Origin of the sequence: Aquabacterium lacunae (assembly GCF_004310865.1) — a bacterium.
GTDB classification, from domain to species: Bacteria; Pseudomonadota; Gammaproteobacteria; order Burkholderiales; family Burkholderiaceae_C; genus Aquabacterium; species Aquabacterium lacunae.
On record NZ_SIXI01000004.1, the window covers coordinates 1 to 229571 of the forward strand.

The following is a 229571-nucleotide window of genomic DNA, read 5'->3' on the forward strand; positions in this document are numbered from 1 at the left end:
AATGTGCTCACGTTGATCACTCCTGCCCCCCGCTGCTGCAAAAAACAGCAGGGTAGGTGGATAACGTGGCTCAAAATTGGACGTGACGGAGACCCTTCAGTGGCTCAGTTTTGCTCGTGATTCAACAATCCGCCCAATTCACCAGCCACGAGTGGCAGGACTTCCTCAAGAGCCACAACCTGGTGGCCAGCATGAGCCGTCGCGGCAACTGCCATGACAACGCTGTGGCCGAGAGCTTCTTCCAGTTGCTCAAGCGCGAGCGAATCAGGCGCCAGATCTATCCCTCCAGGGATATGGCCCGCAGCGATGTCTTTCACTACATCGAGATGTTCTACAACCCGCGACGCCGTCATGGCACTGCCGAAGGACTGTCTCCGGTAGAGTTCGAACGACGTCAATCCCAGCGACTCAAGAGTGTCTAGGGAAGCCGGGGCGATTCATGTGGTGGTTGAGTGCGAGTGCCAAGCCTGACTGCTACCCCACTGTCCCAAAATTGTCCCAAATTTTGAAACGGGCAAGAAAAAAGCACTTAGCATCGCTGCTAAGTGCTTGATTTTCTTGGTGGGCGGTGCAGGGTTCGAACCTGCGACCCCTGCCGTGTGAAGGCAGTGCTCTACCACTGAGCTAACCGCCCGAAACTGGTTCGGGCCTGTGGCCACCTGCTGATTTTCACTGCTTGAACACGTTTTACGTTGTTTTCTGCAGTGATCAGCGAAGAACTAGACTATAGCACAGTTTCCAGCGATGTCCACAAACTTTTTCCGCCAGCGGCCTTGTCGAGATCCTGCAACGCCTTCTGGAAAGCCTCCTGCTCTTCGGCTGTGGGCTCCACCACGGGCAGCTGGAACTGGCTGTAGTCGATGGCCGTGAACTGGCTGCCGCCCTGCCCCTGGCTGTCGCCCTCGCTGTCGGCGTCCATCAGCAGCGCGTCCTGGCCGCGCGTCATGTTGATGTACACCTCGGCCAGCAACTCGGCGTCCATCAGGGCGCCGTGCAGCGTGCGGTGGCTGTTGTCCACTTCCAGGCGTTTGCACAGCGAGTCGAGCGAGTTGCTCTTGCCCGGGAACATCTCGCGGGCCATCACCAGCGTGTCGATCACGCCCGACACGTGGTCGGTGAACAGGCCACGGCCCAGTCGCTTGAGCTCGGCGTTCAGGAAGCCCAGGTCGAAGGCCGCGTTGTGGATCACGATCTCGGCGCCCGCGCAGTACGCCATGATCTCGTCGACCAGGGTGGCGAACACGGGCTTGTCGGCCAGGAACTCGTCGGTCAGGCCGTGGATGCGCACGGCGTCTTCGTGGTTGGGCCGCTCGGGGTTGATGTAGAAGTGCAGGTGCCGGCCCGTGAGGCGCCGGTTGACCATTTCCACGCAACCGATTTCGATGATGCGGTCGCCGGACTCAGGGCTCAGGCCCGTGGTTTCGGTGTCAAGGAAGATCTGGCGGGTCATGTCGGTGATGAGGCAGGCGACGGGCCGCCCCAAGCCTGCCGCTCCCCCTCAGGGGGACGCGAGCAAAGCGAGCTTGGGGGTCAGTGATTCTCGCGCGCGTGGTTGATCGTGTACTTCGGGATCTCGACGGTCAGGTCGGCGCCGGCCACGATGGCCTGACAGCTCAGGCGCGAGTCAGGCTGCAGACCCCAAGCGCGGTCCAGCAGGTCTTCTTCGGTCTCTTCGATCTCGTTGAGGCTGCTGAAGCCCTGGCGCACGATCACGTGGCAGGTGGTGCAGGCGGCGCTCATGTCACAGGCGTGCTCGATTTCGATGTCGTTTTCGAGCAGGGCTTCGCAGATGGTGGTGCCAGGGGCCACCTTCAGTTCGGCACCGTTGGGGCACAGGGTGGCGTGGGGCAGGATCTTGATGATGGGCATCGGGAATCTCGTGTTCAGAGCTGGTCCACCTGGCGGCCTGACAGGGCCTGGCGGATGCTGCGGTTCATGCGTTCGGCGGCAAAGGCTTCTGTGCCCTTGGCCAGGGCCTGGGTGGCGGCCTCCAGGGCGTGCAGGTCACCCCGGTCACAGCGGCTACCGATCTGGGCCATCAGCTCGTCGATCTCGGCGCGCTGTTCGGCGCTCAGCAGGTCGCCGTCGGCGGCCAGTGCGGTGCGGGTGGCTTCCAGCATGCGTTCGGCATCGACACGGGCCTCACGCAGCGCGCGGTCCTTCATGTCTTCCTTGGCGGTGGCAAAGCCTTCTCGCAGCATGTTCGCCACCTGGTCGTCGCTCAGGCCGTAGCTGGGCTTGACCACCACCGAGGCCTCCACGCCCGACAGCTGCTCACGGGCCGACACGCTCAGCAGGCCGTCGGCGTCAACCTGGAAGGTCACGCGGATGCGTGCGGCGCCCGCGGCCATGGGCGGGATGCCTCGCAGCTCGAAACGCGCCAGCGAGCGGCAGTGTTCGACCTGCTCGCGCTCGCCCTGCACCACGTGCACGGCCAAGGCGGTCTGCCCGTCTTTGAAGGTGGTGAAGTCTTGCGCGCGGGCACACGGGATGGGCGTGTTGCGCGGGATGATGCGCTCGACCAGGCCGCCCATGGTTTCCAGGCCCAGCGACAGGGGCAGCACGTCCAGCAGCAGCAGCTCGCCCTGCTGGTTGTTGCCCGCCAGCTGGTTGGCCTGGATGGCCGCGCCCAGGGCCACCACCTCGTCGGGGTTCAGGTCGGTCAGGGGCGTCTGGCCGAAGAAGGCGCCCACGGCGTCGCGCACGGCGGGCATGCGGGTGGAACCACCCACCATGACCACGCCCTTGACCTCGTCGGGCTTGATCTTGGCGTCGCGCAGCACGCGCTTGACCGCGGCCAGCGACTTGTCGATCAGGGGCTTGGCCAGCTGCGCCAGCTGCTCGCGGGTGATGAACTCCGACAGCATGCCGCCCGACAGCTTGACGCTCAGGTGCGCGCTGCCATCGGTCGAGAGCTTTTCCTTCACGGTGCGCGCGGCCACCAGCACAGCGCGCTTGTCCTGCGGCGTCACGGCCTTCAGGCCCGCCAGGGCCAGGGCGGCCTCGGCCAGCGCGTGGTCGATGTCGTCACCGCCCAGGGCCGAATCACCGCCGGTGGCCACCACCTCGAACACCCCGCGGCTGAGCTGCAGCAGCGAGATGTCGAAGGTGCCACCGCCCAGGTCATAAATGGCGTACAGGCCTTCGGCGCCGTTGTCCAGGCCGTAGGCGATGGCCGCGGCCGTGGGTTCGTTGAGCAGGCGCAGCACGTTCAGGCCAGCCATCTGGGCCGCGTCTTTCGTGGCCTGGCGCTGGGCGTCGTCGAAATAGGCCGGCACCGTGATCACGGCACCGAACAGGTCGTCGTTGAAGGTGTCTTCGGCGCGCTGGCGCAGGCTGGCCAGGATCTCGGCCGAGACCTCCACCGGGCTCTTGGCACCGGCCACGGTCTGCACGGCCACCATGCCGGGCTGGTCGTCGAACTGGTAGGGCAACTTGCCGGCATCGGGCAGGTCAGCCAGTCGGCGGCCCATGAAGCGCTTGACCGACACGATGGTGTTGACAGGGTCGTCGGCCGCGGCAGCCATGGCGTCGTGGCCGATCTGGCGCCGGGTGCGGCCCTGGTCATCGAGGAAGTAGCGCACGGCCGAGGGCAGGATCACGCGGCCCTGTTCGTCGGGCAGGCACTCCGGGGTGCCGTGGCGCACCGAGGCCACCAGCGAGTGCGTGGTGCCCAGGTCGATGCCCACCGCGATGCGGCGCTGGTGGGGGTCGGGCGATTGCCCCGGTTCGGAGATTTGCAGGAGGGCCATGGGTCAGAGGTCTTCGTACTGTTCGAGGCGGCTGTCCACCTCTTCCAGCAGGCGGTCGATGAACATCAGCGCGCGCACTTCCTGCGCGGCACTCGCGGCATCGGCCGGCGGGGTGCCATCGAGCAGCTGGGTGACGCGGGCGATGCGGGCCTTGCGGTCGGCCAGCACATCGCCCTGCAGGGCTTCGACGTCGGCGGCCGAACCGGCTTCTTCCAGGGCTTCACGCCATTGCATCTGCTGCATCAGGAAGGCGCCGGGCATGGCCGTGTTGTTCTCGGCGTTCACGGGCACACCGGCCAGCTCGCACAGGTAGGCAGCGCGCTTGAGCGGGTCTTTCAGACGCTGGTGCGCCTCGTTCACGCGCACGGCCCATTGCATGGCCACGCGCTGCGAAGCCGCGCCCTCGGCCGCGAATCGGTCGGGGTGCACGCGGGCCTGCAGGCTCTTCCAGGCCGCATCCAGCTGCGCGCGTTCGAGCGCGAAGGTGCGGGGCAGACCCAGCAGGGTGAAATCATCGGCGTCGATGTTCATGGCGGTTCAAAGTGCGAAGCCCCACCAGGGGTGAGGCTTCAGGTGTCGCAAGGCCTGTGCCGATCGTGTCGGCTCAGACGCGGAACGATTCCCCACAACCGCAACGGTCACGTTCGTTGGGGTTGTTGAATTTGAAGCCTTCGTTCAGGCCTTCACGCACGAAATCGAGCTCGGTGCCATCGATGTAGGGCAGGCTCTTGGGATCGACCAGGATCTTGACGCCCAGCTGCTCGAAGACCACGTCTTCGGGGTTCACTTCGTCGGCGTACTCGATCTTGTAGGCCAGGCCCGAGCAACCCGTGGTCTTGACGCCCAGGCGCACGCCCACGCCTTTGCCACGGCGGCCCAGGTAGCGCGTGATGTGGCGCGCCGCAGCCTCGGTCAGGCCCACCGACATGTTGTCGTTGCCGGCCATCTCGGGCAGCGGGCCCTTTTCAGGGCCACTGGTGCAGGAGTTGAGTTCAGGCTGCATGCTTGGTCTTGTAGTCGCTGACAGCGGCTTTGATCGCATCTTCGGCCAGGATCGAGCAGTGGATCTTGACCGGGGGCAAAGCCAGCTCTTCGGCGATCTGGGTGTTCTTGATGGCCAGGGCTTCGTCGAGGGTCTTGCCACGCACCCACTCGGTGACCAGGCTGCTCGACGCAATGGCCGAGCCGCAGCCATAGGTCTTGAAGCGGGCGTCTTCGATGACGCCGGTGCTGGGGTTGACCTTGATCTGCAGCTTCATCACGTCGCCGCAGGCGGGCGCGCCCACCATGCCGGTGCCCACGGTCTCGTCGCCCTTTTCGAACGAACCGACGTTGCGGGGGTTTTCGTAATGGTCGATGACCTTGTCGCTGTATGCCATTTTCTTACCTCAATGTGCAGACCACTGGATCGTGCTCAGGTCGATCCCGTCCTTGTACATGTCCCACAGCGGAGACAACTCGCGCAGCTTGGCCACGCGGTCCTTCAGGGTGTTGACCACGAAGTCGACTTCTTCCTCGGTGGTGAAGCGGCCGATGGTCATGCGCAGCGAGCTGTGCGCCAGTTCGTCAGAGCGGCCCAGGGCGCGCAGCACGTAGCTGGGCTCCAGGCTGGCCGAGGTGCAGGCCGAGCCCGACGACACGGCGATGCCCTTGATGCCCATGATCAGCGACTCGCCTTCCACGTAGTTGAACGACACGTTCAGGTTGTGGGGAATGCGCTGATTCAGGTCACCGTTCACGAAGATCTGCTCGATGCCTTGCAGGCCGGCCAGCAGGCGATCACGCAGGGCACGCACGCGCTCGTTCTCGGCGTGCATTTCTTCCTTGGCGATGCGGAAGGCCTCGCCCATGCCCACGCACTGGTGGGTGGGCAGCGTGCCCGAACGCATGCCGCGCTCGTGGCCGCCGCCGTGCATCTGGGCTTCCAGGCGCACGCGGGGCTTGCGGCGCACGTACAGCGCGCCGATGCCCTTGGGGCCGTAGGTCTTGTGCGAGGCCAGGCTCATCAGGTCGATGGGCAGCTGGGCCATGTCGATGTCGATCTTGCCGGTGGCCTGGGCCGCGTCCACATGGAACACGATGCCCTTTTCGCGGCACAGCGCGCCAATGGCCGGGATGTCCTGGATGACACCGATCTCGTTGTTCACGTACATGACCGAGATCAGGATGGTGTCCGGGCGGATGGCGGCCTTGAGCACGTCCAGGTCCAGCAAGCCATCGTCCTTGACGTCCAGGTAGGTGGCCTCGAAGCCCTGGCGCTCCAGTTCACGCACGGTGTCCAGCACGGCCTTGTGCTCGGTCTTGACCGTGATGATGTGCTTGCCACGCGACTGGTAGAAGTGCGCCGCGCCCTTGATGGCCAGGTTGTTCGATTCGGTGGCGCCCGAGGTCCAGACGATCTCGCGCGGGTCGGCGCCGATCAGGTCGGCCACCTGGGTGCGGGCCTTCTCGACGGCCTCTTCCGCCTCCCAACCGTAGGCGTGGGTGCGCGAGGCGGGGTTGCCGAAGTGTTCGCGCAGCCAGGGGATCATGGCGTCGACGACACGCGGGTCGCACGGCGTGGTGGCGCCGTAGTCCATGTAGATGGGAAAGTGCGGGGTCATGTCCATGGTCGGACTCTCAATCGTTTCAGCCACACCGGCGGCTCAGGCCATCGGCACAGCGTTTCACAAAACCTTCAATTATCGAGCCTCAGGGCCCTTTGAAGGCCCTTGGCCCTTACTTGCTCAGGGTCGTGCCCAGGGCGAACACCGAGTTCGGTGCCGTGACCTTGATGGGCTTGACCACCGGCTGCGTGGAGATGGCACGCTTGATCGGCTGCGCCTCGATGGACACGCCCTTGGCCAGCTGGTCTTCCACCAGCTTCTTCAGGCTGATCGAATCGAGGTACTCGATCATCTTGGCGTTCAGGCTGGTCCAGAGGTCGTGCGTCATGCAGCGGCCGCCGTCATCGCCCATGCAGTTTTCCTTGCCACCGCAGCCTGTCGCGTCGATGGGTTCGTCAACGGCCACGATGATGTCGGCCACCGTGATGTCTTCGGCCTTGCGGCCCAGCGAGTACCCGCCGCCAGGACCGCGGGTGCTCTCTACCAGCTCATGGCGGCGCAGCTTGCCGAACAGCTGCTCCAGATAGGACAGCGAAATCTGCTGGCGCTGGCTGATGGCAGCCAGGGCGACGGGGCCGGTGTGCTCCCGAAGCGCCAGGTCGATCATGGCCGTGACGGCGAAACGGCCTTTGGTGGTCAAACGCATGCTGATCTCCTTGTCGGGGGCGCCAATGACCCTGTGATTGGCTAGGGTTTACCTGAATGTGCCCGGTCCGGGATCGCCGGATCGGAGGGGGCCATCAATTCCCGACTGAATGACTCGATTTTAGAGTACCCCACCGTTTTGGTCAACCTTATGCAAGGGAGTTCCCTTGGTTTACGTTGATTGACACGATAGCCAAGGCCTATCGAGGCACTCGGTTGCCGCGTCCCACGTCAGTGGTCGGCGCCTTCTCGCCCTCGGTAGGGCATGGCCGCTGTCAACTGCGCCACCAGCCCGGCGCAGGCCGCTTCCACCAGGTCCAGCACGTGCTCGAAACCGGCCTCACCGCCGTAGTACGGGTCGGGCACCGCCTGGGCACCCGCGTGGGGCGAGTCTTTCGGCAGGTAGTCGACCAGGCGACGCAGCTTGCGACGAATGGCCGGGTCGTTCGGCGCCCCGTTTTCCAGCAAATGCAGGTTGTCCCAGTCCATCGCCAGCAACAGGTCGAAACGCTCGTAATCAGACGGGGCCACGCGTCGCGCGCGCAGCACGCTCAAGTCGTAACCGCGACGGGCGGCGTGCTGCTGGCTGCGGGCGTCGGGCGCTTCACCCACATGGAAGGCATGCGTGCCCGCCGAATCGACCTCCACGAAGCCTTCCAGCCCCGCCAGCGCCAGCTGGTGGCGCAGCACCGCCTCTGCCGTGGGGCTGCGGCAGATGTTGCCCATGCAGACAAACAGAACCCGGTAAGGCGCCATGACTTCCACCTTGCAAAAAACACGGAAAACAACAGGTTGAACGGTGAATGCCCCGCGTTCAGAGGGTTTACACTTAATTACTGGTGTAAACCCTAGGCGATCTGGGTACACTGCACTGCATCAATTCACTGACTTCCTGGAGGTCATCATGGCTCAAACGATCGATTCGCTGAAGCACGACACCGCCGTCGAACTGGAAAAGGTGGGCGTGATCCTCGGTTTCCTGACCGGCCTGGTGCTGGCCATTGGCCTGCTGAGCGAGCCACTGGCCTCGACCGACCTGCCCAGCTGGGTGAGCATCGCCGGTGTGGCCGCCATCGTGGCCCTGTGCACCCGCGGTGGCCTGGCCGCCAGCCGCCTGTTCTCGCGCGGCTGAACACGCGCCTTGCGTGTGCCGAAGGGCCCCTGCGGGGGCCCTTTGTCATGGCTGTGTCCAGATCGCCGCAAGCAGCCTCAGGCCCGCTTGCCAGCCGAAATCGGCACGATGTGGTCGCCCCCGGCAGCGCCAAAGGCCTGCTCCTTCAGCAGAGACAGCTGGTCGCGCAGGCGCGCGGCCTTCTCGAACTCCAGGTTGCGGGCGGCTTCCAGCATGTCCTTTTCCAGCTGCTTGATGCGCTTGCCCAGGTCCTTCTCGCTGAGCGCACCGGCATCGGCCACCGAAGCAGCCAGCTGTTCGGCGGCGCGCAGGTCATCTTTGGCGGCGTTCGACATCACACCGTCGATCAGCTCCTTGACCTGCTTGCTCACGGTGCGCGGCGTGATGCCATGCGCCTCGTTGTGCGCGATCTGCTTGGCACGGCGGCGCTCGGTCTCGCCCATGGCCTTGCGCATGGATTCGGTGATGCGGTCGGCATACAAGATGGCGTGACCGTTCTGGTTGCGCGCCGCACGCCCGATGGTCTGGATCAGGCTGCGCTCGGCGCGCAGGAAGCCTTCCTTGTCGGCATCGAGGATGGCCACCAGTGACACCTCGGGGATGTCCAGGCCCTCACGCAGCAGGTTGATGCCCACCAGCACATCGAAAGTGCCCAAGCGCAGGTCGCGCAAAATTTCCACGCGCTCGACCGTGTCGATGTCGGAGTGCAGGTAGCGCACCTTCACGCCGTTTTCGGTCAGGTAGTCGGTCAGCTGCTCGGCCATGCGCTTGGTCAGCGTGGTGATCAGCACGCGCTCGTTCTTCTCGACGCGGATGCGGATCTCCTGCAGCACGTCGTCGACCTGGTGGGTGGCCGGGCGCACTTCCACAACGGGGTCCACCAGGCCGGTGGGGCGCACCACCTGCTCGACCACGGCCCCGGCGTGTGCCTGTTCGTAGGCGGCCGGCGTGGCCGATACGAACACCACCTGGCGCATCTTCTTTTCGAACTCTTCGAACTTCAGCGGCCGGTTGTCGAGGGCCGAGGGCAGGCGAAAGCCGAACTCCACCAGCGTGGTCTTGCGTGAGCGGTCGCCGTTGTACATGGCACCCAGCTGCCCGATCATCACGTGGCTTTCGTCCAGGAACATCAGCGCGTCGGGCGGCATGTAATCGACCAACGTGGGCGGCGCATCACCCGGCCTGGCGCCTGACAGGTGGCGGGTGTAGTTCTCGATGCCCTTGCAGTGGCCGATCTCCTGCAGCATTTCCAGATCGAACCGGGTGCGCTGCTCGATGCGCTGGGCCTCGACCAGCTTGCCTTCGGCCACGAAGAACTTCACGCGTTCGTTCAGCTCGTGCTTGATACCCTCAATGGCATTGAGCACCTGCTCGCGCGGGGTCACATAGTGGCTGGACGGGTAGACCACGAAGCGCGGGATCTTCTGGCGGATCTTGCCGGTGAGCGGGTCGAACAGGGCCAGGGAATCGACCTCGTCGTCGAACAGTTCCAGGCGCAGGGCCAGCTCGCTGTGTTCGGCCGGGAAGATGTCGATGGTGTCGCCCCGCACGCGGAAGGTGCCGCGCCCGAAATCCATGTCGTTGCGCTTGTACTGCATGCGGATCAGCTGCGCGATCACGTCACGCTGGTCCATCTTGTCGCCCACGCGCACGATGAACCGCATCTTGGTGTAGTCCTCCGGCTTGCCGATGCCGTAGATGGCCGACACGGTGGCCACGATCACCACGTCGCGCCGCTCCAGGATGCTCTTGGTGGCGCTCAGCCGCATCTGCTCGATGGCCTCGTTGATGGCGCTGTCCTTTTCGATGAACAGGTCGCGCTGCGGCACGTAGGCTTCGGGCTGGTAGTAGTCGTAGTAGCTGACGAAGTATTCGACCGCGTTCTTGGGGAAAAACTCGCGGAACTCGGCGTACAGCTGGGCCGCCAGGGTCTTGTTGGGCGCGAACACGATGGCCGGGCGCCCCGCGCGGGCGATCACGTTGGCCATGGTGAAGGTCTTGCCCGAGCCGGTCACGCCCAGCAGGGTCTGGTAGCTCAGGCCGTCTTCGATGCCCTCGACCAGCTGCCCGATGGCCGTGGGCTGGTCGCCCGCCGGCGGATAGGGCTGGAACAACTCGAACGGCGAATCAGGGTAAGACACGAAGGTGCCGCTGGCGGGAGCGGCCGGCGTGGCGTCGGACGGCTGGGTCATGCCCTTGAATGTACGCGCTTTGCGGACACCCCCGCAGGGCCGGGGGTTCCTGCGGGCTGTCATGCCAGTTTCACGGAGCGTGCGCAATCTGCACGCTGTCATCACCCGGTTGTCACCCTGTCGTCACGGAATCACCATGAAGTCTCGCGCCCTGCCCTTGCACGCTCGCCTGCCCGCCTGCCTGCCCGCTCGTTTGTCGACCCGCCTGTCGCTGGTGGCTGCCCTGGCCCTGACCGCCCTGGCCCCCACGGCCCAGGCCCAGAGCTTTTCGAACGTGCTGCAAGGCGCCTCGCTGGCCTGGACCCACGTGCACGCCGCCAACAACGGCGGAACCGCCGGTTTCTTGTCGGAAATCGTGGCGCATGACCGCGTGAACGGACAGCTGTGGGTGTCGGGTGTGACCGGCATCGACGTGCTGGACGCCACCACCGGCAGCCGCATCGACCACATCAACACCAGCGCCTTCGGCAGCGTCAACAGCGTGGCCATCCACAACGGCGTGGCCGCCCTGGCCCTGGAAGCCAGCGCGCGCACCAGCCCAGGCACCGTGCAGTTTTATGACACGCGCACCCGGCAGCTCACTGGCAGCGTGACCGTGGGCGCCCTGCCCGACATGCTGACCTTCACCCCCGACGGCAGCCGTGTGCTGGTGGCCAACGAAGGCACGCCCAGCAGCTATGGCGCGCGCCTGGCCGATTCGGGCGGGCACCGCAACTACGGCCTGTCAGCGCAAGACCCGGCCGGCAGCGTCAGCATCATCGACGTGCGCACCCGCACCGTGACGGCCACGGCCACCCTGGGCGGCGTGCCCACCACGGGCAGCCACTTGCGCACCAACACCGGCATGGACGCCGAACCGGAATACATCGCGGTGAACCGCGCGGGCACACAGGCCTATGTGTCGCTGCAAGAGGCCAACGGCATGGGCGTGCTCGACTTGCAGACCGGCACCTTCAGCAAGGTGGTGGGCCTGGGCGCCAAGGACTTCGGCGCCGCGGGCAACAGCATCGACCCGCTGAACAATGGCACCGTCAAGTTCAGCAACGTGAACGCCAAGGGCCTGTACATGCCCGATGGCATGGCCGCCATGGAGCGCAACGGCCAGACCTATGTGCTGATGGCCAACGAAGGAGACTTCCGCGAGGACGACGCCGACCGCTCGGCCGGCAGCAGCTTCGGTGGCACCGGCGAGCTGGCCAACCTGCGCGTGTCGAACACCGATTCGTCCAGCGGCAACCTGCTGGCCGCTGGCGCACGTTCCTTCTCGATCCGCGATGCCGACGGCAACCTGGTCTACGACAGCGGCGACACGCTGGACAAGGCCGCCTTCGAGGCTGGCCTGTACGACGACAACCGCAGCCGCGACAAGGGCGTCGAGCCCGAAGGCATCGAAGTGCTGACCCTGAACGGCCGCACCATCGCCTTCGTCGGCCTGGAGCGCACCACCCAGTCGGCCGTGGCCGCCTTCGACGTGACCGACCCCACGCAGGTGAGCTTCCTGCGCCTGCTGGTGGCCAGCGGGCAGCAAGCCCCCGAAGGCCTCGAAGCCTTCGAGCAGGGAGGGCGCTACTACCTGGCCTGGTCGGCCGAGGGTGGCAGCCTGAACACGGGCAACCGCACCACCGTGTTCGACCTGGGCGCCGTGGCCGCCGTGCCGGAACCCGGCACCTACAGCCTGCTGCTGACCGCCCTGGGCCTGGGTGCTGTGATCCGCCGCTGGCGCACCAAAACGGCCGTCTGACGCAAGGCTTCACGCCACGACCACGCAAGACAGGCGATAATGAAGGGTTTGTCCGGTGTCAAAAATCACCGGGCGCCCCTCCAGAAACCCCCGCTACCCCGAACTTTCGGAGACTGCTTGCATGGCCTCGCTGTTTGCATCCGTTGAAATGGCCCCCCGTGACCCGATCCTGGGCCTGAACGAACAATTCAACGCCGACCCCAACCCCAAAAAGGTGAACCTGGGCGTGGGCGTGTACACCGACGATCAAGGCAAGCTGCCCCTGCTCAAGTGCGTGGCCGCCGCTGAAAAGCAGATGTCGGAAGCCCCCAAGGCCCGCGGTTACCTGCCCATCGACGGCATCGTGGCCTATGACAAGGCCGTGCAAGGCCTGGTGTTCGGTGCCGAGCACCCCGCCGTCAAGGGCGGCCGCATCGCCACTGCCCAGGCCATCGGCGGCACCGGCGGTCTGAAGCTGGGCGCCGACTTCTTGAAGCGCCTGCAGCCCAATGCCCAGGTGCTGATCTCTGACCCCAGCTGGGAAAACCACCGCGCCCTGTTCGAAACCGCCGGCTTCCCGGTCGACGTGTACCCCTACTACGATGCCGCCAACCGTGGCATCAACTTCGAGGGCATGATCGCCAAGCTGAAGGCTGCTGCAGCCGGCACGATCGTGCTGCTGCACGCCTGCTGCCACAACCCGACCGGCTACGACCTGACAGACGCCCAGTGGGACGAAGTCATCGCCGTGATCAAGGCCCAGGGCCTGATCCCCTTCCTGGACATGGCTTACCAGGGCTTTGGCAACGGCATTGCCGAAGACGGCGCCGTGGTCATCAAGTTCCTGGACGCTGGCCTGAGCTACTTCGTGTCCACCAGCTTCTCCAAGAGCTTCTCGCTGTACGGCGAGCGCGTGGGCGCCCTGAGCATCGTCAGCGAAACCGCCGAAGAATGCGGCCGCGTGCTGAGCCAGCTCAAGCGCGTGATCCGCACCAACTACTCGAACCCGCCCACCCACGGTGCCCAGGTGGTGGCCATGGTGCTGACCAGCCCCGAGCTGCGCAAGATGTGGGAAGACGAGCTGGCCGAGATGCGCGACCGCATCAAGGTCATGCGCGGCGCCCTGGTCGAGAACCTGCAGGCCGCTGGCGTGCAAGGCGACCTGAGCTACATCACCCGCCAGAAGGGCATGTTCAGCTACTCCGGCCTGAACGCCCCCCAGATGCAGCGCCTGCGCAGCGAGTTCGGTGTGTACGGTGTCGACTCGGGCCGCATCTGCGTGGCCGCCCTGAACACCGGCAACCTCAAGTACGTGGCCGACGCCATCAAGGCCGTGATGTGATGCCTGCGCGGCCTGCACGGTCGCGCACTTCACCGCCAGGGAGCCCTTCGGGGCTCTTTTTTTTTCATCTCATCGCCTGCCATTCGGACCACAGGCGCTCGAAGGGCTGACCGCAGGCCTGTCATCGCACACCGCGACAGTGAATGAACTCAGGTGTCCCGCCATCGGCTGGACGACGTTTCACTGCACCCCACGGAGTTTGCGATGAAGGGCATGTCCCACCCCACCAACGACCTCACGCTGGCTGAATCGACGGCCCCGGGCATCCGGGAAGTGCTGGATCAGGTCCAGACGCACCGTCGCCAGTTCCTCAAAACCGGCCTCAGCGCCTCGGCGCTGGCCTCGGCTGGCGGCCTCACGCTGGGCGGCCTGGTCAGCTCGGTGCAGGCTGCACCGGTGGCCCCCAGCCTGGGCTTTGCAGGCATGGGCTTCGCCAACGTGCCCGCCAACACCCGTGCCCTCAATGCCTCGCTGGGCGGCTCGGCCACCGCCGTGGTCGACCGCGTGACGGTGCCCGCCGGCTACACCGCCCAGCTGCTGGTGGCCTGGGGTGACCCGATCATGCCCGGGGGCACGGCCTTCACCGGCACGGCCAGCGAAACCGCCGCCCAGCAAGCGCGGCAGTTCGGCATGCACAACGACGGCATGCACTTCTTCCCGTTCACGGGCGCCAGCGGCACCCTGCTGAGCGACCGCGGTGTCATCTGCGTGAACAACGAGTACACCCACGAACAGATCCTGTTCCCGGACGGCCCCAACCTCAGCGGCGGCAACTACACCCTGGAAAAGACCCGCAAGTCGCAGAACGCGCACGGCGTGTCGGTGGTCGAGGTGCGCCGCATCAACGGCCAGTGGTCGGTGGTCAAGAACTCGCCGTATGGCCGCCGCATCACGGCCAACACCTTCTGCCGCGTGTCCGGCCCCGCCGCAGGGCATGCCCTGCTGAAGGCCAAGGCCCACACCATCACCGACACGGCGACCACCCCCACGGGCGGCCTGACCGATGGCACCTATGCCTACGGCACGATCAACAACTGCGCCCATGGCATGACGCCCTGGGGCACCTACCTGACCTGCGAAGAAAACTGGAACGGCAACTTTGGCAGCACCAGCCCGGTGTCCACCTCGGTGAGCACCGAAATCGGCAAGCTCAATCGCCGTTACGGCCTGAGCGCCGGTGGCTTTGGCTACAACTGGCATGTCAATGACCCCCGCTTCGACCTGAACCTGAACCCGATGGAGCCGCATCTGTTCGGCTGGGTGGTCGAGATCGACCCGTTCAACCCGCGCGCCGTGCCGGTCAAGCGCACCGCCCTGGGTCGCTTCAAGCACGAGAGCGCGCAGTACGTGGTGGACGCCAACCAACGCATCGCTTTCTACATGGGCGACGACGAGCGCAACGAATACATCTACAAGTTCGTGTGCGCAGGCGCTTACAACCCAACGAACAAGGCCGCCAACCGCGACCTGCTGGACAGTGGCGTGCTGTATGTGGCGCGCTTTGACGCCAACCTGACCGGCCAGTGGCTGGCCCTGGAGCCAGGCACCGTCGGCGTCGATGGCGTGGCCCTGCGCGACAACCCCAACTTCGCGGGTGCCAACGACGCGGAAGTGAAGGCCAAGATCCTGGTCAAGACCCGCATGGCCGCTGACGCGGTGGGCGCCACCATGATGGACCGCCCGGAATGGACCGGCGCGCGCCCCCGCATCGGTGGCTTCCAGGAGATCGAGGTGTACTGCACGCTGACGAACAACTCGCAGCGTGGCACCAACAACGGCAGTCAGCCTTACACCAACCCGACCGATGGCTCGGGCGCATCGGGTGCCGCACGCCCGGCCATCGATGCCGCCAACCCCCGCGCCAACAACGTGCACGGCCACATCATCCGCTGGCGTGAGGCCGGCCAGTCGGTCACGGCCACCACGTTCAGCTGGGACCTGTTCGTGCAGGCTGGCGATGTGGCCACCAGCAAGACGCCCAACAGCAGCAATGACTTCAAGGGCAACATCATCGACTCGCCCAACGGAAGCGCCGACTACGGTGCGCCCGATGGCCTGTGGTTCGACGACTTCGGCCGCCTGTGGGTGCAGACCGACCAGGTGGGTGATGGCTCGGGTGATTTCGTCAACATCGGCAGCAACGTGATGGTGTGCTGCGACCCGAACACTGGCGAAACCCGCCGCTTCCTGACCTCGCCCAACCGTTGCGAAGTGACGGGCGTGACCATGACACCGGACGGCCGCACGCTGTTCGTGGGCATCCAGCACCCTGGCGAAGACGCCACCGCCGCCAACCCCACCCAGTTCTCGAACTGGCCTCAGAACCAGTGGCGTGTCGAGGCCGACGGTGTGACCCCGCTGCCTGCCGGCCGCCCCCGCTCGGGCGTGGTCGTGATCACCAAGGACGACGGCGGCCTGATCGGCAGCTGACACCCATGCAAACACAAGGAGTTCCCATGAAACGACAATTTGGCATGGCCCTGCTGGCCGCCACCCTGGGTGCCAACGTGCAGGCCGCCCCGATCGACAGCGCCTCGGCACCCTTCGCTGGCACCGTGATCGACTTCAACCAGTTCGACGGCCTGATCACCTCGGGCCCGCTGAGCCTGGGCCATGGCATCACCCTGACCAGCACACCGAACGTGGAAGTGGGTGCCAACGCCCAGGCCCTGGGCACCAACGGCACCTGGACCGTGCTGGGCGACGGCATTCATCGCGACGGCACTTTCCTGGCCACCCGTTTTGTCAGCCCTCGGGGTGAACTGGGTTTCAGCTTCGCGGCCCCCGCGCAGCGGGTCGGCGCATTCTTCAACCAGAACCAGGTGGCTGGCATCACCAACCGCCTGACCCTGCTGGCCTATGACGCCGATGGCAACGTGCTGGAAACCCAGACCGTGAGCATCGACACCGACGAGTTCGGCTACGACGAAGGCCGATTCCTGGGCTTCCAGCGCGCCACCGCCGACATCCACGGCTTTGCGGTGGCCGATGGCACGTTCGTGATGGACAACCTGACCGTCAGCGCCGTGCCGGAACCCCAGGCACTCGCCCTGCTGATGGCCGGTGTCGGTGTGACCTGGGTTGCCGCTCGCCGCCGCACAGGCTGAAGCCACAAGGTATTCAGTGTCCAGCCCATGCCTTGCGGCATGGGCTTTTTTCTTGTCCGGAAACATCGGACATCAGGGGGCACCCTGCCCTTTGTGCTCAATCGCGCACCCCGAGCTTGCGGGAGTCATGCTGCGGTGCGGAATAAGCACGTCCGAAAAGGCCTATTGCGTTGGATCATGCCCTTGGCGCAGTGCGATGATGGGTTTTAAGATTCATGTTGCAATGCAGCAAAAATGATCTGTCACGGCTTTGGCCGTTCCCGACACGTTCCTGAGGTCACCCATGCTCTACCAACTGTACGAAACCAACCGCGCCTGGCTCAGCCCCTTTTCGGAGTTTGCGAGTGCAGCCGCCAAGCTGTACAGCAACCCCCTGTCGCCCATGGCGCACATCCCGCAAGCCCAGCGCGTGGCGGCGGGCTTCGACCTGGCCCACCGGTTGACCAAGGAATACGAAAAGCCCGCCTTCGGCATCAATGCCGTCAATGTGGACGGCACCGAGGTGGTGGTGCAGGAGCAGGTGGTCAAGACCAACCCATTCTGCCGCCTGCTGCGCTTCAAGCGCTTCACCGATGACGCCGCCCTGCTGAGCAAAATGCGTTCGCAGCCGTCCATCCTGGTCGTGGCACCGCTCTCGGGCCACCACGCCACACTGCTGCGCGACACCGTGCGCACCCTGCTGCAGGACCACAAGGTGTACATCACCGACTGGACCGATGCCCGCATGGTGTCGCTGGAAGATGGCGCATTCCACCTGCACGATTACGTGAACTATGTGCAGGAGTTCATCCGTGAGGTCGGCCCGAATGTCCACGTGATCTCGGTGTGTCAGCCCACGGTGCCCGTGCTGGCCGCGATCTCGCTGATGGCCAGCCGCGGTGAGAAGACCCCGCTGACCATGACCATGATGGGCGGCCCCATCGACGCACGCAAATCGCCCACGGCCGTGAACAACCTGGCCATGAACAAGAGCTTCGAGTGGTTCGAGAACAATGTGATCTACCGCGTGCCGCCGAACTACCCCGGCGCCGGTCGCCGCGTGTACCCGGGCTTCCTGCAGCACACCGGTTTCGTGGCCATGAACCCCGACCGCCACGCCAACTCGCACTACGACTACTTCCTCGACCTGCTGCGCGGTGACGACGACAACGCCGAAGCCCACCGCAAGTTCTACGATGAGTACAACGCCGTGCTGGACATGCCCGCCGAGTACTACCTGGAGACCATCCGCACCGTGTTCCAGGAGTTCGCCCTGGTCAACGGCACCTGGATGGTGAAGAACCCCCAGGGCAAGGAAGAGCTGGTGCGCCCGCAGGACATCAAGACCACCTCGCTGCTGACCATCGAAGGCGAGCTGGACGACATCTCCGGCTCGGGCCAGACCGCCGCCGCACACGACCTGTGCACCGGCATCCCCAAGAACCGCGCCAAACACTACATCGTGGAAGGTGCCGGCCACTACGGCATCTTCTCGGGCCGCCGCTGGCGCGAGATGGCCTACCCGGTCATCCGCGAGTTCATCTTGACCCACAACGCCAAACCGGCCAGCAAGGCCAAGGCCGCCTGACACGGCACTGCAAATCCACCGGAGGACAGGCCCGCCATGTGCGGGCCTTTTTTTGTGCGCGCCAACCGGCGTAAACTCGCCACCCCATGCTCGACGCCGACGCCCTGAACGCCCTGCTGCCCCAGACGCAATGCACCAGTTGCGGCTACCCGGACTGCGCCCATTACGCGCAGGCCATGGCCCGTGGTGAGGCCGAGATCAACCTGTGCCCGCCCGGGGGGGCCGAAGGCATCGAACGCCTGGCCCGCGCCACCGGCCGGCCCGTGATCCCGCTGAACCCCGCGCATGGGATTGAGGGCCCGCGCTTTCTGGCTGTGGTCGACGAGGCCTGGTGCATTGGCTGCACCAAGTGCATCGAGGCCTGCCCCGTGGACTGCATCGTGGGGGCGCCCAAGCAGATGCACACCGTGATCGAGGCCGACTGCACGGGCTGCGAGCTGTGCATCCCGGCCTGCCCGGTCGACTGCATCAGCCTGGTGCCAGCACACACACATGAGCCCCACCCCACTGGCTGGGCCGCCTGGAGCCCGATCGAGGCCGAGAAGGCGCGCGCCGCCTACGAAGCCCGCAACACCCGCCGCGCCCGCCTCAAAGCCGAGCAAGAGGCTCGGCTGGAGGCCAAGGCCGCCCACAAGCTGGAGCACCTGGCCGAACTCACCAAGGTCAATGACGAGGCCGAACTGGCCCGCAAACGCGCCGTGGTGGAAGCTGCCATGGCCCGCGCCCGGGCCCGACGCCAGAGCCCGACCGGCTGAAAGCCGAGTCGCGCGCTGCCCCCCCTGACCGTCCGGCATCCCTCATCTGGAGGAATACAAGCGCATTGGGGTCATCACCCTGTCATGTGTGGCCTGAAAAATGCATCATGCACGCACAACAGCACCGCACAGGTGCAACAGGAAATGAGGAGTCGCGCATGAGAGCATTGATGAACCTGGCCATTGAACCTGCACTGCGCCTGTTCGAGGTGTCAGCCCTGGTCATGGTGTCGCCGTCCCAGCAGGCAGTTCAACGCGTTCTGAAAGTGCTGGCCGATACCCCCAAGGGCGCCGTGCAGATCGTGCGCGACCGCTACCCCAAATCACGCAGTCACCAGGTTTTGTCCCAGCAGCCTCTGGAAGGTTACGCCGCCGGCTGAGCCTCAGCCCGGTGCTTGGCCGGCCCCCTTGATGCCCACAGGCTGTGCCATCATCGGCACATGAGCCTACCGATGAAGCCGGCCGACATCGGCCCGATGTTCGCCACCTGGCAAGCCGCCAACCCCGAGCCCCAGACCGAGCTGGCATACAGCACGCCCTTCGAGTTGCTGACCGCCGTGCTGCTGTCGGCTCAGGCCACCGACGTGGGTGTGAACAAGGCCACTCGCAAGCTGTTCCCGGTGGCCAACACCCCCGAAGCCATCCTGGCCCTGGGTGAAGAAGGCCTGTGCGAATACATCAAGACCATCGGCTTGTACCGCAGCAAGGCCAAGCACCTGCTGGAAACCTGCCGCATGCTGATCGAGTTGCACGGCAGCGAAGTGCCGCGTGAACGCGAGGCCCTGGAAGCCCTGCCCGGCGTGGGCCGCAAGACTGCCAACGTGGTGCTGAATGTGGCCTTTGGCGAGCCCACCATGGCCGTGGACACGCACATCTTCCGGGTCGGCAATCGCACCGGCCTGGCCACAGGCAAGACACCACTGGCGGTCGAGCTGAAACTGCTCAAACGCATCCCGGCCGAGTACCGCCTGCACGCCCACCACTGGTTGATCCTGCATGGGCGCTATGTGTGCCAGGCCCGCAAGCCCCGCTGCTGGGAATGCGGTGTGGCCACCTGGTGCCGGTTCAAGGACAAGACGCCGGCGCCCTGAACGACAAAGCGCCCCGCAGGGCGCCTTTCAGCACAGCACAAGGCCCTCTCGGAAGGCTCAGGCCGCCTGACGTTGTTGACGGCGGCGCATGAACCCCACCACAGCCAGCCCTGTGAAGGTCAGGGCCCACTGCTCGGGCTCGGGCACCGGCATGGCGGCTGTGGCCATGGCCGTGCCGATGGCCTGGTGCACGCCAGCCGTGGGGTGCACGTTGTCCCACAGATAGTACTGGCTGGGGTTGCTGCAAAGCGAAGGTGTGGCGCCCGTGACCAGGCAGGGGGTGGTCACGTTGAAACCCCGGGCGGCATAGCCGTTGCGCAACGTGGTCAGGAAGCTGTAAGCGTCGTAGACCTGGACATCGAGACCCACCAACTGGGTCTCCAGACCGTTCATGGCGTTGTTCAGGTAGCTGTTGAACGCCAAGGTGAGTTGCCGGGCACCGGCCTGGTAAGTGGCGTCACGCTGCAGCGACGGGGCGGTGGTGGCCAGATCGGGCAGGTTGGGAATGAAGAAGTTGCGGGCACCAGCGGCATACAGCGCCGACACATCGGCCGCCAGGTTGCCGACCGCCGACGCCACCGTCGCGCCCGTGGGGTTGGTGAAGAAGTCGTTGCCACCAGCCCAGATGTAGTACAGGGCCTGGCTGTCGACCGCACCGCCCTTTTCACTGATGTACGCCGAAATCTGCTGCCGTGTGCCCGTGCTGGCAATCAGGCTCAGGCGGGTGGGGTTGGTCTCTGCCAGGCGATTGCCATTGCCTGTGTAAGCCCCGCCCACGGCGCGATCGTCCAGGCTCAGGCCCAGTTGCTGAGCCATGTATTCCACCGCCACCGGGCCATTGCTGAAGCGTCCTTGGTAATAAGGCGACGCAGGGAAAGTGACGTCCAGGTAGTCAACGGTGTTACCGTTGTCGACCAGGCTATCGCCAAAGGCCACGAGCTGACTGGCGGCTTGTGCGCCCTGAGCCAGCAGAGCGGCCGAAGCCAGCAGGCCAAGTCGGGCCACGAACGAAGTGATGCGCATGCGGATGTCTCCCCAGGTGAAGGTGGTGCCGCGTGGTTCCGCAGCTTTGGCGGCACCTTATCACCGGCTCGGCCTAGGCAGCGCCCTGCCCCTCCTTCAGAGGGCATCCCAAGGGGTGAAATGCGTCAGAACTCCCCCGGAGCGAGGGGGTGGTGCAGGCTCAGACGCAATTCGGTTTTCAGGCGGGTGTTGCGCAGCAGGCGAGATTCGCCCATGAACGACATCTGCATGGGGGAGAGCTGTGCGGCCGCTTCCGCACGGCTCAAACGCGGGCAACGGGGCAGGCCCGCCCGGTCGGCCACGAGGTCGAAGTAATCGCCCATTTTCAGGCGGGTGTCGTCGCACACGTGCAGCGTGCGCTGAGGCTTGCCGCGCCACAGGTACAGCGCACAGGCCCGTGCCAGGTCGTCGGCATGGATGTGGTTGGTGAACACATCGTCTTCGGGGCGCAGCAGGGGGGCACCACGGCGCACTCGCTCTCGCGGGTCACCGCCCTCACGGTCGGGTGCATAGATGCCCGGGATGCGCAGCACACCCGCTCGGGTGCCCTGGCGCAGGGCCATGCTGCGGCCCCATTGGCGCACCCAGCGCTCGGCGGCCACCCGGCGGCGGGCACGGTCGGTGGCCGGGGCCACGGCACGGGTCTCGTCAAACTCGGCACCGTGCGCGTTGCCGTACACGCCCGTGGTGCTGCCGTAGGCCAGGGCCTGCATGCCCCCCCGGCGCGCCAGCGCGGTCAACAGCGCCTGGGTGCGCGGGTCGTGGGCGCCGTGCCCGGGCGGAGGAGCCAGGTGCAGCACATAGGGCGCCAGGCCCGCCAGGCGCGCCAGCGAGGCCGGCTGATCCAGGTTGCCCAGCAGGGGCACCAGGCCCTGCGCGCGCAAGGCGACCACCTTGTCGGGCGACGAGGTCAGGGCGCGCACGCGGCAATGGCCGCGCAGCATGGTGGCCACGCGCAGACCCACGTCGCCGCAGCCCACGATCAGCACGCGGGTCTGGCGGAAGGTTCGGCAGGCAGAGATGGCAGGCGCACGCATGGTGGGGGCTTCGGCTTGAGCGAAAATCAGGGGTTGCCCGATTTTGAGGCCTCCCAGGATTCCCAGGACCGCGTCATGAGCTTTTCCGTCACCATCGTGCCCAGTGGCCGCCAGTTCACCATGCAGCGCGACGACACCGTGCTGAGCGCGGCCCTCCAGGCGGGCATTGGCCTGCCCTACGGCTGCAAGGACGGCGCCTGTGGTTCGTGCAAATGCAAGCTGGTGGAAGGCCGTGTGCTGCACGGCGCCCACCAGGCCAAGGCCCTGACCGAGGCCGAGGAGGCCGCGGGCCTGGTGCTGACCTGCTGCGCCACGCCGCAAAGCGACATCGTGCTGGAGTCGCGCCAGGTGGTGGCCCTGGGCGACAACCCTGTGGTCAAGATGCCCACGCGTGTGACCACACTGCGCCGTGCCGCGCCCGATGTGATGGTGCTGAACCTGCAACTGCCAGCCAACAACAGCTTCGGCTACCGGGCTGGCCAGTACATCGAGTTCATCCTGAAAGACGGCAACCGCCGCAGCTACTCGATGGCCAATGCCCCGCACACGGTGAAAGACCCGGCCGTCAATGGCATCGAACTGCACATCCGCCACATGCCGGGCGGCCTGTTCACCGACCATGTGTTCGGTGACATGAAGGAAAAGGAAATCCTGCGCATGGAAGGCCCGCTGGGCACTTTCTTCGTGCGCGAAGACAGCGAGCGCCCCATGGTGCTGCTGGCCTCGGGCACGGGCTTTGCACCGCTCAAGGCCATCATCGAGCACCTGCGTTTCAAGCAGAACACCCGCCCAGCGGTGCTGTACTGGGGTGCCCGCACCCGGGCCGATCTGTACATGCACGCGTGGGCCGAGCAGCAGGCTGCCGAGCTGCCCTGGCTGCGCTATGTGCCGGTGCTGTCGGAAGCCCTGCCTGCCGATGCCTGGCAAGGCCGCACGGGCTTCGTGCACCAGGCCGTGCTGGCCGACCTGCCCGACCTGTCGGGCCATGAGGTGTACGCCTGTGGCGCCCCCGTGATGGTGGCCGCTGCGCGCCACGATTTCGTGGCCCAGGCCGGCCTGCCCGACGAGTTCTTCTATGCCGACGCCTTCACCAGCGCGGCCGACAAGGCCTGAGCGCCCAATGCCCAGGCCCAGCGCCTTCAACCCTCATCGGAAAGCCTGACCATGTCCTACGACACGAACAACGTCTTCGCCAAGATCCTGCGTGGCGAGATCCCGAGCTTCAAGGTGCACGAAGACGAGCACACGCTGTGCTTCATGGACATCATGCCGCAGGTCGATGGCCATGCCCTGGTGATCCCCAAGCAGCCGGCCGAGACCCTGTTCGAACTCAGCGATGACAGCGCCCAGGCCTGCATGCGCACGGTGCGCCAGGTGGGTGAGGCCATGAAGAAGGCCCTGGGCGTGGAAGGCATCGTGCTGATGCAGCTCAACGGTACCGCCGCGGGGCAAACCGTGCCGCACTTTCACATCCACGTGATCCCGGGCTCGATCGCCGACCTGCGCAAGCCGCATGCCACGGCCATGGGCGACATGGACAAGATCAAGGGCCTGGCCGAACGGATCAAGGCCGCGCTGTGACCTGAAGCGGGTGCCGAGGCCATGGCGTCATGGCCGCACCCCGCAGGTTCAGGCCCCCAGGTAGGCCGCCTGCACCTGGGGGTCACCCAAGAGGTCGCAGGCCGCGCCTTGCAGGGTGATCTCGCCCGACTCCATCACGTAGGCGCGCTGCGCCATCTCCAGCGCACGGTGGGCGTTCTGCTCGACCAGCAGCACGGTCACGCCCTGGGCCGACACGTCGGCCACCACCTCGAAGATCTTGTCGACCATGATGGGCGACAGACCCATGGAGGGCTCGTCCAGCAGCAGCACCTTGGGGCGGGCCAGCAGGGCACGGCCCATGGCCAGCATCTGCTGCTCGCCGCCTGACAGCGTGCCGGCAAGCTGCTTGCGGCGCTCTTTCAGGCGAGGGAAGCGCGCATAGACCGATTCGATGTCGGTCTCGATGTCGCGGTCGCGGCGCAGGTAGGCGCCCATGCGCAGGTTCTCGTCGATCGACATGCGCGCGAAGATGCCGCGGCCCTCGGGCACCATGACCAGGCCCTGTGCCACCAGGTCCCAGGGCCCTTGGGCATGCACCGGCTGCCCGTTCAGGCGCACCTCGCCTCCTTGTGGCGCGAGCAGGCCACAGATGGCCTTGAGTGTGGTGGTCTTGCCGGCGCCATTGGCACCGATCAGGCTGACCAGTTCGCCCGGGTACAGGGCCAGGTTCACGCCCTTGACGGCCCGGATGCCACCGTAAGCCACACTGAGATCGTGCGTGCTCAGCACAGGGGATGTGTTCGTGTTCATGCGTGTGCGGTGCGGTTTCAGCGGGGCGCCGAGGGGGTGTCGGACGCATCCGGCAGGTCGGACAGGCCGTCATCGCGGTCGTCCACGCCTTCCTCCGGGTCTTCGAGGGCACCGCTGTCGGGGCTGTCGTGCGGGGTGTCGTAGGCCCGGTGGGCGCTGCCCAGGTAGGCCTCGATCACGGCGTCGTTGTTCTGCACCTCGGCCGGCAGGCCGTCGGCGATCACGTGGCCCTGGTCCAGCACCGTGATGCGGTCACACAGGCCCATCACCAGCTTCACGTCGTGCTCGATCAGCAGCACGGTGCGCCCCTGGTCACGGATCTTCTCGATCAAGGCGCGCAAGGCCACTTTCTCGGTGGCGTTCATGCCGGCGGCGGGCTCGTCGAGGGCCAGCAGCTTGGGCTCGGTGGCCAGTGCACGTGCGATTTCCAGGCGGCGCTGGTCACCGTAGCTCAAGGTGCGGGCCATGCGGTGGGCCTGGTCGGTCAGCCCCACGAAATCGAGCAAGGCCATGGCTGCATCGGTGATGGCCGCCTCCTCGCGATTGAAGGCCGGCGTGCGCAGCAAGGCCTGCCACCAGCCCACCTGCGTGCGCACATGGCGGCCCACGCGCACGTTGTCAAGCACGCTCATGTCACCGAACAGACGGATGTTCTGGAAGGTGCGTGCAATGCCGGCGCGCGCCACGCGGTGCACTTCGGTTGGCCGGTAGCGGCGGCCCTTGAGCTCGAAGTGGCCCTGGTCGGCCGTGACCAGCCCGGTGATGGTGTTGAAGAAGGTGGTCTTGCCAGCGCCATTGGGGCCGATCAGGCCGTGCACGGTGCCAGGCATGACATCGAGCCCGACGCCATTGAGCGCCTGCACACCGCCAAAGCGCTTGATGACGCCCGAGACTTTCAGCAACGGTGCGCCGCTCATGCCTTGCCCTCCGGTGCGGGCCACAGGCCACGGGGCCGGGCCAGCATGATGCCGATCATGGCCAGCGCCACCAGCAGCTGCCGCAAGATGGCGGCATCCAGCCGCCCGCCCGTGGCCGCCTGCAAGGGCCCCGCCACATGGCGCAGCACCTCGGGCAGGGCCGCCAGCAGGAAGGCGCCCAGCACCACGCCGGGCACATGGCCCAGGCCGCCCAGCACCACCATGGCCACCACCATGATGCTTTCCTGCAGGCTGAACGATTCAGGCGATACGAAGCCCTGGAAGCTGGCAAACAGCACCCCGGCCACACCACCGAAGGTGGCGCCCAGCCCGAAGGCCAGCAGCTTGAGGTTGCGTGTGTTCAGGCCCATGGCCTTGGCCGCGATCTCGTCTTCGCGGATGGCGCGCCAGGCCCGGCCCAGGCGGGAGTCCTGCAGGCGCAGGCAGGCCACCACGGCCAGCACGACCAGGCCCAGGAACAGGTAGTAGTGCAGCGTGACCGGTGGCAGCGTGAAGCCGCCCACGTGCCAGGGCTCACCGAGGCTGACCCCGAACACCGTGAGCGGGTCGATGCGGTCGATGCCCTTGGGGCCGTTGGTGATGTTGACCGGGTTGTCCAGGTTGTTCATGAACACCCGGATGATCTCGCCAAAGCCCAGCGTGACGATGGCCAGGTAGTCGCCCCGCAGCTTGAGTGTGGGCGCGCCCAGCAGCACACCCGCGATCGCGGCCAGGCCCGCGCCCAGCGGGATCACCAGCCAGATGGGCGTGTGCAGGCCATCGGGGAACAGGGCCGCCAGGGCCGGGAAGTTCTCGGTCAGGTGGGGCGAGCCCAGCAGCGCGAACATGTAGGCGCCCACGGCATAAAAGGCCACATAGCCCAGGTCGAGCAGGCCGGCAAAGCCCACCACGATGTTCAGGCCCAGGGCCAGCAGGATGTACAGCAGCGCCGTGTCGAGGATGCGCACCCAGGCCTGGCCCACGCCCTGCAGCAGCAGGGGCAGCACCATCAGGGCCACGGCGCACAGCGCGAAGGTGATCTTGCGGTTCATGTGCATGCCCTCCTCACGCCCGGTCGGCGACGCGTTCGCCCAGCAGGCCCTGCGGGCGGAACACCAGCACCAGGATCAGCACTGAGAACGCGAAGATGTCCTGGTAGTTCGAGCCCAGCAAGCCACCGGTGAGGTCACCGATGTAGCCGGCACCCAGGGCTTCGATCAGGCCCAGCAGGATGCCGCCCACCATGGCGCCCGGCAGGTTGCCGATGCCGCCAAACACGGCCGCCGTGAAGGCCTTCAAGCCCGGCAGGAAGCCCATGGTGTGCTGCACCGAGCCGTAATTGGCCGCCCACATCACGCCGGCCAGGGCCGCCAGGGCCGCCCCGATGACGAAGGTGGCGGAAATGATGCGGTCAGGGCGCACGCCCATGAGCTGCGCCACCCGCGGGTTCTCGGCGGTGGCGCGCATGGCCCGGCCCAGCGGCGTGCCATGGATCAGGGCCATCAGGCCGGCCATGGTGGCAGCGGCCACGCCGATGATCAGGACCTGCACCACGTTGATGGTGGCGCCCATGACCTCGTAGGGCTCGTCGGGCAGCAGGATGGGGAACGGCTTGTAGTCAGGCTTCCAGATGATCATGGCCAGCGTCTGCAACAGCAGCGACACGCCCATGGCCGTGATCAGCGGCGCCAGCCGGGGCGCATTGCGCAAGGGCCGGTAGGCCAGCTTCTCGATCACGAAGTTCAGCGCCATGCAGGCCACCATGGCCACCGCCAGCGCGATCAGCAGCAGCAGCCAGCCCGGCAGGCCTGCACCTTCCAGCTGGGTGACCACCGTCCAGCTGACCAGCGCCCCCACCATCAGCACCTCGCCGTGCGCGAAGTTGATCAGGTTGATGATGCCGTAGACCATGGTGTAGCCCAGCGCCACCAGGGCGTACATGCTGCCCAGCACCAGGCCGTTGATGAGTTGTTGGATGAAGATGTCCACCGGTGTCGACTTTCTGCGCACTGTGCGCGGGTCAGGCTGGGGCCACCCATGCAAAAAGCCCGCCAGTCGGCTTCAACCGTCAGGCGGGCTGCTGGGCCACGCGGCCGGATTATCGGCCATGTGCAGCGTGGGCAGGCTCAGAACAGCTTGGGCAGCTTGAGCAGATCGACGATGGTGCGGATCAGCTTGGGCTTGAAGCCGTCGTAGGGCGGGAAGAACAGCTTGGCCACCATGATCGGGCCCGACTTCAGCACGGCACGCTCGTGCGAGAAGGCCTTGAAGCCGAAGTAGCCGTGGGCATTGCCGATGCCCGAGTTGTTCACGCCGCCAAAGGGCAGGTTGCCGTGCGCATAGTGCAGCACGCAGTGGTTGATGCCCACGCCACCCGAGCTGGTGTGCGCAATGATGCGCTTGGTGCGGGCGTCGTTGCGGGCGAAGATGTACAGCGCCAGCGGCTTGGGGTCGGCGTTGATCCGGGCGATGACCTGGTCGATGTCGCGCCAGCCGATCACCGGCAGCACGGGCCCGAAGATCTCTTCGCTCATGATGGTGGCTTCGGCCGGGATGTTGTCCAGCAGCGTGGGCGCGATGAACGACGAGGCCACATCCACCTCACCGCCCAGCAGCACACGGGCGCCGCGCTTGCGGGCGTCGTCGATCAGGCCGGCAATGCGCTGGGTGTGGCGCTGGTTGATCACGCGGGTGAAGTGCGGCGAGGCCTTCTGGGCCTGGGCGTTGTCGCCGTAGCGCTCGGCGATCACGCGGCGGCATTCGGCCACGAACTTGTCCTTGACGGCTTCGTGCACGTACACGTGGTCGGGCGCCACGCAGATCTGGCCACAGTTGGTCAGCTTGCCCCACAGCAGGGTTTCGGCGGCCAGCTTGATGTCGGCCGATTCGTCCACGATCACGGGCGACTTGCCGCCCAGCTCCAGGGTGACGCTGGTCAGGTGCTTGGCGGCGGCGGTCATGACGATCTTGCCCACGGCCGGCGAGCCGGTGAAGAAGATGTGGTCGAACGGCAGGGCCAGCAGGGCGGTCGAGGTGGGTGTGGAGCCCTCGAAGATGGCCACCTGGTCGATGGGGAACAGCTCGCGCAGGATCTCGACCATCACGGCGCTGACATGCGGCGTCATTTCCGACGGCTTGACGATGGCCGTGTTGCCCGCAGCCAGGGCCGACACCAGCGGGCCGAAGCACAGGTTCAGCGGGAAGTTCCAGGGCGCGATGATCAGGCAGCGGCCACGGGGCTGCGCTTCGATCCAGGCCGAGGTGCCACCCGTGGTCATGGTGGGCCACACACGCTGCGGCTTCATCCACTTCTTGAGGTCACCGATGGCGTGGCGGATCTCGTCGAGCACCGGCATGAACTCGGTGGCTTCGACCTCCGAAGGCGGCTTGTGGTAATCCTTCTCGAAGGCGGCGTAGAAGGCCTCGCGGCGGGCCAGCATGGCATCGCGCAGCTTCTTGAGGCGGGCGATGCGCTCGGCCGCGGTGGAAGCGCGCCAGGCCAGGGCCGTGGGCAGCTGGGCATCGAAGGCGCGCTGGATGTCGGCCGGGTTGGCTTCACCGGGCTGGGTGCTGACCATGTGCATGAGGGGGGCGTTCATCTTGGCGTCTCCTTCGGGTGGGGCCGGCGGCCTGACAATGTCGGGCCGCGCCATCGGCGTCAATGTAGCGTGTTTGCCGGGATTGCACCTGCATTCGGCACGCGTTTGAAAACGCGCGTGCGCACATTCTGCGCGAAGACGGCATTGTGCCAGCACCGCGCCATTTTTTGAAACTATCCCGTCATCCAAATACCCTGCCATGCCCCCCCTTCAACAGATCACCTTCGACTTGCGTGGCGAATTCATCACCCTCGACAAATTGCTGAAAGCCTGCAGCCTGGCCAGCAGTGGCGGCGAGGCCAAATTCATGGTCTCTGAAGGCATGGTGCAGGTCGATGGCCAGGACGAATTGCGCAAGACCGCCAAGATCCGTGCGGGCCAGGTGGTCAGCGTGCGGGGTGCCCGCATCCGGGTGGAGGCCGACCCGAATGCACCCGAGGCCGCAAGCGGCGACCGCGAAATCAACGACTGACACGCTCTTTGATGCCGCGCAGGGCGACTGCGCACGAAAACCGCTGAAATCGGGGATTGACCCGAGTGCCGTCGCGTTTTCCCGCAGTATGGTGCCAGGGTGTTCCAGGAGTCTTCGATGTCGAACATCTACACACAGGACCTGCCCCGCACCGAGGCGAACTTTGCCGCCTTCAGCCCCCTGAGTTTTCTGGAGCGCGCCGCCCAGGTCTACCCTGACCGCCTGGCCATCGTGCATGGCGAGATGGCCCAGACCTGGGGCGAGACCTACCGCCGCTGCCGCCAGCTGGCCAGCGCCCTGCGCCAGCGCGGCGTGGGCCACGGCGACACCGTGGCCGTGATGCTGCCCAACACGCCCCCCATGGTGGAAGCCCACTTCGGCATCCCGATGGCCGGTGCCGTGATCAACACGCTGAACACCCGGCTCGACGCCGAGGCGATTGCCTTCATGCTGGACCACGGCGAGGCCAAGGTGGTGATCGTGGACCGGGAGTTCGCGCCCACCATGGCCCGCGCCATCGAACTGCGCCAGAGCACAGGCAGGCTGCTGGTGATCGACGCCGACGACGCCCTGTACGCCGGCACGCACGAACGCATCGGCCCGCTCACCTACGAAACCCTGCTGGCCAGCGGTGACGCCCAGTTCGAATGGCAACTGCCCGCCGACGAATGGGACGCCATCGCGCTGAACTACACCTCGGGCACCACCGGCAACCCCAAGGGCGTGGTGTACCACCACCGAGGCGCGGCCATGAACGCGGTGTCAAACATCCTGGAATGGGACATGCCCAAGCATGCGGTGTACCTGTGGACGCTGCCCATGTTCCATTGCAATGGCTGGTGCTTCCCCTGGACGGTGGCCGCCCGAGCGGGCGTGAACGTGTGCCTGCGCAAGGTGGAACCCAAGGCCATTTTCGAGGCCATGCGCCAGCACGGCGTCACGCATTACTGCGCGGCGCCCATCGTGCACGCGGGGCTGGTCAACGCCCCTGACGAACTGAAGGTGGGCCTGCCCGCCGGCATCCAGGCCATGGTGGCCGGCGCTGCACCGCCCGCGGCCATGATCGAAGGCATGGAAAAACTGGGCATTGGCCTGACCCATGTGTACGGCCTGACCGAGATCTACGGGCCCGCGGCCGTGTGCGTGAAGCACGAGGCCTGGGACGCCCTGGACATCGGTGAGCGCGCGCGCCTGAATGCACGGCAGGGCGTGAACTACCACCTGCAGCGTGGCATTGCCGTGAAAGACCCGACCACCCTGGCCGACGTGCCCGCCGACGGCGAGACCATGGGCGAGATCATGTTCCGCGGCAACATCACGATGAAGGGGTACCTGAAGAACCCCAAGGCCACGCAGGAAGCGTTTGCCGGCGGCTGGTTCCACACGGGCGACCTGGCCGTGCGCTACCCCGATGGCTACGTCAAGATCAAGGACCGCAGCAAGGACATCATCATTTCGGGGGGCGAAAACATCTCGTCCATCGAAGTGGAAGACGTGCTCTACCGTCACCCGGCCGTGCTGGCCGCCGCCGTGGTGGCCAAGCCCGACGACAAATGGGGCGAAACACCGTGCGCCTTTGTCGAGCTGAAAGCGGGTGTGGACATCACACCGCAAGACATCGTCGCGCATTGCAAGCAGCACCTGGCGGGCTTCAAGGTGCCCCGTGCGGTGGTGTTCGGAGAGCTGCCCAAGACCTCCACCGGCAAGATCCAGAAGTTCGAATTGCGTAAAAAGGCCGGATCTGCCCGCGCGATCGACGTTTAAGCGCACGCAGAGGTCCACAAGCCGGGCATGCTGGTCAAGTGTGAACCCAACCTGACAGTTGTCGAGCTTCAGCCCTTCGGATGCCCATCGCCACCGCCCACGTGTCCAGCGTCACACCCACCGCTCAGGAAGCTGCCCAAGAGGCGCAGCGACTGTCCGCCTTGCGCAGCCTGGAGGTGCTGGACACCCCGCCCGACCCCGATCTGGATCGCCTGACCCGCCTGGTGGCGCACGTGTTCAACGTGCCCACCTGCCTGGTGTCCATGGTCGACAGCGAACAGCTGTGGTTCAAGGCCCGCTGCGGCTTTGCCGACCCGCGTTTCCCGCGCGAAACCAGCATCTGCCACCACGTGGTGATGAAGCAGCAGACCCTGGTGATCAGCGACCTGAGCCGCGACCCGCTGTTCTCCAAGTACGCCTGGGTGCAGCAGCAGACCAATGGCTTTCGCTTCTATGCAGGCGCGCCGCTGCGCACCCGGGAAGGTCATGTGGTGGGCACCCTGTGCCTGCTCGACACCAGACCTCGCACCGAATTCACCGAAGCCGACCGCACCCGCCTGAGCACCTTTGCCGACGTGGTGATGTCCATCCTGCAATCGCACCAGCAACGGCTGGAGATCCGCCGCGAGCGCGAACTGCTGTCGTCGGGCCCGGTGGCCGCCCTGATCTGGGACACCCACACCCCGGCGAGCCTGCTGTACCGTTCAGGCAACCTGCACGACATCCTGGGTGAAGCGGCCATGCGGCACCTGGATGACGGCCAGCCTTTCGAGCAGCTGTTGCCCGCCGATCGACAGGACGCCTTCCGGGCTGCGCTGCAGGCCCACGCCCTGGGCCTGGACACCTGGCAGGAGATCACCTACCCGCTGGCCGACGGTGAACGCTGGGTGCAGCAGATCACCCGCGGCGACCTCGACAACCACGGCCAGCTGGTGCGTGTGCGCGGCTTCCTGCTGGACGTGACCGCCACCAAGCGCATGGAGGCGTCGCTTCGGCAGCAAGAGGCCGAGCGCCGACAGGTTCAGCGGCTTCAGGCCCTGATCAACGAGGCCCAGCAGAACTTCCTGCTCAGCAAGGACATCCAGGCCGCCTGCGAAGCGCTGTTCGAACCTTTGCTGCAGATCACCGGCAGCCGCTTTGGCTTCATCGGCATCACGCACATCGACGAAGTGGGACACAAAAGCCTCTTCGTGCCGACCATTTCGAACATTTCGTGGGACGAGGGCTCGCGCCACTGGTACGAGGAACATCAAAAGCGCCCCAACGCCATGCGCTTCAACAACCTCGACAACCTCTTTGGCCATGTGGTGACGCATGGCGAGGTGGTGTTGACCAACGCACCGGCCACCCACCCGGCCAGTCGCGGCACCCCCAAGGGACACCCCAACCTCGACTCTTTCCTGGGCATCCCGCTGAGCTTCAACGGCGAGGTGTTGGGCATGATCGGTCTGGGCAACCGCGAAGGGGGCTTCGATGAAGCGGTGCAGCAGCTGTTGCAACCCCTGGTGGTGACGCTGGGCACCCTGCTGCATGCGCGTGTGGTGGAAGACCAGCGCCAAGCCATGGAGGAGCAACTGCGGCACCTGGCCAGCGTCGATGCCCTGACCCAGTTGGCCAACCGGCGCGCCTTCATGGACGCGGCCGAACAACAATTCCGCCAGGCCCGGCGCTACCAGCAGCCCTGCACACTGGCCCTGCTGGACCTGGATCATTTCAAGCGCATCAACGACGAACACGGGCATGCCGGCGGGGACGCTGCGCTCAAGGCCTTCAGCCAGGTGATGAAGCAGTCGACCCGCGAAACCGACCTCATCGGACGGGTGGGTGGCGAGGAGTTTGCCGTGCTGCTGACCCAGACCAGCGAGCAGGAGGCATGGGTGGCGCTGGAACGCATCCGCCAGCAACTGAGCCAGACGACCGTGGCCCATGGAAACAGCACCATGCAGCTCACGGTGAGCATTGGCATGGCGCCCTGGCATTCGGCCCTGCATGGCCTGGAAGACTGGCTCACACAGGCGGATCACGCCCTGTACGGCGCCAAGTCGGGTGGCCGCAATTGCATGGTCTGCGCCACCACGCCTTCGATCGGCAGGACTGTCCAGCCAGCCGAACACCCAGATTGATCTATAAAGCAGGGCATGAACGCCCTGCCCCCTTCCGACGACAAGCCCCTGGCGGGCTGGCGGCTGAACCTTTACACCATCATCTTCGAGGCCGACACCCGGGCGGGTCGGTTGTTCGACCAGTGCCTGATCGGCGCCATCTTGCTGAGCGTGCTGGTGGTCACACTCGACAGCGTGTCCAGCATCCAGGCACGTTTCGGTTTCTGGCTGTCGGTGCTGGAGTGGTGCTTCACCATCGGCTTCACGGCCGAATACATCCTGCGGCTGCTGTGCGTGCGGCACCCCTGGCGCTACGCCACCAGCTTTTTCGGCATCATCGACCTGGTCTCGGTGGTGCCCACCTACCTGGCCCTGGTGGTGCCCGAGGCCCACTTCTTCATCGACGTGCGGATCTTGCGGCTGCTGCGCATGTTCCGGGTGTTCAAGCTCACCAGCTATGTCACCGAATACACCGCACTGGGCCGGGCCCTGATGGCCAGCCGGCGCAAGATCGCGGTGTTCCTGTCCTTCGTGCTGATGGTGGTGCTGATCATGGGCACCCTGATGTACGTGGTGGAAGGGCCCGAACACGGCTTCACCAGCATCCCCACGGCCATGTACTGGGCCGTGACCACCATGACCACCGTGGGCTTTGGTGACATCACCCCCAAGACCGACCTGGGGCGGTTCATTGCCTCGCTCATGATGCTGCTGGGCTGGGGCGTGCTGGCCGTGCCCACCGGCATCGTGACCTCCGAGATGACCGCACAGCGTCTGCCCCGGGTCACCACCACCCGCAGCTGCCACGAATGCCTGACCGAAGGTCACCTGCCAGAAGCGAACTTCTGCCGCCATTGCGGCGCACGATTGCCTGAGTACCAGCGCGAAGGTTGACACACCATGAACTTCCAGACCCTGAGCGAACACCGCTGCTTCGGCGGCGTGCAAGGCTTTTACCAGCTCGACAGCGCCGAGATCGGCCTGCCCATGCGCTTTGCGGTGTACCGTCCGCCCCAGGCCCTGGCCGGCGAGAAGCGCCCTGTGCTGATGTACCTGGCCGGCCTGACCTGCACCGAAGAAACCTTCGTGATCAAGGGTGGTGCCCAGCAATTCGCGGCCGAACATGGGCTGATCTTGCTGGCCCCCGACACCAGCCCGCGCGGCACGGGCGTGGAAGGCGCCGATGCCCACTGGGATTTCGGCACCGCCGCCGGCTTTTACCTCGACGCCACCCAAGCCCCGTGGGCCACGCACTGGCGCATGGAAAGCCACCTGATGAACGAACTGCTGCCTGGCGTGATCGACGCCTTCGGCGGTGAGCCCACGCGCACCGGCGTCTTCGGGCATTCGATGGGCGGCCATGGCGCCCTGACCCTGGCCCTGCGTCACCCGGGCCGCTTTGCCAGCGTGTCGGCCTTTGCGCCCATTGCGGCGCCCAGCCAGTGCCCCTGGGGGCACAAGGCCTTCGGCGGCTACCTGGGCGCTGACCGCAGCACCTGGGCCAGGCACGACGCCACCGAACTGGTCCAGGCGGGGCACCGCTGCGCGCCCATCCTGATCGACCAGGGGCTGGGCGACAAGTTCCTCGCCGAGCAGCTGCACCCGCATCTGTTCGAGCAAGCCTGCCTGGCCCATGGCCAGCCCTTGACCCTGCGCAAGCACGAAGGCTACGACCACGGGTACTACTTCATCAGCACCTTCATGCGCGACCACCTCGCACACCATGCCCGCCACCTGGGTTTGGGTGCTGGCCAAGGTGCCTGACACAACCCCCGGGGATTTGCCATGAACCTGTACACCGCCATCCAGGCCGCGCTGCCCGCCACACTCGACGAGCCAGCCATCCTGACCGAGGCCGGAGAGGCCTACACCTGGCGCGACCTGGACCGCGCCACAGCCATGATCGCCAACCTGCTCGACAGCCTGGACCTGCCCCCCGTGGGGCGCGGAGCCCAGCGCCGCCCGCCCGTGGTGGCTGCGCACATCGACAAGTCGGTTGAAGGCCTGATGCTGTACATGGCCACCCTGCGTGCGGGCGCCGTGTTCCTGCCGCTGAATCCGGCCTACAAGGCCGCCGAGCTGGACTACTTCGTGCAGGACGCGCGACCGGCCGTGCTGGTGTGCCGCAGCGACGACCTCGACTGGGTGGCTCCGCTGGCGGCCCACCGCGGCGTGGCCCACCTGTTCACCCTGAACACCGACCGCAGCGGCAGCCTGCTGGTGCATGCGGCCCAGCAGCCCGATGTGCACGCGGTCAAGCCCCGCAAGGCCTCCGACCTGGCCGCCATCCTGTACACCTCGGGCACCACCGGCCGCAGCAAAGGCGCCATGCTGTCGCACGGCAACCTGCTGAGCAATGCGCGCACGCTGCTGCGCCACTGGGACTGGCGCAGCGACGACTGCCTGGTGCATGCGCTGCCCACCTTCCACATCCATGGCCTGTTCGTGGCCTGTCACTGCGCGCTGCTGTCGGCCACGCCCATGCGCTGGCTGAGCCGGTTCGACCCCGCCCAGGTGCTGGCCCACCTGACCGACCTGAGGGCCCCACGCGCCACCGTGTTCATGGGCGTGCCCACCATGTACGGGCGCCTGCTGGCCCACGAAGGCCTGACGGCCCATGCGGTGTCGGGCATGCGGCTGTTCGTCAGTGGCTCGGCCCCCTTGCTGGCCAGCGCCCACGAGGCGTTCGAGCACCGCACCGGGCACACCATCCTGGAGCGCTACGGCATGAGCGAAACCGGCATGCTGTGCTCCAACCCCTGCCGCCCGGCCGATGGCCCCCGCCAGCCCGGCAGCGTGGGCCCGGCCCTGCCCGGCGTGGGCGTGCGCGTCATCGACGATGCGGGCCGGCCCTGCGGCACGGACACCCCCGGGCACGTGCAGGTGCAGGGCCCCAATGTGTTCAGCGGCTACCTGGGCATGCCCGACAAGACGGCCGAGTCCTTCACCGCCGATGGCTGGTTCATCACGGGCGATGTGGGCTTCATCGATGCCGCCGGCTATCTGCACCTGGTGGGACGGGCCAAAGACCTCATCATCACGGGCGGCTTCAACGTGTACCCTGCTGAAGTGGAGGGCCATGTCGACAAGCTGCCGGGTGTGATCGAGTCGGCGGTGGTGGGCGTGCCCCACCCGGATTTCGGCGAAGGCGTGGTGGCCGTCGTGGTGACCACCGATGGCCGGCCCCTGGACGAAGCCCGCCTGATCGACGCCCTCAAAGGCCAGATCGCCAGCTTCAAGGTGCCCAAACGCATCTTCTTCGTGGACGACCTGCCTCGCAACGCCATGGGCAAGGTGCAGAAGAACCTGCTGCGCCAGCACCATCAGCACGCCTTTTCTGAGCACACCCTCCCGGAGCACACGGCATGAGCGCCTTGAACATCCCGTCGCTGAAAGACCAGGTCAGCCCCGAAGAATGGCAGCTGCGCGTGGACCTGGCCGCGGCCTACCGCCTGGTGGCTTTGTACGGCTGGAGCGACCTCATCTTCACGCACATCTCGGCACGCCTGCCCGGCCCCGAGCACCACTTCCTGATCAACCCCTACGGGCTGATGTTCGACGAGATCACGGCGTCCAGCCTGGTCAAGGTCGACCTGAAGTGCCACAAGCTGATGGACTCACCCTTCCCTGTGAACCCGGCAGGCTTCAACATCCACAGCGCCATCCACGAAGGGCGTGAAGACGCGCTGTGCGTGATGCACACCCACAGCCGCGCCGGCGTGGCCGTGTCGGCTCAACGCTGTGGCGTGCTGCCCATCTCGCAGCAAAGCACCTTCGTGCTGCCCTCGCTGGCGTATCACAGCTACGAAGGCGTGGCCTTCCGCGAAGACGAGAAGCCCCGCCTGCAGGCCGACCTGGGCCAGGCCAACCACCTGATGCTGCGCAACCATGGCCTGCTGACCATCGGTCGCAGCGTGGCCGGGGCCTTCCTGAACATGTACGTGTTCGAAAGCACCTGCCAGATCCAGCTGGCCGCCCAGGCCGGTGGCCCACTCATCGAGGTCGATCCGGCCATCCTGGCCACCACCGGGCACGCCATGAAGGTGCAAACCGAGGGTCAGGGCGCCGCCTTCGTGTGGCCCTCGCTGATCCGCAAGCTCGATCGCATCGACCCCTCCTACAAGACCTGAGAGCAGCCTTGAGCATGAACAAGTGGACGATCGTGGGCGCCATGGTGCTGGGCGCCGTGGCCGTGGCGGTGGGCCTGGTGGTGGCCGGTGACCGACTGGGTGCCCTGCCGACGGTGGAAGGCCCCCCCCCCGATGGCATGAACGCACCCGCAGGAGCCGGATTGCCCTGGGATGTGCGGGCCACCCCCGACGGCGACAGCCTGCTGTTCGGGGCACCCCCTCAAGGGCTGCGCCTGAGCGTGCGGCCCGAAGCGGCCTCCACCCTGGCCGATGTGCAGCAACGCTGGCCCATCGAGCACCAGGTGGCGGTGGTGGCGGCTCCGGGTGAACAGGGTTCGCTGGAAGCCTTCATCGACCCGGCCCAGCTGGGCTTCGTGACCGGCAAGCTGGTGATTTCACTGGCCGCCACACCCGAGCAGCTCCAGGACATGCGCGAGCGGGCCGCCAAGGTCGATTTCATGGAGAGCACCACCCGCCGCTTCACACTGGGTGTGCATGACATGGCCACGGCTCTGAAGGCGTCGGTGCGCAGCGTGAGCCTGGTGCCCCAGGCACGGCTCGATGCGCAGACCGTGATCCAGCGCTTTGGCACGCCGGGCCTGCGCCTCACGCGCGGCTCAGGCGAACAGGCAGTGGAGCACCTGCTCTACCCCGACCGCGGCATCGACGTGGCCGTGCCTGTGAAGGGCAAGAGCGTGATCCAGTACGTGGCCCCCGCCGAATTTGAAGCCCGCCTGTTGCTGCCCCTGCAAGGCGCAGCACAGGCATCCAAGGCCTCGGCTGCCCCCGCCAGCGCGCCCGCTCAGGCGCGGCCCTGACGCCACCGCAGCAGCAGCTCGTCCTTGCGCTGCCATTGCTCGTTGACCCAGGCCTGCAGCTGGTTGCGGTAGGCGCCCACGCTGGCGTCGTCCACGTTCGACAGCGCGGCCGGGATCTGCACCTGGCGCACGTCCACCCGCACACGGCTGACACGGCCTGTCAGCAGGTCCCAGAAGGTGGGCACACCGTCGGGGTAATCGATCGTCACATCCACCAGGGCGTCGAACTGGGGCCCGATGGTTTCCAGGGCCATGCCCAGCCCACCCGTCTTGGGCTTGAGCAAGGTCTTGTAGGGTGATTTCTGCTGGTCGTGCTTGGCGCGGGTGTAGCGGGTGCCCTCGGCAAAGCTGATCACCGACGTGGGGATGACGCGGAATTTCTCGCACGACTTGCGGGCCGTCTCGATGTCCTTGGCGGCGGTCTTGCCCCCCTTGCGGCGCATGAAGGGGAAGTCCAGCGCCCACCAGGCCAGGCCCATGATGGGCACGTACAGCAGCTCGCGCTTGAGGAAAAACTTCAGCAGCGGGATGCGGCGGTTGAACACGCGCTGCAGCACCAGGATGTCGACCCAGCTCTGGTGGTTGGCATTGACCAGGTACCAGCCACGGGGCTTGAAGCCCTCCAGGCCCGAGACCTCCCAGGGCGTGCCATTGACGGCTTTCATCCAGGCGGTGTTGACCGCGATCCACCATTCGGCCAGGGCATTGAGCACGCTGTCGATCACCTTGCGCACGGCCGTGAAGGGCAGGACCATCTTGATGAGGGCCAGGGGGAAGAGCAGGCTGAAGACGGTGGCGATGTTGACCAGCAGCACCACGCTGGCCAGCACGCCCTTGACGGTCGAGACGATGGGATTCGACATGTGAAACGGAACCTGTGGTGAACACGGGAGAGCCCCGAGCCGCGATTATCTTCAGATTGCAGGACGAATGTATTGCAATCGAGCAGATTTCGGCTCAGGCGGCATGCGCCCCGCTGGCACCAACACCGCCACCGACCACACCCAGCTCCAGCGAGCGCCCAGACCGCTTGGCGCGGTACATGGCCTCATCAGCGGCATTGAGCAGCTCTTCGGCCTGAAGATCGGCGGGCGGAAAGAACGTGGCCCCCATGCTGGCACCCACCCAGACCTTGGTCACGCCCTGCGTGCGGATGGTGGGCACCACAAAGGCCAGTTCGATCTCGGTGCGGAGCTTGTCGATCAGGGCCTGCAGTTGCTGCACCGTGCCCACGCCCGGCGTGAGCACCACGAACTCGTCACCGCCCAGGCGGCACAGGGTGTCTGATTCGCGCAGGCAGCGCCGCATGCGACGGGCCACCTCGCGCAGCACCTCGTCACCCGCGCTGTGGCCGTGGGTGTCGTTCACGGCCTTGAAGCCATCAAGGTCGATGAACAGCACCGCGCCGGGCTGTCCGGTGCGTCGTGCATGGCTCAGCGACTGCTCCAGGCGGTCGAGCAGCAACAGGCGGTTGGGCAGCCGCGTGAGCGCGTCGTGCAGGGCGTCATGGCGCATCTGCTGGGCGTCCTGCTTGAGGTAACGCTGAATCAGGAACAGCTTGCGCTGGCGGTACTCGGCCAGGTAGGCCGCGGTGCCGGCCAGGATGTTGGCGCACACCAGGTGCAGGTTGTGGCTCATCCACACCTCGCGTGGGCGCTCCTGCAACCACACGAACAACACGTTGTAGGCCGCCAGCAGGATCAGATTGCCCAGCAGGGCCAGGCTGAAGCGAACGCCCACGAAGTCGTAAATGAACACGCACAGCAACAGCAAGGCGGCGTAGTAGTGCTCCAGCACACGGGGCGGCAGGAACCAGAAGATCGTGAGCGTGCTGGCACCGGCCACCAGACCCGAGAGCATCAGCACCGTGTGGCCCCATCGGTCGTACCAGGCGGCCCAGGTGGCCATGAGGGCCGCCACACCACACAGCATGCTGGCCAGCCGCACCTGCCAGACCAGGCCCTGCAGGGCCTCAGGCACGTAATACGGATCGAGGATGCCGAACAGGGCATACACGGCCAGGCCCACGATGGTGGCCAGTCGGGCGTGCCAGCGCAGACGCGGCAAGCTCACGGCCTGGTAGTGGGCCTCCAGGGCGCGGTCTCGGAACGACAGGCTGACGGGGTGCAGCTGTTCATGCAAGCTGCTCATGCGCGGCTCATGGCGGGGCTCAACCCTTGGGTTTGTGATGAGTGAAGCCCGCCATTATGCGGAAAATGGTTGAAATCGGACACCCGCACACGCCCTAGGTGCCTGGGTTACGCTGGCGGGCTGTTTCGATTTCTCCACGCCCCGCTGCAAGGACACCACGTGCTGAGCTGGTTCCAGAACCTCGTCGACCCCTATCCCGACACCCCTCCCCGCACACCGCCCCGGCAACTGCTGCCTTTTGTGTGGGCAGGCACCGAAGGCCTGAGGCCCTACCTGCTGGCCATGACCAGCCTCACGGCCCTGATCGCCGCCTTCGAAGCCCTGCTGTTTGCCTGGCTGGGCGACATCGTCGACTGGCTGGGGCGCGTGCCGCCCGCTCAACTGCTGCAGCAGGAAGGTCACCACCTGCTGATGCTGGCCGGTGTGCTGGTGGTCAGCCCTCTGGCGGTGTTCGTGCAGACCCTGCTCAAGCACCAGGCCCTGGCAGGCCCCTTCCCCATGCGGCTGCGCTGGAATTTCCACCGCCTGATGCTGGGCCAGAGCATGCACTTCTACCAGGACGAGTTCGCCGGGCGCATTGCCACCAAAGTGATGCAGACCGCCCTGGCCGTGCGGGACACCTGCTTCATCGTGGGCGACATCCTGGTCTTCGTGGTCATCTACTTCGTGACCATGACCGCCGTGGTGGGAGGCTTCGACGCCTGGCTGCTGCTGCCCTTCCTGGGCTGGCTGACCCTGTACGTGGCATCGGTCATCTTCTTTGTGCCGCGCCTGAGCCGATCGGCCCGCGAGCAGGCCGATGCCCGTTCGCTGATGACCGGTCGCATCACCGACGCGTACACCAACATTGCCACGGTCAAACTGTTCTCGCAAGGCCAGCGCGAGGCGGTGCACGCCCGCAGCGCCATGAAGGACTTCATGGTCACCGTGCACCAGCAGATGCGGCTGGTGTCAGGCTTCGAGGTGGTCAACCACAGCCTGAGCATGGCCCTGATCCTGTCGACCGCCGGCGTGGCGCTGTGGCTGTGGACCCAGGGGCAAGTGGGCATCGGTGCAGTCGCAGCAGCCACGGCCATGGCCCTGCGCCTCAATGGCATCTCGCACTGGATGATGTGGGAGATGGCCATGCTGTTCGAGCACATCGGCACCGTGCAGGACGGGCTCAACACGCTGTCGCGCCCGGCCCAGGTGCTCGACCAGCCCGACGCGAAGCCTCTGGTGGTGCAGCAAGGTGAGGTCCGGTTCGAGAACGTGACCTTCGGCTACAGCGCCGACAACCCCGTGATCAGCGGCCTGAACCTGACCATCCGCCCCGGCGAGAAAATCGGCCTGGTGGGCCGCTCCGGCGCAGGCAAATCGACCATCGTGAACCTGCTGCTGCGCTTTTACGATGTGAGCGGTGGCCGGGTGCTGATCGATGGCCAGCATGTGGGCGACGTGCAGCAGGACAGCCTGCGGGCGCAGGTGGGCATGGTCACGCAGGACACCTCGCTGTTGCACCGCTCGGTGCGGGACAACATCCTGTATGGGCGCCCTGATGCGGGGGACGAGGCCATGGTACAGGCCGCGCACAGGGCCGAAGCACACGACTTCATCCAGGGCCTGAGCGATCCCAAGGGCCGCACCGGCTACGACGCCCACGTGGGCGAACGCGGCGTGAAGCTGTCGGGCGGTCAGCGCCAGCGCATCGCCATTGCGCGCGTGATGCTGAAAGACGCGCCCATCTTGCTGCTGGACGAAGCCACCAGCGCACTCGATTCGGAAGTGGAAGCAGCCATCCAGGCCAGCCTGTACCGGCTGATGGAGGGCAAGACCGTGGTGGCCATTGCGCACCGGCTGTCGACCATTGCCGCCATGGACCGGCTGGTGGTGCTTGACCAGGGGCGCATCGTGGAAGAAGGCGACCATGCCACGCTGCTGGCGCGAGGCGGCCTGTATGCCCGCCTGTGGGCCCACCAGAGCGGCGGATTCCTGGGCGAAGCAGACTGAAAGCCCGGCAGCAGGCATGAAAAAACCCGGGCCAGGCCCGGGTTTTCTTGACGAGGCCTGATCAGCCTTGCAGCGGCGTGATGCCGGCAATGGCCCATTCACGGCTTTCGTCGAGCGGACGCACCAGGTGCCACAGCTCGGCGAAGGGTTCGGCGCCGGCGCCCACTTCTTCACGGATCAGTCCGGCGAAGCGCACCGACACCACCCACTGGCCTTGTTCCTGGGCGGCATCGACCACCTGGGCGTCCAGCTGCATCACGTCGGTCTGCTGCTGCGCACCGCCGCGCTCGAGCAGGTCGGCCTTCAGGGAAGAGAACAGCTCTGGCGTGGTGAACTTGCGCAGGTCATCGACATTGGCTTCGTCGTTGGCGGCCTGCATGCGGATGAAGATCATCTTGGCCACGCGCTCGAAACCGGCGGTGTCGAAACCGTCAGGCAAGGCACCTGCGGCCTGCACCGGCTCGGCAGCACCCATGGCGCCCACGGGAGAAGCCGAAGCACCACCCTGGAAACCATTGAAGCTCTCACGCTGCATGGGCTGCTGCTGGCCATGGCCTTGCGAGAAGGGTGCACCGGCGCCAGCCAGTTGCGGGCCAGCGGCCTGCCCCTTGTTGGCGAAGCGACGCATCAGGAAGCCCACCAGCAACATCACGCCAACGGCAAGCAGGGCCATCATCATGAAGTTGGCCAGCTCGTCGCCAAAGCCGAAGTGGCTGGCCAGAGCGGCCAGACCCAAGCCAGCGGCCAGACCGGCAATCGGGCCCATCCAGCTGCGCTTGGGCGCGGCCTGCTGGGCGGCTGCCGCGGCGTTGGGCGCGCCTGCCTGGTTCTGCTGGGCCGGCTTGCCGGGCACGGCCTGGTTGGCCGGCGCACCAGGGGTGGCCTGCTGAGTGGGGGCGGTGGGTGCCTTGTCGGGCATGCTGCGCTGCATGCCGGCCGGACGGTTGCTGCCCAGGCGCTTGGCCTCGGCATCGAACGGGGTGAACACCAGCGCGGCACTGGCCAGCACCATGGACCAGGCCATCAGACCAGTCTTGATTGTCATGAGCGTCGGGCTCCGAGAAATGAACGTGAACTGAATCTTAACCAGTTCGGCGCACTTGTGTGTTTCGGGTGTGTGAAGACCGCCTCACTTCAGCGGTTCAACCCTTCAGCGCCGCGGGCTGCCGCTGGCGCCCCTTGTCGGCCACGAAATCGAGCAGCTCGCGGGCCTGCTCGTTGCCGATGGTGGCCTCGGCCAGCAGAAAGCCCCCCACCTCGCCAATGCCCACCACCAGGTCGGCGCCGGCGGCCTCCAGGAAGGTGCGCTGGCCCGGGTCCAGCAGCTCCACGATGATGCGGGCATGGGGGTTGGCCCGCCGCGCCACCATCACGTTCACGGCCGACAGCGCATCGGCGTGCTGCTTTTCGCCGTAGTTGGCCAGCACCACCACCGTGGCGGCGGTGGTCAGACTGGCGCGTTCGACCGATTCACCCCGGATCGGGTAGGGCGAGCGCGAAAACGAGGTGCCCAGCTCGTCGGTGGGTTTGTGCTCCAGGTCGGCCATGACCACGATGGGCGTGTGCTCCAGGGACGGTTCCTGGCGCAGCGTGCGGATGATCTGCGGGCCCTTGAGGTTCCAGCCGATGATGACGATGTGTTCGCTCAGTGCATGCATGGTCAACCCCATTTCTTCCCTCACCTTGCGCTCGATCAGCACCGCGGCGGCCAGCGCGCACAGCAGGGCCGTCAGCAGCTTGGACACCAGCAGGGCAAAGCCCAGCACCCACTGCCCACCCACGGTCTGCGGCACCACGGCCGAATCGCCCGAGGTGGTCATGGTCACCAGCATGGCGTAGATGCTGTGCCCGACGGTGGTGACCTTGGGGTTGTGGCCGTGTTCGAACCAGTGGGTGGCCAGCGCGCAACCGAACCACACCCCCAGGAAGATCAGGGTGAGTTCCGCAATGAAGCGGTAGCGGGCCACCGACATCAGGCGGATGAACAGGGCCAGCAAGGGACTTCGCGACGCGCTCATGGGCACCTCCCGACAACGGGGCGGAGCCCACGGCAAGCCAGAGCCCCGGCAACTTCAGTCTAGGACCGATGGTGCGCCGCTGTGCGGGCGAGCATGCGCACAAATGCACGGCGAATGCACAGGTTTTTGCTGTTCTGCGCGGCCCCGCCGGTGCGGACATCAGGGATGCCCCTCAGCCCTGCACGCCAGGTGCGCCAGCCCCGCAAGCAGGGGCCCTGGCATGGCCCCGTGCCGCTCAGGGGCAAGCCACGCAGCAGGCCCTCGCGGCGATAATGTCGGGTTGCCTTGCGCCCCCACCCGAGCCCGCCGCCATGTCCGAGTCCCTTGCCGCGCCCACCGCCCTGCCTGACGCCACCCGTGGCATGCCGGCAGCGCGCCCGCTGAGCGCCTACAAGCCCTACTGGGCCAAGCGCTTCGGCACGGCCAAGTTCCTGCCCACCACCCGCGCCGAAATGGACGCCCTGGGCTGGGACAGCTGCGACATCGTCATCGTGACGGGCGACGCCTATGTGGACCACCCCAGCTTCGGCATGGCCGTGATCGGCCGCATGCTGGAGAACCAGGGCTTTCGGGTGGGCATCATCGCCCAGCCCGACTGGCTGAGCGCCGAGCCCTTCAAGGCCCTGGGCCGCCCCAACCTGTTCTGGGGCGTGACCGCCGGCAACATGGATTCCATGATCAACCGGTACACGGCCGACCGCAAGATCCGCAGCGATGACGCCTACACGCCCGGTGGCCAGGGCGGCGCACGCCCCGACCGCTGCTCGGCCGTGTACGCCCAGCGCTGCCGCGAAGCCTACAAGGACGTGCCCATCGTGATGGGCGGCATCGAGGCCTCGCTGCGCCGCATCGCGCACTACGATTACTGGCAGGACAAGGTGCGCCGCTCCATCCTGATGGACGCCAAGGCCGACCTGCTGCTGTACGGCAATGCCGAACGCGCCATCGTGGAAGTGGCCCACCGCCTGGCCGCCCGCGAGCCCATCGAGTCCATCACCGACGTGCGCGGCACCGCCTTCATCCGCCGCCGCAACGACGCCACTGCGCAGGGCTGGTTCGAGCTGGACAGCACCGAGGTCGACCGCCCGGGCCGCATCGACCAGCACATCAACCCCTACATGGGCATGGCCCAGCAGGCCGCCGAACAGGGGCAAAGCTGCGCGCTGGAAGATGCCGGCGCCTTCGACCCCCTCAAGGGTGCCGCCCCCCAGGGCGCACAAGCCGACCTGGCCGGTGGTGCCAAGCCCATCAAGCTGGTGCCCAACCCGGCCCTGGCGCGCAAGGCCGACGCAGGCCAGACCGCCACCCCGCTGCGCGGCAAGATGACCCTGCCCCCGCGCGACCGCACCGTGATCCGCCTGCCGGCCTACGAGGCCCTGAAGGACGACCCGGTGCTGTACGCCCACGCCAACCGCGTGCTGCACCTGGAAACCAACCCGGGCAATGCCCGCGCCCTGGTGCAGCGCCACGGCGAAGGCCCCGGCGCACAAGATGTCTGGATCACGCCGCCGCCCATCCCCCTGACCACGGCCGAGATGGACCTGGTGTTCGACCTGCCCTATGCGCGGGCCCCGCACCCCAGCTACGGCAACGCCACCATCCCGGCCTGGGACATGATCCGCTTCAGCGTGAACATCATGCGCGGCTGCTTTGGCGGCTGCACCTTCTGCTCGATCACCGAGCACGAGGGCCGCATCATCCAGAGCCGCTCCGAGCAGTCCATCCTCAAAGAGATCAAGACCATCCGTGACAGCGTCAAGGGCTTCACGGGCGTCATCTCCGACCTGGGCGGCCCCACGGCCAACATGTTCCACCTGGGCTGCAAGTCACCCGAGATCGAGGCGGCCTGCCGCAAGCCCTCGTGCGTGTACCCCGACATCTGCCCGAACCTGAACACCGACCACTCGCGCCTGATCAGCCTGTACCGGCAGGCGCGGCACATCAAGGGCATCAAGAAGATCCTGATCGGCTCGGGCCTGCGCTACGACCTGGCCGTGCGCTCGCCCGAATACATCAAGGAACTGGTCACGCACCACGTGGGCGGCTACCTCAAGATCGCGCCCGAGCACACCGAGCAGGGCCCGCTGAGCAAGATGATGAAGCCCGGCATGGGCGCCTACGACCGCTTCAAGCAGCTGTTCGAGAAGTTCAGCGAAGAAGCCGGTAAGAAGCAGTACCTGATCCCCTACTTCATCGCGGCCCACCCGGGCACCACCGACGAAGACATGATGAACCTGGCGCTGTGGCTCAAGGCCAATGGCTTCAAGGCCGACCAGGTTCAAACCTTCTACCCCAGCCCCATGGCCACGGCCACGGCCATGTACCACTCAGGCCTGAACACGCTCAAGGGCATCAGCCGTGACCCGCGCAAGGGCGAGAAGGTCGACATCGTCAAGGGCGAAAAGCGCCGCCGCCTGCACAAGGCCTTCCTGCGCTACCACGACCCCAACAACTGGCCGCTGCTGCGCGAGGCGCTCAAGGCCATGGGTCGTGCCGACCTGATCGGCAACGGCAAGCACCAGCTCATTCCCACCTACCAGCCCACCACCGACGGCGGCTACCAGAGCGCACGCCGCAAGAACTCCACCCAAGCCGGCACCAGAACCTCGGTGGTGACGGTCGGGCGCGTGCAGCGCGGCGAGCCGACACCCGGTGAACGGAGCCCGGAACGGGCATCTGCACAGCCCGCTCGGGGCAGTGCCCCACGCAAAGGCCAGGTGCTGACCCAGCACACGGGCCTGCCCCCGCGTGACACTGGCAGCCGCGCCTCAGGGCGCCTGGGCACGGGCAAGGCCGCAGGCCCCACAGGCCGCAAGCCAGGCGGCCGACGCGACCGATAACCCCAGGCCTGCGCCCCGGAGAACGCCCCACCTTGGGGCTTTTCGCGCCTCAGGGGTTCAAGCCCGCCTGCACTGCAGCCGATAGCCCTCCTGCGGGGGCATGCGCCAGGGCCCCTGCGCAGCAGAAAACTCCCTGGCGCCTTGCACAAGGAGACAGGGATGACTCTGAATCACTGGCGCATCGGCACCCGCATCCGGGCCCTGGCCGTGCTGCTCTTGCTGGCCCTGAGCCTGATCGGTGCCGTGGCCTGCTACCACGTCCGTCAGGCCACCGTCCACCTGTCCGTGCTGGCCCACCAGGCGGGCACGGCACAGGAATCCATCGACCTGGCCCGAGGCGCCCAGGTGGCCTTCAAGACACAGGTGCAGGAGTGGAAAAACATCCTGCTGCGCGGCGGCAAGCCCGAGGCGTTCGAGAAACACCTCAAAGGTTTTCGCAAGGAGGGCGCACTCACCCAGGAGCGCCTGGGCCAACTGGCTCCACGCTACCAGGCACTGGGGCTGGACCCTGCTCAGGTGGCCCAATTGCAGACCACCCACCAGACCCTGGTGCGTGAGTACGAAGAGGCCCTGACCCTGTACGACGCCAGTCAGCCGGAGGCCAGCGCCCAGGTCGTGGACAAGGCCGTCAAGGGCAAGGACCGCCCCCCCACCGAACAGATGGACCGGCTGGTCGAACGTGTGCTGACGCACGCCCGCGAACTCAATGCCCGTGCGACCACCGAGGCCACCGCCCGTGAGACCAGCACCCTGTGGGGCCTGGCGTCCCTGTGGCTGTGCACCCTGGCCATGGGCATCACCGCAGCCGTGTTGATTCAGCGCTCGATCACGACACCGCTGCAACACGCCGTCCAGACCGTCACCGACGTGGCCAATGGCCAGCTGGGTCGTCGCACCGAGGTGACAGGCCGCGACGAAGTGGCCCAGCTGCTGCAGGCCATGAACCAGATGAGCGGCAGCCTGGAGGGGGTGGTCAGCCAGGTCCGCGCCTCGGCCACCCTGGTGGCTCAGGCATCGGCCGAGATCGAAACGGGCAACCTCGACCTGTCCACGCGCACCGAACAGCAGGCCGCCAACCTGCAGGCCAGCGCCCAGACAATCGACCAGCTCAGCGAAGGCGTGGGGCACAACTCTGAGGCGGCCAGTCAGGCGCGCGACCTGGCCCATCAGGCCAGTGAAATCGCCGAACAGGGCGGCCATGTGGTCAGCCAGGTGGTGCAAACCATGGCCAACATCCATGACAGCTCCACCCGCATTCACGACATCGTGGGGGTCATCGACTCGATCGCCTTCCAGACCAACATCCTGGCGCTGAACGCCGCCGTGGAAGCTGCACGGGCGGGGGAGCAGGGGCGCGGCTTCGCCGTGGTGGCCTCGGAGGTGCGCGCCCTGGCCCAGCGCAGCGCCACTGCTGCACAAGAGATCAAATCGCTCATTCAGACCAGCGTGGACCGCGTGCAGCAAGGCACCGAGCTGGTCGAGGATGCCGGCACCACCATCGAACGCACAGTCCGCTCGGTGCAGCAAGTGCGTCAGGTGATCGCCGACATCGCAGACGGGGCGCGCCTTCAGGCAGACGGGATTGCGCAGGTCAACCGAGCCGTGGTGGATCTGGACCAGACCATGCAACAAAACGCCGCCCTGGTGGAACAGGCCGCCGCTGCCGCCAGCTCACTGCGGGAGCAGGCACAAAGCCTGAACCGAGCTGTGGCCTTTTTCCATGATTGATCGCGCTACAGGTGGCCACTCGTTTGGCCGATAACCGGGGCTCAGGTTCGTGACGCACCTGAATCCATTCAACCTGGAGCATGACATCCATGACATTGCGTCACCTGCTGCTGAGCCTGGCTGCCCTGAGCCTGGGCATCACCACCACCGTCGGCGCCGTAGGCGGCTGGGGCCTCAACGCCCTGGGCCACGCGATGGACGACAACGTGGTCGCCACAGAAGCCACCCAGAATGCCACCATGGGCGACATGGCCCATGACGCCCTTCGAGGCGACGTGTACCAGGCCCTCCTGGCTGCACAGAATCAGCAAAGCGATGCCGTGCAGCTGGCACGGGCTTCCGCCAAGGAACATGCCATCGAGTTCCGGGAGCGCGTGGCCGCGCTGAAGGCCCAGCCCTTGCCTCCGGCACTCCAACAAGGCATCTCCCGCCTGGAGCCTACCGTGGCCGCCTACACCGCCAAGGGCGAAGAGATCGTGCAACTGGCCGCGAAGGATCATGCCAACGCCATGGCCCACCTCGGCGAGTTCAGCGCCTTGTTCACGCGGCTGGAACAAGAGCAAGAGGACGTGATCGAAGGCATCGAAGCCCATGCCAAGGCACAGGACCAGGCCGCACACCAGCAGCGGCGTGCCACCTGGCTCACCATGGGCATCGTCACAGCGCTGGGGCTGCTGGCCTTGCTGGCCACCCTGGCGCTGATCACCCGTCGCACAGAACAGCTGCTGGGCGAAGAGCCTGAAGCCCTGCGCCAACGCCTGACCCGCGTGGCCCAGGGTGATCTGGCCACGCAGTCTCACGATGGGCAAGTGCCCCCAGGCAGCGTGCTTGACAGCCTGCTGCACATGGTCGAGCGTGTGCGCCAGATGGTGGACAACGTGCGTCAGGACGCCGACAGCGTGGCGAGTGCTTCGACCGAGGTGTCAGCCGGCAGCGCCGACCTGGCCCGTCGAACGCAGGAACAGGCCAGCGCGCTGGAGCGCTCGGTGTCGGCCCTGTCGCAGCTGTCTGGCGCCGTCAGTCAGAATGCCGACAGCGCCCGCGAAGCCAATCATCTGGCACAGGGGGCCAGCGACGTCGCACAACAAGGCGGTTCGCTGGTCCAGCAGCTGGTGGGCACCATGCAGCAGATCCACCACTCGTCTCAGAAGATTGCGGACATCATCGGCGTGATCGATGGCATCGCCTTCCAGACCAACATCCTGGCGCTGAACGCCGCCGTGGAGGCAGCCCGTGCAGGAGAGCAAGGTCGGGGCTTTGCCGTGGTGGCGTCCGAGGTGCGCTCGCTGGCGCAGCGCAGCGCGAACGCCGCCCGCGAAATCAAGGGCCTGATCACGACCAGCGTGGAGCGTGTCACGGCAGGCGCCGAGCAGGCCGATGCGGCGGGCAGCACCATGGTCAACATCGTGGGCGCCATCGAGCAGGTGACCCGCCTGATGGCCGACATCAGCCAGGCCACGCAAGAGCAGACCCTGGGCCTGTCCCAGGTGGCCCAGGTGGTCCAGCACATGGACCGCGACACCCAGGCCAATGCGGCGCTGGTCGAAGAAACGGCCACGGCGGCGGCCAGCCTGCACCAGCAGGCGCGGCATCTCACCGACACGGTGTCGGTGTTCCGGGTGGTCAGCGCACGAGCTGGTTGAACAATTCGGCGCGCAGACCCTTGGGTGCCTGGCTGCAGTCGTCACCCAGCCAGCGGGCCACCGACTTCACCTCGGTGGTCTGCTTGCGCTTGGGATTGGTGTTGACGATCTTCTGCTCGATGCGGGTGTGCATGGGCGAGATGGCATCGACCAGGCCTTCGATCTTCATGATGTCCATGGAGTGCATGGACTGACGAGAGCCCGGCGGCTGCGGTGCGCGGCACTGGGTCTGGAAGGTGGTGCGTGTGCCTTCGACCTTCACGGTCGGGCTGCTGCACATGTCCTTGGCCATGTCGAGCAAACGCGACTGAAAATCGATCGACGTGTCGGACTGACATTCCAGACTGGGCTCGAACCCATCGGGCAAGCCCAGGGGCTTGAGGGCCTGGCGTACCTCGCGTGCCTCGGCATCAGAAAGCATCCCCAGAGGCCCCATCGAGGCAGGCGTGGCTTTGCCATCGATGGCCTGTCGAGTCCCTGTCATCCAAAGGCCAGGCTTGACCGGCACGGCCTGCCCCTGGGCTTGAACCTGAAGGGCAACCAGCAACACGCCAGCCACCCAGCAACGGGTGATGTGAGTCATGGCGGGCCCCTTACTGCTTGCCGAAAATCTGCTCTTCCAGCACGGCCAGCACCTTGGTCTCATCGACCAGGGTGTTGCGCACCACCGCGCACTCCTGGCGGATCTCGGCGTCGGTGGCCAACTTGAGCTTCTTGTGGATGGGCGCAGTGGCTTCAGGCTCGACCTGTCGGGTCTCCGTGCGAGCGATGACGGCGGGCATGCGCTCACGCAGATCGGCCGGCACCTTCGGACTGGCCGCCATTCGGCGCATGAAAACCAGCTTCGCTTGGAGCAGTTTCTCAATGCCAGCAGCCTGATCAAGACCTCGAGCGCGACAGTACTGGTTGATCGCCATCATGCCGGCGTGATGGTAGAGCGCGTCGAGCTCGCTCCTCTGGAGCTCGGGCGCAGCCGAGACAACCGCCGACGCAGCTGGGGCTGCGGGCTTGACGAGTTCAGCGGCATGGGCGCCAGTGGCCCCAAAAGCCAAAGTGGCCAGGGAAAGGCAAGTCAGTGTGCTTCGGATCATGGCGTTGGTGGACAAACGGCGAACAACAGAGGCATGGCAAGAGCGCCGCGTCTGGCGTTTGACTTTGACAGATCCGCACGTGCCCCAACGGCCCGGAAAACCCGAATGCCCGCGCCCCGTGTTCAGGGGGCCGTTACCATCACGTCCGCGCCCTTTCGGGCCATCTGACCATTCAAACACCCACAGACACCCCATCGGTGTTTCGGAGGACCCCTGTGAGCAGTTTCGAGGCAGCACAGCGCCGGCAGGCGCTGATCGCCATGGCCATCACCCCCTGGTTGCTGGCCCCCACGGCAGGAAAGGCCACCAGCACGCCCTTCCCCCGCACGCTGGAAGCGGGCGAAACGCCCTTGCGCCTGAACGGCTTCGGCACCCGCTACCGCTTCACCTTCAAGGTGTATGACCTGGCGCTGTACACGCCGCGCAAAGTGGGCTCGGTGGCCGAGTTGCTGGCGCTGCCGGGCCCCAAGCGGCTGGAGTTCATCGCCCGGCGCGAACTGTCGGGCACGGAGCTGGGCCGGCTCTTCCTCAAGGGCATGGCGGAAAATGCGAGCGCCGACCAGATGAACCGGCACACGCCGGCCACAGGCCGCCTCATTCAGGTGTTCTCGGGCAAGCCCAAGCTCATGCCGGGCGACGACTTCAGCATGGTGTTCGAGCCCGGCAAAGGCACCACCTTCTTCATCGAAGGCAAGGCACAAGGGGCCCCTGTGGGCAACGACGAGTTCTTCACCATGATCCTGCGCATCTGGTTCGGCGATGCACCGGTCGACCGCCTGCTGCGCGATGCCCTGCTCGATCGCTCACGCGCCGCCACCGACCCCACGCTGGCCACCGACTGAGGCGCGCAGGGCACGGCCGGCCGGGCAGCGCCTCGGCTTGCCCTTAAACTCGGTGTTTTCCAAGGCCGCCTGTCATGTCTGCTGTCTCTTCTTCAGGGAACCCGTCTGCGCTGTTCGACCTCAAGAGCGCTTCGCTCACGCTGGTCTCGTTCGTGCTTCGCACCGGCAACATCCCGGCCCTGGAAAAGGCCATGGAAGAGCGTTTCGCCGACACGCCCGACTTCTTCAGCCATGACCCGGTGGTGATCGACCTGACCCCGCTGGGCAGCCTGAACACGGCCCCTGATTTCCCCGCCCTGATCGCCCTGCTGCAGCGCTACAAGCTCAAGCCCGTGGCCGTGCGCGGTGGCAGCAGCAAGCAACTCGATGCCGCCGCCGCCGTGGGCCTGGGCGAAGCCCCCGACAGCCAGGCCGCGCCGGCCCGCACCGAAACCGTGGTGCAGGAAGTGGTGCGCGAGGTGGTGCGTGAAGTGCAGGTGCCTGTGGAAGTGCGCGTGGAAGTGCCCACCGCCGCCAAGACCGTGATCGTCGACAAGCCCTTGCGTTCGGGCCAGCAGGTCTACGCCAAGGGCGCCGACCTGGTCGTCATGGCGGCCGTGAACAACGGCGCCGAAGTGATCGCCGACGGCTCCATCCACATCTACGCGCCGCTGCGAGGCAAGGCCATTGCCGGCGCCAAGGGCAACACCGAGGCCCGCATCTTCTGCATGGGCCTGTCGCCCGAACTGATTTCGATTGCCGGCACCTACCGCACGACCGAGAACCCGCTGCCCGACAGCGTGGCCGGCAAACCGGCGCAGGTGCGGCTGGACGGCGAGCGCCTCGTGTTCGAGCCGCTCGACCTCTGACCCCCTTCATTCTGACCAGATCCAACCCCTTCGAAAGGACCGCCATCCATGGCCAAGATCATCGTGGTGACCTCCGGCAAAGGTGGCGTCGGCAAGACGACCACCAGCGCCAGCTTTGCTTCGGGCCTGGCCCTTCGCGGCCACAAGACCGCCGTCATCGACTTCGACGTGGGCTTGCGCAACCTCGACCTGATCATGGGCTGCGAACGCCGCGTGGTCTATGACCTGATCAACGTGATCCACGGCGAGGCCAACCTGAACCAGGCCCTGATCAAGGACAAGCAGTGCGAGAACCTGTTCATCCTGGCCGCCTCGCAGACGCGTGACAAGGAAGCCCTGACGCAAGATGGCGTCGAGCGCGTGCTGAAAGAGCTGGGCGAGATGGGCTTCGAGTACGTGATCTGCGACTCGCCGGCCGGCATCGAAACCGGGGCCCTGATGGCCATGCACTTTGCCGACGAAGCCATCGTGGTGACCAACCCGGAAGTGTCGTCGGTGCGCGACTCCGACCGCATCCTGGGCATGCTCAGCAGCAAGACCAAGCGTGCACAAGACGGTGGCGAGCCCATCAAGGAACACCTGCTGATCACCCGCTACAACCCCAACCGGGTCGAGGGTGGCCAGATGCTGTCGCTCGACGACGTGTACGACATCCTCAAGGTCAAGCTGATCGGCGTGATCCCCGAGTCGGAAAGCGTGCTGAACGCCTCCAACCAGGGCATCCCGGCCATCCACATGAAGGGCACCGATGTGGCCGAGGCCTACAGCGACGTGATCGACCGCTTCCTGGGCCAGGACAAGCCACTGCGCTTCATCGAGGCTGAAAAACCCGGGTTCTTCAAGCGACTGTTCGGAGGCAAGTGAACGCCATGGGATTCCTTTCCTTCTTCCTCGGGGAAAAGAAGCAGACGGCCTCGGTGGCCAAGGAGCGCCTGCAACTGATCCTCGCGCACGAGCGCAATGGCCGCTCGGCCAGCCCCAACTACCTGCCCGACCTGCAACGCGAGCTGGTGGCCGTGATCTCGAAGTACGTGGCCATCAACCCGGACGACATCAAGGTGTCGATGGAACGCCAGGACAACCTGGAAGTGCTCGAGGTCAAGATCGAGCTGCCAGACAACAAGTCCTGAGCACCGCAGCGGGTTGGTCATGAACTTGCGCATGTTGCAGTGCACAATGGCTTCAGTGCCCCACAAACGGGGCTTTGAACAGGGGCTGGCAACATGCGTTACGTGGTCTTCAATCAGAAAGGCGGGGTGGGCAAGTCCACCATCGCCTGCAACCTGGCCGCCATCAGCGCGCAGCAAGGCCTGCGCACGCTGCTGGTGGACCTGGACACCCAGGGCAATTCGTCGCATTACCTGCTGGGTGATTCGCTGGGCGATGACACGCCCACCGCGGCGGACTTCTTCGACCAGAGCCTGAAGTTCACGGCCCGCCCCAAGGACACCACCGAGTTCATCGTGGGCAGCCCCTGGGCGAACCTGTCGGTCATGCCCTCCAGCCCGGCGCTCGACGAGCTGCACGTGAAGCTGGAAAGCCGCCACAAGATCTACAAGCTGCGCGAGGCGCTGGAAGCCCTGGCCGACGACTTCGACCGCATCTACATCGACACGCCGCCTGCGCTGAACTTCTACACGCGATCGGCCCTGATCGCAGCACAGGGCTGCCTGATCCCGTTTGACTGCGATGATTTCTCGCGCCGCGCGCTGTACACGCTGCTGGAGAACGTGCAGGAGATCCAGGCCGACCACAACGACGAGCTGAAGGTCTCGGGCATCGTGGTGAACCAGTTCCAGGCCCGCGCCAGCCTGCCGCAGCAGCTGGTGCAGGAGCTGATCGACGAAGGCCTGCCGGTGCTGCAGCCCTACCTGAGCGCCTCGGTCAAGGTGAAGGAATCACACCAGCTGTCGCGGCCGATGGTGCACCTCGACGCCCGGCACAAGCTCACCCAGGAGCTGCTGGCGCTGCACAACGCCCTCTGACACCAGCAGGTCTTCGACCAGCTCCTGCACCAGCGCCCGCTGCGAGGGCGTGAGGTGCAGGCCCAGCTTGGTGCGGCGCCACAGCACGTCGTCGCCATGGCGGGCCCATTCGTGGCGCACCAGATGGCGCAGCTCGGCCTGGTACAGGCCGGGCACTTCGGTGGGGCCCAGCTCCGACAGGCTGCGGGCCTTGCCCACCACCTGGTCGATGGCCGTGCCATAGGTGTGGGCCCATCGCTGCAGCACCGGCGCAGGCAACCACGGCCACTGCGCCTGCAGGCGGGCCACCCAGGCCTGCATGCCCTGGTCAGGCCCGGTGGGCCGACGGCCCGTGTGCTGGGCCAGGCGTGCGGCCACGTCACCACCGGGCAGTGTGCTGTGGGCCGTCCAGGCACGGGCGGTGTGCCCCAGCAGGCCACACAACTGGTCTGCGGCCTGCTCGGCCAGCTTGCGGTAGGTGGTGATCTTGCCGCCCCACACGGTCATCACGGGGGTGCCACTGGCGCCATCGGTTTCGAGCAGGTAGTCACGCGTCACGGCGCTGGCGTTGGCGCTGGCGTCTTCCAGCAAGGGGCGCACGCCCGCGTAGCTCCAGCACACGTGGCCGGGCAGCACGGGCTGCTTGAAGTAGCGGCTGGCCTGCTCGCACAGGTAGCGCACTTCGTCTTCGGCGATGCGGGCCTGGTCGGGCACCGACGGGATCTCGACATCGGTGGTGCCGATGAGGGTGAAGCGCTGCTCGTAGGGGATGGCGAACACGATGCGGCCATCGGGCGCCTGGAAGATGTAGGCGTGCTGGTGGTCGAACAGGCGTGGCACCACGATGTGGCTGCCCTTGACCAGGCGCAGGCTGTGGGCCGACCGCACGCCGGTGCAATCGTTCAGGAACTGCGCCGCCCAGGGGCCGGCCGCATTGACCAGAGCGCGGCAACGCACGGTGCGGCTGGCGCCACCCTGCTCGGGCGACTGCTGCAACTGCACCGTCCAGCCGCCGTGTTCGCGAACGGCCGACACCACCCGGGTGCGCGTGAGCACCTGCGCGCCACGGGCCTGGGCGTCTTGCGCGTTCAGCACCACCAGGCGGGCGTCATCGACCCAGCCGTCAGAGTACACAAAGCCCTGGGTGTAGCCGGCCTTCAGCGGCGCCCCCAGCGGGTGGCCTTGCAGCTTCAGCCCGCGCGAACCGGGCAGGAATTCGCGCGTGGCCAGGTGGTCGTACAGGAACAGACCCAGGCGGATCATCCAGGCCGGGCGCAGGTGGTCGTCGTGCGGCAGCACGAAACGCAGCGGCCGCATGATGTGCGGCGCGCTGCGCAGCAGGGTTTCACGCTCCTGAAGCGCCTTGCGAACCAGGCCGAACTCACGGTGCTCCAGGTAGCGAAGCCCGCCATGGATCAGCTTGGTCGATGACGACGAGGTGTGCGAGGCCAGGTCGTCTTTCTCGGCCAGGATCACGCTGAGGCCCCGCCCCGCCAGGTCGCGCGCAATGCCCACGCCATTGATGCCGCCGCCCACCACCAGCACGGCACAATCGGCGACGTTCGGGTTCGTTTGTGTGTGTGTTGCGCTCATGAACTGCTCCATTGCGCGTGAATCTGCGCGTTACCCGCCTGATTCATCGCTCTTCGGATTCCTTTTTGACCATTTTAGTTCGATTTATTTCTTTTGCGCTCGCTTATGATCGCTTTCGCGCATTCTCGCGCACGATCTGTACGCTGACTGCTCTCGCCCATGAACCTCTCGCCCCGTCAATCGCAGCTGCTGGAGCTGGTCCGCACCCATGGCACCTTGGGTATCGACCGCCTGGCCGAAACCCTGAACGTGACGCTGCAGACCGTGCGCCGTGACGTGACCGCGCTGGCCGAGGCGCAACTGCTGCAGCGCTACCACGGCGGCGTGCGGGTGCCTTCCAGCACCACCGAGAACCTGGCCTACCAGCAGCGGCAGGCCCTGAACGCGGCCGGCAAGCAGCGCCTGGCGCGCGCCGTGGCCCAGGCCATTCCCAACCACTGCTCGCTGCTGATCAACCTGGGCACCACCACCGAGGCCATCGCGCACGAGTTGCGGCAGCACCAGGGCCTGCGCGTGATCACCAACAACCTGCAGGTGGCCCGCACCCTGGCCGGCGCGCCGGGCTGCGAGGTGATCGTGGCCGGGGGCGTGATGCGCCCGCACGATTTCGGCATCGTGGGCGAGACCACGGTCGATTTCATCCGGCAGTTCCGGGTCGACATCGGCCTGATCGGCATTTCCGGCATCGAGGCCGACGGCAGCCTGCGCGATTTCGACCTGCGCGAGGTGAAGGTGGCCCAGGCCCTGATCGAGCACAGCCGCCAGGTGTGGCTGGCCGCCGACCACAGCAAGTTCAACCGCCCGGCCATGGTCGAACTGGCGCGCCTGGAGCAGGTGGACCGCCTGTTCACCGACGCACCGCCACCCGCCCCGTTCGACACCCTGCTGCAAGACGCCGGCATCGACGTGGTGGTGGCCTGAAGCCGCTGCCCCCTGCCCCTCCTGCCCGACATCCACAAGCCCCCCCCCCTGAGGAGACCCCATGGCCCACCTGCTCGCCCTTGACCAGGGCACCTCCAGCTCACGCGCCATCGTGTTCAATGCCCAGGGCCAGCCGGTCACGGTGGCCCAGCGCGAATTCACGCAACACTTCCCCCGGCCGGGCTGGGTGGAACACGACGCCACCGAGATCTGGCACACGCAGCTGGCCGTGGCCCGCGAGGCCCTGAAGCAGGCCGGGTTGTCGGCGCACCAGGTGCACGCCATCGGCATCACCAACCAGCGCGAAACCACCGTGCTGTGGGAGCGCGCCACGGGCCGCCCGCTGGGCCACGCCATCGTGTGGCAAGACCGCCGGGGCGAGGCCCTGTGCCAGCGCCTGCGCGAGGCTGGCCACGCCGAGCTGATCCGCCAGCGCACGGGCCTGGTGGTCGATGCGTACTTCTCGGCCACCAAGCTGGCCTGGATGCTGGAGCACATTCCGGGTGCACGGCAGCGGGCCCAGTCGGGCGAGCTGGCCTTCGGCACCATCGACAGCTGGCTGCTGTGGCAGCTCACGGGCGGCACCACGGCAGCCGGCGCCGTGCACGCCACCGACGTGAGCAATGCCTCGCGCACCATGCTGTTCAACATCGAGCGCCAGTGCTGGGACGACGAGCTGCTGGCGCTGTTCGACATCCCGCGCAGCCTGCTGCCCGAGGTTCAGGCCTCGGCCCATCGGTTCGGGCAGACCTCGGCCGACGTGCTGGGCGCGCCCATCACCATCGGCGCGCTGGCCGGTGACCAGCAAAGCGCGCTGTTTGGCCAAGCCTGCTTCACGCCAGGCCTGGTCAAGAACACCTATGGCACAGGCTGCTTCATGCTGATGCACACGGGTGCGCAACGCTGCCCGTCGCAGAACGGGCTGATCACCACGCTGGCCGCCACCCCCCTGGCACCCGCACTCGGCACGCCCGCATTCGCTCAGGAAGGCAGCGTGTTCATTGGCGGGGCGGTGGTGCAATGGCTGCGCGACGGCCTGCAGGCCATCGAAGGCAGCCACCAGGTCGAACAGCTGGCGCTGAACGTGCCCGATGCGGGCGGCGTGTTCTTCGTGCCCAGCTTCACGGGCATGGGCGCTCCCTACTGGAAGCCGCACGCCACGGGCGCCATCCTGGGCCTGACACGCGGCACCACGGTGGCCCACATTGCGCGCGCCGCCCTGGAAAGCATCGCCTTTCAAAGCGCGGCCCTGCTGCAGGCCATGGGGCAGGACCTGGCCGCGGCCGGGGGCCAGCCCGTGAGCGAGTTGCGGGTCGATGGCGGCGCCTGCCGCAACGACCTGCTCATGCAGTTCCAGGCCGACCTGCTGGGCATCCCGGTGGTGCGCCCGGCCGTGACCGAGACCACGGCCCTGGGCGCCGCCTACCTGGCCGGCATCGCCACCGGCCTTTACGCGGGCACCGACGAGCTCAGCGCCCTGTGGCGGGCCGAGCGCCGCTTCCTGCCCACCCTGCCCCGCGAGGAGGCGGCCCAGAAAATGGCCGCCTGGCACGCAGCCGTCACGAGGGTGGTGGCCTGAGGCCGGGTGTTCCTGGGGTGACAGCGCGGACCAGCGGGCTAAGATGACCAACCGATTCTCATGCCACGCGACGCATTCAAGCGTGCGTGTCCCTCACAACACCAGGAGCCCTCATGCCCGCCTTGTTCCGTCACCTCGCCCTGCCCTTGTCTGTCGCCTCGCTGCTGGTGGTCGGCATGCCCCACGCTCAGGCAGCCTTGCCCACCACGGTGGGCGCCATCCAGGTCAGCATTGGCGGCATCGGCCCCGGCGTGGACCAGACGGCCTTCAAGAAGGTCAAGCTGCTGATCGGTGACGCCGTGTACCGAGGCACCGTCGACTATTTCGACGTGTCGGGCTATGGCAAGGAAGGCGGCTTTTCGGCCTGCATGGAAAAAGGCACCTTCGCGGCCGAGGGCAGTTTCGAGACGCTGCTCAAGGCCCTGAAGGCCGTGCGGGTCGACACCCGCACCTCTTTCTACAGCGTGGACACCGCCGAACGCTGCGTGTACCCGGTGGCGCCCGCCACTGCTCCTTGAAGCGCCAGGGCCTCAGCCGCCCAGGAAGTCACGCTTACCCACTTCAACCCCACCCTGGCGCAGCAGGTTGTAGGCCGTGGTGGCATGGAAGTACACGTTGGGGATCACGAAGGTGGTCAGGTACTGCTGCCCGGTGAACTCGAGGGTGCGGCTGGGCAAGGTCAGGGTGATGACCTTGCCTTCCGAGCCGTCGATCTGCTCCGGGCTGACACTGCGAATGAACGCCAGTGTGCGCTCGATGCGCACTTGCAGTTCAGCGAACGTGGTTTCGTTGTCGTCGAACTTCGGGTTGTCGAAGCCGGCCAGGCGGGCCACGCCCCCCTTGGCCATGTCACACGCGATCTGCACCTGCTTGACCAACGGGAACATGTCAGGGAACAGGCGCGATTGCAGGAAAGCGCTGGGGTCGATCTTGCGGGCCTCGCAATGGGCTGCGCCCTTGGCCAGCACCTGAGACAGGGCCTGCAAGGTGTTGCTCACGCCAGGCACGAAAGCTTGGTACATCGACAGGGGCTGAGTCATCCGGAAGTCTCCGCAGGTTGGGGTGTGGAGCGCAAGCCTACCGGATCTGCGCGCAGGCGTCAGACCGCGTCCAGGATGTCCCGCAATTCGTCTTCCCAGGTGGCCAGCTCCTGCTCGCCCACGAACAGCCAGTTCAGTGCGGCCTCGCCATGCTGCAGCCATTCGGCGTCGTCGGGGAGGCCCTCGTGGCGGCGCATCAGGCGTTCGGCCACCAGGCCCGCGGCGATCAGGTTGATCACGTCGGCATCGGCGGCTTCGCCCTTGCGCAGCAGGTCCAGGTCATGGTGCAGTCGGATGGCCGACGACACCAGCGGCGAGAGCTTCCACACCTTGGCCACCAGGGCGCCCACCACGGCGTGGTCGGTCTTGTGGTTGGCGTTCTCGGTGGCGATGAAGGGCCGGTCGATGCGGGCCGCGGCCTCCACCAGCGTACCGGCATAGCCCTTGACGCTTTGCAGCATCACCGGGAAGCCCACATGGCAGAACAGCCCGTAGGTCTGGGCCACATCGGCATGGATGCCCGGCATGGCCCTGGACAGGTACACCATGGCGGCCGAGCGTTTGGCCGAACGCTCCCAGAAGCGTTGCATGCTGGGGTTGCTGGGCACCTTGATGGCCCCGGCCGCCAGGAAGCGGGTCATGAGGGCGGCACTCTCGTCCAGGCCCAGCACGTTCAAGGCAGTCCCCAGCGTCTGCACGGGCAGTGTCTGGGCGTACACCGGGCTGTTGGCTGCCTTGATGAGGGTGGCCGACATGGCCACGTCCGACGTGGCAATGCGGGCCACCTCGTTCAGGTCGGGTTCGGCGTGCGACAGGGCTTCGCGCAGGCGCACCAGCAACTCGGGGCATGGCGGGATCTGCAAGGACTGCAGCGTGGCGCTCTTGCGGGCCTGCTCCAGCTCGGTCTGCACAGCGTCCAGTCGGGAAGGGGCCACAGCCTCGGTCATCTTGCGCGTTCCTGTCGGGTCTCTACCGGAGACTTATCGACAGGTGCTGGACAAGCTTGAGGGCGCCGCCTGGCCTCACGGTGCCACTGCGCGCTTCAGGCGGAGGCGCTGCCCCAGTGGGGTCATCGTGAAATTCATCACTTCCTGGGCCGGTTGGCCGTCGGGGGTGTCCACGCTGTCGATGTCGAAATGGGCCAGCAGCATGCCCAGGCACAGCTTCATTTCGACCATGGCCAGGTAACGGCCCGGGCACACGCGAGGGCCCGCGCCGAACGGAATGGACACGCGCTTGACACTGGCCTGCCCTTGCTGGGCGGCGGTGTCTTCTTCCAGCCAGCGCTCGGGACGGAACTCGCGGGCGGCCTCGAAGCAGGCCTCGCTCAGGCTGTCATGGCGCGACACGCACCACACCATGGTGCCGGCATCGACCTGAACCCCGGCCACCACCTGGGGCTTGAGGGCTTCCAGCATGCGGAAAGGTGCCACCGGTTTGAGGCGCATGGCCTCGTTGATGCAGGCGTCGAGGTAGTGCAGCTCACCCACACCGTCCATGGTCAAGGCCTCGAAGGGCAGCACCACGCGGCGCGCTTCTTCCACGGCCTTGCGCAGGGCCTGGGGCTGACGCCACAGGAGGTCCAGCAGCCAGGCCATGGTGTTGGCCGTGGTGTCTTCACCGGCCAGCAGCATGGTGAACACATTGCCCACCACGTCGTCTTCGGTCATGCCGCTGTCGGGCGCTTCCGAGGCCACGATCAAGGCTTCGATCAGGTTGGGTGGCTGGGCGCGGCGGGTGGGGTCGGCCGCCAGCCGGGCCCGGGCCTCGCGCATGAAATGCTCGATGGCCTGCACCACCTCGTGCACGCTGCGTTCGAGCACGCGGTCTTCTTCGGTCTTGAAGTAATGCCACACCGGGAAGATGCTGTTCAGGCGCTTGAACAGCATGGGGAAGATGCGGTCCATGTGCTGCTGGAGGATGTCGCCTTCGGCCTCGATGGTGTTGGTCTCCTGTCCGAAGGCCAGCCCAGTGATCACGTCCACCGTGAAGCGCATCAGGTCGGCCTGCAGCGGCACGGGCTGCCCGCTGGCCACCGCCTTGTCCAGCCGGCCGCGGAAACGCTCGGCCACCCGCTTGAGCTGAGGGAAGTACGCGCGGATGTGGGTGGGTGAAAACGCCGCCATGACCATGCGACGCTGCCGCTGCCAGTGCTCGCCCTCGGCCACGAACAGGCCTGGCGCCATGCCCAGCTCGCCGATGATGCGCGCCAGCCCCGAGGGGCGGCGAAAGCCTTCGGGCCGGTCGCGCATGGCGTTCGAGATGGCTTCATGGCTGCTGACCACCAGCACCTCGCGCTTGCCCAGCCTCATGCGGAAGGCCTCACCGTACTGCGCGGCCCAGCGCTCGATGTCGAGGTGGATGCGCGAGCGGTCCAGCTGCAGGGCATTGCCCACCACCGGCCAGGGCCGTGGGCCAGGCAGGTCTTTCAGGTGGCGCACCGAGGCGGCACTTCCGAGGGTCGAGGCTGTGGTCATGAGGGTTCTCCGCAAGCATTGAATGATCCCACGACACGAAACACCCTCTCGCCAGTGCGCCCCGGGCTTGCGGGTCAGGCATTCACCAATGCCCGACTGAAAGGTGTGCCGGGCCGCAGGCTGGGTACACTGCGCGCCGTGAACATCCTGCTTGCGCCCATGGAGGGCCTGCTGGACTGCTCGCTCCGCGACGCCCTGACCCGTGTGGGGGGCGTTTCGCGCTGTGTCTCCGAATTCATCCGGATCACCGACACCCTGTTGCCTGAGCGGGCATTCAAGCGCATCGTGCCTGAACTGAACCACGGCGGCCGCACCCCGGCCGGCGTGCCTGTGCGCGCCCAGTTGCTGGGCTCGGACGTGGCCTGCATGGCCGACAACGCGGCCAAGCTGGCCGGCCTGGGCCCCGAGGGCATCGACCTGAACTTCGGCTGTCCGGCCAAGGTGGTGAACCGCCACGGCGGTGGCGCCGCCCTGCTGCAAACGCCCGAGCTGATCCATGACATCGTGCTGGCCGTGCGCCGCGCCGTGCCGGCCCATGTGCCGGTATCGGCCAAGATGCGGCTGGGCTTTCACGACGACAGCCTGGCCGAGACCTGCGCCCAGGCCATCGAGGCCGGTGGTGCCAGCGAGCTGGTGGTGCACGCCCGCACCCGGGCCGATGGCTACCGCCCCCCGGCCTACTGGGACCGCATCGCCGACATCCGCCAGGCCGTGCGCCTGCCCGTGGTGGCCAACGGCGAGATCTGGACCGTGAGCGACGCCCGCCGCTGCCTGCGCGAAAGTGGCTGCACCGACCTGATGCTGGGGCGCGGCATCGTGGCCGACCCGGGCCTGGCCCTGGCCATCCGTGCGCAGGCCCTGGCCTTGCCCGGCGATGCGCCCCTGAACGACCAGCCTGCCGTGCCCTGGGGCGAGGTGGTCCCGCTGCTGCAGCTGTACTGGCAGCTGGTGCTGCCGCGGGTGGTGCCCAAGCACCGGGCTGGCCGCATCAAGCAGTGGCTGAACTACCTGCGCCGCACCTACCCCGAGGCCGAGGCCGCCTACATGGACTGCCGCACCCTGCGCGACAGCCGGGACATGCAGGTCTGGCTGCAAGGGCTTGGCGGGCTGGACGGGCTGGGCACGGCCGAGCACCCGGCGCAGCTGGCCTGAAAGGCGCAGCTCGCGTACCATGGCGGGTTAGTTTCCAGATTCCCGCACCGCCCATGGCCATCCAGTGGTTCCCCGGTCACATGCACGTGACCCAGAAAGCCATCAAAGAACGCATCAAGGACATCGATGTCGTCATTGAATTGCTGGACGCGCGCCTGCCCGGCGCCAGCCGCAACCCCCTGCTCGACCAGATCACGGGCCACCGGCTGCGCCTGAAGGTGCTCAACAAGCAGGACCTGGCCGACCCCGAGCGCACCGAGGCCTGGCTGGCCCACTACAACGGCCTGAAAGACACCCGCGCCATCGCGCTGGACGCCAGCGACAAGGCCCCGGCGCAGCGCCTGATCAAAGCCTGCCGCGAACTCGCGCCGCACCGCAGCGGCATGGACAAGCCCTTGCGCGTGCTGATCTGCGGCATCCCCAACGTGGGCAAGTCCACCCTGATGAACACGCTGGTGGGCCGCAAGGCCGCCAAGACGGGTGACGAGGCCGGTGTCACGCGCATGGAGCAGCGCATCAACCTGGCCAGTGACTTCTACCTGTTCGACACCCCGGGCATGCTGTGGCCCAAGCTGACGGTGGAAAAAGGTGGCTACCACCTGGCCGCCAGTGGCGCCGTGGGCCGCAACGCCTACGACGAAGAAGAGGTGGCCCTGGAGTTGCTGCAATCGCTCAAGGGCCCCTACCCCCACTTGCTGCAGGCCCGCTACAAGCTCGACCCGAGCCTGGACATTGCACAGGCCCACGAAGACACGCTGCTGGAGGCCATCGGGCGCAAGCGCGGCGCCGTGATCGGTGGCAACCGCGTGAACACCACCAAGGCCGCCGAAGTGGTGCTCAATGATTTCAGGCAGAACCTGCTGGGCCGCGTCACGCTGGAAACGCCCGAGCAGTTCGCGCAGTGGCAGGCCGAGGCCGATGCCCGCGAGGCTGCCCTGCAGAAAGTGCGCGAAGAAAAGGCCAAGGGCCGCAAACGCAGCTTCCGCGGTGAACGCGAAAGCTGGGAGCAGCCCGGCCAGGGCCCTGAAAGCGCCGACAGTGAAGACGGCACAGACAGCGAGCAGGCCTGATCAGCCCTCGCCCAGCCTGAAGGCGTGCACCGAGCTGACCAGCCGGTGCGACTGGCCCTTCAGGCTCTCGGCGGCGGCCGCCGACTGCTCCACCAGCGCCGCGTTCTGCTGCGTGACCTCGTCGAGCTGGCCCACCGCCTGCGACACCTGCGAAATGCCCGTCGATTGCTCGTGCGTGGAATGGCTGATCTCTTCGATCAGCTCCGAGACACGGCGCACCTGGGTCACGATCTCTTCCATGGTGTGCCCCGCATCCGACACCAGGCGCGAGCCGTTGTCCACCTTCTCCACCGAGTTGTGGATCAGCTGCTTGATCTCGCGGGCGGCATCGGCACTGCGGCGCGCCAGGCTGCGCACTTCGCCTGCCACCACGGCGAATCCACGGCCCTGCTCGCCCGCACGGGCAGCCTCCACTGCCGCGTTCAGCGCCAGGATGTTGGTCTGAAACGCGATGCCGTCGATCACGCCGATGATGTCGTTGATCTTGCGGCTGGCCTCTGAAATTTCGCCCATGGTGCCCACCACGTGCGACACGAGTTCGCCGCCGCGGCTGGCCACGTCACGAGCCTGCGAGGCCAGCTGGTTGGCTTGCAAGGCGGCTTCGGCGTTGTGGTTCACGCTGCTGGTGAGCTGCTCCATCGACGCGGCGGTCTGCTGCAGGTTGCTGGCCTGGGTTTCGGTGCGGTGACTGAGGTCGGAGTTGCCCAGGGCGATCTCGTCGGCGCCGGTGGCAATGGCCTCGCCCGCCTGGCGCACATCGCCCACCAGGGTGCGCAGGTGCTCGTTCATGTCACGCAGGGCATTGAGCAGCTCGCCAATCTCATCCTGTCGCTTCACATCGATGCGCGAGGTCAGGTCTCCTGCGGCCACCGTGCGCGCCACCCGTGTCGCCTCGGCAATCGGCACCAGAATGCCCTGCCGCAAGGCCCGAGAAAACAGCACCAGCGCCACCACACTGGCCAAGGAGGCCAGCCCGATCAACCACCAGGCTTGACGGGCTGCGGCCATCGATTCTTCGCTGAGGTGCTGGGCCCGCGTCTCCAGACCTTCCCCCAGGGCCTCCATCGGGTCTTCCAGCTCGGCGTAAGCGCTCTGAAACGCCGGCAACAGCGACGCGACCTGGTCAGGCTGGCTCAGCGCGGTGTCCAGCACCTTTTGCGCAGCACCCAGATAGGCTTCCAGCCGTGGTTTGACGGCCTCGACCGACTTCAGGTGCTCAGGCGGCAAAGACAAGGCCAGCTGCCCTTGGATGGACTCACGGAATGAGGCTGCATGCTCATCGAATTCAGCCCGGATGGCCTTGAACTCTGTGGTCTCCTGCTGAGTGCCGGCCAGGACGGCCCGCAAGGCATCCCCCCGCACAGCGTCGTGCATCATGTCGGCCTGCATCTGCAGGCGCAAGGCCGTGGTGTTCTCGGCCATCTGGCTGGACACGGCCGATTCACGCTGTGCGGCCACCAGCCCCACGGCACCGACAGTCAGCACGAACACGATGGCCATCACGCTGAAGCTCATCAGGCGATGCTTGATGGAAAGTTGCATGGGCAAGCCTCCCGGTTGATTCGCGCCTGACATGAACCCTGGCAGCACCCCGGCACGATCAATGGCGCTGTGTCGGTGTTTCGGCACTTCTGCACCGCACTGAAGCCCTTTGCTGCACCAGAGGCGACAATCAGACCTGCGCGCCGATCAACCATGTCAGATTCCACATTCCAGCCCCAGGGCCTGAGCCCCACCGATGAGCAACTGGCCATCCAGCTGGAGCGACGCCGTCACGTCATCATCGAGGCCAACGCGGGTGCCGCCAAGACCACCACCCTGGCCCTGCGCCTGGCCCAGGCGCTGCACCGCGGGGCCGATCCGGCCCGCATCCTGGCGCTGACCTACACCGAACCTGCGGTGCTGGCACTGCAGCAGGCCCTGGCCCGCATCGGCGTGCCCACGGCCCAGCGGCAGGGTTTGCGCGTGCAGACCTTCGACCGCTTTTGCCGCGACCTGCTGGCCACCTTCGAAGAGCCCGGCACCACCTGGCTCGACACCCCGGAGGCCCTGCGCCCGCACGTGCTGACGGCCCTGGCCCGCACACTCGACAACCCCGACGAGCGCCACCGCGAGCACTTCGCCCTGGAAGGCAATGGCGAGGGCAGCGTGGAAGGCCTGCTACTGAGCTTCCGCCAGCTCAAGGGCACGATGGACCTGTTTTTCCAGGCCTCGGAAAGCCCTGTCACCCCTGCGTTGGCCGAGAGCCTGGGCCACGACTACCTGGCCTTGCGCGTGTACGGGCGCTACGAACTGCTGCGCCGCGGCGGCCACCCCGACCGCCACGCCTTCCGCGCCCCGCACGACGCCACCTACGACCTGGCGCGCATGCTGCTGACCGACGACGACCGCCTGGCCCTGCCCGTGCACCCCTTGGCCCTGGGCCTGAACCTGGTGCTGGTCGACGAGATGCACGACACCAACCGGGCCATGTTCACGGTGCTGCAGCACCTGCTGCGCCACAACCCCTGCGCCTTCGTGGGCGTGGGCGACCGCGACCAGGTGATCCACTCGGTGGCAGGTGCCGACGCCCGCTTCATGGGCGAATGGTTCGAGCAGGAAGTGGCCGTGCCGCACCGCCCCCCCCTGCATGGCACCTGGCGCTTTGGCGCTTCCCTGGCCACGCCGGTGGCCCGCCTGGCTCGCAAGCCCTGCGTGGCCCTGCAACCCCAGGACACCCTGGTGGAGGTGCTGGCCCTGGACGACACCGCCATGCGCTGGCAGCTGCTTGACAGTGTGCCCGGTCACCCGCGGGCACGGCGCCCCCTGGCCAGCCGACCGGAAGAGCTGGCCGTGCTGCTGCGCCACCCCAGCCAGTCGGTGGCCCTGGAGGCCAGCCTGCTGCAGCACGGCGTGAACTACCGCACGCTGGGCTTCACCACCTTCCTGTGGCGGCCCGAGGTGCTGTTCTTGCGAGCCCTGATGGCCCATGCCTTCTCGGCGCTGGACCACAACCCCACCCCCGACACCCGCCAGCGCCTGCTGGGGGCGTTGCTCACCTTCACCGGCGCGCAGGTAGACACTGGCACCGACGACCTGCCCGGCAGCCCGGCCCATCGGCAGCTCACGGCGCAAGCACTCAAGGCCGTGGCCCACGAACCGGCCTTGCTGGCCATGTTCATGGACAACCAGGTGCTGCGCACGGCCGACCGCCGCGTGCGCGCCTGGGTGCACGAGGTGGTGGCCCTGATGCAGCAAGGCACGGTGGCCCCTTTGGTGCAAGCCCTGCAAGGCCCACTGCGCCCCGACTGGCTGGCCCGCCGCGTGATGGTGCGCCAGGAAGACGTGCAGCAGGTCGAACGCCACCTGCAGGCCCTGCTGGCCCTGGCCACCGAGTTCGACGACCTGCCTGCCTTCATGCGCGGCCTCGACAGTTTCGAGCTGCACCACCTCACGGGCCGCAAGGCGCAACAAGGCGTGGTGCTGGCCACGCTGGAGGCCACCAAGGGCCTGGAGTTCGAGCATGTCATCATGCCGGGGCTCAACAGCGGCGAATTCGGCGGCACCGGCCGCCACAGCGACAACCGCAACCTCTTTTACGTGGGCATCACCCGGGCACGCCGGGCGCTCACCCTGGTCCACCGTCCGGACAAGCCCACGCGATTCCTCAAAGACGCCGGCTGGCTGCCCTGAGCAGCCCCCACAATCAAGGCTTTTCAGCCTCTGGAAACCCACCTCCATGGCCCACACCCCCGACCACATCAGCATGGCCCTGTTCTGCGACTTCGAAAACGTCGCATTGGGCGTGCGTGATGCCAACTACGACAAGTTCGACATCAAGAAGGTGCTGGAGCGCCTGCTGCTCAAGGGCAGCATCGTCGTCAAGAAGTCCTACTGCGACTGGGAGCGCTACAAAGGCTTCAAGGCCGCCATGCACGAGGCCAACTTCGAGCTGATCGAGATCCCGCACGTGCGTCAGTCGGGCAAGAACTCGGCCGACATCCGCCTGGTGGTCGATGCGCTCGACCTGTGCTACACCAAGAGCCACGTGAACACCTTCGTGATCATCTCGGGCGATTCCGATTTCTCGCCGCTGGTCTCGAAGCTGCGCGAGAACGCCAAGCACGTGATCGGCGTGGGCGTGAAGCAGTCGACCTCCGACCTGCTGATCGCCAACTGCGACGAATTCATCTTCTACGACGACCTGGTGCGCGGCGAAGCCCAGCGCCAGGCCCGCCGCGACAGCCAGAACGGCCGCGATTCGGCCAACACGCCGCGCCGCAGCCCCGAAGAAGAAAAGCGCCGCCTGGAAGAGCTCGATGCGCGCCGCACCAAGGGCGTGATCCTGGCGGCCGAGACCTACGAAGCCCTGGTGACCGACCGCGACGACGGCGGCAAGATCTGGGCCTCGGTGCTCAAGGAAGCGCTCAAGCGCCGCAACCCCGGGTTCAACGAGAACTACTACGGGTTCAAGACCTTCGGCAACCTGCTGGAAGACGCGCAAGCCCGCGGCCTGCTGACCTTCGGCCGCGATGAAAAGAGCGGCGCCTTCGTGTCACGCGGCACGGGCGCACGGGCCGAACTGGCGGCGGACGACCGCACGGCCGAGGAACACGGCACAGAAACGCAGCCCAACGAGGCCGCACACGAACGCCAGGAGCGTGGCGATCGCAGCGAACGCCAGGAACGCGGCGACCGCACCGAGCGCGGTCGCCGTGGTGGCCGAGATCGCCGCGGCCGCGGGCGCGACCGGGACGAAGGCACCGCCCAGGGTGCTCCCGTGCCTGCGGCCTCGGCACCTCAAGGTGCCGCAGAAGCCCCTGCCTCCGCGTCAGCGTCCACGCCAGCACCTGTGCCCGCCGCGCCGGAGCCCGTGCAGGCTGCAGTGGCCAGCGAACCTGCGCCCACCGAAGGCCAGGGGCAGGCACCACGCAATGCCCGCAGCCGCACACGCAAGCCACGCACGGCCGACTTGGCCCCCGCCACCGAAACCCCCGCGGTGCAGCCGGTGGCCGCACCTGTTGTGCCGCCGGCTGCTGCCGAGCCCGCCACAGAAGTGGCCCCCAAGGCCACAACCAAGCGACCGGCCAGCAAGCAACCGGCCCGCAAGCGCGCCGCCAGCGCCCCCCGCAAGACCGCCAAGAAAACCGCGGCCGAGTAAGACTCCGGGCGTTCAGCCCTGGGACGCCCCCGGGGCTGACAGCGGTGCGGTTGCAAGCAAGCACTGCGCGGCCAGGGTCCGGCCACTGAGCCAGGCGCCTTCGACCTTGCCGCTGCCCAGCCAGTCACCGCACAAGCCCAGGCCCGTGCGGGCACAAAACTCGGCCTGACGCCCCAGCGGGGGCGCCGTGTCGGCATAGCGCCAGCGGTGGATGCTGTGGCTGAGCCCCTTGCTGCCCAGCGGTGCCAGGCTCTGCAGCCCCCGCACCTCCAGCAGCGCACTGAAGGCTTGCCACAGGGTGTGGGCCACCGCCTCGGGCTCGTCTTCGATGTGGGCTTCGCTCCACTCGGCCTCGCTGTGCAGCAGCCAGCAATTCCCCGTGCCGCCCGGCTGGGGCCGACCGGGCTTGCTGCTGTCGCAGGCCACCCAGCGCAAAGGCCCTTCGTTCACAAAGGCCGCGTCAAAGGGCACCGCCAAAGGCTGCTCGGTCTGCACCATCAGGGCCCAGCTGCCGCGCATGCGGGCCTGTGCGGCCAACGCCGCCCACTCGGCGTGCACGGGCAGCAACAAGGGCACAGCCTGCACCGACGGCACGGCCAGCAGCACGGCATCAAAAGCCTGCGCCAGCTCGCCATGCTCCTGCGTGCGCAAGCGCCATCGGCCATCGGCCTGGGGCAACAGGGCCTGCACCGTGTGCTGGAGTTGCACGGGCTGCGTCAGTTGCTGGGCCAGCCAGCCTGCCGGCGAGGTCATCCGAGGGGTGCCCACCCAGCGTTGCGGCGCTTCGGCGGCGAGCCCTGACGCGGCCTGCGGCGAGGTGCCGAACACGCTCAGGCGCGGCTGCCACACAGCCGCCACACCCGCGGCCACCCAGGCCTGCACCTCGGCATGGAAGGAGGCATCGCGGGCCGTGAAGTACTGCGCACCGTGGTCGCATTGCCAGCCCTCGCCGCGGCGGGTGCTCATGCGGCCCGCAGGCCCACGGCTTTTGTCGAACACTTGCACAGCCACGCCGGCCTGCTGCAGGGCCTGTGCACAGGCCAGACCGGCCATGCCAGCGCCTACCACCGCCACATTCAGGCCAGCCGCAAGGCCCACACCCTCAGAAATCTCGCTCATGTCAATGCCCAGGAAACATCAGCAGGCATCGTAACGAGCACGGGCCGCACAGGCGGCCCGAAGGGTTTGACAAGGCTGGGGCAGCGGCGGGTGCAAGCACCTCGTCACCCGCCCCGGGGCTCAGCTCATTGCAGGCCCATGCAGTTGGCGTAGAACGAGGTGGTGCCCGGCCAGTCCGAGAACACCCCCATCACGCCCACATCGCGGGCCAGCACATCCAGCACGCGCATCGTGTCGCCTTCACGGCTGACGGCGCTGTCGAAGCTCTGGAAGTAAAAGCCGTTGTTGCCGTCGGCCAGGATGCCACTGCGCTCCAGGCTCCAGGTGATCAGCTTCAGGCCTGCAGCACGGGCATCGCGAGCGGCTTGCGAGGGCACGATGCGCCCCTGCGAGTCGGCACCCAGCAGCGCGAAGATGGGCGGCGCCCAGATGTTGATGCCCTGGGCCTTGTAGCCGGCCAGTTCGGCGGCGGTGGGCAGGTCGGCGGCGGTGTTGGCATCGTCCAGGTACACGGCCTGGCGACCAAATGCGGGCTCTTTCTTGACCCAGTACAGCACATCGTCCTTGTTGAACGATTGCGGGAACACGCGCGAGGGATGCACGCCCGCGGCCTTGTACTCATCGATCATCTTCTGGGCGTACTGCTGCTGAGACAAGCCCTCAAAGGGCATGGTCACCGATGGCGACTTCAGCTCCGGCGTCATCTTCACACCCAGCTGCTTGAACAGGGCGATGCTCTCGGCATGGGTCATCAGCGTGCCGCTGCTAGGGCCGCTGTACAGGTCGGTGCGCCAGGCAGCGGTGCCGTCCACGTACTCCTGGGCGGTCACGGCATAGGGGTTGAAAGCATCCATCTTGCCGCGCAGGGTCTTGAACTCGGCCAGGGTGATGTCGCTGGTGCGGCACTCGGCACTGGCGGGCTTGACCAGCTTGCCCGATGCATCGAACTGGGCCGGCACGAAGGGCTGGGTGCACTTGGCGGCCAGCGGGGTCAGCAGGATGTTGGTGGTGGTGTGCAGGTCGTTCTGTGCATGGCGGCACACCAGCTGCTTGTCTTTGGTGAAGGTGACATCGCACTCGACGATGCCAGCGCCCATGCGAGCGGCGGCCGTGTACGACTCGACGGTGTGCTCAGGGAACTGCAGGGCCGCGCCGCGGTGACCGATCGAGAAGTCGGTGGGGCGCATCACATGGCGGGTGTCGGCGCAATGCTGCAGCTTGCGCTTGAGCATGCTGTCCTTCATGTCCTGCACCAGGAAATAGGGGCGGGGCCCCACCTGGACCGGGGTCGTCCAGGAAGCCAGGGCCGGCAACGCCGTGGCCGTCAGTGTCGCGGTCAGGGCCAGCAGGCCCGAAAGCTTCATCATGTTCATGCAGGGTCTCCACAAAGGTCAGGCAAGTGCCTGCCAATGTGTGAGTCCCCCATGTCCGGGGCGTGACGCGCCCATGAAGGGTGCGTGACAGCCCCTGGCCCTCAAGGCAAGGTCGCGGTGCCTTGCAGCCGGAAAGCCCCCACCACCTGCAGCATGTCGTGGGCCTGGGCGCGCAGACCATCGGCTGCGGCGGCACTCTGCTCCACCAGGGCCGCGTTCTGCTGCGTGACCTGGTCCATCTCGGACACGGCCTGCTCCACCTGGCCCACCCCCTGACTCTGCACCTGGCTGGAGTCGCTGATCTCACGCACCAGGTCGGCCACCCGGCGAATGGCCTGCACGGTGTCATCGACCGTGCGCCCCGCCTCATCGACCAGCTCGGTGCCCCGCTCGACCTGCTCCACGCTGCTCGTGATCAGGCCCTTGATCTCTCGGGCCGCCTCGGCACTGCGCTGCGCCAGCATGCGCACCTCGCCCGCCACCACCGCAAAGCCTCTGCCCTGCTCACCAGCGCGGGCCGCCTCCACGGCCGCGTTCAGCGCCAGGATGTTGGTCTGAAACGCGATGCTGTCGATCACGCCAATGATGTCGCCGATCTGTCGGCTGCTGGTGTGGATGCCCTTCATGTTGTCCACCACCTGCTCCATCACGTCACCGCCGCGGCTGGCCGCCTGCGTGGCCGTCTCGGCCAGACCGCGTGCCTGCTGGGCGCTGTCGGCGTTCAGACGCACGGCCTGGCCCAGGTCCCCCATGGTCGAGGTGGTTTGCTGCAAGGCCCCGGCCTGGCGCTCGGTGCGCTCCGAGAGGTGCAGGTTGCCCTGCGCGATCTCGCGGCTGGCCACGGCCAGGGATTCGGCATTGTGCTGCGCCGACCGCACCATGTGGCTGAGCGACTGCTGCAGCTGCACCAGGGCCTGAGACAGCTGCGTGAGCTCGTCTCGTCCCTCAGGACGGATGGCCTCGCACAGGTCGCCATCGGCCATGCGGTTCACCGAGGCGACCGAACGGTGCAAGGGCCGCAAGATGGAGCGGATGGTCACGCCGAACAGGCCGATGGACAAGGTGATGGTGCCCAGCAGCACGGCCCCCAGCACCCAGCGGCTGCCAGTGGCCACCTGTTTGAATCCCGCGGCACTGCGCTCGGCCTGCTGAGACGCCACGGCCACGGTCTGGTCGACAGCCTTGCGCTGAGCCACGTACAGCTCGTTGAAGGCTGCCAGTTCCAGGCGGATGTCTTCGCTGCCCATGCGCTGCAGGTCCAGGGCCTTGGCCTTGGCAATGAAGGCCTGTGCCCGCTCGTGCTGGGCACCCAGCAGGCTGCGCTTGACCGCCTCGGGCACGCTGCTTTCCTGCTCCCAGTACGTCACACGGGTGTCGTACTCGCTGGCCAGCCGCTCGATCTCGGCCTTGCCTTGCGCTGCACTCAGGCCGCCCTCGGCCAGTTGCGACAGCACCAGTCGCATTTCGATCAGGTACATCGGGGGGGGCAGGATGTCCGCCACCGCGTCCTTGCTCAGGCCCAGGTCTTCACTCAGTTCGGTCAGTTTGGCGGCACTGTAAAAGCCGGCGGCCACACACAGCAGCACTGCCAGCACATTGAACACCGCCAGTCCCAGCAGCCGCGACTGGAAACTGAACTGTCTGAGCCACCGCTCCATTGCATTCCCCATAGGTTCTGGGGGCATCTTTGCCCGTGGGGCCCACACCTGTGTTGGCCCTCAGGAGCGATATCGGCATGGAGCAGCGCGGTTTGACGGGAAACTTCAGGGAGCAATGCTCGCTTTTTCGGCCGTTTGGGGCTGGGCGAAGTACTGGCTCTGGATGACGATGACCATGTCAGGCCCGTCCTGGCTGAGGGTGACGGCCACCGTGCGCTCACCGCCCAACGACTCGGCCTGCAGCTTCAGTCCTTTGCCGTCATCGCCCGGTCCCTCGGAATAGGTACGCTCGCCCCGCCACAGCCCTCGCACCTGCTCTCGGTAGAAGTTCAGCACCTGGTCCGGGTGATCGCGCGTGAGCAGCTTGACCATGGCCAGCTGCCCCATGGGGGTCGAGGCCCGCATGCCAAACGAGGGATCCTGACGGGCACCTGGGTAGTAGGCCACCGACACATCGCTTTCGGTGGTCTGCGCGCCGCCGTAGGCCACCTGGGTGGCCGCACGCCCCTCGCGAGGCGCCTCTTTGACCACGGCGCCGGCCATGTTCACCGCCACCGGCGGCAAGGCGCTGCTGGCGCTGCCACCTGGCAGCGAAGCGCCCGCGACAACAGCCGATGCCCCCGATGCCCCAGAGGCTGAGGTATCGCTCACGGACGGAGAAGGGGACAGGTCACAGCCCTGAATGGCCGCCAGCACACTGAGGGCCAGCACCACCCGCCGGGCGAGCCCGAGCAGAGGGGGCATCGACACCTCGTTCAATGGGTCACAAACTGATGGCAGTGTGACCCAGCCCCCTGCCAATGCGCCACGGGGCTTGCCCGCTCGGGACTAGCCCCTGGTCTGGGCCGATCAGACGCCTTGACCACGCCGTCGCCGCCAGCCCGCCACGCCCATGCACAGCGCACCCACAGCCGCCAGGGCCACACTGGAGGGCTCGGGCACCGGGGTCACGCTGACCTGCAGGTGGTCCATGCCCCACGATTCGTCGTCCAGGTCCTGCACACCCGGTCCCTCCATCAGGAATGTGAGGGTGGCGGTGCTGGCCGTGTGGGCCAGGCCCTGCAGGCGCGGCTCCAGAAAAAAGTCGTAGGCACTGTCGGTGTAAAACGGGCCTGACGCGGGGCCCGTGAACCCCAGGCTCACCTTGCGGGCCAGTTCGCCCCCGGCCGGTGCCACATAGCTCTGCACCTGGTAGTCGGCCGCATTGGCGAAGCTCTCACGGAACACCAAGGCACCGTCGAGCGTGATCGACAGGAAGTCTCCCTGCGGGAACGTGCCGGTGCCATCCAGCGAATCGATCGCCGCCATCAGGAAACCCAGGCTGAGCTCGGTGTGGGCTGGCAGGCCAGCGAGCGTGAGCGTGACCAGGTTGCCCGTGGGCACTCGCAGCATCTGGCCGCTGAACGTCAGGCCCGTGGCGCCCAAGCCGGCAAAACCCTGAACACCGGTGGTGGCCGCCACACCCACCGCCAGCCCGGCGGGTATACCCGCTTCGAAATCGGTGCTGAACACCGTGGCGGCCTGGGCACTCTGGCCCAGTGCACACGCCATCGCCAGGGCCACCGCCCCCGCCTTGTAACGCACAGTCATGCTGAAAACCTCCCTGTGAAGGCTTCACGATAGCGGGCGCTGTGCGCGCTTCACATCCCTAAAATGAAAGCGGCCCCGAAGGGCCGCCTGCCGTCACTTCCAGCCGTCTTTCAGGCCCGTGATCTTGTTGAACACCGGCCGGCCCGGTGCGTGGTCCAGGCGGTCGGCCACGAAATAGCCAAAGCGCTCGAACTGGAACTTCTGGTCGGGCTGGGCAGCAGCCAGCGAGGGCTCCACATAGGCCGTGACCACCTTGAAGCTGTCGGGGTTCAGGCTGGCCTTGAAGTCCTTGCCACCGGCATCGGGGTGCGGGTCGGTGAACAGGCGGTCGTACACGCGCACCTCGGCGGCCACGCCATCGGCCACGCCCACCCAGGTGATCGCAGCCTTCACCTTCACGGTGTCGGCCCCCGGGGTGCCACTCTTGGTGTCGGGCACCACGGTGGCCAGCACCTCGGTGACACGGCCATCGGCATCCCGGGTGCAGCCGGTGCACTCGATCACGTAGCCACCCTTCAGGCGCACCTTGTTGCCGGGGAACAGGCGCTTGTAGCCCTTGGGCGGCACTTCTTCGAAGTCTTCGCGCTCGATCCACACCTCGCGGCCCAGCGAGAAGTGGCGCACGGGCGCCTCCACACCTTCGGGCGGGTGCGGCAAGGCGGGCAGGCTGCAGGGCTCGAGGTGACCAGCGCCCATCACCTCGTCCCAGTTGGTCAGCACCAGCTTGACGGGGTCGAGCACGGCCATGCCACGGTGGGCCTTGCTTTCCAGGTCGTCACGCAGGGCGATGTCCAGCGTGCTGTAGTCGATCCAGCTGTCGGCCTTGCTCACGCCGATGCGCTCGCAGAACAGCTGGATGGCCTCGGGCGTGTAGCCGCGGCGGCGCAGGCCCACGATGGTGGGCATGCGGGGGTCGTCCCAGCCGGTCACCACACCGTCGTCCACCAAGGCTTTCAGCTTGCGCTTGCTGGTGATCACATACGTCAGATTCAGACGGGCGAACTCGTACTGGCGGGGCACCGGTTGCTGGAACAGGCCCAGCGTGGCCAGGTTGTCCAGCAGCCAGTCGTAGAAGGGGCGCTGGTCTTCGAATTCGAGCGTGCAGATCGAATGGGTGATCTGCTCCAGCGCGTCTTCGATGGGGTGAGCGAAGGTGTACATCGGGTAGATGCACCAGGTGTCGCCCGTGTTGTGGTGCGTGGCGCGACGGATGCGATAGATGGCCGGGTCCCGCATGTTGATGTTCGGGCTGGCCATGTCGATCTTGGCGCGCAGCACCATCGAGCCATCGGGGTGCTGCCCATCACGCATTTCACGGAATCGGGCGAGGTTCTCGTCGGGCGTGCGGCTGCGGAAGGGGCTGTCGGTGCCGGGCGTGCTGAAGTCACCACGGTTCTTCTTCATGTCTTCGGGCGACTGCTCGTCGACATAGGCCAGGCCGGCGCCAATCAGCGCTTCGGCAGCGCGGTACATGAAGTCGAAGTAATTGCTGGCGTAGTACAGATGGCTTTCAGCCTGGCCGTTGAAGCTGGAATTCCAGCCAAAGCCCAGCCACTGGACCGCATCCAGGATGGAATCGACGTATTCCTTCTCTTCCTTCTCGGGATTGGTGTCGTCGAAACGCATGTGGCACACGCCGCCGTAGTCGCGCGCCAGCCCGAAGTTCAGGCAGATGCTCTTGGCGTGGCCCACGTGCAGGTAGCCGTTGGGCTCGGGCGGGAAGCGCGTGCGGATCTTGGCCGGGTCAGGCTGACCTGCGCCATGGTGGACGGCGTCGCCCGGCGTGCCGGCCCAGCGGCGGCTGGCGTGGGTGCCCTGCTCCAGGTCACGGTCGATGATGCCACGCAAGAAGTTGGTGGGCTTGTGGTCTTCTTTGTGCTCGGGGGCGCCAGAAGTGGGTGCGTTCATGGGGGATGTGTGCAAAGGATTGCCTCGATTCTATCGACCAGGGGACACCCCTCGCACTCGGTCTCCAAGAGGTCGCCACAAGCACCGGATTGCGGGGAGTGCCAACAGCCACCACATTGTGGAAAATTCAAGCAAAGCCTCAAGAGGCATGCTGTAACCATCGCCTCGGCGGTGGTGGTTCAAAAACTTTGGACACGAGGGATGCGCCGATGCGGTTGCGGCGACCACCACGCGAGACCCTGGGCCCCATCGCGGGCCTGCCTGGGCGCCATGGGGCCAGTCTGCCCTCGGCCCGTCAGGTGACAGCCTTGCTGCGGGTGCTGTTGCGGCACCCGAACCCTGAGCCCGATGCGCAACAGTGGCGCAGTCTGGCCCAGGCCCTGACCCGCGGTGACCCGCTCGCCGACGCCGTGGCCCGGTGGATGAAAGACGCCGGACTGGCCCACAGCATGCCGATGCTCGAAGCAGCCCTGGCTCGCGGGGTGGATCAGGTCCCCGCAGCGCCCGAGGTGTTGAAGCGTTTTTTTGCCCAGGTCGACACGCCCCCGCACTGGCTGGATGTGAACCTGCTTGCACGGGGGGCGCAAGCCTCCAACCTGGCGGGCCTGGCCGGCACCGACATCATGCGTGACCTGGCCCTGATGGCCGGCTACCAGTCATCGGCCATCAACCGCACGCTGGTGCTCACAGGGGCTTTGTCGCGCGGGGCTCAGCGTCGCCTGGCAGAAACCACGAAATGGTGGGTGGACTGCACCACCCCGGGCGGCATGGCGCGCTTTGCACCGGGCTTTCAGGGCACGGTCCGTGTGCGCCTGATGCATGCCCTGGTTCGTCAGCGGGTGCAGCATCTGCCCGAGTGGGATGCAGGCTGGCTGGGCGTGCCCATCAACCAGCAGGACATGCAGGCCACCTACCTGGGCTTTTGCGTGGTGTACCTGACCGGCTTGCGTTTTCTGGGCGTGTGGCTGCGCCGGGACGAAGTGCACGCCCTGATGCACCTGTGGCGCTACATCGGCTGGCTGATGGGGGTGGAAGACGAACTGCTGTTCGACGATTTCACACAGGCCCAGGTGGGGCTGTACCGCAACCTGCTGGCCCAACCGGCGCCCGACGACAGCAGCCGGGCCCTGGGCGCTGCGCTCATGAACGAGCCCCTGCACACACCCTATGGCCACCGCTGGACCTGGCTCAACGGCTTGCGCGGCCGCTATGAACGAGCACGGCACCTGAGCATTTCACGGCTGTTCCTGACCAACCCCAGCATGCGCAGCCTGGGCCTGCCCGGACACGTGCTGCCCTGGTACCCCGCCATGCGCCTGCCCTGGAACCTGCTGGTGCATGAAACTGCACGGCGTCTGCCCGGTGGACTGGATTGGCTGCAAGGCCACGGACAGCGCCAGCAGCAGGACCATCTGGCCACCATGTTCGGACGCCAGACTGCGCGTCTGGGCTCGGTGGATGAAGCAGGCGGCATGCCCGTCATCCCACCACGCCAGGCCGAGCCCCGGAAACGCACAGGCTGACAGCGCGCGATCCAGAACGCCTCAGGCACCCAAGGTGCGTGAGGCCATCGCGGCGGCGGCCGAACGGGTTTCCACACCCAGCTTCTGGAAGATGTGTTCCAGGTGCTTGTTGACGGTTCGGTGGCTCATGCCCAGGATCTCGGCAATGTCCCGGTTTGTTTTGCCTTTGGCCAGCCAGGTCAGCACCTCGGTTTCGCGCGGGGTGAGGGCTGGCAGCGGCTGGCGGCTGAGCTCGCCGCCCTCACTGGCATGGAAAGGCACGGCGCTGGCCGACTGCAAGCTCAGCAAGACCATGGTCTCACCCAGACCCGCAGCCCCCAGGTTGCGCGCCACCAGCACCTCGTCGGCAGGCCCCGGCGTGCCCAGACCGTGGCGCACCTCGTGCCCGGTCGGGCTGTTGACCAGGGATTGCATCCACTCGAATGGAAACGGCGCCTCAGCGGGCAGGTCAGGGAAGGCTTGCCGCAGCCACAGCTCGGCCTGTGGCGAGCGCCACGCCACGCGCAGGCGCGCATCGAGCAACAGCACCCCATGCCCACCGACATCGACGGCGTCGCGGGCCAGGCGCACCACACGGGCATTGCGCAAGTGGGTGCCCAGGCGGGCCAGCACCTCGTCCACGCGCAAGGGCTTGACCACATAGTCCACCCCGCCGGACTCGAACCCGGCCACGATGTCGGCCGTCTCGGACAGGCCCGTCATGAAGATGACGGGCACGTGGGCCCAGGCTCCGCGGGCCTTGATGCGCCGACAAGTCTCGAAGCCATCCAGCCCGGGCATCACGGCATCCAGCAAGATGGCATCGGGCACCACCAGCTCCAGCCGTTCCAGGGCCTGCGCGCCATCCTGGGCCACCATCACGGTGTAGCCCTCGCTGGCCAGCGCCGTGCAAAGCATGCGCAGGGCATCGGGCGCGTCGTCCACGACCAGCACCGTGCCCGCATGCCGGTCAATCGCGGGAGACATCATCGGGGTCCTCTTGGGGGTTGGCATGGGCCAGCGCCTGCTGCAACCCATCGAAATCCAGGTCATGGGCCAGCCGGCGCCAGTGCGCCAGATGCTCGCGCCAGGCCATGGGACAGGCTGCTTCGTCTTCCAGGCAACGCTGCAGTCCACTGAGCTCGCCTCGGCGCGCCATCTGGTGCACGTGGCGCCACCAACGCAGTGCACCCGGCTCGACAGCATCGGCGTGTGCAGCCACAGGTGGCGGGGTGCGCACGGGCAGGGTCAGTGCGGCATCGACCAGCGGGCGTCGGGGCTCACCCCGGATCCACACCAGCTTCAGGTGCCGGGCCAGCACGTCCAGCAGTTCCGACTCGATCACGGGCTTGGCCACAAAGGCCTGGCAATTGGCGGCCGTCAGGTTCTCGGGCCTGTTGTCGAACACGTTGGCCGACACCATGATGATGGGGACCTCGCTCCAACCTGCCGCTCGGGCTTCTCGCGCGGTGCGCCAGCCGTCGAGGTCGTCCATGCTCACGTCCAGCAACAACGCATCGGGGCGAACCTCCGGGAGCCGCTCCAGGCATTCCTGCCCACTGGCCGCCTCCCGCACCACAAAGCCCAAGGGCATCAGCAATCCCGCCAACAGGTGCCGGTGCATGGGCTGGTCGTCGACCACCAGCAGGGTCTTGCGGGGGCCCTCATAACCGGTCACGGGGCGCAGACGCAACTGGCGGCTGGCATCGTCGCGCGTGCCCGAAGCCCCGCTCGGTGCACTGGCCGACGCAGCGCCCAGGGCCGGGCCCATGGGCGCTGCGGGTGCCGCGATCTCACGCAGGTACAGGCGCGCACTGAAGGTGCTGCCGCCACCCTGCACACTGTGCACACTGAGTTCGCCGCCCATCAGTTCGGTGAGCAGGTGGGTGATGGTCAGGCCCAGACCCGTGCCAGGTACCGCGGCACGACGCCCGGCGCTGCCCCGCTCGAAGGGCAGAAAGATGCGTTCAAGGTCTTGCGGTGCGATGCCGATGCCGGTGTCCACCACCTCGAAGCGCAGCACCTCGCGGCGCGCATCGACCCGCAGCGTCACCTGGCCGTGGTCGGTGAACCGCACGGCATTGCTCAGCAGGTTCAGCAGGATCTGGCGCAGGCGGCGCGCATCGGCCTGAACCCAGCGTGGCACGCGCCCCAGGGTGGCCAGTTCAAAACGCAGGCCTTTCGCTTCGGCCTGGGGTTGCACCATGTGCACCACATCGTCCAGGAACTCGTGCAAGGGCAGCGGGGCCGGGTCCAGACGCAAACGACCTGCCTCGATGCGGGCCAGGTCCAGCAGGCCATCGATCAGGTCGAGCAGGTGTTCGCCGCTGCGCTCGATGGTGCGCAAGGCGCTGTGCCGGGTGGTCTCGCTCAAGCCACCCTTCAGCAAGATCTGGGTGTAGCCCAGGATGCTGTTGAGCGGGGTGCGCAGCTCGTGCGTCATGCCAGCCACATAGCGGGTCTTGGCCTGGTTGGCCGAATCGGCCTGGTCCTTGGCCTGCTGCAGGGCCAGGTCGGTGCGGCGGTGGGCGTCGATTTCCTGCTGCAGCAACTGGTTGTGCCGGCTGGATTCATCCTGCGCCATGCGCCGGCTCTCAGAAGCCAGCACGATCCACCACGCACACACGGCGGCCACCATCAGCAGCAGGGCATACACCTTCACAAACGGGCTGGCCGGCAGCAGGTGCTCGGCCACATGGCCCTGGCGCTCGGCACTGAGCGCCTGCAGAACCCCTTCCTGGTAGTAGACCACCCCCAGCACCAAGGCGAGCAGCAAGGCAATCGACAGGAACACCACGAGGTAGTGGCCCACGCGCACATTCACCAGGTCGGCCCATCGCGGCGGCAGGACCGCGGTCAGCCCGCCACTGACCTGCTCGGCTGCCCTCGAACGGCTCTTGCACCGGTCATGGCAGCGCGACTCCAATGTGCAGCACAGCGAACAGATGGGGGCGTCATAGGCCGGGCAGCCCGCCATGTCATCGACCTCGAAGGCGTTCTCGCACACACAGCAGCGCAGGGTCTTGCCGGGTGCGCCCATGGCCTCGGGCGGTCTGGCCAGGTAGTAGCGGCCTTGGGTGTACCAGGCCAGCAGCGGCGACAGCGCCATGGCAATGAACAGGGCGATCAAGGGCGACCAGGGCACCACCGCAGCGCCCATGAAGCCCGAATGGCAGACCACGGCCACCACCGCGCCGGCCAGCGTGGCACACAGCCCCACCGGGTTCAGGTCGTACAGGTAGGCGCGCTTGAACTCGATGCCGGCGGGCGACCAGCCCAAGGGTTTGTTGATGACAAGATCGGCCACCAGCGCGCCCACCCAGGCAATGGCCACGTTGCTGTAAAGGCCCAGCACGCTTTCCAGCGCGCTGAAAACGCCCAACGTCATGAGCAGCACGGCCATCAGCACGTTGAAGACGAGCCACACCACGCGGCCCGGGTGGCTGTGCGTCAGCCTTGCGAAAAAGTTCGACCACGCGAGAGAGCCCGCATAGGCATTGGTCACATTGATCTTGACCTGCGACACGATCACGAACACCACCGTGGCCGCCAGCGCCCAGCCCGACGAAGGAAACACCTCTTCGAAGCCCGCCAGGTACATCTGCGTGGGCTCGATGGCCTTGTCCACGGGCACCTCGTGCTGCAGGGCCAGGAAGGCCAGGAAGGCGCCGGCCATCATCTTGAGCATGCCGGGAATGATCCAGCCGGGGCCCGCCACCAGCACGGCCGTCCACCACTTCACACGGTTCTCGCGGGTCTTTTCGGGCAGGAAACGCAGGAAGTCGACCTGCTCGCCCACCTGCACCACCAGCGAAAAGGCCACCGTGGCGGCCAGCCCGAAGGCCCCCATGTCGAAGTCGGCATGCCCGGTGCTGCGCCCGGCCAGCGACGTGAACTCGCTGTATGCCTCGGGGCGGTGCCAGGCCACGGCCACGAAAGGGCACACCCACAAGGCCAGCCACACCGGCTGCGTCCACGCCTGCAGACGCGAGATCAAGGTCACGCCATACATCACCATCGGGATGATCACCAGCGACGACACCACATAACACACAGGCAAGGACCAATCCGTGACCATCTGGATGGCCAGCGCCATGATGGCCGCCTCCAGCGCAAAGAAGATGAAGGTGAAGCTGGCGTAGATGAGCGAGGTGATGGTGCTGCCCAGGTAACCGAAGCCCGCGCCACGGGTGAGCAGGTCCATGTCGACGCCATAGCGGGCGGCGTACACGCTGATGGGCAGGGCCGTCAGGAAGATCACCACCCCGACCAGCACGATGGCCCACAGCGCATTGGTGAAGCCGTAGTTCAGCGCAATGGCACCCCCGATGGCCTCCAGGGCCAGGAAAGACACCGAGCCAAACGCCGTGTTGGCCACACGCAGCTCGCTCCACTTGCGGAACGAGCGCGGCGTGTAGCGCAGCGCGTAGTCCTCCATGGTCTCGTTGGCGACCCAGGAGTTGTACTCACGGCGGATGCGAAAGATCTGTTGCCGGACCGGGGACACGACGCGCTCAGGTTGCTGCACCGGGCCAGGGTGTCAGCAAGAAGCGATCCAGCCTGGCAATACGCACACCCCTACGTTAATTGACGTATTCAGGGAAACCCTGGCCCTGCCTAAGGTTGCACCCAAGGCCGCGCCAGGCTCGCTGTTTGAAAAGGCATGCACCGGGACGCGGCACAGATTCCCCGTCTGCAACCCATTTTTGTGCAAGGAGCCTTTCCATGTCGAACCGCGAAGATGATCTGTCCCCGAACCGTCGCCGCCTGCTGCAAGGCATGGGCGCCCTGCCCCTGGCCGGCATGGCTGGCACCAGCGGGCTGGGCATGCTGGCCACCTCGGCCAACGCCCAGTCCTTCCCGACCGCCAAGGTGAACACCACCAAGTTGGCCGTGACCGACACCGAGGTCATCGTCGGTCAACTGCACTCGGCCACCGGCACCATGGCCATTTCGGAAACTGGCTCGATCCAGGCCGAACAGCTGGCCATCGACCAGATCAACGCCATGGGCGGCATCCTGGGCCGCAAGATCAAGGTGATCAAGGAAGACGGCGCGTCTGACTGGCCCACCTTCGCCGAAAAGTCGAAGAAGCTGCTGGTCAATGACCGCGTGGCCTGCGTGTTCGGCTGCTGGACCTCCGCCTCGCGCAAGGCCGTGCTGCCGGTGTTCGAAAAGGAAAACGGCCTGCTGTACTACCCCACCTTCTACGAAGGCCTGGAGCAGTCGAAGAACGTGATCTACACCGGCCAGGAAGCCACGCAGCAGATCATCTACGGGCTGGACTGGGGCTCGAAAGAGAAGAAGGCCAAAACCTTCTTCCTCGTGGGCTCGGACTACATCTGGCCGCGCACCTCCATGAAGATCGCACGCAAGCACATCGAGTCGGTGGGCAAGCTGGGCAGCGTGGTGGGTGAAGAGTACTACCCGCTGGGCCACACCAACTTCAACTCGCTGATCAACAAGATCAAGGTGGCCAAGCCCGACTGCATCTTCGCCGCCGTGGTGGGTGGCTCGAACGTGGCCTTCTACAAGCAGCTCAAGGCCGCCGGCATCACGGGTGCCAAGCAGTTCCTGCTGACCCTGTCGGTGACCGAGGACGAAATGCTGGGCGTGGGCGGCGAAAACTTCGCTGGCTTCTACAGCTCGATGAAGTACTTCCAGACGCTGGACAACCCCAACAACAAGGCCTTCGTGGCCGCCTTCAAGAAAGCCTACGGGCCCAAGGCCGTGATCGGCGACGTGACCCAGGCCGGCTACCTGGGCCCCTGGTTGTGGAAGGCTGCGGTCGAGAAGGCTGGCAGCTTCGACGTGGACAAGGTGGTGGCCGCCTCGCCCGGCATCGAACTCAAGACCGCGCCTGAAGGCTATGTGAAGGTTCACCAGAACCACCACCTGTGGAGCAAGTCGCGGATCGCCCAGGGCCTGCCCGACGGCACCTTCAAGGTGGTGGCCGAGTCGAAAGACCTGATCGAGCCCAACCCCTTCCCCAAGGGCTATCAGTGACCGTCCAGAGAGCGCGCGGGTGGCCTTGAGGTCATCTGCTTCCTGCACCGGCGCGGCTCCCGCCGCGTCGGGCAGGTTTTTTCTCCAGCCATCTTTTGACGACGCGGGGTGCCACCCATGACCTTTTCAGAAATGCTCAACATCGGCCTGATGCAGGGCTTCGCAGGCCTGAGCCTGTTTTCCGTGCTGCTGCTCATGGGCCTGGGCCTGGCCGTGATCTTCGGGCAGATGGGCGTGATCAACATGGCCCATGGCGAGTTCATGACCATCGGCGCCTACACCGTGTACCTGGGCTCCACGCTGGCCGAAAAGTACGCGCCCGGCTTCGTGCAGATGTACTTCCCGGTGGCCATCGTGGCGGCCTTCCTGCTGGCCTTTGGCGCCGGCTGGTTGACCGAGTGGGCCTTGATCCGGCACCTGTACAAACGCCCACTTGACACGCTGCTGGCCACCTGGGGCCTGAGCCTGGGCCTGCAGCAGGTGTTCCGCTCCACCTTCGGCCCCAAGGAAGTGAGTCCCACCCTGCCCGACTGGCTGATGGGCTCGTGGGCCCCCAGCGAAGGCCTGGACATTCCCATCAACGGCCTGTTCGTGATGGCCCTGACCCTGACCGTGACCGGCCTGCTGATGCTGGCCCTCTACAAGGCTCGCTGGGGTTTGCGTGTGCGGGCCACCGTGAGCAACCGCGTCATGGCCAACGCCATCGGCATCAACACGAAACAGACCGACCGGCTGACCTTTGCCATCGGCTGCGGCATTGCGGGTGTGGCCGGTGCGGCCTTCACCACCATCGGCTCCACCGGCCCCACCAGTGGCTCGCTCTACATCGTCGATTCCTTCCTGGTGGTCACCTTCGGTGGCGCCGGCAGCCTGCTGGGCACGGTGGTCTCGGCCTTCGGCATCGCACAGACCCAATCGGTCAGCGAGTTCTTCATGACCGGCTCGAACGCCAAGGTGCTGACCCTGCTGCTGGTGGTGTCCATCCTGATGCTGCGCCCGCAAGGTCTGTTCGCCTCGAAGGTGCGCCGCTGACACCTGCGCACTGCCTCATCGAACCCCGATCTCAAGCCGTCTACAGGAGCGTTCACATGAATCCGATGCAAGCCTGGATCGCCAAGCAGAAGCTCGGCAGCCTCTTGCTGCTGTCCATCCTGCTGCTGGTGGTCTTCCCCCTGGTGCTGGAGCCCTTCCGGCTCAACATGGTGGGCAAGTACCTGACCTACGCCTTCGTGGCCCTGGGCCTGGTCATGCTGTGGGGCCACGCCGGCATCCTCAGCCTGGGCCAAGGCGTGTTCTTCGGCCTGGGTGGCTACATGATGGCCATGTTCCTCAAGCTGGAGGCCTCTGACCCGGTCAGCACCAAGATCCAGTCCACCCCGGGCATCCCGGACTTCATGGACTGGAACCAGCTCACCGAGCTGCCGATGTGGTGGGTGCCCTTCAAGAGCCTGCCCTTTGCGCTGGCTGCGGTGCTGGTGGTGCCGGTGGTGCTGGCCTTCATCATCAGCTTCGCGATGTTCAAGCGCCGTGTGGGTGGGGTGTACTTCGCCATCATCACGCAGGCCGTAGCCCTGATCCTGACGGTGCTGATCATTGGCCAGCAGGGCTACACCGGCGGGGTCAACGGCATCACCGACCTCAAGACCCTGCTGGGCTGGGACATCCGCACCGACAGCGCGCGCCTGGTGCTGTACTACGTGTGCTGCGGCCTGCTGATCGCCAGCGTGCTGCTGTGCCGCTGGGTGCAGGCCTCCAAGCTGGGCACCTTGCTGCTGGCCATGCGCGACAAGGAAGACCGCGTGCGCTTCTCAGGCTATGACGTGGCCATGTTCAAGGTCTTCGCCTTCTGTCTGGCCGCCATGCTGTCGGCCATCGGTGGCGCTCTGTTCACTCTGCAGGTGGGCTTCATGTCGCCCAGCTTCGTGGGCATCGTGCCTTCGATCGAAATGGTCATCTTTGCCGCGGTGGGTGGGCGCATGAGCCTGGTGGGCAGCATCTACGGCGCCCTGCTGGTGAACTACGGCAAGACCTACTTCTCTGAAAGCGCGCCCGACCTGTGGCTGTTCCTGATGGCCGCCCTGTTCATCGGCGTGACCATGGCCTTCCCCAACGGCCTGGCCGGTCTGGTCGAAGAAAAGCTCAAGCCCTGGTGGGCCAAGCGCCAGGCCGATCGCAAGCTGCAGGCCGAACGCATCAAAGCTGCCCACGAGGCCTACCCCCACCCGCTGCCCCCGGGCAAGCCGAGCACAGCCAGCAACGGCCTGGGCCCCATCAACGGTCTGAGCGGCCACCAGGCCTGAACCCTGCCAGGAGCTGAGTCATGAACCCCAAGGAATTTGTCCTCTACATCGAAGACCTGTCTGTGTCCTTCGACGGCTTCAAGGCCATCGACAGCCTCAACCTGTACGTCGACAAGAACGAGCTGCGCGTGATCATCGGCCCCAACGGCGCCGGCAAGACCACGCTGCTGGACCTGATCTGCGGCAAGACCAAGGCCAGCGCAGGCAGCATCAAGTTCAAGGACCAGGAACTCACCCGCCGCACCGAACACGCCATCGTTCGGTCGGGCGTGGGCCGCAAGTTCCAGACCCCGTCCATCTACGAAAACCTGTCGGTGTTCCAGAACCTGGAGGTGTCGTACCCGCAGGGCCGCTCGGTGCTGGGTGCACTGGCCTTCAGGTGCACCGACGAGGTCAAGGCCCGCGTGCAGGTGGTGGCCGAAGAGATCGGCCTGGCCGACAAGCTGGACATGGAAGCCGGCCTGCTCAGCCATGGCCAGAAGCAGTGGCTGGAGATCGGCATGTTGCTGATGCAGGAGCCCGAGCTGCTGATGCTGGACGAGCCCATCGCCGGCATGAGCGCCAAGGAGCGCGAGCTGACCGCCGAGCTGCTCAAGCGCATCTGCAAGAACCGCTCAATGATCGTGATCGAGCACGACATGGCCTTTGTGGCGCAGATCGCCAGCAAGGTCACGGTCATGCACCAGGGAAAGATCCTGGCCGAGGGCACGATGGACCAGGTCCAGAGCGACCCGAAAGTCATCGACGTCTACCTGGGTCATTGACCCCACCACCCCAAGGAGCACGACATGTTGCAAGTCAATGACCTGTTCGTCAGCTATGGCCAGAGCGAAGCCCTGCATGGCATCAGCTTTGAAGCCCATAAAAACGAAACCGTGGCCATCATGGGCCGCAACGGCATGGGCAAGACCACGCTGTTCAAGAGCCTGATGGGCGTGCTGCCCACCAAGTCGGGCGAGATCTGTGTGGCCGGGCAGAGCGTGGTGAAAGACGAGAGCTTTCAGCGCGTGAAGAAGGGCATTGCCTACGTGCCCCAGGGCCGCATGATCTTCCCCACCCTCACGGTGGAAGAGAACATCCAGACCGGCCTGGAAAACAGCAAGCACAAGCGCATTCCCGACGACATCTATGCGCTGTTCCCGGTGCTGTTCGACATGAAGCACCGCAAGGGCGGCAACCTGTCGGGTGGCCAGCAACAGCAGCTGGCCATTGCGCGCGCGCTGGTCACCAACCCCAAGGTGCTGCTGCTGGACGAGCCCACCGAGGGCATCCAGCCTTCGATCATCAAGGACATCGCCAAGGCGCTCAACGAGATCCGCAAGCTGCGCGAAATCACCATCGTGGTGAGCGAGCAGGTGCTGAGCTTTGCCATGGACGTGGCCGACCGGCTCTTCGTGATCGAAGGCGGCCGCCTGGTGCACGAGACCACCCGCGCCGACACCGATGCCGACCGCATCAAAGCCTATTTGTCTGTTTGATCCCCTCTGTCTTTGATACCGAAGGAGCACTCCATGGCTGACACCCTGATCAAGGTCGACCTCACCCAGTCGCCCACCCTCAACGAGAACATCCACAACCGCTGGCACCCCGACATCCCGATGGCCTGCTGGGTGAACCCTGGCGACGAGTTCATCCTCGAGACCTTCGACTGGACGGGTGGCTTCATCAAGAACAACGACAGCGCCGACGACGTGCGCGACATCGACCTCAGCACGGTGCACTACCTGAGCGGCCCGGTGGGCGTGAAGGGCGCCGAGCCCGGCGACCTGCTGGTGGTCGACCTGCTCGACATCGGCGCCAAGCAGGACAGCCTGTGGGGCTTCAACGGCTTTTTCAGCAAGCAGAACGGTGGCGGCTTCCTGACCGAGCACTTCCCGTTGGCCCAGAAGTCGATCTGGGACATCCACGGCATGTTCACCAAGAGCCGCCACGTGCCGGGCGTGAGCTACGCCGGCCTGATCCACCCGGGCCTGATCGGCTGCCTGCCCGACCACAAAATGCTCGAAGCCTGGAACACGCGCGAGCAGGAACTGATCGACAGCAACCCCGGCGTGACCGGCCTGGCCAACCCGCCCTTCGCCGGCACCGCCCACATGGGCAAGCTCACGGGCGAAGCCAAAGAGAAAGCCGCCGCCACCGCCGCGCGCACCGTGCCCCCGCGTGAACACGGCGGCAACTGCGACATCAAAGACCTGTCGCGCGGCTCCAAGGTGTATTTCCCCGTGTATGTCGATGGCGCTGGCCTGAGTGTGGGCGACCTGCACTTCAGCCAAGGCGATGGCGAGATCACCTTCTGCGGCGCCATCGAAATGGCCGGTTGGGTGCACATGAAGGTCACGCTGATCAAGGGCGGCATGGCCAAGTACGGCATCAAGAACCCCATCTTCAAGCCCAGCCCCATCAAGCCGGTCTACAACGACTACCTGATCTTCGAAGGCATCTCGGTGGACGAGCAAGGCAAGCAGCTCTACCTCGATGTGAACGTGGCCTACCGCCAAGCTTGCCTCAACGCCATCGAATACCTCAAGAAGTTCGGCTACAGCGGCGCCCAGGCCTATTCCATTTTGGGCACGGCGCCGGTGCAGGGCCACATCAGCGGCGTGGTCGACGTGCCCAATGCCTGCGCCACCTTGTGGCTGCCCACAGAGATCTTCGACTTCGACATCAACCCCACGGCGGCGGGCCCGGTCACGCACCTCGATGGCAGCGTGCAGATGCCGATCTCGCCCGACATCGTGAAGTGATCCAGGAGCGCCACGCATGCCCACCTACGACTACGCCTGTCCTGCGTGCGGGGGCTTCGACGCCTTCCGCAGCCTCAGCCAGCGCAACGAACCGGCGCCCTGCCCTGACTGCGGCACGGCGTCACCGCGGGTCATCGTCAGCGCCCCACGGTTGGCATGCGTGAGTGCGGAAACACGCTTCGCCATGGACACCAATGAACGCGCGCGGCACGAGCCACGCTCGTCGAAAGCGCTGGACGGCAGCTACAGCCGCCTCAAGCACCCTGCCGGGTGCGGCTGTTGCTCGACCTCGCGCAAGGCCACCACGGTGCGTGCCCCCGACGGGGCCAAGAGCTTTCCCAGCAAACGCCCGTGGATGATCAGCCACTGACACGGTGCACGCGAGGGGGCACGCGAGGGGGACGCTCGGGTTAACCTAGCGGCTCCCATACCACCCCTCGCACACCGGCATGCCCCATGACGTCAGCCTGATCTCCACCCTGTCGGCCGCCTTTGCCCTGGCACTGCTCCTGGGCTTTGCGGCCACGCGCTTGCGGCTGCCGCCACTGGTGGGCTACTTGCTGGCGGGGGTCATGATTGGCCCGGCCACGCCGGGCTTTGTGGCCGATGTGAAGCTCTCGGGGCAGCTGGCCGAGATCGGCGTGATGCTGCTGATGTTTGGGGTGGGCCTGCACTTTTCAGTGGCCGACCTGATGGCGGTTCGACGCATCGCCGTGCCGGGGGCCATCGTCCAGATCGCGGTGGCCACGGCCCTGGGCATGGTGGCGGCTCACACATGGGAATGGTCGCTGGGCGCCTCTGTGGTGTTGGGTCTGAGCCTGTCGGTGGCCAGCACCGTCGTCCTGCTCAAGGCCCTCGAAGCACGCGGCGCCGTCGAAACCGGCAATGGGCGCATTGCCGTGGGCTGGCTGGTGGTCGAAGACCTGGTCATGGTGCTGGTGCTGGTGCTGCTGCCAGTGTTCTCCGGGCTGCTCCTGCACACCGATGGCAGCGCCGGCACGTCGGCCACCGACCCATGGTGGGTACCTGTGGTCTCGACCCTGGCCAAGGTCTTTGCCTTCATCGCCACCATGCTGATCGTGGGCAAAAGGCTGCTGCCCAAGGTGCTGTGGTGGGTGGCGCGTTCAGGCTCGCGCGAGTTGTTCACCCTCAGCGTGGTGGCCATCGCGGTGGGGGTGGCCTTTGGCGCGGCCAAACTCTTCGATGTGTCCTTTGCCCTGGGCGCATTCTTCGCCGGCATGATGATGCAGGAGTCCGAGTTCAGCCACCGCGCCGCCGAAGAGTCTCTGCCCCTGCGCGATGCGTTCTCGGTGTTGTTCTTCGTGTCGGTGGGCATGCTGTTCGACCCGGCCGTGCTGTGGCAGGCCCCGGGCAAACTGGCAGTGGCCGTGGCCATTGTGATGCTGGGCAAAACGCTCGCCGCCATGGCCCTGGTGCTGCTGATGCGTTACCCGCTCAACACGGCATTGACGGTGGGGGTGAGCCTGGCCCAGATCGGCGAGTTTTCCTTCATCCTCGCCAGCCTGGGCGTGGGCCTGGGCCTGCTCCACCCGGAAGGCCAGAACCTGATCCTGGCCACGGCCTTGGTGTCGATTGCCGCGAACTCGGCCCTCTTTGCCGCGATAGGGCCGGTGCTGAACTGGGCGCGGCAACACTCGGCGCTGGCACGCCGGCTCGAAGCCCGCGACGACCCCTTGGCCGAACTGCCCAGCTCCGTGGACCAGAAGCACCTGCACGGCCAGGTCGTGATCGTGGGCCACGACCGGCTGGGGCAGGACATCACCGAGCAACTGCTGGCCCAGCACCTCTCGGTGGTGGTGGCCGACGAGCGCCGCGAAGTGGTCGAAGCTTTGCGCGAACGCCAGATCCCGGCCGTGACCGGCGACCTGAACGATCCGGCCACCTTGATCCAGGCCCACATCGCGAGGGCCTCGTTACTGGTCATCACCCGACACGACACCCTGCTCACACGCCACCTGGTGGGCATCGCGCGCGAACTGAATCCCGGCATCCAGGTAGTGGTGCATGCCGCCAACGCCGAAGAAGCCCAGCTGCTGCAAGACAGCCTGAACATCACCGCGTGCTGGCCCGATCAGGTCATGGCGTCCGGGTTGTCACAACAGGTGCTCGCCCGGATCCAGCGGGCGCCCTGACCGCGGGGAGCGCGGCGCCACATCGGCGCGCGCGGCGTACGTCAAAGAACGTATTGGCCAAGCCATGGCGGGCTTTCAGACTCGGTCACCGTGACGCGCTCATCGCGTCTCACCTTTGACAAGGAGCCCCGCCATGCTTCACGGTGACATTTCCAGCAGCAGCGACACCGTCGGTGTCGCCGTGGTCAACTACAAGATGCCGCGCCTGCACACCACGGCCGAGGTGATTGCAAACGCGCACAAGATCCGCCAGATGGTCGAAGGCATGAAGCTGGGCCTGCCCGGCCTCGACCTGGTCATCTTCCCGGAGTACAGCACCCACGGGATCATGTACGACCCGGCCGAAATGATGGACACCGCCGTGGACATCCCGGGCGATGTGACCGAAGTGTTCGCACAGGCCTGCCGCAATGCCAAGGTCTGGGGCGTGTTCTCCCTGACCGGCGAGCGGCACGAAGAGCACCCGCACAAGGTGCCCTACAACACCCTGATCCTGATGAACGACCAGGGCGAGATTGTTCAGAAGTACCGCAAGATCGTGCCCTGGACGCCCATCGAAGGCTGGTACCCGGGCGACAAGACCTATGTGTCGGATGGCCCCAAGGGCCTGAAGATCAGCCTGATCATCTGCGACGACGGCAACTACCCCGAGATCTGGCGCGACTGCGCCATGAAGGGGGCCGAACTCATCGTGCGCTGCCAGGGCTACATGTACCCAGCCAAGGACCAGCAGGTGATGATGGCCAAGGCGATGGCCTGGGCCAACAACTGCTACGTGGCGGTGGCCAATGCCGCAGGCTTCGACGGGGTGTACAGCTACTTCGGCCACAGCGCCATCATCGGCTTTGACGGCCGCACGCTGGGCGAATGCGGTGAAGAGGAGTACGGCATCCAGTACGCCCAGCTCAGCAAACGCCTGATCCGAGATGCGCGCAGCACCGGGCAATCACAGAACCACCTGTTCAAGCTGCTGCACCGCGGCTACACCGGCAAGATCAATTCGGGCGAAGGCGACAAGGGGGTGGCCGACTGCCCCTACGACTTCTACCGCGAATGGGTGGCCGACCCGGCCGCCACGCAGGCCAAGGTGGAGGCCATCACGCGCAGCACCGTGGGCACGGCCGAATGCCCGATCGAAGGCATCCCGAACGATGCGCGCCTGAAGTACGAATGAGCCTGCCCATGGGGCTCGGTGGGCGGTCAGTCTGGGCTAAGCTCGCGGCTGCCCACCCACCCCAAGGAACCCCATGAAAGCCATCTGGAACGGCGTGACCATTGCCCAGAGCGACGCCACCATCGTGCTCGAAGGCAACCACTACTTCCCGCCCGAATCGGTCGATCGCAACTGCCTGCTGAGCAGCAACCACCGCACCATGTGCTCGCTCAAGGGCCAGGCCAGCTACCACGACCTCTTCGTCGATGGCAACGTGAACCCCAATGCCGCCTGGTTCTACCCCGAGCCCCGCGACGGCTACGAGCACATCAAAGGCCACATCGCCTTCTTCAAGGGTGTTCAGGTCGTCGAATGACCTGGCCGGTGCTGTATTCGTTCAGGCGCTGCCCTTATGCCATCCGGGCCCGGCTGGCCTTGAAGGCCTCGGGCACCCCAGTGGCCTTGCGCGAGGTGGTGCTGCGCAGCAAGCCCGCCGAGCTGCTGGCGGCCTCGCCCAAAGGCACGGTGCCCGTGCTGCAACTGCCCGATGGCACCGTGATCGACCAGAGCCTGGACATCATGCGCTGGGCGTTGAGCCAGCATGACCCGCACGGGTGGTTGCAGGCCGCAGCAGCCCCTGAGGCGCTGCGCTGGATCACCCTGAACGACGAGGCTTTCAAGCCCCTGCTCGACCGCTACAAGTACCCTGAACGGCACCCTGAGCGCTCCGCCGCCCAGTGGCGTGATCAGGGCATCGAGACGTTGCTGGGCCCCATGAACGACCGCCTGGTGCAAAGCACCCAGTTGCTGGGTGAGCGCGTCAGCCTGGCCGACATGGCGCTGCTGCCCTTTGTGCGGCAGTTTGCGCAGGTCGATGCCGACTGGTTCGCCCAGGCGCCCTTGCCCGGGCTGCAACGCTGGCTGCAGGCGCACCTGGCCACGCCATTGTTCGAGTCGGTCATGGCCAAGCACAGCCCCTGGGTGTCGGGAGCCCCCGAGGTGCTGTGCTGAATCTGCGCTGAATCAGCCCTGCGGGCTTCCCGGCTGGCCCTCGCGCGCGCGCTCGGCGTAGCGGTTGAAGCGCCAGGCTGAAGCCTCCAGCGAAATGCGCCGCCAGGTGCTTCGCTTTTCACCGGGGCTCATCTCGGGCCACAGCTGCACCTCGTCGAAGGTGCGGCCACAGCCCTTGCACAGGTCGTCGCCCTGGCTGGTCGAGCAAATCGCGATGCAGGGCGTGTCGGGCGTGGTGTCGTACCAGGCCATCCAGGCGGCCTTGGCGGCCGCAGGCATGCTGTCTTCGTCGCACTCGGTCTCGTGGTAGTACACCATCAGGGCATACACCTCGGCCAGCGCGCGCACTTCAGGGCCCAGGCTCACGCCATCGGGCGACGGCGTGCGGTCGCGCCACCAGTTGATGGCCGATTCGATGTCGGTGATGTGGATGCCTGCCATGGGGGTGCTCAGAAGATCCTGCTCAGGCCTGGCGGGCAGCCTTGGCCTGCGCCTCGGCTTCGGTGGCGGCCACCAGCGCCTGCAAGGCGGCATGCAGCTCGGCTTCGGCCACGCCTTCACCCAGGGCCACCGGCGCACCACTCAAGGCAGCCGCGCCTTCCTGCTTGAAGCGCTTGACCCAGTTGCCGGCCTCGCGGCCATCGGCGAAGGCGCTGCTTTGCAGCAGCACCTGGCCCGCAGGGGTGGTCACCTTGAAGTAGAACTGACCGTCGGCCTCCCGGTATTGCTTGACCAGCGGCGCGGCAGGCTTGTCAGCCACCGCCCCCGCCTGGGCCTGCACGGTGCCTGAGGCCACCATGCGGCGCAGGCCCACGGCATGGCGCAGCTCTTTCAGGAAGGGCGTGGCGCGGGCACGGGCCTTGTCGGCGCCGGCTTGCAGCACCGCTTCAATGCGCTCGGGGTGGGCCACCAGCTCGGCGTACTGCGCGCGCATGGGGCCCAGGTGGTCGTCGATCAGCTGCACCAGCTGCTGCTTGGCGTCGCCCCAGGCCAGGCCGGCGCGCAGGTCGGCACGGAACTGCTGGCGCTGGGCCTCGGTGGCAAAGGCGTCGTACAGCGTCACCAGGTGGGCACCTTCGGGGTCTTTGGGTTCGCCTGGCAGCTTCGAGTCGGTCACCACGCGGGCGATGGCTTCTTTCAGCGCCTTGGCGCCCCCTTCGAACAGGGGCACGGTGTTGTCGTAGCTCTTGCTCATCTTGCGGCCGTCCAGGCCGGGCAAGGTGGCCACGCTTTCTTCGATCTCGGCCTCGGGCAGCACGAACAGCTCTTTGCCACCGCCGTACAGGTGGTTGAAGCGCTGGGCCACGTCGCGCGCCATCTCGATGTGCTGCACCTGGTCGCGGCCCACGGGCACGCGGTGGGCGTTGAACATCAAAATGTCGGCCGCCATCAGCACGGGGTAGCAGAACAGGCCCATGGTCACGCCGTCATCCGGCTCGGCGCCCTTGGCTTCGTTGGCATCGACCGAGGCCTTGTAGGCGTGGGCCCGGTTCATCTGGCCCTTGGCGGTCACGCAGGTCAGCAGCCAGTTCAGCTCGGTGATCTCGGGGATGTCGCTTTGCGCGTAGAAGGTCACGCGCGAGGTGTCCAGGCCGGCCGCCAGCCAGGTGGCGGCGATCTCCAGGCGCGAGCGGGCGATGCGGGCCGGGTCGTCGCACTTGATGAGGGCGTGGTAGTCGGCCAGGAAAAAGAAGCTCTCGACCCCGGGCTCGCGGCTGGCGGCAATGGCCGGCCGGATGGCGCCCACATAGTTGCCCAGGTGGGGCGTGCCCGTGGTGGTGATGCCGGTGAGGACTCGTTGCGTCATGGGAAATCTGGGGGCTGCGCCAGGGCGTGGAAAGCACCCGGGCGGTTCAATCGGATCGAAGCGGCATTGTAGGGCGCCCCCTTCCCCGGTGTGGCGGGCAGCGCCGAGCGGCCCTACACTTCAGCCCGCATGAAAAACATCGTCATCCTGATTTCCGGGCGCGGCTCCAACATGGAGGCCATTGTCAAAGCCTGCGCGCAAGAACAGTGGCCTGCACGGGTGGCCGCCGTGGTCAGCAACAAGGCCAGCGCCAGCGGCCTGCAGTTCGCGGCCGAGCATGGCATTGCCACGGCCGTGGTCGACCACAAGGCCTTCGACAGCCGCGAGGCGTTTGACACCGAACTGGCCCGGGTGATCGATGGTTTCCAGCCCGATGTGGTGGTGCTGGCCGGCTTCATGCGCATCCTGACCGAAGGCTTCGTGCGCCACTACGACGGCCGCCTGCTGAACATCCACCCCTCGCTGCTGCCGGCTTTTCCGGGCCTGCACACGCACCAGCGCGCCATCGAGGCCGGCTGTCAGGTGGCCGGGGCCACGGTGCACCTGGTCACGCCCGAGCTGGACCATGGGCCCATCATTGCGCAGGCTGTGGTGCCCGTACTGCCCGGCGACAGCGACAGCAGCCTGGCGGCGCGCGTGCTGGTGCAGGAGCACCGCATGTACCCGCAGGCCGTGCGATGGTTCGTGGAAGGGGCGGTGCGGGTGGGCGCAGACGGCCGCGTGCACGTGGCTGAGCCCGCGGCACGCGTGTTCAGCGGCCTGGGCGACTGAGCCGGGCGGCCAAGCACCTCGGCACGGCCCGCCTGTCGCGTACAGGGCGCCTGGGCTCAGGCCGCTCGCTGCCGACGACGGGCCATGCCCGCCACCAGCGCCACGCCCACCAGGCCCAGGGCCCAGGCCTGAGGCTCTGGCACCGCGCTCACGCGCACGTTGTCCAGGCCGTTGAGCTCGTAACCGCTGGTGCTGTCCCAACCGATGTGCGATTCGAGCATCAGGGTCACACGGGTGACATTGCCCAGCACGCTGGCCCATGTGGCGCCATCGAGCGTGGTGCGGTAGGTGGTCCATTGCGCTGCAGGCGCCGCCTGGGGCACGACATCGCGCTCGACCACTGTGCTGCCCGATTCGATGCGCAAAGTGCCAAAGGTTCCCCAGTCGGTGGCTGCGCCATTCAGGTTGATGGCGTCAAAGGCGAAAGTGCCGTCGACGAAACGCGACCAGTCACCCAGATCGGCGGCTGGCAAGACCACCACCATGTCGCTGTCGTCGATGTCGCGCAGGCTCAGGAAACCAGGTTGATGCACCAGCGTCGCGCCATTGGCCACAAAGCCTTGTGCGCCAGAATCGAAGGTGTAAAGCAGATCGGCGGCTTGAACCTGGCATGAGGCCAGCACAAGCGCCGTCATGGCTGCATGGCGATGAAAGAGTCGCCCAGCAGGACGACAGACTCGCGCGCAGGTGTGAAGCATGGGGAACCTCCTGTTTGATGATGGGATGAGTTTAGAGCCTGGCGCCGCGCGTGACCAGTGCACCAAAGCACCGCCGCCCGGGGTTCACCTCACCCAATGAATGCGCAATTTGCGCATAATTCAGTCATGTCCGCCCCACAAGACTCAGGCTCACCAGGCACACCCGTGTCCAGAGTGGCCCATGCACTGGCCGTGCCGCTGGCACGCCTGGCGCTGGCCCGAGGCGTGCCCTGTGACGCGCTTCGCCAGGTGATCGAACAAGCATTTGTTGAAGCCGCACAGGAACACCTCAAGGACAGCGGCGTGTTGCCCCACCGGCAGACCAGCCGCATCGCTGCCGCCACTGGCCTGGGTCGACGGGAAGTCGACCGCGTGCTTCAACAACAGCGGGCCGGACAAGCGCCTGAACAACGCCCGACCTGGGCCAACGAAGTGTTCACACGCTGGGTCAGCGACCGCAGCCTGCGCAATGGGCGTGGCCAGCTCAAGCCTCTGCCCCGCATCGGTCATGCACCCAGCTTCGAAAGCCTGGCCCGCAGCGTGACGCTGCACGTGCACCCGCGCAGCCTGCTGGATGACCTGTGTCGGCTGGGCCTGGCACGCCACGACGCCCTGCGTGACACTGTGGAGTTGCTGCAGGAGCATTTCGTGCCGCAGGGCGATGAGGCTCAATTGCTGGCCCTGCTGCAAGACAACGTAGGGGCCCACCTGACTGGTGCCGTGCACAACGTGCTGCATGGGCAGATTCCGGGCGCTGTTCAACACCACGATCAGTCGGTGATGGGCGACGAGCTGTCTGACGAGTCTATCGCCTTGCTCAGAGCTCATGTGGAGCAGGCCTGGCAACAGCTGCTGGAAAGCACCACCAACCTGATGACCCGCTGCATGGCCGATGACCGAGAAGCGGGTCGACCGGTCCGCAGACGCATCCGCATTGGGCTGTACAGCCTGGACGACGACATGCCACCGAGCGCCCCGCCAGCGCCGTCAACGCCCCCTCCCGGCTGATCCAGTCGTCGCCTGCCAAGGGCGAAACACGGGCCCCAAACATCAAAAGACTCAGGAAGAAACACCATGCAGGAGACCTGCCCGACGCGCTCGCCGAGCGCCCCATGTATCAAATCCTCCGTTCGCCAACATGGCGTGGCCCTGGCTGTGATGCTTGTCCTGAGCGCTTGTGGTGGGGGTACACCGTCCGACCTGCAAACCGCAGCGATCACCAGCGGCGGCACCGGCAGCACAGGCCTGGGCGGGGGCAAGCCAGCAGCGCTGATCGGCCCGCTGTTGAAACAAGGCACACAGTGGTCGGTCAACGGCGTGCAGGTGAACACCAGCAGCAACACCGCGGTGAGCGACGACGAAGGGCAGCCCTTGGACACCGCAGTGCTGGCCGAAGGCATGACCGTGGCAATCGACGGCGACACAGTGTCCACACAAGGCGATGCATTGTCCACACAAGCCCTGCGAGTACGCCTGGAACCCGTGCTGTACGGACCGGTGCAGGCGATGGATCTGGCTCGGCGCGAACTGACCGTGATGGACCACGTGGTGCAGTGGAGCGACAGCACGGTGCTGTCAGACGCCTGGCCCCAGGGGCTTGGCAATGTGCAAGTGGGTGACCTGGTGGAGGTACACGGCTGGCAAGACCTGGCCCAAACCCGTTACGTGGCCACACGGCTGGCACCGCGCACCGTCGGCATGCACCTGGGTGAGTACACCGTTCAGGGTGTCCTGGCTGATCTGGATCTGGCGCGCGGGCAATGCCGGGTGGGCACTCAACGCATTGCTTACGCCTGGCCCGAGGCCTCCAGTGATCTGCGAAACGGCCAGTGGACACGCGGCAGTCTGTACACAACCCCACCAGTCAGCCCAGGGAGCACATGGAGTGCGGTGACCATGCGTGTCGACGCGCCTTGGTTGACTGACAAGGCTCAGATCAGCGTGCAAGGCCTTGTCACTGCGGTTCAATCGGGCGGCCAGAGCTTCACTGTGCAGTCGTGGCCGGTCAACGCCTCGGCGGCTGCCTGCAGCGTTTGCCCTCAACTGACGCCGGGGCAGCGCGTTCGGGTGGAAGGCACGCTGACACAAGGGGTGGTCAGTGCCAGTCTCGTGAAACTGCAGCCATGAACCTGACCTGAGCGTGGCGCCCGTCCCTGCTCAAGGCACCAGTGTCAGGAACAGGTAGGCCGCGAACACCACCAGGTGCACCGCCCCTTGCATGATGGTGGTGCGCCCGTGGGTCATGGTCAGGGTGCCCACACCGAAGGTCAGCACCAGCAGCACCAGGTCTTTGCCATCGATGCCCAGGTGCAGTGGCAGGCCCAGCCACACCGACAACGCCGCCACCACCGGGATGCTCAGACCGATCGAGGCCATGGCCGAGCCGATGGCCAGGTTCAGGCTGGTCTGCAGGCGGTTGGCATGCGCCGCCCGGATGGCGGCCAGGGTTTCGGGCAGCAGCACCAGCAGCGCAATCACCACACCGATCACGGCCTTGGGTGCACGGGCCGCATCCACCACGGCCTCGATGGTGGGGGACAGCACCTTGGCCAGGCCGATCACGGCCACCAGGGCCACCACCAGCAAGCCCACAGACACGGCCGTCTGCATGCCGGAAGGCGGTTGGGCATGGACCTCGTCGTCGTGCGCCGCCCCCACGGGCAGGAAGTAATCACGGTGGCGCACGGTCTGCACGAACACATAAGCCAGCCACAGCGCCAGCGAGGCCAGCCCGGCGAAAGCCAGCTGCGAGTTCGAGTAGGTGCCACCTGGGGTGGTGGTGGTGTAGGTGGGCAGCACCAGGGTCAGGCCCGCCAGGGCCATCAGTGCGGCCCAGCCGGCATTGGCGCCTTCGGCCCGGAAGGTCTGTTCGCGGTGACGCCATCCCCCGACCAGCAGGCACAGGCCCACCACCCCGGTGCCGATGACCATGATGGCGGCATACACCGTGTCGCGTGCCACATAGGCCGCCTTGTCGCCACCGGCCAGCATCAGGGTGACGATCAGGGCCACTTCGATCACGGTCACGGCCAGTGCCAGCACCAGCGTACCCAGGGGCTCGCCCACCTTGTGGGCCACCACCTCGGCATGGTGCACCGAGGCTAGCACGGCGGCCATGAGGCCCACGCCGCAGGCCACCAGCAAGCCGGTGGAGGGCACCGTGCCCCAGGTCAGGGCCAGCACGGCCATGGCCAGCACAGGAGAGGCCAGGGGGGCCAGGCGCATCAGCATCTCAACTCCCTTCGGGCAATGGCAGGAACTCGGGCCAGGGCCAGTTCAGCAACTCGGCCAGGCGGGTGACGACCCAGCCAGCTTCGGCTTCGCTCACGCCGGCATCAGGGCTGCACAGACCCAGGTGGCATCGCCGCAGAACCTCCTGCTCGTCCACCCCGATCTCGACATGCAGCCCCTGGCAATGCTGTACCAGGTGGTTGGCCAGGTCTTCGCACACCTCGTAGCGGTCGCGCAGCAAGGCCTGGGACACGGTCAGCCTGCCGCGGGCGTCACGGTACAGGGCAAGGAAGGAGTCTGGGATGAGGATCTGGCAATCGTCGGACATGAAGGGCCTGCGTGGGTCAGGCCCCATGGTAACGGCCCTTCAAAGACGTGGCATTCGGTGGGTGCGTCGCCACTGGGCCGGGGTGCTGCCTGTCCACTGCTTGAAAGCACGCTGGAAGGCGCTTTGCTCGGAGTAACCCAGCAAAAGCGCGATCTCGGCCAGGTCCAGTCGGGCCTCGGCCAGGTGCCCCTCGGCGAGGTGGCGGCGGGTGTCGTCAAGCAGTTGCTGAAAAGACAGCCCCTGGTCGGACAGGCGGCGCTGCAGGGTGCGCGCGCTCATGTGCAAGGTGTCGGCCAGCGCGGCCAGGGTGGGCCGTGCCTCGCGGATCAAGGGCACCAGGCGCCGACGCCAGGCCTCCACCTCGGCGGGCAAAGCAGACACCTGGGCGAGCAGCTGCTCGGCTTGCGCGTCCAGCAAGGCCAGCAGTGCAGGGTCTGACCGGCGCAGGGGCAGTTGCAGCTGTTCGTGCTGCAGGTGCACCTCGGTGGCGGGCTGGGCGAACAGCACTTCGCCACCGAAATAGTCGGTGTAGGGCGTGGGGTCGTCAGGTGGGGGGTTCACGAAGGTGACCCGCACCACCGGCAGGAAGCGCCCGGTCATGTCACGGGCCAGCTGCACCAGCGAGGCAATGGCCGTTTCGTCGACCAGGGCGCCGGGCTTGCCGCGCTCGGTGCCCCAGGCGAGCACCACGCGATCTGCCAGCACCTGAACGCTGACCGGGTTCACGTCGTAAACCGACGCGTGGTAACGCTCCAGCCGGGCCAGGGCTTCGGCCAGGTTGCCGCAGGCCAGGGCGGCATACCCCACCACCCCGAAATGACGGGGGCCGATGCCAGCTGCGACGCGCAGGCCCAGCGCTGGGCGATCGTCGGCCTGCTGTGCCTTTTCCAGCAGGGCCTGCCAGTGGCTCATCGGCACGAAATGCTGGGTGGGCGAAGGGGGCTCACCCAGGCAGGCTACCGCGTCCAGACCTGAGGTTGTCAGGTGGTCGTACAGCAGGGCGACATAGGAAGCAGCAACGCGCGTGTCAAGCATGGTCTCGAATCTCAGCACAGCGATGATGCCGTGCGTGCGCTCGCCGCGCATTCGGACAAGCCTGCCGAGACAAATCACCGAAGTGGCGCGAAACGTCAAGATCATGACCGCGCGTGTCAAGCCAGCACACGGCTTGGCGGCCGACCATGCCGCCATGCTGCACGACACCTTGATCTCCCTGGGTCTGGACTGGCGCGACACCCTGCTGGTGCTGCTGACCCCTCTGTTCCTGGCCTTTGTGGCCGCCGAGTGGTGGCACTTCCGGCGCCAGCCGGGGGTGTACGCACTGGGCGACAGCCTGGCAAGCCTGAACCTGGGCGGCGTGTACACGCTGGTCGACATCGCCCTGGTGCTGACCGTGGTCTTGCCCGTGATGGACTGGGTGCACACGCACCGCCTGTTCACGCTCGACGTGACGGTCTGGACATTCCCGCTGCTGTACCTGATGGTGGAGCTTTGCTACTACACCTTCCACCGCGCCAGCCACCGCATCCGCTGGCTCTGGTGCGCGCACGTGGTGCACCACGGCTCGGAGCACATGAACTTCACCACGGCCATGCGCCAGAGCTGGCTGTACGGCGTGGCCGGCAACTGGCTGTTCTACACGCCCCTGGTGTGGCTGGGCTTCGAGCCCCGCTGGGTGCTGGGTACGCTGTCGATCAACCTGGCGTACCAGTTCTTCATCCACACGCAGTGGGTGGGGCGCCTGCCCGACTGGGTGGAGGCCGTGTTCAACACCCCTTCGCACCACCGGGCGCACCATGGCCGCAACCCGCGCTACATCGACCGCAACTATGGCGGCTCCCTGATCGTGTTCGACCGCCTGTTCGGCACCTTCACGCCAGAAACCGAGCCCGTGGACTATGGCCTGGTGCGCCCGGTGCAGTCCACGAACCCGCTGTGGCTGACGCTGCACGAGTGGGTGGCCATGGGACGAGACATGGCCCGCCCCGGCCCGTGGGCGCAACGCCTGAAGCACCTGTGGGGCCCACCGGAGTGGACGCGTGAAACCGAGCGATCGGCCATGTCGCCACCCGAAACGGGCCGCAACAGGGATAATCCCGCCCATGCACCCGAATGCCCTCCTCGATCTCGCGACGCAGCTCGTCCGTGAGGTTCAAAAACTCGATGCCCCGGCCGACGGCCTGGTGTCCCTGTTCTTCCGCAAAAACAAGCTGCTGGGCCCGCGCGAGCGCCACGCCCTGGCCGAGACCACCTACGCCGTGCTGCGCCAGCGACTGCTGTGGCAGCACCTGGCCCAGTCGGGCCATGGCCCGATGGAGCGCCGCCTGGTGGCCCTGGCCTGGCAGGGCCAGCCCCATGTGCTGGCCGTGGGCCTGAGCACCGATGAATCGGCCTGGCTGGAACGCACCCGCCAGATCGACTTCAACACCCTGCCCGACAAGCTGCGCCACAACCTGCCCGACTGGCTGAGCAACGCCCTGCGCGCCCAGCTGCCCGACGAAGAGTTCTGGGCCCTGGTCAAGAGCTACTCGGAAGGCGCGCCGCTGGACCTGCGCGTGAACACGCTCAAGGACAAGCGCGAAGCCGTGCTGCAGGCCCTGCTCGATGCGGGCCAGCAGGCCGAAGCCACACCGTATTCGCCCCAAGGCATTCGTGTGCACGGCAAGCCCGCCCTGCAGAAGATGCCGCTGTACACCAATGGCCATGTGGAGGTGCAGGACGAAGGCAGCCAGCTGCTGGCCCTGCTGACCGGCGCCAAGCGCGGCGACATGGTCGTGGACTTCTGTGCCGGCGCGGGTGGCAAGACCCTGGCCCTGGGCGCCATGATGCGCAACACCGGTCGCCTGTATGCCTTTGACGTGTCGGGCCACCGCCTGGACAACCTCAAGCCCCGCCTGGCCCGCAGCGGCCTGTCGAACGTGTACCCCGCCCAGATCGCGCACGAGCGCGACGAGCGCATCAAGCGCCTGAGCGGCAAGATCGACCGCGTGCTGGTCGATGCACCATGCTCGGGCCTGGGCACCTTGCGGCGCAACCCTGACCTGAAGTGGCGCCAGAGCCCCAAGGCCGTGGCCGAACTGCAGGCCAAGCAACTGGCCATCCTGAACAGCGCCGCGCGCCTGCTCAAACCGGGTGGCCGTCTGGTGTATGCCACCTGCAGCGTGATGCCCGCTGAAAACGAGACCGTGGCCGAGCAGTTCACCCAGGAGCACCAGGATTTTGTGCCGGTCTCCAGCGCCGACCTGCTGACCCAGGCCGGCGTGGCCAACGCCGAAGGCCTGTGCAACGCCCAGGGCCAGTTGCGCCTGTGGCCGCACCGCCATGCCACCGACGGCTTCTATGCCGCCGTGTGGGAAAAGAAGGACTGAGGCTTCGGCCCACGCCCATGAAAAAAGGCCTGCAGCAGCAGGCCTTTTTCGTGTGGGGAGGCAGCCGAACCGGCCACCCGAACCCGATCGATCAGAACAGGCTTTCGCGCACGTAGACCACGTCGTCCTTTTGCAGCTTGTCCTGCATGCCCAGCGTCAGCACCTGCACCTTGCCGCTGGCGTCGCGGCGGTTCACGCGAATGCCCTTTTCAGTGCCGCGCTGGTTGATACCGCCCGAAGCTGCCAGGGCTTGCATCAGGGTCATGTCACGTTCCAGGCGCATGGCACCGGGGCGCTGTACTTCACCGTAAAAGTAAATGATGGGCGCACGGTCAACATACACGATGTCCTCGTTCTGCAGCACCGGGTCATCCACGTTGGCGTTGGACTCGAAGATGGCGGCGAAGTCGATTTCCTTGCGGAAGGGCTTGCCGTCACGCGCTCCCATCAACACCACGGTGTCAGAGGCTGAGCCCGTGACCATGCCACCGGCTTGCGCAATGATTTCGCTGAGCTTGATGTTGGCTTGGTCAAGCGGATAACGGCCAGGACGGCCGACCAGTCCAAGCACGGACACCAGGTTACCCCGAATCTGGGTGACCAGAACGGACACCTGGGGCTGCTTCAGGAAGTTGCCGTCACGCAGGGCGTCGGCCAGCTTCTTCTCGGCCTGGCTGACCGTCAGACCTGCCACTTTCACAGTGCCCAACAGAGGATACGAAAACCCGCCACCTTCAAGGATGCGCGTTTCCAGAGACAGGTCTGGATTCTGGTACACCTGGATCTTGATGATGTCGCCAGAGCCCAGCACGTATTCACCTTGCGGTGCAGCATGGGCCAGACCGGCCGTGAACATCCACAGGGCCAGCAGACCCTGGGCCAAAGAACGCATCCATTTCATCTCGACTGATCCTCACATTTGAACCGTTGGAGCCCCCTGAAGGCCGGTGCGCCGGGGGCCATGGGCTGTCTGATCCGACTGTACCACCGAGGTTCCGTGCCCTCGGTGACACCCCCCGCACTCAGCGGGCGCCGTGGTGCATCACGGACATCAGGTTTTCCCTGCCCAGGAACTCGGGCACCTGCCCGGCATGCAAGGGTCGGGCCATGAGATAGCCCTGGATGTCGTCGCAGCCCAGGGCGCGCAGCAACTCCAGCTGTTCGGCGGTTTCAACGCACTCGGCGGTGGTGGTCAGACGCAAGGCCTTGGCCAGGCTGATGATGGCCGTGACGACGGCCTGGGCGTCCATGTCGGTGGCCAGGTGGCGCACGAACATGCCGTCGATCTTGAGCTTGTCCATGCTGAATCGGCGCAGGTAGGCCAGCGACGAATAGCCGGTGCCGAAGTCGTCCAGGGCCACGCGCACGCCACGCTCGCGCAGGGCCATCAGCGTGGCCTGGGCGCCGTCGTGGTCGTCGATCAGGGCGCTTTCGGTGATTTCGAGTTCCAGCCGGCTGGCGGGCAAGCCAGAGTCGGCCAGGGCCTGCTCGACCAGGTCCACCACCGAGGTGCTGCGGAACTGCACGGCCGACAGGTTGACGGCCACCTTCAGGTGGGCGGGCCAGCGGGTGGCCTCCATGCACGACTGTCGCAGCACCCAGGTGCCCAGGGGCACGATCTGGCCGGTTTCCTCGGCCACCGGGATGAAATCGCCCGGGCTGATCAGGCCGCGCTCGGCGTGCTGCCAGCGCACCAGGGCCTCGAAGCCTGACACCTGGCCGGTTCGCACATTCACCTGGGGCTGGTACATCACCTCGAACTGTTCCTTGGCCAGGGCCACACCCAGTTCCTGCTGCAGTCGCACGCGGGTGTTGGCGCTCTCTTCCAGCACAGGGTCGAAGAAACGGCTGGTGTTGCGGCCAGCGGCCTTGGCGGCATACAGGGCCAGGTCGGCTCGCTTGAGCAGGTGGTCGGGGTCGCGGCCGTCACGCGGGAAACAGGCAATGCCCACGCTGGTCTTGGCCGACACCTGCACCTCGTCGAGCTGGAAGGGCTCGGAGATGGCCGTCAGGATCTTGCGGGCCAGGTCGTCCACCCAGAGGTCATCGCCCCCCTTGGGCACCAGCAGCGCGAATTCGTCCCCGCCCAGCCGCGCCAGCACCGAGCCGGTCGGGCCCAGCGTCTTCAGGCGCGCGCCCACGTGCCTGAGCAGCTTGTCGCCAATGGCATGGCCCAGCGAATCGTTGATGGTCTTGAAGTTGTCCAGGTCGATGAACAGCAGCGCGTATTCGCGCGCCTCTTCGCGGGCACGCAGCAAGGCATCCTGCAACTCGCGACCAAAGCAGTACCGGTTGGCCAGGCCGGTGAGCGAGTCGACATTGGCCAGGCGGGCCAGCTCTTCGCGGGCGCGGTGGGCCAAGGTGATATCGGAACCGACACCGCGCCAGCCCACGTGCTGGCCTTGCTCATCGTGCAGGGGCTTGGCCGTGAGCGAACACCAGCGCACCTCGTGGCCCACCTGCAAAGGCAGTTCCAGCTCCTTGAACGACACAGGGCGCTTGAGGCAGCGGGCCAGCAGTTCATGCGCGTCAGCGGCGTCTGCCAGTTGCAACGGCATGCGCTGGCGCAGGAAATCGGCAAACGGCAGTCGCTGCAGTTCGCGGTCGGTGGTCTGCAGGGAATGGGCAAGGCGAGCAGACACGTGACGCAAGCGCCCGTCGGCCCCCACCTCCCACAGCCAGTCGCTGGCATGCTCTTCGAAATCCTTGAGCAGCAGGTCGACCAGCTGGGCCTGGCGCTCGGCCTCGGCGTCGGCGCGCACGCGGCTCATGAACACCCGCGCGCTGCTGACGACCATGGCCAGCATGGTGGCCGCGTAAATGAACAGCACGCCCCAGATGGCGAAATAGGTGGCGTACTGCGAACGCCACAGACCGATGCCGGCTGCCACCGCGATCATCAGCACGTAAGTGCCTGCGGCTTCGACATGCGGGCTGAGGATGAACCCCCCGGCGCACAGCATGCCCACCACCACCGTGGCGATCAGCATCTGCGAGGGGTGATCGGCCACCTGGAACAGGCCCACCGGCATGGAGGCCCAGGCGACGGCGTACAGCGACACCTGCAAGGTCAGCACATTGAGTGCCTTGCGCGAGGCCCAGGGGCGCCCGCCGCCGCGCAGCATGCCGCGCCAGATGGTGCTGCCCAGCGAGAGCCCGCCGATCACGAAAATGCCCCAGGCCACCAGCCAGTAAGGCTGCACCTGCTCCCAGAACAGGGCGATGATGGCCACGCAATTGACCGCATTGCCCAGCAGCACCAGCGGCAGCAGGCGCAACACGGACTGGATCTGCCGCGCACGGAAGTACCGGGCTTGCGGACCGTCGAAGGCTTCGCTGGTGTGCACCAGGTCGTAGGCCGCCTTCAGACGCTCCAACCAGCTCGTGGGGGCGGGGGCGACGCTCAGGTCGCGTGGCGTGGAGGACAATGGCATGTGCCCACAGATTCTGTCATGGGGTGCTTATCGGCACCGCGGGGGGGACCCTTGAAGCGGGGGTAACCCTGGGGACTTCGGTCACGAACCGTGTCCCACCACCTCCCCTCATGCGACAGGGCCCTCCCCTGAAACCCTGATGCCCTGCCCCGGGGCAGTGAAAAGCGCGCGCCCGTCGATTGGCGTACCATCGCTGCCCCGCAGGACGTTTTCCCCGCCAGAAGAACATGAGTGCTGACAAAACCCTGTCTGTTGCCGAGCAGACCCTCCGCGACGCCGCCCTGGAATACCACCGCCTGCCCTCCCGCGGCAAGATCGCGGTGTCGCCCACCAAGCCCCTGTCGAACCAGCGTGATTTGTCGCTGGCCTACTCGCCGGGCGTGGCCTACCCCTGTCTGGCCATCGAGCAAGACCCCACCCTGGCAGCGGAATACACCTCGCGCGGCAACCTGGTCGCCGTGGTGACCAACGGCACCGCCGTGCTGGGCCTGGGCGACATCGGCCCGCTGGCCTCCAAGCCGGTCATGGAAGGCAAGGGCTGCCTGTTCAAGAAATTTGCCGGCATCGACGTGTTCGACATCGAACTGGCCGAGCGCGACCCGGACAAGCTGGTCGACATCATCGCCTCGCTGGAGCCCACGCTGGGCGGCATCAACCTGGAAGACATCAAGGCGCCTGAGTGCTTCTACATCGAGAAGCAGCTGTCGGCCCGCATGAACATTCCCGTGTTCCACGACGACCAGCACGGCACGGCCATCATCTCCAGCGCCGCCCTGCTCAACGGCCTGGAACTGGTGGGCAAGAAGATCGACGAGGTCAAGCTGGCCGTGTCGGGCGCCGGTGCCGCCGCCATCGCCTGCCTGGAAGTGATGGTGGGCCTGGGCGTCAAGCGCTCGAACATCTATGTGTGTGACTCCAAGGGCCTGATCCAGAGCGAGCGCGCCGACGCGCTGGCCGGCAAGCTGGACGAATCGAAGCAGCGCTTCTGCCAGGTCACCTCGGCCCGCACGCTGGCCGAGGTGATGCAGGGCGCCGACGTGTTCATGGGCTGCTCGACAGCCGGTGTGGTCACGGCCGAGATGGTCAAGACCATGGCCGACAAGCCCATCATCCTGGCGCTGGCCAACCCCGAGCCGGAGATCCGCCCCGAGGTCGCCAAGGCTGCGCGCCCCGATTGCATCATCGCCACCGGCCGCTCGGACTACCCCAACCAGGTCAACAACGTCCTGTGCTTCCCCTACATCTTCCGCGGCGCGCTCGATTGCGGCGCCACCAAGATCACCGAAGCCATGAAGCTGGCCTGCGTGCGCCAGATCGCCGACCTGGCCAAGGCTGAAATTTCGGACGAAGTGGCCGCTGCCTACCCGGGCCGCGAGCTGCGCTTCGGCCCCGACTACCTGATCCCCACGCCGTTCGATTCGCGCCTGATCCTGCGCATCGCGCCGGCCGTGGCCGAAGCCGCCGCCGCCTCGGGCGTGGCCACGCGCCCCATCACCGACCTGAAGGCCTACCGCGATTCGCTGTCGCAGTTCGTCTCGAACACCGGCCTGTTCATGCGCCCGCTGTTCCTGGGCGCCAAGGCCAACCCGCAGCGCAAGCGCATCGCCTACGCCGAAGGTGAAGACGACCGCGTGCTGCGCGCCGCCCAGATCGCTGTGGACGACGAGCTGGCCTTCCCCATCCTGGTGGGTCGTCCCGACGTGATCGCCCACCGCATCGAGCGCGCCGGCCTGCGCCTGGTGCCTGGCCAGAATTGCGAAGTGGTCAACCCGGCCAGCGATTCGCGCTTCAAGACCTATGTCGAGGCGTACCACAAGCTGCGCGGCCGTGACGGCTTCTCGCCCGACCTGGCCAAGGTGGCCCTGCGCCGCTCGAACTCGCTGATCGCCACCATGCTGGTCAAGATGGGTGACGCCGACGGCATGATCTGCGGCGTGATCGGTCGCTACGACTACCACCTCGACCATGTGCGCGAAGTGATCGGCACCAAGCCTGGCGCCCCGGTGCTGGCCGCGCTGAACGCGCTGATCCTGGACCAGCACAACCTGTTCATCGCCGACACCTTCATCAACGAAGACCCGACGGCCGAAGAGCTGGCCGACATCGCCGTGATGGCCGTGGAAGAAGTGCGTCGCTTCGGACTGCCGCCGCGCGTGGCCTTCCTGTCGCACTCGATGTTCGGCTCCAGCCGCCGCCCCTCGGCGCAGAAAATGCGCCGCGCCCGCGACATCTTCGTGGCCCGCATGCCCGACGTGCCGGCCGACGGCGAGATGCAGGGGGATGCCGCCCTGAGCGAATCGGTGCGCCACAAGCTGCTGCCCGACAGCACGCTGGACGGCACGGCCAACATCCTGATCTGCCCCAACCTCGATGCCGCGAACATCCTGTTCAACGTGCTGAAGATGACGGGCGGCAATGGCGTGACGGTCGGCCCCATCCTGATGGGTGCAGCCGCGCCGGTGCACATCCTGTCGCCCTCGGCCACGGTGCGTCGCATCGTGAACATGACGGCGGTGGCGGTGGGCCACTCGGCCTGATCGCCTGAACCGGCAGGCTGAGCCCGGGTGACACGCTTGAGCGGTGAGGCCGCATCCGGCTCTGCAGAGGCCACGGCCTCTGCGGGCACCCCGCTGCAAGGCTACCTGGCGGCCCTGGCCACCGTGGCCATCTGGGCGGGCTTCATCCTGCTGTCCCGCCTGGGCGGCAAGACGGGCCTGACCTCGTGGGACATCGTGGCCCTGCGCCTGGGCGTGGGCGGCGGCCTGCTGCTGCCCCTGTGCTGGGGCATCCGCCACCACTGGCGTGATCTGCGCCTGTGGGCCATGGCCGGCATCGGTGGGCTGCTGTTCCTGGTGCTGGTGTATGCCGGCTTCAAGCGGGCCCCGGCGGCGCATGGCGCCATCTTGCTGCCTGGCATGCAGCCCTTCCTGGTGGCCGCGCTGGCCTGGTGGCTGCTGGGCAGCCGCCCCACGCGACAGCGCCTGTGGGGCCTGGTGCCCATCGCGCTGGGGGTGGGCTGCGTGGCGGTGCCCGTGCTGGCCGGCCAGCACAGCGGGCCCTCCACCCTGTTCGGTGACGCGCTGCTGTTCGCTGGCTCCCTGGCCTGGGCGCTGTACAGCGTGCTGGTCAAGCGCTGGGCCTTCGACCCCTGGCTGCTGACCCGCTTCGTGGCCGTCACCTCGGCGGCGCTGTTCCTGCCCGTGTACCTGCTGTGGCTGCCCAAGGGCCTGGACACCGTGCCCCTGGGCATGCTGGTGCTGCAGGGCCTGTACCAGGGCATCGGCCCCACCATCGTGGCCATGGTGCTGTTTTTGCGGGCTGTGGCCATTCTGGGTGCCGAACGCACGGGGGCCCTGGTGGGCCTGGTGCCGGTGATCGCGGGGCTGGGGGCCGTGCCCCTGCTCGACGAGCCGCTGACCGGCTGGCTGGTGGCCGGACTCGTGCTGGTCTCCACGGGGGCGTGGTTGTCTTCACGGCCGGCACTGGCAAAAAAATACTGATCAGTCTATATTTGGAACATTGCGTTCAACGCCGTGTTTCAGATGCCTGTTTTGCATGCCGTGGCCCTGGCGGCCGTTTTCCTGTTTCTGGCCAAGGCCCTGGCCTGGGGCATCCAGCGTGTGCGCGGCAACGCGGGCATCGTCGACGGCATCTGGGCCTGGGCTCTTGGGCTGCTGGCACTGGGCTTTGCGGCCGTGGGCCCGGCCCCCGAGCCTGCGCGCTGGCTGATGGGCCTGATGGGCCTGGCCTGGGGCGCCCGACTGGGCACCTACCTGTGGCGCCGCAACTGGGCCAGCGCCGAAGACTGGCGCTATGCCCAGTTCCGAGCCGAGTGGGGCCCACAGGCCCAGTTCAAGATGTTCTGGTTCTTCCAGTTCCAGAACATCTTCACACTGCTGCTGGCCGGCAGCGCCTTCCTGCCCGCGGCCTACCGCGAAGGCCAGCCCCCTGTGTGGGCCCTGGTGCTGGCCGCCGTGATCTGGCTGGTGGCCGTGCTGGGTGAGGGCCTGGCCGACGCCCAGCTCAAGGCCTTCAAGGCCAACCCGGCCCACCGGGGCAAGGTGTGTGACGTGGGCCTGTGGCGTCATTCGCGCCACCCCAACTACTTTTTCGAATGCGTGCACTGGCTGGCCTACCTGCCACTGGCCTGGGGCAGCCCCTTGTGGGTGTACAGCCTGATCGCCCCCGCGGTGATGTGGCTGCTGATCACCAAGATGTCGGGCGTGCCCCTGCTGGAGCGCGAAATGGCCCAGCGCAAGCCGGGCTATGCCGAGTACATGCGACGCACCAACCAGCTCATCCCCGGGCCCGTGAAGGCCTGAACCACCGCGCACCACCACAGGAGTGCTTGAATGATCGATGCCATCAACTGGGCCGAACAGGGCCTGCTGCCCGACGGCCTGATCCGAACCGGCATGCGCCGCCTGATGGCGCAGCGCCTCGCAGAACACCACGCCAAACCGGTGTCGCAGCGCACGGCCGAGTTCCGCCAGTTCCTGGCCGAAATGCGCGCCAGCCCGATCGCCATCAACACGCACGACGCCAACGAGCAGCACTACGAAGTGCCGGCCGAGTTCTTCGACCTGCACCTGGGCCCGCGCCGCAAGTACTCGTGCTGCTGGTACGACACCGGCCGCGAAAGCCTGGCCCAGGCCGAAACCGCCATGCTGCGCCTGTATGCCCAGCGAGCCCGCCTCGACGAATTGCCCGCCGGCGCGCGCGTGCTCGACCTGGGCTGCGGCTGGGGCTCGCTGTCGCTGTGGCTGGCCGAGCACTATCCGCACCTGGAGGTGGTGGGCCTGAGCAACTCGAACGGCCAGCGCGAGTTCATCCAGCGCGAAGCCAAGCGCCTGGGCCTGGCCAACCTGCGCATCTGCACCGGCAACGTGGCCGAGTTCGAGTTCCCGGCCGACGTGCTGCTGGCCGGCTTCGACCGCGTGATGTCGATCGAGATGTTCGAGCACATGCGCAACCACGAGGCCCTGCTGGCCAAGGTGCGCCGCTGGATGACGCCCGAGGCCCTGCTGTTTGTGCACATCTTCGCGCACCCCACCCTGTGCTACCCCTACGAGGTGAAAGACCGCAGCGACTGGATGACGCAGTACTTCTTCCTGGGCGGCATCATGCCCAACGAGCACCTGCTGACCCAGCACCAGAACGACGTGCAGCTGGTGGACCAGTGGTGGGTCGATGGCACCCACTACCAGCAGACGGCCGAGCACTGGCTGGACGGCATGGACCAGAAGAAGGCGGCCATCATGCCGATCTTCCGCGATGCCTACGGGCACGACGCCGAACGCTGGTTCCAGCGCTGGCGCATGTTCTACATGGCCGTGGCCGAGTTCTTCGGCTACGACAAGGGTCGTGAGTGGGGCGTGGCGCACTACCTGTTCAAGGCACGGTGAGCACCATGGCACCGATGCACCCGCAGTGGCGATTCGACGGGCTGAGCCGCCGCGAGTGGCTGGGCAGCGTGGCAGCGTTGGGCCTGCTGCCGGGTGGGCTGATGGCCCAGGCTGCGCCACGCAGCCAGCGGGTGGTGGGTGTGGCCCAGGAACTGGGCAATGGCCGCTTCCTGTACACCGAGGTGCACGACCAGGTGCTGGCCGCTGACGGCGCCGTGGTCACCGCCTTGACCACCTACCACGCGGCCGATGGGCGCGAATTCGCCCGCAAGACGCTCGACTACCGTCAGAACCGCAGCGTGCCGGCCTTCCGGCTGGATCAGCCCCTGCACCGCTACAGCGAAGGGCTGCGCCTGATGGGTGATCAGGCCGAGGTGTTCAAGGTGGACCAGGGCAAGGAAAAACGCTCGCAGATCCAGTTGGGCGGCGGCGCTGTGGCGGCCGACTCCGGCTTCAACCAGCTGCTGATCGACGCCATGCCCCGTCTGCGCCAGGGTGAGACCTTGAGCTTCCGCCTGATCGTGGCCGGACAAACCGACCAGTTCAGGTTCCGTGCCAAAGCCATCGGCGAAGGCCGCGTGGAAGATGAACCTGCACTGCGCCTGAAGGTGGAGCCCGACTCGCTGCTGCGCTGGCTGGTGGACCCGCTGGAGCTGGCCTATGGCCTGCAACCGCCGCGCCTGCTGGATTACCGCGGGGTGTCGAACATCCTCAACCCCGACACCGGCGAGGTGTACCGCAAGGTGCGGGTGTCTTACCCCAAGGAACTGCCCGTCGAGGCCCGGGCGGCCCTCAAGGCCAAGGGCTGACGCCCATGCCGAGGCTGAGGCGGGTGCCGCCACCCGCGCTTGGCTGTAGGCTCAGTAGTGCGGCGGGATCTCGTCTCGCAAGCTGCGAAACACGGGCTGTTGCTGGTCGGCGCCCTGGTCGCGCAAGCGCAGCACCTCCTGCACCAGCAGGTCGATGGCCTGCTGCTGTGACGCCACCTGCTGGTTCAGGTGCTCGACCAGGTCTTCCATGAAGCCCACCTTGATCTCCAGCTCGATCAGGCGGTTTTCTTGCGGGGTGTTGGGGGGGTCTTGGTCGGCCATGCGCGATTGAACCACGACAATGTCGGGCTGGATGGTTTGACGAGTTTCCGAGATGACGCCCGCTGGCAAGATTCACCCCCTGCTCCGCCCGGCCGTGCTGCTGGAAGTGGCCTTGATCGTGGCCACCTGGTGGCTGGCCGACCTGGCCGTGAAGGCCTGGCACCTGCCCGTGCCCGCTGGCGTGCTGGGCCTGCTGGCCCTCAGTGCGCTGCTGTTGTCGGGCCTGCTGCCGCACCAGCGCATTGCCCAGGGCGCGCAAGCCCTGCTGGGCGACATGCTGCTGCTGTTCATTCCGCCCCTGATGGCCCTGGTGAACCACCCTGAGCTGCTGAGTGACCTGGGCGTGCGCTTGGCGGTGGCCGTGGTGGTGGGCACGCTGTGCGTGATGGCCTGCGTGGGCTGGGTGGTGCAGCAGTGCGTGCGGCTGGAAGCCCGCCGCCACGAAAGGCGCGCACCATGATGCCCCTGCCGACGCCAGCGGCCCTGAGCCCCTGGCAACAGGCCGAGGCCTGGGGCTTTCTGGTGCTCACCATTGCGCTGTACTTCGGGGCCAAACGCCTGTACCTGAAGCGCCCGGTGCTGTGGCTGTCGCCCATTCTGGTCACCCCGGGGGTGATGCTGACCCTGCTGGTGCTGCTGCAGGTGCCGTATGCGCTTTACTACCACCACACCCAATGGCTGACCTGGCTGCTGGGCCCGGCCACGGTGGCTTTTGCCCTGCCCATTTACCAGCAGCGCGACCTGATCCGCCGCTACCCCTTGAGCATCGCGCTGGGCGTGGTCACCGGCGTGGTGGTGGGCATGGCCAGCTCGTGGGCCTTGTCCTGGCTGCTGAACTTTCCCGACGGGCTGATGCGCAGCCTCATGGCCCGTTCGGTGTCCTCGCCCTTTGCCATCCCGGCCACCCTCACCTTCGAGGGCCAGCCTGAAATGGCCGTGATGTGCGTGCTGGTCACGGGTGTGTTCGGCATGCTGGTGGGCCAGGGCTGGCTGGGTTGGTTGCAGGTGCGCGAGCACGTGGCCGTGGGCTCGGCCTTTGGTGCGGCCACGCACGGCGTGGGAACGGCCAAAGCCTACCAGCTGGGCCAGGTGCAGGGAGCGGTGTCCAGCCTGACCATGATCTTTTCCGGCATCGTGCTGGTGCTGGTGGCACCCTGGGTGGCGCCCTGGCTGGGCTGACCGCCTGGCTCAGCCCTGCAGGGGCTCGGCCTGGGCCTTGTAGATGCCCACCGGCCCCACCACGCGCGCACTGACGTGGCACACCAGCAGCGCCGGGCCCAGGACAGGCCAGCCAAACAACTCAACCGCCATCACGGTGCAGGCCCAGGGCGTGCGTGCGGCACCCGCAAACACGGCCACCAGGCCGAGTGCTGCCAGCCAGGGCACAGGCACCGGGGCCACGGCGCCCCAGGCACTGCCCAGCAAGGCGCCCATGGCAAACAGCGGCGTCACTTCACCGCCCTTGAAGCCAGCGCCCACGCTCCAGGCCGTGAAGCCAGCTTTCAACAGGCTTTCCCACCAGGGCATGGCCTGCTCAAAGGCCTGATCGATCAGGTTCAGGCCCAAGCCGGCATGGCGCTCCAGGCCCAGGCCCAGCCAGGCCGCCACGATCAGCCAGCCGCCCAGGAAGGGCCGTGCCGGGGCCCAGGGCACATGGCGCTTGAACGCATCGGCCACGCCATGGCTGGCCCACACGAACAGACGGGCCAGCGCACCGGCCGAGACCGCCAGCACCAGCCACCAGGGCAAGGCCGCCCAGAAACCCGGCGAGGCCTCCAGCACCTGGTGCGTGTGCACCGTGCCCCAGGCCAGGGCCACCTGGTGCGCCAGCCAGGCGCAGGCCAGCACCGGGGCCACAAAACGCCAGCGGAGGCGCCGCCCCATGGCCACCACTTCGATGGCGAACACGGCCGCAGCCCAGGGCGTGCCAAACAGGGCGGCAAAGCCTGCGGCCATGCCGCAGCACAGCAGCAGGCGGCGCTCACCCGGGTGCAGACCGACATGTGGTGCCCACAGATCGGCCAGGGCCGCGCCCATCTGAACGGCGGTGCCCTCTCGTCCCACCGACGCACCAAACAATTGCGACACCAGCGTGCCCAGCACGATGAAGGGCGCCATCACCCAGGGCAAGGGTGCCGTGGGCTGGCGCACCTGCCGGATCAGCAGGTTGTTGCCGCCCTCGGCCTCGTTGCCCCAGCGGGCATACACCCAGGCCACCGCCAGGCCTGCCCAAGGCAGGCCCCACACCCACTGCGGGTGCGCAGCAAAAGCCTGCGTGACACGGGCCAATGCCCAGGCAAAACCGGCACAGGCCGACCCCACCGTGGCCGCCACCACGGCGATCAGGGCCAGCCACTGCCAGGTGGGCCGGCGCAGGTTCAGGCCAGGCCCACGGCCTGGTAGATCAGCGGCTTGCACTCGAAGTAATAGGGGTGCCAGAAAGCGAAGTGGCGTTGGGTCTGGAAGATGCCGGCCAGCCCCGCCTTGGGCGAGATCCACCAGTGCGTGCCCGCCAGCCCGCCCCACTGGAACTCGGCCACCGAGGCCGGCGTGTCGCCCCAGCCGGGCGCGAAGGTGACCGCGCCGCCCAGGCCAAAGCCCTTGCCCGGGATCTGGCCCATGTTGGCGAACTTGATGGTGCGCCCCTCAGGCAACTGGTTGCTCATCATCAGCGCGATGGTTTCGGGCTTGAGCAAGGCGGGCCCACCCGGCAGCATCGAGCGCAGCAGCGCCAGCATGTCGGGCAGTGTCGAGACCAGGCCGCCACCGCCCGACTGCCAGGGCACGTCCATCAGGTAGGCGTTGGGGTAAGGCGCGTGCTCTTTGTGGGTCAGGCCGGGCTTCATGGGGTTGAACACGTCAGCGCCCACGTAGTAAGAGGCAAAGCGTGCCTTGTGCTCTTCACGCAGCATGAAGCCGGTGTCGGCCATGCCCAGCGGCTCAAAAATGCGGGCGCGCAGGAAATCACCAAAGCGCTGGCCGCTCACCACCTCCACCAGCCGGCCCAGCACGTCGGTGGCAATCGAGTATTCCCAGCCCTCGCCGGGGTGGAACAGCAGGGGCAGCTCGCCCAGCTTGTCGACCATCTGCTCCAGCGTGTTCAGCGGGTGCAGCACGGCCTTTTGCTTGTAGGCCTCGAAGATCATGGTGCCCGGGTCGAGCAGGCCGTAGCTCAGGCCCGACGTGTGGGTCAGCAGGTGCCGCACCGTGATCGGGCCCTTGGCCGGCTCGGTGTCGGTGAGCGAGGTGGCGCCTGGGCGCAGCACCTGGCGGTTGCCCAGGGCAGGCAGGCAACGCTCGACCGGATCGTCCAGGCCCAGCTGGCCGCCTTCCACCAGCAGCATCACCGCGATCGAGGTGATCAGCTTGGTGTCGGAATACGAGCGCACCACATGGTGGGGTGTGAGCGGCTCCTGGCGCTCTTTGCTGGCCCAGCCCACGCTGTGCACGTCGACCAGGTCACGCCCTTGCAGCACGGCACAGTTCAGGCCGGCCAGGATGTCCTGATCCACATAACGCTGCATGGCGGCATGCAGGGCCGAGAAATCATGGCCACGGTCGACAACGTCCAGCTTTGCCATCGGGGCACTCCTTCACAAGGCGGCTGAGGTGGCAACGATTGTAGGTGTCGTACAGTGACTGAATGACAGCGCTTGCAGCACCCCCGGGCACCGTGGCTGTGGTCACGGGCCACAGCCGAGGCCTGGGCCTGGCCCTGGCGCACGCCTTGCTGGCCTTGGGCGTGCCCGTGCTGGGTCTGGCCCGCCAGGCCTGCCCCGAACACGTCACGCTGCACGCTCCCGGTGCCCCCAATGTCCCCGGTGCCACAGGTGCCCAGGTTGCCCGCCTGCAGCAGGAAGCCCTTGACCTGGCCGACCCCAACGCACTGGCCGACTGGCTGGCCACTGGCACCCTGGTCCGCTTCATGGCCGGGGCCTCGCAGGTGCTGCTGCTGAACAACGCCGGCACCGTGCAGCCCATGGGCGCACCGGGCCTGCAAGGCGCCGAGGCCATTGCGCAGGCCGTGGCCCTGAACGTGAGCGCACCCTTGATGCTGTGCGACGCCCTGCTGCAGCACCGCGCCCCGGGCCAGCCCGTGCGCGTGGTGCACATCGGCAGCGGGGCCGGCCGCACGGCCTATGCCGGCTGGTCGGTGTATGGCGCCACCAAGGCCGCGCTGGACCACCACGCCCGCTGCGTGCAGGCCGACGCCCTGCCCGGCGTGCGCGCCGAAAGCCTGGCCCCCGGTGTGCTGGACACCGACATGCAGGCCGACATCCGCGCCACCCGCACCGAACGCTTCCCCTTGCGGGCCCGCTTCGACCAGCTGCACGCCAGTGGTGCCCTGGTGCCGCCCGAACAGGCGGCCCGGCACTTGCTGGCGCATGTGCTGTCCGAGGCCTTTGGCCAGCACCCCTGCACCGACCTGCGCAACCTGCCCGCCCCGACATGAGCACCACCTTGCCCACCTTTTACACCGACACCACTGACGTGGGCCACCACATTGGCGGCCAGGCACTGCACACCGCCACCCGCCACGCCCCGGTGCACAACCCCACCACCGGCGCCGTGGCCCGGCGCGTGTGCCTGGCCGATGCGGCCACCGTGCACCAGGCCGTGGCCACGGCCCGCGCAGCTTTTCCGGCCTGGGCCGACACCCCGCCCATTCAGCGCGCCCGCGTGATGTTCCGCTTCCTGGCGCTGCTGAACCAGCACCGCGACACCCTGGCGGCCATGGTCACCAGCGAACACGGCAAGGTGTTCACCGACGCGCAAGGCGAGGTCACGCGCGGCATCGAGATCGTGGAATTTGCCTGTGGCATCCCGCAGCTGCTCAAAGGCGATCACACCGAGCAGGCCTCTACCGGCATCGACAACTGGACGGTGCGCCAGCCCCTGGGCGTGGTGGCCGGTGTCACGCCCTTCAACTTCCCCGTGATGGTGCCGTGCTGGATGTTCCCACTGGCCATTGCGACGGGCAACACCTTCGTGCTCAAGCCCAGCCCGCTCGACCCCTCGCCCTCGCTGTTCATGGCCCGGCTGCTGGAAGAAGCTGGCCTGCCGCCCGGCGTGTTCAATGTGGTGCAAGGCGACAAGGACGCGGTCGACGCCCTGATCGAGCACCCTGATGTGGCCGCCCTGAGCTTTGTGGGCTCGACCCCGATTGCGCGCAGCCTGTACGAGCGCGGTGCCCACCACGGCAAGCGCGTGCAGGCCCTGGGCGGCGCCAAGAACCACATGGTGGTGCTGCCCGATGCCGACCTGGACAAGGCCGCCGAGGCCTTGATCGGCGCGGCCTATGGCTCAGCCGGTGAACGCTGCATGGCCATTTCAGTGGCAGTGCTGGTGGGCGACGTGGCCGAGCGCCTGATGCCGCTGCTGGAAGCGCGCACGCGTGCCCTGAAGGTGACGAGCGGCCTGCATGCCGATGCCGAAATGGGCCCCATCATCAGCCAGGCGGCGCGCCAGCGCATAGTGGGCTGCATCGATGCGGGCGTGGCCGAAGGCGCCACCTTGCGTGTGGACGGCCGCCAGCACAGCAGCGCCGAACACCCCGATGGCTTCTGGCTGGGCGGCACGCTGTTCGACCACGTGCAGCCGCACATGAAGCTGTACCAGGACGAGATTTTCGGGCCGGTGCTGAGCTGCGTGCGCGTGGCCGATGCCGGGCAGGCCCTGGCCCTGGTGAACGGCCATGCCTTTGGCAACGGCGTGGCCCTGTTCACCCGCAGCGGCCAGGCCGCCCGCGAATTTGCCCGCCGCGTGCAGGTGGGCATGGTGGGCATCAATGTGCCCATTCCCGTGCCCATGGCCTGGCAAGGCTTTGGTGGCTGGAAGCAAAGCCTGTTTGGCGACATGCACGTGTACGGCGAAGAAGGCGTGCGCTTTTACACCCGTCAGAAATCCATCATGCAGCGTTGGCCCGACGAGGTGGACACGGGCAATGCGTTTGTGATGCCGACGGCCCGGTGAAGGACGGAAGGCCGAGCAGGTCAACACCACGGCCGTGGCTGTCATCTGTCAGGTCAACCGCATCAGGAAGACTCGGCAACAGCGGGCTGCCCCCGGGTCTTCCACAGCGACACCAGCACACCGCCAGCGATCAGACCGAAAGTCACACTCAGAGAGATCACCGCCGGGATCTTGCCGATGATGCCCACCAGGAAGATCTTGCTGCCGATGAACACCAGCACGAGGGCCAGGGCGTACTTCAGGTACTTGAAGCGGTGGATCATCGCAGCCAGCGCAAAGTAAAGCGCACGCAGGCCCAGGATCGCGAAGATGTTGCTGGTGTAGACAATGAACGGGTCGGTGGTGATCGCAAAGATGGCGGGCACCGAGTCGACCGCGAAGATCAGGTCCACGAACTCCACCAGCACCAGCGCCAGGAACAGAGGCGTTGCGAAGCGCTCCAGGCGCCCCGTCCGAGGGTCGGTCTCGCGCACCCAGAAGGCATTGCCACGCAGCCCGTCGGTCACGCGCATGTGCCGCTTGAGGAACTTCAGGAGCGGGTTGTTGGCGATGTCGGGCATGTGGTCGGCAATGACCCACATCTTGATGCCGGTGAAGATGAGGAAAGCACCGAACAGGTAAAGGATCCAGCTGAACTGGCTGACCAGGGTGGCACCCAGGCCAATCATGATCGCGCGCAGCACGATCACGCCCAGGATGCCCCAGAACAGCACACGGTGCTGGTACTGCCGTGGAATGGCGAAGAAGCTGAAGATCAAGGCGATGACAAAGACGTTGTCCATCGACAATGATTTTTCGATCATGAAGCCGGTGTAGTAGTCCATGCCGCTCTGTGCACCGAGGTACCACCAGACCCAGGCGCCGAACAACAAGGCCACACTGATGTAGCCGGCAGACAGCAGCAGGCTCTCGCGAACCCCGATCTCCTTGTCATCTTTGTGCAGAACGCCAAGGTCGAAGGCCAGCAAGGTGACGACGATGCCGACGAACGTGAGCCAGACCCAGGCAGGCTTGCCCAGGAAGTCTGTCGCGAAAAAATGAAGCAGGGTGTCCATGTGTGTTCGGTGGATGAAAAGGTGGGGGATTCGACCTTCTCGGGTCTGCGAATGCTGTGCAGTGTGTGGATGAATCCATCTCGAAAAAACCATCTTGAAACGCACCTAAACTTCGGTTTTTCCGCACTGGAGGGCACATGCTGAACTACCGTCATCTGCACTACTTCTGGGTCGTCACCAAAGAGGGCGGCTTTGCCCGGGCGGCCGAACGGCTGGACATGGCGGTACAGACCATCAGTGCACAGGTGCGAGAGCTGGAGAAGGCTTTGGGCCACCAGCTCCTCAAGCCCGCGGGCCGTGGCGTGGCACTGACCGAGGCGGGCCAGGCCGCCTTCGCGCGTGCGGAAGAGATCTTTCAGCTGGGCCAGGGCATCCCCGACGAGGTACGGGAAGCCGCCAGTGGCAAGGTGGCTCGCCTGGCGGTCGGGCTGTCCGACGGCATTTCCAAACTGGCCGCCCATGCGCTGCTGGCGCCCGTCTTGAACACACCCCATCTTCGGCTTGTCTGCCACGAGGGCGAGTTCGAGCAACTGCTCGGCGAGCTGGCGCTGCATCACCTGGACCTGGTGCTTGCCGGTCAGGCGGCCCCGCGCAACCCGAACCTGCGCCTGACCAGCGAGCGACTGGTCGACTCACCGGTCGAGTGGTATGGCCCTGCCCGGATGGTCGGCAAAACCGAGCGCGACCGTTTCCCGCAATGCCTGAATGACCTGCCCGTGCTGCTGCCCACAGGCCACTCGGCACTGCGCCCCACCCTGGACCACTGGTTCGACACGCAGGGGCTGCGGCCTCGCATCGTCGGGGAGTTCGAAGACAGTGCGCTGCTCGCGGTCTTTGCGGCCCGCGGGCTGGGCGTGTTCCCGGTCAGTCGGCTCGGAGCGGACGATGTCGGGTTGATGCGCGGGCTGCGATTGCTGGGCTGCAGCGAAGGCGTGAAAGAGGAGATCCATGCCATCCGCTCGCGTCGAGGCCAGCACCACCCCCTGGTGATGCAGGTGGTGGCGGCGAATCGATCTTGAACAGGTCTGTTGCGGTGTCCTGATCAGGCCAGCTGCCGTCGGTCCAGTCTCGAGGCGATCGGCGCCTGGGCATCGGCCAGCGGCCAATGACGTCGCACGGCTTCCAGCACCATGGTTTCTCCATCGGCCAGATGGCCATCGGCCCGGGCTGCCGCCAGCGCGAGGCGCAGCACCGTCCGTTGCAACACAGGGTCCGATATCTCGGCCATCAGTGCAGCCAAGGTGCCATCGTCGACGTTGTCAATGAGTGACCCACTCGCGTAGCCGGACGCCATCAGTTCTTCGCACAGGGTGTGAACGATGTGTGGCAAAAGTTGGGGCTCCAGCCCGAGTTCGTGTTCCGCCCCCAACTGCTTGAGGATGTCGAACTCGGAACTGCACACGTGGCCGTCAGAGATCAACACCAACGCGACGATGCGCGCGGCGGCTTCGGGGCTGTTGTGAGGGTAGCTTCGCACGGCAATTCTCCATTGAGGTGGGTCGGTCTGAAGTGACGATCAGGTGGGCAGGCTCAATCGCCCTGGCCACCATGGCGCCGGGTCAACTGACGTGTCCGGGGTCGGGCCTGGATCGGAATGGGCACGAGCACGGGGGCCTGCCGTGGCGCCCATGCCCTGAGGGCCGTCTTCAGGAAGTGAATCGCTTGTCCGAGCGGGGTCAGCAGACGAGAGAGGAGCAGCAGCAAGATCTTCATGGCGAGTGGCTGGGAAAGTGTCAACAAGCCAAACTGTGCGCCCGATTGATTTTCGAAAGAAGCGATGTTTACAGCACATCAATTCAGGAAAATCCGAACCAGCCGTCCACTCACACGCCCCGTCGACCAGCACCCCGACGCGAAGAAAAAACAGGAAGTCTGCGGCCAAAACTCGGGCCTGTGTTCAGGTTTATCCGATGTTCTGGTTCTCGAAATGCTGCTTTTCCAACGCTGTCACGGGCTCCACATTCCGTCTGTCACTCAACCGATGGAGACCCGCGATGCAAGTGCTCTTCAAATCCCGCCACCCCCAAGCCACCGACTTGCGCGATCTGGCCGAGCGCCGTGTGCGCTTCGTGCTGCGACGCCTGGTCTGGCTGGTACCGCGCGCCGAGGTGCAGATGTCCGATGTGAACGGCCCCCGTGGCGGCATCGACAAACGTTGCCAGGTGGAGCTCCGCACAGATGGTGGAGGGTCGGTGGTCGTGACCTCGATCGCTGGCGATTGGCGCACCGCACTGGACCAAGCACTGGCCCGCGCCGCCCGGTATGTCATGCGGCAGTGGCGTCGTGGCCATGACACCCGGCGGCTGCGCCAGCGCCTTGCCGGCCTCGAACCGTGAGCGCCAGCCCCCCGACTGTGCGCTGGTGGCACGAGGGCCGGGCGCAGGGCTCGGCAAGCCCTCACCCACCCGACCACCAAGGCTGGATGAAGGCAAACCAGCTGCCCACAGCAAACAGCAGCACCGACACCCCGTAAATGCGCACCGAGCGCCGTCGCTGGGCCATGCACGCCTGGCGCAGCCCTGGATCGAGCGGGCAAGGCGCATGGCGTTGCTGCCACTGCGCAGCCCCCCCGAGCAGCAGCATCACGGCACCGATGCAAAACACCCAGGCGCTGTGCTCGCTCAGCCAGACGATCTGCGGGAACACCGACACCAGGGTGGCCAGGCTAGCGCCTGCACCCAGCGTCACCAGCATGGCGGGCAAGGCGCAGCACAGCAGGGTGGACGTGCCCGCAAACAGCGCCAGCCACGAAGTGGCCGCGCTCCGCTTCTGTTCAATCTGCCCGTCCAGCGGGGCATTCGAAAGGGGCGGCGCCATGTCAACGCCCCGGGTTCGCCGCGCGGGTCTCGGTTCGAATCTGCGCCACGGTCGCCGCCACCGCTTCGGTGGCCACCACCTCGTAGCCTGATTCGCGGACCTCGTTGGCCACGCGCTCGGCATCCAGCGTCTGACCGGGCCGCTGCTCGATGGCGACCACCTTGTTGCGCAGGTCAATGAAGATCGGGCCGGCAGCAGGCAATGCCTTCAGGCGCTTCTCGATGCCCTGGGCGCAGAACGCGCAGACCATGCCGTTGACCTGCAACTTCACGCTGCGAGCGGCCTCAGCGGCAGAGGCCGTGACGGGCAAAGCAGCCACGACAGACACGGTCAGCACGCCGATCAGGCGGCGGGCGATGGAGGTGAACTGGAAAGGAGTCATGGTGAGTCTCAGGTGAATGTATTTGGAACGTGGTCCGACCCGTGGGCCAGCCAGGCTCAGTAGGACCACATCAGGTTGAGTTGGGCGCCGTCGCGGTTGCGCCCCACTTCGACGAACAGGCCGCGGTGGATGAACCGGAGCAAGGGCGTGAGCTCGTTTCGTGTGACGCTGCCATAGCGCACGCGCTTGCTCTCGACGATGAGCCAGGGTTGCACCTGCTCATAGTCCACCTCGTAAAACGAGAAGCCCGCGCGCAGCCAGGCGCTGTCATGCCGCACCAGGCCATCGCTGCGCTTGGGCTCGAACCCCGCCCCCAGGTAAAGACGCGTGGTCTCGTAGTCGGCCATCACCGCGGGAGACCAGAAGGTTTGCGCGCCCTGCCAGCCCTGCCCACGCACGCTGCCTGCCGCCCCCACGAACCACAGGTTGGCCTGCGCATGCGGCAGGTTCCAGCGGTGCAGAAGACGGGTGTAGGTGAGCCCCACGGCCTCACGGTGAAGGTGTCGATCGGCGTGTGCCGCGTGGGACATCGGCTCCTTCCACCGCGTGGTCATGGCGCCAATGGCGTCATGACCGGTGACGGCGAAATTGACCGCCAGGTCGCGCTCACCACCACGGCTGAAGTCAGCCATCGTCATCCAGCTGCCTTCGCTGGCCATGGGCAAAGCAAAAGCCGAAGTGGAGCAGCCCCAAAGGGCCGCCCAGCACGCATGACGGCCAAGGCGACGCAACGCGCCAAGTTCAAGGAAATGGATCATGTTCGAGGCGGGCCACAAGGGCCTCAGACTGAGAAGGGCAGACAGCGTCACGCGCGACGCATCGCGCCGCGCTGGCAGAGCCTTCAGCCTCGAGGGGGTCTGAACAGCGACTCGAGCGCCCCCACCGTCGCGCGGCCAAGATCGGCAGCTGGTGGCCGGGTGTCGGGGTGCATCACGGTGGACATGGCCGGCAAGGAAGTCACCAGCACAGGGGCACAGAACACACAGTCCGAGCACGCACTGTGGTCGTCCGGTGCGGTGTCGTCGGCCACCTGCGCCGCATGGCAAGGCGGAGGGTCGCCCACAACAACTGCTGTGTCAGACGCAACGTGCAGGCTGCCACCCAGGCCCATGCCGGCCCAGGCCCATGCGCGCATTGGCATCAGCGCCACCACCATCCACAGGCACGCGACCAGCCACACGGCGCGTCGCTGACGCGCTCGCAGTGGTTGGTGTCCGGGCGTGCGGGGCATGAAGTTCACATCAATAGGGTAGCAAAGCCCTGCACAGGCTCCCACCAAGGCGCCGCCTATGTCCACCCTGCCCAGAGGGTCTTGCTGCCACCTGGCGAAATGCGGGTTGGGCGCACTTCATGATCTCGTCAAAAGGCCGGCAGCAACGCCCACCAGACGCAGGCTGAAGTTGGCCCCAAAACCCTGGAACTTTTTGGTCTTAGCACTCTCTGAACAGGAGTGCTAACATGTTCCGAAGGAAGGACCCGAAAGGAGCCATTTCACATGACGATGACCACTGCCCTCGCCACCCGCGACCCCTGGAGTGTTGTGCCCTCGCTGGGCAACCTGGACGCCTACATTCGCAGCGTTCAGGCCATTCCCATGCTCGAGGCTGACGAGGAACAGGCCCTGGCCCGCCGCCTGCGCGACCAGCAAGACCTGCAGGCCGCGTCCAAGCTCGTGATGTCGCACCTGCGCCTGGTGGTCTCCATCTCGCGCCAGTACATGGGTTACGGCCTGCCCCAGGGTGACCTGATCCAGGAAGGCAACGTGGGCCTGATGAAGGCCGTCAAGCGTTTCGACCCTGACCAGGGCGTGCGTCTGGTGTCTTACGCCATGCACTGGATCAAGGCCGAGATCCATGAATACATCCTGAAGAACTGGCGCATGGTGAAGGTGGCCACCACCAAGGCCCAGCGCAAGCTGTTCTTCAACCTGCGCTCGCTCAAGCACCAGTTCAAGGGCGAGGCCGATGACGCCCACGTGGGCCGTGCCGCACTGTCCGAGGCCGACATCCACCGCGTGGCCGCCGAACTCGACGTGCGCCCTGAAGACGTCATCGAGATGGAAACGCGCATGGCCGGTGGCGACGTGGCCCTGGAAGCCCAGGCCGACGACGACCATGACCACGCGCCCGTGGCCCCGCTGGCCTACCTGGCCGACGAGGTGCACGAGCCCACCCGCATGCTCGACGCGGCCCGCCGCGACTGGCTGTCCGGCCAGGGCATTGCCTCGGCCCTGGAAGGCCTGGACGAGCGCAGCCGCCACATCGTCGAAGAACGCTGGCTGAAGGTGAACGACGATGGCTCGGGCGGCGCCACCCTGCACGACCTCGCTGCACAGTACGGCGTCAGCGCCGAGCGCATCCGCCAGATCGAGGTGGCTGCGCTCAAGAAGATGCGCAAGGTGCTGGAAGCGGCCTGAGTTTTCCTGCAGGTGGTATGCACGAACAAACGGCACCTTCGGGTGCCGTTTTTTTTGGCTTCACCTCAACGCATGAAGACTAGCCTTTGCGGACATCAGGACGACAAACGCTAGACACTTTCATGCCTTACCTTTCCAGCATCACCGGACGACTCCTGATCGTCACGTTGACCCTCACCTTGGCCCTGGTGGCCAGTGCGCTTTACAACAACCACCAGCTGCAACTCATTTCCGAGAACACGCGGCGCACGGGCGACAATCGCATCCCGCAACTGGCTGAAATGGCCGAACTGGAGCTGCAGGTCACGCGGGTGTCGCTTCAACTGCGTCACGCCATGTTGGCGCGAAACCCTGAAGAACGCAGCACTGCCCTGACCGACATCGGGCAACGCAAACAGCGCATTCAGGTGCTGCTGGACGAGTACGAATCAAGGCTGTTCACCGACATTGGCCGCAAGCGCTTTCAAACCGTGCGGCCTGCCGTCGAGACCTTCTGGCGCGTGGGCGGAGAAAACATCCGCCTGATCCAGGCCGGCGACAAAGACAGCGCATTCGCCCACCTGGTGGACCACACCATCCCGGCACGCAACGCCCTGCTCAAGCAACTGTCAGACACAGTGCAGTACCAGCGCGACAGCACCCTGAAGGACATGGCTGCGATCGAGCGCAGCGTTCACCAGACCCGCGTGATGCTGATCTCGCTGTTCGCGCTGGTGTGCGTGGGGCTGCTGGGCTTTTCGTGGTGGGCCAACCGGGCCATCAACTCACGCATTCAGGCCTCCAGAACCGTGATCGAGCGGGTGCGCGACGGCGACCTGAGCAAGCCGATTGCGACCGATCGGCACGACGAGTTCAAGCCCCTGCTGCAAGCCCTGCATGACATGCAGGATGGCCTGGGCCAGGTGGTGCGCGATGTGCGTCGCCATGCCGACCACGTGGCCAGCACCAGCACCATCATCGCGGAAGGCAGCCACTCGCTGTCCGAGCGCACCGACCACCAGAGCCAGGCGCTGCTGCGCACAGCCTCGACCATGGAACAGCTGGGACAGGCGGTCAAGACCAACACCGAGCACGCGGCACAGGCCGCCGAGATGGCGCAGCAAGCCAGTGACGTGGCCCGTCAAGGCGGCATGGCCGTTCAGAACGTGGTCGAGACCATGCGCGGCATCCATGAGGCCTCGCGCAAGATCTCGGAGATCATTTCCGTGATCGACGGCATCGCGTTCCAGACCAACATCCTGGCGCTCAATGCGGCGGTGGAAGCGGCGCGGGCCGGCGAAAACGGGCGCGGTTTTGCCGTGGTGGCCGGCGAAGTGCGCACCTTGGCTCAGCGCAGCGCCGGTGCGGCCCGAGAGATTCGATCCCTGATCACCGTCAGTGGTGAACAGGTGGAAAAGGGCAGCAAGCTGGTCGAGCACGCGGGCGACACCATGACCCAGATCGTGGGCGCGATCGAGCAGGTGACGGGCATCGTGCAGGACATCAGCCGCGCCAGTGCCGAGCAGCACGCCGGGGTGAGCGTCGTGGGGCAGGCGGTCAATGACATGGACAGGGCCACCCAGCAAAACCTGAACCTCGTGCAGCAATCCACCCAGGCGGCCGGCAACCTGCAGGAACAATCCACGGCACTGGTCGATTCGGTGGCCGTGTTCAAGGTGGGCTGACAGGCCTGCCCCAGCCACACCCACTCAGCGTCAGCCCTTCAAGCGCTGCAGAAGGCCCGCAGTGGCCGCATCCAGCCCGCGGGTGTCGCCGCTTTCCAGGCGGGGCAGCAGGTCTTTGCACATGGCCTTGCCCAGCTCCACGCCCCATTGGTCAAAGCTGTTGATGCCCCACAGCGCGCCGGTCACGAAGGTTCGGTGCTCGTACAGCGCCACCAGGGCGCCCAGGGCTTCGGGTGTGAGCTGCTCCAGCATCAGGGTGATGCTGGGCCGGTTGCCCGGGAAGGTGCGGTGCTGGGCCAGCACGTCGGGCGCCATCACCTTCGAGGCGGTGGGCACGGTTTCGCGCGCGGCCTCCTGGGCGGTCTTGCCCCACATCAGGGCCTGGGCCTGGGCCAGGCCATTGGCCAGCAGGGCCTGATGCTGGCGGGCCATCAGGCTGCGCAGCTCGGGTGACCAGGTCGCTTCATCGCGGTGGGCTGTGCGGCGCACCAGCACGAATTCCACCGGGACCACGTCAGTGCCCTGGTGCAGCATCTGGAAGAAGGCGTGCTGGCCGTTGGTGCCCGCCTCGCCCCACACCACGTCACTGGTGGCGTAAGGCAGCGGCAGGCCCTGCGCATCCACCCGCTTGCCATTGCTTTCCATCACCAGCTGCTGCAAGAAGGCCGGGAAGCGGCGCAGGCCCTGGTGATACGGGGCGATGCAGTGGCTGCTGTGGCCATGGAAGTTGCGGTTCCACAGGTCCATCAGGCCCAGCCACACGGGCAGGTTGCGCTCCAGAGGCGCCTGCGCAAAGTGGGTGTCCATGGCATGGGCACCGGCCAGCAGCGCCTTGAAGTGCTTGGCCCCCAGCGCCAGCGCAATCGGCAGGCCAATGGCCGACCACAGCGAAAATCGCCCGCCCACCCAGTCCCAGAAGCCGAAGGTGGTGCTGATGCCGAAGGCGCGCGCCGCTTCCACATTGGTGGTGGTGGCCACGAAGTGCCGGGCGATGTCGGTGCCGCCCTGGTCGAGGAACCACTGCCGCGCTGCGTGGGCGTTGGCCATGGTCTCCTGGGTGGTGAAGGTTTTCGAGGCCACGATGAACAGCGTGTGCTGCGGCCTGAGCGTGCGCAGCAGGGGCGCCAGGTCATGCCCGTCGACGTTCGAGATGAAGTGCACACGCAGCTTCGGGTGCACCCAGGCGTCCAGCGCCTGCACCACCATCTGCGGGCCCAGGTCAGAGCCGCCAATGCCGATGTTCACCACGTCGGTGATGCAGCCGGGCTCGGTGCCGCCTGCCGTGGCGCGCACCTGCTCCACATAGGCCAGCAGCGCGTCGAGCACGGCATGCACGGCGTAGCTTTGCGGCCCCTGGCCCTTGGGCGCGCGCAGGGCCGTGTGCAGCACCGCGCGGTCTTCGGTGTGGTTGATGGGCTGACCACTCAGCAGCGCGTCGCGCCTGGCCTCGAGCTGGCATTCGCGGGCCAGGCTCAGCAGGTGCTGGCCCGTGGCCACGTCCCAGCGGGCGCGCGACAGGTCGGCGAACACGTGAGGGGCCTCGATGGCCCAGCGCTCGAAACGGCCCGGGTCTTGCGCAAACAGCGTGCGCAGGTCCAGGTCACGGCCGTGGGCTTCCCAGTGGCCGCGCAAGCCGCCCCAGGCCACGGTCTGATCACAACGCGACGACATCGTCAAAACTCCCTGTGTGTCGGTGTGCAAGAAAGGTCAACGCTGGGCTTCGATCAAGGCGTCGAGTTTGCCAGCATCGACCGCGAAGGCCCGGATGCCTTCAGCCAGCTTCTCGGTGGCCATGGCGTCTTCGTTCAGGGCGTAGCGGAAGGCCGCTTCGCTCAGCGGGGCGGGGGCGGCCTGCAGTTCGCCGTGGAACACCAGGTGGCGCGGCACCGGGGCCTCGCTGGCCTGCAACTGGGCCAGCAGGTCGGGGCTGATGGTCAGCAGGTCGCAGCCGGCCAGCGCCAGGATCTGGCCCACGTTGCGGAAGCTGGCGCCCATCACCTCGGTGGCGATGCCGTGCTGCTTGTAGTGCGCATGGATGCGCGCCACCGACTTCACGCCCGGGTCGTTCACACCGGCGTTGGCGGCTTCGTCCCAGCTGGCGCCCGCGGTTTTCTTGTACCAGTCGTAGATGCGGCCCACGAAGGGGGAGATCAGCTGCACGCGGGCATCGCCGCAGGCCTGGGCCTGGCAGAACGCGAACAGCAGGGTCAGGTTGCAGCGGATGCCCTCTTGCTCGAGCACACGGGCCGCCTGAATGCCTTCCCAGGTGGAGGCAATCTTGATCAGCACACGCTCGCGGGGCGTGCCGGCGGCCTCGTACAGGCCCATGATGCGGCGGGCTCGAGCCACGGTGGCCGCGGTGTCGAAGCTGAGACGAGCATCGACCTCGGTCGAGACCCGACCCGGAATGACCTTCAGGATCTCCTGGCCGAACTTCACCAGGGTGTGGTCGACGATGTCTTCGAGGGCGGCGCCCTTGTGCGCGGCCACGGTGTCGGCCAGCAAGGGCGCGTATTCGGGCTTCTGAACCGCCTTGAGGATCAGCGAAGGGTTGGTGGTGGCGTCTTGCGGGGCAAACTGCGCCAGTTGCTTGAAATCACCGGTGTCGGCCACCACGGTGGTGACGGCTTTGAGCTGATCGAGTTGAGAGGCCATGGTTGTGACAGGGTTCGTGCGTCAGACAATCGATTTTGAGGCCTTTTTGTGACCCCACGCCCCCCTGTGTGGCTGATAGAGTGAACCCCATGGCCTTTGACCTCGTCTTCTTCGGTGGCACCGGCGACCTGACCTGGCGCAAGCTGATGCCCGCGCTGTTCCAGGCCTGGCGCCATGGCACCTTGCCCCCCGACGGCCGCATCCTGGCCGTGGCCCGCGACGACCGCGACGACAAGGCCTATCGATCCTGGCTGCAGCACAGGCTTCAAGAGGCCAACACGGCCAAGCGCCCCAGCGACGCCGAAGAGTTCGCCCGCTTCTCTCAGGCCATCGGCTACCTGCGCATGGACCTGTCTCAGCCGGCCGATTACCAGCGCCTGCAGGCCTGGCTGAACCAGCGCCAGGCCGACACCGTGGTCATGTACCTGGCCACCAGCCCCCACCTGTTCCCCGTGATCTGCGAGCAGCTGGGCGCCGCCGGCCTGAACCACGAGCGCGTGCGCGTGGTGCTGGAAAAGCCCCTGGGCCATGACCTGGCCAGCGCGCAGGCCATCAACCGGGTGGTGAGCTCGGTGTTCACCGAGCGGCAGGCCCTGCGCATCGACCATTACCTGGGCAAGCCCTCGGTGCAGAACCTGATGGCCCTGCGTTTTGGCAACGTGCTGTTCGAGCCCTTGTGGCGCCGCGAGAGCATCGCCAACATCCAGATCACGCTGGCCGAGAGCCTGGGCGTGGGCACCCGCGGTGACTTCTACGACCGCACCGGCGCCCTGCGCGACATGGTGCAGAACCACGCCTTGCAGCTGCTGACCATGATGGCCATGGAGCCGCCCTCCAGCGCCGATGCCGACGCCATCCGCGACGAAAAGCTCAAGGTGCTGCGCTCGCTCAAGCCTTTCGATCTGGCCAGCGTGGCGCGCGACGTGGTGCGCGCCCAGTACCGGGGCGGCACCCTGGCCGGCGAGGTGGTCAAGGGCTACCTGGACGAAGACAAGGTACCGGCCGACAGCCGCACCGAAACCTTCGTGGCCCTGAAATGCGAGGTGCAGAACTGGCGCTGGGCGGGCGTGCCCTTCTACCTGCGCACCGGCAAGCGCCTGGCGCAGCGCCATTCAGAAATCGTGGTGAACTTCCGCCCCACGCCCCACCCCATCTTCCCGGGCAGCGGTCAGCCCAACAAGCTGGTGATCAAGCTGCAGCCCGACGACGGCCTGCAGTTGCACCTGATGGCGGCGCGGGGCTCGGTGAACGGCGTGTTCCACCCCAGCGGCCAGGAAGTGCTGGCGCCGGTGTCGCTGGACCTGGATTTCGACAAGACCTTCGGCACCGAACGGGTGGGCGGCTACGAGCGCCTGCTGCTCGACGCCCTGGCCGGGCGACTGAACCTGTTCGTGCGCTCGGACGAGCAGGAGCAGGCCTGGCGCTGGGTGGAACCCGTGCTCGACGCCTGGCAGCGTGACCACACCACCCTGCGCACCTACACGGCCGGCACCTGGGGCCCGCCGGCGGCCAGCGCCCTGGTGGCGCGCGACGGTTTCGCGTGGGCTGAAGAGGCCTGAGCGTCAGGCCCCTGGGTGCTCTCACACCGCCGGGGTCAGCAGCCCGTCGATGCCGTACAGGCCCGCCAGGGCCATCAGCTTGGGCGGCATGGCCTTGACGGCGAACGCGCGCCCTCGGGCCTTGGCCATGCGCTGGCACTCCAGCAACACAGCCAGCGCGCTCGAATCGAACTGCTGCAGGGCCGAGCCATCGACCGTGAGCATGACCGCGTCATCGCCGTGCGATTTGCTGGCCTGCTCCAGGGTCTGCTGGAACAGGCGCAGGGTGTCACGCACCTCGGCGTGGGTCAGGGTGGCGGGCAGCAGCAACATGGCTCAGGGGCTGTGGGCAGCGCTGAATTCGATCAGGCCGATCAGGCCGGCTTGCGGTTGGCCAGCTGCTTGTTGCGCTCGGCCAGCTTGGCGATCAGGCCGTCAATGCCCGAGGCCGACACTTCCTGCGCGAAGCTGCTCTGGTAGGTCTGCACCAGCCAGGCGCCCATCACGTTCACGTCGTAGATCTTCCAGCCGTCGCCGGCTTTTTCGACGCGGTAGTCGAGCTGGATCGGGTCACCCTTGCCCTTGACCAGCGTGCGCACCACCTGGTCGGAGTCTTCCGGGCGGCCACGGCTGGGCTTGACCTCGACCTGCTGGTCGCGCACCTGCTGCACGGCACCGGCGTAGGTGTAGATCAGCAGGCTCTTGAACTCTTCCTGCAGACGCTTTTGCTGCTCGGGCGTGGCCTGACGCCAGTTCTTGCCGACGGCCGAAGCGGTCATGCGCTGGAAGTTCACGGAGGGCAGGATCTTGGCATCGACCAGGGCCACCACCTTGCGGATGTCACCGCCTTGCAGGCTCTTGTCGGCCTTGACCGCCGCCATGACCTCACCGGTCAGGGCCTTGATGAAGTTGTCGGCGGAGGCAGCTGCCTTCACCTCGGCAGCCACGGCGGCCGGAGCCGCCTGCTGGGCCTGGGCCACGCCCACGGGGGCCAGGCACAAAGCGCCCAGGGTCAGGGCCACGGTGGCCGACAGGGTCAGGAAGCGGTTCTTGGTCTCAGCTTGGCTCATCTTCAACTCCGGTCGGCGGGGAAAACGGCCCCGCCTGATGTCTTAACGCACGTCGAGGCTTTCTCGCAGACCGGCCATCTCTTCCGGTGTGGGGCCCGACATCTGCGGGGCCTGCTCGTTCACGGGCACCGCCACCAGCGAGGCAGTCTGGTGGGTGGGCAGCCAGCCCAGGGTGGGCCGGGCGGTGTTCAGGGTGCTGCCGGTGGGCAGCGACCAGCTGACGCCCTCTGCGGGCAAGGTGGGCTGCCACCAAGCCTGAGGCTCGTCATCATAGGCCTCTTCGGGCACGTCGCCGTTGTAGACCTGGCTGCGACGGCGTTGCAGGAAGGCATCGCGGATGAAGGTGTACTTGTCCAGGGCCACGTCACCCAGCAGGTCGGAAGCGCCCAGCAGGCGGGCCCGCACATCGATGATGTTCAGGCCACGCACCACATTGATGTCCCTCACTTCGCTGAAGGCCTGGGTGGGGCCGGCGTACAGGTCCAGCGGCAAGGCAGCGGTGTCGCGCACCGTGGAAGGGCCCAGGAAGGGCAGCACCACGTAAGCGCCCGAGGGCACGCCCCAGGTGCCCAGGGTCTGGCCGAAATCTTCGTCCTTGCGGTCCAGCTGCAGCTCGGTGGCCACATCGACCAGGCCCGCCACCCCCAGGGTGGAGTTGATGGCCACGCGCAGGATGTTCTGCGCGCCCTCGCCCACCCGCCCTTGCAGGAACAGGTTCACGGTGGCCCACACATCCTTCAGGTTGTTCAGGAAGTTGGTGACACCGGTCTGCACCGGCTGGGGCGTGACCGCCACATACCCGCGGGCCACCGGGGCCACCACGGCCGTGTCCACTGCCTCGTTGAAGCCGAACACCTTGCGGTTGAAGGCCTCCATGGGGTCCCGGTTCTGGGGCGTCGCGCAGGCGGTCAGCAAGGCCAGCGTGCCGAGGGCTGCGGCAGTGCGCACCGAGCGCACGGAAGGTGCCACACTCATTTCTTGTCTCCGCTGTCGCCATCGGCGGCCTTGCTGTACAGGAACTGGCTGATCAGGTTTTCCAGCACCACAGCCGACTGGGTCTGCTTGATGGTGTCGCCCTGGGCCAGGTTCAGCGTTTCGTAGCCAGGCTCCAGACCGATGTACTGCTCGCCCAGCAGGCCGGCCGTCAGGATCTTGGCCGAGGTGTCTTTCGGGAACTCGACGCCCTGGTTCAGCGTGATCTCGACGCGGGCCTGGAAGGTCTTGGCATCGAAGGTGATGGCCTTGACACGGCCCACCACCACACCGGCGCTCTTGACCGCGGCCTGGGGCTTGAGGCCGCCAATGTTGTCGAAGTTGGCCACCACGCTGTAGGTGGGCGAAAACGACAGGCTCAGCAGGTTGCCGGCCTTGAGGGCCAGGAACAGGATGGCGGCCGCGCCGATCAGCACGAACAGGCCCACCCAGACATCAATTTTTGAACGTTGCATGTGGTGCTCCGGGCGATGCGTTCTTCAGATGGAGAACATCATCGCCGTCAAGACGAAATCCAGACCCAGCACGGCCAGAGAGGCCATGACCACGGTGCGGGTGGTGGCGCGCGAGACGCCTTCGGGCGTGGGCTGGCACTCGAAACCTTGCAGCAGGGCAATGAAGGCCACCGTGATGCCGAACACCAGGCTCTTGACCAGGCCGTTGCCCACATCGGTGAACACATCGACACCGTTCTGCATCTGTGACCAGAAGGCGCCGGCATCAACCCCGATCAGCATGACGCCGACGACCCAGCCACCCAGCACGCCCACAGCCGAGAACACGGCGGCCAGCAGCGGCATGGCGATCACACCGGCCCAGAAACGCGGGGCCAGCACACGGCGGATCGGGTCGACGGCCATCATTTCCATGGCGGCCAGCTGCTCACCCGCCTTCATCAGGCCGATCTCGGCCGTGAGCGAGGTGCCCGCGCGGCCGGCAAACAGCAGGGCCGCCACCACGGGGCCGAGTTCTCGCACCAGCGACAAGGTGACCATCAGGCCCAAGGACTCGCTGGCGCCGTAACGCTGCAGGATGTAGTAGCCCTGCAGGCCCAGCACGAAACCCACGAACAGGCCCGACACCGTGATGATGGCCAGCGAATGATTGCCCAGGAAGTGGATCTGGTCGGCCAGCAGGCGGCCGCGACGCAAGGTGCTGGGCAACATGCCCAGCAGGCGCAGCAGCAGGCGCGATGCGTAGCCGATGTCGGCGGTTTTCTGGCGCACGGCCAGACCCAGGTTGGCGGGGTGCCAGGCACTCATCGGTTCACCCCGAAGTCATGGGCCAGGTCAGCGGCCGGCTGGTGGAACTGCACGGGGCCATCGGGGCGAGCATGCACGAACTGCCGCACCAGCGGATCGTCGCTGGCGCGCAGCTCGACCGGCGAGCCCTGCGCCACGATGCGACGGTTGGCCAGCAGCACCACGTGGTCGGCAATGAGAAAAGTTTCGTCAACATCGTGCGACACCACGATGCTGGTCAGGCCCATGGCGTCGTTCAGGTCGCGGATCAGGCGCGCCGCCACGCCCATCGAGATGGGGTCAAGCCCGGCGAAGGGCTCGTCGTACAGCATCAGTTCGGGATCGAGCGCCATGGCGCGGGCCAGGGCCACGCGACGTGCCATGCCGCCTGAAATCTGGCTGGGCAGCAGGTCACGCGAGCCACGCAGGCCCACGGCATTGAGCTTCATCAGCACCAGATCACGGATCAGGGCCTCGGGCAGATCGGTGTGCTCGCGCAGCGGAAAGGCCACGTTCTCGAACACCGACAGGTCGGTGAACAGCGCGCCCAGCTGGAACAGCATGCCCATGCGACGGCGAGCAGCCATCAGGCGGTTGCCTTCGAGGGTGGCCATGTCCTGCCCGTCGAAGAGCACCTGGCCCTTCATGGCCTTGATCTGTCGCCCGATCAGGCGCAACACCGTGGTCTTGCCACCGCCGGAGGTGCCCATCAGGGCCACCACCTTGCCACGTGGCACCACCAGGTCGATGTCTTCCAGGATGACGCGGTCGCCATAGCCGCAAGTCACCCCCCGCAGCTCAATGAAGGCTTCGGGCAGTCGGGAAGGCAGGACGGTGTCGGGCAGCTTGAACTGGGCCATCTGAAAAAAAGAATGGCCGGTAGGAACCGGCCACTCAATGATAGGTGATTCACCATCAGGCTGCAGGCACCCCGACGGGCGCCCACCACAGCCTGAGGGAAAGCGCGCAGGGATCAGCGCGGCAGCGTGGTCGAGCCCATCAGGAACTGATCGACCTCGCGGGCGGCCTGACGGCCTTCGCGGATGGCCCACACCACCAGCGACTGGCCACGGCGCACGTCACCGGCGGCGAACACGCCGGCCACGTTGGTCTTGTAGCCGCCGATGTCGGTCGACGCCTTGGCATTGCCGCGAGCGTCCTTCTCGACACCGAAGCCTTCCAGCAGGGTGTTCACGGGGTTGGTGAAGCCCATGGCCAGCAGCACCAGGTCGGCCTTGTAGGTCTTCTCGGTGCCAGCGATTTCGCTGAACTTGCCATCCTTGAACTCGACGTGCACGGTCTTCAGGCCAGTGACCTTGCCGTTTTCACCGAAGAATTCCTTGGTGGCAATGGCGAACTCCCGGGCGCAACCTTCTTCGTGGCTCGACGAGGTGCGCATCTTGATCGGCCAGTAGGGCCAGGTCAGCTCCTTGTTTTCCTCTTCCGGCGGCTGGGGCATCAGTTCGAACTGCACCACGCTCTTGGCGCCGTGGCGGTTGGAGGTGCCCACGCAGTCGGAGCCGGTGTCGCCACCGCCGATCACGATCACGTCCTTGCCAGTGGCCATGATCTGGTCCTTGACCTTGCCGCCCGCGTTCACGCGGTTCTGCATGGGCAGGAACTCCATGGCGAAGTGGATGCCAGCCAGGTCGCGGCCGGGCACGGGCAGGTCACGCGACTGCTCGGCACCACCGGTCAGGATCACGGCGTCGAAATCCTTCTTGAGCTGCTCGGGGCTGACGGTGTCCTTGGCCCAGTTGGTGACCTTCGAGCCTGCAGGCATGTCGCCGACGATGGTGTTGGTCTTGAAGACCACGCCTTCGGCTTCCATCTGCTTGACGCGCTTGTCGATGTGGCCCTTGTCGAACTTGAAGTCGGGGATGCCGAAACGCAGCAGACCACCGATGGTGTCGTTCTTCTCGAACACGGTCACGTCGTGGCCGACGCGGGCCAGCTGCTGGGCCGCGGCCATGCCGGCGGGGCCGGAGCCCACGACGGCGACCTTCTTGCCGGTCTTGACGGCAGCGGGCTGGGGCTTGATCCAGCCTTCGGCCCAGGCGCGGTCGACGATGGCGTGCTCGATCGACTTGATGCCGATCGGGTCGTTGTTGATGTTCAGCACGCAGGCGGCTTCACAGGGTGCCGGGCAGACACGGCCGGTGAAGTCGGGGAAGTTGTTCGTGCTGTGCAGAACTTCGATGGCCTGCTTCCAGTCTTGCTGGTACACCAGGTCATTGAAGTCCGGGATGATGTTGTTGACCGGGCAGCCGTTGTTGCAGAAGGGCGTGCCGCAGTCCATGCAGCGCGCACCTTGTTGCTTGGCCTGCTCGGGCGTCAAGCCGATGACGAACTCTTTGTAGTTCTTGACGCGCTTTTCGACGGGCTCGTAGCCCTCTTCCAGGCGCTCAAATTCCAGAAAGCCAGTGACTTTTCCCATTTCAAACTCCTAACACGCTGATCAGGCCTTGGCCTTGGTGGACTTGGCCTTGGCAACAGCGGCCGTGGCTTCTTGCTTGGCACCCATCTCGGTCAGGGCACGACGGTACTCGTGCGGGAAGACCTTCAGGAACTTGCCCTGGGCGGTGGCCCAGTTGTCCAGGATCTCGCGGGCACGGAGCGAGCCGGTCCAGCGGTGGTGATCCTCGATCAGCTTCTTCAGCAGGGCCTCATCGGCCTGACCCTTGTGCATCGGGATGCCGGCGTCGGCCTGCTCGGCCGCCGACAGCACCTTCTCCAGCGACACCTGCGCGGTGTTCACACGCTTGGCGAACTGGCCGTCTTCGTCATAGACGTAGGCCACGCCACCCGACATGCCGGCAGCGAAGTTGCGGCCGGTCTTGCCCAGCACCACCACGGTGCCGCCGGTCATGTATTCGCAACCGTGGTCGCCGGTGCCTTCCACCACAGCGGTGGCACCCGACAGGCGCACGCCGAAGCGCTCGCCACCCACACCGCGGAAGAAGGCTTCGCCTTCGGTGGCACCGTACAGCACGGTGTTGCCCACGATGATGTTGTCGGTGGCGTTGCCACGGAACTCGATGCTCGGACGCACCACAATGCGGCCACCCGACAGGCCCTTGCCGGTGTAGTCGTTGGCTTCACCGATCAGGTACAGCGTGATGCCCTGGGCCAGGAAGGCGCCGAACGATTGGCCGCCCGTGCCTTCCATCTGGATGAAGATGGATTGGTCAGGCAGACCATCGGGGTGGTGCTTGATCAGCTCACCCGACAGCATGGCACCCACGGTGCGGTTGACGTTGCGAGCCTCTTCCATGAACTGCACCTTCTCGCCACGCTGGATGGCGGGTTGGGCCTTCTCGATGAGGCGAACGTCCAGGGCCTTGTCCAGGCCGTGGTCTTGCGTGCTGGTGTGCAGGCGGGGCACGTCGGCGGGCACCGGGGGCAGCGCGAACACGCGGCTGAAGTCCAGGCCCTTGGCCTTCCAGTGCTCCACACCCTTCTTGGTGTCGAGCAGGTCGGCGCGACCGATCAGGTCGTCGAACTTCTTGATGCCCAGCTGGGCCATGATCTGACGTGCTTCTTCGGCGACGAAGAAGAAGTAGTTCACGACATGTTCGGGCTTGCCGGAGAACTTCTTGCGCAGCACCGGATCTTGCGTGGCCACGCCCACCGGGCAGGTGTTCAGGTGGCACTTGCGCATCATGATGCAGCCCTCGACCACCAGCGGTGCGGTGGCGAAGCCGAATTCGTCGGCACCCAGCAGGGCGCCCACGACCACGTCACGGCCGGTCTTGATCTGACCGTCGGTCTGCACGCGCACACGGCCCCGCAGGCGGTTCAGCACCAGGGTCTGCTGGGTTTCGGCCAGGCCGAGTTCCCACGGCGTGCCGCAGTGCTTGATGGACGACCAGGGCGAAGCACCGGTGCCACCGTCGTGGCCGGCGATCACGATGTGGTCGGCCTTGGCCTTGGCCACACCAGCGGCCACGGTACCGACGCCGACTTCCGACACCAGCTTGACCGAGATGTCGGCCTTGGGGTTGACGTTCTTGAGGTCGTGGATCAGCTGAGCCAGGTCTTCGATCGAGTAGATGTCGTGGTGCGGAGGCGGCGAGATCAGACCCACGCCCGGCACCGAGTGACGCAGCTTGCCGATGTAGTCGGACACCTTGCCGCCAGGCAGCTGACCGCCTTCACCGGGCTTGGCGCCCTGGGCCATCTTGATCTGGATCTGGTCGGCCGACACCAGGTACTCGGTGGTCACACCGAAGCGACCCGAGGCCACCTGCTTGATCTTCGAGCGCAGGCTGTCGCCTTCCTTCATCTCGTAGTCGGCCTCGATGCGCGAAGCGCCGACCACGTCCGACACCTTGGTGCCGGCCTTGATGGGAATGCCCTTGAGTTCGTTGCGATAGCGGTTCTCGTCTTCGCCGCCTTCACCGGTGTTCGACTTGCCGCCGATGCGGTTCATGGCCAGGGCCAGGGTGCTGTGGGCTTCGGTGGAGATCGAGCCCAGCGACATGGCGCCGGTGGCGAAACGCTTGACGATTTCCGAAGCGGGTTCGACTTCCTCGACCGGGATGGCCTTGGCGGGGTCGACCTTGAACTCGAACAGGCCGCGCAGGGTCAGGTGACGACGCGACTGGTCGTTGATGATGCGGGCGTATTCCTTGTAGGTGTCGAACTGGCCCGAGCGCGTGCTGTGCTGCAGCTTGGCGATGGCGTCCGGCGTCCACATGTGCTCTTCACCGCGGGTGCGCCAGGCGTATTCGCCGCCGGCGTCCAGGGCGTTGGCCAGCACGGGGTCGGTGCCGAATGCGGCGGTGTGGTTGCGGATGGCTTCTTCAGCCACTTCGAACACGCCGATGCCGCCCACTTGCGTGGGGGTGCCACGGAAGTACTTGTCGACCAGTTCCTTGTTCAGGCCGATGGCTTCGAAGATCTGGGCGCCGCAGTACGACATGTACGTGCTGATGCCCATCTTCGACATGATCTTCGAGAGACCCTTGCCGATGGCCTTGATGTAGTTGTAGATGGCCTTGTCGGCCGACAGGTCGCCCGGCAGATCCTTGGCCATGCCAGCCAGGGTTTCCATGGCCAGGTAGGGGTGCACGGCTTCGGCGCCATAACCGGCCAGCACGGCGAAGTGGTGCACTTCGCGGGCGGTGCCGGTTTCCACGACCAGACCGGCCGAGGTGCGCAGGCCCTTGCGGACCAGGTGCTGGTGGATGGCCGACAGGGCCAGCAGCGCCGGGATGGCGATGTTGGCGCGGTCCATCTTGCGATCGGTGATGATCAGGATGTTGTGGCCGCTCTCGATGGCTTCCACGGCTTCGGCACACAGCGAGGCCAGGCGGGCTTCCACACCTTCGTGGCCCCAGGCGGCCGGGTAGGTGATGTCCACCTCATAGGGCTTGAACTTGCCGCCGGTGTGCTTCTCGATGTTGCGCAGGCGGGCCATGTCGTCGAAGTCCAGCACGGGCTGGGACACTTCGAGGCGCATCGGCGGGTTCACCGCGTTGATGTCGAGCAGGTTGGGCTTGGGGCCCACGAACGACACCAGCGACATCACCACGGCTTCGCGGATGGGGTCGATGGGCGGGTTCGTGACCTGGGCGAACAACTGCTTGAAGTAGTTGTACAGCGGCTTGTTCTTGTCCGACAGAACGGCCAGGGGCGAGTCGTTGCCCATGGAACCGGTGGCTTCTTCGCCGTTCTGCGCCATCGGGGCCATCAGGAACTTGATGTCTTCCTGGGTGAAGCCGAAGGCCTGCTGGCGGTCCAGCAGCGATTCGCCGAACTCACCGGCTGCGCCCTTGGCGTCGATGGTGTCCAGCTTGATGCGGACGTTCTCGATCCACTGGCGATAGGGCTTGGCCGAAGCGTACTGGGCCTTGAGCTCTTCGTCTTCGATGATGCGACCTTGCTCGAAGTCGATCAGCAGCATCTTGCCGGGCTGCAGACGCCACTTCTTGACGATCTTGTTCTCGGGGATGGGCAGCACGCCCGATTCCGAAGCCAGCACGATCACGTCGTCGTCGGTGATCAGGAAGCGGGCGGGACGCAGGCCGTTGCGGTCCAGCGTGGCGCCGATCTGGCGACCGTCGGTGAACACCATGGCGGCAGGGCCGTCCCACGGCTCCATCATGGCGGCGTGGTACTCATAGAAGGCGCGGCGGCGCTCGTCCATGGTGTTGTGCTGTTCCCAGGCTTCCGGGATCATCATCATGGCGGCCTGGGCCAGGGGGTAACCGGCCATCACCAGCAGTTCGAGCGCGTTGTCGAAGGTGGCGGTGTCGGACTGTCCGTCCAGGCTGATGGGGTACAGCTTCTTGAGGTCATCACCCAGCACGGGCGACTTCATCACGCCTTCGCGGGCGCGCATCCAGTTGAAGTTGCCCTTGACGGTGTTGATTTCACCGTTGTGGGCCACCATGCGGTACGGGTGAGCCAGCGGCCACTCGGGGAAGGTGTTGGTCGAGAAGCGCTGGTGCACCAGGGCCAGGGCCGACACCACGCGCTCGTCACGCAGGTCGTTGTAGTACTTGCCCACCTGGTCGGCCAGCAGCAAGCCCTTGTAGATGATGGTGCGGCACGACATGCTGGGCACGTAGTACTCGCTGCCATGGGTCAGGTTCAGGCTCTGGATCTTGCTGGAAGCCGTCTTGCGGATGACGTACAGCTTGCGCTCCAGGGCATCGGGCACCAGGATGTCGGGGCCGCGGCCCACGAAGACCTGACGGATGACGGGCTCTTTTTCGCGCACCAGGGGCGACATGGGCATGTCGGCATCGACCGGCACGTCACGCCAGCCCAGCAGCACCTGGCCTTCGGCCTTGATGGCGCGCTCGAGTTCTTGCTCGCAAGCCTGACGCGAAGCGCTTTCCTTGGGCAGGAAGATCATGCCGACGCCGTATTCGCCGGGCGGAGGCAGCTCGACACCCTGCTTGGCCATTTCGGCACGGTAGAACTCGTCGGGGATCTGGATCAGCAGACCGGCACCGTCACCCATCAGCGGGTCAGCGCCCACAGCACCACGGTGGTCGATGTTTTCCAGGATCTTCAGGCCTTGCTGAACGATGCTGTGCGCCTTCAGACCCTTGATGTGGGCCACGAAGCCCACGCCGCAAGCGTCATGCTCGGCGTTGACGTACATGCCGTGCTCGGCTGCGGCCTGGATTTCTTGTGCGGTGGCAGTGACCAGGTGGCCATCTGCGGCGGTGGGGAACGAGGTTCCCTTGTTCGCCTGGGTCATGGGGGCGCTCCAGTGAAGGAATGAAACGACAAATGCGGATGCCGGAGGATACCGCGGGATCCCCCACCCCTCAAGCCTTATTTCAAGGGGTCTGACCCCATTTTTAATTCCGAGCATCATACTCGGACAATAAATAAGGGACAGATCAACCAACCGGGTCGGATTCGGCTTTGCGAGGGCGCCCCCGACGTGCGGGCGCCAGGCGGCGCGGTGTCTGGCCAACCTGGGCACTTCGGCGCTCAAGTTCGGCCAGGAAGGCCTCGCTGCCCAGCGCCCAGCCCTTGCTGCTGGCCCTCACCAGCGCCTGAACCACCGCGACGGGCACGCCCTGCTGCAAGCGATCGCGCCAGATGGCTTCGCGCTCGAACGGGGTGTTGCCCAGGGCCCAGAAGGCCGCATGGTCGGTCACCACCGGGTCGGTGCGCCGGTTCAGGTGCTGCCCCAGACTGGAAAGCACCTGGGGCCCTTCGGCCAGCGGATCAGGCACCAGCCCCAGGCGCCAGGCATGCCCCTCGATGAAGGCCATCGCATCAAGCAAATAACGGGCCGGCTCCAGTACCGTGGCGCGGAATCGCCCGGCCCACAAGCTGCCGCTTCGGCCATGCCGGTGGTTGTGGCGCACCACAAAGCGCCGCCCCAGCGCCTGCATGAAACGCCCCAGGTCGCCCGGGCCGTTGGGGGTCGCCAGCACATGGAAGTGATCGGGCAGCACCACATAGGCATGAACCGCCACCCGGCACTCGCGAGAAGCATCGAGCAGGGCCGTGCGGAAATCGGCTGCATCGTCTGGCGTGGCCAGCAGGTGCGCGCCCGCGACCACCCGCTGAACGATCAGGTGGGGTTGGGACGGACAGTCGAGACGCGGCAATCGGGCCATGAGGGGGCAAATCGTGTCAGCAAATGACCAGTCCAATGCTTGTCGCATGCCCCTTGTTCGGGGGGGAACCCTGAATTTAGCAGGGTGAGCCCCGATGCCCCCTCCAAGGTGGGACCATTAAATTTACAACTGTCCTCATTTGATGCGCTGCGATGCGTCCGGATTGACCAAGGTCAGGCCCACACCGTCACCCCGGCTGATGATGACAGCACCTGAAGAAGTCTGGAGACCACACGATCATGCCCGCCACGCCAACCCTCCCTGCCAGCGTCTCGGCCACCCGCAAGGTGGCTTCGCTGCTGAGCCATCTGGGGGTGAGCGCCCACGCCGTTGACGACACCCTGGGCATCATCAATCCGTTGCTGACGGTGTCGCGTCTGCACGCCCGCATCGAACAGAAGGTTCAGGAGACGCCGTCGGCCTGCACCCTGGTACTGCAAGCTGGCGCGGCGTTCGAGGGGCTGGTGCCCGGGCAGTTCGTGGTGATCGGTGTGACCATCAACGGTGTGCGCCACCGCCGCGCCTATTCGCCCCGCAGTGTCGACGGCGCCACCCAGCGCATCGCCATCACGGTGCAGCGCCAGCCGGGCGGCCGCGTGTCCAACCATGTGCATGACCACCTCAAGGTGGGCGACATCATCGAGATCGAGCCGGCCGCCGGTGATTTCGTGCTGCCCGAGCGCACCCCGCCCGAGGTGCTGTTGATCGCCGGCGGCTCGGGCATCACACCCTGCATGTCGATGCTGCAACACCTGGAGCGCAGCAACAGCAGCGCGCGCATCACCTTGCTGTACTTCGCGCGCAGCAGCCAGGACCGCATCTTTGCCCAGGCCCTGCAGGAAATGGCCCTTCGCTGGCCCCAGCTGAACTATGTGCCGCTGGACAGCAGCGTCAACACCAGCACCGGCACGCCCACGGGCGCCACGCTGTGTGAAGAGGTGCTCGACCGGGCCATGCCCACCTGGCGCTCGGCCATGGCCTGGTGCTGCGGCCCTGCCCCGCTGATGGACACGGCCCGTCGCCTGTGGGCCGATGGCCGCACCAGCGGCACCCTCAAGCTGGAAGCCTTTGGCGTGGCCCGCCCCTCAGGTGACCCGAACGTGCGCCACCAGGTCAGCCTGCAGCGCCATGCCGAAGAGATCCATTTCGCCGCCCCCACCACCGAGACCCTGCTGGTGGCCGGTGAGCAGGCCGGCTATGCCATCAAGCACGGATGCCGCCAGGGCATCTGCCACGAATGCACGTGTCGCCTGAACCAGGGCGCGGTCAAGGACCTGACCACTGGCGACGTCATCGCCGGGCAGGGCCAGACCATCCGCCTGTGCGTGAGCAGCGCCCTGAGCGACGTGCAACTCGAATCCCTGAATTGAAAACCCTGACGATCGGAACCACATCATGAGCAGCAAGACCATCACCGTCGGGCCTCGCAGCATGGAAGAAATGGCCGCGTTCGAAAAAGAACTCAACGCCATCCGCGAGGAGGCGCTGGCCAAGGTGGGCGATGAAGACGCCCGCTACATCAAGAAGATCCTGTGGACCACGCGCCTGCTGGAAACCGCTGGCCGTGGCCTGATGATGTTCGGCTGGTTCCCGCCCACCTGGCTGCTGGGCGTGTTCCTGCTGGGCTGCGCCAAGATCATCGACAACATGGAGCTGGGCCACAACGTGATGCACGGCCAGTTCAACTTCATGAACGACCCGCGCTTCCAGGGTGACACCTTCGAGTGGGACAACACCTGCCCGCGCGAGGGCTGGCGCCACACCCACAACTTCGAGCACCACACCTACACCAACGTCATCGGCAAGGACCGCGACTTCGGTTACGGCATGCTGCGCATGTCCAATGACCTGAGCTGGCGCTGGTTCTACCACCCCGTGCAGTTCTTCTACATGCTGCTGCTGATGGTGGGCTTCGAGTGGTTCGTGGCCGTGCACGAACTGCAGACCGACAAGATCTTTGCCGGCAAGAAGAAGCTGTCGGACATGCAGACGCAATGGAACCTGATCAAGGCCAAGATGTGGCGTCAGGTGCGCAAGGACTACATCGTGTGGCCGCTGGTGGCCGCCGCGGTGGCCGCCCCCTTCGGCATGTCGATGGAAGCCGGCCTGGCCACCCTGGCGGGCAACTTCTTCGGCAACATCGTGCGCAACGTGTGGGCCGCTGCCATCATCTTCTGCGGCCACTTCACCGAAGACGTCTACACCTTCGACAAGCGGTCGATCGAGGGCGAGACCCGCGGCCAGTGGTACCTGCGTCAGATCCTGGGTTCGAGCAACATCACCGGTGGTTTCCTGCTGCACCTGATGAGCGGCAACCTGAGCCACCAGGTCGAGCACCACCTGTACCCCGACATGCCGGCCAGCCGCTACGCCGAAGTCGCACCCAAGGTGCGCGCCGTGTGCGCCAAATACGGCGTGCCCTACAGCACCGGCCGCTTCATGCCCCAGCTGTTCACCGTGATGAAGCGCGTGATCCGCTACAGCTTCCCGGGTGGCCCCCAGAAGGCCATGGCCTTCGAGGTGGACTCGGTGCTGCCCGAGAAGATCTGACACGGTTTCAGCATCGCGCAGGCGGTTTTCGCCCTGCAAGACAAGCCCGGCTCTGCCGGGCTTTTTTTTGGCCTGTGTTCACCCTGTTTTGGCGCGCACAAACCGCCATTTGTCGGATTTTTTCTGACACGAACTTCGGTGTGCACCTGACGGGCCTTACAGCGTGCTGCCTATTCAGAAAACCGGCCGGCCTGCCCAGAATTCATCCCATGCAGCAACAAGACTTCTCACGCTGCAAAACACAAGCCGGAACGCCCCCCAATTCTCGTTAGGAGCCCGCCATGAACGCCGACCAGATCCTGATGGAAATCCGTGAAGCCAACCTGTCCTACCTGATGCTGGCCCAGAGCCTGATCCGCGCCGACCGCGAGCAGGCCCTGTTCCGCCTGGGCATCTCGGAAGAGTCGGCCGATCTGGTCAGCAGCCTGTCGCCGGCCCAGATCATGCGGATTGCCTCCAGCAACACCCTGCTGTGCCGCATGCGCATCGACGACGACATGGTCTGGACCCTGCTGACCAACCACGGCAAGGCTGGCAGCGACAGCGTCAGCCGCCTGCACGCCAACATCCTGATGGCCGGCCGCCACCAGGAAGCGGCCTGACCCCGGCACCCCACGCCCTGCCCTGACCCGATCCACCGAACCCGACATCCACCGGAGCCGACCATGCGCACCAAGAGCCTGCTGACCGAAGCCAAGCAAATCGAACGGGCCGTCACCCTGATCCACCTGGGTGCCCGCCTGCAGGTGCTCGAGTCGGAAACCGACATGTCCTACGAACGCCTGCTGCGCCTGTACAAGGAAGTGGCCGGCAAGTCACCTTCCAAGGGCCAGCTGCCGTTTTCGACCGACTGGTTCATGACCTGGCAGCCCAACATCCACTCGTCGCTGTTCCTCAACATCCACGAGTACCTCAACAAGGCTGCCGAGATTGACGAGATCGACGTCGTCATCAAGGCCTACCAGCTCTACCTGGAGCAGACCCAGTCACAAGGCCTGGAGCCCCTGCTGTCGGTGACCCGCGCCTGGCGCCTGGTCAAATTCATCGACAACGGCATGCTGACCATGACCAAGTGCTCCAAGTGCGGTGGCCATTACGTCACCCACCCCCACGAAATCTCCCGCCACTACGTGTGCGGCCTGTGCAACCCGCCGGCACGTGCCGGCAAGGGCAAGGCTGCCGGCGCTCTGCAGGTTCACTGAGCGGTCCAGCCTGACTTTCGGCACTTCATCACGTTCTTGCTCGGGTCGCCCGTCAAGGGCACCGAGGAACGGTCGAAAGAAGGGTTGGACGGTTCGGCAACGAAGCGTTCTTGCTTGTCTCCTCCTGGCACTGACATGTGCTTTGTGCGGGCCCTGACCGGGCCCGCTTTTTTTGCGTGGGTCGGCCCTCGTCGGTGCACGCGCTTGCGTCGTGTGAAAAGCCTGCGGTGCACCGTGCTGTTTGCCACATCAGCCCCAGCGCCCCTGGCCGAAGATTCCGGCGTGAGTGACCCTTTGGTGGAAGCATCATGTTCGTAGCGATCGGATACATCGTCTGTCTCGGCTGCATCTTTGGCGCCTATGCGATCCACGGCGGCAACATGCAGGTGATCATCAAGGCCCTGCCCACCGAAATGATGGCCATTGCCGGTGGCGCCATCGGGGCCTTCCTGGTGAACAACCAGCCCAAGACCGTGAAGGCGGTGCTGGCCAACTTCGGCCCCTTGTTCAAGGGCTCGAAGTACAGCAAGGACCGCTACATGGAACTGATGGCCATGATGTTCGAGGTGCTCCAGAAGATCCGCAAAGAGGGCTTGATGTCCATCGAAAAGGACGTGGAAGACCCGCACAACTCGGCCCTGTTCGGCAAGTACCCCACCGTGGGCCACGACCACCACGTGGTCGACTTCATTGCCGACTACCTGCGCATGATGGTCTCGGGCAACCTCAATGCCCACGAGATCGAAACCATCATGGACAACGAGATCGACACCCACCACCACGAAGGCCACAGCGCCTGCGCGGCCGTGGCCCGCCTGGCCGGCGCCCTGCCCGCCTTCGGCATCGTGGCCGCCGTGCTGGGCGTGGTGAACACCATGGGCTCGGTGGGCCAGCCCCCCGCCGTGCTGGGCGGCATGATCGGCTCGGCCCTGGTGGGCACCTTCCTGGGCATTTTGCTGGCCTACGGCGTGGTGGAACCCCTGGGTGGCCTGATGGAGCAAAAGCTCGACGAAGGCACCAAGGAATTCCAGGTGATCAAGACCGTGCTGCTGGCCTCCATGCAGGGCTATGCGCCGCAGGTGGCCATCGAGTTCGGCCGCAAGGTGCTGTATTCGACCGAGAAGCCCACCTTCGCCGAGCTGGAAGCGCACGTGAAGAAGAAGTGATCACCGTGCCCGCCCTTCAAGTGAGCGAACAGCCCCAGAGAACACCCCACAGGACACCCCATGGCCGGTGATTCGAAAAAGGTCCAGCCGATCATCATCAAGCGCATCAAGAAGGGCGGCCATGCCGCTCACGGGGGTGCGTGGAAGATCGCCTATGCCGACTTCGTGACGGCCATGATGGCCTTCTTCCTGCTGATGTGGCTGCTGGGCTCGACCACCGAAGGCGACAAGAAGGGCATCGAAGATTATTTCAACAGCCCGCTGAAGATTGCCTTCTTCGGCGGCACCGGCGCCGGTGACGCCACCTCGCTGGTCAAGGGCGGGGGCAACAACCTGAGCGAATCGGTGGGCCAGGTCAAGAAGGGCAAGAGCGAAACCGCCGAGCAGAAAGCGCGCAAGAAGGCCATCCGGGCCGCCGCCGCCGCCGCCGAGGCCGAACGCCTGCGCGTGCTCAAGCAGAAGGTGCAGGAGGTGATCGCCAATGACGGTCGCCTGGCGCAGTACCAGAACCAGATCCAGCTGGACCTGACGGCCGAAGGCCTGCGCATCCAGATCGTCGACAACCAGAGTCGGCCCATGTTCGACAGTGGCGATGCCCTGGTCAAGGGCTACATGCGGGACATCCTGCGGGCCATTGGCGGTGTGCTGACCGAGGTGCCCAACAAGCTGACCATTGAAGGGCACACCGATGCCAAACCGTTCAGCGCTGGCGACCGTGGCTACAGCAACTGGGAGCTCTCGGCCGACCGGGCCAACGCTTCACGGCGAGAACTGATGGCCGGCGGGCTGGATGGCAACAAGGTGCTGCGGGTGCAAGGTCTGGCGGCATCGATGCTCTACGAGCGCAAGGATCCCGAGAGCCCTCTGAACCGACGCATCAGCATCATCGTGATGAACCGGGAAGCCGAGGACCGCGTGTTCCAGTCGGCCGAAGCCGAGGCGGTGGACCGCACAGAAGAAGAGTCAGATGAAAAATCTGAACAAGTCAGCCTCAAGAACTGATGGGGCCCGTCGATAACTTCCCTGTAGTTGACCGAGGGCTGCGCTTGTGCCCTCCAGGATCCAAGGAAACGCCATGAGCACACCGAACGCCGACATGAAATTTCTGGTCGTGGACGACTTTTCCACGATGCGCCGGATCGTGAAAGGGCTTCTCAAGGAGATCGGCTACAGCAACGCCGAAGAAGCCGAAGACGGCGCCGTGGCCCTGAACATGCTGAAAAACTCGAAGTACGACTTCGTGGTCAGCGACATCAACATGCCCAACATGAACGGCTTCGAGCTGCTCAAGGCCATCAAGGCCGATGACGCCCTGAAGCACCTGCCGGTGCTGATGGTGACCGCTGAAGCCCGCAAGGAAGACATCGTGCTGGCGGCCCAGACCGGAGCCGCCGGGTACATCGTCAAACCTTTCACCAAGGCCACCTTGGAAGAAAAGGTACAAAAAATCATGCAGAAGCTGACGGCCACGGCCTGACGCACCTGGGAGGCCCCATGACGACCGACAAATTGCCGGACAACATGCAGATGCCCGCAGCATCGCCCGAGATCTTCCAGCAGCTCGGGTCGCTGACCCGGCAGCTGCACGACACGCTCAACATGCTGGGCGTGCTGCCCGGCCTGAAGAACACGGTCGATGACCTGCCCGATGCACGCAGCCGGCTGACCTACATCGCCGAGAAGACGGGTGCCGCCGCCGAGAAGGTGCTGACCCTGGTGGACAAGGCCAAGGCCGACCAGGAACACATCGCCGACGAAACACGCAAGCTGGCCGCCATGATCACCGCCGACCCGGTGAAGGCTGTGGCCTCGGGCGCCGTGTTCAACTTCGTGCAGGACGTGGAAAAGACCACGCACCAGGTGGACAGCCACCTGACCGACATCATGATGGCGCAAGACTTTCATGACCTGACCGGCCAGGTGGTGGCCAAGGTGGTGCGGCTGGCCAATGACCTCGAAGGCCAGCTGGTCAAGCTGCTGGTGCAAGCAGCGCCGCCCGACCAGGCCCAGAAGGTGGAGGCCATGCTGACCCACAACCACGAAGAGCTCAATGGCCCCGTGGTGAATCCGGAAGGCCGCACCGACGTGGTGGCCAACCAGAGTGAGGTCGACGACCTGCTGGCTTCTCTCGGGTTCTGACACCCAAGCCCTGCCCCGTTCAGCCCCCCGACAACAGCGCCTCTCGCACGAGAGGCGCTTGTCTTCGTGACACCGACAGCCAGTCGTCGGTGCCTCGCACCAGCACGGCCCAACCCTCACCACCTTCGGGATCGTCACGACGCTCCAGCCGCTGCACGGCATGGCGGGCCACCAAGGCATTGCGGTGCACACGCAGCAGCGTGTCACCCAGCCGCGCTTCCAGCTCGCTCAGGGATTCGTCGATCACGTAGGCATGGTCATGCGTGCGCACGGTGACGTACTTGAGTTCGGCCTTGAGGTACAGGATGTCGGCCACCGGGATGCGGATGACACGGTCACGCTCGCGCACGATCAGGGGCGGCCCGGCGTCACTGCCGGTGTGCGACACGCCCACGCCCCCTGCCGAAACCGAATGCCCAGGCACCCTGGCGGCCCGGCGGCACCGCGCCACCGCCTGGGCCAGGCGCTCCAGACGCACCGGCTTGGTCAGGTAATCACGTGCGGCCAGATCAAATGCCTTGAGGGCGTGCTCGGCATGGGCCGTCACGAAGACCACCTCAGGCATCGGTGCCTGCTCAGCACGTTCGACCAGCCTGGCGGCCAGACGCAGCCCGTCCGGGCCCGGCATCTGGATGTCGAGGAAGCACACATCGGCCTGGCCAGGATGGGCGTCCAGCCACGCCAGGGCCGCACCGGCATCACCCACCGAGCCCACCACCGACACCGGGGCATCGAGCCGGGCCAGCAAGGCGGCCAGGCGCTGACGGGCCAGAGGCTCGTCGTCCACCAGCAAGGCACGAAGGGGTGCAGCCGGGCTCATGGTGCCTCCCCGGGGGGCACATGCCCCTGAGGCGTGTCAGGCCAGGCAAAGCGCACCCGGTAGCACTGTTGCGTGCTGCCCGGGGCCATCGGCAAGGGCCCGGCTTCGAATTCGGCCTCCACATCGTGCATCAGCAGCAGGCGCTGGCGCACGTTGCGCAAGGCGATGCCATGGCCCTTGCGGGCACTGCCCTGCGCGGCCGCATCGGCCGGCAGACCGTTGGTGACGGTGACCACCACCCGCTCGCCCTTCCGCTGGGTCTGAACACGGATCCAGCCGCCCTGCGGATCGGCCTCCACCCCATGGCGCACGGCGTTCTCCACCAGCGGTTGCAGCAGCAGCGTGGGCACCAGGGCAGCCTCGGTGGCCGGGTCCACCTGCCAGTTCACGCTCAAGCGCTCACCGAAGCGCAACTGCTCGATCGCCAGGTAACGCTGCGCCAGCTCCACCTCATCGGCCAGGGTGCTGCGGGTGGCCGGCGAGGCCAGCGCCCGGCGGAACAACTCGGCCAGGTCTTCGAGCACCGCCTCGGCACGGTCAGGGTCGACCTGCACCAGGGCGATGGCCGTGTTGAGCGTGTTGAACAGGAAGTGCGGTCGGATGCGGGCCTGCAACTCGACCAAGCGGGCCTGTGTGTGGGCGGGCAGCACACGCCCCTGGCGTGAGCGAAGCCAGCCCCACACCAGCAAGCCAAACGCCGCCCCGGACACCAAAGGGCCCGCCCAGGCCCAAGGCTGAGACAGGGCCAGGCTGGCCTCATGTGGCGCCATGGCCCAGGCCACCTGGGCATGGCTGAAAGACGCCGACACCATGCCCAGCACAGCAGCGGCCACGGCCTGGGCCGATGGGGACAGCCGCTGCAGCACCCGGCTCAGCGGGCAGGCCAGCACCAGCCAGCACAAGGCTGCAGGCAGGGCCTCGGCCGTGAGCAGCCCCAGCCGCAACAACCACTGAGACCCGCTGTACACCCCGTGCAACGAGAGCAGCAACACCAGCGCCTGCACCCCCAGCACCACGCGCAGCACCACACCCACGTGGCACACGTCAAACACGTGTGGCGTGGGGTCAGGCGCCTGTGGCGCGGTGTTCCCGAAGCCCGTGGCGGCCCACATGGTGGGCGCTCTCAGGGGGTCGAGATCACCGGGCTGGCTGCCAAGTGGGTCTCTCTCATTAAAATCCATGGTTTGCACATTCTGCGCGAATCGCGCGCCCACCGGATCTCCCCCATGAGCAGCAACCAACTCGACAAGAAGTCTCAGGCCTGGTCGGCCCTGTTTTCCGAGCCCATGAGCGAGCTGGTCAAGCGCTACACGGCCAGTGTGTTCTTCGACAAGCGCCTGTGGAAGGCCGACATCCAGGGCTCGCTGGCCCACGCCGAGATGCTGCAGGCCCAGGGCCTGATTTCGGCCGACGACTGGGCGGCCATCCAGAAGGGCATGGCACAGATCACGGCCGAGATCGAATCGGGCGCCTTCGAATGGAAGCTCGATCTCGAAGACGTGCACCTGAACATCGAAGCGCGCCTGACCCAGCTGGTGGGCGATGCCGGCAAGCGCCTGCACACCGGCCGTTCGCGCAACGACCAGGTGGCCACCGACGTGCGCCTGTGGCTGCGCGGCGAGGTCGATGAAATCGGCGTGCTGCTGGGCGAGCTGCAAAAGGCCCTGGTGGACGTGGCCGAGCAGAACGCCGACACCATCCTGCCGGGCTTCACCCACCTGCAGGTGGCCCAGCCCGTGGCCTTTGGCCACCACCTGCTGGCCTATGTGGAAATGTTCGCCCGCGACGCCGAGCGCATGGTCGACCTGCGCAAGCGCCTGAACCGCCTGCCCCTGGGCTCGGCGGCGCTGGCCGGCACCAGCTACCCGCTGGACCGCGAGCGCGTGGCCCGCACCCTGGGCTTCGAGGCCGTGTGCCAGAACAGCCTGGACGGCGTGTCTGACCGCGACTTCGCCATCGAGTTCACCGCCGCGGCCTCGCTGCTGATGGTGCACATCTCCCGCCTGAGCGAAGAACTCATCCTGTGGATGAGCCAGAGCTTCGCCTTCATCGACCTGGCCGACCGCTTCTGCACCGGCTCGTCGATCATGCCGCAGAAGAAGAACCCCGACGTGCCCGAACTGGCCCGCGGCAAGACCGGCCGCGTGGTGGGCCACCTGATGGGCCTGATCACCCTGATGAAGGGCCAGCCCCTGGCCTACAACAAGGACAACCAGGAAGACAAGGAACCCCTGTTCGACACGGTCGACACGCTGAAGGACACGCTGCGCATCTTCGCGGAAATGGCCGCCGGCATCACCGTCAAGCCCGAAGCGATGGAGCGTGCCGCCAAGAAGGGCTATGCCACCGCCACCGACCTGGCCGACTACCTGGTCAAGAAGGGCCTGCCCTTCCGTGACGCCCACGAAGTGGTGGCCCATGCCGTGAAGGACGCCATCGCCCTGGGGGTGGACCTGTCCGAGCTGTCGCTGACCCAGCTGCAGGCCTACAACCCGGCCATCGAGCAGGACGTGTTCGAGGTGCTGAGCCTGCGCGGCTCGCTGAACGCCCGCAACACGCTGGGCGGTACGGCGCCAAACCAGGTGCGCGCCCAGGTGGCCCGGCATCGCGCACGACTGGCCTGACCTGCGAGGCACCACAGAGCCCACCAGGCCCGCTGCCCTGCTCAGGGCGGTGGGCCTTTTTCATGGCGCGCATGCGCACACCTTGAGGCAGCACAAGGCGCGCTCTGGGGCCGGGGGCTACGCTGGCGGGCCGTTGAACGCCTGCTCGACACCCCGGAAAGCCCCAAGGAATTGCCCATGTCTGGTCCACTGACGCCTCCACCCGCCCACACACTGACCTGGTCCGATGCCCTGAGCCTGCAAATGCCCGTGATGGACCACACCCACGTGGAGTTCGTGGACCTGCTGGCCGCGGTGAACAGCAGCGACGACACGGCGCTGGTGGCGCGCTGGGCCGCTCTGGTGGCCCACACCGTCGAACACTTTGGACAGGAAGACGCCTGGATGGCCGCCACAGGCTTCGCGCCTGAAAACTGCCACGCCACGCAGCACAAGGTGGTGCTGCAGGTGCTGCGTGAAGGGCTGAAGGCCGGTGAAGCCGGCCAGCTGGCCGTGATCCGTCAGATGGCCAGCGAACTGGCGCTGTGGTTCCCCCACCATGCGCAGACCATGGACGCCTCGCTGGCCCTGCACATGAAGAGCATGGGCTACGACCCTGAAACGGGCCAGCTGGCCCGCCCCGAGCAACTGCCCGCTCAGGCCATCAGTGGCTGCGGTGGCGCCTGCAGCAGCGAGGCCAGCATCGAAAACAGCACCGAGGCTGCCACCGCGCCACAAGCCGACATCAGCCCCGCAGTGGCGTGACCAGCGGCGTGACGTTCGAGGCCGCAGGAACGGCGGCCTGTGCCTGGGTGTCGCTCGCCGCGCCCAGGAACCGTTCCCGGATCTGACGCTCGATGCCGGCGGCATCCAGGCCCTGCAGCGACAGCAGCTTGGCCGGGTCGCCGTGTTCGAGGAACTCGTCGCGCAGGCCCAGCGTCAGGGTCTGGCGCGGCAGGCCCAACTGGCCCAGGGCTTCCAGCACGGCCGAGCCCGCACCGCCCATCACACAGCCTTCTTCCACGGTCACGATCACGTCGTGCGTGCGGGCCAGTTCGGCCACGAGCGCAGTGTCCAGGGGCTTGATGAAGCGCATGTTGGCCACAGTGGCATTCAGGGCCTCGGCGGCCTGCAGGGCTGGGTACAGCAAGGTGCCGAATGCCAGAATGGCAATGCGCGGCTGGCCGGCCACGGCTGAGGCCTGACGGCGCACTTCGCCTTTGCCCCAGGGCAGCGCGTCGAGCGTGGGCTGCACGGCCACACCAGCGCCCGAGCCGCGCGGGTAACGCACGGCCACCGGGTGGTTCTGGGCGTAGGCGGCGCTCAGGGCCTGGCGGGTTTCGTTCTCGTCGGCCGGCGCGATCAGGCTCATGTTGGGGATGCAGCGCACGTAGGCGATGTCATACGCGCCCATGTGCGTGGCGCCGTCTGCGCCCACCACGCCCGCGCGGTCGAGTGCGAACACCACCGGCAGGTTCTGCAGGGCGATGTCGTGGATGAGCTGGTCGTAGCCGCGCTGCAAGAAGGTGCTGTAGATGGCCACGACCGGCTTGAGGCCTTCGCAGGCCAGGCCGCCGGCAAAGGTCACGGCGTGCTGCTCGGCAATGCCGACATCGAAGTAGCGCCCCGGGAACTTCTGGTGGAACTCGACCATGCCCGAGCCCTCGCGCATGGCCGGCGTGATGGCCACCAGGCGGGTGTCGTGCGCCGCCATGTCACACAGCCACTGGCCAAACACCTGCGTGAAGGTGGGCTTGGGCGGCGCATCAGAAGCGGCGGGCTTCTTCAAGCCCACGGCCGGGTCGAACTTGCCGGGGCCGTGGTAGGCAATCGGATCGGCTTCGGCCAGCTTGTAGCCATAGCCCTTCTTGGTGACCACGTGCAGGAACTGCGGGCCACCCCGGTCGCGGAGGTTTTCCAGCGTGGGGATCAGGCTGTCGAGGTCATGGCCGTCGATCGGGCCCACGTAGTTGAAGCCGAATTCTTCGAAGATGGTGGCCGGCACCACCAGGCCCTTGGCGTGTTCTTCCAGCTTCTTGGCCAGCTCGAACAGGGGGGGCACGTTGCTGAGCACCTGCTTGGCGCTTTCGCGGGCCTGGGCGTAAAAGCGGCCAGACATCAGGCGGGCCAGGTAGCGGTTCAGTGCACCCACCGGCGGCGAGATCGACATGTCGTTGTCGTTGAGCACGACCAGCAGGTCGGCCATCTTGCCGTGGTGCGGCACACCGCCGTTGTTCAAGGCCTCGAAGGCCATGCCGGCGGTCATGGCGCCATCTCCGATGATGGCCACAGCCTTGCGGGCTTCGCCGCGCAGTTGCGCGCCAATGGCCATGCCCAGCGCCGCCGAGATCGAAGTGGACGAATGCGCCGTGCCGAAGGTGTCGTATTCGCTTTCGTCGCGGCGGGGAAAGCCGCTCATGCCACCGTACTGGCGCAGCGTGGGCATGCGGTCACGGCGCCCGGTCAGGATCTTGTGCGGGTAGGTCTGGTGGCCCACGTCCCACACCAGGCGGTCGGTGGGGGTGTCGAACACATGGTGCAAGGCAATGGTCAGCTCGACCGTGCCCAGGTTCGACGACAGGTGCCCGCCGGTGCGCGCCACGTTCTGCAGCAGGTAGTCGCGCAGCTCCACGGCCAGCTGCTTGAGCTCGGCGCGCGACAGCCGCTTCAGGTCGGCCGGCGAGTCGATGCGGGACAGGAGGGGGTGGCTCATGGGGGACCTCTTGGAAGACTTTGTGTTCTGTGGCAACGCGCTTCAGTGCTCGCGCTGCACGATGCGCAGGGCCAGGGCCTGCAGCGCCTTCAACGATTGGGCGGGCAGGCCGCTGCCCTGCAAGGCCAGCAGGGCTTGATCGAGCAGACGGTCCGCTTCGGCTCGGGCCTGGTTCAGGCCCAGCAGGCTGACGTAAGTGGGCTTGTTGGCGTCGGCATCCTTGCCGGCGGTCTTGCCCAGGGTCTCGGCGCTCTGGGTGGCGTCCAGCACGTCATCGACAATCTGAAAGGCCAGCCCCATGGCTTCGCCGTAGGCCGTGAGCGCCTGCCAGCTGGTCGCCTGCTCGGGCACGGCGGCACAGGCTGCGCCCATCTGCACGCTGGCGCGCAACAGGGCGCCGGTCTTGCGGCGGTGCATGTCGCGCAGGGTGGCCTCGTCCAGGCCCTTGCCCACGCTGGCCAGGTCGATGGCCTGCCCGCCGGCCATGCCCGATTGCCCTGAGGCGCGTGCCAGCAGCCGCGACAGGCGGGCCTGAAGAGCGGCCGGCATCGCCTCGGGGTCTTCGTCAGGCGTGAGCACCTCGAAGGCCAAGGCCTGCATGGCGTCACCGGCCAGCATGGCCTGGGCCTCACCGTACTTCACGTGCACCGTGGGCTTGCCTCGGCGCAGCACGTCGTTGTCCATGCAGGGCATGTCGTCGTGCACCAGCGAATAGGCGTGGATCAGTTCCACCGCTGCGGCGGCGCGCCACATGGCATCGCGGCCGGCCGGGGTCTGATGGGCGCCAACGGCTTCAGCCGCGGCCAGCACCAGCAAGGCCCGCAGGCGCTTGCCGCCATCAAGCACGCCGTAGCGCATGGCATCGCCCAGGCCCGCCGGGGCGTCGGCTGGCACCCACTGGGCCAGACATTCTTCGACCTGGGCCAGGCGTTCGCCCGACCACTGTTGATACTGCGCGGCGTTCATTCGGCGTCCCACACCTTCAGCTGCCCGTCTTCCAGCACCTTGACCTGCTGCTCGATGGCGTCCAGGCGCGAGCGGCACAGCTGCAGCAACTGCGCGCCACGCTGGTAGTGCACCAGCAACTGGTCCAGCGGCAGGCTGCCGGCTTCCATGCGGGCCACCAGGTCTTCGAGCTCGGCCAGGGCGTCTTCGTAACGCTCGGGCAAGGCCACCGCCGAAGCGGCATCGGGGGCCGGGGCGTCGGGTGGGGTGGCGTTCTTGGGGGCTCGGGCCATGGGGGCAGTCCGTTCGGGCTGAGGGCAAACGCGTATTCTATTTCGTCCACCTTGCCATGGGCTCCCGTGTTCCCGGGTGAGGCGTGACGGATGGCCCCTTGGCCCGGGGGCCTGAAGGGTGCAAAAAAATGCCCCTCGGGTACAATCGCGGGTTTTCCTTCACGCCCCCAGGGGCGTTGAAACCTACGCCTTCCAACGTCGGTTCGTGAGCCGTGCCCCGCGCGCCACACCCACGTTCTCCAGGGCCCGCTTTCGGTGGGCCCCGGACACCGAAGGATCCATCACATGGTTTTTGGAGACCCTGGGGATCATGTCCGACCTGAGTCAAGCGCTCTCTTCGCTGCAACGCAGCCGTACGCAACTGCCGGTGTCCGCCTACTTCGATGCGGCACTTCACCAAGCGGAGCTTGAACGCATCTTTCAGTCCGGACCTCGCTACCTGGGTCACGCCCTGAGCGTGCCCGAGGTGGGCGATCACTACGCGCTGCCCCAGGAAGGCGAAGGCCGGGCCCTGGTGCGTTCGCACAAGGGCATTGAGCTGATCTCCAACGTGTGCCGCCACCGCCAGGCCGTGATGCTCAAGGGCCGAGGCACCAGCCGGCAGGCCAACATCGTGTGCCCGCTGCACCGCTGGACCTACAACCTGCAAGGCGAACTCATCGGCGCCCCGCATTTCGACCACGACCCCTGCCTGAACCTGAACAACTACAAGGTTCGCAACTGGAACGGGCTGCTGTTCGAAGACAACGGCCGCGACATCGCCGCCGACCTGGCTGGACTGGAACACCGCTTCGCCCCGGGTGGTGACCTCGACTTCTCGGGCTATGTGCTCGACAAGGTGCAACTGCACGAGTGCCACTACAACTGGAAGACCTTCATCGAGGTCTACCTCGAGGACTACCACGTAGGCCCCTTCCACCCGGGCCTGGGCAACTTCGTGACCTGCGACGACCTGCGCTGGGACATGGCCCCCGAGTATTCGATCCAGACGGTGGGCGTGGCCAAGAGCTTCGACAAGCCGGGCTCGGACACCTACAAGGCCTGGCACGACGTGGTGCTGCGTTACCGCGACGGCCGCAAGCCCTCGCAGGGCGCCGTGTGGCTGACCTATTACCCCACATTGATGGTGGAGTGGTACCCGCATGTGCTGGTGGTCTCGAACCTGTACCCCCAGGGCCCGGACAAGACCCTGAACGTGGTCGAGTTCTACTACCCCGAAGAAATCGCCGCCTTCGAGCGCGAGTTCGTCGAAGCCCAGCAGGCGGCCTACATGGAAACCTGCGTGGAAGACGACGAAATTGCAGAGCGCATGGACGCCGGCCGCAAGGCCCTGCTGCTGCGCGGCGACAACGAGGTCGGCCCCTACCAGAGCCCGATGGAAGACGGCATGCAGCACTTCCACGAGTGGTACCGCCGCCAGATGCTGGGCAGCCCCGCGGCCGCTGGCCTGGGCGAGTGAACACCCCTGGCAAGGCGGCTGGCCACGTGTCGGCCGCCTGGTTGATGGTGGGCGCCACGCTGCTGTTCGCCTTCATGGGCGTGTGCGTGAAAAAAGCCTCGGCAGAGGTCACCACGGCCGAGGTTGTTTTTTTCCGGGGGCTGGTGGGCGCCCTGATCGTGGGCGTGCTGGCGCGCTGGCAAGGGGTGAGCTTTCGCACCCGTGTGCCGGGCAAGCATGCCGTGCGTGGCCTGGCCGGCGTCACGGCCCTGAGCCTGTGGTTCTACGCCATCGGCCACCTGCCGCTGGCCACGGCCGTCACGCTGAACTACATGTCGTCGGTGTGGATGGCCGTGTTCCTGATGCTGCGCCAGCTCTGGCGCCAGTGGCGTGCCCTGCCCCACCGCCGCATCCACCCCGCGCTGCTGGGCGCCGTGCTGCTGGGCTTCGTGGGCGTGGTGCTGGTGCTGCGACCCACGCTGCAGCGCGACCAGTGGCTGGAGGCCCTCACCGGCGTGGGCTCGGGCATGCTGGCCGCCTGGGCCTACCTGGCCGTGGCCGAACTGGGGCGTGAAGGCGAGCCCGAACAGCGTGTGGTGTTCTATTTCTCGGTGTTCGGCACCTTCGCGGGGCTGGCCATCATGGGCGCCATGCACCTGGGCGGCGGCAGCACCTGGCAGGCCCCCTCGCTGGCCGGCTGGGGCTGGCTGCTGGGGATCGGCGTGTTCGCCTCGGTGGCCCAGCTGGCCATGACGCGCGCCTACGCCCAGGGCGAAGCGCTGGCCATGGCCAGCCTGCAGTACCTCGGCATCGTGCACGCCTACTGGCTGGGCGTGTGGGTGTTCGGCGAACCGCTGAAGTGGCTGTCGGTGCTGGGCGCGGCACTCATCGTGGCTTCAGGCCTTGCGGCCCACCGGCTCAACGCCGGGCTGCGCGACTGAGCGGCAGGCTCAGCACCGCAGCAGGCTCCCAGCCAACGGACACGGGCTCAGTGCGCGTGCCCGGCATGCCCATCGGGATCATGCGCATGTGCCTTGGTCGGCGCTGAAGGTGTTGCAGAGGGGGAAGCTTCAGAAGCCACGGAAGACGCTGACAGCGCCGCCCCCACAGCTGGCGCGTGCTCTGCATGCGAGGCTTCACCGGGGTGGTTGTGATGGTCGTGGTCATGCTCGACCACGCCGACGATCAGGGCAATGAAGCCCAGCCCCGCACCCAACCAGAAGATCTGGGCGGCTGTCTCGCGCCAGTTGAGCCGCTTCTGCAATTGCGGGATCAGGTCGGCCACCGCCACATAGATGAAGCTGGAGGCCGCCACCACCATCAGGTAGGGCAGGTATTCCTGCCAGGGCCCGATCAGCACATAGCCCAGCACACCGCCCACCACCGCCGCAAAGCCGGAGATGGCGTTGTACAGCAGGGCCTTGCCCTTGCTGAAGCCAGCGTTGATCAGGACGATGTAATCACCCACCTCCTGCGGAATCTCGTGCGCAATGATGGCCATGGCCGTGACCACACCCAGGTGCACATCGGCCATGAAGGCCGCCGCGATGATGATGCCGTCGCAGAAGTTGTGGATGCTGTCGCCCACCAGCACACTCAAGCCGCCACGCCCGGCCTGTTCGGCATCGAAGCCATGGTGGTGGTCATGGTGGTCATGCTCATGGTGATGCCCGTGCCGATACAGCTCGGCCTTTTCCAGCAGGAAAAAGAACATCAGGCCGCCCAGCAGGGTCAGGAACAGGTGCTCGGGCGCGATCGGGCTGTGGAAGGCCTCGGGCAGCACATGCAGCAGGGCGGTGCCCAGCAACACCCCCGTGGACAGGCTGACCAGGTGTTTGACGATGAGTGAAAGCAGGGGCGCCGACAAGGCGGCCGCCAGCACCACCGAGACCACGCCACCCAGAAAGGTCGCCAGGAGGATGTAAGCAAGCGTCATGGATCGATCTTAGCAATGCTGTCAAGCATCCATGGCATGCTTGCAGCTTGCGTGCCATGCGCCCCGCCGTTCCATGACCCAAATTCCAAACAAACGTCCTGCCCGCCCGGACCTGCTGGCCTCCATCGACATGGGCTCCAACAGCTTCCGGCTTGAGATCGCCGAGATCAGCCACGGTCGCTACAAGCGCATCGACTACATCAAGCAGACCGTGCGCCTGGGCGCGGGCCTGGATGCACAAGGCATGCTCACCGAAGAGGCCACACAGCGTGGACTGAGCTGCCTGGCCACCTTCGCGCGGCGCCTGGAAGGCTTCGACGCCCACCAGGTGCGCGCCGTGGCCACCCAAACCCTGCGCGAAGCCCGCAACCGCAATGCCTTCCTCGAACGCGGCCACGAGGCGCTGGGCTTTCCGATCGAGGTGATCTCGGGCCGGGAAGAAGCCCGCCTGATCTACCAGGGTGTGTCACGCCTGCAACCCAGTGAAGTGCCGCGTCTGGTGGTGGACATCGGCGGGCGCTCGACCGAGATGATCCTGGGCAAGGGCCGTGTGCCACTGACCACCGAATCGTTCGGCATCGGCAGCGTGAGCCTGTCGATGCGTCACTTTGCCGATGGCCGCTTCACAGCCGAAGCCTTCCGAGCGGCCCAGGTGCAGGCTGGCGCCGAGCTCGAAGAAGCCCTGGAGCCCTTCGCGCGCCACCATTGGCGCGAAGCCCTGGGGTCATCCGGCACCGTGGGCGCCATCTCACAGATCCTGGCCGCCAACGGCATCACCGACGGCAGCATCACCCCCGAGGCACTGCGCTGGTGCATCGAACAATGCCTGGCTGCTGGGCACATCGAGGCCCTGGCGCTGCCTGGCCTGAAGCCCGAACGCAAGGCGGTGCTGGGCGGTGGCCTGAGCATCTTGTACACGCTGGCGGTGCACTTCGGCATCGAGGTGATGCGACCCGCCAAGGGTGCGCTGCGCCAGGGCGTGATCTTCGACCTGGAAGAGCGTCTGGAGGCCGCACGCAACCGACAGCAGGTCGACCCGCGCGAACTGTCGGTGCGCGAATTGCAGCAACGTTTCCGGGTGGACGGCACCCAGGCACAGCGGGTGCGCGAACAAGCCACCACCCTGTGGCGCAACCTGCAGGACGTGCCGGGCTCTCGCACCCCGGCACCGATGCGCGAGCCCCTGCAAGAGCTGGCCTGGGCCGGCGCCCTGCATGAGATCGGCATGATGGTCTCGCACCACGACCACCACCGGCACAGCGCCTACCTGCTGGGGCATGTGGATGCCGCAGGGTTCTCGCAGTCACAGTTGCGGCACCTGGCCGATCTGGTGCTGGGGCAGCGCGGCGACCTGATCAAGGTGGTCCACCACCGCGACAACCCGAACGTGATGGACCAGGTGCTGTGCCTGCGACTGGCTGCGCTGCTGCACCACGCGCGCATGGACCTGCCCACCGGCGTGGCGCGGTTGAGGCGCCACGAGGGCGCGGCCGAACTCAAACTGCGTCGTCAGTGGGCCCAAGGGCAGTTGCGCATGATGCACCTGCTCCAGGAAGAATGTGAGCGCTGGGCCGACAAAGGCGACCGGCAGTTACGCATCACGCTGGACTGAAGGCGCGAAGGACAGGCCATGCGGTCATCGCAGGCCCAGGGCCTTGCGGTACACCTTGCCCCACACCGGATGCCCCGCCTCCGACTTGCTCAGCACAAAACCCGGGTCGGCCTGGCGGGCCAGCTGAAAAGCCGATGCACACAAGGCTTCGCGGCGGCTGGTGCAGTAAATGAACGCCAGATGCTTGTGGGCTGTGGCACGGTCTGGGCCCACGTTGAGGCCCAGCTGCAGTGACTGCTTCAGGCGCGCTTCGGCTTCTTTGTAGTCGGCATTGCGATAGGCCTCGACGCCCCGGGCCAGGCTGGCCTCACCTGGGGCGGCCATGCGCTCGGGCGGAGCCTCCACCACAGGTGGCGCGGGCGGCGGTGGTGGCGGGGTCTGGCAACCCGACAGCGCTGCCACACAGGCCCAGAAGGCCATCTTCCAGACGCGCGACATGCAGCCCATGCGCCCAGGCCATGCAGAGCGCTGCCCTCCGTCGACACCGGCGTCAGAACGCATGGCGCACCACCTGGGTCTGCCCGGACTTCACCTGCAACGTCACGGTGTAGGGCTCGGCTCCGTCGTTGCGGACCGTGACCACATGGCGTCCCGGCGGCAGCTTCAGTTGCGTCAACGGTGGCGCCACCCCTGCAGCCCGGCCATTGACGCTGACCTGCCCCCATGGGCTGATGGCCAGACGCAACACCCCAGGGGCTGGCGGCGGTGCCACCGCCACAGCGGGCGGCGCCGATGCGACGGGAGCAGCGACAGAAGCGGCCACCCAAGGCGCGACAGGCCCTGGCACCGCAGAAGCCGGCGCCTCGGACACCGCCACCGCGGGCATTGCGGACGCGGTGGATGAAGGCGCGGCCACCTTCACGGTCACTTGCTCGGCCACCTGCGCGGCGATCGGCTCTGCAGCCGGCACCGACGCACCGCTCAAGGCCGGCCGGTCCGCGCCCCTCAAAGCTGGCCTCGCCTGAGGTGCCGCCCCCCCGACAGCCGGCGCTGACGCGCGCTGCCAGGCCAGCCATGCCCCTGTCAGCAGCAGGCCCGCACTGGCCAGGCCTGCAACGCCCACCAGAGCCAGTGCCCAGCGGGGCTGCCCAGGTCGCGCGAGGTGGCTCGCATGCGCCCTGAGTTCAGACCGAGACCCTGCAGACGCGCTGGCGCCCGAGCCGCCAACCTTGTCCGACGCTGTCCCGGCCTCATCGTGCTCGCCCTGACCGCGCTGGCTGTCGAGCCAGTCACGGAGTTCTTGCGCCAGGGTGCGGGCCGACCGGGTGCGGCGCACCAGTTCGGGCGCCATCGCCCGCATGGCGATCTCGGACAGGGCCTGCGGCACCGTGCGGTTGACCTCATGGGGCGGGCGCACATGCGCCGTCAGCACGGCCTGGTGGATCTCGTCAACCGAGCCTCCCCCAAAGGCACGCCGCCCGGTCAGCAGCTCATAAAGGATCACACCCAGGGCGTACACATCGGCACGGCGATCGACCGGCTCGCGGCGGATCTGCTCGGGCGCCATGTAATAGGGCGAGCCGCCCACCACCTCACCGAAGCGGCTCAACCCATCGTTGGGGCCCTCGTGGCCGGCCTGGCGGATGCGGGCAATGCCGAAATCCAGCACGCGCGGCTGGGTGCGCCCCACCATGAAGATGTTGGCTGGCTTGAGGTCTCGGTGGATCACGCCCTTGTGGTGGGCATACGAAATGGCGTCGGCCACACGCCGCACGATGAGGGCGGCCTGCTGGAGCGTCGGGCGCCAGCCCATGGCCAGCAGCTGGCGCAGGTCCTTGCCGCGCAGCAGCTCCATGGCGATGTAGGCACCGTTGCCACCCGCACCGGCGTCGTACACGGTCACGATGTAGGGGTGGCTCAAGCTGCCGGCTGCACGGGCTTCATTCGTGAACAAGGCGTTGAACTGCTCACGCTCGGCCTCGGGAAGGTCCACCTGCAGGGTCTTGATGGCAATGAGGCGCGACAGCAGCGGATCATGGGCCACATGCACCATGCCCAGACCACCCTGGCCGATCAGGCGCTTGAGCGCATAACGCCCCACGTGGCCCAGGGTGGGCAGCTGATCGATGGGGGTGTCATCGCCCTGCGCAGGGTCCAGGGGCAAGGGCCGGGTGGACACCACCGTGCTGGTGTCGTCCAGATCCAGCGCAGCGCCGGGCTCCAGCGCCTCTTCGGGCGCGGGCTGCTGGCGGTCAGGCGTCATCCTTGAACCCTCCCCTGGCTCAGGACATGGCAGTGGCCGGGCGCGTCAGCGTTGTCGCTGCGCCTTGACCTCTTCGGCGCGCAGCAGCGGCGCCAGGTGGTCGAGCACGCCGTTGACGTACTTGTGCCCGTCGGTGCCACCAAAGCTCTTGGCCAGCTCCACGGCTTCATTGATCGCGACCTTGTAGGGCACGTCCATGCAATGGGCCAGCTCGTAGGTGCCCACCCACAGCACGGCGTGCTCGATGGGCGACAGCTCGTCCAGCGGGCGGTCGAGGAACTTCACCAGCTGGGCGTCGAGCGATTCACGCTGGGCCACACAGCCGTGCAGCAGCGCATCGAAGTGCACGCGGTCGCACTTGTGGAACTCGTCCTGCTCGCGCACATGGGCCTCGATGGCGCTGGTGTCGCGGGGGTTGAGCTGCCACTCGTACAGGCCCTGCAGGGCGAACTCGCGGGCACGGCGACGGGCCGACTTGGTGCGGTCGCGCAGCACACCGGGCTTGCCGGCTGGCGGCTTGGTGGGGGTGTGTTCGCTCACAGCAGTTCGTCCAGCAGATTGGCCATTTCAACGGCCACGATGGCCGCATCTTTGCTCTTGTCGATCACGCGGGCACGGGCCTGCGCTTCGTTCTCGACGGTCAGGATGGCGTTGGCCACAGGGATGTGGTGGTCCAGGCTGACGCGGGTGACACCGGCGCCACTTTCGTTGGCCACCAGCTCGAAGTGGTAGGTCTCACCGCGGATGATGCAACCCAGCGCCACCAGGGCGTCGAACTTCTCGCTGTCGGCCATGGCCTGCAGGGCCACGGGCACTTCCAGCGCACCCGGCACGGTCACGTGCTGGATGTGCTTGCGCTGCACACCCAGACTGACCAGGTGGTCGATGCACACGCGTGCCATCTCGCTGGTCAGCTCGTCGTTGAAACGCGCCTGCACGATGCCGATGCGGAGGTCTCGCCCGTCGAGGCGGTTGGATTGGCCTTTGTCAGCGCCTTGCATGGTCTGTGTATCCCGAAAAAGAACAAGTCAAAGAACGAACACGGAAAGTTCAGTGGCCCGGCGGCAGGCTTTGCCCGTCGGCGGTCAGGAACCCCGTCACTTCCAGCCCGAAGCCCACCATGGAAGGCATGCGACGCTGGTTGCCCATCAGGCGCATGCGGTGCACCCCCAGGGTCTTGAGGATCTGGGCGCCCACGCCATAGGTGCGCAGGTCGACCTGGGCCTTGGTGCCGGTGTCGGGCTGCGGGGCCGGCAGCAGCTGCTCCAGCAGGCGCTCCTGGTCTTCGCCGGCGTTCAGCAGCACCACCACGCCACGGCCGGCGTCCTTGATCTGCTGCAGGGCCTTGGGCAGGGGCCACGAGTGCACGCGGCTGTCGGCATCGAGCCAGTCGAGCACCGACAGGGGCTCGTGCACGCGCACCAGGATCTCGTCGTCGGCCTTGACCGAGCCAGGGGCCATGCCCAGGCTCAGGGCCAGGTGCACGGCGCCGGTGCGGTCCTTGAACACCTTGGCATCGAAGGCGCCAGCGGGCGTGACCAGGGTGCGGGTGCCCAGGGCTTCGATGATGGATTCGTTGCGGCTGCGGTATTCGATCAGGTCGGCGATGGTGCCGATCTTCAGGCCATGCTCCTTGGCGAACACTTCCAGGTCGGGCAGGCGGGCCATGGTGCCGTCGTCGTTCATGATCTCGCAGATCACGGACGAGGGGCTGAGACCGGCCATGCCGGCCAGGTCGCAACCGGCTTCGGTGTGGCCTGCGCGCATGAGCACGCCGCCATCTTGCGCCTGCAGCGGGAAGATGTGGCCGGGCTGCACCAGGTCGGTGGGCTTGGCGTGGCGGGCCACGGCGGCCTGCACAGTGCGGGCGCGGTCGGCGGCCGAAATGCCGGTGGTGACGCCCTCGCGGGCTTCGATCGACACCGTGAAGGCCGTGCCGTGCTTGGTGCCGTTGCGCGAGACCATGGGCGGCAGCTGCAGCTGTTCGCAACGCTCGCGGCTCAGGGTCAGGCAGATCAGCCCCCGGCCATACTTGGCCATGAAATTGATGGCTTCGGGGGTGACGTGGTCAGAGGCCAGGACCAGGTCGCCTTCGTTTTCGCGGTCTTCTTCATCCACCAGGATGACCATGCGGCCCGCGGCCAGTTCGGCGATCAGTTCGGGAATGGGAGAAATAGGCATCCCGCCATTGTAGGCGGGGCCCACTCCGTTTGGGGTGTCAAGTCCGTCAAACCCCTGATTTGCCCTCGGCCGAAAGCATTCTTTCCACATAGCGGGCGATCAGGTCGACCTCCAGGTTCACCTTCGAGCCGGCCTTCAGCTCGCCCAGCGTGGTGTTTTCCAGCGTATGGGGAATCAGGTTGATGCTGAACACGGTGCTGCCGTCGGTGGCGTCATCGACCGCATTGACGGTCAGGCTCACGCCATTGACCGTGATCGAGCCCTTGTAGGCCAGGAAGCGGGCCAGGGCCTTGCTGGCGCGGACCTGCAGCAGCCACGACTCGCCCACGGGGTCGAACCGCACCACCTCGCCCACGCCGTCCACATGGCCGGTCACCATGTGGCCGCCCAGGCGGTCGTGCGTGCGCAAGGCCTTTTCGAGGTTGACACGGCCCAGGCCATCGAGGCCCACGGTGCGCACCAGGCTTTCGGCCGAGACGTCAATGGTGAACCGGCGGGCAGGCAGGTCGAGCGTGGTGACGGTCATGCAGGCACCGTTGTGGGCGATGCTGTCGCCCAGGCCCACGTCGTCGAGGTAGCCTGCAGGGGCTTCGACCATCAGGCGGCGGCCGTGGCTGGCGTCAGGGCCCAGGGGTTGCGAGTCGACGATCTGGCCCAGGCCAGTGATGATGCCGGTGAACATGGAAGCAGGGCTTTCGTGAAAAGGGGCTTGGAATGCAGGGCTGAGGCAAAGGCTGGGGCGCCGGGTCAGAAGTCGGCTGCACCGGGGCAGCGCGCCAGCAGGCGCAGGTCGGCGCCCACCAGCGCCACGCTGTGCCAGGCCATGGTGGGGGCCTGATCCAGCGCAGCCAGTGCAGGAAGGTCGGCAAAACCGCGGCCTGCCCCCAGCAGCTTGGGCGCAAGATACACCAGCCATTCGTCGGCCAGGCCCGAGGCGATCAAAGACCCCGTGAGCGTGGCGCCCGCCTCCACGTGCAGCTCGTTCACCCCGCGTTCGGCCAGGGCGGCCAGCACGTCGGGCCAGGTCAGGGCCGGCAAGGCCAAGGTGGGCACTCCGGCGGCCGCCAGGGCCGTGTGGCGGGCATGCGCTTCAGGCTCGGCAAGGGCATCGGCCTGCAGGCCGATCACCAGGGCGCGTTCGGGCTCGCGCAGCACCGCAGCATGCAAGGGCGTGCGCCACTGGCGGTCCATCACCACGCGCAGGGGCTGGCGGGGCACCTCGCGGCTGCGCACATCCAGCCGAGGGTCATCGGCGAGCACGGTGCCGATGCCGGTCAGCACCGCCGTGGCACGGGCGCGCCAGTCGTGGCCGTCCAGCCGGGCCGCTTCCTGCGTGATCCATTGGCTGCGACCGTCGGGCAGCGCGGTGCGGCCGTCGAGCGAAGCCGCCATCTTCACGCGCACCCAGGGGCGCTTTCTCACCATGCGAGACAAGAAGCCGATGTTCAGCTCGCGGGCGGCCACGGCTTCGGGCGCATCGGGCGGCAACTCGACCACCTCGATGCCTGCCGCGCGAAGACGGGCCGTGCCCTGCCCGGCCACCAGCGGGTTGGGGTCGTGCAGGGCCACGACCACCCGAGCCAGCCCCTCGCGCACCAGGGCATCGGCACAGGGCGGGGTGCGGCCGTGGTGGGCGCAGGGCTCCAGGGTCACCCAGGCGGTGGCCCCCTTCACGCTCAGCCCCCGGGCCTGGGCATCGCGCAGGGCCATCACCTCGGCATGGGGCCCACCCGCCTGCTGGGTGTGCCCCTGGCCCAGCACCTGACCGTCGGGGGCCGTGATCACGCAGCCCACCCGCGGGTTGGGGTCGGACAAGGCAATCGCGCGGTGGGCCAAAGCCACCGCCATGGACATGGGGGCGAAACTCATGCCCTGATTGTCGCCGTGTTGTCAGCCTCCCGACCCGCCACCATTGGTCGGCATCTGGCGACCGTCCGTCGCCCGAGCCGCCCGCCGCACACCGAAGCCCCAAATAATGACAACATGAGACCTTTGCCGCACCGCCCACCGCTTCAACGCGGGTTCACCTTGGTCGAGTTGATGATCACCGTGGTCATCAGCGCCGTGTTGATCGCCATCGCCATCCCCAATTTCAGAACCCTGCTGCGCACGAAGCGTGTGGAAGCGGCCACCCAAGCCCTGGCGTCTTCTTTCAAGCTGGCGCGCATCGAGGCGCTCAAACGCGGCCGACAGGTCACCGTGTGTCGCAGTAACACTCCCGATGCAGCAGCGGCCTCTTGCGCTGCGGGCAACGGCAACTGGAACACAGGCTGGATCCTCTTTGAGGACATCTCGCCGCCGCGCGGCACCTTCAACGGGAACGACACCCTGATCAAGGTCGAGGCCCCAACGTCGAACGCCATCGACCTCACACCGACTGCGCTTTACTTTCTGACTTTCCGGCCAGATGGCCTGCCCGTGCAGGGCAACCCAGTGCCCAACATCACACTGAATGTCCTTCCCTACGGCGTATCGGCAACTGATGCAGGGTCGGCAAATCGCAACATCGTGATCAGCCGAGTAGGGCGCGTCTCCGTTAACTAAAGATTGAAGCCATGGCTTTGTTCCCATCTCGCCCTCGCCCTCGCCTTCGGCATCCCAATGGCATGACCATGATTGAAGTGCTGGTGGCTCTGCTGCTGCTGTCGATCGGGCTGCTCGCCATGGCTGGCATCCAGGCCAACAGCAGCCGCATTCAGCGCACCAACGAATTCCGCGGCGCGGCCAACGAATTGCTTCAGTCTTTCGCAGAAGCGGTTCGCGCCAATCCGTCAGGGGCCATCGCAGGCAATTACAACTTCAACGACACCGGCACGGCCGAGCCTGCCCGACCAGCCACCCTGTGCCAGGACGTGGCGGTCGCCTGCACTGCTGCGACCATCGCGCAGGCAGACCTCTTCCAGATCCGTCAGGCCATTCGTCGGCGCCTGCCTGAAGGCAACCTGTTCGCCACCTACGTCGCCCCTGCGCCGGGCGTGAACCCAACGACCAGCATGTCGGTCTGGGTGTACTGGACCGCACAGACCGAAAGTGGCAACGCACCAGACGACGCACTCTGGGCAGGCCTGGAAGACAACTGCCCAGCACAGGTCGCACAACTCACCCCACGCCGCATCTGCGTGATGCACACCATTTCGCTCTGACGCCATGGGCTCACCCAAGATGCTGACCAAGCCAGCCCTCCCCGCACCACACGGCCGCAGCCTGCTCGAGCTGCTGCTGGCCATGACCATTGCCCTGGTGGTGCTGGGTGCCATTCTGTTTTCCGTGAACCAGACCGGCCAGAGCAGCCGCCAGGACAACGAGCTGGCTCAACTCAACGAAGACGCCACCATTGCAGCCAACCTGATCCGCTGGCAGCTTCGCATGGCGGGCTACAGCCAGACCCGGGTGATCACATCCTCCACGGAAACACCGTCCAGGAACTTCGTTGGCTCGGCCGTGCTGGGTTGCGAAGGTGGCTACACCAACACCAACGCCGCTGCATGGCGCTGGGACCCGACCCTCAACCCACCCGCAGCCGTGATCTCTCAGGGCTGCGTGAATCCGGCCGCCGACTCAGCACCCGACGCACTGACCGTGCTGTTCGAGGGAGATGCATCGAACACCGTGCCCGCAGCTAACAATGCACCCACCGACTGCCTGGCCAACGGCGTGGTGGCCACCGTGCCGTCTGCCATTGAGGTCGGCGCACCCTACACACTGGTGGAAAACAGGTTTTTCATCCAGAACGTTGCGGGCGTGCCCACCTTGAGCTGCATCGGCAACGGCGGGGCTGCTGCATTCGGCGCACAAGCCACCTCACAACCCCTGCTGCCCAATGTGGTCGACATGCAGGTCACCTACGGGGTGGCCGCCCTGTTCCAACCCCCGGCAGACTCAGGCAGAAGCGCCTACCCGCTTTTTGAAGCTCGGCAGTTCCTGCGAGCCGACCAGGTGGACAACCTCATCCCTGGCAACCGCGACGCGTCATGGCAGCGCGTGGTCAGCGTCAACGTGTGCCTCCTGCTGAGCACACCCAATGACGCATTGCCAGAGCCCATGGACTATCAGGATTGCCGTGGCGTACGCCACCCCACCGCCGCAGATGCCAATGATCGGCGAGGCTACCGCGCGGTGAACGTCACGGTCGCGCTTCGGAACCGAGCAACCGCCTGCGCGAATGCCAACGCCACATTCCCCGACCTTTGCCGCTGACCCATCATGGCCCACACCCTTGCCCCACGATTCAGGCGCCCCCAGGAAGGGGTGGTGCTCATCATCGCCCTGGTCCTGATGCTGGCGATCGGGGTCACCACCACCATGACTCTGAAGTTCGTGATGTCCAGTGACCAGATCGGCTCCAGCATCCGTGATGGGCAGCTCGCCAGCCAAGCCGCAGAAGCGACGCTTCGGTGGTGCGAAGACCAGGTCATCCGCAACCAGCCCGGTGTTCGGGTGCTGCCCCCGCCGCCAGGCCAGTCAGGCATGGACCTCAACGCTGAAGACACCACCGAAACGTGGCGCGCGGAGGCCAACTGGGTCTTGAACACCAACGCCTTCGAGCCGCCTGCCGGGGTGCTGGCGGCCATCGACGGTGGCAATGCGGTGGCACGGAACTTCAATCAGTTGCCTCAATGCATGGCGCAGCAGATCAGGCTGCGCTCGATCGACAGCGACGTGGGCAACGCCACCAACGCCATCGTGCGTGTGGTGCGCGTGACCGTCCGCGGCTTTTCGCCCAACTACGACCGCACCCCAGGTGCCGCACAAGGCGGCGAAGTGTGGCTGCAGTCGACCCTCTACATTCCCTTCTGACACACGAGGTGATCATGAACACGCCGCATGATTTCCCGGGTCGCTTGCGCACCCTCACTCTTCAATTGTTGATCGCTTCCATGGTTTGGGCGCCTGCGGCGCCCACCTTGGCCGCGCCAGCCCAGATGCCGCTGCTGAACAAACCAGCCGAGTCCGTCGACCCCAATGTGTTTTACACCATCGACGACTCGGGCTCAATGGCGTGGTCCGCCCTGCCGGACGAGCGCGTCAACTACCTGCGCAGCCGCGAAACGTTGCCGAACCGCGGGGCGCGAACCACTTACCCAGTGAACCACCCCAACGAACCCGACAGAAACAAACAAGACACCTTCACCTGCGTTGTGCCCACGCACTCGGGAAAAGGCAGCAGCACTTGGCTGACCGCCTCCGGCGCGCCTCACCATGTGAATTTTCGGACACCCAACGTGACCAATGCTCGCCCTTACCCGGGCAATGAGCTTTACTACAACCCGAACATTCGGTATCGCCCGTGGATGAAAGCAGATGGCACCGAGTTCGCCAACTCGACGCCCGGCACCACATCCGCCAGCACCCTCGACGTTTATGTGGACCCGCTGCAGCTGGTCAAGCCCTCCAGCGCCACCTCCGCAGCCACGGCGTTCCTGAAGCCCAGAGAAGTCACGCCGCTGTCCCCTTTGAACAGTTCTTCACCCACCACAGGTTGGTGTGCTGAGGCAACACTGGGATATGACCGCAATGGCGTGCCCTTCCTGACACCCAATTTGGTCACCTACGAAACGCGCTACTTCAGTCCAGCGTCCTATTACGAAATCGGTCATGGCTGGGTGGACATCGGCGGCGCCGCCAGCACCGCCACATTCCCGCCCAATCGCAGCAAGAGTGCAGACCGGACCGATTGCGCCAGCAGCACCAAGTGCACACAAGCCGAAGAGCTGGCCAACTTTGCCAACTGGTTCACCTACTACCGAACCCGCAACCTGCTGGCCATCGGGGCCAGCAGCCGGGCATTCGCCCCCCAGAAATTCAACATGCGGTTGGGTTACGGGCGCATCAACAACACCACGGCCAACAGCCAGTACAACTCGATCGGCACATTGATCCGAGGGGTCAGGTCATTCTCCAACCCCCTGCAGCCGACCGACAGGCAGGCGTTCTTTGACTGGCTGTATGAGGTTCCGGCCTCGGGTGGCACGCCCCTTCGACGCGCGATGGACGATGTCGGCCAGTACTTCATGAACCGCACCGACAACGGTCCTTGGGCAGACGACCCCAAGCCACTGAGCACATCCACGGCCAACACCAACCACCTGGCGTGCCGAAAGAGCTTCCACCTGCTCATGACCGACGGCTACTGGAACTCGGAACAAGCGACCACCGCGGCAGCACGTGCCGACGTGGACAGCACCACAGGGCCCAAGCACACCAGTGACATGGCCATGCGCAGCGATCCCGACCAAGTTCGCACCTACACCTACACACCGGCCAATTCGCCACGCTATCAGGACAAATGGGCCAACACCCTGGCCGATGTCGCGATGTACTACTGGGTGAACGACCTGCGCCCAGACCTGCGCAACAAAGTGCCATTGCCCTCCAGCATTCCGACAGACACCGCAGCCGAGATTCAAAAGGCCGATGAAAACGCTTTGGACCACGCCTTCTGGCAACACCTGAACACCTACACCGTCAGCCTTGGCGTTCAGGGCACACTGCCAGCCACGGTCACAGACTCGCCCGGCAACAGCGGCATCACCCTCTGGCCCGCCAACAACGTCTGGCCACAGCCTGACAACGACAGCTATGTCAACGGCGGCGACGAAAAGATGGTGGATGACCTCTTCCATGCGGCGCGCAATGGCCGAGGTCGGTTCTTGACCACTCGCAACCCGGCTGACTTTGAATCAGCCATCAAGAGCTTCCTGCAGTCGGTGGCCGCCTCAGTGCCCACCGACAGCGGCGTGGCCGTGTCCGGCATCGTGCTCGACAGCAACAGCCGCAGCTACATCCCGTCTTACAACCCGTCTTCGTGGTTCGGCGACATCATCGCCTACAACATCGGCAGCGCTGGCACGGGCACCACAGTGGCCTGGAAGGCCAGCGAAGCCGTCCGTCCAGCGGCGACGCGCAACATCATCACGTGGAACCCGGAAACCCGGACGCCCACCACGTTCGGTGTGGATGGCGCCGGACTGAGCACTGCCATGCGCAACACCTTGGTGGGCACCCGCAACAGCACCGATGCCAACAAGCTCATCAACTACCTGCGAGGTGATCGCAGCGAAGAAGGCGCTCAGGTGCCGTCGCTGCGCTGCCGAGGCACCACAGGTGATGCGCCTTGTCAGGCACCTTTCAGCACGACCACACCTGCCCCGCTGGGGGACATTGTCAACAGTACGCCCCTGTTGGTCCGAGATGCGCTGGACCTGAACTACCAGTTCTTGCCCGACAAGATCAACGGCAAGGCATCCGGCAACACCACTTACCGTGAGTACATGGCCAGCAAAGGCAAGCGCTCACAAGGCTTGCTCTTTGCAGGCGCCAATGACGGCATGCTCCACGCCTTCACCGACCCCAAGACTGGTAGATCCGATGAGGTGCTGGCTTATGTGCCGTCCAGTGTGCTGGGGAACATGGCTCGTCTGGCGGACCTGGAGTACGGCAAGAGCACCGACCCGAGCAAAGCCCATCGCTTCTACGTGGACGGCCCATTGGTCGAATCTGATGCATACCTGAACGGCTCATGGCAGAACATGGTGCTGGGCTCGACGGGTGCTGGTGCCAGAACCGTGTTTGCCCTGCGGGTCAACACGACCTCTCCCGACCAGATGTCAGCCACCAACCTGATGTGGGAGCTTTCGGCCACCAGCAGCACGGCCGCCAGCAACGACCTGGCCAAACTGGGCCACGTGACACAACCCGTGGCCACAGGCGTCACGCGCAGCGGCCAATGGGTGGCCGTGTTCGGCAATGGGCCAGACAGCACGCACACCGACGGCGCCAAGGCTTACCTGTTCGTGGTCGATCTGGCCACCGGCAATCTGGTCACCACACTGAAGGCCAGCGACGAGTTGCGCAATGGACTGGGCGGCGTGAGCTTGATCACCGACATCAACCGCACCATCGTGGGCGCCTATGCAGGTGATCTGAAAGGCAAGATGTGGCGCTTTGACATGGAAAGCGCCAATCCATCAGATTGGAAGGTAGGACTGGGTGGCAAGCCCCTGTTCGAGGCCACCACACCGCAGCCCATCACCGCAGCCCCCACTTACCTGTCGCATCCGAAGGGTGGCCTGCTGGTGGTGTTTGGCACAGGCAAGCTCTATTCAGACACAGACGACGCCAGCACCCCCGAAAACGAAAACGATCCAGCCAATACGAGCCTGCAGACCCTGTTTGCAGTGCGCGACCGCACCAAGGTGGGCGGCAGTTCGCTGGCCACGGTTCAACCTGTGCAGTCCAAACTTCTCAAGCGGGAGTTCGAAATCATCAGCGGGTCGACCGACACCTGGACCATCAAGAAGGTGCCCACCGTCGACCTGACCCAGGACGGCTGGTACCTGAACCTGGAGATCCCTGTTTCAGGCTCGACCAGCCTGCCGCGACCGAGAGCCTTGTTCTCACCGCAGCTGCTGCCGGACGCCTTGATCATGGGCACCGTCGACCTCAAACAAGAAGATCGCTGCGACTCGGCCTCGGCAACCAGTTACATCCTGGTGCTCGACCCACTGACCGGCGGCACCATCGTGCTCAACTCCACCGACGCCAACGCGACCCGCACCATCGTCTCCGCCTACAAGCGCCCATTCCGTGGCAACCCCAAGGTGACCTACTCGCGCAAACCGAATGGGGGCGAGGGCGTGGTGATCTCTGGTGGCGGCAATTGCCCGACCTGCACGGGCGGCAGCAACACGATTGACGTCACGCTGCCGTCCAACTTCGTGCGCCGCAACTGGCGCCAGATCATCAACTTCCCGCAGTGACATGACACACCACCCTTTCACCCAGTCAGCTGGCCGCCAACGGGGCTTCACTCTGATCGAGCTGGTGATCGTGACGCTGATCATTGCCGTGCTGACGGCCGTGGCCCTGCCGAGCTACCAGAAGCATGCCGAGAACGCCCGGCGGGCCGACGCTCGCAACCTGCTGCTGGCGGCCCAGCAGTACATGCAGCGCTACTTCGCGGCTAACAACACGTACATCGGAGCCAACCTGCCGAACAACCTGTTGCAGTCGCCCGCGCAGGGCAAAGCGGAGTACCAGATCACGGTCACCAATGCGACGGTTTCGACCTTCGCCTTGCAAGCCACGCCTGCCGCTGGTGGCAGCATGACCCAAGACAAATGCGGGGTGCTGTCCCTCACGTCCACCGGGCAACGGGGCGCCAAAGGCGGCTCAGCGACCGGACAGGCCTTGGCCGATTGCTGGAAGTGATCCTCGAACAGCTCCGGGGCCTGCCCCGGGCTCAGCTTTTCTTGCCGCTTTCCTTGACCGCGGCCACGAACTCGGTCACGTCATCAAAGCTGCGGTACACCGAAGCAAAGCGCACATAGGCCACCTTGTCGAGCTTGCGCAGCTCCTTCATGACCCACTCGCCCAGCTGGGTGGACGACACTTCCTTGTCACCCGACTGCCGCAGCTTGCCTTCGATGGCTTCGATGGCCGTTTCCACGGCCTCTGCGCCCACGGGTCGCTTGCGCAAGGCCAGCATCAATGACGACTTCAGCTTGGCGCGGTCGTAGTCGGTGCGGCGTCCGTCTCGCTTGACGATCGACGGCAATTCGATTTCGGCGCGCTCGTAGGTGGTGAAGCGCTTGTCGCAGGCCGCGCATTTGCGGCGGCGGCGGGTCGAATCGCCTTCGTCGGAATCACGCGTTTCGACCACCTGGGTGTCAGGGTGTCCGCAAAACGGGCAGCGCATGGTGGAGCTCTCTGAAGGGTCGCGGTGTGTTCAAGGCACGCAGCCTGCATGCAGGCAACGGCACTGGCAGAAAAAAACCCGGCAGGGCGGGCGCCCATGCCGGGTTCGATTGCATCACGCGTTCACGTGGGAATCAACGGTAGACCGGGAACTGACGGGTCAGCGCCGACACCTGCTCGCGCACGCGGGCGATGGTGGCCTCGTCGTGCGGGTTGTCCAGCACGTCGGCGATCAGGTTGCCCACGGCCACGGCCTGCTCTTCCTTGAAGCCACGGGTGGTCATGGCCGGCGAGCCCAGGCGAATACCGCTGGTCACCATCGGCTTTTGCGGGTCATTGGGGATGCCGTTCTTGTTGCAGGTGATGTGTGCGGCACCCAGGATGGCCTCGGCTTCCTTGCCGGTCAGGTTCTTGGGGCGCAGGTCCACCAGCATCACGTGGCTTTCGGTGCGGCCCGACACGATGCGCAGGCCGCGCTTCGTGAGGGTATCAGCCAGGGCGGCGGCGTTCTTCACCACTTGCTGCTGGTAGGCCTTGAACTCGGGGCTCAGGGCTTCCTTGAAGGCCACGGCCTTGCCGGCGATCACGTGCATCAGGGGGCCGCCCTGGATACCGGGGAAGATGGCCGAGTTGATCTTCTTGGCGATCTCTTCCGAGCGCATCAGGATGATGCCGCCACGCGGGCCACGCAGGCTCTTGTGGGTGGTCGAGGTGACCACGTCGGCATGGGGCACCGGGTTGGGGTACACGCCCGCGGCGATCAGGCCAGCGTAGTGGGCCATGTCCACCATGAAGTAGGCGCCGATTTCCTTGGCAATGCGTGCAAAGCGCTCGAAGTCGATGCGCAGGGCGAAGGCCGAAGCGCCGGCGATGATCAGCTTGGGCTTGTGCTCACGGGCCAGGGCTTCCATGGCGTCGTAGTCGATGTCTTCCTGCGCGTTCAGGCCGTAGGACACCACCTTGAACCACTTGCCCGACATGTTCAGGGGCATGCCGTGGGTCAGGTGGCCGCCTTCGGCCAGGCTCAGGCCCATGATGGTGTCGCCGGGCTGCAGCAGGCCGAAGAACACGGCCTGGTTGGCTTGGGAACCCGAATTGGGCTGCACGTTGGCGAACTCGGCGCCGAACAGCTGCTTGAGTCGGTCAATGGCCAGTTGCTCGACCACGTCCACGTGCTCGCAACCGCCGTAGTAACGCTTGCCAGGGTAGCCTTCGGCGTACTTGTTGGTCAGCTGGGAGCCCTGGGCTTCCATGACGGCCGGCGAGGTGTAGTTCTCGGAGGCGATCAGTTCGATGTGGTCTTCCTGACGGGTGTTCTCGGCCTGGATGGCGGCGAACAGCTCGGGATCGACTTGGGCAATGGTGTGCTGGGCGCGGTCAAACATGACTTGGCAGTCCTCTTCAAGGTTGAAGACCCACCGCGTGGCAACCCGCGTGCGCCACCACAAGGTGCGCGGCACGTGCTGAACCACTTCAGAGGGCTGCCCAGGCGAACGGCGGTTCCCGCACAGGCCACCCTTGGCCCGAACGGGGCTGCGCTTCCCGGTGGTTCACCACCTCAGGCAGGGCAAGCCCACCATCTATCGCCAGTCGCGCAGCGAATCTCGGATTGTACCCAAGCCCCGGAAAGCGTGCAGCATGGCCGCCGCGTTCTCGGGGGCTCTTGGCGTCAGTTCGCCAGGGCGATCTGCTCGGCGGCCACCCGCTCGGGGGCGCCACGGTGGGCATTGACGGGCGCTTCGCTGGCCGAGGGGGCCGGCGAGACCGCCGGCGCAGCCCGCTGAGCCCCGGACGCCGCAGCGTCTGGCTGGTAAGCCGTGGGCACGGAAGGCACCACCTGCGTGGCCGCCGCCTCGATCACGGCCCCCGGCGGCGGCAGGGTGGCGTTGGTGGGCACGTGGCGGCCCGCTGCCACGCTGAGCAGGTAACGCTGCTCGGTCAGCACGCGGTTGGCGTAACCACCGTCATGGGCCAGGTTGGCCGCCCCCACGTAATACTTCAGCCCTTCTTCCAGACTGCCCGCGCGGGTGATGCACTCTTTGAGCACCTGCACGCCCACACGCAGGTTGGTCACCGGGTCAAAGGCCGCACGCTTGCCACCGAAGGCTTCGTACTTGTCGCGGTGGATGCCGGTCATGACCTGCATCAGGCCTTGCGCACCCACATGGCTCTGCGCAAAGGGGTTGAAGCTCGACTCCATGGCCATGATGGCCAGGATCAAGGTGGGCTCGACACCGGCGGCCTTGCCGACGCTCCAGGCTTCTTGCACCAGGCGCGAAATGGGCTCCTGCGCCACGCTGTAGCGGCGAGAGATCCACTGCACCACCAACTGCTGCTGACGGTTGAGCTCCGACACGTCGGCGGCGGTGGCGCGCTGGATGGCGTCCGGCTCGGCCATGGCCAGCAGGAAGTTCTCGTCTCGGGCCGTGTCGGCACCGCCTTGCGGTGCCAGGCGCGCCAGGGCGCGGTCGGACAACCAGGCCAGGGCATCGGTTTCCAGTTGATGTCGCAACTCGGGCCGTGTGCTGAGGAACACGGCGGTCAGCACCGCGCCCAGACCGACCACGGCCAGGGCATGATGACTCACATGGCGGACACCTCTTGCGACGTCGGCGCCGGTCTGGCGCCAGGTGTCCCATTGCTTGAACGCTGTCATGGTTCTCCTTTCTCGTCTGCGGCCCGGGCTGGTCGAGGCTCGACGGGTGGTCGGCATCACCAGGGCAACCCACACCTTGTGAGCAGGGGTTGCAGGGGCAACAGTGATAATCAGCGCGAGCAGGTGGCGGTCGACCCGGCACCTGTCCCTCGCTGGCAGCGTCGCGCCCTTGAACAGGGCGCAGGGTTTACCCCAGGAAAAGGCCCTGGAGCGATTCGAGCGCGGATTCTAGGCAGCCCCGAAATAACCAGTCAAGCATAAGAGATCGATCTCTTATAACTTTTATTCTATGAAATACCGTGACTTGCGTGACTTTGTGAACGGTCTGGAACGCCAGGGTGAACTGCGTCGGATCCAGGAACCGGTGTCTGTCCGTCTGGAAATGACGGCCCTGGCCGACCGGGTGCTGCGCGCTGGCGGTCCAGCCCTGTGGTTCGAGCAGCCGGTGAACACGCCCGCAGACGGCTCACAAAGTAACGCAAAACGTTACAAATTTCCGGTGCTGGCCAACTTGTTCGGCACGCCTCGGCGCGTGGCCCTGGGCATGGGCGCCGACGACGTGAGCGAATTGCGCGACATCGGCCGCGTGCTGGCCAGCCTGAAGGAGCCCGAACCGCCCCGTGGCCTGAAAGACGCCGGCAAGCTGCTGCAGATGGCCAAGGCCCTGTGGGACATGAAGCCCAGCACCGTGGGCCGTGCGCCCTGCCAGGCCGTGGTGCGCGAGGGCAGCGACATCGACCTGACAGACATTCCCGTGCAGTGGTGCTGGCCCGGCGACGCGGCCCCGCTGCTGACCTGGGGTCTGGTGGTCACGCGCGGCCCCCAGGGTGTGCCCAACCCGCGCCGCCGCCAGAACCTGGGCATCTACCGCCAGCAGCTGATCAGCAAACGTCAGGTGATCATGCGCTGGCTCGCCCACCGTGGTGGTGCGCTCGATTTCCGGGAGTTCGCCCTGGCCAATCCCGGCCAGCCCTTCCCCATTGCCGTGGCCTTCGGGGCCGACCCGGCCACCATCCTGGGTGCCGTCACACCCGTGCCCGACTCCTTGAGCGAATACCAGTTCGCCGGGCTGCTGCGAGGCAGTCGCACCGAGGTGGTCCACACCGCCGTGGGCGAACGTGGCGAAATGCTGCAGGTGCCGGCCTCGGCCGAGTTCGTGCTGGAAGGGCACATCCCCACGGCCCCCAAGGGCTACACCGGCACCAGCGAGCACGGCGTGCCCCTGATGGAGCGCAACGGCTACCTGCACGCACTGGAAGGCCCTTACGGCGACCACACCGGCTATTACAACGAGCAGGACTGGTTCCCGGTGTTCGAGGTGAACCGACTCACCCACCGCGAGAACCCCATTTACCACTCCACCTACACTGGCAAGCCGCCCGACGAGCCCGCCGTGCTGGGCGTGGCGCTCAATGAAGTGTTCGTGCCGATCCTGCAGAAGCAATTCCCCGAGATCGTCGACTTCTACCTGCCGCCCGAAGGCTGCAGTTACCGCATGGCCATCATCAGCATGAAGAAGGCCTACGCAGGGCACAGCAAGCGCCTGATGTTCGGCCTGTGGAGCTTCTTGCGCCAGTTCATGTACACCAAGTTCATCGTCATCGTCGACGACGACGTGAACATCCGCGACTGGCAGGAAGTGATCTGGGCCATCACCACCCGCATGGACCCGGTGCGCGACACCACCCTGGTGGACAACACCCCGATCGACTACCTGGACTTCGCCTCGCCGGTCAGCGGGCTGGGCGGCAAGATGGGCCTGGACGCCACCAACAAATGGCCTGGCGAGACCGACCGCGAATGGGGCCGCACCATCACCATGCCGCAGGCCGTGACCGACCGGGTGCTGCAGGTGCTGGAACGCGCAGGAATCCGCAACTGAGCTGGCTTTGAACCTGCGGCGCGGTCGAGGCCTTCGATGGGGCCTTGCCACGGCCCCCGCTTCGGCGTAGATTGAAGTCACCTGCACAGCAGGCACCCCCACTGACGCAGTCGCTGCGTCAGGGAAAGAGGCAACACCTCCCCTTGCCCTTTCCTTCGGTGGCTTGAAGCCACCCGGCCCCCGGCTTCGTCCGGGGGCTTCGCTTTTCAGGGGCTCTCCTCGGGCACGTGCAGCGGCACATGCGCCATGCCATGATCATGACGTCCCCCCAACGCCCGAGGTTCACATGCCCGACACCCACACGCCTGACCACGCATCGAGCACCATCACCCTGGCCGGTGGCTGCTTCTGGTGCATTGACGCCGTGTTCCGCCGCACCCGGGGCGTGCGCCATGTGGAATCGGGCTATTCCAACGGACATGCCCCCCACCCCAGCTACGAAGCAGTCTGCGGCGGTCAGACGGGCCATGCCGAAGTGGTCCAGGTTCAGTTCGACCCGGCCGTGCTGAGCCTGCAGCAGGTGCTGGAGATCTTCTTCACGGTGCACGACCCGACCACGCTGAACCGCCAGGGCAACGACGTGGGCACCCAGTACCGGTCAGGCATCTACTGGCATACACCGACGCAAGAGGCCGAGGTCAGGGACTGGGTGCAGGCACAACGGGACAGTGGCCGCTACACCCAGCCCATCGTCACCGAACTGGCGCCGCTGCAGAACTACCATCCGGCCGAGGCCTATCACCAGGCCTACTTCGAACACAACCCGCACGCGGGTTACTGCGCCTTCGTCGTGGCGCCCAAAGTGGGCAAGTTCCAAAAAGCCTTCCCCGCGCTGGACCTCAGCCAGCAAGGCTGAGCTGCGCGCCCCCCCGCGTGTGCACTTCACAGGCACCTCATGAAGCCTTTCAGGCGCTGCAGTCTCAGGGCGCCAGGCGCGACAAAGCCCACCCTGCACCAGCCTGCGTGAACACCAGGCGGTCATGCAGACGGCTGGGTCGGCCTTGCCAGAACTCCCAGCGGTCAGGCGTCAGGCGGAAACCACCCCAGTTGGCCGGCCGCACCGGGTCGGTGCCCTGACGGGCCTGTTCGGCCTCCCAGTTCACTTCCAGCACTTGCCGGGTGGCGATCACCTGACTTTGCGGCGAGGCCCAGGCGCCAATGCGCGAGCCCAGCGGGCGGGTGCGGTAGTAGCTGTCCGACTCGTCATCGCTCAGGCGCTCGACACGCCCTTCCACGCGCACCACCCGCTCCAGTTCAGGCCAGAAAAACTGCAGGCAGGCAAAGGGGTTGGCGGCCAGCTCCAGGCCTTTGCGGCTGTCGTAATTGGTGTACCAGCACAGGCCTCGCTCATCCAGCCCCTTGAGCAGCACCACACGCGACGACGGGCGCCCCTGTGCCCCCACCGTCGACAGTGTCATGGCATTGGCCTCCAGCACGCGGGCGTGCACGGCCTCGTCGAACCATTTCTGGAACTGGGCCAGGGGGGTGGGGGCCACATGGGTTTCATCAAGGGCAGCCTGTTCGTAGCTGCGGCGCATCTGCGCCAGTTCGTGTGCTTGGTTGTCCATGTGCGCAGTATCCGCCACCCCTGGTGCAGCGTCCATGCCCCGTGTCAAGCCCGCGTCAGGCACACGGCTGCCACCGTGACCCAAGCCACGCCAGCCACCCGATTACATCTGGTAACAGGGGATCACCCTTAGGGGCTTGTGCGGTGGTGCAGCGCAGCAAGCCCGCCTCAAAATGGTGCTTCCTCGTTTGGGAGCCCCATGAGCGATCAGCCCACCGTCATCCTGCTGGCCGACCCGGAAATGCACTGGCGCGCGGACGACCGCCAGGCCATCGGTCACTACAGCGTGCTGGACACGGCGCTGCGCAGGGTGCTGTCCAGTCAGTTGCCCCGCGTGCTGGTGGCCACCCCTGCACAAGCAGAAGTCGCTGCACGACTGCTACCGGGGCAAGACATCTTGCTTCAAGAGCCCCCCAATGCACAGCAGTGCGCCAGCGACTGGCTGGCTCAGGGTGTGGCCAAGGCCGTCATCGAACGCGGCGACAGCCCTGGCTGGGTGCTCCTGCCCATCGACATGCCCATGCTGCGCCTGGACACACTGCACGCGGTGGCCGCCGGCCTGAAAGCTGCCACCATGGTGTTCCCGTGCCACCGCCATTTGCGCGGCCTGCCGGTCGGTTTGTCTGCCGAGTTGCACAGTGAGCTGATCCGGGTGCGCTCCGACCAGGACCTGCGGCGGCTCACAGCTCGCTACCCCGGCATGGACATCGATGTCGACGATGCGGGCGTGCTCATGACCATGGACGCGCACACCGGCCTGAACCAATTGCGGGCCCAACTCACAGGCCCGGCCATGGGCTCCCTGGTGCGCAGCGGCCTGAGCGCGCTGCCACTTTGAAGCCGGTCAGCCTGGGCCTTCGGGGCACCAGACTGCAGGGTCAAGCCCTGGCATCACCCCATCGCAATGGGGTGGTTTCATCACCCTGGTAGGTGGTTTTGCCGTTCTTGTCGACGCAGTACTGGGGGGACGCCACGACATCTTCCAACGTGGCGCCTTCACTCAGGCGGGTGTAGTCGAACAGCACGCTGTGCTTCAGGCGACTGTTCTTGCGCAGCAGGCAGCCATGCCCCAGCCAGGCCGGTCCTTCGATGGTCACACCCGGTTCAATGCAAGTACCCGAACCGATGTACACCGGCCCCTCGATGTTGACCGTGTCCCAGTCGATACGGGTGTTCAAGCCGACCCACACCCCCGGGCGCACTTCCGTGCCTGGCATGTCCATCTGTGCCACCTCACCACGCAGCACGCGCAGGCTCACAGCCCAGTAATCCGCCACGCGGCCAATGTCGATCCAGTTGAAGTGGCGGGTCTGCGCATAAAACGGCATGCCGCGCTCGGCAAGCATCGGAAACAGCTGGCTGCCAATGTCAAATTCGACACCCGAAGGCACCAGTTCCAGAACCTCCGGCTCGAAGATGTAAATGCCGGTGGACGCGTAACGCGACAGCGCCTCGTGCGGCTTGGGCTTTTCCTGAAAGGAGGTGATGCGTCCGGTCTTGTCCGCCACCACGATGCCGTAGTTCTTGACTTCGTCCTCGGGCACTTCCAGCGTCACCACCGAGGCCATGGCCTTCTTGGACTTGTGCTCGAAAAGCGCTGCCTTGATGTCCAGATCGATGATGGCGTCGCCACACAGCACCAGGGTGGTCTCGTCAAAGAAGCCGCTGAAGTCCTGGATCTTCTTCATGCCGCCGGCAGACCCCACCGGCTTGGGCATGATCTCGCCGTGTTCACGCGCCCCTTCGTAGGAGTAGCCGATCTCAACACCCCAGCGGTGACCATCGCCAAAGTAGTTCTCAATCTTCCAATGATTGAACGCCACATTGACCATGATCTCTTTGATCCCGTAGCGGGCCAGATGCTCGATCAGGTACTCCATGACCGGCTTGCCCAGGATGGGCACCATCGGCTTGGGAATGTTTTTGGTCAGAGGACGCACCCGTGTGCCTTGTCCGGCCGCCAGGATCATTGCTTTTGCCATGTCAATCTCAACTCAAAATCAGAATGAAGACTCGCCAGACGGCGATGCGCAAGCCGCATGACCCACGCGCTCAGTCCTGTTTGTACACGTATCGGTCAGTCAGCATGCCACCAATGGGCGAGATACAACAACCCACTGCGCCCTGGATTCAGGGGGGCCCCACGCGGGGAAACAACCGATAATTGGTTGGTATTCAGCATTGGCCGATCACATCATGATTCTGATCACTGGAGGCGCCGGCTTCATCGGCGGCAACTTCGTTCACCACTGGTTCGAGCGCCGTGAGCGCCTGGGCCTGCCTCGCGAGCAGGTCGTGGTGTTCGACAAGCTGACCTACGCAGGCAACCCGGCCACCATCCAGGCCCAGATCGCCAGCGGTGACGCCATCCTGGTGCACGCCGACATCTGCGACCGCGATGCCGTGCGCAACGCACTGGCCACGCACAAGCCCCGCGCCGTGCTGCACTTCGCCGCTGAAAGCCATGTGGACCGCTCCATCCACGGCCCTGGCGAATTCATCCAGACCAACATGGTCGGCACCTTCACCCTGCTGGAAGAAGTGCGCGCCTACTGGGGCGCCATGGAGACCGCCGACAAGGCCGCCTTCCGCTTCCACCACGTCTCGACCGACGAGGTGTATGGCTCGCTGTCCGACACCGACCCGGCCTTCAGCGAAACCACGGCCTACCAGCCCAACAGCCCCTACTCGGCCAGCAAGGCGGGCAGCGACCACCTGGTGCGCGCCTACCACCACACCTATGGCCTGCCGGTGCTGACCACCAACTGCAGCAACAACTACGGCCCGTACCACTTTCCTGAAAAGCTGATCCCGCTGATGATCCTGAACGCGCTGGACGGCAAGCCCCTGCCCGTCTACGGCGACGGTCTGAACATCCGCGACTGGCTGTACGTGCGCGACCACTGCGAGGCCATCTGCCAGGTGCTGGAAAAGGGCACCCTGGGCGAGACCTACAACATCGGCGGCATCAACGAGATCAAGAACATCGATGTGGTGACCACCATCTGCCGCAAGCTCGATGAACTGCGCCCTCGCGCCGATGGCGCCAAGTACGAAAGTCAGATCACCTACGTGACCGACCGCCCGGGCCACGACCGCCGCTACGCGATCGACCCGACCAAGGTGCAGCGTGACATCGGCTGGCGCCCCGCGCAGACCTTCGAAACCGGCATCGACCACACCGTGCGCTGGTACCTCGAGAACACCGAGTGGATCGACACCGTGCGCTCGGGCGCCTACCGCGACTGGATCTCCCGCAACTACGAGGGCCGTCAAGGCTGAGGCACCGCATGAAGATCCTGCTGCTGGGCAAGGGCGGCCAGGTGGGCTGGGAGCTGCAACGCGCCCTGGCCCCTCTGGGCGAGCTCATCGCCCATGACCTCGACACCGCTGACTTCACCCGCCCCGACCAGGTGGCGGCCCTGGCCCGCGACACACGCGCCGACGTGATCGTCAATGCCGCAGCCCACACCGCCGTGGACAAGGCCGAAAGCGAGCCCGACCTGGTGCGCCTGATCAACGCCACCACCCCCGCGGCGCTGGCCGCCGTGGCAGCCGAGCAAGGCAGCTGGCTGGTGCACTACAGCACCGACTACGTGTTCGACGGCTCAGGCAGCACCGCCCGCACCGAAGACGCGCCTGTGGCCCCCTTGAGCGTGTACGGCCAGACCAAGCTGGAAGGCGAGCAGGCCATCACGGCCAGCGGCTGCCAGCACCTGATCTTCCGCACCAGCTGGGTGTTTGGCGCACGTGGCGGCAACTTCGCCAAGACCATGCTGAAGCTGGCCGCAGAACGCGAGGCCCTGAAGGTGATCAACGACCAGGTGGGCGCACCCACCGGCGCTGACCTGCTGGCCGACATCACGGCCCACGCCCTGCGCACCGCACAGCAACGCCCCGAAGTCAGCGGCCTGTACCACCTGGTGGCTGGCGGCGAAACCACCTGGTTCGACTACGCCCGCTTTGTCATCGAATGGGCACGCGCCCGCGGCGTGGCGGTGAAGGTGGCGCCTGACGCGATCGCGCCAGTGCCCACCACCGAGTACCCGACGCCGGCCAGGCGCCCACTGAACTCGCGCCTGAACACCAACAAACTTCAAGCCGCCTTCGGCCTGCGCCTGCCGCACTGGCAAGCGGGCGTCGAACGCATGCTGACCGAGCACCTGGGAGTCTGACACCATGAGCACCAAGCGCCGCAAGGGCATCATCCTGGCCGGGGGCTCCGGCACCCGGCTGCACCCCGCCACCCTGGCCATCAGCAAGCAGCTGCTGCCGGTGTACGACAAGCCCATGGTGTATTACCCGCTCAGCACCCTGATGCTGGCCGGCATCCAGGACATCCTGGTGATCAGCACCCCGCAAGACACGCCGCGCTTTCAGGCCCTGCTGGGCGATGGCAGCCAATGGGGCCTGAACCTGAGCTACTGCGTGCAGCCCAGCCCCGACGGCCTGGCGCAAGCCTTCATCCTCGGCAAGCAGCACGTGGGCAACAACCCCTCGGCGCTGGTGCTGGGTGACAACATCTACTACGGCCACAACTTCCAGCAACTGCTGCACAACGCCGATGCACGCACCGATGGCGCCAGCGTGTTCGCCTACCACGTGCATGACCCCGAGCGCTATGGCGTGGTCGACTTCGACGCGGAGCAACGGGCGCTGAGCATCGAAGAAAAGCCTGCCCAGCCCAAGAGCAACTACGCGGTCACCGGCCTGTACTTCTACGACGAGCAGGTCTGCGACATCGCCGCCAGCATCCAGCCCAGCCCACGCGGCGAGCTGGAGATCACCGACGTGAACGCTCGCTACCTGCAACAGGGCCAGCTCAGCGTCGAGATCATGGGCCGCGGCTACGCCTGGCTGGACACCGGCACCCACGACAGCCTGCTGGAAGCCGGCCAGTTCATCGCCACGCTGGAAAAGCGTCAGGGGCTGAAAGTGGCTTGCCTGGAAGAGATCGCCTACCGCTCGGGCTGGATCGGCGCCGAGCAGGTCGAGAAACTGGCCAAGCCCATGCTCAAGAACGGCTACGGCCAGTACCTGATGAAGGTCATCAAGGAAAAGATCTTCTGAGGCCCGCATGAAACTGATTCAAACCGCCATCCCCGACGTCGTGATCGTCGAGCCCAGCGTGTTCGGTGACGACCGCGGCTGGTTCATGGAAAGCTTCAACGAGGCTCGGTTCCATGCCCAACTGCAGGCCCTGGGCCTGCCGGTGCCACGCCCGTTCGTGCAGGACAACCATTCGTGCAGCCAGGCTGGGGTGCTGCGCGGCCTGCACTACCAGTTGCCCCCGCACCCGCAAGGCAAGCTGGTGCGCGTGGTCAAGGGCCGCGCCTTCGATGTCGCCGTCGACATCCGCAAGGACTCACCCACTTTCGGTCAATGGGTGGGTGTGGAGCTCACGGCCAGCAACCATCGCCAGCTGTGGATCCCAGAAGGCTTTGCGCACGGCTTCGTGTCCATGGAAGACGACACGCACTTCCTGTACAAGACCACCGATTACTACGCCAAAGAGTGCGAGCGCAGCATCGTCTGGAATGACCCCGACATCGGCATCGAATGGCCGGCTTTTGGCGGCGAGCCCAAGCTCGCACCGAAGGATGCGCAAGCGCCGGGCGTGAAATCAGCGGATCTGTTCTGAACCCCTGCGGTCATGACCTCCAGACTGTCATTGCTGCATTGCATCGGCTCGATCAATCCTGCAACGGGTGGGCCGATCGAGGCCGTGCGACAACTCTCGGCAGTTCACCAGCGACAAGGTCACCACATCGAACTGGCCAGTCTGGACCCACCAGAGGCACCATGGGTCCATCAATCGCCCATCCAATGCCACGCATTGGGCCCAGGGCTGTTGGGCAATTTCGGGTTTTCGCCGCGATACCAACGGTGGATCGAGGGCAATGCATCCCGATTTGATGCGGTGATCGTGCATGGCTTGTGGCAGTACCACGGCGTCGGCGTCAGGCAGGGCCTGCGTCGGCACCGGACACCGTACTTTGTCTATCCGCATGGCATGCTCGACCCCTGGTTCAAGCGCACCTACCCCTTCAAGCACCTCAAAAAGTGGCTGTTCTGGCCATGGGGGGAGTACCGCGTGCTGCGCGACGCGAATGGCGTGTTGTTCACCTGCGAGCAAGAAGCCCGACTCGCAGCGCAATCTTTCTGCCTGTACAGCACCCATGATCAAGTGGTGAGTTTCGGCACGGCCCCGCCACCAGCAGAGGCACGCCAACAGGCCTTGGCATTTGAGACGCGCTTTCCTGCTGCACAGGGCACCAGACGGCTGCTGTTTCTGGGGCGCGTGCATGAAAAGAAGGGGGTGGATCTGCTGTTGAAGGCCTGGGCACAGGTGGCACGCACCCACCCGCAAGCCCTGGCCTGCAGCCAGTTGGTGATGGCCGGGCCCGCCGATGACGCCTACGGGCAAGCCATGAAGGCTCTGGCCGTCGACCTGGGCATTGCAAGCCAAGTGGTCTGGACCGGCATGCTCTCGGGTGACGAAAAATGGGGGGCCTATCGCTGTTCAGACGCCTTCGTCCTTGCGTCGCATCAAGAGAACTTCGGGATATCGGTGGTCGAAGCATTGGCCTGCGCAAAACCTGTTCTGATCAGCCGGCAAGTCAACATCTGGCGTGAAATCGATGCTGCGCAGGCCGGCTGGATGGTGGACGACGACATTGGCAGCGTCGCGGCCGGGCTGGGCCAATGGGCCCAAAGCACCTCCACGGAGCGCGCTCAAATGGGCGATCGCGCCGTCGCTTTGTTTCAGCAACGCTTCCACATCGAAGCGGCAGCAAAGTCCTTGCTGGATGCGCTTTCAGCGCGCGCCTGACCCCAGCATCTGCGACAGATCCAGTCGGCGATCACGCCACAACAGGATGAGCAGGCCCGACAGGGTCACACCTGCCGAAGCCATCACCATCCAGACCAACTCACCGGTGCTTTGACCCGTGATGTACAAGCCGCACACGGCAAAGCCCACCACCATCAACTGAAACATCGCATCAAAGGCGTGACGGTTGTTGGAAGAACTCAGGCACACACGGTGGCGCATCATGGATTCGAACAAGGCTTCCAGCACGAGACACACAAAGATCCAGTGAAAGCCGATCACAGTCTGCTTCACCCACCAGTTCAGGAAGGGCTCGCCGAGCCACCAGCCGCCCACGGCTGCCAGGGAAAACAGGCCGATGATCGCCCACTGTCCCTTGCGATACAGCCGTTCAATCAACCCATGCTGACCGTTGGCGGCCATCCGGGTGTACTCGGTGAACAGCGAATAGCTCATTTGAGAGCTCAGCTGCAAAGGAAGCCTGGCCAAGGTGCGAATGGTCGAGTACGCCACCACCGCGGTCAGACCAGCCGTCGGCGCCAGGATCAGCAGAGGCACCTGCATGGACACAAAAATGATGAGCGGGCTCAAGGCATGCGTCACGGATGGCAGCCACAGGTGCTTGAATGGCTCACGGTCGCGCCAGTGCCCACGAAACAGTGTGGGCGTCAAACGTCGGGCTTGCACCGCCAGAGCCAGCATCATGAGCACACGTGCCGCCACCAGCCCGCCGGCCATCCAGACGAACTGATTGGTTCGGATCAAGGCCAACAGCAGCATCAGCTCCAGAATGCGGGCGGCCAGATACAACCATTGGTTCTGGTCGAAGCGGCCAGCGATCTTGAAACTGGCCACCAGCAACTCTGAAGGAAAACCCAGGATGATGTACAGGCACAGTACAAACAAGGTGGCATGAAACTCCAGGTCTCCTTGCGTGGCATGGTGCCAGGCAATCAGCGATGCCGACAACACCAGGACCAGCAACATCAGCGCCACCACCACGCGGCAGCCTGTGCGCAGCAAACGCGCAGCCTGCTCAACACGGCCCTCGACATGATGGCGATAGATCTCTGTGGAGAAGGCTGATGAGATCCCCATGTCCAGCATGACCAGCGACGTGGGAATCGAAAACAGGTAAAGCCACTGGCCGTACCGTTCGGTGCCCAGCGCTGACACAAACAAGGGCGGAATGAGAAAACTGATCAACAACGACATCACGTTGTTGAGCAAGCCAATCGAAAACACTCGGCGTATCCGCTGACGTGTCGCCCCGACTTCGGACGATGCTGGAAGCGTCATGAGATCCTGTCAGTGGCGGGCTCTGGACACCGTCAACTCGGGCAGAAGATCTGCACAGTCTTCCTCGAACTGACGCAGCACTCCCTCTTTGGACAGATTTTCTTCGGCGTAGCGTCGCCCTTGCCCACCAAGTGCCCGGCTGTCCTCGGGAGAATCGAGCAGACCACAAATGGCCGCAGCCAATGCGCGTGCGTCCTCTGGCGGGGTGACCACACCGCAGTCTGCGACCACGCGTGCCAGCTCTGTGCCCTGACGACAGGTGGCGATCACAGGACGCCCACTGGCCAGCATGCCCGTGAGCTTGGACGGCAACACGAGGTCTGCCGCTTCAGGGCTTTGGGTCAAGAGGTGGACATCGGCCAAACCCAGCCATTCACCCAGCCGCTCGGCAGGCTGCAGCGGCATGAATCGCACATTGGGCAGTCCCTCACACGCCTGCTGCAGGTCGTGCTTGACGACGCCCTCACCCCCGATCACAAACAAGATGTCTTTTCGTTCGACCAGCAGTCGGGCGGCACGTGGGATGACATCGAGTCCTTGTTTGCCGCCCAGCGTGCCAGAAAACAGCACCACCCGCATCGTGTCTGGCAGACCCAGCTCCTCGCGGTAGGCACTGGCCCTTTGCAGCACTTGCACCTGTGAGATGTCGACCCAATTCACGAATGACCGGATCTTGCCTGGCGCCACCTTTTTGGCGCGCAAACTCTCCAGCATCGGACTTGAGATGGAAGACACGACATCGAATCGACGCATCAGCAAAGACTCCATCCGGCAGACCAAGCTGCGCGCCCAACGTCCGGTCAAAAGCCCAAGGCTGAACGCCACGTCGACTTCGAAATCCTGCACATGCAGCCAAGCCTTGGCCCCGCTCAATCGGGCGACCATCCAGGCGGCCGGCGCATTGACCAGTGCAGGCGCGACACACACCACCACATCCGGCTTCCAGAACAGCTGCGCCAGGGCCACCGGGAATGAGGTCACCGCGAACGACAGAAGGTGCAGCAAGCGCGAACGCCCCGACAGCTCTCGTGGCACCCAGAGAGGGGCCCGCCAGACATCGACGCCCCGCCAGTCTTCGCGGCGATAAACGGGGGCCTCGTAGCCTTCGGCGAGCTGCCAGTTCGGGTAATAAGGGGGCGCACAGATCACCCGAACCTCATGCCCCTGCTCGACCAGCCAGCGGGCCATTTCACCAGAGTATTTGCCGACACCCGTCGGATCCGGTGCAAAGCTGATGGAGTACAGGAGGATCTTCACCCTGCAGCTCCTGCTCGTTGTGCAGCTGAATGGCGCGCAATCACGGACGTCCCCAATGGATGGAGTGGTTGTTGGATGTGGACAGGTCCAGCCATGACGCACCTTCAAGAGGCCAGGCAAGACTCAAGCCCCCACGGTTGGAGCACCGAGGGCACGTCAAGGTTTCACGCGCAAAAGCAACCATCTGTATCAAGCTGCCCCCCCAGGAGCCTTCATGCGCCGTGCGCGCAAAGGCTGACACGGGTTGCCCGCATACACGGTCCAAGGCGCCCGCAAAGATTTGCCGACCACCGATCGGGCACCCACCACGCAACCGTCCGGGATGGTCACGCCAGGACAAACGAACACCCCTGCGGCCAGCCAGCATTCGCGGCCGATCCGGATGGGCGCGTGGGTGAGCGGAAAGTGCGGGTCTTCGAAATCGTGGGAGCCTGTTGACAGATAGCAGTTTTGGGAGACCACGCTCATGGTCTGTACATGCAGCATCGAGAAGTTGTAGAGCTCCGCATCACGGCCGACAGCCACGTGATCTTCGAGCACCAGGTTCCAGGGCATCAGCACGCGAACGCCCGGCATGATCAGACAGGACTTGCCAATGCGAGCCCCCATCAACCTCAGGGCCCAGACGCGCAAAGGGCTGAACCACTTGGGCCAGAAACGCACCAAGGGTTCCAGCCCATACGTCCAGATCACCCGCCTGACCAGCACAGAGACAGGCCAGTGGGTCTTGCTTTTGCTCAGATCAGTCTGAGTCACTGAGACTCCCCCGCTTGATTCTGTGTCTTGACCATCGCCCGATGCCGCGTCCACGGTCGGGATTCATGCCATTGGACCAGCCACTGCACACTCCACGCAATCAGAAGAAGCACCGAGATATTGCGAATGAGCACGAAGCTTGAGGTCATGGAGCCCTCGACCTGGAGCAGGTTCTCCATGGTGGCAAAACATGCCAGCAGCCGCACCACGGGGGGCATGCCGGCGAGCAAGCGGTTGAACAGCGCGAACAGGCCGAGTGTCAGGGCCACATACAAGACCACCCCTGGCCACAGGAAATCGCACAGCCCAGCACTGATCAGGGAGTTGGCGCCGTCCCAAAACGGCATCGCGAGATGCGCATTGCAGGCGTATTCCTCGGTTCCCACCTCCGCCATGATTCGCCATTTGCCCGGCCAGATCACTGTGGGCACTGACGATGCCAGATTGAACTCCAGCAACTCGCCCCACATGGGTGGACGGGTCTGCAACTTCTCGACCAGTTCACCCAAGTAACCGAGGATGAAGGTGCGCGTCGCTTCGTTTTCAGCCGTTGCCTCCATCAACCCTGTCCGTTCGGCGTTCTTCAGAATGTCCACGGCACCGTTCCAGCGCTCTGACAACGTCGGATTGGGTCCGAGGGTGTACCCCGAGATGCGCATGGCCATGTAGGCCCGTGACGCACCAAAGAAGCAGGCGACCATGACCACCAGGCCCACCAACGTTCGCAAAGTCAACAGGCCCTTCAGACCTCGCGCGCCCAGAAAGCCGATCAAGCCCACAAGCACCCCGTACATGAAAATGCGGCGCCCCTGAATGAACAACATGACACCGATCAGCACCGCCGCAGCGATCACGAGCCAGCGGATGCCCCTGCGCTGCTCACGGGCAAACACATAACCACTCATGCCCAGCACGCCGGCCAGGCTGGCCGACAGCACAGCCCCCAGTGCAGACACCCGGGCGGACCCTTCTTCGCTGCCCATGCCACCCTGGAATCCGATGCGGCCTGCCGCAAACGCCACCACACCGGCGAAGGTCACCAGCAACATCAGGATCAGCGCCACCTTGCGATCCAGAGGGGAAATCTCGAGCCTGGGCAAGAGCTTGTGGGTGTCGATCCGCCCCACGATCAGCAAACCAGCCGTCAGGAGCATCACCCCCCCCAAAGCCACGGCCACAGATGCCTGTGACGCAAACGTCACGGCCAGCCAGCTGGTGCCGTGGTCGTAGCCTCGCATCAGCGAATTGAACGAGCCAAAACCATAACCCAGAGACAAACTGACCGCATAGACACTCCAGGGGGTGGAAAAGCTGCGGTCCATGACCATGGCCAGCAAGCCACCAAAGCCGACCATCGACGCCAGGAATGTACCCACCCACAAGGCATGCGAGGCCTGTGACATCGTCAGCGTCCAGAACGCCGCGATGAAGGCCAGGCCACTCAGGACCAAGGGCAGACTTGCCAGACGACCGGATGCGTCAGGCATGGCCGAATCGATGGGATGGACAACGGTCATGGTGTGTAAGCTTCGAAAACGCGCCGGAGGGAAGCCGCTGCCGCCCGCGTGGAGTAGGCCGCCATACCTGGCCGCGCCCACGAGAAATCACGAGGCAGAGGCAACAATTCGGCCAGAGATCGAGCCAGTGCTTCGGCGTCTTCGACGGGGCTGACCCGCACCCTCTCCCAACGGCCGAACTCGACGTGACAGCCCACACCCTCGGTGATCGCCACGGCGCATCCGGCCTGCAGGGCTTCGTTGACCACCAGCCCCCAGGCTTCGCCCTGATGACGCGACGGCAAGACGAACACGTCGGTGGCCAGGTACCAAGGCGCCAGAGCGCTCTGATTGATGAAGCCCGGAAAGTGCACCCGCACACCACACTCGGCATGAAGGGTTTCGGCATGCTTCTGCAATTGAGGCCCCATGTCGCCCGCCCCCACAAACACCAGATGAAGTCGGCGTGTCTGTTCAGGCGGCAGGCGCTTGACCGCCTCAAGAATCAGGTCTGGGTGCTTCTTGGCGATCAGCTTGCCAAAGAACCCGATCACCTGGGCATCGTCGGCGATGGACAGGCTGGCACGCATGGCACGGCGCGCCTCCAGCTTGCGGGTCTCATCCCAAGATTCAAGCGGGTCTGGCACCGAGAACCAGGCGTCGGATGTGTCGATGCTCCTCACCCCGTGGTCCAGCAGATGCTGTCGGTTGAGTTGCCCGAACACAAAGAAGTGCTGCGCACGCGCGTAATAAAAGCGATAAAGGCCACTGCGCACGCGCGACTTCAGCCAACCGCGCTGCTGGGCAAACATGGCGTCTTGCGTTTCCTGCCGCACAAGCACCGGAATGCCTTGCAGCACGGCACAGGTGTAAGCCCAAAGGTCAAAGTGGTACCTGGACTGGGTGAGCATCACGGCTGCCGGACGCACCTGTTTCAGCAAACCCCACAGGCCACGGCCATGGTATTGCCGAGGCGCTCCTGTGCACCCCTCGCGTTCATTGCCCATCACCCGGTGCCGATATCCACTCATCAGCGGCGTGTCCCAAGCCACCGTGACGCCGAACTCTGCATCACGGTAGCCCTTGACGGAGGTGTCGGACGCATAGACCACCTCGAACAAGCCCGGCTGCATGACCTCCAGCATCTGGTAGACCGGCGCCTTGTATTGCACCGGTTGCACATCCATCACCAGCACGCGCTGCCGTGGCGGGGTGGCACGTTGTGCAGCCACCTGCGCCAGGACTTTGCGACACAGGTCCTCGCTGCCGACCTGATTTCTGATGACGCGCGCGCGACCGGCTGCCTTGATGCGAGCGATGCGAGCGGGGTCGGCAAGAAGACCTCGACAGACTTCGACGCACTCTTCTGGTGAAGACCAGAACACCGCTTCATCGCCCTCGTCGTACAAAGCCTGATGCTCGGTCGTGCGCTCGGCACACAGCAACCCGCCTGCGTAGGGAATCTCCATGGAACGGGTGGTGTGCTGGTCCCGGTTGCCTTTGGACAGCATGCCCAGGCAGATGCGCGCATGCCGTATGGCATCGACGTAATCACGCCCAGAGATGGAGCCTCCGCGCCAGAAAGGCGCCAGCTCGGGCCAAACCGGTGAGCGCTGCCAGTTGTCGCCCCAAATGGCGGGCTTGAGGCCGGCACGAATCAGTGCCAGCAGCACCAGGTCCCTGCCCTCACCATTCATGTTGCGCCCGATGAAGACAATGTCGTTGTCGAATTGAGCGGGCACTCGCCCGTCAGGCACATCGACCGGCGCATGACGCACCTCGTCGTACGTCATGTAGGTGCGCATCACGGCTCGCGCGCCACATTGCAGGTACTCATCGACATTGAATGGGCGCACCACCACGCACAGGTTGTACTCGGGCAAGCCTTTCATGAAGGTGTTGAACCGCGCACCATCACGTCCGCCAGTGGGGTCGTCATGGTTGAACAACACCACCCGTCCGCAGAACAGACGCAAGCGTCGAACGGCCACATCATCCAACAGCTCTCCGCTGTCCACCCAGCACAGGTCATGCGGGGGCAACGCCTGGAGCTTTTCCTCGACCCACGTCTGAACCCGACGTCGGATCAGCGCATACCCTGTGCGGTAATGCAGCACGCCAGCCCATCCATTGAGGTGCTTGCTCAGCGCTTGGTAGGGACTGAGTCGGGTGACTTCATGACCGATTCGTTCAAGCGCATCGGATCGATGCCGCGAGGTGCTAGAGGGCGAAGTGTCGCCGATGTAGAGAATTTTCATGACGCGCGCGCACCCTGGCTGCGCAGCCTTTGGAAAAGCAAACTGGCCGCCTCGCCATATTGGGCCCAGCCGTTCAAGGTCTCGACCTTCAGGCGCGCAGCCTGCGCCATGCAGCGCCTGACGTCGGGCTGGTCAGCCAACTGCTGCAGCCGCTCCAACAGGTGCTCTGCGCTGGCGGCAGGCACATGGAAGCCTTCGCGCCCGTCAGCAAAGAGGTCCTCGGCACCGGTGTTCAGCGATGCAATCACAGGGCAGCCACAGGCCATGGCTTGCGCCATCACGAGGCCAAAACCATCTTCGACGCTCGGCAGCACCAGGACGTGACTGCGGCTCATGAGTTCGCACAACGCGTCAGTGCTCAAATGACCGAGCAATTCGATGGCCTCATGCCAGTGCCCGCGCTGGCGCAGCTTGTGCTGCAAAGACGGCGGAAACTGACCCGCGAATCTCAAGCGCTTGGCCGGGTGTTTCAGACGCATGAAGGCCTGGATCAGGTAAGGCACGCCTTTTCTCAGGCTGGCGCCGCCCGCGAACAGCACGTCGAAGGTGTCTGACGCCGGCACCGACCTTGGCTGAAACCGGCCCAAGTCAACACCGTAAGGAAGCACATGGACCTTGCCCTCCGGCACCCCATGCGCTAGGAAGGTCCTGCGGGCAAACGATGAGGGCACCGTGATGGCGTCGGCCTCGGCGTATTCCTGCAGTTCGACGTCCACGGTGGCCGGGTGCATGTCATCACAAGGCTCACCCCAACGCGCGAATTCTTCGGTCAACAACCGAGCCTGGGCCTGAATGTGGGTAGAGCCGCGATCACACACATGCACCATGCCCATGGCGCGTGCTGTTCGACCGGACAACAGCGCTCCGCCTGACAAGCCCACGAACACATCGGCCGCCTCCAGGCAACGGCTGACACGTCGGTCCAAGTCACGCATGGTGCAGTGCTCTGCCGCACGCGCCACAGGCGCAGACAGACTGATCCGCCCTGCAACGGCCATGTAAGGAGTGCGCAACCAGGGGTGGGTCTGAATCAGGTCAGCAGGCAACCCTTCCGACCGCAGTTTGAACATCGGATATCCCGTGTGGATGCGCAAAAGCTGCCCGCGACGATGCAACTGTCTGGCCAGATCGAAGCTGTGGAACTTGCCCACCGAGGACATCACCACCTTCACAGCATCTCCGACATGTCAGATGCTGCGGCGGCCAATCAAGTACGCGCGTTGATCAGGGGTCAGAGAACTCAGCAACTCCTGCAGGAATTGATGCTGGAGACGGTAGGAGCCTTGCGCGTCGGTGCTGATCTCCGAGACGCGCACCAGCGTTCCGTCAACCAGAAAGCCCTTCATGGCCATGCGGATCCGCTCCAGATTGCGCTCCTTGGAGCCGCGCGCAACGTCGTTGCCCACTCGGATGAAATAGGTCAAGGGCTCTGCACGCTGCGCGCCCAACCGTGTGTCGACATGGACAGCCTTGATGTCACCCCAAGGGGTCGACACCGTCGTGTCTTCTCGAGACTCGACCTTGAACCCCTGAGAGGGGTAGCACTGCTCCGGCGTGTGGAGCTGGGTGTCATTGGATTGATCCCGACCGTAAGCGATCGACAGCATGATCACGCGCCCCGTGGGCTGATGGACAAACGTTCGATTGAAGGTCTGGCTGTAGATGCGCTTGAGGCTGGCCTCTTGCACAGGGTCGATCACATTGGCAGGCTCAAACGGCAACGCAACCCACTGGGAAAACTTCGCAGGAATGATCTGGTCATACCGTGGCTCACCGGTGTGGTCGGCCCAATAGGTGGTCGGCTTGATGTACTCGGCCACAGCGACAGAGCCCAGCATGATGGCCATGGCCACGACCAGGCGCGCCACGCCCATGCGACGAGGTTGGAACAACATCTCAGGCTCCTTGCAACTGCTGATCACGAGACGGGCGAGACATCAGGCGCAGGAGACCGTCTGCGCCCACAGTCAAGGCCAGTGCAATGCCGAAGAGCACAATGCCTGCCAGACCGTGCAGATACCCCTGCCCCATTTCATCGCCCAGGTGATAGGTGATCAGCGCGAGAAACAGCACCCGCAGCATGTTGGCCAGGAAAGAGATCGGAACGATCAGGATGCCCAGGATGACGTTGCGCGTCATGGACGAGTGCTTGACCACATTCAGGTAAAAAATGCCAAGCGCCTCAAGCATGAACAGGGTGCGCATGCCTGCGCAAGCATCCGCCACCAGCAACTGGTAGGGACCGATGGCCAGGACCACGCCGGTGTGAGCGATCGGGTAACCGAAGAAATGAAGGATCTCTGTCACCACGATCGAGATGTGCAGCTTCACGAACTGGCTGATCGGATCCAGCACGAAGCCCGGGATCGGTACCATGAACATCATGAAGAACAAGGGGAACTTCAGCTTCATCAGCAAAGGCCACCCTCCCAGGAGCGCCACCATGCCGATCAGCATGGGCACAAAGGCGAAGGTCTCGAAGTAGATGATGTTCAACGCCCGCCCGGGGATGTAAAACGCCACCCCAATCAGGAAAAACACCCAGCCCGACCAGGTGCCAGCAGCGCTGCCGTCCAGGGTCCCTTCGAAGTCCTGCCACCGGGTCCAGAGCAACCACAGAGACAGGCACAGCATGATGGGGCCATGGCTGTGCTCGTCCTTGTTCCACAGACCTCCGTCTTCGTGGAAGAACAGGCTGTAAAGCGTGAGGGCAAACATGCCAAACAGTCCGATGGCCAGCACCAGGACATCGACATTGATTGGCAACAAGGAACCCCGCTCTGGGGTGCTTGATGTGGGTGTGGTTGTGGTTGTGGATGGATTCATGGACCGCTCTCCCTGCCCAGTGATTCTTGAAGTTGAGGCTCGCTCAGTGGTCATTCATGAGAACGCCACCAACGCGTACCGTCGACTTTTTGAGTTGCTTGACAAACTGCTGCATGTTGTCGACGCGGGTGCGCCCTGAACGCCCGACCAAAAGGCATGCGCCACAGTGCGCAGCGATCATGCGGGCGTCAGGCCCCAAGCTGGCTGCCGGCGTGTCCACCAGCAGGTAATCGAACTTGCCCAACAACTCCTTGATGAGCAACGAGAAGGCAGCCCTGTGCAGCAGTTCAGCCGGGTTGGGCGGCATCACGCCTGCGGGCAGCATGTAAAGATTGGGCAGGTGTTTGACTGGCTTGATGACATTGGCCGCAGCGCGCCCTGAAAGAATGCCCGAGAGTCCGCTGCTGACATCCACACCGAAGATTTCATGCAGGCGTGGGTTCCGCAGATCGGCGTCGACCAGCAAGGTGCGCCCAGGCAACTGACTGAAAGCCACAGCCAGGTTGGCCGCCACGAACGATTTGCCATCGCCGACGTCGCTGCTGACGATCGACAGCGCCTTGCGGTCATCGCCATGGCCCATGGGCCCGGAAAGCATCTGGGTGCGCAATTCCCGGAACGACTCCACCTGCTCGCTGAAGGGCGTGTTGGCGACCACCAGTTCGGCGTGCAGTTCACCTTCGGAGGTGGGCGTGTAGGGGTAGTGAAACTGCTGAGCCAACGCCCAGACGATGTCCTGGGAGGTGGCCAATCCAAGGGCCACAACCGCTTCGCCGAACCTGACGCCGTTGAGGTTCTGGTAATCCAGCGCGTCCTTGACCTGCTCGGCCGTCAGGCCTTTGGTCCTTCGCAGGATGTCGCCCAGGGAGTTTTCGGCCTGCTCAGGCATGACGGCTTCGCGGCCGATCATCGAGGGTTGCTCGGTCATCGGAGCGTTGGGGTGTGTGTTCTTGTACATGACAGCCTCAGCGGTTGAGCAATTTCAGACGTGGCATCGTCATCTGGCGAACACGATCCAGCCACCGACTGCTGCCGCGAGCACCGTCCAGTCGGAAGGTCGGCAACGACCCCACGTGCGGAAGCTGGAACAACACTTCGATCTGATCAACCGTGCGCAAACGCTGATCCATGCGCTCAATCAACGCCACCACCAAAGCCCCCAAAAACAGCCCGCCCATCAGGCCCAGGGACAGATTGGTCATGACGCGCGGACTGGTCGGAATGGCCGGCACCGCAGCAAACTCCAGGGGCTGGATGTTGTTCTGCTGGGCCTGGGCCTCCAGCGAGGTCAGATTCAGGCGCGACAGGATGCTGTCATAGGTGCGCTGTGCAAAGTCGACGTCTTTTTGCAGCATCGCAGCGTCGTCACGCAGTTGCTTGAGCTTCAACACCTTGGCGCGCTGCTCTTCCAGAGAAGCCTTGATCTGGCTGGCACGGTTCAAGTTGATCGAGTTGTTGGTGTGGATGCTGGCGCTGACCCGTCGCACTTCCGCCTCGAGCTTGCGGCGGGTGTCTTCCAGATTGGTCTTGAGCTCGATGGTGTTCGGATGGCTGTCGCCAAGGCGCGTCTGAAGCTGAGCCAGGGCCGTCTCGGCACGGACCACGTCCTGCTTGAGGCTGGACACCAATGGACTCGACATCACGTCCTGCATGGTATTGGCCTGCGTGGCGGCTGCAGTGCGCCGGCTGTCCGAGTCGGCCAGCACGGCCTGCATGCTCACGTACTGCTGGGACAGTTCGCTCAGACGCGAGGTTTCAATGTCCATGCGCTCGTCGGTCAAAACGATGCCCTGCTTCTGCTGGTACTCGGACAGCACACGCTGAGCCTGTTCCAGCTTGTCGCGAGCCTCCTTGGCCGATGCATCGAAAAAGCTGCCGTACCGTTTGGCCGGATCGGTTCGCATCTCCATGGAGATGTCCATGTAGGCCTGCACATATGCGTTGACGATCGTCGCCGCAAAGGCTGGATCCGAGGATTCGTAGGTGACGTTGATCACATTCGAGCCACGGGACGGCCGGGCCTGCAGGCCCGAGCCGATCAATTGAGCGACGTAGCCTTCGAAGCTGCCGGTCCCGCCAGTGTTCTTGCGCCACTGAGCCTGCAGCGCCGGCACTTCGGTCAGCCGCAGGTTGGACACCACGCGCTGAGACACGCGGGTGCTCGACAGCACATCCACCTGCGTGATCAGGAAGTTGGGAGACAACATGGCTTGTGGCGCAGCCCCCGCGATCGGGTCCATGTTTTTGACGTCCAGCAAGATGGACGCAGACGCGGTGTACACCTTCGGCGTCCACCATGTGATACCGGCCACCACGCCAAACACCAGCGCTGCCACGCCCACCAGAATCGCCCATCGGGCCTTCAGAACCGCCAATACATGTGCAACTGACATCTCCCCCCCATTCCTCAGATCTTGTGTTGTGACGCCGACGAAGGCTTCGGGCCTCTGGTCGGTCTGCCTGGCATCAATTCGCGTATCGCTTGAGATAGTCCTGGAAGGCCAAGGCAATGCCCTGTTCCAGCGGGGTTTTGGCCACCCAGCCCAACGCTCGCAATCGCGACACATCCATCAGCTTGCGAGGGGTTCCATCGGGCTTCGACGCATCGAACACCAGCTGCCCGGTGAACCCGACCACACGCGCCACTGTTTCAGCCAGCTCTCGGATGGTGAGATCGACGCCCGTACCAATGTTCAGCAGGGGGCCGTCATAGCCCTGCTCCATGAGGTAGACACAGGCATCGGCCAGGTCATCGGCATACAGGAACTCCCTCAACGGTGTCCCCGACCCCCAGACCACCAGCTCACGGTCGCCTCGCTGCTTGGCTTCGTGCGCCTTGCGGATCAAGGCTGGCAACACGTGGCTGTTGTTCAGGTCGTAATTGTCATTGGGGCCGTACAAGTTGGTGGGCATGACACTGATGTACTGACGCCCGTGCTGATGGTTGTAGGCCTCGCACAGTTTGATGCCAGCAATTTTGGCGATGGCATACGGTTCGTTGGTCGGCTCCAGCGGACCGGTCAGCAAGGAGCTTTCTTGCAAGGGTTGCGGGGCCAGCTTGGGATAGATGCACGAAGAACCGAGGAACATCATGCGTTGCACACCAGCGAGGTGCGCACCGTGCACCAGGTTGGATTCGATCATGAGGTTCTGGAACAGAAAGTCAGCGCGGTAAGTGTTGTTGGCGTGAATGCCACCGACCTTGGCGGCCGCCACAAAAATGTAGTCAGGTTTTTCGTCGGCCAGAAACTGGGCCACCGCATGCTGATCCAGCAGGTCCAGTTCCTGGCGACTGCGCACGATCACACGGGCATACCCCGCAGACTGAAGGCGTCGCACGATGGCCGACCCGACCATGCCTCGGTGTCCGGCGACAAAAATCTTGAGACTGCTGTTCATGTTCATTCTGGGGTGAGAGTTCACTGGGGTGATGGAGCCAGCCAGACCGTGCAAGTTCCGGTCCTTGACCACCCGCCCTGGGGGGAGGCAGCGAGTGTAAGACCCGAATTCCCGAGCTCATGGCACCCGAACCCCAGGGGATACCCCGGACATTTGGGGTATCCCCCGAGGAAGCGCCCCCTTTTGGGGGGAAGCGTCCTGTGACAATGTGTTCCCGCCTGATTTCGATTCAACCGCGCCCTCATGCCAACGCTACGCATCCTGGTGATCCACTGTGCCTACCAGTTGAGGGGCGGAGAGGACAGCGTGGTGGAGTCTGAGGTCGCCCTGCTCCAGCAACATGGGCATGACGTCAAGCTCTGGTTGAAGCACAACTCGGACATCGACCACATGCCGCGCTGGCAAGTGGCACTGGATACCATCTGGTCCCGCCGCAGCGTGCAGGAACTCAAAGCACGGGTGGCAGACTGGCGCCCCGACGTGATCCACGTTCACAACACCAGCCTCGTGATGTCGCCATCGGTGCTTTGGGCCGCCCATGAACTCTGCATCCCGGTGGTGCAGACGCTTCACAATTTCCGGCTCAGCTGCCTGAGCGCCACCTTTTTGCGGGACGGCAGGGTGTGCGAAGACTGCCTGGGGCACACGCCCTGGGAAGGCATTCGACATGGGTGTTACCGCGGGTCCAGGGTGCAGTCTGCCGTGCTGGCCTCCTCCATCATGGTGCACCGTTGGCGCCAGACCCACCCCCGGACGGTTCAGCGGTTCATCGCGCTGACGGCCTTTGCGCGAGACAAGCTCGTCCAGGCAGGCTTGCCTGGCGACAGGATCCGCATCAAACCAAATTTTGTGCCAAAGGCCCCAGACACGGCAGCTTCACCACGACGTGGCGCCCTTTATGTGGGCCGACTTTCTGTCGAAAAAGGCATCAATGTGTTGCTGGAAGCGGTGCAAAAACACCAGTTACCGGTCGAGGACCTGCTCGTCTTGGGCACCGGTCCCTTCGAGGCAGCCACTCGGCAAGCGCTGGGGGTTCGCTACCGGGGACATCAACCCCTGGAGGAAGTCTTGACGTGCATGCATCGCGCCAGTTTCTTGCTGCTCCCCAGCGTCTGTTACGAGGGCTTTCCCCGCACCGTGGTCGAGGCGTTCTCCAGGGGACTGCCCGTGATCGCCAGCCGACTCGGTTCGATGGCTGAACTGATCGAACACCAGCGCACCGGCCTGCTGTTCACACCAGGCGATTCGGCCGACCTGGCGCGCACGGTGAAATGGGCCCTGGACAACCCCGACAACATGGCCGCCATGGGTGAAAACGCTCGACAGGTTCACCAAACCCATTTCACTGAAGACCGAAACCATGACTTGCTGGTGTCGATCTATCAGGAAGCCATCGCAGAAGCCAAGCCTCACGCCCCCCGGAATGCGGGCCCGCAATGACCCTCGGTTGCGAAGTGCCCATCGGAACTTCGCTGCCCAAGATCGTTCTGACCACTGGATTTTGAAGTACCGCCCATGAATTCAAGCACCACCTCAGGGGCCCCCGTCAAACCGGAACTTCCGGTGATGGCGTTGGGTGCCTGGCTTCTGGCCTATGTTCTGTTCTACGCATCGACGTACAGCGTCCTGATGCGTGACACCTGGAGCACCGACGATCAAGGGCATGGCCCGATGATCATCGCAGCGGCTGCTTTCCTCGCGTGGCAGCGCCGTCATGACATCTTTGCGGGCTCGGCCCGCCCCGCCCCCGGTTGGGCGGGCGCTCTGATGGTGCTGGCCATGTTGATGTACGTGGTTGGGCATTCGCAGAACATCATTGAAATGGAAGCGCTGTCGCAGATCCCGGTGCTGATCGCCGGGCTTCTGCTGGTCCATGGGTGGTCGGCGGTGCGCAAGGTCTGGTTTCCGCTGTTCTTCCTGCTGTTTTCCATGCCGCTACCAGGCGCCTTGACACAGATGATCACCATGCCACTGAAGTTGGCGGTGTCCACGGTGGCCGAACAGGTGCTGTACTGGATGGACTACCCGATCGCGCGTGTGGGCGTGATGCTCACGGTCGGACATTACCAACTGCTGGTCGCCGACGCATGCTCGGGCTTGAATTCGCTGTTCACGCTGGAAGCCCTCGGGCTGCTGTACATGAACGTCATGAACTACACCAATCGCGCACGGAATGTGCTGCTGGCGGTGATGATCGTGCCCATTTCGTTCCTGTCGAACGTCACCCGCGTCATCGTCCTGGTGCTGCTGACCTACCACTACGGCGACGAAGTCGGGCAAGGCTTCGCTCATAACTTCTCGGGCATGGTCCTGTTCACGGTGGCCCTCGTGCTGACCTATTTGTTTGACTGCCTGCTGTCGATGTGGTTTGACAAAAAGAGGAAAAAAGCATGACCCCCGGGATGAAACGTCCTCCAATCTCCGTGCTGGTGGCCATCGCTGTGATGGGTGCATGCTGGCTGCTGGCGCGCTGGATGGTGCCCAACACCTACATGGCCGACGAGCGACACCGTGCCCCCATCCAGTCATTGGTGCCACACGCATTTGGCCAGTGGCAGGAAGAAGAATCTGGCATGGTGGTGGTCGCCGACCCCACCCTGCAAAGCTCGATCGACAAGCTGTACAGCGAGGTGGTCAATCGCACTTATGTGGACAGGAATGGCCACCGTGTGATGCTGTCGATTGCATACGGGAAGAACCAGAACTCCCACTCGACCGCTGCGCACCGGCCCGAGTTCTGTTACTCAGCGCAAGGATTCCTGGTCGAGCGCCATGGCAATCGCCCGCTGCAACTGAACGATCACGTCATCCCGACCGCACGCGTGGTGGGTAAACTGGCAGAACGCCATGAGCCCATCACTTACTGGGTGACGCTGGATGAAACGCCGACACTTCCAGGGCTGAGTCGCAAGATCCAGCAGCTCCGGTACGGCTTGCAAGGCAAGATTGCCGACGGCATGCTGGTTCGAATTTCAACCATTGGCAACTCAACGGAAGAAGAGTTTGCTGTCCACGATCGCTTTGTTCGGGAATGGCGTGAAGCCATGCCCGAAGCACACAAAGCCCGCTTCTTCGGCTCCTGAGCCCACACTCCCCATGAACAAGAAAGTCGCACTCATCACCGGCGTGACCGGTCAAGATGGCTCCTACCTGGCAGAGTTCCTGCTGAAGAAGGGTTATGAAGTTCACGGCATCAAGCGCCGCTCGTCGCTGTTCAACACCGACCGCATTGATCACCTGTACCAGGACCCGCACGTCGACAACCGCAACTTCATCCTGCACTACGGCGACCTGACCGACTCGACCTCGCTGACCCGCATCGTGCAGAAGGTGCAGCCCGACGAGATCTACAACCTGGCCGCCCAGAGCCACGTGGGCGTGAGCTTCGAAGAGCCCGAGTACACGGCCAATGCCGACGGCATCGGCACGCTGCGCCTGCTGGAAGCCATCCGCATCCTGGGCCTGGAGAAGAAGACCCGCTTCTACCAGGCCTCGACCAGCGAGCTGTATGGCCTGGTGCAAGAGATTCCCCAGAAGGAAACCACGCCCTTCTACCCCCGCAGCCCGTATGCGGTGGCCAAGCTGTACGCCTACTGGATCACGGTGAACTACCGCGAGGCCTATGGCATGTACGCCTGCAACGGCGTGCTGTTCAACCACGAAAGCCCGGTGCGCGGTGAAACCTTCGTAACCCGCAAGATCACGCGGGCCATCAGCCGCATTGCGCTGGGCCTGCAAGAGTGCCTGTACCTGGGCAACATGAGCGCCCTGCGCGACTGGGGCCACGCCAAGGACTACGTGGAAATGCAGTGGCTGATGCTGCAGCAAGATCAAGCCGAAGACTTCGTGATCGCCACGGGCGTGCAGTACAGCGTGCGCCAGTTTGTGGAGATGTCGGCCAAGGAGCTGGGTGTGACCCTGGCTTTTGAAGGCGAGGCCGAAGCCGAAGTGGGCCGCGTGGTCAAGGTCGAACCGGTGAACGGCGAAGTGCTGGCCAAGTGCAAGGTGGGCGATGTGATCGTGCGCGTGGACCCGCGCTACTACCGCCCCACCGAGGTCGAAACGCTGCTGGGCGACCCGACCAAGGCCAAGGAAAAGCTGGGCTGGGAGCCCAAGATCACGCTGCCCGAGCTGGTGGCCGAAATGGTCAAGAGCGACTACACCTCGGCCAAGCGCGACAGCCTGGTCAAGCTGGCGGGCTTCCAGGCCTACGACCACTACGAGTGATCCCGACCGGGTGGCGGCCCAGCAGCCGCCAAGCCCGGTTGCGCAACTGCCAGAGCACCCGCCAATGCCACCCGGGGGCGTGCAGGCTGCCGTCTGAGCCCGACACCCCGACCACTTGGGGGGGCGGCACCATCACGTAGCGCTGGACGGGCAAAGCCTGCAGCGCCTGCAACAGGCAATGCTCCAGGTACCAACCCCGGTCGTCATCAACCTGTTCGTGGGCCTGTGCCATGTGCTGGTCATAAAAGGCCGACTCCACCAGGTAAAACCGGCTGTCCACACTCCGGACGCGATGAAAACCCCGGATGTCGAAGGACGCCGGCCCCTGAAAACCTGCCAGGCACTCGGCAAAGTTCTGCACCCAGAGCTTGCCCGTGCATTTGGCCCACACCCGGGCCTCGCCCAGGTACAGGCTGTGCCGCAACGCGTAGGCCACGATCTGGCCCTCGCCATGGCCCTTGCCTTGCCGGCGCACAGCGGCCACATCGTTCTGAAAGGCCAGGCACTCCACCGGGGCCTCTCCCGGCTTCGCGGGTGGCACGCTGGCCGACAGATCGACGCCCGAGCCGTCACACAGCACCACCACGCTGACGCCTGGCGTACGGCGCCACAAGGCCACGCTCTCCAGGGTCAGACGCAAGCGCTCGCTTGCATCCTGCAGGGCCGTGTGCTGAGCCGACACGCGCACCGCCGAAGTCAGCAGCACCGGAATGTTGCCGATCCAGGTCACACCTTGGCCCCTTGCTGGCATGCCTGCAAACGCCACATGAGAAACGCCAGCCCCAATGCCCCTGCCATGGCGGCTGCCGCCGCCATGCCGGCGCCCCCTCGCCACTGAATGGCTGGCCATGCCAAGGCGCCCAAGGTCACGGCCTGAATCAGCACGGCCTGCACCACCCAGCCCGGGCGCCCTATGGCACGCACCTGCGCCACCGCCATGGCCATGAGCGCACCCACCCACATGGCCAGGCACTGCATCTGAAGGGCCGGCACCGCGGCCAGCCATGCGGGGCCCAAGACGAAGTTCAACAGGGGACCCGCCGCTGCAGCCAGCAACGTGGCCAGCACGCCGGCCGCCAAGGCTGTCCAGCCAAAGTAACGCCAAAACAAGGGTTGCGCGCCCGGAACGCCATGCGCATGGAATGCACGCGACAGGTTGGCAAAAGCGTGTTGCGATGCGGCCGACGGCAGATCGGTGACGACCAGCTGCGCCAGCCGAGCAGCAGTCTGGTAAAGACCGAACTCGACGCCTCCCAACCAGCGCGCCACCACCACCTTGTCAAACTGATTGAGCAGCACGGCCAGCGCGCTGGTGGCCCAGACCCACAGGCCAAACTGCCCCAGCGCCACGATGCGATGCCATTGCAGATTGGGCTGCCAGGGCTGGCGTGCCAGCCACGCCCCCGCCAGCAAGCGCCAGAGGTCTGAAGACAAGGTGCCCCAGACCAGCGCCACAGGCCCTGCGCCCAGCTTGAGTGCGCCGCACGTGACCGTCAGATCCACCAGAGCCCCGCTGGACTCGACCAGGCTCACCGAACGAAACGCCCGCTCCCGCTGCAGCAAAACGTAGCCCGGGTGCACAGCATTGCGAACCAAGGGGATGCAGGCCACCAGACCAATCAGCTCTGCGGCCTGCGGCAGACTGAACAGCGCGGCAAGGGGATCTCGAGCCAACCACAACACCATTGCCAGGCACAGGCCTCGCACCCATTGCAGGCTCCAGACAGCACCCAACTCCTGGGGCGTCAGCGGCGCATCGCGCTGCACCATGGCGGGCCCCAGCCCGGTGTCGGACAGCGCCTCCGCGACCAGCAGGACGGTCATGGCAACGGCCACCAACGCGAAAGCCTCTGGCCCCAACCAACGGGCGGCCACCAAAAACTTCAACGCCTGACAGCCCCGCAGACAGATTTGCTGCGCCAGCACCCAGGCCACATGCCCAGGGTCACGGCTGATCGACAAAGGATGGAATCGGTGCAAGGCCACAAACAACCAGAAATTCTGCCCTTCCGGCAGCCAGTCAACGCGAGAGAATACGCCCAAACCCGGGAGTCAGCCCCACAAACCCTGGTTACAAAGGGAACTCCCTTAGCCAGAGCCCCGGAACATGTGGCCCTCTCCGTTGTCCAATGGAGGTTTTGCTGCCAGGTTGTCACGGCAGCGCCAGAAGTCGTCCCATCGCATGAGCCTGCCCAAGATTTCCATCGTCACCTGCTCGTACCAGCAGGGTCAGTTCCTCGACGCCACGATGCGTTCGGTGCTGGACCAGCGATACCCCGAACTCGAATACATCGTCATCGACGGCGGGTCGAAAGACAACTCGGTCGACGTGATCCAACGCCACGCCGGTGACCTGGCCTATTGGGTGTCAGAGAAAGACAGGGGGCAGACTCACGCCCTGCAAAAGGGGTTCGAGCGAGCCACCGGAGAGATCCTGGGCTGGCTGTGCTCCGACGACCTGCTGCTGCCTGGTGCGCTTCAAGCCGTGGGCGAGTTCTTCAGGGACCACCCAGATGTGGACATGGTTTACGGCGATGCGCTCTGGATCGACGCGCAGGGCCGGTACATTCGCCCCAAAAAGGAAATGCCCTGGAGTCGATTCGTTTTCCTTTTCGACTTCAACTACATCGCACAGCCCTCATGCTTCTGGCGGCGCCGACTGCATGACAAAGTGGGTGGCCTGCAAGAAAAATGGAACCTGAACATGGATTCCGACCTCTGGCTGCGCTTTGCATCGGCCACACAGCCGGCCTACCAGCCGGGCTACTGGTCGGGCATTCGGGACTATCCAGAACAAAAAACCCGTGCCTTGCGACCTGCTGGACAAAAGGAATGGGATGCGCTGATCGCTCGTGAAGCACCGGCACTGGCCAGCTGGCCACGCAAGCCTCTCAACCTGACTGCACGCGCGCTTCGTGTGGGCAGCAAAATGCTCCATGGTGGGTACGGAGCGCAGCCCCCCCGCGCGCTGGTGGAGAGCCTGAAACGTTACGAGATCTCGGGAACCTGAGGCCGCCATGTCCAGCCGATCGACGCGAGCCAATGACATCTTGATGACCGGGCGTGTACGCACCCCGGACAGCCTGGAGATGACCGATTACTTTGTGCTGTTCAGCCTCTTCCTGGTGCTGGGTTGGTCGATCGACCCCATGCGTTGGCAGCTGGAATCGGTACCGGGCCTGAAGCGCTTCCCGCAGATCATGCTGGGGATCAACTTTGCGTTCATCTTCCTGGGCAAAGCGCTGTTTCAATTCAAAGCACCACGCGTGAGCGGCACACGAACGCTGCTGGAACATCGCTGGCTGGTGCTGTTTGCGCTGTTCGTCGTGGCCGGCAGCCTGTTCGCCAAGTACAAGAACCAGATCGACGAAACCTTCCTGACGCTGGGACTGTTCACACTGACGGCCCCACTGATGCATTGGTACACCCTCAATGCCAGGGCCCCGTGGAAGTTGCTAAAGGCCATCCTGGGTGTGTTCATTTTCTGGTCTCTGGTGACCCTGGCTGTTCAGTTTTACTTCTTTAGGCGCATTGAGATCTTCCATGCGCGGGAACACATCGTGCTGCCGATTGCCGGGGCCATGTTCTATTACCACCCCAACAAGATGGCCCGTGTTTTCGGTGTGCTGCTGGTGATCACGGCCGCCATTGCGGTCAGTAAAATCACGGCCTTCATCGTCGGCACCATGACCCTGATCTACCTGTTCGGGGTCTCGCTGTTCACACGGATTCACCGTCAGAAGGACGGACTGATCAAAACCTTTGTGGTGGTGGGATTCGTCTCGGCCGTGATCTTGGCGATTACCGCGGTCGTGGTCGCCTACTTCACCGCCGGTCAGGCGGCCCCGTCGGGGAACATCGGCTACCGCGCGCACACCTACGAAATGGCCTGGAAGAAATTCCTGGCTTCTCCGGTGTGGGGCAATGGTTTCACCAAGGAGGCGGTCATTGATTTCGACCTGTTCACGGTGGAAACCAACACCCAGCGCCTTCCCACCCACAGCGATCCGCTGGACATCCTGGCCGCAGGTGGGCTGATCGGCGGGCTGCTGTGGCTCGCCAGCTTGTGGCCCAAGGTGGTGAGGGCATTTCGAGAAGTCACCTTGCGCAGAGGCTCATTGCCCTGGGACCAGTTCATGGTTCACCAATCCATGATGATGATGGTGGTCGGGGGCGTGGTGGTGGCGGCCTTCAACCCCATCCTCAACATCCCGAACACTGCCATCGCATTCTGGTTGGCGCTCGGGTGCCTGGCCACGACCACCCAACTGGGTCTGCAGACCCTGTCGGAGCACAAAAGGAGCTGAGCGATGAAAGCAGCTGGTTGGCGAACAGGGCTGTTGATTCTGGTGGGCGTGACGGCATGGGGCACATCACACGCCGAGGTGATCAGGGTGAGCCCTGATCAGAACCTGGACGCAGCCGTGGCTCGCCTTCGTGCCGGCGACACCCTGTTGCTCAGCGCTGGTGTCTATCGACAGACCTTGCTGCTCAATGGCAAGCGTGGTGGCTTGGCCGAGCCCATCACGATCGAAGGTGTCGGCGATGCCACCATCATCCGAGGCTCCGACGTGCTCAAGCGCTGGACCCCTCTGGGCAATGACCTCTACAGCCATCCGCTGAAAGAGGAAAGCTCCATGGTGTTCGTCAATGGCAACGCGTTACAGCAGATCGGCGGCACCTTGTACGACGGGTACCCGCTGAACCCGCAGAGCGATTACAGAGACCTGCACAAAAGCGAGGGCGGCATCTGGCTGGGCCGGGTGCCTGACGTGAAACGCCCCCAGGAATTACCCCCGGAAAGCTTCTGGTACGACGCCACCCTGAAGACGCTTTACGTGCGCAGTCGTCAAGACCTGCAACATGCTCTGGTGGAGGCTTCGCAACGAACACGCGCGGTTGAAGCCGAAGGCGTGGGCAACATGGTGTTTCGCAAGTTCAGGGTGCAACATGCCAACACCGCGGTCCGGGGCCGCGGCGCCGCCATGACCGTGCGGGGCGACAACCTTGTGATTGAACAGATCACGGCCGACTGGAACGACGCGATTGGCTTGGGCACCAACGGCACGCAGGTGCGGGTTTCTGACGTGCGCGTGGCCTACAACGGGCAACTGGGCATGTCGGGTCAGGGATACAAGCACCACATCGAGCGTGTGACGGCGGTGCACAACAACCGTCGCAAGTTCAACAAATGGTGGGAAGCTGGCGGCTTCAAGTTCATCGGCAATGGTGGCTTGCGCGATTCGGTGTTCGAGCACTGCGTGGCCCTGCACAACCTGGGGGACGGCATCTGGTTCGACTGGAAGAACCGCAATGTCGACATCCGCCGCAACTTGTCGGCCTACAACACGGGCTTCGGGATTCACTTTGAAGCCAGCGGGCCAGGCCTGATCCAGCACAACGTGAGCGTTGGCAACGGACAGCGCGGCATCTACCTCTCAGCCTCGCACCAGACGCAGGTGCGCCACAACCTGATCATCGGCAATGGGCTGCAGGGCATCGCTTCAGCCCTGGAGGACCGCGCCGACGAGAACGGGGTGAAGTTCACCGCCAAAGGCAATCGCTTCCACCGCAATGTGATCGCATGGAACAAGGAAGGCGCCTTGTTCATTCCGGAAGATGACGCAGAGCGATCCAACCACAACGTGTTCCTGGGGCGCGAACGCCACATGATGTTCAGCGTGGAGTTCCCGTCACTCACCCGCCCCAGCCGCCAGGGCTTGACCGAGTGGAACCAGCAGACCGGGCAGGACACACGCTCCTGGTCCTGGGACGTGCCAATGCCAGCGACGTGGTCCACATACTTGAACAAGCAGTCCACCGACATGGCACCACTGGCCAGGCTGCTTCAGGATGTCCGCCGCACCCCTCCTGCTGACCAGAGCACGCTGGGCAGTGAGAACCGCGCCTTGAAGCTGCGTGTACCGATCGAAGACGCCGGCCCGGATTGGGTTCGTTGAAATCGAAACCCGATGGCGTCAACGTGGTGCCCACCGCCACGCGATGGGCCCTGGGCGTCAGTGATCGTTGAGGATCACACCCACCAAGTTCACCTGACCGATGCGCGCGGTGCTGGAGAGGTTCTGCATGACATGCAGATTGCTCTTGTCGCGTCGCGCCATCATGACGGCAGCGCCACACTTGGCAGCAATGACCGCATAGTCGGCGCCCAACGAGGCGGCAGGCGTGTCCACGATGATGCGGTCGAATTTGGCCAGCAGCTCACGGATCAGCAGACCAAAGGCCGGCCGCTCGACCAATTCGAGCGGGTTGGGCGGGACCACGCCGACAGGCAACACATACAGGCTGGGCAACTCGCGCACGTGATGGATCACGTTGCTGGCTGCACGGCCCGACAGAATGGTTGACAGGCCAGCGCCCTTGTCAGACAAACCGAAAATCTCGTGCTGGCGCGGGTTGCGCATGTCGGCATCGATCAGCAGTGTCTTGCCGGACAACTGGGAAAATGCAGCGGCCACGTTGGCGGCGAAGTAGCTCTTGCCGTCACCGGTGTCGGGACTGATCACCGAAATCGCCTGTTTGGGCTGATCAGGGTCACTGAACAGCTTCATGATCAGGTGGCTTCGGATGGTGCGGAAACCCTCCGCCTGCTCTGAGAACGGTTGGTTGGCAACCACCAGATCCGGGTGCAATCCCTTGGCGCTGTCTTGCGAATAGGGGTAATGGAACTGCTGAGCCAGGGCCCAGAGCACGTCGTCGGAACTGGCCAACCCCAGGGCCACGGCGGCTTCACCAAAGCGAACACCGTGCTCGCGCTGGTAGGCCAGCACTTTCTCGATTTGCTCGGCAGTCAGGCTGTTGGCCTGGCTGATGATCTCGCCAATGGTTCGTTCACCCGGGGCTTGCTGGGTCGTGTCCTGGAACTCGGATTCAAGCATGGTCGACACGGTGGGCTTGGATTGAGGGGCTTCCGTCATGGTCGAACTCAGCGGCTGGGGACGACCTGGCGGCCGAGTTTGAGGGTGTTCAGCATGCGACGAGCCATCGACAGCTTGCGGGGGCCCGGCGGAGGCAGCACACCAATCACGGGCAACTCCAGCACCTGGATGATGTCGGTGGTGGTGCGGACCCGGCGATCCAGCAGTTCGGCTGCCAGCGTGAGGAACAAAGTGATGATCACGCCCAGAGACAAGGCCAGCACGATGTTCAGGCCCATCTTGGGGAACGAATGGTCAGGTGGCTCCACTGCCGGGCTGAGCAGGTAGGAGTTCGACTGGTTGTTGCTGCCTTCCAGGCTGGACTGGCTCTGGCGCAGCGAAATGCTTTCGTAGATGCGCTGTGCGTTGGAAACTTCCTGTTCAAGCAGCACCAGCTGGTTGCGCTTTTCCTTCATTTCAAGCAGTTTGCTGCGCTGATCCTCATACGCCGCGCGTGCAGCCGCTTCACGTTCGCGAAGCACCGTGTCGTTGGACTTCACAACACCTGCCACCTTGGTGATCTCGCTGCGCAGACGTGCCTCGTGCTGGGCGATGCTGGCGCGCATCTGGATCACCTGGGGATGTTTGTCACCCAGGTTGATCTGAAGCTCGGCCAGGCTGGCCTGCAGGCGCGCAAGGTCGGCCTTGTGCTGCATGACGACACCGTTGGTCGCGACTTCCACAGTGCGCTCAGGACCGGATTCGGCCACATCACGGCGACTGGTGGATTCCACGCGCAGGGCGCGGATGCCGCTGAGTTGTGAGCCCAGTTCATTGAGCCGCACAGTTTCCATGTCCAGGCGCTCGTCGGTCAGCACCACGCCCTGCTGCTTCTGGGCCTGAGCCAACGCAGACTGAGCCTCTTCAAGTTGCTTGCGTGCCGCAGTCGCGCGCTCTTCAAAGAAGCCGGCGTACTGGCGTGCGGGGTCTGTGCGCAATTGCACCAGGGTGTCGAGGTAAGACTTGGCGAACGCGTTGGCCAGAACGGCCGCGAACGTTGGCTCGATGGATTCGTATTCGATCTCGAGCACCGTCGAATCTTTGGAGGGCTTGACGATCAGGCCCTTGAGCAGCGTTTTGCCCAGCCAGTCTTCAAATGAACCCTTGCCCTGGGTTTCTTTCTTCCATTTGGCCTGGGTTTCTTCGCTGCGCATCAGGTTGAGGTCTCTGACCACCTTGCGCGCCACATGGTCACTCTGGATGATGCTGGTTTGCGTGGCCAGCACAGCATCAGGCTGCATGATGCCGTTGGATGCAGCACCCGTGAGCGGATCCACCTTGAAGTCAACCACCACCGTCGCGGTGGCTCGGTAACTCTTGGGCCACAACTTGCCGTGCAAGACCGCCAGGGTCAGGATCAATCCGAACACGATCCACGCCAATCGACGATGGGCTTTCAGGATGCGATAGAACTGTTCAAACGTCATGTGCGGGCACTCGGGTACAGCAGTCCGCCCCAGCGGCCACCGGGGCGGGATTTACATCAGCAGGTTTTCGGCCGTTTTTGAGTTATTTCAAGCCCGACAGACCTTTGCTGAGGGAATCGGCGTCGAGCCCTGCCGAGGCAGCAGCCGATGCAGCTGGAATGACCGACGTCGCGGCAGGGGCCGCAGCCGAGGCACCCGATGCCGCTGCTGCCGGCTTCTCGGCGAACTTGCCGACATACTCGATCTTGGCCGCAGCGCGCATGTCCTTGATGTGTTTTTGCATCCACTCGTTGCGACGGGTTTCACCCAGGAATCGCTCGATCAGCGGTTTGGCCTGTTCGAAGGTCAGGGGTTGCGAGCGGCTGGCCGCCACCAGGATGGCCTTCATGCCACCCTCACCCTGCTGATAAAGCGCCTGGCCATCCTTGAGGGCACCGATGCGGTCGACCAGGTTCAGCGGGATGTTTTCAGCCGGCTGGGTCACTTGGTTGACCACGAACTTCAAGCCCGAATCTTTCAGTGTTTCAACGAAAGCCTGGGGGGAGCCTGCGGCTTCCAGCTTGGCCTGGAGGGCCTTGGTGGCTTCGGCTTCACCCGCGATGGTGAACTCTTGCAGCATGTACACGCGACGTTCGGAGAACAGCGCGGGCTTGGAGTCAAAGTACTTGCGCACTTCATCGGCGGAAGGGGTGGGCACGCCAGCAGCGGCTGCCTTCTGGATGTAGGCCTGTGCCAGGGTGGCTCGGCGCTGTGCGTCGAGCAACTGGACGATCTTGGGGTCGCGGTCCAGCTTGTCTTCCACGGCTTTTTCAACCGCGAGTTGCTGGTCGATCAGACCTTCGAGGATCTGGCGACCAGCGGCATCGGCCATTTCAGGGCGCAAGCCGGGCTGCCGCTCGAGCATGAGATTGATCTGATGGACGGTGAGTTCTTCACCGTTGACTTTGGCCGCAGCCTGACTGGCTCCCTTTTCGCCTTCCTTGTCCCCGCCGCAGCCGGCCAGCAGGGCGGCTGCCACGAGGGCGGGGACCAGTGCCACACGGGCCACGGCGAATTTGCGTTGCTTGTTGTGCATGACGAAGTGCATAGGACAGTAGAGAAGGAGATGTCGAACAGTGCGGTAGACCCGCTTTCGACGATCTGGTTCCTGCCTGTTTTGCATTCACAGGCAGGAGAGGCCAGAGTTTAAGAGGCCTCACCCCTCGTTTTGGGGTCAATTCGGCGATGGCGCCCCCGAGTATTCCCGCACGCCCCACGCGGATCAGTGTCTGGTCAACCCGAAGACGTGTTGCCACAGTTGCAGAACTGCGTCACGCAGTGGGGCCATGTCAGAGCGACCCGCCACCAGTTCCAGCCGGGTCGGCGCCTCATTCAGGCGCGCCCTGTGCTGCAAGCGTCGCAGGGTGCGGTAAGCGTCCCCCGCCGCGCGTCCGACGCCGGGCGGCAACAGGCCAGCGTCTTCGGCGATCTGCAACAGGGCGATGTTGCCCAGGTTGCCCAGCAATTCGGGGGTGCGGTGGCTGTGGGCCAGCACCAGGAATTGCACGGTGAATTCGACGTCGATCATGCCACCTGGGCTGTGCTTGAGGTCGAACTCTTCGGGCGGGCAGGCGTGGGCCGCACGCAGTTTCTCGCGCATGGCCACCACCTCGTCGCGCAGGGCAGGCACATCGCGCACCGTGGAGAGCACGGCGTTGCGGGTGTCTTCAAAGCGGGCGGCCAGGGCCGGCTCACCGGCACACCAGCGGGCACGGGTCAGGGCCTGGTGTTCCCAGGTCCAGGCGGTGTTGCTGCCGCGCTGGCGCTGGTAATCGTCATAGGCATGGAAGGACGACACCAGCAGGCCCGAGCTGCCATTGGGGCGCAGGGCCGTGTCGATGTCGAACAACTCGCCCGTGGAGGTGCGCAAGGTGAGCCAGTTCACCAGCTTGCGAGCGAAGGCCATGTAGGCATCGATCGGGCTGGGGGCGTCGGGGCCGCCGCCGTCGGTCGGGTCATCGTCCTGGGTGTCGTCGTACACGAAGACCAGGTCCAGGTCACTGCCGTAACCCAGCTCCTTGCCGCCCAGCTTGCCGTAAGCGATGACGGCAAAGTGCGGGGCACGGCCCACGCACCAGGAGGCCATCTTGCCAGGGCGCAGTTGCAGGTGGGACCAGGCCCAGCGCAGGGCCATTTCCAGTGTGGCATCCGCCAGGGCCGAGAGGTCATCGGCCACCTGCTCGACCGTGATCAGGCCTTCGACGTCGCGCACCAGGGTGCGGAACACCTCGGCGTGGTGGGCGCGGCGCAGGGTGTCAAGCAAGGCTTCCTCGTCGGCCTGGCCGGTGCGCTGCCAGGCTTCATGGCGCTCGGACAACTCGCGGATGAAGGTGGCGCGCTCGAAACGGCCGTCGAGCAGGCGGGGGTCGGCCAGCTCGTCGATCACGCCGGGGTGCTGCATCAGGTAGCGCATGGGCCAGCGGGCCAGGCCCAGCAAGCGCAGCAGGCGCCGCAGCACTTCAGGGCGTTCGGCCAGCATCGACAGGTAGCTGTCGCGGCGCAGCAAAGGGTTGAGCCAGTCGACAAAACGCAGCACCGCGGCTTCGCCCAGGGTGACGCCATCTTCTCCGGTGGGTTCGCTCAGGGCGATCTGGGTGGCGCGGCCGATCAGCTTGGCCAGGCGCAGTTTGGCCGCATCGGACAGCATGGCCACCTTGGGCTGCTGCACGAACTGGTGCACGTGGCTGCCAATGGCGGGCGGCAGGTGGGCCAGGAATTCTTCGCTGTCGACGGGACGGGGTGGGCCGCCACAGCCACCACCACGGCACGGGCCTTGGCCGGGCGCACGACCGTCGTGCAACAGGGCGTCGAACTCGGTGGCCACGAACTCGCGCACCTGGCACAAGGCTGCCATGAGCTGGCAGGCGCCGGTGTCGCAATCGTCCGAACGTTGGCCGAGCAGCTCGGGCGTTTCGTCCAGGCCCAGGCTGGCCGCAATCCAGGCCAGATCGACTGGCTGGGTGGGCAGCAGGTGGGTCTGCTGGTCGTCCAGGTACTGGATGCGGTGCTCGATGCGGCGCAGCAGCACGTAGCAGTTGGCCAGTCGCTGGGCCGTGTCGGCAGGGATCAAGCCCCGCGCGGCCAGGCGCTTGAGCGCCTTCAGCGTGGAACGGGTGCGAATTTCGGGGAACTGCCCGCCGCGCACCACCTGCAGCAGCTGCACGGTGAATTCGATTTCGCGGATGCCACCACGCGAGAGCTTGACGTCGTTGGCGCGCTCGGGGCGCCCGGCGGCCCGGCGGGTGGCTTCGTCGCGGATCTTGCGGTGCAGCTGGCGCAGGGCCTCGAAGACGCCGTAATCCAGGTAGCGGCGGAACACAAAGGGAATGACCACATCGCGCAAGGCCAGCGAAGCCTCCCGGCGGCTGCCACCGGGCATGGCCTCGACTGGGGCCACCACGCGGCTCTTGAGCCAGGCGAAGCGTTCCCATTCGCGCCCCTGCGTGAGGAAGTATTCCTCCAGCATGGACAGGCTGACCACGGCCGGCCCCGAGTTGCCGTTGGGGCGCAAGGCCAGGTCCACCCGGAACACGAAGCCGTCTTCGGTGGTGTCGCCAATGAGCGCGTACAGCCGCTTGACCACGTGGCTGAAGTATTCATGGATGGAGATCTGGCCGCTCAAGCCGCCACGGCCATCGTCCACCCCGGCGGTGGTGCCATCTTCTTCGTAGACGTAAATCAGGTCGATGTCGGACGAGACATTCAGTTCGCGCCCGCCCAGCTTGCCCATGCCCACCACCCACAGATCGACCCGGCGCCCCTGGGGCCCGATGGGTGCGCCATGTCGTTCGTCAAATTCGGCCTGGGCAGCGGTGAGCGCACGGTCGAGGGTGACCTCGGCCAGCTGGGTCATGGCAGCGGTGACATCGGCCAGCGCCGCATGGGCTTCGACGTCGAGCGTGGCCAGCCGCTCCAGCACCAGCTGCCTGGCCACCCGCAGGGCGGACGCCAGGGGGCGCCCCCCAGCCAGCAAGTGCTCGATCAGGGCCTGCAAGGGGGCCGCCAAGGGCACGCCAGGGTGCTGATCGGCAAACCAGGCGCGCTCGGTCTCGTACCGCCGCCGGATGCGTTGCACATAGCGGGAATGGCTGGCACTGGCGACCGGAGGAAGCGGCTCGTGGCCGGTGGCAGGAGAAAGCTCAGACATGAACCGGCAAAGGGCGTGTGCTAGGGTAGAAGGTTGTCGGGCCTGGGCCCCAGGGTGCACTGTTGGGGCCTCTGGGGGGCTGAGCCAGACACCGCGCTGCCTGATGCGCGCGGTGGCTCGACGATCGATCACGCTGTTTCATGCCCCATTCCCCATCCGAACACCACCCGACCCGGCCGGACACCGTGGGCCATCGTGCCCCACGTTCCGGCAGCCTGGTCAGAGGGCTTGCCCGCTGGACCCTGCTCACGGTGGGCGTGACCTTGGCCGCCCTGGTGGCTGCCTGGTGGATCCTGTTGCATCAGATTGTGCCCAAAATCGGCCAATGGCGTGAGCCGATCGCACAACAGGCCTCGGCGCTGCTGGGAATGCCGGTGCAGATCGGCCAGCTCAGTGGCAAGGCCCGCGGCTGGCTGCCCGAGCTCACCCTCGACAACGTGGTGCTGAACGACACCGCCGGGCAGCCTGCCCTGCGCCTGCCGCAGGTGGTGGTGCGCCTGTCGTCGGCCACGTTCTCGCCACGGGCACTCTGGCGCCAGGAAGTGCATGTCGACGAACTGACGCTGGTGCGGCCCAGCCTGGACATCCGTCGTGACACCCAGGGCCGCCTGCATGTGGCCGGCCGTGTGATCGACCTGCAGCAAGGCCCGACAGGCGACCACCAGCCCTTGCTCGACTGGTTGCTGAGCCAGCGCCTGCTGCGCATCGAACAAGGGCGAATCCAGTGGCACGACGAATGGCGGCAGGCGCCGCCTCTGGCGCTGGAGCAGGTCGACCTGAGCATGCGCATGCGCAACAACCTGATCCGCCGCAGCCACGACTGGACGCTGTCTGCGACGCCGCCGGCTGCGTTCGGCCAGCGAGGTCGCTTCGAGGCCCGCATCACGCAGCCACTGTGGCTGCGCGAGGGTGTGGCCACCAGCGAGCCCCACTGGTGGTCGCGGTGGATCGGCAGCCCCACAGCCTCCAGCGACTGGCGCAGCTGGTCGGGGCGGGCCAGCGTGGTGCTGCCGCAGGTGGATGTGCAGGCGCTGCGCCACCACGCGCAGTTGCCTTTTGACCTGCAAGGCGGGCACGGGGCGCTGAGCCTGCACCTGGACATGGTGCAGGGCCAGCCCCGGCAGGTGGGCCTGGACGTGTCCATCAGCGATGTGAACCTGCGGCTGGCGCGCGAACTGCCCGCGCTTCGCTTTCGGCGCATCGACGGGCACATCGAGGCCCTGCATGAGCCCACCCGCACACAACTGGCCTGGCAGAAACTCACGTTCCAGACCGACGACGGCCTGACCTGGCCAGCCAGCCAGGCCCGACTGCAATGGCGCCACCCTGCCGCCAGCCCGTCTGCAGGTACGGCAGGCCCTTCGGCGCTGCTGCCCGAACTGCAAGGCGAGGCCTGGGAGCGCACACTCGACGGACAACTCGACATCGACCACCTCGACCTGGCCATCCTGGCCCGCCTGGCCGACCGCCTGCCCCTGGCGGCCGGCCTGCGCGAACAGTTGCAGGCCCTGGCGCCGCGGGGTGTGGCGCGGCAGCTGTCGCTGAGCTGGGAGGGACCGGCCCTGGCGCCCCGCACTTACAGCACCCGCGGCCAGCTGGTGGGGGCCGCCTGGGACGCCGCTGGCTACCCAGGGCTGTCTGGCGCCAACCTGAGCTTCCAGGCCACGCAAAACGGTGGACAGGCCTCGGCGGACATCGGGCAAGGCTGGGTGGAATTCCCGGGTGTGTTCGACGAACCCCGCATTCCGGTTCAGCAACTCAAGGCCCAGGTGGGCTGGACCGTCACGCCCCGCGCAGGCCTGCCCCCGATGCTGGCCGTGGATGTGAAAGACGCGCACTTTGCCAACGACGACGCGGAAGGCACCGTGAGCGCCCGCTGGGAAACCGGCCCAGGCGAGGGCGTGGGGGCCGAAGGCCGCTACCCTGGCCGCATGACACTCAAAGGCATGCTCAGCCGGGCCCGGGGTGACCGGGTGTGGCGCTACTTGCCCTCCAGCATCCTGGTCGATGCCCGCCACTATGTGCGTGACGCCGTGCGGGAAGGGCATGCCAGCCAGGTTCAGTTTGCACTGAACGGCGACCTCTGGCACTTTCCTTTCCCCAAGGACCAGGGGGGGCATTTCCACGTGCATGTGCCCCTTCAGGATGTGACGCTGGACTACGTGCCGATGGCCCGCAAAGCCAGCGCGCAGGGTGCTGGAGCCTCTGCCGGAGCTTCTGCTGACCCTTACTGGCCCATGTTCAGCCGGCTCAATGGACGGCTGATCTTCGAAGGGCAGTCGATGCGCATCGAAGACGCCACAGCCGTGCTGCAAGGGGTGGGCTCCGGCGGCTACCGCCTGCAGAGCGTGCGCGGTGAGATCGATGACCTCGCGGCCGATGAACCCGTGTTGCGCATCGAGGGCAAAGGCCAGGGCCCCCTCGATGACCTGCTGCACTACGTGAACACATCGCCCGTGGGCGCCTGGACCGATCAGCTGCTTCAACAGGCCCAGGGCCGCGGCGATGCCCGACTGGAGTTGGCACTGGACATCCCGCTGGCACGGGTCGAAAAGGCCACCGTGAAGGGGCAGGTCAGCCTGCAGGACAAGGATCAGGCCGCGCTGCGTCTGTCGCCAGGCATGCCATGGCTGAGCCAGGCCCGCGGCACCGTGCAGTTCACCGAAAACAGCATCCAGGTGCAGACCCAGACCCGCGTGCTGGGCCAAGACATCCGCCTGTCGGGTGAGCGCGATGCCCAGGGGGTGCCCCGCTTCACGGCCAACGGGCTGCTGACCGCCGAAGGCCTGCGCAACAGCACCGAATGGCCCGCCCTGGCACGACTGGCTCGGCAAATGAGCGGCCAGACGCCGCTGACCGTCAGTGTGGCCCTGGCGCGCAGCCGGGGTGCCTCTGGGGGGGCTGCGAGCAACAAAGGAGGGAGCCTGCGCCCTGAACTCCAGCTCCACAGCACCCTGCAAGGCCTGGGTCTGACCTTGCCAGCCCCCTTCGCCAAAAATCCGCAAGACGCCTGGCCCCTGAAGATCACACATCGGACCGAAGGCGCTCAGGGCGAAAGCGATCACCTGTCGGTCGAACTGGCCTCGCCTCAGGCACTCAACCTGGACTACCGCCGCGAGCGCACAGAAGGTCGCATGAAGGTGCGGCAAGGCACATTGCTGCTGGGTACCAACTCAGGTGCGGGCGGCTATGCCGACCGCGTGATCGCACGCGCCCAACTGCCTGTACTCGACCTGGACGCCTGGCAAGCCGTGCTGGCCACACTGAACGAGCCAAGCGCCACACCGACCGCACCGTTGGCTGGCACGCCTGTCGCACCCAGCACAACGCCCGCGGCCGAGACCTGGTCCGAACTGTTGCCTTCAAGCGTGCAGTTCCGGGTGGCCGACCTGGTGTGGAGACAACGCCACTTCAAGGACATGTCAGTGGCCTTGAGCCAGCCGGCGCCGCGCCAGTGGCGTGCTCAGGTGGAAGCACCCTTGATGGCCGGCACGGTCGACGTGCGGCAGGACGGTGCCAACCGCAAAGTACAAGCTCGCCTCAGCCGCCTGTCGGTGCCCGCAGCAGAAGCCGACCAGCTCGAACGTCAGGGGGCGCTGCAGCTGATGGGCGAAGAAACCCCCGCGGTGCCCGCATTGGACTTGGTCATCGACCAGTTCGAATGGCGTGGTCTGCCGCTCGGCAGGCTGGAGGTTGAGGCCGTGAATCGCCCGCTCCAGGCCAGTGGCCTGACCGAATGGCGGCTGGCCCGCTTGAAACTGGCCTCTCCCGACGCCACGCTCACTGCCAGCGGCAACTGGGCACCCGTGGGGGCACAAGCCAGTGCGACGCCCTTCCCCCCGATGGGCAAGGGTGCCGCAGCCCACCGGGCCGCCTTCACGTTCACCCTGGACCTGCAAAACACTGGTGGTCTGATGGGGCGCCTGGGCCAGCCCCAGACCCTCAAGGGTGGACGGGGCAAGCTGTCAGGGCAGGTGTCGTGGCTGGGCTCGCCCCTGGAGCCTCACGCCGCCAGCCTGCAAGGGGAGATGAAGGTGATCATCGACGAAGGCCAGTTCCTGAAGGCTGAGCCCGGCATGGCGAAGCTGCTGGGCGTGCTGAGCCTGCAATCGCTGCCACGCCGTCTGGTGCTCGATTTCCGCGATGTGTTCCAGCAGGGCTTTGCCTTCGACCGCATTGAAGGCGATGTGCGCGTTCAGCAAGGCGTGGCCGACACCCGCAACCTGCGAATGCGTGGCGTGCAAGCCATCGTGCTGATGGAGGGGCAGGCCGACCTCAGCCAGGAAACGCAGAACCTGCGGGTGTTCGTGGTGCCCGAGATCAATGCGGGCACCGCGTCTTTGGCATATGCCGCCATCAACCCGGCTGTCGGACTGGGTACTTTCATTGCGCAGGTGCTGCTGCGCAAGACGGTGGTTGAAGCCAGCACCCGCGAATTCACGGTCAAGGGCTCCTGGGCTGACCCGCAGGTCGAACGTGTGCCACGCACTTCAGTGCCCACCGCAGAGCTGCCACAGGGCGGCACCGCCAAGGCACAATCGGGCGGCTGAGCCCCGTGGCCAGCCCTCTCTGCCAGCTTCCGCCCATCGCCGTCAACCTTCATCGCACATTGCCACCATGGACCGCACGCATGTTGAACACCTGCCTTGCACCCGCCGACACTGGCTGGCCCTGACCGCTGTCGCGCCACTGGCGTTGAGCGCCTGCAGCCAAGACCAGGGCTCACGTGCGCCCGACGTGCCGTTCACACAGCTCGACGGCAAGGTCGTGCCCATGGCAGACCTGCAAGGCAAAGTCACGTTGGTGAACTTCTGGGCCACCAGCTGCTCGACGTGCATCAAGGAAATGCCTGAACTGGTCGCCACCCATCAGAAGTTCCAGGCCCGCGGATTCGAGACCCTGGCCGTGGCCATGAGCTATGACCCCCCGGCCTACGTGATGCAGTTCGCCGAAAGCCGTCAACTGCCCTTCCGGGTGGCCATCGACCACTCTGGGGATCTGGCCAAAGGCTTCGGTGACGTGCAACTCACACCAACCACCTTCTTGCTGGACAAGCAGGGGCGCATCGTCAAGCGCTACGTCGGCGCCCCCGATTTCGCAGCCATGCACCAGCTGATCGACAAGTTGCTGAAGGCCTGATCAGCTGGGGCGGTGGCCGTCGGACGTCGGCACCACTGCACGCTCAACGCGCCCGGGTGAGTTCATGCACCAACGCAGCGGGCAGCGAATCGAGCAGCGCTTCTCGCCCCACACGGGCCATGCCCGTGGCGCTGTTGTCAGACAACTCGAACACCTGACCTTCTTCCAGCAGTTCGATGGCGACAAAATCTGGGGCCTCCAGGCGGATGCTGGCCAGCAACTGATCGAGGCGCAAGCCCTTGAGCGACGACTCGAACACCAGTGCATGCGGCAGGCTGTCGCGACAGAATGTGGTCGCCTCGGTCACGGTCGACACGAAATCGACCACCATGCCCATGGCTCGCAAAGACTCGCGCACCAGCAGTCGCAAATCGCGTCGATGAGCCACAACCAGCACATGGCTGCCCGCCAAGGGACGTGAGTTCAACGTGCTGGAAAAGCCAGGGACGTCGCTTGACAGGGGCAAGGTGTCGTCCATCAGGGTGTGGGATACCGTGCCCGGAAACTCAATTTGCACATCGACATGCCAGGGCATCACCGACCGTGTCACTTGCAAGCCCATGCTGCGTGCGTATTGATCGGCCAGGTGCCAGGCCAGCGCCTGCAGTCCTTCAGGCTGAGGTGTCTCCTGGCCGGCCTGCCACGTGTCAATGGCTCCGGTGACCACCCGCAAGCGCAAGATGCCATGCGCAGGCCATGGCTGCATGGACAGCGACCACTCGATGGCGCCGTGGGCACAACCGGCCGCCCAGTCGATCAGGCTGTTGAGCAAGGCGAACAGCATGGAGGCGTCCACCCGAACCTCGACCGACTCAAGCGTCTGGTGCACCGAGATGCCCCGGGCCTGCAACTCGCGCGCACGGTGTGACAGCACCGACTGAAGGGTGTGGGTGAGGTGAACTCGCTCATGGCTGGGGTGCACACGCCCGGTGGCCAGCCGCGTGATCTGCTGACATTGAATGCCAGCCTGACGCGCACGGGTGACCTCGCCAAGCAAGGCCTTGAGGCCTGATCGGTCGATCTTGCCTGTGCCCACCAGGGCATCGATGCGTTCCAGGGCCGTGGTCAGCGGTTCAGCCAGTTCGCGCCCCACCTGTGTGAGCAGCTCCTGAAATCGCATCAGCTCGGCCTGGGTGCGTTGCAACACCGCCTGGTCGACCGACTGCCCTTCGGTGCCTGGGGCCAACTCAGGCGAATCGGCACCCAGCAGGGTGTCGTGTGGCAGCTGGAAGATGGGTTCTGATCGCTCCATGGCAGGATGCTGGTGTGAGGTCCCTGAAAACAATGAGTGTGGGCGCATGCCCCACTGTCGTCCACCCCCGGCACGGGTGAAAGCCCGCACGCCAGATTTCACCCCATGGAAGGATTTGACACAAGATGCCCCGTCTGCCCTCACGTGTCGCCCGGCCCACCTCGCTCTGCGGCCTCATGGGTGCCCTGGGCCTCCTGCTGACCCTGGGCGGGTGCAGCCCTGCCCTGGACTGGCGCACGCTCAATCCCACCGAAGCCCCTGGGCTGAGCATGGCGTTTCCCTGTAAGCCCGACATGCTGAGCCGGCCTCAGGCCCTGGCCAGCCTGGGCCAGCGTGCCGTGCAACTGACGCAGTGGCAATGCGAGGCCGACGGCATCCGATGGAGCCTGATGCGCGCCCAGGCCGACACGCCCGAGATGCGCCTGCAACTGCTCAAGGCCCTGCGCGAAGGCCTGGGGCGCAACATGAGCCCACCCGAAGGCCAGGAGGCACGCCTGAAGCGCGTGGCCGACCTGAAGCATCCGGCAGGCCGCACGCCGCACCCCGACGAGGGCCAGTACCTGATCGAAGGCCAGTTACCGCGCATTGATGCGCCTCCGGCGCCCATGCATGCCGTGTTGTGGCAGTTCAGCAAAGGCATGGACGTGTACCAGTTGGGCGCCTGGCACCCCACGTTGCGGCCCGACGACCCCCGCCTCGCACCATTTGCAGAAGGTGTGAATTTTCGTGACTGACCGACCGATAATCAGCTTTGTATGCCCGGCCTGCTGATCATTGCCCACGCGCCCCTGGCGACTGCCCTTCGGCAGGCCGCTGCGCACACCTTTGCCGATGCGGCCGAGCACATCGAGGCCCTGGACGTGCAGGCCAACCTGAGTTGCGAGGAAATCGAAGCCCAGGCCCGCATCCTGCTGACCGGCCTGACCGAGCGAGACGAACGCCACGAAGCCCTGATCCTGACCGACGTGTTCGGCGCCACCCCGTGCAACGTGGTGCAGCGCCTGGCCGACGGACAACTCATCAAGGTCATCACCGGGGTGAACGTGCCCATGCTGTGGCGCGCCCTGAATTACCGACACGAACCCCTTGACACCCTGGTCACGCGCGCCGTGGCGGGCGGCACCCAGGGCGTGATGCAGATCGCCTCGCCACGTCCGCAAAACCAGGCGATCCACCCAAGCCATGATCAAGACCACCGTCACCATCAGCAATAAGCTGGGCCTGCACGCCCGCGCATCGGCCAAGCTCACCAAGCTGGCCAGCAGCTTCCCCTGCGACGTCTTCCTGACCCGCAACGACCGCCGCGTCAATGCCAAGAGCATCATGGGCGTGATGATGCTCGCAGCCGGCCTGGGCACCACGGTGGAACTCGAGTGCAGCGGCACCAAAGAGCAGGAAGCCAACGACGCCATCGTGGCCCTGATCAACGACAAGTTCGGCGAAGGCGAATGAGCCCTCGGGGCCCGCTCTGGCCCCGCCGCACTGACCACCGCCCCGCAATGGCCCGCGAGACTGTCTCGCAGAGGCCACATTTCCGGTCAAACCCTGAGGCCGATCCCCCGTCTGCGGAGGCCACGCAAGCCCTTGAAGGCTTGACACTTCATGGTTCATGTACAGATTCGCTGCGCCGCGTCGATGACACACAGGCCTGAACGTCACAACTGAGGAATTCCCATGCAACGCTCCAAGAAGTCGACCCTTTCCATGACGCTGGTGGCGGGCGCCGTGGCAAGTGCCCTGGCCTTGTCGGCCCAGGCCGCTGAAAACCGCGCGCAACGCTACACCGCCGGCCTGGGCGGCACCGACATGACCACCATGCTCACCCCGGGCTGGTACGGCCAGGTTGCGGCCATTCACTACCACGCCACCAAGCTGAAAGACGCTGGCGGCAACCGCGTGGGCACCTTGAGTGGCGGCTCGG

203 protein-coding genes, 1 tRNA gene, 3 pseudogenes and 1 riboswitch (1 of these 208 running past the window's edge) are annotated in these 229571 nt (G+C 65.6%); of the genes and pseudogenes, 107 read left to right on the plus strand and 100 right to left on the minus strand.

All coding sequences use genetic code 11. The annotated features are described in order from the left end of the window. Positions 1-86: 86 nt before the first annotated feature. Positions 87-422 (plus strand): annotated as a pseudogene (locus tag EYS42_RS09900) (IS3 family transposase); the annotation flags it as partial. Positions 423-559: 137 nt separating this feature from the next. On the opposite strand, the gene EYS42_RS09905 reads toward EYS42_RS09900, so the two are convergent. The 10 genes from EYS42_RS09905 to EYS42_RS09950 form a co-directional block, all read right to left on the minus strand. After that, a tRNA-Val gene (locus tag EYS42_RS09905) sits at positions 560-634 on the minus strand. Between the two features lie 90 nt (positions 635-724). Further along, the gene (gene dnaQ, locus EYS42_RS09910) at positions 725-1450 is read right to left on the minus strand and encodes a DNA polymerase III subunit epsilon (protein ID WP_130968017.1); all 726 of its coding nucleotides are present in this window, start codon (positions 1448-1450) and stop codon (positions 725-727) included. Between the two features lie 80 nt (positions 1451-1530). Then, positions 1531-1869, minus strand: a complete 339-nt coding sequence (gene fdx, locus EYS42_RS09915; RefSeq protein ID WP_130968018.1) for an ISC system 2Fe-2S type ferredoxin — start codon at positions 1867-1869, stop codon at positions 1531-1533. A 14-nt stretch (positions 1870-1883) separates the two neighbouring features. Next, positions 1884-3752: a Fe-S protein assembly chaperone HscA gene (gene hscA / locus EYS42_RS09920; RefSeq protein ID WP_130968019.1), complete on the minus strand. Its 1869-nt coding sequence runs from the start codon at positions 3750-3752 to the stop codon at positions 1884-1886. Between the two features lie 3 nt (positions 3753-3755). After that, positions 3756-4283 (minus strand): Fe-S protein assembly co-chaperone HscB, encoded by a 528-nt coding sequence (gene hscB, locus EYS42_RS09925; RefSeq protein WP_130968020.1) that lies wholly within the window; start codon positions 4281-4283, stop codon positions 3756-3758. A gap of 73 nt (positions 4284-4356) precedes the next feature. Next, positions 4357-4680, minus strand: coding sequence for an iron-sulfur cluster assembly protein IscA (iscA, locus tag EYS42_RS09930; RefSeq protein ID WP_130968444.1), 324 nt, complete (start codon positions 4678-4680; stop codon positions 4357-4359). A 64-nt stretch (positions 4681-4744) separates the two neighbouring features. Continuing rightward, positions 4745-5131, minus strand: a complete 387-nt coding sequence (iscU, locus tag EYS42_RS09935; RefSeq protein ID WP_130968021.1) for a Fe-S cluster assembly scaffold IscU — start codon at positions 5129-5131, stop codon at positions 4745-4747. A gap of 9 nt (positions 5132-5140) precedes the next feature. Further along, positions 5141-6361 (minus strand): IscS subfamily cysteine desulfurase, encoded by a 1221-nt coding sequence (locus EYS42_RS09940; protein WP_130968022.1) that lies wholly within the window; start codon positions 6359-6361, stop codon positions 5141-5143. A 109-nt stretch (positions 6362-6470) separates the two neighbouring features. Continuing rightward, positions 6471-7004, minus strand: coding sequence for a Fe-S cluster assembly transcriptional regulator IscR (iscR, locus tag EYS42_RS09945; protein WP_130968023.1), 534 nt, complete (start codon positions 7002-7004; stop codon positions 6471-6473). A 230-nt stretch (positions 7005-7234) separates the two neighbouring features. Continuing rightward, positions 7235-7759 carry a low molecular weight protein-tyrosine-phosphatase gene (locus EYS42_RS09950; protein WP_130968024.1) on the minus strand — a complete coding sequence of 175 codons (525 nt, stop codon included), beginning with the start codon at positions 7757-7759 and terminating at the stop codon, positions 7235-7237. Positions 7760-7907: 148 nt separating this feature from the next. Between EYS42_RS09950 and EYS42_RS09955 the strand changes: the two genes are divergently transcribed. Continuing rightward, positions 7908-8135, plus strand: a complete 228-nt coding sequence (locus tag EYS42_RS09955) for a hypothetical protein (protein ID WP_130968025.1) — start codon at positions 7908-7910, stop codon at positions 8133-8135. A 77-nt stretch (positions 8136-8212) separates the two neighbouring features. Here the strand turns inward: EYS42_RS09955 and uvrB are convergent, their stop codons facing one another. After that, on the minus strand, positions 8213-10327 hold the full coding sequence (uvrB, locus tag EYS42_RS09960) for an excinuclease ABC subunit UvrB (RefSeq protein WP_130968026.1): 2115 nt from the start codon (positions 10325-10327) through the stop codon (positions 8213-8215). A gap of 136 nt (positions 10328-10463) precedes the next feature. On the opposite strand from uvrB, the gene EYS42_RS09965 reads away from it, so the two are divergent. The 8 genes from EYS42_RS09965 (at position 10464) to nth (ending at position 19909) form a co-directional block, all read left to right on the plus strand. Continuing rightward, the gene (locus EYS42_RS09965) at positions 10464-12068 is read left to right on the plus strand and encodes a choice-of-anchor I family protein (RefSeq protein ID WP_130968027.1); all 1605 of its coding nucleotides are present in this window, start codon (positions 10464-10466) and stop codon (positions 12066-12068) included. Between the two features lie 121 nt (positions 12069-12189). After that, positions 12190-13389, plus strand: coding sequence for an amino acid aminotransferase (locus tag EYS42_RS09970; RefSeq protein WP_130968028.1), 1200 nt, complete (start codon positions 12190-12192; stop codon positions 13387-13389). 204 nt (positions 13390-13593) lie between these two features. Beyond that, positions 13594-15819 carry a PhoX family protein gene (locus EYS42_RS09975; RefSeq protein WP_130968029.1) on the plus strand — a complete coding sequence of 742 codons (2226 nt, stop codon included), beginning with the start codon at positions 13594-13596 and terminating at the stop codon, positions 15817-15819. A gap of 26 nt (positions 15820-15845) precedes the next feature. Next, positions 15846-16496 carry a PEP-CTERM sorting domain-containing protein gene (locus EYS42_RS09980; protein ID WP_130968030.1) on the plus strand — a complete coding sequence of 217 codons (651 nt, stop codon included), beginning with the start codon at positions 15846-15848 and terminating at the stop codon, positions 16494-16496. 283 nt (positions 16497-16779) lie between these two features. Further along, a complete protein-coding gene (locus EYS42_RS09985) occupies positions 16780-18063 on the plus strand; it encodes a polyhydroxyalkanoate depolymerase (RefSeq protein WP_130968031.1) in 1284 nt (427 codons plus the stop codon). An 86-nt stretch (positions 18064-18149) separates the two neighbouring features. After that, complete coding sequence (rsxB, locus tag EYS42_RS09990; protein ID WP_130968032.1) at positions 18150-18818, plus strand: electron transport complex subunit RsxB; 669 nt, start codon at positions 18150-18152, stop codon at positions 18816-18818. Positions 18819-18976: 158 nt separating this feature from the next. Next, positions 18977-19198 carry a hypothetical protein gene (locus EYS42_RS09995; RefSeq protein WP_130968033.1) on the plus strand — a complete coding sequence of 74 codons (222 nt, stop codon included), beginning with the start codon at positions 18977-18979 and terminating at the stop codon, positions 19196-19198. A gap of 72 nt (positions 19199-19270) precedes the next feature. Continuing rightward, the gene (nth, locus tag EYS42_RS10000) at positions 19271-19909 is read left to right on the plus strand and encodes an endonuclease III (protein ID WP_130968445.1); all 639 of its coding nucleotides are present in this window, start codon (positions 19271-19273) and stop codon (positions 19907-19909) included. Positions 19910-19966: 57 nt separating this feature from the next. On the opposite strand, the gene EYS42_RS10005 is transcribed toward nth, so the two are convergent. Together EYS42_RS10005 and EYS42_RS10010 are read right to left on the minus strand one after the other, a co-directional pair. Then, positions 19967-20932, minus strand: a complete 966-nt coding sequence (locus EYS42_RS10005) for an SGNH/GDSL hydrolase family protein (protein WP_130968446.1) — start codon at positions 20930-20932, stop codon at positions 19967-19969. Positions 20933-21057: 125 nt separating this feature from the next. Next, positions 21058-21969, minus strand: a complete 912-nt coding sequence (locus EYS42_RS10010) for an NAD-dependent epimerase/dehydratase family protein (RefSeq protein WP_130968034.1) — start codon at positions 21967-21969, stop codon at positions 21058-21060. Between the two features lie 75 nt (positions 21970-22044). Here EYS42_RS10010 and EYS42_RS10015 point away from each other — a divergent pair, with 75 nt between their 5' ends. Together EYS42_RS10015 and EYS42_RS10020 are read left to right on the plus strand one after the other, a co-directional pair. Further along, positions 22045-23082 (plus strand): CDP-6-deoxy-delta-3,4-glucoseen reductase, encoded by a 1038-nt coding sequence (locus EYS42_RS10015; protein WP_130968035.1) that lies wholly within the window; start codon positions 22045-22047, stop codon positions 23080-23082. 51 nt (positions 23083-23133) lie between these two features. Continuing rightward, complete coding sequence (locus EYS42_RS10020; protein WP_130968036.1) at positions 23134-23550, plus strand: HIT family protein; 417 nt, start codon at positions 23134-23136, stop codon at positions 23548-23550. Positions 23551-23598: 48 nt separating this feature from the next. Here the strand turns inward: EYS42_RS10020 and EYS42_RS10025 are convergent, their stop codons facing one another. From EYS42_RS10025 to EYS42_RS10045, 5 genes and pseudogenes are all read right to left on the minus strand, one after another. Next, positions 23599-24321 (minus strand): ABC transporter ATP-binding protein, encoded by a 723-nt coding sequence (locus EYS42_RS10025; RefSeq protein WP_130968037.1) that lies wholly within the window; start codon positions 24319-24321, stop codon positions 23599-23601. A 149-nt stretch (positions 24322-24470) separates the two neighbouring features. Next, positions 24471-25238, minus strand: a pseudogene (locus EYS42_RS10030) (ABC transporter ATP-binding protein); the annotation flags it as partial. Then, entirely contained in the window at positions 25235-26290 is a 1056-nt protein-coding gene (locus tag EYS42_RS10035) for a branched-chain amino acid ABC transporter permease (protein WP_425358886.1), read from the minus strand. The pseudogene EYS42_RS10030 and the gene EYS42_RS10035, both read right to left, overlap by 4 nt. 13 nt (positions 26291-26303) lie before the next feature. After that, positions 26304-27227 carry a branched-chain amino acid ABC transporter permease gene (locus EYS42_RS10040; RefSeq protein WP_130968040.1) on the minus strand — a complete coding sequence of 308 codons (924 nt, stop codon included), beginning with the start codon at positions 27225-27227 and terminating at the stop codon, positions 26304-26306. Positions 27228-27364: 137 nt separating this feature from the next. After that, positions 27365-28837, minus strand: coding sequence for an aldehyde dehydrogenase family protein (locus EYS42_RS10045; protein WP_130968041.1), 1473 nt, complete (start codon positions 28835-28837; stop codon positions 27365-27367). 199 nt (positions 28838-29036) lie between these two features. Here EYS42_RS10045 and EYS42_RS10050 point away from each other — a divergent pair, with 199 nt between their 5' ends. The 8 genes from EYS42_RS10050 to EYS42_RS10085 all read left to right on the plus strand — a co-directional run bounded on the left by EYS42_RS10050 (position 29037) and on the right by EYS42_RS10085 (position 38123). Then, positions 29037-29309, plus strand: coding sequence for an RNA-binding S4 domain-containing protein (locus EYS42_RS10050; RefSeq protein ID WP_130968042.1), 273 nt, complete (start codon positions 29037-29039; stop codon positions 29307-29309). Between the two features lie 117 nt (positions 29310-29426). Continuing rightward, positions 29427-31073, plus strand: a complete 1647-nt coding sequence (locus EYS42_RS10055; protein ID WP_130968043.1) for an acyl-CoA synthetase — start codon at positions 29427-29429, stop codon at positions 31071-31073. 80 nt (positions 31074-31153) lie between these two features. Continuing rightward, positions 31154-33196 carry a sensor domain-containing diguanylate cyclase gene (locus tag EYS42_RS10060; RefSeq protein WP_130968044.1) on the plus strand — a complete coding sequence of 681 codons (2043 nt, stop codon included), beginning with the start codon at positions 31154-31156 and terminating at the stop codon, positions 33194-33196. A 15-nt stretch (positions 33197-33211) separates the two neighbouring features. Beyond that, positions 33212-34069 carry an ion transporter gene (locus EYS42_RS10065; protein ID WP_130968045.1) on the plus strand — a complete coding sequence of 286 codons (858 nt, stop codon included), beginning with the start codon at positions 33212-33214 and terminating at the stop codon, positions 34067-34069. Positions 34070-34075: 6 nt separating this feature from the next. After that, complete coding sequence (gene fghA, locus EYS42_RS10070; RefSeq protein ID WP_130968046.1) at positions 34076-34939, plus strand: S-formylglutathione hydrolase; 864 nt, start codon at positions 34076-34078, stop codon at positions 34937-34939. 21 nt (positions 34940-34960) lie between these two features. Beyond that, the gene (locus tag EYS42_RS10075) at positions 34961-36544 is read left to right on the plus strand and encodes a malonate--CoA ligase (protein ID WP_130968047.1); all 1584 of its coding nucleotides are present in this window, start codon (positions 34961-34963) and stop codon (positions 36542-36544) included. Then, the gene (locus tag EYS42_RS10080) at positions 36541-37305 is read left to right on the plus strand and encodes a class II aldolase/adducin family protein (RefSeq protein ID WP_130968048.1); all 765 of its coding nucleotides are present in this window, start codon (positions 36541-36543) and stop codon (positions 37303-37305) included. The genes EYS42_RS10075 and EYS42_RS10080 overlap by 4 nt, the downstream gene beginning before the upstream one ends. A gap of 8 nt (positions 37306-37313) precedes the next feature. After that, positions 37314-38123 carry a hypothetical protein gene (locus tag EYS42_RS10085; RefSeq protein ID WP_165456713.1) on the plus strand — a complete coding sequence of 270 codons (810 nt, stop codon included), beginning with the start codon at positions 37314-37316 and terminating at the stop codon, positions 38121-38123. Here EYS42_RS10085 and yihG read toward each other — a convergent pair. Both yihG and EYS42_RS10095 read right to left on the minus strand, forming a co-directional pair. Then, positions 38108-38986: a 1-acylglycerol-3-phosphate O-acyltransferase, YihG family gene (gene yihG, locus EYS42_RS10090; RefSeq protein WP_130968050.1), complete on the minus strand. Its 879-nt coding sequence runs from the start codon at positions 38984-38986 to the stop codon at positions 38108-38110. The genes EYS42_RS10085 and yihG overlap by 16 nt on opposite strands. 94 nt (positions 38987-39080) lie before the next feature. Then, on the minus strand, positions 39081-40274 hold the full coding sequence (locus tag EYS42_RS10095) for a GGDEF domain-containing protein (RefSeq protein ID WP_130968051.1): 1194 nt from the start codon (positions 40272-40274) through the stop codon (positions 39081-39083). 159 nt (positions 40275-40433) lie between these two features. Here EYS42_RS10095 and EYS42_RS10100 point away from each other — a divergent pair, with 159 nt between their 5' ends. Then, on the plus strand, positions 40434-42263 hold the full coding sequence (locus tag EYS42_RS10100; protein ID WP_130968052.1) for an ABC transporter ATP-binding protein: 1830 nt from the start codon (positions 40434-40436) through the stop codon (positions 42261-42263). 61 nt (positions 42264-42324) lie between these two features. Here the strand turns inward: EYS42_RS10100 and EYS42_RS10105 are convergent, their stop codons facing one another. Next, positions 42325-43308 carry a Tim44 domain-containing protein gene (locus EYS42_RS10105; protein ID WP_165456714.1) on the minus strand — a complete coding sequence of 328 codons (984 nt, stop codon included), beginning with the start codon at positions 43306-43308 and terminating at the stop codon, positions 42325-42327. Between the two features lie 97 nt (positions 43309-43405). Then, on the minus strand, positions 43406-44281 hold the full coding sequence (locus EYS42_RS10110; RefSeq protein ID WP_130968053.1) for an NAD-binding protein: 876 nt from the start codon (positions 44279-44281) through the stop codon (positions 43406-43408). 311 nt (positions 44282-44592) lie between these two features. Here EYS42_RS10110 and EYS42_RS10115 point away from each other — a divergent pair, with 311 nt between their 5' ends. The 3 genes from EYS42_RS10115 to EYS42_RS10125 all read left to right on the plus strand — a co-directional run bounded on the left by EYS42_RS10115 (position 44593) and on the right by EYS42_RS10125 (position 50492). Continuing rightward, on the plus strand, positions 44593-47121 hold the full coding sequence (locus EYS42_RS10115) for a YgiQ family radical SAM protein (RefSeq protein WP_245503595.1): 2529 nt from the start codon (positions 44593-44595) through the stop codon (positions 47119-47121). Between the two features lie 159 nt (positions 47122-47280). Next, positions 47281-48849 (plus strand): methyl-accepting chemotaxis protein, encoded by a 1569-nt coding sequence (locus EYS42_RS10120; RefSeq protein WP_130968054.1) that lies wholly within the window; start codon positions 47281-47283, stop codon positions 48847-48849. A gap of 89 nt (positions 48850-48938) precedes the next feature. Then, on the plus strand, positions 48939-50492 hold the full coding sequence (locus EYS42_RS10125; RefSeq protein ID WP_165456715.1) for a methyl-accepting chemotaxis protein: 1554 nt from the start codon (positions 48939-48941) through the stop codon (positions 50490-50492). On the opposite strand, the gene EYS42_RS10130 is transcribed toward EYS42_RS10125, so the two are convergent. Both EYS42_RS10130 and EYS42_RS17075 read right to left on the minus strand, forming a co-directional pair. Continuing rightward, the gene (locus EYS42_RS10130) at positions 50473-51075 is read right to left on the minus strand and encodes a DUF3617 family protein (protein ID WP_165456716.1); all 603 of its coding nucleotides are present in this window, start codon (positions 51073-51075) and stop codon (positions 50473-50475) included. The two genes, EYS42_RS10125 and EYS42_RS10130, sit on opposite strands and share 20 nt — an antisense overlap. 10 nt (positions 51076-51085) lie before the next feature. Next, complete coding sequence (locus EYS42_RS17075; protein ID WP_165456717.1) at positions 51086-51325, minus strand: hypothetical protein; 240 nt, start codon at positions 51323-51325, stop codon at positions 51086-51088. A gap of 473 nt (positions 51326-51798) precedes the next feature. On the opposite strand from EYS42_RS17075, the gene EYS42_RS10140 reads away from it, so the two are divergent. From EYS42_RS10140 to EYS42_RS10160, 5 genes are all read left to right on the plus strand, one after another. Beyond that, positions 51799-52425 (plus strand): chalcone isomerase family protein, encoded by a 627-nt coding sequence (locus tag EYS42_RS10140; RefSeq protein WP_245503596.1) that lies wholly within the window; start codon positions 51799-51801, stop codon positions 52423-52425. 74 nt (positions 52426-52499) lie between these two features. Further along, positions 52500-53273 carry a septum site-determining protein MinC gene (gene minC / locus EYS42_RS10145; protein WP_130968058.1) on the plus strand — a complete coding sequence of 258 codons (774 nt, stop codon included), beginning with the start codon at positions 52500-52502 and terminating at the stop codon, positions 53271-53273. A 48-nt stretch (positions 53274-53321) separates the two neighbouring features. After that, positions 53322-54137, plus strand: a complete 816-nt coding sequence (gene minD / locus EYS42_RS10150; protein ID WP_130968059.1) for a septum site-determining protein MinD — start codon at positions 53322-53324, stop codon at positions 54135-54137. 5 nt (positions 54138-54142) lie between these two features. Further along, a complete protein-coding gene (minE, locus tag EYS42_RS10155; protein WP_130968060.1) occupies positions 54143-54403 on the plus strand; it encodes a cell division topological specificity factor MinE in 261 nt (86 codons plus the stop codon). A 93-nt stretch (positions 54404-54496) separates the two neighbouring features. Beyond that, positions 54497-55258 carry a ParA family protein gene (locus tag EYS42_RS10160; RefSeq protein WP_130968061.1) on the plus strand — a complete coding sequence of 254 codons (762 nt, stop codon included), beginning with the start codon at positions 54497-54499 and terminating at the stop codon, positions 55256-55258. Here EYS42_RS10160 and glpD read toward each other — a convergent pair. Next, positions 55172-56830: a glycerol-3-phosphate dehydrogenase gene (gene glpD, locus EYS42_RS10165; RefSeq protein ID WP_130968062.1), complete on the minus strand. Its 1659-nt coding sequence runs from the start codon at positions 56828-56830 to the stop codon at positions 55172-55174. The genes EYS42_RS10160 and glpD overlap by 87 nt on opposite strands. Before the next feature lie 159 nt (positions 56831-56989). On the opposite strand from glpD, the gene EYS42_RS10170 reads away from it, so the two are divergent. The 3 genes from EYS42_RS10170 (at position 56990) to EYS42_RS10180 (ending at position 59848) form a co-directional block, all read left to right on the plus strand. Continuing rightward, a complete protein-coding gene (locus EYS42_RS10170) occupies positions 56990-57751 on the plus strand; it encodes a DeoR/GlpR family DNA-binding transcription regulator (RefSeq protein ID WP_130968063.1) in 762 nt (253 codons plus the stop codon). Between the two features lie 61 nt (positions 57752-57812). Beyond that, the gene (gene glpK, locus EYS42_RS10175; protein ID WP_130968064.1) at positions 57813-59330 is read left to right on the plus strand and encodes a glycerol kinase GlpK; all 1518 of its coding nucleotides are present in this window, start codon (positions 57813-57815) and stop codon (positions 59328-59330) included. Between the two features lie 113 nt (positions 59331-59443). After that, positions 59444-59848, plus strand: coding sequence for a hypothetical protein (locus EYS42_RS10180; RefSeq protein ID WP_130968065.1), 405 nt, complete (start codon positions 59444-59446; stop codon positions 59846-59848). 12 nt (positions 59849-59860) lie between these two features. Here EYS42_RS10180 and EYS42_RS10185 read toward each other — a convergent pair whose 3' ends face one another. From EYS42_RS10185 to EYS42_RS10195, 3 genes are all read right to left on the minus strand, one after another. Beyond that, positions 59861-60370 (minus strand): DUF1993 domain-containing protein, encoded by a 510-nt coding sequence (locus EYS42_RS10185; protein ID WP_207301147.1) that lies wholly within the window; start codon positions 60368-60370, stop codon positions 59861-59863. 59 nt (positions 60371-60429) lie between these two features. Beyond that, positions 60430-61317, minus strand: coding sequence for an HDOD domain-containing protein (locus tag EYS42_RS10190; protein ID WP_130968066.1), 888 nt, complete (start codon positions 61315-61317; stop codon positions 60430-60432). A gap of 75 nt (positions 61318-61392) precedes the next feature. Beyond that, positions 61393-62847: a cytochrome P450 gene (locus tag EYS42_RS10195; protein ID WP_130968067.1), complete on the minus strand. Its 1455-nt coding sequence runs from the start codon at positions 62845-62847 to the stop codon at positions 61393-61395. 138 nt (positions 62848-62985) lie between these two features. Between EYS42_RS10195 and EYS42_RS10200 the strand changes: the two genes are divergently transcribed. Continuing rightward, complete coding sequence (locus EYS42_RS10200) at positions 62986-63999, plus strand: tRNA dihydrouridine synthase (protein ID WP_245503597.1); 1014 nt, start codon at positions 62986-62988, stop codon at positions 63997-63999. 53 nt (positions 64000-64052) lie between these two features. Then, entirely contained in the window at positions 64053-65069 is a 1017-nt protein-coding gene (gene ylqF / locus EYS42_RS10205; RefSeq protein WP_130968068.1) for a ribosome biogenesis GTPase YlqF, read from the plus strand. Here the strand turns inward: ylqF and EYS42_RS10210 are convergent, their stop codons facing one another. Then, positions 65070-66611 carry a methyl-accepting chemotaxis protein gene (locus EYS42_RS10210; protein WP_245503598.1) on the minus strand — a complete coding sequence of 514 codons (1542 nt, stop codon included), beginning with the start codon at positions 66609-66611 and terminating at the stop codon, positions 65070-65072. A gap of 153 nt (positions 66612-66764) precedes the next feature. Between EYS42_RS10210 and EYS42_RS10215 the strand changes: the two genes are divergently transcribed. Together EYS42_RS10215 and EYS42_RS10220 are read left to right on the plus strand one after the other, a co-directional pair. Next, positions 66765-68741: a UvrD-helicase domain-containing protein gene (locus tag EYS42_RS10215; RefSeq protein WP_130968069.1), complete on the plus strand. Its 1977-nt coding sequence runs from the start codon at positions 66765-66767 to the stop codon at positions 68739-68741. Between the two features lie 46 nt (positions 68742-68787). Beyond that, a complete protein-coding gene (locus EYS42_RS10220) occupies positions 68788-70209 on the plus strand; it encodes an NYN domain-containing protein (protein ID WP_130968070.1) in 1422 nt (473 codons plus the stop codon). Positions 70210-70221: 12 nt separating this feature from the next. Here EYS42_RS10220 and EYS42_RS10225 read toward each other — a convergent pair whose 3' ends face one another. The 6 genes and pseudogenes from EYS42_RS10225 to EYS42_RS10250 all read right to left on the minus strand — a co-directional run bounded on the left by EYS42_RS10225 (position 70222) and on the right by EYS42_RS10250 (position 77857). Next, positions 70222-71328, minus strand: a complete 1107-nt coding sequence (locus EYS42_RS10225; protein ID WP_130968071.1) for an NAD(P)/FAD-dependent oxidoreductase — start codon at positions 71326-71328, stop codon at positions 70222-70224. Between the two features lie 125 nt (positions 71329-71453). Next, positions 71454-72701, minus strand: a complete 1248-nt coding sequence (locus EYS42_RS10230; protein ID WP_130968072.1) for a glycerophosphodiester phosphodiesterase family protein — start codon at positions 72699-72701, stop codon at positions 71454-71456. Between the two features lie 101 nt (positions 72702-72802). Beyond that, positions 72803-73780, minus strand: a pseudogene (locus EYS42_RS17480) (methyl-accepting chemotaxis protein); the annotation flags it as partial. Between the two features lie 684 nt (positions 73781-74464). Next, the gene (locus EYS42_RS10240; RefSeq protein ID WP_130968074.1) at positions 74465-75103 is read right to left on the minus strand and encodes a hypothetical protein; all 639 of its coding nucleotides are present in this window, start codon (positions 75101-75103) and stop codon (positions 74465-74467) included. Positions 75104-75208: 105 nt separating this feature from the next. Continuing rightward, complete coding sequence (locus tag EYS42_RS10245; RefSeq protein WP_130968075.1) at positions 75209-75949, minus strand: PEP-CTERM sorting domain-containing protein; 741 nt, start codon at positions 75947-75949, stop codon at positions 75209-75211. 93 nt (positions 75950-76042) lie between these two features. After that, positions 76043-77857, minus strand: a complete 1815-nt coding sequence (locus EYS42_RS10250) for a glutamine--tRNA ligase/YqeY domain fusion protein (protein WP_130968076.1) — start codon at positions 77855-77857, stop codon at positions 76043-76045. A 209-nt stretch (positions 77858-78066) separates the two neighbouring features. On the opposite strand from EYS42_RS10250, the gene EYS42_RS10255 reads away from it, so the two are divergent. Next, entirely contained in the window at positions 78067-79380 is a 1314-nt protein-coding gene (locus EYS42_RS10255) for an oxygenase MpaB family protein (protein WP_165456718.1), read from the plus strand. Positions 79381-79401: 21 nt separating this feature from the next. On the opposite strand, the gene EYS42_RS10260 is transcribed toward EYS42_RS10255, so the two are convergent. Continuing rightward, positions 79402-80346: a response regulator gene (locus EYS42_RS10260; protein WP_207301154.1), complete on the minus strand. Its 945-nt coding sequence runs from the start codon at positions 80344-80346 to the stop codon at positions 79402-79404. Next, positions 80330-83866, minus strand: coding sequence for a hybrid sensor histidine kinase/response regulator (locus EYS42_RS10265; protein ID WP_245503599.1), 3537 nt, complete (start codon positions 83864-83866; stop codon positions 80330-80332). Before EYS42_RS10265 ends, EYS42_RS10260 begins: the two co-directional genes overlap by 17 nt. 218 nt (positions 83867-84084) lie before the next feature. Between EYS42_RS10265 and urtA the strand changes: the two genes are divergently transcribed. The 11 genes from urtA to EYS42_RS10320 all read left to right on the plus strand — a co-directional run bounded on the left by urtA (position 84085) and on the right by EYS42_RS10320 (position 94726). Beyond that, entirely contained in the window at positions 84085-85365 is a 1281-nt protein-coding gene (gene urtA, locus EYS42_RS10270; RefSeq protein ID WP_130968079.1) for an urea ABC transporter substrate-binding protein, read from the plus strand. A 117-nt stretch (positions 85366-85482) separates the two neighbouring features. Then, positions 85483-86397 (plus strand): urea ABC transporter permease subunit UrtB, encoded by a 915-nt coding sequence (urtB, locus tag EYS42_RS10275; RefSeq protein ID WP_130968080.1) that lies wholly within the window; start codon positions 85483-85485, stop codon positions 86395-86397. A gap of 56 nt (positions 86398-86453) precedes the next feature. Next, on the plus strand, positions 86454-87665 hold the full coding sequence (urtC, locus tag EYS42_RS10280) for an urea ABC transporter permease subunit UrtC (protein WP_130968081.1): 1212 nt from the start codon (positions 86454-86456) through the stop codon (positions 87663-87665). Positions 87666-87685: 20 nt separating this feature from the next. Continuing rightward, on the plus strand, positions 87686-88429 hold the full coding sequence (urtD, locus tag EYS42_RS10285) for an urea ABC transporter ATP-binding protein UrtD (protein ID WP_130968082.1): 744 nt from the start codon (positions 87686-87688) through the stop codon (positions 88427-88429). Between the two features lie 24 nt (positions 88430-88453). Further along, complete coding sequence (urtE, locus tag EYS42_RS10290; RefSeq protein WP_130968083.1) at positions 88454-89143, plus strand: urea ABC transporter ATP-binding subunit UrtE; 690 nt, start codon at positions 88454-88456, stop codon at positions 89141-89143. 33 nt (positions 89144-89176) lie between these two features. Then, on the plus strand, positions 89177-90409 hold the full coding sequence (fmdA, locus tag EYS42_RS10295) for a formamidase (RefSeq protein WP_130968084.1): 1233 nt from the start codon (positions 89177-89179) through the stop codon (positions 90407-90409). A gap of 16 nt (positions 90410-90425) precedes the next feature. Then, on the plus strand, positions 90426-90779 hold the full coding sequence (locus EYS42_RS10300; RefSeq protein ID WP_130968085.1) for an FmdB family zinc ribbon protein: 354 nt from the start codon (positions 90426-90428) through the stop codon (positions 90777-90779). Between the two features lie 79 nt (positions 90780-90858). Continuing rightward, entirely contained in the window at positions 90859-92562 is a 1704-nt protein-coding gene (locus EYS42_RS10305) for a cation:proton antiporter (protein WP_130968086.1), read from the plus strand. A gap of 133 nt (positions 92563-92695) precedes the next feature. Beyond that, positions 92696-93736 (plus strand): aliphatic amidase, encoded by a 1041-nt coding sequence (locus tag EYS42_RS10310; protein ID WP_130968087.1) that lies wholly within the window; start codon positions 92696-92698, stop codon positions 93734-93736. Between the two features lie 73 nt (positions 93737-93809). Next, on the plus strand, positions 93810-94091 hold the full coding sequence (locus tag EYS42_RS10315) for a DUF427 domain-containing protein (RefSeq protein ID WP_130968088.1): 282 nt from the start codon (positions 93810-93812) through the stop codon (positions 94089-94091). Further along, the gene (locus EYS42_RS10320; RefSeq protein ID WP_130968089.1) at positions 94088-94726 is read left to right on the plus strand and encodes a glutathione S-transferase; all 639 of its coding nucleotides are present in this window, start codon (positions 94088-94090) and stop codon (positions 94724-94726) included. The genes EYS42_RS10315 and EYS42_RS10320 overlap by 4 nt, the downstream gene beginning before the upstream one ends. A gap of 12 nt (positions 94727-94738) precedes the next feature. Here the strand turns inward: EYS42_RS10320 and EYS42_RS10325 are convergent, their stop codons facing one another. Both EYS42_RS10325 and EYS42_RS10330 read right to left on the minus strand, forming a co-directional pair. Next, positions 94739-95167, minus strand: a complete 429-nt coding sequence (locus tag EYS42_RS10325; protein WP_130968090.1) for a DUF3717 domain-containing protein — start codon at positions 95165-95167, stop codon at positions 94739-94741. 22 nt (positions 95168-95189) lie between these two features. Beyond that, positions 95190-96533 carry a tryptophan--tRNA ligase gene (locus EYS42_RS10330; RefSeq protein ID WP_130968091.1) on the minus strand — a complete coding sequence of 448 codons (1344 nt, stop codon included), beginning with the start codon at positions 96531-96533 and terminating at the stop codon, positions 95190-95192. 129 nt (positions 96534-96662) lie between these two features. Here EYS42_RS10330 and purN point away from each other — a divergent pair, with 129 nt between their 5' ends. Next, positions 96663-97304 (plus strand): phosphoribosylglycinamide formyltransferase, encoded by a 642-nt coding sequence (gene purN, locus EYS42_RS10335; RefSeq protein WP_130968092.1) that lies wholly within the window; start codon positions 96663-96665, stop codon positions 97302-97304. Between the two features lie 56 nt (positions 97305-97360). On the opposite strand, the gene EYS42_RS10340 is transcribed toward purN, so the two are convergent. Continuing rightward, on the minus strand, positions 97361-97939 hold the full coding sequence (locus EYS42_RS10340; RefSeq protein ID WP_130968093.1) for a PEP-CTERM sorting domain-containing protein: 579 nt from the start codon (positions 97937-97939) through the stop codon (positions 97361-97363). 189 nt (positions 97940-98128) lie between these two features. On the opposite strand from EYS42_RS10340, the gene EYS42_RS10345 reads away from it, so the two are divergent. Both EYS42_RS10345 and EYS42_RS10350 read left to right on the plus strand, forming a co-directional pair. Continuing rightward, positions 98129-99010 carry a DUF6502 family protein gene (locus EYS42_RS10345; protein WP_245503600.1) on the plus strand — a complete coding sequence of 294 codons (882 nt, stop codon included), beginning with the start codon at positions 98129-98131 and terminating at the stop codon, positions 99008-99010. A 150-nt stretch (positions 99011-99160) separates the two neighbouring features. After that, positions 99161-100129 (plus strand): DUF5666 domain-containing protein, encoded by a 969-nt coding sequence (locus EYS42_RS10350; protein WP_130968094.1) that lies wholly within the window; start codon positions 99161-99163, stop codon positions 100127-100129. 30 nt (positions 100130-100159) lie between these two features. On the opposite strand, the gene EYS42_RS10355 is transcribed toward EYS42_RS10350, so the two are convergent. The 3 genes from EYS42_RS10355 to EYS42_RS10365 are packed head-to-tail and all read right to left on the minus strand — an operon-like array spanning position 100160 to position 102596. Further along, entirely contained in the window at positions 100160-101233 is a 1074-nt protein-coding gene (locus EYS42_RS10355; RefSeq protein ID WP_130968095.1) for a calcium:cation antiporter, read from the minus strand. 1 nt (position 101234) lies between these two features. Then, positions 101235-101561: a hypothetical protein gene (locus EYS42_RS10360; protein WP_130968096.1), complete on the minus strand. Its 327-nt coding sequence runs from the start codon at positions 101559-101561 to the stop codon at positions 101235-101237. Positions 101562-101600: 39 nt separating this feature from the next. Continuing rightward, positions 101601-102596, minus strand: coding sequence for a helix-turn-helix domain-containing protein (locus EYS42_RS10365; RefSeq protein WP_165456719.1), 996 nt, complete (start codon positions 102594-102596; stop codon positions 101601-101603). Between the two features lie 103 nt (positions 102597-102699). Between EYS42_RS10365 and EYS42_RS10370 the strand changes: the two genes are divergently transcribed. Together EYS42_RS10370 and EYS42_RS10375 are read left to right on the plus strand one after the other, a co-directional pair. After that, complete coding sequence (locus tag EYS42_RS10370; RefSeq protein ID WP_245503601.1) at positions 102700-103710, plus strand: sterol desaturase family protein; 1011 nt, start codon at positions 102700-102702, stop codon at positions 103708-103710. Further along, positions 103664-104929: an RsmB/NOP family class I SAM-dependent RNA methyltransferase gene (locus EYS42_RS10375; protein WP_130968099.1), complete on the plus strand. Its 1266-nt coding sequence runs from the start codon at positions 103664-103666 to the stop codon at positions 104927-104929. The genes EYS42_RS10370 and EYS42_RS10375 overlap by 47 nt, the downstream gene beginning before the upstream one ends. Positions 104930-105020: 91 nt before the next feature. Here EYS42_RS10375 and epsE read toward each other — a convergent pair whose 3' ends face one another. Then, on the minus strand, positions 105021-105830 hold the full coding sequence (gene epsE, locus EYS42_RS10380) for a polysaccharide export protein EpsE (protein WP_130968100.1): 810 nt from the start codon (positions 105828-105830) through the stop codon (positions 105021-105023). Positions 105831-105951: 121 nt separating this feature from the next. Next, entirely contained in the window at positions 105952-108363 is a 2412-nt protein-coding gene (locus tag EYS42_RS10385; RefSeq protein ID WP_130968101.1) for a putative bifunctional diguanylate cyclase/phosphodiesterase, read from the minus strand. Between the two features lie 227 nt (positions 108364-108590). On the opposite strand from EYS42_RS10385, the gene EYS42_RS10390 reads away from it, so the two are divergent. Genes EYS42_RS10390 through EYS42_RS10410 form a run of 5 tightly spaced genes read left to right on the plus strand, consistent with a single transcriptional unit; the run spans position 108591 to position 114577 of the window. Then, the gene (locus EYS42_RS10390; RefSeq protein WP_130968102.1) at positions 108591-110900 is read left to right on the plus strand and encodes an NADP-dependent malic enzyme; all 2310 of its coding nucleotides are present in this window, start codon (positions 108591-108593) and stop codon (positions 110898-110900) included. Between the two features lie 27 nt (positions 110901-110927). Continuing rightward, complete coding sequence (locus EYS42_RS10395) at positions 110928-111863, plus strand: DMT family transporter (RefSeq protein WP_207301148.1); 936 nt, start codon at positions 110928-110930, stop codon at positions 111861-111863. A gap of 42 nt (positions 111864-111905) precedes the next feature. After that, positions 111906-112685 (plus strand): DUF1295 domain-containing protein, encoded by a 780-nt coding sequence (locus EYS42_RS10400; RefSeq protein ID WP_130968103.1) that lies wholly within the window; start codon positions 111906-111908, stop codon positions 112683-112685. A 30-nt stretch (positions 112686-112715) separates the two neighbouring features. Beyond that, the gene (locus EYS42_RS10405; protein WP_130968104.1) at positions 112716-113768 is read left to right on the plus strand and encodes an SAM-dependent methyltransferase; all 1053 of its coding nucleotides are present in this window, start codon (positions 112716-112718) and stop codon (positions 113766-113768) included. A gap of 5 nt (positions 113769-113773) precedes the next feature. Continuing rightward, a complete protein-coding gene (locus EYS42_RS10410) occupies positions 113774-114577 on the plus strand; it encodes a hypothetical protein (RefSeq protein ID WP_130968105.1) in 804 nt (267 codons plus the stop codon). A 51-nt stretch (positions 114578-114628) separates the two neighbouring features. On the opposite strand, the gene EYS42_RS10415 is transcribed toward EYS42_RS10410, so the two are convergent. Continuing rightward, complete coding sequence (locus EYS42_RS10415) at positions 114629-114859, minus strand: SlyX family protein (protein ID WP_130968106.1); 231 nt, start codon at positions 114857-114859, stop codon at positions 114629-114631. A 52-nt stretch (positions 114860-114911) separates the two neighbouring features. Here EYS42_RS10415 and EYS42_RS10420 point away from each other — a divergent pair, with 52 nt between their 5' ends. Together EYS42_RS10420 and EYS42_RS10425 are read left to right on the plus strand one after the other, a co-directional pair. After that, the gene (locus EYS42_RS10420) at positions 114912-115319 is read left to right on the plus strand and encodes a CidA/LrgA family protein (RefSeq protein WP_130968107.1); all 408 of its coding nucleotides are present in this window, start codon (positions 114912-114914) and stop codon (positions 115317-115319) included. Next, complete coding sequence (locus EYS42_RS10425) at positions 115316-116038, plus strand: LrgB family protein (protein WP_130968108.1); 723 nt, start codon at positions 115316-115318, stop codon at positions 116036-116038. The genes EYS42_RS10420 and EYS42_RS10425 overlap by 4 nt, the downstream gene beginning before the upstream one ends. Before the next feature lie 9 nt (positions 116039-116047). Here EYS42_RS10425 and EYS42_RS10430 read toward each other — a convergent pair whose 3' ends face one another. Both EYS42_RS10430 and EYS42_RS10435 read right to left on the minus strand, forming a co-directional pair. Further along, entirely contained in the window at positions 116048-117277 is a 1230-nt protein-coding gene (locus EYS42_RS10430; protein ID WP_165456720.1) for a chloride channel protein, read from the minus strand. Continuing rightward, a complete protein-coding gene (locus EYS42_RS10435; protein ID WP_207301149.1) occupies positions 117238-118440 on the minus strand; it encodes a serine hydrolase domain-containing protein in 1203 nt (400 codons plus the stop codon). Before EYS42_RS10435 ends, EYS42_RS10430 begins: the two co-directional genes overlap by 40 nt. A gap of 62 nt (positions 118441-118502) precedes the next feature. Between EYS42_RS10435 and EYS42_RS10440 the strand changes: the two genes are divergently transcribed. Together EYS42_RS10440 and EYS42_RS10445 are read left to right on the plus strand one after the other, a co-directional pair. Beyond that, a complete protein-coding gene (locus EYS42_RS10440) occupies positions 118503-119312 on the plus strand; it encodes an SDR family oxidoreductase (protein ID WP_130968110.1) in 810 nt (269 codons plus the stop codon). Then, complete coding sequence (locus EYS42_RS10445) at positions 119309-120832, plus strand: CoA-acylating methylmalonate-semialdehyde dehydrogenase (RefSeq protein WP_130968111.1); 1524 nt, start codon at positions 119309-119311, stop codon at positions 120830-120832. Before EYS42_RS10440 ends, EYS42_RS10445 begins: the two co-directional genes overlap by 4 nt. A 62-nt stretch (positions 120833-120894) precedes the next feature. Here the strand turns inward: EYS42_RS10445 and EYS42_RS10450 are convergent, their stop codons facing one another. Beyond that, positions 120895-121887 carry a TerC family protein gene (locus tag EYS42_RS10450; RefSeq protein ID WP_130968112.1) on the minus strand — a complete coding sequence of 331 codons (993 nt, stop codon included), beginning with the start codon at positions 121885-121887 and terminating at the stop codon, positions 120895-120897. A gap of 137 nt (positions 121888-122024) precedes the next feature. Here EYS42_RS10450 and EYS42_RS10455 point away from each other — a divergent pair, with 137 nt between their 5' ends. After that, a complete protein-coding gene (locus EYS42_RS10455; RefSeq protein ID WP_130968113.1) occupies positions 122025-122906 on the plus strand; it encodes a LysR family transcriptional regulator in 882 nt (293 codons plus the stop codon). A gap of 23 nt (positions 122907-122929) precedes the next feature. Here the strand turns inward: EYS42_RS10455 and EYS42_RS10460 are convergent, their stop codons facing one another. Continuing rightward, complete coding sequence (locus EYS42_RS10460; RefSeq protein ID WP_130968114.1) at positions 122930-123364, minus strand: TerB family tellurite resistance protein; 435 nt, start codon at positions 123362-123364, stop codon at positions 122930-122932. Positions 123365-123881: 517 nt separating this feature from the next. Here EYS42_RS10460 and EYS42_RS10465 point away from each other — a divergent pair. Next, complete coding sequence (locus EYS42_RS10465) at positions 123882-124223, plus strand: HPF/RaiA family ribosome-associated protein (RefSeq protein WP_130968115.1); 342 nt, start codon at positions 123882-123884, stop codon at positions 124221-124223. 61 nt (positions 124224-124284) lie between these two features. Here EYS42_RS10465 and EYS42_RS10470 read toward each other — a convergent pair whose 3' ends face one another. From EYS42_RS10470 to EYS42_RS10480, 3 genes are read right to left on the minus strand one after another with little or no spacing between them, the layout of a single operon-like run. Further along, positions 124285-124704 (minus strand): hypothetical protein, encoded by a 420-nt coding sequence (locus EYS42_RS10470; RefSeq protein ID WP_245503602.1) that lies wholly within the window; start codon positions 124702-124704, stop codon positions 124285-124287. A gap of 1 nt (position 124705) precedes the next feature. After that, positions 124706-125086 (minus strand): heavy-metal-associated domain-containing protein, encoded by a 381-nt coding sequence (locus EYS42_RS10475; protein WP_130968116.1) that lies wholly within the window; start codon positions 125084-125086, stop codon positions 124706-124708. A 56-nt stretch (positions 125087-125142) separates the two neighbouring features. Beyond that, a complete protein-coding gene (locus tag EYS42_RS10480; protein ID WP_245503603.1) occupies positions 125143-125718 on the minus strand; it encodes a hypothetical protein in 576 nt (191 codons plus the stop codon). Positions 125719-126581: 863 nt separating this feature from the next. Here EYS42_RS10480 and rpoH point away from each other — a divergent pair. Next, complete coding sequence (rpoH, locus tag EYS42_RS10485; protein WP_130968117.1) at positions 126582-127502, plus strand: RNA polymerase sigma factor RpoH; 921 nt, start codon at positions 126582-126584, stop codon at positions 127500-127502. 122 nt (positions 127503-127624) lie between these two features. Next, positions 127625-129166 carry a methyl-accepting chemotaxis protein gene (locus EYS42_RS10490; RefSeq protein ID WP_130968118.1) on the plus strand — a complete coding sequence of 514 codons (1542 nt, stop codon included), beginning with the start codon at positions 127625-127627 and terminating at the stop codon, positions 129164-129166. Positions 129167-129196: 30 nt separating this feature from the next. Here the strand turns inward: EYS42_RS10490 and pgi are convergent, their stop codons facing one another. Together pgi and tal are read right to left on the minus strand one after the other, a co-directional pair. Next, complete coding sequence (pgi, locus tag EYS42_RS10495) at positions 129197-130837, minus strand: glucose-6-phosphate isomerase (protein ID WP_130968119.1); 1641 nt, start codon at positions 130835-130837, stop codon at positions 129197-129199. A gap of 36 nt (positions 130838-130873) precedes the next feature. Beyond that, a complete protein-coding gene (gene tal, locus EYS42_RS10500; RefSeq protein WP_130968120.1) occupies positions 130874-131821 on the minus strand; it encodes a transaldolase in 948 nt (315 codons plus the stop codon). Between the two features lie 89 nt (positions 131822-131910). Here tal and zwf point away from each other — a divergent pair, with 89 nt between their 5' ends. Further along, entirely contained in the window at positions 131911-133380 is a 1470-nt protein-coding gene (zwf, locus tag EYS42_RS10505; protein ID WP_130968121.1) for a glucose-6-phosphate dehydrogenase, read from the plus strand. A 21-nt stretch (positions 133381-133401) separates the two neighbouring features. Here zwf and EYS42_RS10510 read toward each other — a convergent pair whose 3' ends face one another. The 9 genes from EYS42_RS10510 to EYS42_RS10550 form a co-directional block, all read right to left on the minus strand. Beyond that, positions 133402-133692 carry an STAS domain-containing protein gene (locus EYS42_RS10510; protein ID WP_130968122.1) on the minus strand — a complete coding sequence of 97 codons (291 nt, stop codon included), beginning with the start codon at positions 133690-133692 and terminating at the stop codon, positions 133402-133404. A 41-nt stretch (positions 133693-133733) separates the two neighbouring features. Next, positions 133734-134429 carry an MlaC/ttg2D family ABC transporter substrate-binding protein gene (locus tag EYS42_RS10515; protein ID WP_130968123.1) on the minus strand — a complete coding sequence of 232 codons (696 nt, stop codon included), beginning with the start codon at positions 134427-134429 and terminating at the stop codon, positions 133734-133736. 42 nt (positions 134430-134471) lie between these two features. Further along, a complete protein-coding gene (locus EYS42_RS10520) occupies positions 134472-135404 on the minus strand; it encodes an MlaA family lipoprotein (RefSeq protein ID WP_130968124.1) in 933 nt (310 codons plus the stop codon). Beyond that, positions 135401-135877 carry an outer membrane lipid asymmetry maintenance protein MlaD gene (gene mlaD, locus EYS42_RS10525; RefSeq protein ID WP_130968125.1) on the minus strand — a complete coding sequence of 159 codons (477 nt, stop codon included), beginning with the start codon at positions 135875-135877 and terminating at the stop codon, positions 135401-135403. The genes EYS42_RS10520 and mlaD overlap by 4 nt, the downstream gene beginning before the upstream one ends. Positions 135878-135901: 24 nt before the next feature. Next, the gene (gene mlaE / locus EYS42_RS10530; RefSeq protein ID WP_130968126.1) at positions 135902-136684 is read right to left on the minus strand and encodes a lipid asymmetry maintenance ABC transporter permease subunit MlaE; all 783 of its coding nucleotides are present in this window, start codon (positions 136682-136684) and stop codon (positions 135902-135904) included. Further along, positions 136681-137523, minus strand: coding sequence for an ABC transporter ATP-binding protein (locus tag EYS42_RS10535; protein WP_130968127.1), 843 nt, complete (start codon positions 137521-137523; stop codon positions 136681-136683). The genes mlaE and EYS42_RS10535 overlap by 4 nt, the downstream gene beginning before the upstream one ends. 113 nt (positions 137524-137636) lie before the next feature. Continuing rightward, positions 137637-139100: a glutamate synthase subunit beta gene (locus EYS42_RS10540; protein WP_130968128.1), complete on the minus strand. Its 1464-nt coding sequence runs from the start codon at positions 139098-139100 to the stop codon at positions 137637-137639. 21 nt (positions 139101-139121) lie between these two features. Continuing rightward, a complete protein-coding gene (locus EYS42_RS10545) occupies positions 139122-143780 on the minus strand; it encodes a glutamate synthase-related protein (RefSeq protein WP_245503625.1) in 4659 nt (1552 codons plus the stop codon). A 244-nt stretch (positions 143781-144024) separates the two neighbouring features. Continuing rightward, complete coding sequence (locus tag EYS42_RS10550; protein WP_130968130.1) at positions 144025-144756, minus strand: transposase; 732 nt, start codon at positions 144754-144756, stop codon at positions 144025-144027. 239 nt (positions 144757-144995) lie between these two features. On the opposite strand from EYS42_RS10550, the gene EYS42_RS10555 reads away from it, so the two are divergent. From EYS42_RS10555 to EYS42_RS10590, 8 genes are all read left to right on the plus strand, one after another. After that, entirely contained in the window at positions 144996-146126 is a 1131-nt protein-coding gene (locus EYS42_RS10555) for a ferredoxin reductase (protein WP_130968131.1), read from the plus strand. Between the two features lie 25 nt (positions 146127-146151). Beyond that, positions 146152-147306 (plus strand): fatty acid desaturase family protein, encoded by a 1155-nt coding sequence (locus EYS42_RS10560; protein ID WP_207301150.1) that lies wholly within the window; start codon positions 146152-146154, stop codon positions 147304-147306. Positions 147307-147587: 281 nt separating this feature from the next. Next, entirely contained in the window at positions 147588-147908 is a 321-nt protein-coding gene (flhD, locus tag EYS42_RS10565; RefSeq protein WP_130968132.1) for a flagellar transcriptional regulator FlhD, read from the plus strand. Positions 147909-147971: 63 nt separating this feature from the next. Beyond that, positions 147972-148508: a flagellar transcriptional regulator FlhC gene (gene flhC, locus EYS42_RS10570; RefSeq protein WP_130968133.1), complete on the plus strand. Its 537-nt coding sequence runs from the start codon at positions 147972-147974 to the stop codon at positions 148506-148508. A gap of 308 nt (positions 148509-148816) precedes the next feature. Continuing rightward, on the plus strand, positions 148817-149674 hold the full coding sequence (gene motA, locus EYS42_RS10575; RefSeq protein WP_130968134.1) for a flagellar motor stator protein MotA: 858 nt from the start codon (positions 148817-148819) through the stop codon (positions 149672-149674). 60 nt (positions 149675-149734) lie between these two features. Next, a complete protein-coding gene (gene motB, locus EYS42_RS10580; RefSeq protein ID WP_130968135.1) occupies positions 149735-150676 on the plus strand; it encodes a flagellar motor protein MotB in 942 nt (313 codons plus the stop codon). A 73-nt stretch (positions 150677-150749) separates the two neighbouring features. Continuing rightward, positions 150750-151151 carry a chemotaxis response regulator CheY gene (cheY, locus tag EYS42_RS10585; RefSeq protein WP_130968136.1) on the plus strand — a complete coding sequence of 134 codons (402 nt, stop codon included), beginning with the start codon at positions 150750-150752 and terminating at the stop codon, positions 151149-151151. Positions 151152-151168: 17 nt separating this feature from the next. After that, the gene (locus tag EYS42_RS10590; protein WP_207301151.1) at positions 151169-151813 is read left to right on the plus strand and encodes a protein phosphatase CheZ; all 645 of its coding nucleotides are present in this window, start codon (positions 151169-151171) and stop codon (positions 151811-151813) included. A gap of 19 nt (positions 151814-151832) precedes the next feature. Here EYS42_RS10590 and EYS42_RS10595 read toward each other — a convergent pair whose 3' ends face one another. Continuing rightward, complete coding sequence (locus tag EYS42_RS10595) at positions 151833-152633, minus strand: LytR/AlgR family response regulator transcription factor (protein WP_130968137.1); 801 nt, start codon at positions 152631-152633, stop codon at positions 151833-151835. After that, positions 152630-153745, minus strand: a complete 1116-nt coding sequence (locus EYS42_RS10600; protein ID WP_245503604.1) for a sensor histidine kinase — start codon at positions 153743-153745, stop codon at positions 152630-152632. Before EYS42_RS10600 ends, EYS42_RS10595 begins: the two co-directional genes overlap by 4 nt. A gap of 114 nt (positions 153746-153859) precedes the next feature. On the opposite strand from EYS42_RS10600, the gene argH reads away from it, so the two are divergent. Both argH and EYS42_RS10610 read left to right on the plus strand, forming a co-directional pair. Further along, a complete protein-coding gene (argH, locus tag EYS42_RS10605; protein ID WP_130968139.1) occupies positions 153860-155257 on the plus strand; it encodes an argininosuccinate lyase in 1398 nt (465 codons plus the stop codon). 177 nt (positions 155258-155434) lie between these two features. Next, positions 155435-156001 carry a hemerythrin domain-containing protein gene (locus EYS42_RS10610; protein WP_130968140.1) on the plus strand — a complete coding sequence of 189 codons (567 nt, stop codon included), beginning with the start codon at positions 155435-155437 and terminating at the stop codon, positions 155999-156001. Here EYS42_RS10610 and dxs read toward each other — a convergent pair. From dxs to xseB, 3 genes are read right to left on the minus strand one after another with little or no spacing between them, the layout of a single operon-like run. Further along, positions 155982-157949: a 1-deoxy-D-xylulose-5-phosphate synthase gene (dxs, locus tag EYS42_RS10615; RefSeq protein WP_130968141.1), complete on the minus strand. Its 1968-nt coding sequence runs from the start codon at positions 157947-157949 to the stop codon at positions 155982-155984. The genes EYS42_RS10610 and dxs overlap by 20 nt on opposite strands. Positions 157950-157991: 42 nt before the next feature. Then, positions 157992-158915 carry a polyprenyl synthetase family protein gene (locus EYS42_RS10620; protein ID WP_130968142.1) on the minus strand — a complete coding sequence of 308 codons (924 nt, stop codon included), beginning with the start codon at positions 158913-158915 and terminating at the stop codon, positions 157992-157994. Further along, positions 158912-159187, minus strand: coding sequence for an exodeoxyribonuclease VII small subunit (gene xseB, locus EYS42_RS10625; protein WP_130968143.1), 276 nt, complete (start codon positions 159185-159187; stop codon positions 158912-158914). Before xseB ends, EYS42_RS10620 begins: the two co-directional genes overlap by 4 nt. A gap of 310 nt (positions 159188-159497) precedes the next feature. On the opposite strand from xseB, the gene EYS42_RS10630 reads away from it, so the two are divergent. Together EYS42_RS10630 and EYS42_RS10635 are read left to right on the plus strand one after the other, a co-directional pair. Beyond that, complete coding sequence (locus tag EYS42_RS10630) at positions 159498-160646, plus strand: aromatic ring-hydroxylating oxygenase subunit alpha (protein ID WP_130968144.1); 1149 nt, start codon at positions 159498-159500, stop codon at positions 160644-160646. Then, positions 160643-161566: a DMT family transporter gene (locus tag EYS42_RS10635; RefSeq protein WP_342635519.1), complete on the plus strand. Its 924-nt coding sequence runs from the start codon at positions 160643-160645 to the stop codon at positions 161564-161566. Before EYS42_RS10630 ends, EYS42_RS10635 begins: the two co-directional genes overlap by 4 nt. 47 nt (positions 161567-161613) lie before the next feature. Here the strand turns inward: EYS42_RS10635 and EYS42_RS10640 are convergent, their stop codons facing one another. Beyond that, positions 161614-162561 carry a ZIP family metal transporter gene (locus EYS42_RS10640; RefSeq protein WP_130968145.1) on the minus strand — a complete coding sequence of 316 codons (948 nt, stop codon included), beginning with the start codon at positions 162559-162561 and terminating at the stop codon, positions 161614-161616. Positions 162562-162634: 73 nt separating this feature from the next. Between EYS42_RS10640 and EYS42_RS10645 the strand changes: the two genes are divergently transcribed. Beyond that, positions 162635-164173, plus strand: a complete 1539-nt coding sequence (locus tag EYS42_RS10645; RefSeq protein WP_130968146.1) for a Ppx/GppA phosphatase family protein — start codon at positions 162635-162637, stop codon at positions 164171-164173. 24 nt (positions 164174-164197) lie between these two features. On the opposite strand, the gene EYS42_RS10650 is transcribed toward EYS42_RS10645, so the two are convergent. The 7 genes from EYS42_RS10650 to ribD all read right to left on the minus strand — a co-directional run bounded on the left by EYS42_RS10650 (position 164198) and on the right by ribD (position 170426). Next, the gene (locus EYS42_RS10650) at positions 164198-164674 is read right to left on the minus strand and encodes a TssQ family T6SS-associated lipoprotein (protein WP_245503605.1); all 477 of its coding nucleotides are present in this window, start codon (positions 164672-164674) and stop codon (positions 164198-164200) included. Further along, positions 164664-166376 (minus strand): serine/threonine-protein kinase, encoded by a 1713-nt coding sequence (locus EYS42_RS10655; protein WP_130968147.1) that lies wholly within the window; start codon positions 166374-166376, stop codon positions 164664-164666. Before EYS42_RS10655 ends, EYS42_RS10650 begins: the two co-directional genes overlap by 11 nt. A gap of 45 nt (positions 166377-166421) precedes the next feature. Beyond that, positions 166422-166916, minus strand: a complete 495-nt coding sequence (gene nusB, locus EYS42_RS10660) for a transcription antitermination factor NusB (protein ID WP_425358891.1) — start codon at positions 166914-166916, stop codon at positions 166422-166424. Next, complete coding sequence (ribH, locus tag EYS42_RS10665; protein ID WP_130968148.1) at positions 166913-167377, minus strand: 6,7-dimethyl-8-ribityllumazine synthase; 465 nt, start codon at positions 167375-167377, stop codon at positions 166913-166915. The genes nusB and ribH overlap by 4 nt, the downstream gene beginning before the upstream one ends. Positions 167378-167426: 49 nt before the next feature. After that, the gene (gene ribBA, locus EYS42_RS10670; protein ID WP_130968149.1) at positions 167427-168557 is read right to left on the minus strand and encodes a bifunctional 3,4-dihydroxy-2-butanone-4-phosphate synthase/GTP cyclohydrolase II; all 1131 of its coding nucleotides are present in this window, start codon (positions 168555-168557) and stop codon (positions 167427-167429) included. A 46-nt stretch (positions 168558-168603) separates the two neighbouring features. After that, positions 168604-169239 carry a riboflavin synthase gene (locus EYS42_RS10675; RefSeq protein ID WP_130968150.1) on the minus strand — a complete coding sequence of 212 codons (636 nt, stop codon included), beginning with the start codon at positions 169237-169239 and terminating at the stop codon, positions 168604-168606. A 65-nt stretch (positions 169240-169304) separates the two neighbouring features. Further along, positions 169305-170426, minus strand: coding sequence for a bifunctional diaminohydroxyphosphoribosylaminopyrimidine deaminase/5-amino-6-(5-phosphoribosylamino)uracil reductase RibD (gene ribD / locus EYS42_RS10680; RefSeq protein ID WP_130968151.1), 1122 nt, complete (start codon positions 170424-170426; stop codon positions 169305-169307). A 114-nt stretch (positions 170427-170540) separates the two neighbouring features. Between ribD and EYS42_RS10685 the strand changes: the two genes are divergently transcribed. The 6 genes from EYS42_RS10685 to EYS42_RS10705 all read left to right on the plus strand — a co-directional run bounded on the left by EYS42_RS10685 (position 170541) and on the right by EYS42_RS10705 (position 177767). Beyond that, a complete protein-coding gene (locus EYS42_RS10685) occupies positions 170541-171101 on the plus strand; it encodes a GspH/FimT family pseudopilin (RefSeq protein WP_130968464.1) in 561 nt (186 codons plus the stop codon). An 11-nt stretch (positions 171102-171112) separates the two neighbouring features. After that, positions 171113-171700, plus strand: coding sequence for a type IV pilus modification protein PilV (gene pilV, locus EYS42_RS10690; protein ID WP_130968152.1), 588 nt, complete (start codon positions 171113-171115; stop codon positions 171698-171700). Between the two features lie 4 nt (positions 171701-171704). Then, positions 171705-172754, plus strand: a complete 1050-nt coding sequence (locus tag EYS42_RS10695; protein ID WP_130968153.1) for a PilW family protein — start codon at positions 171705-171707, stop codon at positions 172752-172754. 6 nt (positions 172755-172760) lie between these two features. Continuing rightward, positions 172761-173354: a pilus assembly PilX family protein gene (locus tag EYS42_RS17080; RefSeq protein WP_165456723.1), complete on the plus strand. Its 594-nt coding sequence runs from the start codon at positions 172761-172763 to the stop codon at positions 173352-173354. Positions 173355-173779: 425 nt separating this feature from the next. Then, complete coding sequence (locus EYS42_RS10700) at positions 173780-177316, plus strand: pilus assembly protein (protein WP_165456724.1); 3537 nt, start codon at positions 173780-173782, stop codon at positions 177314-177316. 1 nt (position 177317) lies between these two features. Beyond that, positions 177318-177767 carry a type IV pilin protein gene (locus EYS42_RS10705; RefSeq protein WP_130968155.1) on the plus strand — a complete coding sequence of 150 codons (450 nt, stop codon included), beginning with the start codon at positions 177318-177320 and terminating at the stop codon, positions 177765-177767. A gap of 31 nt (positions 177768-177798) precedes the next feature. Here the strand turns inward: EYS42_RS10705 and nrdR are convergent, their stop codons facing one another. From nrdR to EYS42_RS10720, 3 genes are all read right to left on the minus strand, one after another. Further along, positions 177799-178254 carry a transcriptional regulator NrdR gene (gene nrdR / locus EYS42_RS10710; RefSeq protein ID WP_130968156.1) on the minus strand — a complete coding sequence of 152 codons (456 nt, stop codon included), beginning with the start codon at positions 178252-178254 and terminating at the stop codon, positions 177799-177801. Positions 178255-178387: 133 nt separating this feature from the next. Beyond that, a complete protein-coding gene (glyA, locus tag EYS42_RS10715; RefSeq protein WP_130968157.1) occupies positions 178388-179638 on the minus strand; it encodes a serine hydroxymethyltransferase in 1251 nt (416 codons plus the stop codon). A gap of 91 nt (positions 179639-179729) precedes the next feature. Continuing rightward, a riboswitch (ZMP/ZTP riboswitch) is annotated at positions 179730-179857 on the minus strand. Positions 179858-179922: 65 nt separating this feature from the next. Beyond that, complete coding sequence (locus EYS42_RS10720) at positions 179923-180909, minus strand: lytic transglycosylase domain-containing protein (protein WP_130968158.1); 987 nt, start codon at positions 180907-180909, stop codon at positions 179923-179925. 289 nt (positions 180910-181198) lie between these two features. On the opposite strand from EYS42_RS10720, the gene EYS42_RS10725 reads away from it, so the two are divergent. Both EYS42_RS10725 and msrA read left to right on the plus strand, forming a co-directional pair. After that, positions 181199-182791, plus strand: a complete 1593-nt coding sequence (locus tag EYS42_RS10725; protein ID WP_130968159.1) for a UbiD family decarboxylase — start codon at positions 181199-181201, stop codon at positions 182789-182791. Between the two features lie 286 nt (positions 182792-183077). Beyond that, positions 183078-183647, plus strand: coding sequence for a peptide-methionine (S)-S-oxide reductase MsrA (msrA, locus tag EYS42_RS10730; protein ID WP_130968160.1), 570 nt, complete (start codon positions 183078-183080; stop codon positions 183645-183647). A 64-nt stretch (positions 183648-183711) separates the two neighbouring features. Here the strand turns inward: msrA and pdxH are convergent, their stop codons facing one another. Next, positions 183712-184359, minus strand: a complete 648-nt coding sequence (gene pdxH, locus EYS42_RS10735) for a pyridoxamine 5'-phosphate oxidase (RefSeq protein WP_130968161.1) — start codon at positions 184357-184359, stop codon at positions 183712-183714. A gap of 198 nt (positions 184360-184557) precedes the next feature. On the opposite strand from pdxH, the gene EYS42_RS10740 reads away from it, so the two are divergent. Then, positions 184558-185196: an NTP transferase domain-containing protein gene (locus tag EYS42_RS10740; RefSeq protein WP_130968162.1), complete on the plus strand. Its 639-nt coding sequence runs from the start codon at positions 184558-184560 to the stop codon at positions 185194-185196. Between the two features lie 40 nt (positions 185197-185236). Here EYS42_RS10740 and EYS42_RS10745 read toward each other — a convergent pair whose 3' ends face one another. After that, positions 185237-186340, minus strand: a complete 1104-nt coding sequence (locus EYS42_RS10745; protein ID WP_130968163.1) for a nucleotidyltransferase family protein — start codon at positions 186338-186340, stop codon at positions 185237-185239. Positions 186341-186554: 214 nt separating this feature from the next. Between EYS42_RS10745 and rfbB the strand changes: the two genes are divergently transcribed. Genes rfbB through EYS42_RS10770 form a run of 5 tightly spaced genes read left to right on the plus strand, consistent with a single transcriptional unit; the run spans position 186555 to position 191190 of the window. Then, positions 186555-187640, plus strand: coding sequence for a dTDP-glucose 4,6-dehydratase (rfbB, locus tag EYS42_RS10750; protein WP_130968164.1), 1086 nt, complete (start codon positions 186555-186557; stop codon positions 187638-187640). 8 nt (positions 187641-187648) lie between these two features. Continuing rightward, positions 187649-188533 (plus strand): dTDP-4-dehydrorhamnose reductase, encoded by an 885-nt coding sequence (gene rfbD, locus EYS42_RS10755; protein WP_130968165.1) that lies wholly within the window; start codon positions 187649-187651, stop codon positions 188531-188533. Between the two features lie 4 nt (positions 188534-188537). Continuing rightward, complete coding sequence (rfbA, locus tag EYS42_RS10760; RefSeq protein ID WP_130968166.1) at positions 188538-189428, plus strand: glucose-1-phosphate thymidylyltransferase RfbA; 891 nt, start codon at positions 188538-188540, stop codon at positions 189426-189428. A gap of 7 nt (positions 189429-189435) precedes the next feature. Continuing rightward, on the plus strand, positions 189436-189999 hold the full coding sequence (gene rfbC / locus EYS42_RS10765; RefSeq protein WP_130968167.1) for a dTDP-4-dehydrorhamnose 3,5-epimerase: 564 nt from the start codon (positions 189436-189438) through the stop codon (positions 189997-189999). 12 nt (positions 190000-190011) lie between these two features. Further along, the gene (locus tag EYS42_RS10770; RefSeq protein WP_245503606.1) at positions 190012-191190 is read left to right on the plus strand and encodes a glycosyltransferase; all 1179 of its coding nucleotides are present in this window, start codon (positions 190012-190014) and stop codon (positions 191188-191190) included. On the opposite strand, the gene EYS42_RS10775 is transcribed toward EYS42_RS10770, so the two are convergent. From EYS42_RS10775 to fcl, 11 genes are all read right to left on the minus strand, one after another. Further along, a complete protein-coding gene (locus tag EYS42_RS10775) occupies positions 191176-192405 on the minus strand; it encodes a lipopolysaccharide biosynthesis protein (protein WP_130968168.1) in 1230 nt (409 codons plus the stop codon). The two genes, EYS42_RS10770 and EYS42_RS10775, sit on opposite strands and share 15 nt — an antisense overlap. Positions 192406-192498: 93 nt before the next feature. Then, a complete protein-coding gene (locus EYS42_RS10780; protein ID WP_130968169.1) occupies positions 192499-193746 on the minus strand; it encodes a glycosyltransferase WbuB in 1248 nt (415 codons plus the stop codon). Between the two features lie 189 nt (positions 193747-193935). Continuing rightward, on the minus strand, positions 193936-194502 hold the full coding sequence (locus EYS42_RS10785) for a DapH/DapD/GlmU-related protein (protein ID WP_130968170.1): 567 nt from the start codon (positions 194500-194502) through the stop codon (positions 193936-193938). Next, entirely contained in the window at positions 194499-196019 is a 1521-nt protein-coding gene (locus EYS42_RS10790; protein ID WP_130968171.1) for a hypothetical protein, read from the minus strand. The genes EYS42_RS10785 and EYS42_RS10790 overlap by 4 nt, the downstream gene beginning before the upstream one ends. Then, positions 196016-198256: a glycosyltransferase gene (locus EYS42_RS10795; RefSeq protein WP_130968172.1), complete on the minus strand. Its 2241-nt coding sequence runs from the start codon at positions 198254-198256 to the stop codon at positions 196016-196018. Before EYS42_RS10795 ends, EYS42_RS10790 begins: the two co-directional genes overlap by 4 nt. Next, positions 198253-199191, minus strand: coding sequence for a glycosyltransferase family 4 protein (locus EYS42_RS10800; RefSeq protein ID WP_165456725.1), 939 nt, complete (start codon positions 199189-199191; stop codon positions 198253-198255). Before EYS42_RS10800 ends, EYS42_RS10795 begins: the two co-directional genes overlap by 4 nt. A 252-nt stretch (positions 199192-199443) precedes the next feature. Then, positions 199444-200151 (minus strand): exosortase-associated protein EpsI, B-type, encoded by a 708-nt coding sequence (gene epsI, locus EYS42_RS10805; protein ID WP_130968174.1) that lies wholly within the window; start codon positions 200149-200151, stop codon positions 199444-199446. 1 nt (position 200152) lies between these two features. Further along, entirely contained in the window at positions 200153-201025 is an 873-nt protein-coding gene (gene xrtB, locus EYS42_RS10810) for an exosortase B (protein ID WP_165456726.1), read from the minus strand. Between the two features lie 100 nt (positions 201026-201125). Next, positions 201126-202040, minus strand: coding sequence for a polysaccharide biosynthesis tyrosine autokinase (locus tag EYS42_RS10815; protein ID WP_130968176.1), 915 nt, complete (start codon positions 202038-202040; stop codon positions 201126-201128). Between the two features lie 7 nt (positions 202041-202047). Further along, complete coding sequence (gene epsF, locus EYS42_RS10820) at positions 202048-203592, minus strand: chain length determinant protein EpsF (RefSeq protein WP_165456727.1); 1545 nt, start codon at positions 203590-203592, stop codon at positions 202048-202050. Further along, positions 203549-204481: a GDP-L-fucose synthase gene (fcl, locus tag EYS42_RS10825; protein ID WP_130968178.1), complete on the minus strand. Its 933-nt coding sequence runs from the start codon at positions 204479-204481 to the stop codon at positions 203549-203551. The genes epsF (EYS42_RS10820) and fcl overlap by 44 nt, the downstream gene beginning before the upstream one ends. Before the next feature lie 264 nt (positions 204482-204745). Here fcl and EYS42_RS10830 point away from each other — a divergent pair, with 264 nt between their 5' ends. From EYS42_RS10830 to gmd, 4 genes are all read left to right on the plus strand, one after another. Beyond that, positions 204746-205921 carry a glycosyltransferase family 4 protein gene (locus EYS42_RS10830; RefSeq protein WP_245503607.1) on the plus strand — a complete coding sequence of 392 codons (1176 nt, stop codon included), beginning with the start codon at positions 204746-204748 and terminating at the stop codon, positions 205919-205921. Positions 205922-205996: 75 nt separating this feature from the next. Further along, complete coding sequence (gene xrtB, locus EYS42_RS10835; RefSeq protein ID WP_130968180.1) at positions 205997-206875, plus strand: exosortase B; 879 nt, start codon at positions 205997-205999, stop codon at positions 206873-206875. Beyond that, positions 206872-207564, plus strand: coding sequence for an exosortase-associated protein EpsI, B-type (gene epsI / locus EYS42_RS10840; protein ID WP_130968181.1), 693 nt, complete (start codon positions 206872-206874; stop codon positions 207562-207564). Before xrtB (EYS42_RS10835) ends, epsI (EYS42_RS10840) begins: the two co-directional genes overlap by 4 nt. A 13-nt stretch (positions 207565-207577) precedes the next feature. Further along, positions 207578-208708: a GDP-mannose 4,6-dehydratase gene (gmd, locus tag EYS42_RS10845; RefSeq protein ID WP_130968182.1), complete on the plus strand. Its 1131-nt coding sequence runs from the start codon at positions 207578-207580 to the stop codon at positions 208706-208708. Here gmd and EYS42_RS10850 read toward each other — a convergent pair. Both EYS42_RS10850 and EYS42_RS10855 read right to left on the minus strand, forming a co-directional pair. Beyond that, positions 208668-209438, minus strand: a complete 771-nt coding sequence (locus EYS42_RS10850; protein ID WP_130968183.1) for a hypothetical protein — start codon at positions 209436-209438, stop codon at positions 208668-208670. The genes gmd and EYS42_RS10850 overlap by 41 nt on opposite strands. Then, positions 209435-210694 carry an oligosaccharide flippase family protein gene (locus EYS42_RS10855; RefSeq protein ID WP_342635522.1) on the minus strand — a complete coding sequence of 420 codons (1260 nt, stop codon included), beginning with the start codon at positions 210692-210694 and terminating at the stop codon, positions 209435-209437. The genes EYS42_RS10850 and EYS42_RS10855 overlap by 4 nt, the downstream gene beginning before the upstream one ends. Positions 210695-210890: 196 nt before the next feature. Between EYS42_RS10855 and EYS42_RS10860 the strand changes: the two genes are divergently transcribed. The 3 genes from EYS42_RS10860 to EYS42_RS10870 are packed head-to-tail and all read left to right on the plus strand — an operon-like array spanning position 210891 to position 214668. Further along, on the plus strand, positions 210891-211718 hold the full coding sequence (locus EYS42_RS10860; RefSeq protein ID WP_165456729.1) for a glycosyltransferase family 2 protein: 828 nt from the start codon (positions 210891-210893) through the stop codon (positions 211716-211718). 7 nt (positions 211719-211725) lie between these two features. Beyond that, positions 211726-213015 carry an O-antigen ligase family protein gene (locus tag EYS42_RS10865; RefSeq protein WP_130968186.1) on the plus strand — a complete coding sequence of 430 codons (1290 nt, stop codon included), beginning with the start codon at positions 211726-211728 and terminating at the stop codon, positions 213013-213015. Between the two features lie 3 nt (positions 213016-213018). Next, complete coding sequence (locus EYS42_RS10870; protein WP_130968187.1) at positions 213019-214668, plus strand: right-handed parallel beta-helix repeat-containing protein; 1650 nt, start codon at positions 213019-213021, stop codon at positions 214666-214668. 57 nt (positions 214669-214725) lie between these two features. Here EYS42_RS10870 and EYS42_RS10875 read toward each other — a convergent pair whose 3' ends face one another. From EYS42_RS10875 to glnE, 4 genes are all read right to left on the minus strand, one after another. Next, the gene (locus EYS42_RS10875) at positions 214726-215646 is read right to left on the minus strand and encodes a polysaccharide biosynthesis tyrosine autokinase (RefSeq protein ID WP_130968188.1); all 921 of its coding nucleotides are present in this window, start codon (positions 215644-215646) and stop codon (positions 214726-214728) included. Between the two features lie 8 nt (positions 215647-215654). Further along, positions 215655-217073, minus strand: coding sequence for a chain length determinant protein EpsF (gene epsF, locus EYS42_RS10880; RefSeq protein WP_130968189.1), 1419 nt, complete (start codon positions 217071-217073; stop codon positions 215655-215657). 82 nt (positions 217074-217155) lie between these two features. After that, the gene (locus EYS42_RS10885) at positions 217156-218148 is read right to left on the minus strand and encodes an EpsD family peptidyl-prolyl cis-trans isomerase (protein WP_165456730.1); all 993 of its coding nucleotides are present in this window, start codon (positions 218146-218148) and stop codon (positions 217156-217158) included. 186 nt (positions 218149-218334) lie between these two features. After that, entirely contained in the window at positions 218335-221259 is a 2925-nt protein-coding gene (gene glnE, locus EYS42_RS10890) for a bifunctional [glutamate--ammonia ligase]-adenylyl-L-tyrosine phosphorylase/[glutamate--ammonia-ligase] adenylyltransferase (protein WP_130968191.1), read from the minus strand. Between the two features lie 140 nt (positions 221260-221399). On the opposite strand from glnE, the gene EYS42_RS10895 reads away from it, so the two are divergent. Beyond that, entirely contained in the window at positions 221400-225809 is a 4410-nt protein-coding gene (locus EYS42_RS10895; protein WP_130968192.1) for a YhdP family protein, read from the plus strand. 67 nt (positions 225810-225876) lie between these two features. Continuing rightward, a complete protein-coding gene (locus EYS42_RS10900) occupies positions 225877-226398 on the plus strand; it encodes a TlpA family protein disulfide reductase (RefSeq protein WP_130968193.1) in 522 nt (173 codons plus the stop codon). A 43-nt stretch (positions 226399-226441) separates the two neighbouring features. Here the strand turns inward: EYS42_RS10900 and EYS42_RS10905 are convergent, their stop codons facing one another. Continuing rightward, the gene (locus EYS42_RS10905) at positions 226442-227650 is read right to left on the minus strand and encodes a hypothetical protein (RefSeq protein WP_130968194.1); all 1209 of its coding nucleotides are present in this window, start codon (positions 227648-227650) and stop codon (positions 226442-226444) included. A gap of 125 nt (positions 227651-227775) precedes the next feature. Here EYS42_RS10905 and EYS42_RS10910 point away from each other — a divergent pair, with 125 nt between their 5' ends. The 4 genes from EYS42_RS10910 to EYS42_RS10925 all read left to right on the plus strand — a co-directional run. After that, positions 227776-228384, plus strand: coding sequence for a hypothetical protein (locus EYS42_RS10910; protein ID WP_130968195.1), 609 nt, complete (start codon positions 227776-227778; stop codon positions 228382-228384). Positions 228385-228405: 21 nt separating this feature from the next. Then, positions 228406-228864, plus strand: a complete 459-nt coding sequence (locus EYS42_RS10915; protein WP_130968196.1) for a PTS sugar transporter subunit IIA — start codon at positions 228406-228408, stop codon at positions 228862-228864. After that, on the plus strand, positions 228833-229102 hold the full coding sequence (locus tag EYS42_RS10920; protein WP_130968197.1) for an HPr family phosphocarrier protein: 270 nt from the start codon (positions 228833-228835) through the stop codon (positions 229100-229102). Before EYS42_RS10915 ends, EYS42_RS10920 begins: the two co-directional genes overlap by 32 nt. Before the next feature lie 222 nt (positions 229103-229324). Then, positions 229325-229571 carry the 5' end (the start) of a SphA family protein gene (locus EYS42_RS10925; protein WP_130968198.1) on the plus strand. Its footprint extends 995 nt past the window's final position, so only the first 247 of its 1242 coding nucleotides appear in the window; the start codon lies at positions 229325-229327; its stop codon lies off the right edge, out of view.

Bases quoted from the DNA above. Each gene is read 5' to 3' on its own strand.
- dnaQ (WP_130968017.1), bottom strand. From the start codon at position 1,450: ATGACCCGCCAGATCTTCCTTGACACCGAAACCACGGGCCTGAGCCCT.
- fdx (WP_130968018.1), bottom strand. From the start codon at position 1,869: ATGCCCATCATCAAGATCCTGCCCCACGCCACCCTGTGCCCCAACGGT.
- hscA (WP_130968019.1), bottom strand. From the start codon at position 3,752: ATGGCCCTCCTGCAAATCTCCGAACCGGGGCAATCGCCCGACCCCCAC.
- hscB (WP_130968020.1), bottom strand. From the start codon at position 4,283: ATGAACATCGACGCCGATGATTTCACCCTGCTGGGTCTGCCCCGCACC.
- iscA (WP_130968444.1), bottom strand. From the start codon at position 4,680: ATGTCGGTGGGCCTGACCGAGGCTGCGGCGCGCCACATCACGCGCTAC.
- iscU (WP_130968021.1), bottom strand. From the start codon at position 5,131: ATGGCATACAGCGACAAGGTCATCGACCATTACGAAAACCCCCGCAAC.
- EYS42_RS09940 (WP_130968022.1), bottom strand. From the start codon at position 6,361: ATGGACATGACCCCGCACTTTCCCATCTACATGGACTACGGCGCCACC.
- iscR (WP_130968023.1), bottom strand. From the start codon at position 7,004: ATGCGTTTGACCACCAAAGGCCGTTTCGCCGTCACGGCCATGATCGAC.
- EYS42_RS09950 (WP_130968024.1), bottom strand. From the start codon at position 7,759: ATGGCGCCTTACCGGGTTCTGTTTGTCTGCATGGGCAACATCTGCCGC.
- EYS42_RS09955 (WP_130968025.1), top strand. From the start codon at position 7,908: ATGGCTCAAACGATCGATTCGCTGAAGCACGACACCGCCGTCGAACTG.
- uvrB (WP_130968026.1), bottom strand. From the start codon at position 10,327: ATGACCCAGCCGTCCGACGCCACGCCGGCCGCTCCCGCCAGCGGCACC.
- EYS42_RS09965 (WP_130968027.1), top strand. From the start codon at position 10,464: ATGAAGTCTCGCGCCCTGCCCTTGCACGCTCGCCTGCCCGCCTGCCTG.
- EYS42_RS09970 (WP_130968028.1), top strand. From the start codon at position 12,190: ATGGCCTCGCTGTTTGCATCCGTTGAAATGGCCCCCCGTGACCCGATC.
- EYS42_RS09975 (WP_130968029.1), top strand. From the start codon at position 13,594: ATGAAGGGCATGTCCCACCCCACCAACGACCTCACGCTGGCTGAATCG.
- EYS42_RS09980 (WP_130968030.1), top strand. From the start codon at position 15,846: ATGAAACGACAATTTGGCATGGCCCTGCTGGCCGCCACCCTGGGTGCC.
- EYS42_RS09985 (WP_130968031.1), top strand. From the start codon at position 16,780: ATGCTCTACCAACTGTACGAAACCAACCGCGCCTGGCTCAGCCCCTTT.
- rsxB (WP_130968032.1), top strand. From the start codon at position 18,150: ATGCTCGACGCCGACGCCCTGAACGCCCTGCTGCCCCAGACGCAATGC.
- EYS42_RS09995 (WP_130968033.1), top strand. From the start codon at position 18,977: ATGAGAGCATTGATGAACCTGGCCATTGAACCTGCACTGCGCCTGTTC.
- nth (WP_130968445.1), top strand. From the start codon at position 19,271: ATGAAGCCGGCCGACATCGGCCCGATGTTCGCCACCTGGCAAGCCGCC.
- EYS42_RS10005 (WP_130968446.1), bottom strand. From the start codon at position 20,932: ATGCGCATCACTTCGTTCGTGGCCCGACTTGGCCTGCTGGCTTCGGCC.
- EYS42_RS10010 (WP_130968034.1), bottom strand. From the start codon at position 21,969: ATGCGTGCGCCTGCCATCTCTGCCTGCCGAACCTTCCGCCAGACCCGC.
- EYS42_RS10015 (WP_130968035.1), top strand. From the start codon at position 22,045: ATGAGCTTTTCCGTCACCATCGTGCCCAGTGGCCGCCAGTTCACCATG.
- EYS42_RS10020 (WP_130968036.1), top strand. From the start codon at position 23,134: ATGTCCTACGACACGAACAACGTCTTCGCCAAGATCCTGCGTGGCGAG.
- EYS42_RS10025 (WP_130968037.1), bottom strand. From the start codon at position 24,321: ATGAACACGAACACATCCCCTGTGCTGAGCACGCACGATCTCAGTGTG.
- EYS42_RS10035 (WP_425358886.1), bottom strand. From the start codon at position 26,290: ATGAACCGCAAGATCACCTTCGCGCTGTGCGCCGTGGCCCTGATGGTG.
- EYS42_RS10045 (WP_130968041.1), bottom strand. From the start codon at position 28,837: ATGAACGCCCCCCTCATGCACATGGTCAGCACCCAGCCCGGTGAAGCC.
- EYS42_RS10050 (WP_130968042.1), top strand. From the start codon at position 29,037: ATGCCCCCCCTTCAACAGATCACCTTCGACTTGCGTGGCGAATTCATC.
- EYS42_RS10055 (WP_130968043.1), top strand. From the start codon at position 29,427: ATGTCGAACATCTACACACAGGACCTGCCCCGCACCGAGGCGAACTTT.
- EYS42_RS10060 (WP_130968044.1), top strand. From the start codon at position 31,154: ATGCCCATCGCCACCGCCCACGTGTCCAGCGTCACACCCACCGCTCAG.
- EYS42_RS10065 (WP_130968045.1), top strand. From the start codon at position 33,212: ATGAACGCCCTGCCCCCTTCCGACGACAAGCCCCTGGCGGGCTGGCGG.
- fghA (WP_130968046.1), top strand. From the start codon at position 34,076: ATGAACTTCCAGACCCTGAGCGAACACCGCTGCTTCGGCGGCGTGCAA.
- EYS42_RS10075 (WP_130968047.1), top strand. From the start codon at position 34,961: ATGAACCTGTACACCGCCATCCAGGCCGCGCTGCCCGCCACACTCGAC.
- EYS42_RS10080 (WP_130968048.1), top strand. From the start codon at position 36,541: ATGAGCGCCTTGAACATCCCGTCGCTGAAAGACCAGGTCAGCCCCGAA.
- yihG (WP_130968050.1), bottom strand. From the start codon at position 38,986: ATGTCGAATCCCATCGTCTCGACCGTCAAGGGCGTGCTGGCCAGCGTG.
- EYS42_RS10095 (WP_130968051.1), bottom strand. From the start codon at position 40,274: ATGAGCAGCTTGCATGAACAGCTGCACCCCGTCAGCCTGTCGTTCCGA.
- EYS42_RS10105 (WP_165456714.1), bottom strand. From the start codon at position 43,308: ATGACAATCAAGACTGGTCTGATGGCCTGGTCCATGGTGCTGGCCAGT.
- EYS42_RS10110 (WP_130968053.1), bottom strand. From the start codon at position 44,281: ATGAGCGCGTCGCGAAGTCCCTTGCTGGCCCTGTTCATCCGCCTGATG.
- EYS42_RS10115 (WP_245503595.1), top strand. From the start codon at position 44,593: ATGTCCGAGTCCCTTGCCGCGCCCACCGCCCTGCCTGACGCCACCCGT.
- EYS42_RS10120 (WP_130968054.1), top strand. From the start codon at position 47,281: ATGACTCTGAATCACTGGCGCATCGGCACCCGCATCCGGGCCCTGGCC.
- EYS42_RS10125 (WP_165456715.1), top strand. From the start codon at position 48,939: ATGACATTGCGTCACCTGCTGCTGAGCCTGGCTGCCCTGAGCCTGGGC.
- EYS42_RS10130 (WP_165456716.1), bottom strand. From the start codon at position 51,075: ATGACTCACATCACCCGTTGCTGGGTGGCTGGCGTGTTGCTGGTTGCC.
- EYS42_RS17075 (WP_165456717.1), bottom strand. From the start codon at position 51,325: ATGCGCCGAATGGCGGCCAGTCCGAAGGTGCCGGCCGATCTGCGTGAG.
- minC (WP_130968058.1), top strand. From the start codon at position 52,500: ATGTCTGCTGTCTCTTCTTCAGGGAACCCGTCTGCGCTGTTCGACCTC.
- minD (WP_130968059.1), top strand. From the start codon at position 53,322: ATGGCCAAGATCATCGTGGTGACCTCCGGCAAAGGTGGCGTCGGCAAG.
- minE (WP_130968060.1), top strand. From the start codon at position 54,143: ATGGGATTCCTTTCCTTCTTCCTCGGGGAAAAGAAGCAGACGGCCTCG.
- EYS42_RS10160 (WP_130968061.1), top strand. From the start codon at position 54,497: ATGCGTTACGTGGTCTTCAATCAGAAAGGCGGGGTGGGCAAGTCCACC.
- glpD (WP_130968062.1), bottom strand. From the start codon at position 56,830: ATGAGCGCAACACACACACAAACGAACCCGAACGTCGCCGATTGTGCC.
- EYS42_RS10170 (WP_130968063.1), top strand. From the start codon at position 56,990: ATGAACCTCTCGCCCCGTCAATCGCAGCTGCTGGAGCTGGTCCGCACC.
- glpK (WP_130968064.1), top strand. From the start codon at position 57,813: ATGGCCCACCTGCTCGCCCTTGACCAGGGCACCTCCAGCTCACGCGCC.
- EYS42_RS10180 (WP_130968065.1), top strand. From the start codon at position 59,444: ATGCCCGCCTTGTTCCGTCACCTCGCCCTGCCCTTGTCTGTCGCCTCG.
- EYS42_RS10185 (WP_207301147.1), bottom strand. From the start codon at position 60,370: ATGACTCAGCCCCTGTCGATGTACCAAGCTTTCGTGCCTGGCGTGAGC.
- EYS42_RS10190 (WP_130968066.1), bottom strand. From the start codon at position 61,317: ATGACCGAGGCTGTGGCCCCTTCCCGACTGGACGCTGTGCAGACCGAG.
- EYS42_RS10195 (WP_130968067.1), bottom strand. From the start codon at position 62,847: ATGACCACAGCCTCGACCCTCGGAAGTGCCGCCTCGGTGCGCCACCTG.
- ylqF (WP_130968068.1), top strand. From the start codon at position 64,053: ATGGCCATCCAGTGGTTCCCCGGTCACATGCACGTGACCCAGAAAGCC.
- EYS42_RS10210 (WP_245503598.1), bottom strand. From the start codon at position 66,611: ATGCAACTTTCCATCAAGCATCGCCTGATGAGCTTCAGCGTGATGGCC.
- EYS42_RS10215 (WP_130968069.1), top strand. From the start codon at position 66,765: ATGTCAGATTCCACATTCCAGCCCCAGGGCCTGAGCCCCACCGATGAG.
- EYS42_RS10220 (WP_130968070.1), top strand. From the start codon at position 68,788: ATGGCCCACACCCCCGACCACATCAGCATGGCCCTGTTCTGCGACTTC.
- EYS42_RS10225 (WP_130968071.1), bottom strand. From the start codon at position 71,328: ATGAGCGAGATTTCTGAGGGTGTGGGCCTTGCGGCTGGCCTGAATGTG.
- EYS42_RS10230 (WP_130968072.1), bottom strand. From the start codon at position 72,701: ATGAACATGATGAAGCTTTCGGGCCTGCTGGCCCTGACCGCGACACTG.
- EYS42_RS10240 (WP_130968074.1), bottom strand. From the start codon at position 75,103: ATGCCCCCTCTGCTCGGGCTCGCCCGGCGGGTGGTGCTGGCCCTCAGT.
- EYS42_RS10245 (WP_130968075.1), bottom strand. From the start codon at position 75,949: ATGACTGTGCGTTACAAGGCGGGGGCGGTGGCCCTGGCGATGGCGTGT.
- EYS42_RS10250 (WP_130968076.1), bottom strand. From the start codon at position 77,857: ATGAACGCACCCACTTCTGGCGCCCCCGAGCACAAAGAAGACCACAAG.
- EYS42_RS10255 (WP_165456718.1), top strand. From the start codon at position 78,067: ATGCGGTTGCGGCGACCACCACGCGAGACCCTGGGCCCCATCGCGGGC.
- EYS42_RS10260 (WP_207301154.1), bottom strand. From the start codon at position 80,346: ATGTCTCCCGCGATTGACCGGCATGCGGGCACGGTGCTGGTCGTGGAC.
- urtA (WP_130968079.1), top strand. From the start codon at position 84,085: ATGTCGAACCGCGAAGATGATCTGTCCCCGAACCGTCGCCGCCTGCTG.
- urtB (WP_130968080.1), top strand. From the start codon at position 85,483: ATGACCTTTTCAGAAATGCTCAACATCGGCCTGATGCAGGGCTTCGCA.
- urtC (WP_130968081.1), top strand. From the start codon at position 86,454: ATGAATCCGATGCAAGCCTGGATCGCCAAGCAGAAGCTCGGCAGCCTC.
- urtD (WP_130968082.1), top strand. From the start codon at position 87,686: ATGAACCCCAAGGAATTTGTCCTCTACATCGAAGACCTGTCTGTGTCC.
- urtE (WP_130968083.1), top strand. From the start codon at position 88,454: ATGTTGCAAGTCAATGACCTGTTCGTCAGCTATGGCCAGAGCGAAGCC.
- fmdA (WP_130968084.1), top strand. From the start codon at position 89,177: ATGGCTGACACCCTGATCAAGGTCGACCTCACCCAGTCGCCCACCCTC.
- EYS42_RS10300 (WP_130968085.1), top strand. From the start codon at position 90,426: ATGCCCACCTACGACTACGCCTGTCCTGCGTGCGGGGGCTTCGACGCC.
- EYS42_RS10305 (WP_130968086.1), top strand. From the start codon at position 90,859: ATGCCCCATGACGTCAGCCTGATCTCCACCCTGTCGGCCGCCTTTGCC.
- EYS42_RS10310 (WP_130968087.1), top strand. From the start codon at position 92,696: ATGCTTCACGGTGACATTTCCAGCAGCAGCGACACCGTCGGTGTCGCC.
- EYS42_RS10315 (WP_130968088.1), top strand. From the start codon at position 93,810: ATGAAAGCCATCTGGAACGGCGTGACCATTGCCCAGAGCGACGCCACC.
- EYS42_RS10320 (WP_130968089.1), top strand. From the start codon at position 94,088: ATGACCTGGCCGGTGCTGTATTCGTTCAGGCGCTGCCCTTATGCCATC.
- EYS42_RS10325 (WP_130968090.1), bottom strand. From the start codon at position 95,167: ATGGCAGGCATCCACATCACCGACATCGAATCGGCCATCAACTGGTGG.
- EYS42_RS10330 (WP_130968091.1), bottom strand. From the start codon at position 96,533: ATGACGCAACGAGTCCTCACCGGCATCACCACCACGGGCACGCCCCAC.
- purN (WP_130968092.1), top strand. From the start codon at position 96,663: ATGAAAAACATCGTCATCCTGATTTCCGGGCGCGGCTCCAACATGGAG.
- EYS42_RS10340 (WP_130968093.1), bottom strand. From the start codon at position 97,939: ATGACGGCGCTTGTGCTGGCCTCATGCCAGGTTCAAGCCGCCGATCTG.
- EYS42_RS10345 (WP_245503600.1), top strand. From the start codon at position 98,129: ATGTCCGCCCCACAAGACTCAGGCTCACCAGGCACACCCGTGTCCAGA.
- EYS42_RS10350 (WP_130968094.1), top strand. From the start codon at position 99,161: ATGCTTGTCCTGAGCGCTTGTGGTGGGGGTACACCGTCCGACCTGCAA.
- EYS42_RS10355 (WP_130968095.1), bottom strand. From the start codon at position 101,233: ATGCTGATGCGCCTGGCCCCCCTGGCCTCTCCTGTGCTGGCCATGGCC.
- EYS42_RS10360 (WP_130968096.1), bottom strand. From the start codon at position 101,561: ATGTCCGACGATTGCCAGATCCTCATCCCAGACTCCTTCCTTGCCCTG.
- EYS42_RS10365 (WP_165456719.1), bottom strand. From the start codon at position 102,596: ATGCTTGACACGCGCGTTGCTGCTTCCTATGTCGCCCTGCTGTACGAC.
- EYS42_RS10370 (WP_245503601.1), top strand. From the start codon at position 102,700: ATGACCGCGCGTGTCAAGCCAGCACACGGCTTGGCGGCCGACCATGCC.
- EYS42_RS10375 (WP_130968099.1), top strand. From the start codon at position 103,664: ATGCACCCGAATGCCCTCCTCGATCTCGCGACGCAGCTCGTCCGTGAG.
- epsE (WP_130968100.1), bottom strand. From the start codon at position 105,830: ATGAAATGGATGCGTTCTTTGGCCCAGGGTCTGCTGGCCCTGTGGATG.
- EYS42_RS10385 (WP_130968101.1), bottom strand. From the start codon at position 108,363: ATGCCATTGTCCTCCACGCCACGCGACCTGAGCGTCGCCCCCGCCCCC.
- EYS42_RS10390 (WP_130968102.1), top strand. From the start codon at position 108,591: ATGAGTGCTGACAAAACCCTGTCTGTTGCCGAGCAGACCCTCCGCGAC.
- EYS42_RS10400 (WP_130968103.1), top strand. From the start codon at position 111,906: ATGCCTGTTTTGCATGCCGTGGCCCTGGCGGCCGTTTTCCTGTTTCTG.
- EYS42_RS10405 (WP_130968104.1), top strand. From the start codon at position 112,716: ATGATCGATGCCATCAACTGGGCCGAACAGGGCCTGCTGCCCGACGGC.
- EYS42_RS10410 (WP_130968105.1), top strand. From the start codon at position 113,774: ATGGCACCGATGCACCCGCAGTGGCGATTCGACGGGCTGAGCCGCCGC.
- EYS42_RS10415 (WP_130968106.1), bottom strand. From the start codon at position 114,859: ATGGCCGACCAAGACCCCCCCAACACCCCGCAAGAAAACCGCCTGATC.
- EYS42_RS10420 (WP_130968107.1), top strand. From the start codon at position 114,912: ATGACGCCCGCTGGCAAGATTCACCCCCTGCTCCGCCCGGCCGTGCTG.
- EYS42_RS10425 (WP_130968108.1), top strand. From the start codon at position 115,316: ATGATGCCCCTGCCGACGCCAGCGGCCCTGAGCCCCTGGCAACAGGCC.
- EYS42_RS10435 (WP_207301149.1), bottom strand. From the start codon at position 118,440: ATGGCAAAGCTGGACGTTGTCGACCGTGGCCATGATTTCTCGGCCCTG.
- EYS42_RS10440 (WP_130968110.1), top strand. From the start codon at position 118,503: ATGACAGCGCTTGCAGCACCCCCGGGCACCGTGGCTGTGGTCACGGGC.
- EYS42_RS10445 (WP_130968111.1), top strand. From the start codon at position 119,309: ATGAGCACCACCTTGCCCACCTTTTACACCGACACCACTGACGTGGGC.
- EYS42_RS10450 (WP_130968112.1), bottom strand. From the start codon at position 121,887: ATGGACACCCTGCTTCATTTTTTCGCGACAGACTTCCTGGGCAAGCCT.
- EYS42_RS10455 (WP_130968113.1), top strand. From the start codon at position 122,025: ATGCTGAACTACCGTCATCTGCACTACTTCTGGGTCGTCACCAAAGAG.
- EYS42_RS10465 (WP_130968115.1), top strand. From the start codon at position 123,882: ATGCAAGTGCTCTTCAAATCCCGCCACCCCCAAGCCACCGACTTGCGC.
- EYS42_RS10470 (WP_245503602.1), bottom strand. From the start codon at position 124,704: ATGGCGCCGCCCCTTTCGAATGCCCCGCTGGACGGGCAGATTGAACAG.
- EYS42_RS10475 (WP_130968116.1), bottom strand. From the start codon at position 125,086: ATGACTCCTTTCCAGTTCACCTCCATCGCCCGCCGCCTGATCGGCGTG.
- EYS42_RS10480 (WP_245503603.1), bottom strand. From the start codon at position 125,718: ATGGCTGACTTCAGCCGTGGTGGTGAGCGCGACCTGGCGGTCAATTTC.
- rpoH (WP_130968117.1), top strand. From the start codon at position 126,582: ATGACGATGACCACTGCCCTCGCCACCCGCGACCCCTGGAGTGTTGTG.
- EYS42_RS10490 (WP_130968118.1), top strand. From the start codon at position 127,625: ATGCCTTACCTTTCCAGCATCACCGGACGACTCCTGATCGTCACGTTG.
- pgi (WP_130968119.1), bottom strand. From the start codon at position 130,837: ATGTCGTCGCGTTGTGATCAGACCGTGGCCTGGGGCGGCTTGCGCGGC.
- tal (WP_130968120.1), bottom strand. From the start codon at position 131,821: ATGGCCTCTCAACTCGATCAGCTCAAAGCCGTCACCACCGTGGTGGCC.
- zwf (WP_130968121.1), top strand. From the start codon at position 131,911: ATGGCCTTTGACCTCGTCTTCTTCGGTGGCACCGGCGACCTGACCTGG.
- EYS42_RS10510 (WP_130968122.1), bottom strand. From the start codon at position 133,692: ATGTTGCTGCTGCCCGCCACCCTGACCCACGCCGAGGTGCGTGACACC.
- EYS42_RS10515 (WP_130968123.1), bottom strand. From the start codon at position 134,429: ATGAGCCAAGCTGAGACCAAGAACCGCTTCCTGACCCTGTCGGCCACC.
- EYS42_RS10520 (WP_130968124.1), bottom strand. From the start codon at position 135,404: ATGAGTGTGGCACCTTCCGTGCGCTCGGTGCGCACTGCCGCAGCCCTC.
- mlaD (WP_130968125.1), bottom strand. From the start codon at position 135,877: ATGCAACGTTCAAAAATTGATGTCTGGGTGGGCCTGTTCGTGCTGATC.
- mlaE (WP_130968126.1), bottom strand. From the start codon at position 136,684: ATGAGTGCCTGGCACCCCGCCAACCTGGGTCTGGCCGTGCGCCAGAAA.
- EYS42_RS10535 (WP_130968127.1), bottom strand. From the start codon at position 137,523: ATGGCCCAGTTCAAGCTGCCCGACACCGTCCTGCCTTCCCGACTGCCC.
- EYS42_RS10540 (WP_130968128.1), bottom strand. From the start codon at position 139,100: ATGGGAAAAGTCACTGGCTTTCTGGAATTTGAGCGCCTGGAAGAGGGC.
- EYS42_RS10545 (WP_245503625.1), bottom strand. From the start codon at position 143,780: ATGTACGTCAACGCCGAGCATGACGCTTGCGGCGTGGGCTTCGTGGCC.
- EYS42_RS10550 (WP_130968130.1), bottom strand. From the start codon at position 144,756: ATGGCCCGATTGCCGCGTCTCGACTGTCCGTCCCAACCCCACCTGATC.
- EYS42_RS10555 (WP_130968131.1), top strand. From the start codon at position 144,996: ATGCCCGCCACGCCAACCCTCCCTGCCAGCGTCTCGGCCACCCGCAAG.
- EYS42_RS10560 (WP_207301150.1), top strand. From the start codon at position 146,152: ATGAGCAGCAAGACCATCACCGTCGGGCCTCGCAGCATGGAAGAAATG.
- flhD (WP_130968132.1), top strand. From the start codon at position 147,588: ATGAACGCCGACCAGATCCTGATGGAAATCCGTGAAGCCAACCTGTCC.
- flhC (WP_130968133.1), top strand. From the start codon at position 147,972: ATGCGCACCAAGAGCCTGCTGACCGAAGCCAAGCAAATCGAACGGGCC.
- motA (WP_130968134.1), top strand. From the start codon at position 148,817: ATGTTCGTAGCGATCGGATACATCGTCTGTCTCGGCTGCATCTTTGGC.
- motB (WP_130968135.1), top strand. From the start codon at position 149,735: ATGGCCGGTGATTCGAAAAAGGTCCAGCCGATCATCATCAAGCGCATC.
- cheY (WP_130968136.1), top strand. From the start codon at position 150,750: ATGAGCACACCGAACGCCGACATGAAATTTCTGGTCGTGGACGACTTT.
- EYS42_RS10590 (WP_207301151.1), top strand. From the start codon at position 151,169: ATGACGACCGACAAATTGCCGGACAACATGCAGATGCCCGCAGCATCG.
- EYS42_RS10595 (WP_130968137.1), bottom strand. From the start codon at position 152,633: ATGAGCCCGGCTGCACCCCTTCGTGCCTTGCTGGTGGACGACGAGCCT.
- EYS42_RS10600 (WP_245503604.1), bottom strand. From the start codon at position 153,745: ATGTGGGCCGCCACGGGCTTCGGGAACACCGCGCCACAGGCGCCTGAC.
- argH (WP_130968139.1), top strand. From the start codon at position 153,860: ATGAGCAGCAACCAACTCGACAAGAAGTCTCAGGCCTGGTCGGCCCTG.
- EYS42_RS10610 (WP_130968140.1), top strand. From the start codon at position 155,435: ATGTCTGGTCCACTGACGCCTCCACCCGCCCACACACTGACCTGGTCC.
- dxs (WP_130968141.1), bottom strand. From the start codon at position 157,949: ATGAGCCACCCCCTCCTGTCCCGCATCGACTCGCCGGCCGACCTGAAG.
- EYS42_RS10620 (WP_130968142.1), bottom strand. From the start codon at position 158,915: ATGAACGCCGCGCAGTATCAACAGTGGTCGGGCGAACGCCTGGCCCAG.
- xseB (WP_130968143.1), bottom strand. From the start codon at position 159,187: ATGGCCCGAGCCCCCAAGAACGCCACCCCACCCGACGCCCCGGCCCCC.
- EYS42_RS10630 (WP_130968144.1), top strand. From the start codon at position 159,498: ATGTCCGACCTGAGTCAAGCGCTCTCTTCGCTGCAACGCAGCCGTACG.
- EYS42_RS10640 (WP_130968145.1), bottom strand. From the start codon at position 162,561: ATGACGCTTGCTTACATCCTCCTGGCGACCTTTCTGGGTGGCGTGGTC.
- EYS42_RS10645 (WP_130968146.1), top strand. From the start codon at position 162,635: ATGACCCAAATTCCAAACAAACGTCCTGCCCGCCCGGACCTGCTGGCC.
- EYS42_RS10650 (WP_245503605.1), bottom strand. From the start codon at position 164,674: ATGCGTTCTGACGCCGGTGTCGACGGAGGGCAGCGCTCTGCATGGCCT.
- EYS42_RS10655 (WP_130968147.1), bottom strand. From the start codon at position 166,376: ATGACGCCTGACCGCCAGCAGCCCGCGCCCGAAGAGGCGCTGGAGCCC.
- ribH (WP_130968148.1), bottom strand. From the start codon at position 167,377: ATGCAAGGCGCTGACAAAGGCCAATCCAACCGCCTCGACGGGCGAGAC.
- ribBA (WP_130968149.1), bottom strand. From the start codon at position 168,557: ATGCCTATTTCTCCCATTCCCGAACTGATCGCCGAACTGGCCGCGGGC.
- EYS42_RS10675 (WP_130968150.1), bottom strand. From the start codon at position 169,239: ATGTTCACCGGCATCATCACTGGCCTGGGCCAGATCGTCGACTCGCAA.
- ribD (WP_130968151.1), bottom strand. From the start codon at position 170,426: ATGAGTTTCGCCCCCATGTCCATGGCGGTGGCTTTGGCCCACCGCGCG.
- EYS42_RS10685 (WP_130968464.1), top strand. From the start codon at position 170,541: ATGAGACCTTTGCCGCACCGCCCACCGCTTCAACGCGGGTTCACCTTG.
- pilV (WP_130968152.1), top strand. From the start codon at position 171,113: ATGGCTTTGTTCCCATCTCGCCCTCGCCCTCGCCTTCGGCATCCCAAT.
- EYS42_RS10695 (WP_130968153.1), top strand. From the start codon at position 171,705: ATGGGCTCACCCAAGATGCTGACCAAGCCAGCCCTCCCCGCACCACAC.
- EYS42_RS17080 (WP_165456723.1), top strand. From the start codon at position 172,761: ATGGCCCACACCCTTGCCCCACGATTCAGGCGCCCCCAGGAAGGGGTG.
- EYS42_RS10705 (WP_130968155.1), top strand. From the start codon at position 177,318: ATGACACACCACCCTTTCACCCAGTCAGCTGGCCGCCAACGGGGCTTC.
- nrdR (WP_130968156.1), bottom strand. From the start codon at position 178,254: ATGCGCTGCCCGTTTTGCGGACACCCTGACACCCAGGTGGTCGAAACG.
- glyA (WP_130968157.1), bottom strand. From the start codon at position 179,638: ATGTTTGACCGCGCCCAGCACACCATTGCCCAAGTCGATCCCGAGCTG.
- EYS42_RS10720 (WP_130968158.1), bottom strand. From the start codon at position 180,909: ATGACAGCGTTCAAGCAATGGGACACCTGGCGCCAGACCGGCGCCGAC.
- EYS42_RS10725 (WP_130968159.1), top strand. From the start codon at position 181,199: ATGAAATACCGTGACTTGCGTGACTTTGTGAACGGTCTGGAACGCCAG.
- msrA (WP_130968160.1), top strand. From the start codon at position 183,078: ATGCCCGACACCCACACGCCTGACCACGCATCGAGCACCATCACCCTG.
- pdxH (WP_130968161.1), bottom strand. From the start codon at position 184,359: ATGGACAACCAAGCACACGAACTGGCGCAGATGCGCCGCAGCTACGAA.
- EYS42_RS10740 (WP_130968162.1), top strand. From the start codon at position 184,558: ATGAGCGATCAGCCCACCGTCATCCTGCTGGCCGACCCGGAAATGCAC.
- EYS42_RS10745 (WP_130968163.1), bottom strand. From the start codon at position 186,340: ATGGCAAAAGCAATGATCCTGGCGGCCGGACAAGGCACACGGGTGCGT.
- rfbB (WP_130968164.1), top strand. From the start codon at position 186,555: ATGATTCTGATCACTGGAGGCGCCGGCTTCATCGGCGGCAACTTCGTT.
- rfbD (WP_130968165.1), top strand. From the start codon at position 187,649: ATGAAGATCCTGCTGCTGGGCAAGGGCGGCCAGGTGGGCTGGGAGCTG.
- rfbA (WP_130968166.1), top strand. From the start codon at position 188,538: ATGAGCACCAAGCGCCGCAAGGGCATCATCCTGGCCGGGGGCTCCGGC.
- rfbC (WP_130968167.1), top strand. From the start codon at position 189,436: ATGAAACTGATTCAAACCGCCATCCCCGACGTCGTGATCGTCGAGCCC.
- EYS42_RS10770 (WP_245503606.1), top strand. From the start codon at position 190,012: ATGACCTCCAGACTGTCATTGCTGCATTGCATCGGCTCGATCAATCCT.
- EYS42_RS10775 (WP_130968168.1), bottom strand. From the start codon at position 192,405: ATGTCGTTGTTGATCAGTTTTCTCATTCCGCCCTTGTTTGTGTCAGCG.
- EYS42_RS10790 (WP_130968171.1), bottom strand. From the start codon at position 196,019: ATGACCGTTGTCCATCCCATCGATTCGGCCATGCCTGACGCATCCGGT.
- EYS42_RS10795 (WP_130968172.1), bottom strand. From the start codon at position 198,256: ATGAAAATTCTCTACATCGGCGACACTTCGCCCTCTAGCACCTCGCGG.
- EYS42_RS10800 (WP_165456725.1), bottom strand. From the start codon at position 199,191: ATGCGTGACTTGGACCGACGTGTCAGCCGTTGCCTGGAGGCGGCCGAT.
- epsI (WP_130968174.1), bottom strand. From the start codon at position 200,151: ATGTTGTTCCAACCTCGTCGCATGGGCGTGGCGCGCCTGGTCGTGGCC.
- EYS42_RS10815 (WP_130968176.1), bottom strand. From the start codon at position 202,040: ATGTACAAGAACACACACCCCAACGCTCCGATGACCGAGCAACCCTCG.
- fcl (WP_130968178.1), bottom strand. From the start codon at position 204,481: ATGAACAGCAGTCTCAAGATTTTTGTCGCCGGACACCGAGGCATGGTC.
- xrtB (WP_130968180.1), top strand. From the start codon at position 205,997: ATGAATTCAAGCACCACCTCAGGGGCCCCCGTCAAACCGGAACTTCCG.
- epsI (WP_130968181.1), top strand. From the start codon at position 206,872: ATGACCCCCGGGATGAAACGTCCTCCAATCTCCGTGCTGGTGGCCATC.
- gmd (WP_130968182.1), top strand. From the start codon at position 207,578: ATGAACAAGAAAGTCGCACTCATCACCGGCGTGACCGGTCAAGATGGC.
- EYS42_RS10860 (WP_165456729.1), top strand. From the start codon at position 210,891: ATGAGCCTGCCCAAGATTTCCATCGTCACCTGCTCGTACCAGCAGGGT.
- EYS42_RS10865 (WP_130968186.1), top strand. From the start codon at position 211,726: ATGTCCAGCCGATCGACGCGAGCCAATGACATCTTGATGACCGGGCGT.
- EYS42_RS10870 (WP_130968187.1), top strand. From the start codon at position 213,019: ATGAAAGCAGCTGGTTGGCGAACAGGGCTGTTGATTCTGGTGGGCGTG.
- EYS42_RS10875 (WP_130968188.1), bottom strand. From the start codon at position 215,646: ATGACGGAAGCCCCTCAATCCAAGCCCACCGTGTCGACCATGCTTGAA.
- epsF (WP_130968189.1), bottom strand. From the start codon at position 217,073: ATGACGTTTGAACAGTTCTATCGCATCCTGAAAGCCCATCGTCGATTG.
- EYS42_RS10885 (WP_165456730.1), bottom strand. From the start codon at position 218,148: ATGCACAACAAGCAACGCAAATTCGCCGTGGCCCGTGTGGCACTGGTC.
- glnE (WP_130968191.1), bottom strand. From the start codon at position 221,259: ATGTCTGAGCTTTCTCCTGCCACCGGCCACGAGCCGCTTCCTCCGGTC.
- EYS42_RS10895 (WP_130968192.1), top strand. From the start codon at position 221,400: ATGCCCCATTCCCCATCCGAACACCACCCGACCCGGCCGGACACCGTG.
- EYS42_RS10900 (WP_130968193.1), top strand. From the start codon at position 225,877: ATGGACCGCACGCATGTTGAACACCTGCCTTGCACCCGCCGACACTGG.
- EYS42_RS10905 (WP_130968194.1), bottom strand. From the start codon at position 227,650: ATGGAGCGATCAGAACCCATCTTCCAGCTGCCACACGACACCCTGCTG.
- EYS42_RS10910 (WP_130968195.1), top strand. From the start codon at position 227,776: ATGCCCCGTCTGCCCTCACGTGTCGCCCGGCCCACCTCGCTCTGCGGC.
- EYS42_RS10915 (WP_130968196.1), top strand. From the start codon at position 228,406: ATGCCCGGCCTGCTGATCATTGCCCACGCGCCCCTGGCGACTGCCCTT.
- EYS42_RS10920 (WP_130968197.1), top strand. From the start codon at position 228,833: ATGATCAAGACCACCGTCACCATCAGCAATAAGCTGGGCCTGCACGCC.